The sequence below is a fragment of the Candidatus Thiodiazotropha endoloripes genome, from assembly GCF_001708965.1.
Taxonomy (GTDB): Bacteria; Pseudomonadota; Gammaproteobacteria; order Chromatiales; family Chromatiaceae; genus Thiodiazotropha; species Thiodiazotropha endoloripes.
The window spans coordinates 863,932-1,094,617 of record NZ_LVJW01000003.1 but is presented as its reverse complement, the minus strand read 5'-3'; the positions used below and the strand labels follow the sequence as shown (position 1 = coordinate 1,094,617).

Below are 230,686 nucleotides of genomic sequence, written 5' to 3'. Positions count from 1 at the left end.
CAGGCCGATCTCACCGGTATAGTGGAGAATGTTCAGTGCACGCCGGTTATACAAAAGGATCTTGTGCTTCATATTGCAGACCAGTACCCCTTCATTAAGATCCCGCAGTGTGGTTTCCAGGCGTGTTCGCTGCAGCTCAACCTTGCGAGTGGCCTCTTCGATCTCGTGATTGACTTTTTTTCGCGCTGACTCCAAGGCTGCCGCCATCTCTCTTGCGGCCGGGGCCAGCAATCCAAGATACCTGCCCGGTTCGGTCTCAACACCATGCTCGGTATTGGTATGCGTGAGTGTCTGCAGGTCGTTTGAAAGGGTGTTGATGGGGCCGACCACATTATCGTCGAACTTCAACCACACCCAGAGCACCAGGCCGATCAGGGCGAACCCGGCAGTACCGCCCCACAACACCAGATGCGGCACCGATTCCGGCCCGATCCTGCCGGCCGCAATCCAGAGCGCTGAGCCCAACAGTGCCGGCACCATCAGTGCAATCAGGGCAAAGAAGAGAAACACCCTAAAACGCAGACTCCACTTCTCTATCATGACTCAACCACCTCATCCGGCGTCATTGCAACGACGTCCTTTTCTCAGCAAATTGGTCTACACTCCAGCGTCAACAAGCGCCTCCAGCTCTCAAGCATTTGCCTCCATGGGCAGCACAAACTTGAATACCGAACCCTTGTCCAGTTCGCTCTCAACCCAGATCCGGCCACCATGATGCTCGACGATTTTTCGACAAATCGGCAACCCAAGCCCCGACCCTCTGGGCTTCCCCTCCTGAACATCACTGACCTGATGAAACTTCTCAAAGATCCTCTCCTGTTCAGCGGGAGCGATACCACAACCGTTATCGGAAACTTCCACATTGGCCATGCCATTTCGCGCATAGACTCTGACCCAGATCCGCCCACGATTACCATCGCAAAACTTGACTGCATTGGAGATCAGATTGATCACCACCTGGATCAACCGGTCCTTATCCACGGTGACCTGCACTGCCTGATTTGTCATATCCTTGTATAAAACCGTGCCGCTCTCAGCCACCAGCTGCTGGGTGGCAACGAGCGCCTCCTCGATCGCTTCACGCAGATCCGTGGATTGCATTTCCCATTCAACACTTTCGGATTCTATTTTCGCCAGATCCAAAACTTCGTTGATCAGACGTGTCAGGCGCTCATTCTCCTTGACGATTATGTCCAGAAACTCTTGGCGTTGCGTGGCCGGCATCTCAGGACTGTCCCGCAGGATTTCTGAAAACGCCCGTATCGATGTGAGCGGTGTACGTAATTCGTGGCTGACCGTCGAGACGAAATCATCCTTTAACCGATCCAGCTCCTTGAGACGCTCGTTGGCTGCTTTGAGTTTGCCCGTTGCGGCTTCCAGCTCCTGGGACTTCTGTTCGAGTTGACGGCTGTACTCCAGCACCTGGGAAGTCTCATCGAGTATTTTCATCACCCCTTCGATACTCAGCTCCTCCCCCTTCACCACCGTACCCATCATCACTCGGGCCGATGCGGCGCCAATCGCACCGGCTAACTGGCGCTCGGCATACTCAACCAAGCCGCTTTCGGCAGGCGCTTCATCTTTCAGTGACTGACCCTCTACCAGCGCGAACTCTTGAAACGCCTTGGCCGCTTGTTCCACGCCGATGAACCGAGCGAGAATTTCACGTATTTCAGACACCGATGATGTGCTCTCCCAGATACGCGAATCCCGGGTTTGCGATCCCTGCCTGAACACATCAACAAACAGGGTCGCCTGGATACGCTCAATTGCACTTTGGTTGGCAAACAGGGAGACCCCCACCAACAGTCCCACATTCACCAACATACTCCAGAACACAGCATGGGTAATCGGATCAAACAGATCGAGACCCAGCAACTGATAAGGTCGCAACCAGGACCAACCGAACAGTCCCTCTTCGAGAAACGTCTGAGGGAGCCAACCCGAAAGGGCGAAACCGGGTATCACCAACGTGTAGGCCCATACCAGAAACCCCCCGAGCAGACCGGCCACTGCACCCACACGGCTGGCGCCCTTCCAATAGATACCAATCAATATCGGCGGAGCGAACTGGGCGGCCGCAGCAAAAGAGACCAGACCGATGGTAACCAGTGCATAGGACTCTCCGATAAGTTGGAAATAGAGATATCCCAGCAACAGGATGGCGATGATGGCGCCGCGTCGAATTGCCAACAACAGACCACTCATATCCTCACGATGCAGCAGACGCATACGCAGCAAAAACGGAATCACCAAGTCGTTGCATACCATGGTGGATATCGCGATGGTCGCCACAATCACCATACCGGTTGCGGCCGAGAGGCCGCCGATAAAGGCGAACAGCGCGAGAAATTCCGCACTCTCCGTCATCGGCAACGTCAGTACGAAAGTGTCCGGATCGATGCTGCCTTGAGGAAACAGAATCAATCCGGCGATAGCAATCGGCAGTACGAAAAGATTGATCAACAAAAGGTAGAGTGGAAACAGCCAACTTGCTTTACGAATATGCGTTTCATTGACATTTTCAACCACCAGAACCTGAAACTGGCGGGGTAGAAACATAATCGCCATCATGGCAAGAAAGGTCAGCGATAACCAACTCGCATAGCTGCCGGGCATGGCATCGAAGCTGAACAGGCGGGCCACCTCCGGCACAGCGGCGGCTTTGGCAAACAGATCCCCCGGCCCGGAAAAAAGTACGAACACCACAAACAGTCCGACGGCAAGAAATGCGATCAACTTGATCAGGGATTCAAAGGCGATCGCTGCAACCATTCCCTCATGACGTTCAGTGGTATCGATATGCCGGGTGCCAAAGAGGATGGTGAATGCCGCCAGAGCGAGTGCGACATAGAGTGCGGTATCGGCATAGAACGCCCGGGTTGCTGCATTGTCGGCAATCTGCGGATAGGTAAGCAACACATTGGAACTGACGGCGATGGCCTTCAATTGCAGGGAGATGTAGGGCATGATGCCTACCACCGCAATCACGGTCACCACTCCACCCACCAGAGCGCTCTTTCCATAACGTGATCCGATAAAGTCGGCAATCGAGGTAATTCGGTGCACCTTGCTGATACGAACGATCTTGCGTAACACGAACCACCAGAGGCAGGCCATCAGGGTAGGCCCAAGATAGATGGGTAAAAATCCGACACCGGATCCGGCGGCTCGGCCAACACTGCCGTAGAATGTCCAGGCGGTACAGTAGACGGCAATCGATAGGGTATAGATATAGGGATTACTGATGATCGAGCGACCCGCATCCGAGCGCATGTCCGCATAAAAGGCAATCGCGAACAACAGCCCCAGATAGGCAAAGGCAATGAGTAGCATCAACCAGCCGGAGAGCATCGGTTCACCCGCCTCTGCGTTCGCGACGCAGGCTCTCTCTTTCACCGCTCCGGCGTGTCTCCATCAGCAGCGCCAGGAATACGATAACCAGTAGCCAGCCGATAAACAGATAGAGATAGAGTACAGGAATACCCAACCATACGGATCCCGCGCCGAACAGATGCAACAACGGATAGTTGAGCAGGATCAATCCCAACAGAAAAAGTACGATGAGACGCTCTTGATTTCGCCCATTTGTCATGGTCTTTATCCAACTCACTGATGATCAATCAATTGTCGAGATACAGACACCAATCCCGCTGCCCCCATCCACACCAAGGTGAACAATGAGGGCTTATTCTTTGAAGTTTAATAAACTTTGGTTCAATTGCACGATTTATGAATTGATTGAACCTAAATCTGGTCGAATCAAAGTGTCGACAACTCCGAACAACCGGGATAACAGGAATCCGCAATAAACCGTTTGAATTGTGTAAAGATAGCCTGAACAACCAGTCAATAAGGAGCGTGTCGGACAGAAGCGAAAAATCGCACTTTGAATATAAACTGACTAAGGCCTGTTAACACTAATCCAATAGGCCCTAGATAGTTGCTGAATGTTAACTTGAAGAACGATCCAACAGGGATTTCACCTTTTCTACCAACTCTTGGGTAGCAAAGGGTTTTGTGACATAGTCATCCGCCCCGAGTGCCATGCCCTTATCACGCTCCACATCCCGCCCCCTAGCCGTCAACATAATAATGCGTACTGAACTCAACTCAGGATCGCCCCGTACCGCCTGGCAAACCTCATAACCATCCATTCGCGGCATCATCACATCGAGCAGCACAAGATCCGGCCGCTGCTGTTTAATGGAGTTCAGGGCATCCACACCATTATTGGCAGTAGTTACGTTATAACCCGCCTTCTTCATTAGAAACTCCAATGAAAGAACGATGTTGGGTTCGTCGTCAACCACAAGAATCTCTCCACCCATAAGCCTCTCTCCTGCATCGGATGCCAATATCGTTGTTAGCAGTGGTTATCATTGGATTCAGTCAATAGTATAGTTTTAATATTCAACCGTATTCATGAAATCAGGCTCTCCTGGTCCAACTGATACCTCTGGATCCGGATAGCTTCTTAGATCCTCTATTACAGTCAGCAGTCCCGGAGTTGGCGGCATTGTGTAGAGATATCTGTTGGTTACAACGCCATAACATTTGCTCCGGATTCTTGTCTAACAAGCTAGTATCTGAAGGCTGATCAGCAACTTCATCGCATTGAGAAACATGATCTCAAGGTTCATGCTTAGCCTGTTGGAAAAGTGCACTTGAGTCATCAAAATTGCTAACTTTAATTGGTTCTCGGTATGGCAGGAGAATTCAAAAGAGGGATTGTGGGCCTCAGTACAGCGTCTTCGCATGGGAGTCGACCCTGTGCATATAACTTGGGCCCCTCGGTTTTACGCAAACACAACAGAACAGCCCAGGTAAACTGGATACGGCCGATTACCACCTCAAATCGTGAGCGAATAGACTCCCTGGTTGCACTCAACCGGGATGTACGCCTCTGCACCGAATCTCTGCTACTGCAGGGACGGCGTTTCATATTTCTAAGCGGGGACCACAGCACAGCGATCGGCATATGGGGTGGCGTCATGCATGCGCTGGCAAAAACCGACCGACAACTTGGTCTGATTTGGATCGATGCTCACATGGATGCTCATACCACAAGATCAAGCCCATCAGGCAATCCTCACGGTATGCCGGTTGCCGGCTTGCTGGGTATGCATGATCCGATATTGAAGCGGATCGGAGATGGTCAGCCAACCATCAAACCAGAACAGATCGTGCTTGTTGGCGTCCACAGTTATGAATCGATCGAGAAAAGACACCTGGACAGTTTGGGTGTCGAATACTACATGATGAGCAGGGTTCGTCAGCTGGGGCTGCGAACGATACTCCATCGCTGTTGGCAAAAGCTGTTACTGCATTGCGATCTAGTCGGCATCAGTATCGATCTGGACGCAATCGATCCCAGAGACGCACCTGGGGTCACAGTGCCTGTGGCACACGGAATACGCTTACAGGAGTTGCTGCAAGCACTCGCCTTGATGCCCGTCCCCGCAGCCATCGAGCTATCGGAGTACAATCCGTGTGCTGATCGAAACCTAAAGACAATGCATTCGATTTCAGCGATTACCCAGGCAGTCTTCAATCGATCAGATAGCCGTAGAGGTTTTTCGGCTCGGGTGGGATTGCAAGCAGCTGGATCGACTCACCGATATCATGAGCCACCGCCAATTCCTCTAGCAGCATCAGGGCACTGAAATCCTCGACTGCAAAACCGACCGCATCAAACAGTGTGATCTCACTGTCATGTTGGCGGCCAGGATGATTCTGTCGAACCAGAGATTGTAGCTCCACAGGCGCTGTAGCACCTTGCCGATTCTGAATCTCGCCCTCAACCCGGGTCTGGGGCAGATACTCCACGACAACGGTTGCTCTGTCGATCAGTTGCGGTGGCAACTCCGTTTTACCAGGGCAATCCCCGCCAAGGGCATGAATATGCATACCAGGAATGATCTGATCGGCACGGAATAAAACCACTTTCTTGCGTGAGGCTGTCGCGGTCACAAGGATATCGATCCCTTCCAGCAAGCTCTCTGGGTTTTGCTTCTGTTGCATCCGCCATACCTGAGTAGAGAGATTTCGTGCAAACTTCTCCGCTGCATGGGGGTCGATGTCCAGATAGTTTACCTGCTCGATGGGGAACTCATTGGCCAGCGCAAGCAGTTGAAACTCCGCTTGTGCACCACAACCAATGATACCAACCCGTCGGCTGTCACGACGTGCCAGATAGCGTGCACTCAACGCGGTGACAGCTGCGGTTCTGAGGGCGGTCATGATTCCCGTTTCCGCAACCAGTATCGGCATGCCGGTCTCCACCTCGGCAAGCACGCCAAGTGAAAGAATACTCGGTAGCCCTTTTTGTACATTTCCCGGGTGACCGTTGACAAACTTGAAGCTGTAGTGTGCTTGATCGGAACAGGGCATCAACTCAATTACGCCATGCTCAAAGTGAGTCGCATGACGTTCCGATTTTGCAAACTCATCCCAGCGGGAAAAATCACTTTTGACACGAGTAGTCAGATCCCGGAGAAAGGCCTGCAGGCCATATTGCCGCATGAGGTCACGAATATGATTTATCGTTAGTAGACGCATATCGATGCACCGTAAGGCTTTTACTCTTTGACACTGAGAACCTGTGGTTATCTCCCGGAAAAGGTCTTTCTGTCTGTTTTTTATCATTAAGAAACAAACCGGATAGAAAGGACCAGCAGTCAAGATAGTGAATCTCAACAAATGAAGTATCGATAACAGGAAGTCAATGTGTGATTGTCTTGGTTTAACGATGAAAGTTACCAAGACTTAGAAAGCGATATGCAAGCCCTGTTTATGACTCAATAGGCTTTACAGAGTCACTACGATCAATCTCTGGATCTAAGGCGTCAGACAAAACAGCCAGCCGGGTTGTAGTTGATCGCAGTGAATCTCTTTCTGTCAGGCAACCATCAGGTCCATATTTCACATCAATGAATAGGACAACAATCAAAAGTGGGTCTATGCTTCCCTTATTGTTTAGGGATCTGCCGGAAATAGAATAAGCCGCTTTGTTGGAATAAAAAATACAAAGAGGATCAACAGCTTATGAATTCCAAGCATGATGAGCGCCGTAGCGTCACTCTGCGTCCGCTGTATGGAAATGAAGTCATTCTGACCTGCGATTGGTCCAAATTTCAGGCCGCAGCCATTCGCTGGAGCCGCTCCTTGCGCAATCGCCGCCGCTGGCTGACCAGTGATGCCATCATTGAACGTCGACGCCAGGCTGTCGAACAAGCGGCTGAAATCTTTATCGAGCTGAAGAGTCCGAAAAAACATCAGGAGATCATTACCCGCCTGGCGAAGGGCGGCATCGTCGAAGTGACCCTGCCGCCATTTGAAAGTGAGAGTAAGGATTGGGCACTGAGAATTTTTCCCTGGGAGTACTTTCTATCCACCCTGACCCGAGAAACCCGTAAGGCACAGCAGCCGGCACTACCTTTTCTGATCACCAGGGTCTTACCGCTGGAACACTCCAGCAGTGATTACGCAACCATCGCTGACGACAACATACTGATGGCGCAATGCGCCCCAAAGCCTTTGGAGGCACTCTACAGCTTCCGCTCTGAAGTGGAACTGATGCGCATCAACCTGGACCTGAAAGACTGGGACTTTGTGCTTCCCAATCCCAACAGTGCAGCGTTGAAAGACCGCATCGCTGACCAGTCCCCCGGGCTGGTGCATCTGGCCGGATTCGATCTGCACCAGGCGCTGCACTATCTACCACCACAAATCAGTGAAGGTGTGGGCCGGCACGAGGATGGTTTTATCATCTCCGATCCGCAAGGCGTGGCGGTAGCCCTGAAACCAGAAGAACTGGCTAAAATCGTTAATGCAGGCGCACTCAAACCGGCCCTCGTATCGGTCAATGTCTACAACTCCGCCGCCCGGCTTTGTGCCTTGGCTGTCGCCCATGGCGCCCAGGTTGCGGTGGGATTTCAAGATGAGATCGATGACCATCTGGCCGAGATATTTTTCGCCAGTCTCTATCGAGCCTGGCACAACGATCGTGATACTTACATATTGCCCGCCTTTCAGCAGGCCTTCGAGGAGACCCGCAAACTGCCCGATGAGTACCGTATGCAGGGCAGTGGCATCGTACTCTGGTCCAACACCTCCCTGTTGTATCAAATCAGCGGGCGCGGGCAGACATTACCGCTGACTGAGCAGCCATCCACCGGTAGCGGGGATGGTGTTGGTGAACTGTTGCTTGATATCGTACCTTATCAACGTCTCAACTACGCGATTCTGCACAATCGCGGCCACCTGTTCACACAGTTCAATGTAACACGTACTTCACTGAATTCTCCGGACAAAGTGCATGTGGAAGTCGTCGCACGTGTAGGTGCGGAGGAGTACCCCTACCGGGGATCCCACAGTACCGGCGAGGTGGGTAAGCCTGAAGATATCGGCAAATACATTCGTATTCCGCTCTCCTGGGATTACCTGCGTACCCTCTCGGAAACACTGCGAACCACAGTTTATGTACGTATTACCGCTCATGACAATGTCATCGAGGAGAAGACTCATCAGGTGGATGTTGCGCCACTTGAGGAGTGGAGTGACACGGACGAAGACCGTATCTGGTTGCCATCCTTTGTACTGCCCAGGGATGTTGCAGTTATCGACGCGGTGGCTGATGCACGACGCTATTTGAGTGCATTAAGCGACGATCCAAACGCCGGTTTTGATGGCTACCAGAGCTACGGCCTCTATGCGGATGATCCCTACGGTCCGGTGGATATCCAGGTCAGAACAATCTGGTCAGCACTCATCCTCGACCACCGCCTGCAATACATCAACCCACCGCCATCCTACTATGCCAAGGCGCAAAGGGTGCGCAGTCCGTCAGAGGTGTTGCGACGCTCTCACGGCACCTGCATTGACCTGACATTGTTGTTGGCAGCCTGCCTGGAGTACATTGAGATCCACCCGGTACTGTTCCTGATCGAAGGACACGCTTTTCCAGGCTATTGGCGCAGTCCACAGCAGGCGGATTACTTCGTTCAAGGTGACTACCCGGACGGTGAGTCGGATGCAGAAGAACTGACTGAGGACATGGGTACGCCGTCCTGGATCTATTCCAAAGCCCATCTTGAGCGTATTTACGCCTTTGTATCCGCCGGGCATCTGGTACCTGTTGAAAGTACCCTGTTGACCTCCAACAGCGGTTTTTTCGCTGCATGCGATGCAGGCATCGAATCACTCAGCGATCCCGACCGGTTTCAATTTCTGATCGACATACGCCGGGCCAGAAGTGACCCACAAGGCGCCACCCCACTACCCATCAATAATCAAGTGTCATGACAGACGATATACGTGTAAACAGCAAGCATCTGGACCGAGCGCTTGAGGAACTCAATCTCACGCCGGATCCCGACACTCTGAAAGCAGCCGATTCACTGGGGCGGCCAGGCCCTCGCCGTGCCGGTGCGAAAAAGGCTGCCGTACAAATGACCAAAATGCGGGTAGTGGATATCGGTGGCGAAGCCCTGAGCCTTGAAGAGCGTCCACTGACCCCGGTTTCTCCCAAGCGACGGGGACGCCCACGTAAAGTAACGGGCCAGGAGCAGGTCAAACTGGAGCGACCGATGTCACTCTTGCCCTATAACCAGGTCACCCAGGCAGTTGCCCTGCTCGACAATAAATTGACCCCCGATCGCGGTTTGCGTGAATGGCGGAACGGCAAGATCGTCGGTGACGGAACAGATATCAAACCCTTGGGCAAAGGAAAAAAAATATTGCTGTTCGTACACGGCACCTTCAGCAAGTCGGATGCCTACTTTGACCAGATCGACAGAAGAGGCTTCAAGGCCGGTGATGAATTCCTGCGATGGGCAAGCCGGCAATATGACCAGATACTCACTTTCGACCATGCCACCTTATCGAAGAGTCCGTTTGTGAATGCCCACAGTCTCGCACTCGCCATGGGCAATACAAGTGCCGATGTGGATGTCATCAGCCACAGCCGGGGCGGTGTGGTAACGCGCTGGTGGGTCGAAGCCCTGGACCGGGGGCGTGGCAAAAGGCGCGTGGTATTCGCCGGGTCGCCGTTGGCAGGCACCGGGCTGGCCTCCCCGGCAAACATCCGGGGTGCTTTGGACATGGCCTACAACATCGGTAATGTTCTCACCAAAGTCAGCGCTGCGGTACCGCTGATGATGTTTGCCACCGGTATGTTTCAGATCATCACCTCGGTATTGCGTGTCGCCGGCAAAACGCCCTTGGCCGATGCGGTTGTGGCGATCATTCCCGGACTCGCCGGTCAATCCCGGGTCGGCAACAACTACGAACTACTGAGTTTACGAAGTTACGCCAATCCACATGCCGATCGAGACTATTTTTTTATTGTGTCCGATTTTGAGAGTGAGAAAGTCGGTTGGAAATTCTGGAAAGTGTTTCGTAAGGGAAAGCTGAAGATGAAGCTTGCCGATATCGGTACGGACATCCTGTTCGATGGCAAAAACGATCTGGTTGTCGACACCCTTTCCATGACCGACTTGACGGACCAACTGATCATCCCGGGCTCACAAATCCTCGACTATGGTACGCAGAGTAAAGTGATCCACACAAACTATTTTGAACAGGCCAAGACCTTGGCCTTTATTCGTCAATCATTTGAGAGGTCGAATGGATAGCATTGGTGCTAGCTGGTGCTGAAGTGATCGAACCCGAGTTGCGGTGGATGCCATGGTTCACCTTGTTGATCGAAACAACGCAAGCCCGGATCCGCTTCGATGCACCCTACGCGGCTTATCGGCAGTGACAGCTGTCGGGCCACTCCCGCCACTGCCTCACGACAAGCCACAGGCAGGGTCAGGCAGAGTTCGTAGTCATCACCTGCTGAAACAATCCGGGACCAATCCTTGTCATCTCCCATGACGGCACGCAGTTCGGCTGAGAGAGGCAACTGATCAAGCTGCAGAGTGGCCCCGACACCACTCTGTGTCAGGATATGTCCCAGATCGGCGAGCAGACCGTCGGAGAGGTCGATGGCGCTATGGGCCAGGTGGCGCAGTGCAAGGCCCGCCTCCACTCTCGGTTGCGGCCGCTCCAACCGGTCGATCATGGTCTGTTGGCCAGCGGTCAAAGCTTGTGCGGATTGGAGTAGTTTCAGCCCCTGTGCCGCATCACCCAGGGTTCCGGTGACATAGATATCGTCCCCAACCTGGGCCCCGTCCCGACGCATAACCTGGTGTTGTGCAACCACACCATGGATCTGCACGGTGATGCTGAGTGGTCCTCTGGTGGTATCGCCTCCCACCAGGGAGACGTTGAAACGATTCGCCAACCCGGCAAACCCACGACAAAACCCGGCGATCCACTTTTCATCCACCTCTGGCAGGGTCAATGCCAGGGTTGCCCAGCTGGGTTCGGCGCCCATTGCGGCCATATCACTCAGATTGACGGCCAGCGCCTTGTGTCCCAGGGCATCGGCAGCCACATCTTCGAAAAAGTGCACACCGGAGACCAGCGTATCGACACTGACAACCAATAAGTTATCTTCCGCCACCTGCAGTAAGGCAGCATCATCACCAACACCCAGAACCACATCCTGCCGAGGGGTGGTGAGCTGTTTGAAATATTGGTTAATCAGGGCGAACTCTGGGGTCTCTTTCTCAATCTTCATCTAATATTCAGCAGTTGTCTCCTATAATTGGCAGTGTAACTTTCCACTAAAAGAAGAACAAAGCGAGTTTCCCTCAGGGGATGCATTAAAAAAAGAATAAAGGGGCCGTAGTGATGAGTGAACCGAAGAGCATCCAGATCATCGAGAAACTGGGGGATATCCTGGTAGAGACCTTTCATATCATCGGCCTGTTCGTGATCGGTGCCACGGTGGTCTGGTCCGGCGCGGTGGCCTACATGGAGATGATCAGCCACGGCCATGCAACCCTCAAAGATATCCTGCTGCTTTTCATCTACCTGGAACTGGGCGCCATGGTCGGGATCTATTTCAAGACCCGCAGACTGCCGGTGCAGTTTCTGATCTATATCGCGATCACCGCGCTGACACGCCTGCTGACCATCGATATCAAACAGATGCCCAATGAGACCATTCTCACCGTCACAGGCGCGATTCTGATGTTGACCTTCGCAATTCTGGTGCTTCGCTACCGGCACAGTCAGGCCAAAGGAGAGCATGAAGACCTCTAAGGCCACCGCTATCGGTTGAGATCTGTTCAGACCAGTTCTACAGCTGGGGCAAAACTGACAATTGTCGTAACAGTGACAGGCACCTGCCAATTTCACCAACCTATCCCATTGTAATTAATATAAAAAAATATTGGCACCTGGATTGCAAAATGAGATAGGGTTGGATTGAACCACCAATCGAATCATCCCGGCCGATCGCTCACAACGGCTGAATGGCAGATTCGAATCGTGGTCCCAATGTAGTATCGAATCATGACCTGGAAGATCTGTGAAACCGCTAATCATCATTCTGCTGAGTCTCATTCTCTCTGTCACCAAAGCAGCAGCTGAAGAAGTCAAAGTCGCGATCGCCGCCAATTTCACCGATGTGGCCCGCATCCTGGCCGAGCGTTTCGAACAGCAGACGGGCCATACCACCAGAATCAGTTACGGATCCACCGGCAAACTCTATTCCCAGATTGAGCATGGCGCACCGTTTGAGCTCTTTCTTGCCGCCGATCGGGCAAGGCCTCAAAAGGCAGAAAACGAGGGTCTTGCAGTCAATGGCAGCGGCTTTGTCTACGCCCGGGGAAAACTGGTTCTCTGGAGCCTGAAAGAGTCCCTGTTTGAACGGGGAGAGCGCTATCTCAATGCGGGTGAATTCCGCCATCTGGCACTCGCCAATCCGAAAACCGCTCCCTACGGCCTGGCAGCACAACAGGTGATGCAGCATCTCGGTATACTGGAGCAGACCCGACCCAGACTGGTGAGGGGCGATTCGATCGCTCAAACCTTTCAGTTCGTGGCAACCGGCAATGCGGATGCCGGTTTTGTCGCTTTGGCCCAGATCAAGGCATGGCCGGGGAAAAACGGTAGCTTATGGGAGATCCCGGAGAGCTACTACGCACCGATCGATCAGGCAGCGGTAGTGCTGAACAAGGGTCGGGACAACCCAGCTGCCCAGGCCTTTATCGAATTTCTCAAGAGCGATGAGGCAAAACAGGTGATCCAGAGCTATGGCTATGGGGTGGAGTAAACAGTACGAGTCGGGGTATGGTGATCCACCATAACCCTCAATGAGCGTCTGTTGGAGCGGACTATGGACTTTGACTGGCAGCCTGTCTGGCTGACCCTGAAACTGGCGGGCACCACCACCGTGCTGCTGCTGATCATCGGCACACCGATCGCCTGGTGGCTGGCCAGAACCCAGGCCTGGTACAAGCAGGCCCTGGCGGCTGTGGTGGCCCTGCCCCTGGTGCTGCCACCCACGGTGCTCGGCTTCTATCTGCTGATCATGCTTGCCCCGGACGGCCCGGTGGGACAGCTCACCCAGGCAATGGGTATCGGTACTCTGCCCTTTACCTTTGAAGGTCTGGTGTTTGCCTCGGTCCTCTACTCCCTGCCGTTTGTGGTTCAACCACTGCAGAATGCCTTTGAAGCCCTGGGGCCCCGGCCGATGGAAGTTGCCTCAACCCTGCGCGCCTCCCCCTGGGACCGTTTTCTCACCGTCGTGATTCCCCTCGCCCGCCCCGGATTCCTTACCGCTGCGGTACTCTGCTTCGCCCACACCATCGGCGAGTTCGGTGTGGTTCTGATGATCGGCGGCAACATCCCCGGTGAGACCAAGGTGCTCTCGGTGGCGATCTACGACCATGTGGAGTCCCTCGAATATGACCAGGCACACCTGCTCGCCGCCGGTATGCTGGCCTTCTCATTCCTGGTGCTGATGACCCTCTACCTGGTCAATGGCCGTTACACCAGGAGCCATCGTCCATGAGCGAAATTGAGGTCCGGATATCCAACCAGCTGGGTGAATTCGATCTGGATGTGGCCTTCTCCGTACCGGCCCAGGGAGTCACCGCCCTGTTCGGCTCCTCCGGTTCCGGTAAGACCAGTGTACTGCGGGCGATAGCGGGGCTGGAGCGCCCTTCCCAGGGGCTGGTTCGTGTCAATCAGGAGGTGTGGCAGGATCAGCGCAGATTTCTGCCCCCTCATCGCCGCTCGCTGGGGTATGTGTTTCAGGAGGCGAGCCTGTTTCCCCATCTCTCGGTTCGACGTAATCTGGAGTACGGCATGCGCCGGGTGGCGGAGAAGGCGCGCTTGATCGCATTTCACGATGTGGTGGAACTGCTCGGTATTGCCGGCTTGCTCAAACGGGAGACCCACAAGCTCTCCGGCGGGGAGCGTCAACGGGTGGCGATTGCCCGTGCTCTGCTGACCAGTCCAAGACTGCTACTGATGGATGAGCCCCTGTCAGCCCTGGACCATGGCGCCAAACAGCTCATCCTGCCCTACCTGGAGAGCCTGCACGACGAGTTCGGCATACCCTCGATCTATGTCTCCCACGATCCCAACGAGGTCGCCAGACTGGCTGACAGAATGGTACTGCTCGATCAGGGCAAGGTGGTTGCCTCGGGTGAGGCCGCCAATCTGCTGACCCGGCTCGACCTGCCACTCTCAGAATACGGTGACGCCTCGGCGCTATTGGAGGGCACGGTAAGCTCCCATGACAACAGCTATCACCTCACCTGGATCTCCCTGCAGGGCAACCGGGTAGCGGTACCCAGGGAGGATCTACCCGTCGGACGTCACGCCCGGGTGCAGATCCAGGCCAGGGATGTGAGTCTGGCGATACACGCCCATTCGGATACCAGTATTTTAAACATACTCCCTGCACGGGTGATCGATACCCACGATATCAACCAGACCCAGATGCTGGTGCGCCTGGAACTGGAGGATGGTCAGACCCTGTTGTCACGTATTACCCGTCGCTCAGCCATGGGCATGGGGATCCATGAAGGGATGATGCTCTATGCTCAGGTGAAGAGTGTTGCCCTACTCGCATAAAATGATCATGGTCTGAGGCTGTTTATACGATCAGCGGTAACGGATCAGATAGGCAAATGCTGCCGGAGGAATGATCAGAAGCAATACAACCCATCTCATCTGATGCATGGAAAGTGCCTTAAGAATAGAGATAAACCATGCAGTGAGTTGCAAAGCGAGGAGAGTGAAAAGAAGTGCTAGCTTTAGCCTAAGCCAATGATCCGCTATGGCAGGCAGATCGATTTCCTGGTTACTTATCGGAATCGTATAGACAGTGATGATCGCCAATAGACAGGCTACCAATAACAACCACCAACGCGCATGCCACAGACCGTCTATGACCTTCCTATGAACTCTGAACAAATCAGTCTGGCTGTTATCTGATGTGGTCAAGGAGAGAATATCTTAAAGTTGACGTTCTGATTAATTGCACATGCGGGAACTGCATCCAGTCTATTTCGCACCGAATGTAACACCTGCACCGACCACCGGCCCAAGACCTGCTTTAAAGCTGCCACTGACTTTGACACCTTTGCCATCACCAATTTCAATACCCGCACTCCCTTTGAGTGAGGCGCCGTAGCCCCCATCAATATGCCCACCGATCACGATACCGTGATCAAAATTGTCTGGCACTTCCGGAATCTCTGGAACATCCCGACCTGCAACAGAATCGACAACCGGGTCAACATAACTGTTATAGAGCCCACCCAGGGTATCCCCGACTGTTTTCGGCGTAATACTCACCTCAAATCCCGCATGACCGTCAATCGCCATCGCTTCAGCTCCGGCACTGGCTTTTAAGCTGGCACTTGTATCGGTAAGCCCCTTTATCTCTGCTTTTGCTTCCATCTTTCCATGCGCATTGATGGTTCCTGCCGTTACTTTACCATCGATCTGCCCCACACGGCCTAAACCGATCTCAGTTTTAGCATCAGCAATATTGATTGCTCCGGATATACCAACCGATGCATGGGCTTTGGTTTTTTCGGTATTGAGACCAGCATCCGGCGCTGAATACTCTGCTTCCACATGACCGATATTGACGCTCTTGTCTTGAGTTGAACAGATACTGACATCCAGACTGGCATCCTTGGACAGATCCAATGCCTGACCCAAAGTGCCTGCTGAAGCTGTGAGTTGTTCAGCCATCGTGAGTGAACAGCTCAGTTGATCTGCCGTTGTGGGAGAGCGGCTCAATGCCTCAGCTGTAGTTGGCGAATCGGCTAATCCAGCCCCGTTTGTTGGCGAGCCGAGACTATTTTCACTTCCTGGGGAACCACCTCCAATTGAAGAATCACCATCTGCTGATCCTCCACCCATTCCACCATTTGAAGATCCCCCGACCCGACCCGCCGAATCAGTCATTGCAAACCATCCTTTATTTGTCGAATGAAATCTGTTACCTCGAATGGTACATCCAGTCACGACCATGCGTGTATAAGAGATAACCCTAGTCAGTGGATCTCCCAGCAGGGTAACCGGGAGGAGATTCCAAGGGAGAATCTGCCAGTAGGATGTCATGCACCGTGTTTTGATCGAGCCCAGGAATGTGGGTCTGGCCATACACGCCCATTCGGATACCAACATATTAAACATATGGGCTGGATTGATGATCTGATTCAGTCCACGAACAAACGCAAATGGTTTACGCTGAATAATGCTGAGTCAGACAAAGATTCAGATATAACAGGTGGATGGGTTCAGGCCTTTGCCGGAATGACTACAATAGGTAAATCCAGTATTTGCGGGATCTTTGCGGTGATTGGCGTCCATTTGCGGTTGCCATCAGCCTGACCAACCGCAGATGCCAGAGACAAATCCGGCGCTCAGATATCAGCCTTTCGATTTGGCACCCATCTCAACCGCGCGGACCTTTCTGGCCACCTGATCGAGCACACCGTTGACGAATTTGTGCCCCTGCTCGGCGCCGAACACCTTGGCCATCTCAACCGCTTCGTTGATTACCACCCGATAGGGCACTTCAATTTTGTGCTGCAGTTCGTAGGCACCGATTCTCAATATCGCCCGCTCCACCGGATCGACACTATCGATGGCCCGGTCGAGGGAGGGTTTGAGCAGCTCATCCAGCTGACCCAGGTTGCACGGGACTCCCTGCAACAGATCCTGGAAATAGGGGACCTCAAAGCTGGAGAGTTCCTGCTCTTCGAGAAACTGATTGGCGATATCGGAGACATCCTGGCCGGCCATCTGCCACTGGTAGATGGCCTGGACCGCATGTCGTCTTGCCTGACTGCGTTTTTCGCTCATTAATCGATCTGACGTAGAAGATTGACCATTTCGATGGCGGAGAGGGTGGCTTCAGCACCCTTGTTGCCTGCCTTTGTACCAGCCCGCTCGATGGCCTGCTCGATGGTGTCCACCGTCAGCACGCCAAAAGCGATCGGTACACCGTGCTTTAGGCTGACCTGAGCCATGCCTTTGACACACTCGCCGGCCACATAATCGAAATGGGGGGTACCGCCACGAATCACCGCACCGAGGGCGATGATGGCATCGTATTTACCGCTGGCGGCAAGCTTCTCCAGCGCCACTGGCATCTCGAAAGCACCGGGCAGGCGGACCAGGGTCAGGTCCTCCTCTTTGGCCCCATGTCGCTTCAGGGTATCGACTGCTCCATCCAGCAGACTCTCCACAATAAAACTGTTGAAGCGCGCCACCACCAGGCAAAAGCGTGCATTGTCAACTGTCATTGCCCCTTCGATTGTCTTGATCGTCATTCTGTTATTCCTGATAAATCAACAATTGAACTCAATATTACCTGAATCAGCGGGTTCAGATAGTGCTTAGAGCAAAGCCCTACTCCGCTTCCACATATTCGGTGACTTCCATATCGAATCCGGACAGTGCGTGGATACTCTTCGGCGCACTCAATACACGCATTTTCCTGACCCCCAGATCGGAGAGGATCTGCGCCCCCACACCATAGGTACGCAGCTCTTTGCTGTTGTCCTTTTTGTGGTACTTCTGATGACCGCTGCTCTGGGTCTGGAACTCCATCATCCGCTGTACGATCTCCCGGGCGGTATCGTGATTTCGCAGCACCACGATCACCCCTTCATCCTGCTTGCTGATGTAACTCATGGCATGGCGCAGAGGCCATCCACACTCGCTGACCTTGGCCTCGAACAGATCACACAGACTGTTCTGCATGTGCACCCGCACCAGGGTTGGTCGGTCTGCACTGGGGTGTCCTTTGACCAGAGCCAGATGGAGATCGTTGTCTACCATATCCTGATAGGCAACCAGACGAAAATCGCCGAATTCGGTGGGGAAATGGCACTCACTCACCCGCTCGATGGTGGTCTCATTCTGCACCCGGTACTGGATCAGATCGGCGATGGTGCCCATCTTCAAATCGTGGTCGGCCGCGAACTTTTCCAGATCGGAGCGGCGGGCCATGGTGCCATCCTCATTGAGGATCTCCACGATCACCGAGGCTGGAGAGAGACCGGCCAGTCTGGCCAGGTCGCAACCCGCCTCGGTATGGCCGGCGCGCACCAGAACACCGCCGGGCTGTGCCATCAGGGGGAAGATATGTCCGGGTTGAACCAGATCCTGGGGCTTGGCATCCGGTGCCACAGCGGCCAGCACGGTGGTGGAGCGGTCTGCTGCGGAGATCCCGGTGGTGACCCCCTCGGCAGCCTCGATTGAGACCGTGAAATTGGTCGCCGCCAGCTCATCGTCGGTGGTGACCATCAACGGCAGGCGCAGCTGACTGCAGTGCTCTTTGGTCAGGGTCAGGCAGATCAATCCGCGACCATAGCGGGCCATGAAATTGATCGCATCCGGGGTCACCGCCTCGGCCGCCATCACGAGGTCACCCTCGTTTTCCCGATCCTCATCATCCATGATAACGACCATTTTGCCCTGCTTCAGGTCTTCAATGATTTCTTCTGTGGTGTTCAACGACATGGAAACTTCTATGGGTTTTGTCCAAAGTGAACCGCTTATTGTATCAGAGGCCGCCCCTCAGAGCATCAAGCAATCCTACCCGATGGTTTGTGATCTAATCGTGATGTTTTCGTGATCCTGCCGGGAGACTCAAAGCCCAGACTCCTCATTACAGTGCAGGCCCAACCAACCTGCTTCAGCTTTCACTCGACCCTTTGGGGCTGCGCTGTCTTATACCTAAAGGAGAATTAACCATGAAAAAGACCTTAACCAGCCTGCTGGTATCAGCGAGCATGCTGTATGGAACCACAACCCTGGCAGATGACCGCACCCTCAGTGTAGAGATCACCAACCTGACCAACGCCATCTATTTCACCCCCCTGCTGGTCGCCAAGCACGACCGTCATGCCGACCTGTTTGAGCTCAGCGAAGCGGCTTCAGCCAATCTGCAGGCAATGGCGGAAGGTGGTGATACTAGCGGCCTGATCGCGGACCTGGAAGCCAGTGGTAACGACTACGTGGACAACCCGGCCGGCGGTCTGCTGGCGCCAGGCGCCTCTGCTAGTGCTGATTTCTACGAATTCGGTAAGAAAAAGCGCTTTCTCTCCATCGTTGCCATGCTGCTGCCGACCAATGACGGATTTGTCGGTCTGGACAGCATGAGAATCCCCAAACGAAAGGGTACCTACACCTACTATCTGCATGCCTATGACGCCGGCACCGAGGCCAATGATGAGATCATCAACGGCGGCGGCGCGCCCAACACCCCCGGTATTCCAGCGGATCCGGGTGGTAATGCAGGCAGCGGGGCAGTTGCGACAGCTGGACCTGACCACAATCCGACTGTCCATATCCATCGTGGCAATATTGGCGATAACGACCCCTTCGGCGGCCACAGCGACCTGGATGCACGGGTTCACAGCTGGGATGGTCCGGTAGCCAAAGTGGTAGTTCGGGTTCGGGATGATGATTAGACCTGAATGCTGATATCGAGCCGATCGATATCGTCTCCAAACCCGCCACCGGAGAGTTCTGTCCGGTGGTGGGGTTGAAAATCGACTCTCAACACCATCCACTAAAGACGCCTGTGGTAGAGTTCCCTGAAACGGGATAATTGCAGGACGAACAGATGAGTCAGACACCACCAAGCCGGGATGAATTCAACACTCAGGCGACCGATCTGATCAACGAGTTGGGAACAACAGCCTTTTGTGCCCCACCCGGCAAAATGCCTGACTACACACTGTTCGTTGATAACAACAGAGTGATTGCTGAGCCAAGGGGCGAACCGCGTCACCCTTATGGAATTCATTGCGAAGTGCCTGAAGGCATGACTCAACCCCAAATGGATGAAGCACTGCAGAAATGGCTGGAGTCCGGGGAAGCCTACGAGGCGTTCATTTCAACCAACGTCTGCAGGTTCAACTGTTGATATAAAGATCTGTCAGGATCTACCCATCACCTGAACCGCACACTTCCGCTGTCGCGGCCCATCCATCTCAAGCATCAATACAGACTGGTATCTTCCCAATACCAGACTGCCGTTGTGCACCATGAGAGTTTCACTGTTACCAAGCATCATGGCGATCAGATGGGCATGGGCATTCTCCGGCTCGTCCGGCGGGATATTGACCCGCAGATGCAGATCATTGTGTTTGTAGGGTTGATCTTCCGGCGCAATGGTTAAAAAGTAGTTACGAATATCATCGAACAGCCGCTCCTCATTCTCGTTGACCGCCAAGGCACAGGTGGTATGCAGAGAAGTGATTGTGACCAATCCCTCTTTTAGCGCCGACCGCTCAACGATGCGGTTGATTTGATCGGTGATATCGATCACTTCAAACGATTTCCCGGTGGGCAGCTCGATTTCGTCGTAAAAACTCAACATGCAGAACTCTCAAAGGGGTAAGGACTTGCACCGGTTTATAGCACAATCCCCTGTGAGCTGCGATTTTCGACTGAGTTGGATGGGGTGTGGTTTATTCGCTTCAAATGGACGCGAATCACCGCTAAAAAATCGTTAATCAGATTAGCTGATCAACTCACTAGACATTCCCGGACCGAGCAGACACCCGTTTGGCTATCCAGCAAAACCCTTCGTGACTATTTGCAGTGCTTAGCATCCATGATCGGCCAATTTAATTCCCTGACAAGGAACAGATCGCCTGAGCCTCCTGCTCAACCACCCCGAATTCTAGCAGTCGCCGAAAAAACTCATCATGTTCGATGTAGTGACTTCCATCACAGGAGAAGTTCATACCGATCAAGCCGTTGAGTCGATTGACCGAGGCACTGCGCAGATAGATTTGCTCATCGGTGAAGCGCAACCGCTTGAACTCATCGAGTATCAGCAGCATCTGCTGAGGGCTCACACAGGGCTTTCTCCCCTCGTAACTCAGATCGGGAAAACTATCGAGAAATCCAGGCTCAAGGACCTCTTCCTTGACATAAACCTTGTAGTTATAGGGATCGTCATAAAACCAGCAGGTCAACTGGGATGATGAGTAGTGCGCTTTGACATGAAATGCGCCCTTCTTGGTGCACATGGTGTGAATGATGTAGTGAATGCGCACAAGATGTTCATCAAACAAACTTGTTTTTCTTGTCTGATGAAACAGAAACTCTCTTACCGAGGGGTCACCTTTGATCTGTAACCAACGCTGGGGCATCTCAGTTCTCCTGTGAATATGGGTTTCATTGAATAACCGACAATTCATTCAGTCACTTAAAACACCGGTCAGGCAGACAGGTAACTGAGATAGCCTTGTGTATCAAAGGCCAGAGTATCCCCCCTTAAACAACCCAGGGATGACCGATAGAAAATATCCTAGTGTAATACTGTGTTTTAGTATACCTGAAGATCCAGCGGTATTTGTTTGACTAAGACCAGAGAGAGAGTGGAAAAATAATAGGGTTATTTCCTGCCAGGCTGCGACAATTCATCAGACTCACGCCCCAACCGCTTGAGTCGCTGGTATTCCGAGAAAACAAAACGCGGTAACAGCAGCAGAGGCCACTATACCCAATCCCACATGTCTAGTGACATCACATGATCAACATAAATAAAGATGATAAAAAGGAGAAGAACTGACCATATGATAAGTAGCTTTATTTGAGACTTATTCATACTTCCCTGACTGAAATCCTTTACTACAGACAATGGTACGAGTCAGATGCGCATCGCTTATCGAGCACATCCAGATCAATGATACTGCATCCTTGATGATGCTTATATTCCTGAAAGTACATAAACCCTAATCAGTTGCAAGCTCAATGTTGAACTTAGGATCTCACCGTTCATGATGAAACCCGAATTTATGAAACCTGCGCTCATACTAACCAGTTAACTGTTGCACCCTTTGATCAAGGCGAATACCGGTATCCGGAACATCCTAGTGATACAATTTCTAACATGTCTGACTACTGACGTAATCTGAGCAACCTCAAATATCCTATTTTATTTCCTGTTGCGATATAATCGAACCCTCAACAAAGCGTGAGGATAGAATGAAATCACCAGTCGATGATCTATTGAAAACCCACCGGGACCTGACCCACTCTGATATGAAGAAAGTGACGTCACATGTTCAGAGAGAGAGCGGTGACTGGATTATCAATACCCTGTTGATCGAAGGCACGGACGTACCATTCAAATACAAAAGAAAAAAGCGCTACAAAAGCCTCGTAGGAAAACGGGTCAACCTCACCTACTATTCAGACACGGAAAGTGTGGCCGGAATCGATATGGATGTGATGAGAGTTGTACGAATCAAGGTTTCATGAGAATTGAAAATAATCCTATTCACTCGCCTACAGGTAATTTATACATTTCAATTCTTCATTGATGCTTGCGCACAAACAGTTTTATGTTACTGAGTGCCTAGCATGGGGATTACGCGCTGAACCATTTGTCCGAAAATAGGCACCTGAAGTGTATACCTAGGGGATAAAATATTAGAGATTATATGCAGGTAAAGCTATTCGAAAGCGTCATCAATTTTCTTTCTCTGCTTATTTAACAGGCTTTCATATTTCAATACCATATTACGAATCATTTCAAGTTCAAATGCAGATATTTTTATCACTCGCTTGGATTTGAACATAGACAAAAGGTGTAGCGTTCTTGGGTATTGATCCAAATTACTTGCCATCTGATCCACACGTTGTTTGAAACTTGACGGCACACGCTTATTAATACCTATTACAATTTGAATCATGGGTTCGGATGTGATCAAGGGTATGACAGCATGGCGAATCTGCGGATTGAGCTCCTGTGCAAGCTCAAAAGCCACATCTGTAACCAGTGCCGAGTCCACTTTATTGAAAAATAGATTAATGATAGCGTCATTGAGACTTTCAATATTTTGAATTTCCGAAAAATGATCTGTGGTTTGCGGCAGATTTTTCTCCAGCAGACTCATATCAAGAAACATTTTTCCAAGGTGATGGCCATAGGGAAAGGCTAATGTTTTATTTGCCAGTTGTGAAAGGGAGTTGATATTATCAGATTTTCTGACTAATAGGATTACTCTTTGCTTCAACCGATCACCAAACAGCAGGGAGTAGTGATAATCTTCATCAATCTGGTGCTCTATTTTCAGATAATCCACAGGATTAGCCAGTATTGCATCGAGATTATCTTTGCGCATTTGAGTAACCACATTTATTGGATCATCAAAATTTGTGAATTCACACGCTTTATCGATATTCTTCATGAACTCAATAAATGTCATCTCAGTGGCAATTCGTGTATCCGTGCTGTGTGTCGCATAAAACAGGCGGGACATGATACCGATAAATGCTGTATCTCTATCATAGGGATCACTTTGAGCCTGGGCTGTATGAATAGCCATGATGCCACTTAAAAGCAGTAATAACAGAATGACGCTATGAGATTTTATTTTCATGAATCACATGTATTCAAGATAGAGTGTTATGGCTATCTGGATTGAGTTAAATAGTTATATCGATCGATTAGCTGTTTTGTTGAACTGATATCAGATTGTTTTAGCTTAATGAATTTATTAGCCCGAAATAGTGATAGCAGATGTTGTATTCTTCTGTTTTCATGAGATTTACCCATGATTTCATCGATTCTTGCCCTATTTTGCTCCGAGATATTTTTATTCAGACCGATGATCTGAGGTATCATATCCTGCGATACCGCCAGGGGTTTCAGACTGGTTTTTATACGGGGATTCAGCTCCGCGGCAAGTTCGAATGCTATGTCTGAAACAAGAGCAGCATCTGTCTTATTAAAGAAAAGATCCACAATAGCGCTATTGGTATCGATCGTCTCTTGAACATTGGCGAAATATTTTTCTATTGGCGGGAAGCCATTTTCCATTAGCAGCACCTCAAGATAGGTTCTTCCCAGGAAATGTCCTGCTGGTATCGATACGGTTTTCCCACGTAGATCAGATATCATATCGAGTTTGTCAGATTTTCTAACAAGAAGTAACACTGCCTGTTCAACACGATCCCCGTAGATCAAGGTATAAAGCCTTTCCATATCAATCAAATGCTGCATATCAAGAAAGTCTATCGTATTGATAAATATCGCATCGATTCTATTATTAGCCAGATCATTTGTCAGCTTATCCTTATCCTCATAAACGACTATTTCTGATCTCATACCCATCGTGCCGAAAACTTCCCGGATGATCATATCCGTCGCAATTGTGGTGTCCGTAACATTGGCATCGAATAGGACTTTTGACATTCTGCCGAAGTATCCATTCTCTGGCATCTGAGTATACCGGTCAGGTAACTTTTCCGCTTGTACAACAAAGAACGGGCATAAAGCCAGCAACAGGACTATCACGATAAAAGGAGCAACAAACCAATGACCTTTACAAGGCCAACCAGTAGTGATTTTTCTAGCAACCATCATGCGTCATATGTTGAACTATACAATCAACATCCCTTCATTGTAGATTTGAATTTGAATAATACTTAAAACAGCCTCTTTCAGTTTTTGGTGTTGTCTGTAAATTCCTTAAAATCCTTCTTCAGATATATTAGTGAGTAGCGGAACTGATTGTTCTGCGATTTAAATCATTAAATTCTTGAAGTAATTTTCGAACCTCAGTCAGGTAATTTCCGTTTAATTTCTTGATTGCTGATATACGAAACAAGCTCATTGATTGAGCCAAGTTAGGTGAACGTTGAGTATTTAGAAAATAGGGTTCAATTTTATCGAGTTTAGACTGAGAAAAATCATCTCTTACAGCAACAACCTGATGTATCAGAGGCTCAGATACTTGAATAATACTCAATTGCTTCCGCATCTGAGGATTGAGTTCACAGGCCACTTCGTATGAAAAGTCGGTTACAAGAGCGGCATCGACTTTACCAAAAAAAAGATTGACCAATGAGGAATTGGAGTCGTTGGCTTCACGAATTTCAGAAAAAAAACGTTGCGAGACAGGATGGTTTTGGCGCATCAGTAGTACATCCAAGAACATGTTCCCAACGGCATACCCATTTGGAATACTGATTTTTTTACCTCTCAGTTCAGCCAGGCTGTCTCTTCCTGCATTACGTCTTGTAATCAGATAAAATTTTGGTTTTATATTGGGGCCATGCTGAATGATATAAGCGCCGTTCGAGTTCAGGTGCTCTTCCAACTCCAGATATTGGAGTGTATTGGTAAATACAGCATCGAGATCACCTTTCAGTAGTTTCTTCTCAACCTCCAGTTTATTTTGAAAGACATCAAGCGCAACAAATTCACCAGACTCTTTCAAGATATCATTAAGTACCAAGCTGAATGCTATTTTCGCATCGGCCACACTAATATCATAAAGTGTATCTTTACTGATACCTGCCAGGATAGTCGCATTCCGCTCACTGCCATTGACCAGAGATAATCCCTGTATCAGTATGAATGTTACGCATACAATGCTTTTTAATACACTTTTCAGTTGCATATTTATTCAGCAAACCTGTTATCTTTATCAGCCCTATGTCTTAAGTCAGCTATAGCAAGTTAATAAAAGTCAGAGCCGCATACTCCTCAAATCACTTTTTCGTGTTGATATCAGTCACAACGGCATGAGTCACACCTCGGCTGACTAAATTATAAAGCGCATTAGCACTCATCGGCTTATGGTAGTAAAAACCTTGAATGAGATGACAACCCTTCGACCTCAACCACTCCATCTGTTTTTTTTGCTCTACGCCTTCACCCACAGTGGTTATATCCAGACTGTGGGCTAACGATATGATCGATTTCACCACGGCAACAGTTCGTTTGTCATCCGGCAAACGATTGATGAAAGACTTATCAAGCTTGATCACATCAATCGGCAGTTCTGAGATATAACTCAATGAAGAAAAACCGGTTCCGAAATCATCCAAGGCCAGCTGAAAACCCATGCGTTTGAGTTGATTCAACATCGGCAGATTTTTTCCTTCCTCACTTACCAGTACATGCTCGGTAAATTCCAACTGTATTTGATGTGCTTCTATATCATATTCAACCAATCTCTCTCGCAGTCTCTCTGCATAGTTGGAATTAACCAACTCCGCGCCCGAAACATTGACGGAGACAGTGATACTCGAGTGCCATTCCTGAATCTGTCTACAGACTTGATCAAATACCCAATCACCGATAGAACGTATCAGGCCAGATTGTTCGGCTATTGGAATAAACCTCCCTGGCGGTATCATCCCCCGCTCAGGATGCTTCCATCTAAGTAAGGCTTCACAATGCTTAATGTCATTCGTTCTTTCATCAACAAATGGCTGGTAGACAAGATAGAGACCCATATCGCTAATCGATTTTCTGAGCGCACTCTCTATATCAAGATAATCACGCATGTTTTCATGCATTTCCTCAGAGAAGAAACGATAGCAGTTTTTACCGCTCTTTTTCGCAGCATACATGGCCATATCGGCATTTTTGATCAACTCTTTGGTGGTCATACCGTCATTCGGAAAGGTCACAATGCCTATGCTGGCGCTGGTCCTCAGCTCATGATCATGGATATAGACTGGCATACTGAACTTGGTCAGTATGGTGTCACACAAGCGACTGATCGCGTCATAATCGTTGGCACCGCGAATAATGGCAGTAAACTCATCGCCACCGAGACGACATATGGTATCGTCGGTTCTCAAGGAATCCTGCATTCTCCAGCCCACATCCGCCAGCACCTGGTCGCCCACTTCATGGCCCAGTGAATCATTGATAATCTTGAAATTGTCCACATCCAGAAATATCAGTGTAAAAGCGGTATTGAACATTTCCGCTTCTTCGACCGCCTCATTCATACGATCCATAAAATAACGACGATTTGGAAGCTGAGTCAGTTTATCGATATACGCCAGGGTCTCCAACTCCTGCTCAAGCTGCTTTCTTCTTGTAATATCCGAGAGGATAATGAAGAAGCCACCGGATTCCACTTCATGCAGATCAAACTTCTCGATCCGCATGGTCAGATGGTAGTTTTTTTCACTTGATTTTTTGAATGTCAAATCGGTTGTACAGTCATGAAAATCACTGCCTGAGAGTTCATTCTGCAGCTCTTTTTGTTTGCTTCGACCGATCTTTAGGTGTATGAAAAATTTCGAGAGATTCATTCCTTTGAAATCATTGGTATCTTCCCCAAAAAAATTGGTCAGCGCAGAATTTACATAGATGACTTTGCTGGTGTCATCGAATATTGCAATCGCATCATTGGTATCCTGGACAAGTCGTGCAAGCCGCCTCAGATGCCGGGTATTCTCATCCAGGCTGATTGCCATGCCGTTCAATGTATTGGCCAATAGACTGATTTCACCGATGGCATCTGTTGGCGCACGGGCTAACAGATTACCTTTTGCCAGTTGCGATGCAGTTTCCCTGAGCTTTGTTAACTGCTGAGACAGGCTCAATGAACTGCCATGCAGCAGCAGCAGGGTGATAGCAACCAACATCAGACTGAATAACAGGACATTCCTGAAATAGCTGGAAAGCAGCGATTGATACTCTGAATCAGATAAACCAATTGTAAAGTCGCCCCAGTCATAGCCGCTGATTATAATTGGTTTGGAAAACACAAATCCGCTCTTTATAACCCCTTTATCAATATTCTCTACATGATCGATCAAGTGTGAGTCTTGAGTACGTTGCAACTTCAATACGTCACGATTTGTAGCTTGTTTCAGTGACCAACCTTCCGACGTCAACTCAATGATCTCACCTTGGTGAGATGAGAAATTAATGAACAGCACTTCAGGCGTATTGTTGAGGACTTTGTTGATGTATGAAATGATAAAACTGTAATCCTCCGTATACAGCGCCTCCCCACAGGCGGCAATTGTAGAGTTGGCAAATGTATCGCCCTGACTGGCGATCATTTTGATCAGTTTATCTTGATAGATTGGCAGTAAAACCAGGGAAAACAATACATTGATTACTAGCAGGATCAGTGCAATTCGTTTAAACAGGTGTTTGAATATGGTTGATTTATTCATAGCACTGGTCATTTGACTAACAAGCTCCGATGTTCATCACTCAACTCACGAACTTCTGCCAAGGTATTGCTTTTAATCTTTCTTACTGCAGTCAGCCGAAAGGTCTTCAAGACTTGGCTCATCTTGGGGGATTCATGAACATTGAGAATATAGGGCTCTATATTCTTGATACGCTCAGGTGGAAAATCGTGGCGTACCGATACGACCTGATGAGCAAGGGGTTCTGATACATCGATCACGATCAACTGTTTCGTAAGTTGCGGATTGAGCTCACTGGCCACGTTGAAGGCATAGTCTGTGATCAAGGCAGCATCCACTTTACCAAAAAACAGATTGACCACCGCGGAGTTGGATTCCCTGGTCTCGCGTATTTCAGAAAAAAACTGATCAGTTACCGGTAGGTTCTGTCGTAACAACATCACGTCGAGGAACAACTCCCCTACCGCATGTCCTCTGGGAATACTGAGTTTCATCCCTTGCAACTGACTAAGACGGTCAATACCACTTTTACGCGTGGTTAAAAGATAGTATTGAGGTTTTATCTTCGGACCATGCTGGATAATATAGCTGCCTTTGGGATTCAAATATTCTTCGATTTCCAGGTAGTGGATCGTATTGATAAATACAGCATCGAGTTCACCGGCAATCAGCTTCCTTTCCACTTCCAGATCAGTTTTGTATATCTCAAGAACAAACTGCTCCTCAGACTCCTTGATCGCTTGATTGAATATTAGGGAGAATACGATCTTCGCATCGGTAATACTCGTATCATAGAGGGATTCCTCACTCAATCCTGCAACAATGGTAACCTTGTCATCATTGGCGATGCCCAGAGGTATCCCAAGACTCCATAGAAGAGCCCAAAGGACTATGCCACAGGCAGGTTTTCTCAATCCCATTTTCAATCCGCAAAGGTCACATTTACTCAGTGGCCTCCCTGCCCAGCAGGTAGGTGATTTCAGCCAGATGCAAGGCCTGGTCGTGTTTGGCACGATAGTGGTTGGCCCGTACCAGCGCATCCATCAGATTGGCCTCGATCACTTTTTCGGTTTTTACGGCTCCGGTTTGATAGGCCCGGCTGCTTAAATCGCGATTCTCCCGGGCAGTCTCGACTGCGGTCTGGGTGATCTCAATCTGCTGTTTTGCCGCATGTGTCTGTAGGAACAGATGTTTGATCTGTGTAGCCAGACTCTCATTCAGCAAGAGTCGCTGTTGCTCCTTCTGGTCACGCCCCACCCGGGCTGCAGAGACCCGGTGTTGGGTTCGGCCGCCTTCAAACAGTTTCATTGTGACACCGATACCCAGGGTCCAGGAGTTGCGGTTGGCATCCGTATCGAGACCACCATCCAGATCGTTGTCAAATCCACCTACCGAGGCCATCAGACCGACCATGGGGTAGTGATCGCTGGCTGCCTCCTCGATCTTCGCCTCATAGACATCGACAGCCAACTTCAACTGTTGCGCCTGGGGATTGAAATCCAGCGCCTGCTCAACCAGGTTTTCCAGGGCATCCTGCGGAATGGTCACGGCATAATCCGGATTATTGAGACGAATCTCTGCACGCCAATCCAGGCCCATGGCAAACGCCAGAGCTGCCAGGGCCGAGGCATGTTTGGAGGCAAGTTCAGCATGGGTCGCTGAAGCGAGGGTGTAGGCCAGCTTGCTTTGCAGTAGATCCAGCTTGTTGACCGAATTCGAGCCGCCCTCGTAAAACGCCTGGGTGATATCCCGTAAGGCCTCAAAGGCGATGGAAATCTCCTCGGCGAGATCCTCCAACTGCTGGGTGTAGTGGGCCGCATAAAAGTAGCGTTTCACATCCTGTACCACTTGCAGATCGGTACGGCGCACCTCTTGAGCCGCGATGTCCACTCCAAGTCTGGCCTGTTCGATCAGACTGGAGCGCTTGCCCCCGGTATAGAGGGGGTAGTTCATATCCAGTGAATAGAGGGTGGTATCCCGTCCAAGGATGTCGATCTCCTGAGCTGGCACATCCACCGGCGGCAGCATACCCGGCATCAGATCGAAACGCTGTGCGGGGTACTCAAAATTGGCTTTTTCGTCCCGCCTTTGAAAACTGGCGTTCAGACTGAGGCTCGGCCAGTAGGTGGATTTGGCCTGTTGGTACTGCTCCTCGGCGATCTGCATGGATTGCTGGGATATGGTCCTCAGGCGATTGTTTTCCAAGGCCACGGCGATTGCCTGATCGAGATCATAGGCTTTGGCGGAAGAATCCGCTGCCGATAGAGTGGGGAAAACGACCAGAAAAACAGCTGTGAACAGGCTGATTACACTTGACGTGAGCCCTTTTTTTAGCAGTTCACAGGGACCAAGCGAATGCTCCGGTAACGGCTTGATAGTCATGTTGGCCTCTGCTTTGCGTCAGGCTCCACCATGAACTCAGAACGCAGGTAGCAACTATAGGTTAACAATATTGCAACACCTTGATTTCCTTAGGCTCCCTTGCATCTAGCAGTATAATATAACCTCGTTTAATTGCATCAACAAATCGTAGAATTCTTATACGGGATGCAGGGAGATTTAAAGGCACTTCAGTAGTTATCTGTAACGATTCTCATTTTCCGATGGTCAGATCTTGTTCTGATTGTTTAGAAATTAAAAAAACGGGCTGCGCTTCGAAACAGGATCGCCAACATTGCGCCATACAAAGCCGGCTTTAAAATGATTAAAGGGCTCTGACCCCTTTAACTAGTTTTTCAATAGCTCCAACAACGTATCCAGTGCAGATTGACCCTCTGGGATTTTTGCGGGATCGACCCAGGCATGAGGTGGGCCGTCGATGACATCCAGCCAGTCAAATTCAGTTTTTTTCTCTTTAACTAAGGCGATCAGTTTCTCAGCACTCTCTCTATCAGGCAGGGCAATGGACTCTCTTCCCACGCGCTTCAGCCAGCGGTCGATCTCCGCATTGCTCAGGCAATCCCTGGCGACAGGATTGTTCTTGCAGCTGTTCTTCACCGGCTCGCGAATATAGTAATCCACCAGAGCGGCGATATTCTTGTCGCTATCCTTTTCCGGGGAGACGATGGAACAGGGGCAGCTTTCATTATCTGAATTGCTGTCTATTGGAATCGGCAACTCGATACGATAGGCGTAGGGAGAGAGGTAGTCTGCCAATGAGAAGCCACAGGGAGCTTCCGGCACGCTGCACTGGACGGCCTCGTCCCGCAGTAGTAGCAGAGTCTTGTGTACCTGATCCTGCACCACTTTCAACGCCTCAATACGCGAGTAGTCTACTGCTGCGTAAGTACCCTCCTTACTTAAGGCCTGAAACTTCTGCGTGTTCTGCAAGATATACTCGATGTCTTCATACAGGGTGGCGTACTTGGCCCAGAGATCCGCCAACAGATCCTGTTCCGAGAGATCGAGCTCGATCACCCGGTCGGGCCAGTTGGAGAGAGCGGTGTAGGGCATCAGGGTAAGGCGGTAGTAGGCGGGGAAGTCACTCGCCTCTGTGGTGATGGTCTTCAATTTACCAACCAGATCCTCCTTGCTGATCGGGATCTCATCTTTCCTGCCGCCCGATTGATAGAAACGCATGCTGACCCGGCTGCTGGCGACCTTGGCCGTACTGGCCCCACTGGCGCTGGCCTTTACGTTTGCGCCCCAGCCTGAGCCGGAAAAGCTTGTTGAAGCCGTCTTCTTTTCCTCTTTGGAACTGTTACTGACCGTGATCAACGCAGTCAATCTTGCGCCACCATAGAGGGCCGCGACATAGGCATCGCCGCAGTGGTTGAGGAACTTTGTCAGATCCCGTTGTTTGGCCAGGCGCAGGGCTTCGGAAGTCAGTCGGATGGCACCGGCGTCAGGCAGCTGCTTCTTCGTCTCAGGATCAATAATCTCTCCCCGGCTGCCGGGAATAAGCGGGGTGGCATAGCGTACGCCATTATCAACAGATACATTCAACACGAAGTTGGAGTTGAAGCTGTTGATCTTACTGCTCTTGGCGAACTTGGCGCTGCCACTGGCCTTGTAGGCGACTGTCTTGACCGATGCGGCGGCGGAGATGTTCATGCTCGACATCAGTTCACTGCTGTCGGTGATTTCCTGCATGGTCATATATTTGGTCTGGCCCTTGTCCTCTTCGATGGAGTACTCGATACAGACATTGGCTTGAGGGATGCCCTCTTCAGAGTCCCAGCCCCAGCCCACATCGACCCCGGTCTCCGGATAGTTGACGCTGACGGGTTGGGCGTGTCGGCGTTCGACCATCTCGACCGAGGTGGCTTGCGAACCTTTGCTATTCCCAGGGCCGGATGTTTGGTTATCTTCTTGCGGAGCCTCTTTGCAGGCGGTGATAAGTGTGGTGATAAACAGGAGAGGTAACAGGCCGTTGATCGATCTCATCCATTGTCCCCAATGATTGTTGTTCTATCCTGACGGTTCAAGCAAAGTCAATATGGGTCGAGTATAGTTGAGTTAGCCACTTATCTGTTTCAGATAAAGACTTATAACGAATGTGTTTATCGGTCCTAAGCAATTATCAGCAGGGCCAAAAAGGAAGGGAAGTGAGGACAGTCATCATTTGAGGTAAGGACATTTGAGGTAAGGACAGTCATCATTAGTTGGAAGCGAGTGGAGAGGGGAAGGAGTGAGGTAAGGACAGTCATCATTAGTTGGAAGCGAGTGGAGAGGGGAAGTGAGTGAGGGGAAGTGAGGACAGGCATCAGTTTAGTGAAGTGAGGACAGACATCATTTGGGAGGAAAAAGCCAACTCTCCATTTCCATTTATTTCTGTTGGAAAAACAATGGTCCCAATCGACAAATTCAGGAGGTTTTGTCGGTGATCGCCATCTAGTTGAGTGATATAGGTATGGATTTCCCGAATGAGGTAAGGACAGTCATCATTTGAGGTGTTCCAGCGGCAATATAATTGGTACTAGAGTGGCTGTCTCTTACTTTGTCTTAGATTTTTATTATGGAAATATATGAAATCCATGCACACTCACCTGCATACGACCTTGATGCTTCGTTTCATTAATGAGCCGGTAAGCAGTCTACTGATATCGGCGAGGTAGTATCGATATCAGGTAAGTCTTCAACATCAGAGCGGCAACCAGTCCTTGCCCTGGGCAAATGTCTGATCCAGAAACGCCCCTTGTATCCTGATCTTTTCAATATCCTGGTTCAGCGCGTCGTGTAGGGTTTGATTCAAGGTTGATTCAAGCTTATTCAATTGCTCAATCAGCAGCTCCCTGGCTGTTTTATTATCCTTAAGGGGATGGAATCGGGCGAAGGCCGGTGGTAGTTCAAGATAAGGAATGAGCAAATCCGGCAGATGGTGGGTTGCAGTCTGGTGAATATCGTGCACCACTTTGTCATGAGGATCGAAGCGATCCAGTCGTTTCAACAGATCACTCAGCACCAACCATACCCGGCTCAATGCATCAGCCGCCGGTGCTGATAGATGCATTATGGCATGATCGATAAACTGCTCTGCCGCCTTCATCTCATCCTCCTTGAGAAGTTGGCTATCGAGATGCATGTCAACCTGCTTGGGTGCCAATCGGTAACCTACCGCATACAGGCCCAATACGATCAAATACCAGTAGTCATCAATGAGGCCCAGAAAGAAGAGCCCGACACCCGCAAGCGCCAGGGTTGAACCCAGAATATTTGCCGTACTATAGAGATAGAACAGCCAGGATCGAGTACGTCGCTTCATTGCTGATACTACTGATAACCGCGAATTTTCTTGAAGACCTGGGAGAGACTGTGCTTGGTCGAATCGAAGGCCCTGCCGCCGGTCAGATGCGCGAGTTTCTCCATCTCCTGTTTATCGGCACCGCCAAAGATTATGGGAAAGGTAGGTATCCCAGCATAATCGTCATGGTTCTGTCGATAGAGATCACGGAAACCCCCGTAGCTGAGACCCTGGGTGTTCGCCCCGTCGGACAATAGTGCGATGGAGTAGAAACGGTCGCTATCCTGTGCCCTCGCCACTTTGGCCAGTCCATAGGCGGAGTCCAGTGCTGAGTAGATAGCCGTGCCCCCATTGGCTACCAGCTGATTGATCTCATTTCGCAACTGTTGCAGCACCGGATCGTTGCCGACCCCTGACTCGATATCAAAGGTCTGGCTCGCCATCGGTTGACTGCTGAAGGGCAGAATAATCACCTGCTCCCTGGCCCGAAAACGGGCAAACTTCCCGGTGATCGACTGATCGCCACCCGCCAGGTTGTGCATCGCCTGTTTCAACTGTTGAAGATTATCACCCCGCATGGAACCGGAAAGGTCGAGCACGAAGATTGAGGTGGAGGGCGCCCGTTGTTTATCCAGATAGGTCATCAAAATCTGGTCCACGGTCTCGACCTTGCCGGGAAAGGGGAGCTCAAGTACCACCGCGTCGGGAAAACGTTTGTCGAGAGCCACGCCGGGTATCACCGGTCGCCGGGCGGTCTCTGACATCAGCCGCTGCTGCACTGGCTGCTCTTTGAAGTAGTCGATCAGCTTGGTGAATGCCTGCTGCTTCGCTTTGTTCAATAACAATAACGGATAGTCGGCGGTAATCACACCCTCTGGCGGATAGATCAGACAGAGCGGCTCACGCAGTTGACCCGATTCATTTAAGCCAATCAACACACTCTCATAGTTGAAGATGGCATCCACCTGGTGCTGTTCGGCGACAAACTTATCCGCCAGCCAACCGGAAGAGCCGGCAGTCAGTTTATGGCCACGGGCAAAACCACTCATGGCTTCATTATCGATCATATCCGGCTGCAGGGTCTCACCGCCCGCCAGAGCACTCTGCACGCCGACCGTGGAGGAGAAGCCGCTGTTGGAGGAGGCTGGATTGGTCATTGCGTAGGTCAATTCACCCTGCGCCGCCTTGTCGGAGAACTCCTTCCAGGAGACCTGGGCGTTGTCGCACCAGCCCCAGCGGTCAGCAACACTCTTCTTCACCCCCGCCACCACAGGCGACAACATGATCTTCTCGGAACCGTGGATGAACTTCTGATTGGCCCGCCCCTCCAGCAGGGAGAGATACTTGGCATGGCTGAACCAGCCCATGTCGTAGTGAGCGCCCGACGCCAGAGTCTCCGCACCGTCCAGCGTGCCGGTGAAATGAAACTCGATCTCCACACCGGTTTCCCGTTTGATCTCATCCAGCATCGGCTTGATGTCTTTGAGTTCCGATCCGGCCAGAATGGAAACCTGCTCCACCGGACCTGAACAGCCGTTTAGCAGCAGAGTGAAAACAACAGATAGCAGCGCGAGATAGGCTTTCATCAGTTCTCTCCGATCGACAGCAGATCTTGCGATCTTTCACCGATGCTTTTTGTCTCTTCAGCCCGCACCTTGTCCACATAGGTCTTGGCCTTGTCCACGGCTGTGGTGAGGGTATCCACCGACTGCTTCATGTTATCCAGGGCCTTGATCTTATAGTTGGCCATCTCATCCATGCTCACATAGATATCCTCAAAGGCCCGCTCCAGGGCGCCGATATCCACCATCGCCGAGGAGGCCTGGGCATGGATATCACTCGACTGCTGGCGAAGCTGCCTGGCCGTTCCCTCGATCAGATCGCTGGTGGTCTTGTTCATGGCGGTAACCTGGTCGAGCACCAGCTTCTGATTGTTCAACGCCTGAGCGACCATCACAGCGGTACGCAGGGCACTCACGGTGGTGGTGGTGGCCCGGTCCACACCCTTGATCAGTTCCAGGTTGTTCTTTCTCACCATATCCAGTGCCAGATAGCCCTGGATAGCCACCGCCAACTGGGTGAGGATGTCCTGATTCTTCTGCCTTACATAGAAGAGCATCTCCTCGCGCACCACCCTGGCCTTCTCCGGATGCTGACCCTCGATCTCCGCCAGCCGGGCTTCCAGTTCGCTATCGATCTGTTTGCCCAGATAGACATACTGTTCCATGCGACCCATGGTCTCCCAAAGCTTGGTCTTTTCGATTTCCACCGCTGCATTGTCCTTGCGCAGCTCATCCTGGCCGTTATAGAGGGACTGCAGGATCTGTTGAATATGGGTTTGAGCACTTTGATACTGACGGAAGTAACCGGTCAGCTTGTTGCCCAGGGGAATGAAACCTAATAGCTTACGCGGACTCAGCAGATCACCCTTTTTCGACGGATCCAGCCCCTCAACCGTCTCCCGCAGATTGATCAGGGAGGCGGCCACCGGAGAGCGGTCACCGAAGATGCCGTTCTCACCCATGCTGTTCACTGGACGCTCAAGAAACCGGTTCGACATACTGGCGGCCTGCTTGATCTCTGCATTGCCCATGGTGTGAATCGATTCGACCTGCGCCTTGAATTCATCGCTCTGCACATCGCTGTTGAGGACCAGGTTGATGAACTCCTCAACCCGTTTGTTCAAAGCCAGCTTCTCTTCATCTGTAACCGGTACCATGGCGATCGCCTGCTCATGGGTCACTTCCCTGACCGGCTCGGGAGGTGTCAATGTCTGTGGTGGCTCCAGGGTTTCTACTTCACTCATCGATACTCTCCAAGTTTGATTGATTAGTGTGCGCCGCCATAGTGATCCCGTTCGATGGTCTGTATCATCGACTCGATCACTTCATAACTGGGTGGTTCAATCACGTTTACCAGGCTGGCTGGAACCTGCAGTTTGCGGGATTGGATGAAGCTGTCGAACCCCGCCCTGTCGCTGTTACGCCAGCCATGTTCGATCATCAAACCTTGCAGGGTCGGATCCGTGGTCAGTACCTGACCGAACTGCTCTCCTGGCTCGCTGAGCGCCACCAGCACATGCTTGGTGTAGAGAGTCGGTTCTGGATAGAGCAGCCGCATATCCCCTCTCAGCTGACTCTGACTGGCCGCATAGAGATACTGGGCCTCATAGGCCATAACCATCGGCGCCTTACCGATCCCCATGATCAGATAGTCGTTGAAGGGAACGGCGGAGCTGTGCTCCGTATAGCCCTGGCGGATGAACAGATTGGCCAACCGATCCACCAGTGCATCAGCCTGCGTAGTGTTCTCCACAACCGCTTCATCGTTGAATAGATAGGAGGCCAGAGCGAGATACATGGCCGCAGAGTTGGAGCGGCGGATATCGGTAGAGTTGATCAGAATCGATTTTCTGGCCTGGTAACTCTCATTCTGTGGCAGATCGGTCCAGCGTTTACCCTGCTCGATGATTTCGAGCAGTTTCTTCATGTCGATCAGGTAGTAGATATTGTCCCGCAACCTGGCGATGCCGTTGGCTTCGAGGATTTTGGCGATCGACTCCCAGGAGGCAACCACCATTGGCGTAAAGGCCACCTGGTAACTTTTGCGGGCCTGGTTCTCCCTGGAGATCTTCTCTGCGGCCGGCACACCGGCGGGAAAGGCAAAATCCCAGTTATTGAGATCGTGCCGGGTGGCGATTTCCCGCGATCCGGACTTCTTCACCTCAACCTCGAGACCCTTGTTTGCAAAGGCTTCGATCACCCGTGGATCCTGAAAAAAGGCCAGCTTTTCCGAGCCGATCAAGCCGCGCACTGTGACCTTGTTGAGCTGGCTCAACTGTTTATCGGCAGAAACATAGATAGCGGCAGCGACACCCACCACCAACAACCCTGTTAAAAGGGGACCGACAATCTTTCTCATCTCTACTCCAAAACCAACCGCTGAAGGCCAAACATCCTGCATACGGGCTGGCGATCCGGCCACAAGAGAGGCCAAACCTCGCCAGCAAAGGTGACTCCATATTACTGAGTTGAGTAGGTTACTCGAATATTGTTAAAGAGACGACGACCTGAGGGAACTGTCATCAAATGGTAATTTTTCTGCAATATGCTGTTCATATATGTCGTCAGCGGAAACTTATCGAGAAGAGGAAGTGAGCAGGGAAGTGAGGACAGGCATCATTGAGAGGAAGTGAGGACAGGCATCATTTGGGAGGAAAAAGCCAACTCCCCATTTCCATTTATTTCTGTTGGAAAACAATGGTCCCAATCGACAAATTCAGGAGGTTTTGTCGGTGATCGCCATCTAGTTGAGTGATATAGGTATGGATTTCCCGAACAAGGAGCTAGAAACTTCCTGCCAAAACTATTTTATTGGCATGTATGACCCAGGCTGGGTTTGAAGGATATCAGGCAGGTGATGTCTGATAGATCTGCAACGAATACCCACTCGTGCAGAACCACTTTCTGCCTCTGCCTATGGCTTGAGTAAACTGCTTAATACCTTCCCGTGTTCCTATGACCGTGGTGTAGTTTTTGCCATAGTTTTTTACGCTATCAAGCCAGGCTCTCGAGTCGATATTCAACCGCTCCAGGATTGGTGCCAGTTCTGAGGGAATAGCACCGGATTTCTCCTCTCTGATGGCTCTTCCTGCCCAATCGGTTAGCTCAAGGTAGTCTGACAGGCTAAAGTTTAAGCCTGACATTTTGTTTTGATGCTCGCCACCAACTAACGGTTCTAAGTGCTTTGGCGCTAAAATAGCTGCTTCAATACGATTCCCTGTTTGCTCAAGTGCTTTTTGATAATGTCTGATGCGATCTTGTATGGATGTAAAATCTGATTCTTCGGGTTTATCGGCTATGTTTGCCCGTATCGGGTTAAGATCAACATAACTCATACAGGTTAATAGCGCCGCATCGTCGAGAAGAGCCTGGCTTTTGAACCTACCCTCCCAGAACTTCCCAGTACAACCATCCTCTTCATTGGCTTTCCTTGCGATACCTTCATTGAGATTGCGCATGAACCAGCTGATATCGTAGAGTCTGTGCCGCCACTTCTCAATATCTTTGGCAATCACATCCAATTCGGCCTTTGTTAGCTTTACGCCATTCAGGTATCGATCAACGATAGGGCTTGGTTTGTAGAGCTTGGTCCATCGGTATATCACTTCATCATCACACCAATTTAAAGCAGACTCTCGATCGACTTTCAAAACAGTATGGGTGTGGTTGTGCATCACGGCATAGGCGCAGATAGAGATAGAGAATACCCCGTCAAGTTGCTTGAGCTTCTCCACTATCCAATCTCTACGGTGTTCAAAGCTACGGCCGGTTAACTCATCCTCTCCACAAAGAAAGGCACGTCGAACACAGCGGGATATACAATGATAATAGGGGGTTTCTTCGAGACAGATCTGTTGCTTGCGCGATATCGTCATTGCCGGCTCCTTGGCTTTTATACATTCCGTGTATGTTTTTTAACTCTATCTCACATGAATAATCTTTTCAAATGGTGAGTGTCCTTGTATTTGTTTATGAAGTCAACTGTGACCACTCTTTCATCTTCAAGTTTAAAGTGAATTGAGTCGTTTGGCACGATCTTGGTAAATACGCCTTCAAAATCGAAACCCATTGAGCCATCTTTTGCTTCCATTCGATAATTAAAGGTTCCACCAATTTCTAGATTTATTGCTGCCCTTGGGCAGCACCATTCGTCGATAGCGAAATTCCATTTCACAATGTCTTCGGGAGTAACCCACGCTTCCCATACGGAGGAAGGTGATGCTTTTACTTCAGTTTCGATAGTGATCTCCATGTGCTCTCCGATTCTTGTATAAGTGTGGCAACTAACGTTATAGCTGTGGGGCGCTTGCGAAGCAAGCGTCCAACACGAGCGCCTGGTTATGTGTGACTATCAGTTTCATTATGAGATTTAGTTTCAGTTACCATCCTGATTGATTTATATACAAGACTAACTACGCAAGCTACAAGATATGAGTGAGCTAAAGCAAAAGCACTGCTTGATTTTGATGGGGTTACCATTTTTGCGGCTTCTGTACTATTCCCAGCAAAGATTTCAATTAATACAAATAAACCAATTAACAAGATTACGGCTAGAAATAAATTGTTAAGCAATTTCTTAAATGGAAGCCTTATTAGTACTAAAGCAAGTACCACTGATAAGAGTCCCACGCCTACGTAGTGAATATCCATTTTCTCTTACACATAACGCTAACATAACCGGTGCGACGAAGGAGCATCCGGCGCCACAGGCGCGAAGTTGATGTTTTTGTTAGACACTTTGACGAACCAACTCACCAAATTCCTCATTACCTTCGGTAAGTGCAAGCTTTAACGATGATGTTCCAAATTCATTCGTATCATTCACGTCGGCTCCAGCCTCCAACAACAATTTAAAGCTTCTAAGATGACCTGAGTTGATTGCTACATAGAGTGGTGTATAATCCATATCTCCTCTTGTATTTACTTCTGCTCCATTCTCCAACAATAAACGTATGGCTCCGATATCACCCCAATATGCTGCTAAATGAAGTAGTGAATCACCATCTGCTGCCTGGTTATTAACATTTGTAATATTTTCTATACCTATATGTTCTTCGCAGTACCTAAATAAATCCTCCAGGCTTTTCCAATGTACTCGTTTTTCATAGTGGTTTCCCCAAATATTAGCATTAAAGAACCCTAATGGATCAGATGCCTGTATTAAGGATTGATATATGTGTTCAGGTATATCGAAAAATTCATGTGTCCGGTCATTCGCAATATCACCAGGAAACCCTACGGTCAATGTCCCAGTTTCTTCATTGTAAGAACACACTTTAATTTTCATGTCTAACGCTGCCTTCAGCGGAGCGGGAGCGTCAGCGACTGCGTCCGTTGTAAGGCCTGGTTAGATTTAATGCAACGATTCATATTTAGAAGGTTCGTTATTTGATTCATACCATTCCTTATATTTCAATGCCCAATCAATCCATTTATTCCTAGATTGATCCATATCTTTTGCCTCTTTTAGTACCTTTGAAAATGGTCTAGAAGGACGAAAAAGCTTAATGATTATTGCCAATATATATTTAACTACTTTAGATACTCGATAATCATCGTCTCTTGAGAGGTGAAGCCCTTTTAGAACATATTGATATGCAAGGTCATGGTTGTTTTCTTTAACATAAACTCTCGCTAGCCCCTCTAGAGCTTGAATGCATCTTTCATCGTGTGAAATAGCTAGCCCGTAGTTCTTCTTCGCATTTTTTATATCTTCTAGGTTCTCATATGCCATTCCGATCTTTGCATATCTGAACTGCTTGTGCGTTTCCTTAGAAAGTGCAACAGTTTCAATTTCAATAACTTTCTTCCATTCACCTTTACCAAACGCTCGGGCGCTTTGTAGATCTGATTTGAATGAGGCGCTCATTTCTCTTTCTGATAATCTAACAGTGGATTATGTGGACGGCTCATAAAATGTATTATGTGGACGGCACATATAACGTATTATGACGCCTTTAGTACAACTAACGATTATCCCAAGGTATCTTGCCATTTAATCCGCCTAAACACACAATTATGCGGGCAACCTGCCTTATTTCCTGCCACATTCGTGGAATAACAGGACACATGCAACACAACGTCCGGGCTGGTTGGCCTTATATCTATTTTTGGGAAGTTGAGGTTTCTTAAGAACAACCTCCCTGTCTATTGGATTATTTCCCTTTTCACTCAATCAGTTGAGAATTTTCTTGAGTATATGTCCAAATGTAATACTAAACACTGATTGAGACAAATCGCGTAATTCTTCTGTTTATTGGCTCTTATCCCGTATCGTTCTTTTCATGTGTAGAGTTAATATGTTCACCTGTTAATCAGGAGATGATGGGGGGAGATTTTTGTTTCTGTGTAGTTTGGGAGATGGCTGCGGGTAACTCCCGAAGCCTGTATCCGCCTGGAGGAAGGGTGTGGATTGTTGAGTTGGAATAACAGATGGTGAAAATTAGTAAGCCGGCTTTACTAACGACCTTTAATAAACCCTCGCTCCATCAACAGCGCTTCGGTCACACCAGCAGTATTCATCTCAGCCGCCGCCTCCCCCATCATCAACCTCTCCAGATAACGGGCAATCAGATCCACCTCAAGGTTCACCTGAGTCCCTGCCTGGTAACCATCCATAATGGTCTCCTGCAGAGTATGGGGCACCAGATTGAGCTCAAACTGGGCTCCATTAACGCCATTGACGGTAAGACTCACCCCATCAACACAGATCGATCCCTTATGGGCGATATACTTCGCCAGTTCCTTGGGTGCGGCAACGCTGAAGCGAATGGAACGAGCATCATCACTACGCGACACAATCTCCCCTACCCCATCCACATGACCACTCACCAGATGCCCACCAAGCCGGGTATTGAGGGTCAGCGCCTTCTCCAGATTGACCGGGCTTCCCGCTTTGAGTTTGTGCAGGGTGGTCAGATTGATCGTCTCCCGCGAGACATCGGCTTTGAATCCCTGCCCAGTGAGATCAATGACGGTCAGGCAGATGCCATTGGTGGCAATACTGTCACCCAGCGCCACATCATCCAGTTCAAGATTGCCGCTGTCGATTGTCAGGCGCAAATCCCCTCCCCGGCTCTCCAGTGACTGCACATGGCCAATGGCCTGGATGATTCCGGTAAACATCTTAAATCCTAGAATCCGTAGTTGAACGTGGATTTGTGTGGAATCTCAGCGTACCCGGCAAGGCGTCGTTCGCCGTTAATGGCGATTCCCTTAACAAGAACGACAACGCAGCAGGGTGCGCTGAGATTTTTCACAAATCCATGTAGCGTGAGTGGCTTCACCTGATGGGTGATGATGAAATTCATAAATAAATATAGCAAATCATTACCTTACGTCAGATTTTAGCGGTCAACTGCGGAATCTAGGTTTATCCTCGTTGATCCGGGGGGTGGCGGTGATGCGGATATCTGGGCCGATCTGTCGCACATCAGTGATGTTGAGCGACAGCCGCTGTGACATCTGCTGAATCCCGGGCAACCTGAACAGTCCCCGGGCCGAGTCGCCCATCAGGTGCGGTGCCTGGTAGATGATCAGTTCGTCGACCAGTCCCTGTTCGAGCATGGCGCCAGCCAGGGTCGCTCCCGACTCCAGCAGGATTTCGTTGATCTCCTGGTCGGCCAGAAATTGGAGCACTTCGTGCAGATCCAGACCCTGCTCCACCGCCGGTACGGTAACCACCTGAGCCCCGGCCGCCTCCAGAGCGATGCCATGGGTCGGATTGTCATCGCTGCAGACCACCAGAGTTTGTCCAGGCAGGTTCAGCATCCTGGCGCTGGCCGGGGTTTGCAGCTGCGGATCGAGTACCACCCGCACCGGGCCGGGGATCTGCAGATCCTCATCGATGCCCAGTTCACTGTGGCTGATGCGCACATTCATTGAGGGATCATCCGCGAGCAGGGTACCGACGCCGGTAAGGATGGCGTTGCTGGCGGCACGCAGTTTGTGTACATCGACCCGCGACTCGGCGGAGGTGATCCACTGGCTCTCACCATTGGCCATGGCGGTTCGGCCATCCAGGCTCATGCCCATCTTACAACGCACATAGGGCAGCCCCTGTCGCATGCGTTTGATGAAACCGGGATTGAGGGCGGCAGCCTGGGTTTCGAGTACGCCGCTGACGACCTCGATACCGGCCTGTTTCAACTGTTCGAATCCTTTGCCGGCCACCTTGGGGTTGGGATCGGTCATGGCGGCCACCACCCGTTTGACCCCCGCCTCGATCAAACCTTCGGTACAGGGTGGAGTCCGACCCTGATGACAACAGGGTTCCAGGGTGACATAGGCGGTGGCGCCCCGGGCCGCCTCTCCCGCATCAGCCAGAGCGTTGCGCTCCGCATGGAGTTCTCCGGCCCGGCGATGGTAGCCCTCACCGACGATCTCCCCATCCTTGACCAGCACACAACCCACTCTGGGATTGGGCTGGGTGGTGTACCAGCCCCGCTTCGCCAGTTGGATGGCGCGCCCCATATAGCGATGGTCGAGATCACTGCTCAAGACTTTTTTTCCTCATCAGGCAACAGATCCATCTGGCGACGCCGGGTCTCCGGGCTGGGTTGCTGTTCGAGGCGCTCGATCTCTTCGCGGAAGGCGTTGACATCCTCGAACTTGCGGTAGACCGAGGCGAAGCGCACATAGGCCACCTGGTCGAGCTGCTTCAGCTCCTCCATCACCAGTTCACCGATCGCCAGGGAGTTGATCTCCCGCTCCCCGCCCGCCATCAGCTTGCGGGTGATGTGGTTGATCGCCGCATCGACCTGATCGGCACTGACGGCCCGCTTCTCCAGAGCCCGATCCATACCGGCGCGGAGTTTGCGGCCATCGAAATGGACCCGGCTGCCATCCTGCTTGACGACCCAGGGGAGATTGAGTTCAGCGGTTTCGTAGGTGGTGAAGCGCTCTTTGCAGACCGTGCACTCCCGGCGCCGGCGGATCTGGTCACCCTCTCCCGCCAGGCGGGAGTCGATCACCTTGGTATCCTGGGCACCACAGAATGGACAGCGCATCGCTCTTTATCGGTTGCGGCAGTCCGGGCGCCTGTTAAGCACCCGGTTGCGTTTGGATTGATGGTCAGTCGGCATAGACCGGATGCTTGGCGCAGATGTCCAGCACTTTGGCCTTGACCGCTTCGATCACCGCTTCGTCGCCCCGGCCATCGATCACATCGCACATCCAGCCGGCCAGCTCCACACACTCGGACTTGTTGAAGCCGCGGGTGGTCACCGCCGGTGTGCCGACCCGAATGCCGGAGGTGACAAAGGGTGACTGGGGATCGTTGGGCACCGCATTTTTATTCACGGTGATGTTGGACGCGCCAAGCCAGGCATCCACATCCTTACCGGTCAGGCCCGCTTCGATGAAGCTGACCAGGAACAGATGGTCGTCGGTGCCCTTGGAAACCACATCGTAACCCCGATCCATGAAGACCTGGGCCATGGCGCGGGCATTGTCGATCACCTGACGCTGATAGGTTTTGTACTCCGGCTCCATCGCCTCTTTGAAGGCCACCGCCTTGGCAGCGATCACATGCATCAGCGGACCACCCTGAATGCCGGGGAAGACCAGCGAGTTGAGCTTCTTCTCAATCTCTGGATTGGACTTGGCCAGGATCAGACCGCCGCGGGGACCGCGCAGGGTTTTATGTGTGGTGGTGGTAGTGACATCGGCGATCTGCACCGGGCTGGGGTAGTGCCCTGCCGCGATCAGACCGGCCACATGGGCCATGTCGACAAACAGATAGGCACCGATTTCATCGGCAATATCGCGGAATCGTTTCCAGTCGACGACCCGTGAGTAGGCGGAGAAACCGGCCACGATCATCTTCGGCTTGTGCTCTCTGGCGAGACGATCAACTTCATCGTAATCGATCTCGCCGGTCTCCGGATTCAGGCCGTACTGCACCGCGTTGTAGATCTTGCCGGAGAAGTTGGGCTTGGCGCCGTGGGTCAGATGGCCACCGTGGGCCAGACTCATACCGAGGATGGTATCCCCCGGCTGACAAAGCGCCATATAGACCGCCGCATTGGCCTGGGAGCCGGAGTGGGGTTGCACATTGGCATAGTCGGCATCGAACAGGGCTTTGGCCCGGTCGATCGCCAGCTGCTCGGCAACATCCACATTTTCACAGCCACCGTAGTAACGTTTGGCGGGATAACCTTCGGCGTATTTGTTGGTCATCACCCCGCCTTGTGCCTGCATCACCCGAGGGCTGGTGTAGTTTTCAGACGCTATCAGCTCGATGTGCTCTTCCTGACGACGCTCTTCGGCCTCAATGGCTGCCCAAAGTTCATCATCGTAACCTTGAATCTGCATACTCTTATTGAACATATCGCCCTCTTCTACTGCGCTCTGGATTGCCCCAGGCGGAAAACCTTCTGTTAATGGTGTTATCTTTATTTGTGCATCCTACCAACGGGATTCCGTAATCGTGGCACCATCGGTTGCTGCAACAGACATTGACAGCGCTTCGATCACAAAGCTCCGGATCGATCCTGCTGACCCGTGGAGCAAAGGCGGAATATATCAAAGTTCGGGTTCTGAGTCCTGCCTGGGAGTACTCCTGAAATCCCCGTTTTAATCAAGGAATGGTGGGACGATCCTTTTGCAGCTCGCTCGCTGCAAACCGGCGCTCAATCCACTGCCCGCTATGGCTCTGAATTGAACGCCTGAGGACCTCGACTAATTGCCAAACAGTCCACTCTGCTGGAGGATCAGCAGGATATCGTCCCGCAAGCCGAACATATAGACGGCAACAATGCCGATGAACAGCAGGATCAACAGGACGAACATGGTTATGAAGCCACTGATCGCCACCCGCCGTCTGGTCTTCACTTTATCGGTCATAACTCTTGAGACCTGACCCACTACCGGAAACTCGAGCTCGGTGCCGAGGGTCCGCATGTCGAAATAGACCGGTTTCAACTGAGACAGCAGGAAGGCCAGGGCGCCACCGATACCGAGTGCGGCGATCAGCACGCCAATGGTCAACAGCAGCCGTTTGGGTCCTACCGGCAGCAAGGGGACTTTCGGCGGCTCGACCACGCGGAACTTCAGATTGTCGCCCGCCTCGTCGGCCCGCTCGGACATCTTCGCCGATTCGAGTCGCTGGACCAGCTCCTGATAGTTCGTCTTGTTGATGTTGTAGTCGCGGTTGAGACGGGTCAGCTCCGCTTCCACCTTGGGCAGGGTATCGAGTTTCTTTCTGATCTCGTCGACCCGATCCTGATACTCATCGTTGCGCAGGCGTATCGCCCTTAAGTCGACTTCAGACTGACGATAGGCAAGCTTCAGCTCTTCCAGTGCGGAAGAGACGCCAGGTGTGGTGTTGGAAATCGGAGCCACCGTGGTCACCGGTTGACTGGCGGCCTGCTTTCTCAGTTCTTCGATCTTCGATTTCAGCTCCTGTACATTCGGATGCTGATCCGTATAGCGCAGCAGCAGTTCATCCAGGCGGGTCTGCATCGCCAGCAGGCGCTGCCCCATTGGTGATGAGGATGCCGCCGAAAGCCCCAGACTCTCCTGGCGACGCTGCTCCTCAGCCAGGGTTGTGTTGTATTGATTCTTCAGCTCATCCCGTCGGATTCTCGCCTCTTTGTACTCCAGCTGAACCGTCTCCAGATCCGCCCGGGCGGACTCCAGACGGGCGAAGATGCCGCCACTCTCCCTGGGCAGGGTATCGACGTTTTTGCGTTTGAATTCGGTCAGTTTGTTTTCCGCTTCGACCAGACGGGACTCATACTCGACGATCTGTTTCTGCAAAAAATCCTGGGCCGCATCCGATTCGATGCGGGTGTCGCCCAGGGCGCTTTCAACGAAGATATCCAGCAGCACCTTCACCACCCGCTGTGCCATGAAGCGGTCGTCGTATTCGAAGGCAATGGTGTAGAAGTTCTCTGTCTCCCGGGTGCCGGGAATGGTGCGGCGATTGACATCGACCACGATGGTTTGTCTCAACCAGTCGATCAGCTTCTCTTCCTCCTCACGGGAAGAGGCCTTGTGATCCATGTCGGTCAGCATCAGCAGCTTTTTCAGATTCTCATGACTCAGCAGAGTGCGGGTCATCAGATGCAGACGCTGGTTCATGTCGTTCTGTACAGCCAATCCCTGCAGCAGCGGACGCAGCACGCTCTCCGTATCCACATAGACCTTGGCTTCCGACTCATATTTCGAGGGCATCGAAAAGACCACGGCCCAGCCGATCAGCGCCACAATCCAGGAAACGGCAATCGCCTGCCAGCGGAAACGCCAGGCTGAGCGGATATAGTTCTTTATCTTGTAAATAATTTCGTTCATCTAACCCTGCTACTACAGTTTGTCCTGATCATGTGACTGCAGAAAATGAGCGATCCTTTTCATAATGATTTCGGATCCGATATGACTGTCTGACTGAAGCTGGCATTCTAAAGGAGATCCATTCAGTAAAGTAGCCTAATATTCACTTGGCAGACAATTTGCGATGAGTTTTTTGACCTCGGGCATAGCGGGAAGTGCTGCCAACCGCACCCTGTGCATGCCACCCGCCGCAAAGCCGACCATGAAAAATAAAAACTTAACTATAAATCATATAGTTATCAAATTCACCTGAAGCGCTGCCGAAACTTTGCACCGCGCCTGGCGCCTGCCAGGGATTTCACAGCCTGCGGTTTGCCCTGATCTGGCCAGGATCTTGCGTACAAGAGCGACTCTAACTCTCTCTCCATACTGGAGTTTTTCACTCTTCCTTAACTAACCTGTTTTTCCTTCTATCCTTGCATTAGAAGTGATTGCAATTGCCACAGTCTTAACTTCAATCGAGGTCTTATACGTATGACCATGATTAGTCAGGCAAAATATGTCGATGGGCTGTTCTATCCCGAGTGTCATCCCGGCTGGGGTGGCTGCGCGGAAGAGCTGTTTCACTATACATCCCGCTATAGCGCCTATACGGAAGCCCTGTTGCGTAACCTCTCCGACCAGCGTCAGTTCAATATGTCAGGCTATCAGGCAGCGAATCTGAGCAATGAACAGCGGCGGTTGATGGCGGCAATCCTGGCCCACAAACCCTGCTGTCGCACTGCCCGGGATATCACCCAGATCATCCGCGGTGTGATCAACGGCGAGTCCCATGTCAGTGAAGAGCTGACATCCCACTACGAGGATCAGTTGAAGGTCATTCCCAAGGATGTGGAACTGGTCTACAGCGGCAAAGCTCACCACCATGAGATGGCGGATGTGGCGCCTCTGGATCCCTTGCTGAACCTGGCTTCAAGGCTGCAACTGCCTGTGGCCGTACGCGGCAGCCATGTGGAGATCCCGTTGAAAGAGCTGGCGCAACACATGGACTCGAGCAACTCCTCACTGCGCAACAGCCTTCAGGAAGCAATTCTGCAACTCCATTTTGCAGGCTATCAGCTTAAAAACCACCCGGGCCTGACCCACAGAGAGGTTCGGGAACTGAGCAGGAAACGCCCCTGCGAACTGCGGTCATACCATTCACCCGCCACCCACCAGCGGCGTCACCATTAACCTGGCGACCCAATAGTTCACTTTCCGCCGCCTTGAGCCTGCCTGCAGCGAGGGTTCAAACCGCCCCGGGGGACTCATCCTCCAGGTAGGTATAGCCCTGCAATCCCTCCTGATAGCAGCGTAGAAAACGGTTCGCCTCACGGGCCGAGATGCGCCCCTGCAGGCGGGCCTCCTGGAGTTGACGACGCATTCGGTCGAGCAGCACTTTTTCATGGAACTGGACATAGTCGAGCACTTCCGCCACCGACTCCCCCGTCACCACCTGCTCAAGCTCATAGTGATCACCGTCCATGCGGATATGCACCGCATGGGTATCGCCAAACAGGTTGTGCAGATCACCCAGGATCTCCTGGTAGGCACCGGTGAGGAAGATCCCAAGCAGATAGGACTCCCCGGGCCGCTCGGTGTGTAGCGGCAGAGTCGGGGAGATGCCGTTTTGCAATGGAAAATCCTCGATCTTGCCATCGGAATCGCAGGTGATGTCCACCAGTATCGCCTGGCGGTCCGGCTCTTCGTCGAGCCGGTGGATCGGCATCACCGGAAACACCTGATTGATCGCCCAGCTGTCCGGCAGGGATTGAAACACGGAGAAATTGCAGAAGTAGCGATCGGCCATCTTCGAGTTCAACCCGGGTTCCAGTTGAATCAGCTCCGACTCATCCAACGCTGTCATGATTTTGCTGATGATCCGCCAATAGAGATCGTCCGCATGGGCACGATCCGAGAGTGTGGCATGTCCCAGGGCAAACAACTTGTTGATATCCTCCCGATAGGCGGTCACATCGTGCAGCGCCTCCCGCGCCAGAAGCTCATCAAATCCGGCCAGGGTATCCCACAGCTGGCGGAGCTGAACCGGGCTGCCCTCATCAGGCTCTCTCGGCGCGGTGTCGTTTATGCGCCGGGTGATGCCGATCACGTCGACGATCATTACCGCATGATGGGCCACCAGGGCGCGACCCGATTCCGAGATGATATGGGGATAGGGCAGGTCCGACTCATCGCAGACGTTTTTCAACGCCATCACCACATCGTTGGCGTACTCCTGCAGGCTGTAGTCAACCGAGGAGTTACTGCCGGAGATGTTGCCGTCATAGTTGACGCCCAATCCACCCCCCACGTCCATGAACTCGATGGGCGCGCCCAACTGGCGCACTTCGACAAAGTAACGGGCTGCCTCCTGCATCGCCTCCTTGATATAGCGGATCTGCGGCACCTGGCTGCCGATGTGGAAGTGCAGCAGCCGCAGGGAATCGAGTTTATCGAGCTGTTTGAGTCGGCTGACCGCCTCCAGCAGTTCCCGGGGTGAGAGGCCGAACTTTGAGTGATCACCACCGGAGTCGTGCCACAAGCCATTACTGGTGGTCGCCATCCGACAGCGCAGTCCGATCAGCGGCTTCACCTCGAATCGGGCTGCCGCATCGAGAATCAGTTCGAGCTCATTGGGCTTTTCCACCACCACAAAGACCCGCTTGCCCATCTTCAGACCGATCATCGCCAGATCGACAAACTCCTGGTCCTTGTAGCCGTTGCAGATGATCAGCCCCTCCACATCCTCGAGCATTGCCAGGGTGGCGTGCAGCTCGGGTTTGGAGCCGGCTTCCAGGCCCCAATGGTAGTCCGCACCGAACTCGACAATCTCCTCCACGACCTGTCGCTGCTGATTCACCTTAATCGGATAGACCCCATAGTATCGCCCGCTGTATTCCGCCTGGTTGATGGCGATATCGAAACGTTTACTGATCTGATCCATACGCCGTTTCAACATATCCGAAAAGCGTAACAGCAACGGTGGCTTGAGCTGCTGTTCCGCCAGCTCTTCACAGAGTTTTTTCAGATCGATCCGGTGAACACCGTCGGTGATCGCCTCCGCGTGGCCCTGATCGTTAATAGTGAAAAAGCCACTCCCCCACTGGTTGAGCTGGTAGAGCGCTTCCGCCTGTTGCTGATGCCAATGGTTACTACTCATCGACCACTCCGATCTGAGAACCCGTTTCAGGGTGTTGATTGAATCCTCGGCTGATACCCCAGAAGGAGATACCTTTCTGCAGCAGCTTGGCGGCCAGCATATCCGAGACTCTGTTCGCTTCCGGCACCAGCTCGACGATATCCATACCGGCCAGCTCAACTGACGGGTTGCTCAACAGGGTTTGCAGAATGGTCACACCCTGGTGCCAGCCCAGCCCCCCTGGTTGTGGTGTGCCGACTCCGGATATCAGCCCCGGATCGAATCCATCCAGATCGATGGTCAGCCAGACCAGACCTTGCAGCGATGCCAGTCGCTCAAGCAGCTCCTGCCAGACCTCCGACTGCAACAGCTGTCGGTCGAAATAGCTGGTGATCCGGCTCTGTTTGTCGATCAGCTCCGCTTCACTCTCATGCAGCGAACGGATACCGATCTGCAACAGTGAGTAACCCTTCTGCCAGAGCCGGTACATGGGACAGGCGTGGTTATAGACCGAGCCATGGTAACTCGGCCTCAGGTCCGCATGGGCGTCAATCTGTACGATGGTGCCCCCCTCAGGCATCCGGGCATAGACCAACTCCGGGGTGATCGAGTGCTCCCCGCCAAGCGCAATCAAAAGATTCTCCCGTGGCAACTCCTGCACCGTTTGGAACAGCTGTTGATGGAACTCTGATTCCGTTGCTGCATCCAAGCATACCGATGGCAGCACCGTGGACTTGAGATGGCGGCTTGGACACCAGCCCGCATCCTCTTCATAAAACTCCAGTTGGCTGCTGGCATCGAGAATCGCTGCGGGTCCCTGGCCTGTACCTCCCTGGTAGGTGACAGTCCGCTCATAGGGAACCGGCAGAATAAGGATATCGGCTGATTCAACAGGTGCGTTTGGCAGATCAAGATATTTCATCGCACAGAGTGTGCCAGAAAAAAGCGTTCAGTAAAGCGGATCAACCCGACAAGGGAGGATGGCCTGATCCAGATGCCGTGCAGACGAACCGATTGAAAGTGTATCCATCCGGCAGAAACGAAAAACCCAGATTAAAGAAATTCCATTGCCACATTCCAATCGACTGACTGTTTGGTTCGCAATGATTGAGAGATTCCATAAAGAATAGTGGTTGTATCCTGGGTTTTTTCGGTAATATATAGGAATTCAAGGGGCTGCTGCCGCAGACACTGCTCCGCCAACAACTTTTTTAGCTAATTTCACCGGATAGACAGATAGATGGAAAGTGCATCACCAACCGAACTCGAAGTTGCTCAGCTGATCGTTGAGACCCTCAACCTGGAAGACGTAACTGCTGAGGAGATTGAATCAGAAGCGCCCCTGTTCAGAGACGGCCTCGGACTCGACTCGATTGACGCACTGGAACTTTCACTGGGTATCAAACAGAAATACGGCATTCAATTAAAAGCAGACGATGAGAATCTGACCGAAATCTTCTCTTCCCTATCCAAATTGACCCAGTACATCGTGGATAATCGCTGACTGTGTGGTGCAAAACAGCAGAACCCTTTGCCAATGATCACCCCTGTCTGGCCGGCCATTTTCCAGGCAATCCCATCGTTCCGGGAACCTTGATCCTGGACCGGGTCATCGAGCTGCTTGAACACCATCTACCCGAGTTCAGCATCAATGAAATCATCACGGCCAAATTCATGCAGCCGTTGCTGCCTGAACAGGGCTTTGAGCTACGCGCTGGAGTGAAACCCGGCCAGATCAGCTTTGAGTGTGTGGTCGATGATCAAACAATAACAGCCGGCAAGCTGGCCTATATTGAGAGTGGATCAAATCTTTGAGCAGACGATGGCAGGGACAGGTTGAACGGGGCACCACAGGTGCGCTCCATCTGATTCTCTGGATTGCCTTGAATCTGGGGAGATTCACCGCTCGCCTGATTCTCTACCCGATCACCCTCTACTTCCTGATCACCGGATCCACCCAGCGGCGTGCCTCGACCGATTACCTCAATCTTACCCTGGACCGCCCTGCCAACCTGCTCGATAACGCCAAACACATACACACCTTCTCAGCCACCATCCTGGACCGGGTATTCCTGATGGCGGATCGCTATGACTACTTCGATCTGGAGATCCACAACCACAAGCTGATCGCCCAACATCTGGACGCCAATCAGGGCTGTATTCTGCTCGGCTCCCATCTTGGCAGTTTTGAGATTCTTCGCGCCACGGCCATCACAAAACGGGAACTGCCGCTGAAGATCCTCATGTATCCTCAACACAACGAGATGATGATGCAGGTCTTCTCCGAGCTGAACCCATCGCTCGTCGACAGCATCATCGAGCTGGGCCGACCGGATACCCTGATCAAAGCCCAGGAGGTGGTCGATCAGGGCGGCATCCTCGGTCTGCTGGGTGACCGGGTCACCGATCCCAACAAAACCGTGCAGTGCCAGTTTCTCGGCCGGGAGACCACCTTTCCCCAGGGCCCGATGCTGCTTGCCTCGATCATGAAGTGTCCGGTATTTCTCTTCTTCGGACTCTACCTAGGGGGAAACCGCTATCAGATCCGTATGGAGCATTTTACCGATCGGGTGGAACTTGAACGGGGACGTCGGGAGGAGATGTTGCAATCCTGGACCCAGCGCTATGCGGACAGATTGGAGCACTATGCCCGTCACGCACCCTACAACTGGTTTAATTTCTACGACTTCTGGGGGCGTGACGATGCCTCTGAATAGGTCTGGGATCACCTCTCTGCCACTCGTTCTGCTGCTGTTCAGTCTGAGCTTACCGGCAGCGGCCGAAGAACCGCTCTGGTCCTTGGACTATCTGATGCAACAGTGGCAGTCGTCTGGCGAACGGCAGGCCCGTTTCACCGAAACACGCCAACTCACCCTGCTCGATCAACCGATCGAACAACAGGGCACCCTGCTGTTTCAGCCACCCGACCGATTGGTCAGAACCCTTGCACCACCGAGCAGCACCAAATATGAGATCGAGGGAAATCGGCTGACCCTGTGGCGGAACCAGCAGCAGCAGGTTCTACTGCTGGACAACATCCCGGAACTGCTGGCTTTCAGCGCCTCCTTCCGCTCGGTATTGGGTGGCGACCGGGAGACACTCGAACGCTACTTCAAGCCCGAACTGACCGGTAGCCGGGATGCCTGGAGCCTGAATCTGACGCCCAAAGAGGGGGCACTGGACAACAAGATCACCCGCATAGAGATCTCAGGAACAGCGCTGCAGATCGAACGCTATCTGGTGGTCGAGAGCAACGGTGATCAGATCATCACCCAACTGATGCCCATCGGGGAATGAGTGTCGACTGGTCCTCTGCAAGCCCTAACGATAGCATGAGCCAATAATGACCATCCGAATAGACACCCTGCTGGCCTGGCTTGCTGCACTGGCACTCTGCAGTTGGTGGGTGTTCAGTCAGGTCTCCTTGCGTACCGACATGAGCCTGTTTCTGCCGGAGGGCACAGCCGCAGACCAGCGGATACTGCTGAATGAGATCAATCAGGGTCCGGCCAACCGGCTGCTATTGCTGGCGATCACGCAAGGCGATGCGGCATCCCGCGCCAGTCTCAGTCAACAACTGACAGCCCGTTTACGCAACAGCCCCCTGCTCAGCCGGGTTGAAAACGGTGCGCCAGGGGCATTGCAGATCGATCCGCTGCTTTTCAAATACCGTTACCTGATCTCACCCGGGATCGAGGCTTCGGCATTCAGCGTGGAAAGCCTCAATAGAGCGCTGATGCAGCGTCTGGAGGAGCTGAAAGCCCCCTTCCCCTCCCCATTCAAGGGTCTTCTGGCAGCCGATCCGATGGGCAGTTACCAGACCATGCTGCGCAGTTGGTTGGCCGAACAGAGCATCCACCGGGAACAGGGTGTCTGGCAGTCGAAGCAGGGGGAGATGGCCCTGCTGCTGGTACAGACCCGGGCCGGGGGACTCGAACTCGATGAGCAGCAGGCGGTTCTCGCCTATCTGCAGGATGAGTTTGCCCGTCTCGATAACGATGCCGGACATCAATTGATCATCAGCGGCCCTGGCGTTTTCGGCGTGCAATCCAGGGCTGTCATCCACTATGAGACCCAGACGCTCAGCATGGTCGCCTCGGCACTGATCGCCCTGCTGTTGTTCAGTGCCTACCGGTTTCTCCCCTATCTGCTGTTTGCCGCCCTGCCGCTGCTGAGTGCCCTGTTGGTCGGAGCCATCGTCTGTCAGCTTGTGTTTGGTGAGTTGCACGGCATCACCCTGGCATTCGGCATCACTCTGCTTGGAGTGACACTGGACTACCCGATCCATCTGTTCAGTCATCTTCGTCACTCCGAGCCGGTAAACAGCACCATGCTGTCGATCTGGCGAACCCTGCGCCTGGGGGTCATCACCACCTGCATCGCCTATCTGGTGCTGTTGACCACCGATTTCATTGGGCTGCGTCAACTGGGCCTGTTCACCCTGACCGGTCTGCTGACTGCCGCATTGACCAGCCGCCTACTGCTGCCGAGAGTCTTTCCCCAGCCCTTCTCACCGCCTCAGCCAAGAGGCATGACGCTGCTCAGTGTGATGCTCAAAAGGAAGATCTGGCCCTCACTGGTGATGCTTGCATTAGCGGTGATCAGCCTGACCACTCTGCTGCTCTCCTCGAAGCCGCTCTGGCAGGATGATATTGCCACCTTCTCCCCACTGCCCAAGGCATTGCTGGAGCAGGATCGGCAACTTCGCCAACATTTCAGCACCAGCGATCCCAGCCACCTGTTGCTGATCCAAGGGGAGGATCCACAACAGCTGCTGCAGCGCAGTGAAGCGCTACGCCAGCATCTGCAGCAGGATCCGGCAGGCGCTTCGTTGATCGACATCTCACTCCCCAGTGATTATCTCCCCAGTGTGCAGCAACAGAGAGTCAGGCAACAATCACTGCCCGATCGGCACGGGCTCTCGGACAATCTGCAGCAGGCCATGCAGGGACTGCCGTTTCGCAAGGCCGCCTTCGATCCGTTTATCACAGAGATCGAACAGAGCCGCAACCTGCCTCCCCTCAGCTATGCGGAGGCCATGTCGAGCGAGTTGAAAACCCGTCTGGAGAGCATGATCCGCGAGGGTCAATCGGCCTGGTTCGCTCTGATCCCCCTGCAAACTGTTGCCGATCCCGAGCAGATTAAGACCTATGTTGAGGCAAACCTTCCTGAGGTGAGTTATCTGAACCTGAAGCAGGAGGTGAGTGGCCTGGTGGGGGATTTCAGACAACAGACCCTGCAGCGGGTGGCCCTCGGCTGTGGTCTGATGTTGATCCTGTTGTGGATTGGCCTGGGCTCGTTGAAACGGGCGCTGACCACCCTGATACCCATCGCCCTGGCTATTCTGGCCAGTGTGGGTGTGTTACATTTGTTGGGTGAAGCCCTGAACCTGTTTCATCTGATCTCACTGATGCTGGTGTTGGGCATTGGTCTGGATTACAGCCTGTTTTTTGGCCGTCGTGAACAGCAGCAGGGCGATGCACTTTTGACCCTGCATGCCTTGAGTGTTTGTGCCCTGAGCACAGCCGGCGTGTTTGCGATCCTTGCCAGTTCTTCGATTCCCGTGTTGCACGCGATCGGCCTGACAGTCGCGATCGGCGTTGTAATGAGCTATCTTGCCACTTACGCCTTGTCCCGAATAAATTCATAGAGTTAAAGGACCAAGCTCAGGTTTTGACTAAATAGTGTCATAAGCCTGCGGCTGAGCTACGAAAAATAATGAACGGAGTCCAGTCCACATCGAACGATCCGTTGCGCAGACTTGCCCATATCGGCTTGTTGCTGCTGGCGATCGCCTATCCCCTGGTGCTCCATTTCGGTGTCGTCAGTGACAGCCTGATCGCCCCCAGCCTGATCCTGCTGCTGCTGTTGGCAAACTGGGGTGGACTCGAACTGATCAAGGGCCGGCTTATTGGCTGGGTGATCATCGCCATCGCTCTGCTCGGTATCGCCTGGTTACTGTTGATACAGCCTGACACGATTCAACTTTTGAAATTGCCGCCGATAGCTATCAACGGTAGCCTGTTTACACTGTTTACCATGACCCTGCTGCCTGGACAGACGCCATTGATCACCCGCTTTGCGGAGTTGCTGCACAAAGATGAGCGGGAGTTGAACGACTATGAGCGTTTATACACCCGGCGTGTCACCCTGTTCTGGTCCGGCATGTTTGCGTTTTTGACGGTTGAGAGTGCCCTTCTGGCGCTTTTTGCTGATTCAGAAACCTGGTCACTTTTCACCAACTTTGTAAACTATCTACTTGTTATTGCGGGATTACTCATCGAATATCGTATTAGGGAGCGAAAACTGCCCCACCTTGAGCATCCCGGTTTTTTGAATTTTGTTCGACTGGTCCGGAGAATTGAATGGCGCAGCCTGCTTTAAACAGCCCAATTCATTGCAGCATGCTGGCACACCATCCTCAGCAGCTCGCCGCCTGGCACCGCGGTGCCGGCATCTCGGCGGCCCAGTTTTATCAGGATGTGGCCAAGCTGGCAGCCCAGCTGCCTGAGGCCGGAGAGGTGGTGAATCTGTGTGAAGACCGCTATCACTTTGCGGTCAGCTTTGCCGCCGCGATTGTGCGTCAGCAGGTTACCCTGATGCCATCCAACAACACCCCGGGGGCAGTGAACAGTCTGTTGATCAAGAGCCGTGACGGCTACTGCCTGACCGATCAATTGCAGCAGGGTATACAAGCCAGACAACTGCTCTACACAGAACTGCTGAACGCCCGGAACAGTGACTCGATTGCCCTGCCGGAACAGATTGAAGCGGAACGTCAGGTTGCCATTCTCTATACTTCAGGTTCTACCGGTACACCTAAACCCAATCCCAAGAGCTGGGGAGAACTGAAGGCGGAAGCCGACAGTGCATTGCAGCGCTTTCCCTTCCTCTCCCGTTCTGTCTCATCACTGGTGGCGACAGTACCTGCCCAACACATGTATGGACTGGCCACATCGATCTTTTTCCCCTGGCAAGGGGGTATCGCGGTACATACCGGACGACCGCTGTTTCCAGCGGACATCGCGGCTGATCTGGCACTCACTTCAGCGCCGAGGGTTCTGATCACCACGCCACTCCACCTGCGGGCCTGCCTGGACGCCGGTATCAGCTGGCCGGAGATCTCCTTCATCATCTCAGCCACGGCGCCGCTCAGCAGAGAGCTCGCCGCCGAGGCGGAGCAGCAACTGCAAACCGAGATCTATGAGATCTACGGTTCCACCGAAACCGGCTCGATCGCCAGCCGGCACACCCTCAAGGATGAGTGCTGGATCCTCTATGATGGCATCGAAATGGAACAGCAGGGCAACCAGACCTATGCCAGTGGGGGACATCTCCCGCACCCGGTAGTGCTCAACGACAATATCGAGATCCTCACCAGTGGTCGTTTCAGACTGCTGGGGCGCAATAACGATATGCTGAAGATCGCCGGCAAACGGGCCTCGCTCGGCGACCTGAACCAGAAGCTGCTGGCCATACCCGGAGTGATCGATGGGGTCTTCGTCCCTCCTGAGAATCCAAACAATGAGAAACAGCGGCTGAGCGCGCTGGTGGTGGCCCCATCACTCAGCAAGCAGGAGGTGCTCCATCAGCTTGCTCAATCGATCGATGCGGCATTTCTACCCAGACCACTCCATTTCGTGGAGTCACTGCCGAGAAACTCCACCGGAAAATTGCCACGAGAACAGTTGATCAATTTCCTGAAAGCGATCAAATGAACCAGTAAACTGGATAGCTGCTTCGATAACTTCTTTACACAACTGCCTCTAAGGCAACGGATTACAAGGCTATATTTGTTAATTACAGGATGTATATAACATTGTCATATTTTGCCACGGCTCGCATAATAGCTAGCTTCGACTTAAGGCATCAGAACAAAGTACCATTAGAAAGGGCCGATTCAGCCTATTTCTGTGGCTCCTGGTGCGTCTGAGTATGGGCCATTGGCGGCGCGAGAAGAACAGCCTGGTCGATGCAGAAAAACCACAACAGACAATTGCTCTGCATCTGCTTTGATTTCAGGATTGGATAGTTGCTGAAAGATTCGACGACTGCGATTCACTGCCGAACAGACGACTGAATTAAATGAACAAAATAGATTACAGGCTCTAAAATGACCCCCTTATCGATATCCCATTTTACCCTGACCAATGCGCTGGGGTGTGGCAAAACAGCATCCCTGGAGGCACTGCGCACTGGTAGAAGCGGTCTGCAGCCCTGTGACCTGGAGAATGTGGATCTCGCCACCTGGATCGGACGGGTTTCCGGACTGGAGGATATGCCACTGGAGGAGCGCGTGTCGGACTACGATTGCCGCAACAATCGTCTGGCACAGCTGGCCCTGCAGCAGGACGACTTCCTGCCGGCGGTCAAACAGGCAGTGGAGCGATATGGCGCGGATCGTATCGGCGTTTTCATGGGCACCAGCACCTCCGGTATTGCCACCACAGAAGCGGCCTACCGGACACGTATCAATGACGCTTTACCAGCCGAGTTCACACCTCAATATACCCATAATATTGCTTCATCGAGCCACTTTATACGTGACTACCTGGGCCTGAATGGCACGGCGATCGCCATCTCCACAGCCTGCTCTTCCAGCGCCAAGGTATTTGCCGCTGCTTACCGCTATATGACTGCCGGAGTCTGTGATGCAGCGATTGTCGGCGGTGTCGATTCCCTCTGCCTGACAACCCTCTACGGGTTCAATGCGCTTGATCTGGTCTCGGCCGAGCCTTGCCGTCCCTGGGATGGGCAGCGCAATGGCATCAACATCGGTGAGGGTGCGGGTTTCGCCCTGCTTGAAAAACCACAGGATGGCGATTCATCTCCGTCCCTGATCGGCTATGGTGAAAGCTCGGACGCTCACCATATGTCGACTCCCCACCCAGAGGGCGCTGGGGCGCGCCATGCCATGCAACAGGCTCTCCAGCGGGCTGGCCTCGAGATCGGCGACATCGACTACATCAATCTGCACGGCACCGCCACCCGGAGTAACGATGCTTCGGAGGATAACGCTGTCTGCGGACTGTTCGGTAATCTGACCCCCTGCAGCTCCACCAAGGGATTCACCGGCCATACCCTGGGAGCGGCGGGAATCACCGAGTCTATCTTCGCCCTGCTCTGTCTGCAGGATGGTCTGTTGCCACAGAGTCTGCAAACCAGACAACAGGATGATTCCCTGGGGGCGAATATTCTGCTCAATCCGGAGCAGCGTGAGTTACGCCATGTTCTGAGCAATTCGTTTGGCTTCGGTGGCAATAACTGCAGCCTGATTTTCGGAGCGGCGTCATGATTTCCGTAACCATAAAGAAGATCGGCGTCGTGGCCCAGGGGATCGGCAACTGGCAGGAGGCAACTGCGCTGCTGCAGAGTGAGGCAGACTATCAGGGTGGCGAACTGCCCCCACTCAAACCCTCGATGCTGAAACCCAACGAGCGCCGCCGTACCACGCGAACGATCAAGATCGCCCTGCAGGCGGCTGAAGAGGCGCTGCAGGATCTCACCGGCACGGAGACGCTGGCATCGGTATTCAGCTCTTCAGAAGGTGACCTGGACATCATCGATCAGATCTGTCTTGCTCTGACTGAGGAGGGACGACCGGTGTCTCCGACCCAGTTCCACAACTCAGTGCATAATGCACCGGCAGGTTACTGGTCGATCGGCGCAGGCTCCCGGCAGGGGTCGTCGAGTCTGGGCGGTTTGAACGGCAGCTTTGCGGCCGGTCTGATGGAAGCCGCTGTACAAGCCGTGGTAGAGCGGGTGCCGGTGTTGCTGGTCTGTTACGACCAACCACCACCGGAACTGCTGCAACCGTTCATGCCCATTGGCGAACCCTTTTCCATCGCCATGCTGCTGACGGCAGAGAGCGAAAGAGGAATTGCCAGACTCAACCTGAGCACTGTGCCGGATGGGGAAGAGAGCAGGATGTCGAAACCAGCGCTGGAAACACTCCGACTTTCAGCTCCATCTGCCCGCAGTCTGCCGATTCTGCAAGCCATTGCGCAGAGTCACGCTGCGAACATCACCCTAACCTACCTGCCAGGCTTGAACCTGCAGTCGGAACTGCTTCCATGCTAGCGCGCTCACTTGAGGGTGACGAACTCTACACCCTGCTTCCCCATGGGGGGGATATGCGGCTGATTGAGAAGGTGGTCGATTGGGACGAAACCAAGATCCAATGCCAAACATCAAGCCATCGCAACAGTGACAATCCCTTGCGCAGCAACGGCCGACTGTCAGCGGTGCATGCGGCCGAGTATGGTGCTCAAACGATGGCCCTGCATGGCGGACTGCTGGCCAGACAATCGGGACAACAGCAACCCGGTGGCTATCTGGTCAGTTTGCGTGGCGTAAAACTGCATATCCGCTATCTGGATGAGCTCGATGCCCCACTCCAGATCCAGGCAACACAGTTGCTGGCCGACAGCGGCAACATGCTCTATGATTTCGTCCTCAAAACTGAATCCGTCCTGGTAGCAGAGGGAAGAGCAGCGGTGATCGTACATTCGGAGCAAAATCAGTGAAGCGAGCCTTGGTCACAGGGGGCAGCGGGGATATCGGTTCGGCAATCTGTCGACAGCTGAGTTCGCCTGAAACCCATGTCATCGTGCATGCCAACAGCAATCCCGACCGAGCCGAGGCGGTGGTTGAATCGATTCGTCAATCCGGCGGCAGTGCGGAGACCTGCGTGTTCGACATCCGGGACGGCGAGGCGGCTCGCCAAACCCTGGAGAAGCTGCTCGAATCCGGCCCCATACAGACACTCATTCACAATGCGGGGATACATGACGACGCCCCCCTGGCAGGCATGCAGCCGGACCAGTGGCAACGGGTGATCGATGTCTCCCTCAGCGGCTTCTACAATGTTGCCCAACCCCTGTTATTACCGATGCTGGCAACCCGCTGGGGAAGAGTGATTGCACTCTCCTCGATTGCCGGTGTGATGGGCAACCGGGGACAGGCTAACTACGCAGCCGCCAAGGCCGGGCTGCATGGCGCAATCAAATCCCTGTCATTGGAGTTGGCCTCTCGCGGGGTTACAGCCAATGCGGTTGCCCCAGGCATTATTGAAGGCAGCATGACATCATCCGCTTTCAATGTTGACACCATCAAACAGATCGTACCGATGAAACGGGCCGGTACCCCCGATGAGGTTGCCGCTCTGGTAGGCTTTCTGGCCTCTGATGAGGCAGCCTATATTTCAGGCCAGGTGATCTCAATCAACGGGGCAATGGCCTGATCAGGGCCTATCAAGATGCAAACCGCAGTCGTTATTCCAGTCTACAATGAATCCGCAACCATCCGGGATGTGGCCATGGCGGCCCTGCAGCAGACGGAAAATGTGATCATTGTCGATGACGGCTCTTCAGATGACAGCCAGAGTCAGCTCGAAGGCCTCAATGTCCATCTGCTGAGGCATGAACAGAATCAGGGCAAAGCGACAGCTCTGCAGAGCGGCTTCGACCATGCCATCAAGCTCAATGCGGAGATGATCATCACCCTGGATGGAGATGGTCAACACAATCCGGCCGAGATTCCCCAACTGATCGGTGCGGCCCACGCCAATCCAAACAGCATCATCATTGCCGCCCGCTTGAAACAGCGCCACAACGCGCCAAAACTGCGTCTGTTCGCCAACCGCTTTGCCGATTTCTGGGTCTCCTGGGCAGCCGGTTACCCGGTGACCGATTCCCAGTCAGGATTTCGTCTCTACCCCTTTGACTTACTTAGGGATGTACGCCTAAACACCTCAAAAGAAAAAGGTTTTGTTTTTGAAAGTGAAATTGTCATTGAAGCGGCAAGCCACAGCTTTTATAGTGTATCGGTACCTGTCGAGTCGATCTATCATGTAGGTAGACGCCAAAGCCACTACAAACCCTGGACAGACACCTGGCGTATAGTGCGAATGATTGCCTGGCGGTTGATAAAAAGAGGGTTATACCTCCAGGGACTATTCCGCAGTCTCGGCATACTGGCTGATCCACGCAAACATGCCGCTCAATAGAGCACATGGATTACAGCCCTGAAAACAACCTGAAACCATGAATTCAGGTAGAGAACAGATACAAAGATTTTCTATATACTATTGCAATAAACCACTGTCGTAAGGGAGTCCCGATATGAAAAAAGTCTCTATAAAAAACCTGTTGTTCATTTCGCTGCTGGTATTCACCCTCGGATTGATGGGCTGTCGTACCGAGCCGATCTACAATGTGCAGGATTCTCCGGTTAACACCATAGGCAAAACCACTTCCACCAACATCAAAAAAGCCATTATGTCTGCCGGTGCTGGTCTTGGTTGGCGCATGAAAGAGGTGAAACCAGGCCATATCGTTGCATCCATCATGCTGCGCGGCACCACCGCTTCTGTGGATATTCCCTTCAACAAGAAGACCTACAGCATTGTTTACAAAAGCAGTAATGGTCTGAAATATGACGGTTCCAAGATCAACAAGCAGTACAACAAGTGGATCGTTAATCTGGATAACGCCATTCAACAACGCTTGATCGCGATGTAAGTTGTCCCCTGTCCCCGTGCATGCCAATGCACGGGGATGGATTCAATAGCACACAGCTCTCAGCCTAAGCCATGCAATTCGACCCTGAACGGGGCGCAATCGATTGGGATGGACTCTGGACCTTCGGCCTCTCCCTGATACTACTGATCGTCGGTATCGGTATCCCGCTGCTGATCAGCCTGATCTATGTCTACCGCACCGCAAAGTCTGCACCCAATGAGTGCGATTGTGACAGTCTCCTGGTCTTCGGTAAGCGACTGACCAAACAGGGCATAGACCAGGATTACCACCTGCGACTGGAAAAAACCCTCGAGCTGATGCGGAACAATCCGCAATCGACCCTGCTGCTGGTGGGAGGCGCCGCGCCGGGAGAGAATCTCACTGAAGCACAGGCCGGCCGGGATTATCTGATCGGCAAAGGCATCGGGGAGTCACGCCTGCGCTTGGAGCAACAGTCCCAGAACACCCTGGAAAATCTGCAGCATGCCAGAACCATGCTGTCGCAGCAGGATGCCTATCCGGTGGCGTTGATCAGCAATCGCTATCATCTGGCACGTATCAGTACCATCGCCACCAGCCTCAGCCTGAATCATCAACTCTGTGCCAGCGAAGCAGCACTCAGGTTCAGTCCGCTGCTACTGCCCCGTATGATCATCGAAGCTTGGTATATCCTCTGGTTCAATACCGGTAAGAGCTGGTCCAGACTGATTCGCAGCCAGCGCATGCTCAATCGCGTCACATAAAACCAGGAAGCTATTTCAGAAGACGTGGCAGAGAGTGCCATAGCACGGTTCGACCCGGGTAGAAATCCGTGTCGGTATGTATCGTGTTTGTTGGATTCTACCCGGTATGCCGAACGGCATACCGGGTGGCTTAGCTCAGCCGTACTGGGCGCAGGCCTTGGCAATCACCGTGACGGTCCGCTGATGGTCCCGCACACAGGGATTGTCGTGATCCCAGACATATCCGGCGAGTACTGAACAGATCTGATCCTGCAACTCATCCGGTTTGACGGCACTGTAGAAGATGGTCGGCAGGCGATTGTCGTACCAGGCGGTGACAAAGGTCCTGAAGGTATCCACACCCATCATCAGGTGATCCGCATAGTCTGTCTGCCAATCCACACTTTCGCCCTGGAGTTGACGGATCAGGGTCTTTGCTGCCCGATTGGATGACTCCAGCGCCAGAGTGACGCCGGATGAAAAGACCGGATCGAGGAATTCGGTGGCATTACCCATCAACGCAAAACCTTTGCCATGCAGCTTTTTGGCGGATATGGAATAGCCATTGATTCGCCTTACCGGAAAGGTGAACTCGGCGTCTTTCAGACGCCCTCTGGTATTCTTGTTATCGTCGATGATCGCCCGCAGCTTCTCATCCGGATCCTCTGGATAGCGGGCCAGAAAGTCTGGCTTGGCGACCACGCCAACCGAGGTTTTACCATTTGAAAACGGGATGATCCACATCCAGGCGTTATCCGGATCGTCCAGGGAACAGATCCAGATCCGGCCCTCCCCGTCCCCTTCCGGGCGAATGTCACCGGTGACATGGGTAAAGTAGGACTCACGCAGCGGTAGCATGGAGTTCTCATCGAGATCCAGCAGACGGGGCAGTACCCGGCCATAGCCGCTGCCATCCAGAATAAACCGGGCCGTTATACTGGCCTGTTCACCCTGCTCATCCTCCAGCATCGTGGTGGAGCTGCCATCATCAGCGAAGTTCACGTCGGTGACACCGTGGCCCCAGAGCACAGGAACACCACGGGCTTCGACACTTTCGGCCAACACCTTATCAAAATCCTCACGAGGTACCTGATAGGTATACTTCCAGCCTTGGGTGAACTGTTGTGAGAACTGGAAGGTACAGGTCTCATCACCGCGTTTGAAAACCGCGCCATCCTTAACCATGAATTTCTGATCCTGAACAACTCCAAGCAGGTCAGCCTCTTCGAGCAGATCCATGCAGTGAGGCAAAAGGCTCTCACCGATCACAAACCGTGGAAACCGCTGCTTCTCAACCATCATGCAGTTGAATCCAGCTTTGTGAATCAGCGCGGCAGCCGTGGCACCGGCCGGCCCGGCGCCAATAATCAGTACATCTGTATCGTATGTCTTCATGATGTTCCTTCAGAGTGTTGACTCGATAAGTTTAGATAAGGTCGATGACGTCGATCAAATCAGCGCTTATCTCAAGCTGTAACGACCACATCCCAATGATCCTGCGATGTCATCCTTGATGGCTTGTTTTTAAATTCTTCGGGCTCAATGCAGTGGCATCGAGCGATGTTACTTTACTTTGTTTATGAACAGCTTACCAGCATCTCGGGAGAGCATTACTAACTCTATTGATTTAGCTCATTTTGAACAAAGAGCTGGTTACTGAACAGCTTCAAAATATAGGACTGCTTTGCCGGCCAGAGCACAATCAACAAGCAGATTTTTGCTGGTATTTCAGCAACCTGCTGAGTTGAAATGACAAAGACTTGGTGATTGTCAGTGGCTCAAGCCGCCCAACCGCTGATCACTCCACCCAGCGGCGGGCGTTTCGGAACAGGCGCAGCCAGGGGGCATCCTCTCCCCACCCATCCGGATGCCAGGAGTGCTGAACCGTTCGGGTTACCCGCTCCGGATGGGGCATCATGATGGTGACCCGACCATCCCGGCTGCAAAAACCGGTCATGCCTTCAGGGGATCCATTCGGATTGGCCGGATATCGGCTCGCCACATCACCACTGTTCTCCAGATAGCGCAGGGCCATCAGCTCACGGGCCTGTGACAACTGTTCCTGACTGCGGAACTCGGCCCGCCCCTCACCATGTGCCACCGCGATCGGCAGACGGGAGCCCTGCATGCCGGCCAACAGGATAGAGGGTGATTCAGTCACTTCAACGGTGACAAATCTGGCTTCAAACTGTTCGGATCGATTTCGCACGAAGTGGGGCCAATGCTCGGTACCCGGAATCAGCTCATGCAGATTGGATAGCATCTGGCAGCCGTTACAGACCCCCAGTGCAAAGCTGTCGGAACGGTTGAAGAAATCCGCAAAGGTCTCCCTCGCCCGCTCGTTGAACAGTACCGATTTGGCCCAACCCTCACCGGCGCCGAGCACATCACCGTAGGAGAATCCACCACAGGCCACCAGACCTTTGAACTGATCGAGTCGACTTCGGCCTTCGATGATATCGGACATATGCACATCCACACATTCGAAGCCTGCGCGGTAAAAGGCGGCCGCCATCTCCAGCTGACCATTGACCCCCTGCTCCCGCAGGATGGCCATCGCCGGTCTGACTCCACTGGCGATCATCGGTGCGGCCACATCCTCTTCCGGATCAAAGCTGAGGCTGACCTGAATACCTGGATCCGCCTCCTCAAGTCGTTGATACTCCTCATCCGCACACTCGGGGTTGTCCCGCAAGGCCTGCATCCGGCGGCTGGTTTCCGACCAGGCCTGTTGAAAGACCTTGCGCTGATCCGCCACGACCGGACTGCCCGATCGATTGAATTCAATCCGATCATCGCTGTTGAGGGTGCCGATCACATGGCTGCAGCGCCCCAGTCCCGCATCGCTGAGCATTTTCAGGACATCATCGGTATCGTTGTGGCGTACCTGGATAACTGCGCCAAGTTCCTCGTTGAACAGAACCGCGCAATCCTCCTCTCCCAGATCATCGATATCGATGCTCACCCCGCAATGGCCGGCAAACGCCATTTCACAAACCAGAGCAAACAGACCGCCATCGGAGCGATCATGGTAGGCCAGTAGCAGGTTGCTCTGGTTCAGCTCCTGAATCAGATTGAAAAATCGCTGCATGGCGGCAGGATCATCCAGGTCCGCACCATGGTGACCAATCTGTTGATAGACCTGTGCCAGCGCCGAGGCACCCAACCGATTCATCCCCTTACCCAGATCGATCAGAATCAGATCGGTATCACCGAGGTCGCTGCGTAACTGGGGTGTAAGAGTGCGACGCACATCGGTAACCGGTGCAAAGGCAGAAATGATCAACGAGATCGGTGCGGTTACGGCCCGCTCCTCACCCTGCTCCTGCCAGACGGTTTTCATCGACATGGAGTCCTTACCGACCGGTATGGCAATGCCCAGTGCGGGACAGAGTTCCATGCCGACAGCCTTGACCGTGTCATACAGCTTCGCATCCTCACCGGGATGGCCGGCGGGCGCCATCCAGTTGGCTGAGAGTTTGATGTCGGACAGCTGGGCGATGGCCGATGCGGCGATATTGGTAATCGCCTCGCCGATGGCCATGCGTCCGGAGGCCGGTGCATCCAGCAGCGCCAGTGGCGTTCGCTCGCCCATCGCCATCGCCTCACCGGTGTAACCCATCAGACCGGAGGTGGTGACCGCCACATCCGCTACCGGCACCTGCCAGGGTCCAACCATCTGATCACGGGTCACCATGCCGGTGATCGAACGATCACCGATAGTGATCAGAAAGGTCTTGTTGGCCACGGTCGGTAGTTGCAACACCCGCAGAGCCGCCTCGTTCAGATCGATATCGGTAAAATCGAGTTCGGGTTTTTGAAACGTCTTGCGACGAACATCCTTAAGCATACGCGGCGGTTTGCCAAACAGCAGATTCATCGGGATATCGATGGGATTGTTGTCGAAATGGGCATCGCCGAGGATCAGCTGCTGTTCATCAACGGCCTCTCCCACCACGGCATAGGGGCATCGCTCCCGCTCACAGATCGCCTTGAACGCTTCCAGCTTGTTCACATCGACCGCCATCACATAGCGTTCCTGGGATTCGTTACACCAGATCTCCATCGGTGACATGCCCAGGTCGTCATTGGGTACGGCCCGCAGCTCAAACTGCCCACCCAGCCCGGCATCATGGACCAGCTCAGGCAAGGCGTTGGAGAGCCCCCCGGCACCCACATCGTGAATAAACAGGATGGGATTCTCCTCACCCCGGGCCCAACAGGCATCGATCACTTCCTGACAACGACGCTCCATCTCCGGATTCGAACGCTGTACCGAAGCAAAATCGAGATCCTCAGCCGAGGTACCGCTGGCCATACTGGAAGCGGCGCCACCACCCAGCCCGATCAGCATCGCCGGTCCACCCAGCACAATCAGCGGAGAGCCGCTGGGGAATGAGTGTTTTTCAATATGCTCCTTTCGGATGTTGCCCACCCCGCCTGCCAGCATGATCGGTTTGTGGTAACCGCGAACTTCTGCCCCATCAGGACCAGGCACTTCAGCCTCGTAAGTTCGAAAATAGCCGCACAGATTGGGGCGTCCGAATTCATTATTGAATGACGCAGCGCCGATCGGTCCCTCCAGCATGATATCCAGCGCCGAAACGATGCGTCCCGGTTTGCCGTATTCCACCTCCCAGGGCATCTCGGCATCGGGAAGTTTCAGATTGGAGACGGAGAACCCACACAGACCGGCTTTGGGTTTGGAGCCCTTACCCGTTGCACCTTCATCACGGATCTCACCGCCGGAACCGGTTGCCGCACCTGGATCCGGCGAGATAGCAGTCGGGTGATTATGGGTCTCAACTTTCATCAGAATGTTGATCTCCTCCTGCCCATAACCGTAGTTGAGGCTTTCCGGGTCGAGCACAAAGCGTTCCGCATCCGGCCCCTGTATTACCGCCGCATTGTCTTTATAGGCCGAAAGCACACCCGTGGGGGAGACCTGAGTGGTATTGCGAATCATCTTGAACAGAGAGTGGGGCTGGGACTCGCCGTCGATCACCCAGTCAGCATTGAAGATCTTATGTCGACAGTGCTCTGAATTCGCCTGGGCAAACATCATCAGCTCGACATCCGTTGGATTGCGCTGCAGCGACTGAAAACTCTCAACCAGGTACTCAATCTCATCCTCTGACAGGGCCAGCCCCAGACTCTGATTGGCACGCTTCAGGGCATCCAGTCCGCCTTTGATGACATCCACCTGTTTGTACTCAGCTGGTTCTGCCTGCTGGAACAGGCAGGTGGCATCCTCCGCATCCGACAGCACACTCTCTGTCATACGGTCATGCAGCAGTGCAGCGGCCTGCATAAACTGCTCACTGTTGAGCGGCTCTCCTTCGATACTCAGATAGTGGCCAATACCGCGTTCGATCCTTTGCACCTTCTCCAGGCCACAATGGTGAGCGATATCGGTCGCCTTGGATGACCAGGGAGAGAGGGTACCCGGCCGGGGTACGACCAGTAACAGGGTGCCACTCGGTGTTCTGGCAGGCAGTGACGGACCATAGCGCAGAATTGTCTCCAAAACCGCCTTCTCTTCAGTCTCCAGGGACTGCTCCACATTGGCAAAATGGAGATATTCAGATACCAGATCCACCGCAACACCAAGTTGCTCCGAAAGCCGTTTGGTCAGTTTTTGCAGGCGAAAATCGGAAAGTGCTGGGGCGCCACGGAGAATCAACATCGTCAAGCCTATGTCTTAGATTTGGAAAGGGGTAATGATACTCGAAAAAGCCCCTCACCCACAGACTTCATAGCTGGATTGGTTGTGGTGATGCCAGCGGCTGGGATCAAGCGGATTTCTGAAAATCATTGGTAAGGCCATCCGCAGCAAACAGACCCAATCTGTTCGAGTGGCCGGGCCGGTAGGAAAATTCCAGGCAAAAAAAAGGTAGTCCATCACTTCTCAAGCGAAACAATGGACTACCATGATTCGGCAACTGCCGAAAGTTCTCCTCCATAGAGATTCGTAAACAGGGGCTATATCAACCTTTTTAATTGCCTAAGACACTATCGATTAACCCATTGAGAATACCGCTGCGCTCGTCCTTTAAACAGCACCACGCTTCGAAAGGCTTGAACAGGTGGATGCCAAACGATTCGTCTCGCGAATCTGTCGTATCAATCAGGCCGAAGCGTTGAACGACAATCTCTTCAGTGCACTAAGGCGCTTTTTGAAATGGTATGAAAGGGAGTGCGAAGGAGCGCCATGGAGAGCGGCCCAATAGTGATCGCAGATCGAATTCCCTCTCTGACAAAATCCGTTTTATCCATGTCATCATCAGTGTGACTGCCGATAGGCTACCCCAGATTCACTGAGGATCAAAGCTGCCAACTGACTCATCAAAAGGGAAAATGCAGGCCCAGCCAATTAATGAGAACTGGATCACGCTGAAGGCGAATTTTCACCTATATTGATTTTTCTCAATGAAAGCCAGCTGTAGCAATGTTGAAATATGATCAAGTCAGCCAGAACACGTTTTCTGGTGGCTTATCTCCTCCATCCTCCTTTGGTATAGCCGCTTCGACGAAATGACGAAGCGGTTTTTTTTTGCCCGTACTGAACAGCCTGAGGTCTGAAGCCTAAGTGCTGCATAGGTTATAGCAATTAGCGGCCGTACATCTTTACCCGATGCATTAAACGGGATTCCGTTTCCGGCTTGACCATATCCCAATCGAATCGCCAATCCCAGTTGCCTTCGGTTGTACCCGGAGTATTCATACGATGGCTGCCGTCGAGACCCAGTATATCCTGCAACGGGATGATCGCCAGATTTGCCCGGGACGCCAGAGCTGAACGGATCATCGGCCAGGGCATGATCTCCCTTGGTTTACCCAGATAGTCGTCGACAAATTCCCGGGATTGATCATCCAGGCCGGTATACCAGCCCAAGGTGGTATCGTTATCGTGGGTTCCGGTATAGACCACCGCATCCTTGGTATGGTGGAAAGGCAGATAGGGATTGTCCGCGCCACCGGAGAAGGCGAACTGCAGAATCTTCATGCCGGGTAGATCACAGGCCTTGCGTAAGGCTTCAACCTCAGGGGTGATGACACCCAGGTCTTCTGCAACCAGCTCCAGCTCAGGCAATTCCCGGTAGAGTACCCCGAACAGCTCCTCTCCCGGCGCCTCCACCCAATGGCCGTTCACCGCGGTCTCTTCCTCGGCGGGTATTTCCCAATAGGCTTCAAATCCCCGGAAATGGTCAATCCGCAGCAGATCAAACAGGGTGGATTGGGCTTTGAGTCGATTCACCCAGAAACTGAAATTGTCTTCAGAAAGCTTATCCCAGCAATAGAGGGGATTACCCCAGCGCTGTCCAGTCTCAGAGAAATAGTCCGGAGGTACACCGGCAACAACCCGCGGATGTCCATCCTCCAACAGATCAAAAATCTCCCGATGGGCCCACACCTCGGCGCTGTCGTGCGCAACGAAGATCGGCACATCACCAAACAGCAGAATCCCCCGCTCGTTGGCATACTGTTTGAGACACATCCACTGGGTGTAGAACAGATACTGTTCGAAACAAACCGTCTGGATTACCGACTTGAGTCTGGCTCTGGCCATAGCCAGTGCCTGTGGTTTCCGATCCCGTAGGGTGACATGCCAATCCCACCAGCAGGCACTCTCTTCCTGTTTCAAAGCCTGGAACAGTGCGTAATCTTCAAGCCAGTGTTTCTGTTCGGCGATAAAGCGCTGATAATCATGGCGCTCCTCATCACTGGCGGACTCATGAAATCGTTTGCCGGCGTTATGTATCGCGTTGGTCTTTTCCTCGTCAGAGATCGGCGCTTCCGGCATCTCATCCAGCCAGCCCCGCTCAAGCAGCATCTCCAGGCTGATCAATCGGGGGTTCCCCGCATAGACTGAACTGCTCTGATAGGGCGAGTTATCATGCATGGTTGGGCCAATTGGCAATATCTGCCAAACGGTCATCCCGGAGGCCACCAGAAAATCGACAAAGCGATAGGCATTGCTGCCCAGATCCCCTACAGTCGCAGGCCCTGGCAGTGAGGTGACATGGAGCAGTACACCGGCCCGGCGACGTTTCAACAGGCTGTGAACAGGTTGAAGCTGCGGGTCGGCCGCCTCATTCATAGGTCATTCCCGGCAATGGACGGCGAACTGTTGCGCAAGTTCGTATTGGTGTTAATCATTCTTTTTCATCACTCCGCCCTGCACCGGCGCTCCGCTGCCTACGGCAAAAACTTCGGAAAGATAGTCCGGTACTGCCTCACCCAGCAGCTCGAACAGATGAGAGAGCTGGCTGCGGAACAGTTGTTCAAAATCGCTTACGGTGGACTCGGGATTGTAGTCACCGAACCACCAAAACCAATCGGAACCTTCACAGATTGCCAACTGCTTTTCAATTTCCCTCAGCTGGTCATCGGAAAAATTCTTGGTGTCCAGGACCTGGTCATAAACCTTTTTAGCCTCACCCAACATATCCCAGGCGCGATTCTTATCGCGATCACCGATCCAGGTGGTAAAGGTGCCATAAACCCAGCTACCGGCCACCAGCTTGGAGAGTCTTGGCGAGAGTTTCTTCTGTCGATCCAACACTTCGGAAAAGGTGGTCAGTCTCAAGCGGGGATGCTGCGACAACCTTTCATACATGGCATTGAGAAAGTAGCTGCCGTTGTAAGGGTAGTATTCCCAGGCATTTTCTCCATCCATGATGATTGATACCACCGCATCCGGATCCCCTTTACAGGAGTCGGCGATATTGACCAGGTGATTGATCAGATCCCCGACCGCATCATCGGCATGCCACTCACCATAGGTGAATCCAATCAGATCCGACAGGCCGTCATCGCGAAAGAACATGTTGAGGTGCCCCTCCTGGACGTGGTATGCGGAGTGCACCCAGTTATCGGGCAGCTGGGAATCCCCGCCTCCAGCCATCAGGCTGTTACTCAACACCTGTTGTCCGGTGGCCGCCCAGTTGAATCCCTCCTCTTCCAACATTTTCAGGGTGGCTTCACTGACACCACCTTCTGATGGCCAGCACCCTTTGGGTCGAAAGCCGAAATGTTTTTCAAATACCTCCAATCCCTTGCGCATATGCCATCTCGCACGGGACTCGCCGCCCGGGTACTGCTCCAGATCGGGCATATGAATCGAAGGCAAGGCGTCCTTGGCTGAATCCATATCGATCATCAACGGCACGATGGGATGGGCATAGGGGGTGACCGAGAGTTCCACCTGGCCCGATTTTGCCAAATCGGTATAGCGGCCGGGTAAACCCTGCAGCACTTCCCCGATCAACTCCATCAAGCGCCGGCGATCATCGGAATTGAATCCCCGACCCTTGGCCTGCAGCGATCTGACACGCAGGTCGTTGACCCGCTGACACTCACCCACCCAGGCCAGGTGGTACCAGACCAGCAGGTCGACCAGACACTGATCGTTGAGATAGCCGACCATGCGGTCGTTTTCCAGTGTGTGCTTGACCAGGTCGGCCAGCTCATTGAAGTGTTTGAAGCGGCTGATCAGACGATGTTCATTGGCCCGCATACAGGCACTGATCAATTCTTTGCGGTAGGCCTCATCCACCGGCAGTCCAGGACCGGCCAGGGCGGCCAGCAGAGGATCCTTGATCAACTGCCCCGTTTTCAGCCAGGCTGCAATCTGCTCACTGTAGTCATCGATCTGTTCAAGCAGTACGGGGGCGAAATTCACCACCGCCTTGGCATCCGGCACATGTTCAAGATGGGCCGCCATATCAGAGTAGTCCTTCAGCCCATGCAGATAGACCCAGGGCAGCAGATAATCACTGCCCTCCGGCCCTTTGTAGTAGGGCTGATGCATATGCCAGCAGAAAACCACCTGCAGGCGGTTATCTTGATGTTCGCTATCTGACATGGTGTAGAACCTGACCCAACATTTCCGGCGTCACCAGGACAACGCCCTTTTCACTGACATAGAATCGCTCCGCATCCGCAGCGGGGTCTTCGCCGATAATCGTACCTTCCGGGATATCACAACCCCGATCGATCACCGCTTTGTTGATTCTGCAGTTACGCCCGATATTGACATCAGGCAGCACCACGGTCTGATTCACACTACTGTAAGAGTTGACCCGCACATTGGAAAACAGCAGAGAATTGGTCACCTTGGCGCCGGAGATCACACACCCCCCCGAGACCATGGAGTCCACCGCCATGCCGCGCCGCTCTTCATCATCAAACACGAACTTGGCGGGGGGCAGTTGCTCCTGATAGGTCCAGATGGGCCAGCTGCGATCGTAGAGATTGAGTGGCGGTGTGACACCGATCAGCTCCAGATTGGCGGTCCAGAATGCATCGATGGTACCCACATCACGCCAATAGGCCTGTTTGCCACTGGTAGAGTCGGTGAACGGATAGGCCAGCACCCGGTATTTTTCGATCACCTGGGGAATGATGTCCTTACCGAAATCGTGAGAGGATTGCGGCATATCCGCATCCCGGATCAGTTGTTCAAACAGAAACTTGCGGTTGAATACGTAGATCCCCATAGAGGCCAGAGCCAGATTATCATGTCCCGGAATCGGTTTGGGGTCGGCCGGTTTTTCACTGAATTCACTGACCCAGTTATCAGAGTCCACGGTCATCACGCCAAACTCCTTGGCACTTTCCAAATCCACCGTCAGGCAACCTACGGTCATGTCGGCACCGGATTCAACATGCTCGGCGATCATGGTGCCATAGTCCATTTTATAGATATGGTCGCCCGCCAGAATCAGCACATAGTCCGGATTGTGGCTGCGCAGGATATCCAGATTCTGGTAGACCGCATCTGCCGTACCCTCATACCAACTGCTCTCAATCCGCTGTTGCGCCGGCAATAACTCGACAAATTCTCCGAACTCCCCACGCAGGAAGTTCCAACCACGCTGGATATGCAGCAGCAGGGAGTGGGCTTTGTATTGGGTAAGTACACCAACTCGGCGTATCCCTGAGTTGATGCAGTTGGATAGGGGAAAATCGACAATTCGAAACTTCCCACCGAAGGGAACCGCCGGCTTGGAGCGCCACTTGGTCAGATGCTTGAGTCTGGAACCACGTCCACCTGCTAGGATCAGCGCAAGGGTATTTCTTGTCAACAGACTGACAAAGCGCTGGCTCTGGTCTATCATCGAGAGTTCCTCCATAGCCGTTAGGCCAACAATAACTGCCGTTTTTAAGTCTTTCCCTGGTTCACTCATTTACGAGCCAGGATCTTGTGTAGTGTCTCATACTAATGCACGCTTAATTATGATGCAGCGCAGAGTTGGAGCCGCTGCGAAGCTGCATCCGGGCGGGATAACAACTCATCGTACGCACCATTGCCTGACATGAAGGGGGGTGCCACTCCCTGCGTCACCTGCCTGGCGGCCAATGTCTTGGCGTTACACTACAAAAGCGCATTAGTATGAGACACTACACCAGACTATGGTAACATCATGTTCCCTTCAAGGCGTACTCCAAGAAGCAGGTTTTCTTAACTATGAAAAGCCAAAAGACAAACACAATCAGCGAAGCCATGCAACGCATTATCGATGCATGCCACCATGACCCGTTTGAGGTTTTAGGGTGTCATGTCAATGCAGGTGTTTGTCAGATCAACCTGTTTTTACCCCATGCGGAAAAGGTCAGCCTGGCTGAGTCGGGGCAGCAGATTCCTCGGGTCAGCGGTACTGATTTTTTCTCCCTGTCATTGCCGGCTGATCAGGTCGGTGATCACTATCTGCTGAATTGGCAGGATAAATTCGGCCAGAGCCACAGTAATCACGACCCCTACAGCTTTTCCGCCCAGTTGCCGGAATTCGACATGCATCTGTTCAATGAGGGCAAACATCGCCATGTCTACCGCTTTTTCGGTTCCCATAGCCATCAGGCAGAGGGTATCGATGGGGTGCTGTTCGCGGTATGGGCACCGAATGCCACCCGTGTTTCGGTGGTCGGGAATTTCAATCAATGGGATGGCCGTATTCATCCGATGCGTTCCCGGGGCGGTTCCGGGGTATGGGAGCTGTTCATACCTGAACTCAAACCCGGCTCTCTCTACAAGTTCGAAATCCGCACCCAGGAGGGTCATGTCTCTTTGAGGACCGACCCCTATGGCAACTATTTTCAGCGCCGACCGGAAACGGCCGCCGTGGTGATCGCCGATGATCACTACAGCTGGCAGGATGAAGAGTGGATCAACACCCGGGCCACCACGAATTGGCAGCAACAGCCCATGTCGGTCTATGAAGTCCATCTCGGCTCATGGCGCCGGGATGAACAGGGTGATTTTCTCAACTACCGGGATCTTGCCCATCAGCTCTGTGATCATGTCAAGGCCGTCGGTTTTACCCATATCGAGCTGTTACCCATCACCGAACACCCCTTTGACGGCTCCTGGGGGTATCAGACAACCGGCTATTTCGCTCCGACCAGTCGCTTCGGTACGCCGGACGATTTTCGCTATTTCATCGATCATCTGCATCAGAACGGGATAGGCGTTCTACTCGACTGGGTGCCGGCCCACTTCCCCAAAGATCGCCATGCACTGGCGGAGTTTGACGGCACCGCGCTCTACGAACATGAAGATCCCCGCAAGGGTGAACACCGGGACTGGGGCACCCTGATCTTCAATTTCGGACGCAACGAAGTCAGAAATTTTCTCATCTCCAGCGCCATCTACTGGCTTGAAGAGTTTCATCTCGACGGTCTGCGGGTCGATGCGGTTGCCTCCATGCTCTATCTGGACTACTCCAGGGAGCCGGGGGACTGGGTGCCCAATCAATATGGCGGCCGGGAGAACCTGGAAGCCGTCGATTTCCTGCGTGAGCTGAACAGTGTTACACACGATCTTCACCCGGGCACCATGATGATCGCTGAAGAGTCCACCGCCTGGCCTCAGGTCTCACGACCCACTTGGCTGGGTGGATTGGGATTCAGCATGAAATGGAACATGGGCTGGATGCATGACAGCCTCTCCTACATGTCACAGGATCCGATCTATCGCCACTATCACCACGACCTGCTGACCTTCGGCCTGCTCTATGCCTTCACTGAGAATTTTGTCTTGCCTTTCTCCCATGATGAGGTGGTTCACGGCAAGGGCTCGATGATCGACAAAATGCCTGGGGATGACTGGCAAAGATTTGCCAATCTACGGCTGCTCTATACCTACATGTTTACCTATCCCGGTAAAAAGCTGCTCTTCATGGGCAGTGAATTTGCCCAGGGGCGGGAGTGGAATGATGATGACGCCCTGGATTGGTATCTTCAGGATTATCCTCACCACCGGGGAATCACAACCCTGCTGACCGATCTGAACAGATTATACCGGGAGTCCCCCAGCCTGCATCAGAATGAGTTCGAATTCTCCGGTTTTGAGTGGATCGACTGTCACGACAGTTCCCAGTCGATTCTCAGTTACGCACGCAAGGACCGGGACGGCAATGAGTTACTGATCGTACTCAACTTCACACCGGTGCCCAGGGACAACTATCGGATCGGTGTCAATCGGCCTGGACAGTACCAGGAGATCATGAACTCCGATTCCGAGTTTTACGGCGGTTCCAACATGGGCAATGGCAAACCGCTGGATACTGAGAAAGTCTCCTGGATGGGTAGGGATCATTCAATCATCCTCACCCTGCCCCCATTGGGCGCAATCATCCTCAAAGGAAGTCACTAGGGCCTGTTAACACCAATCCAACAGCCCCTGAAATTGACCTGTTTGGTCACCGGGTCGGCAACCGATGCCGGTGGAAATAGTTGATCAATCCATTGGTTGAGCTGTCATGTTTCAGCTCGGCCTGCTCTTGCAGCAGTTCCGGCTGGATGACACCCGCCAGCTGTTTACCCAGCTCGACCCCCCATTGATCGAATGAGTTGACCTGCCAGATCATGCCCTGCACAAAAATCTTGTGCTCATACAGGGCGATCAACGAACCCAAACGAGATGGGGTGATCTTGTCGATCAGCAGGGTGTTGCTGGGGCGATTGCCTGGGAAAATCTTGTGCGGCAGCAGATCGACAATCTGCTCCGGCGACATACCCGCCTGCTCCATCTCCTCACGTGCCTCGGTACGGTTCTTACCTCTCATCAGGGCCTCTGTTTGAGCCAGGCAGTTGGCAAACAGTTTCTGATGATGGTCGGTGGATTCATTCTGACTGTTCACCGGAATGATAAAATCGCAAGGGATGATCTGGGTGCCCTGATGAATCAGCTGATAGAAGGCATGCTGACCATCGGTGCCGGCAGCCCCCCAGATAACCGGCCCGGTTGCGTACTCCACCGGTCTGCCAAAACGGGTCACCCGTTTACCATTGCTCTCCATGTCCGCCTGCTGGAGATAGTCCGGCAGATACCTCATGAACTGATCGTAGGGGAGTATGGCATGACTGTGAAAGCCGGCAAAGTTGACATACCAGATACCCAGCAGGGCCATGATGACCGGCATGTTCTGAGACAGATCCGCATGCAGAAAGTGCTGGTCCATCTCATGGGCACCCTCCAACAGCTCATAGAAGCGTGGCATACCAATGGCGATGGCGATCGGCAGTCCAATCGCAGACCAAAGGGAGTAGCGTCCACCCACCCAATCCCAGAATTCGAACATGTTCTGAGTATCGATACCGAACTCAGCGACCTTTTCGGCGTTGGTGGAGACCGCAACGAAGTGGCGGGCTACAGCCGCCTGATCCTTGAGACTATCCAATAGCCATGCTCTGGCCGTGGCCGCATTGGTCAGGGTCTCTTGAGTGGTGAAGGTCTTGGATGCCACCACGAACAGGGTGGTCTCCGGATTCAGCCCACTGAGGGTATCGTGAATATGGCTGGCATCCACATTGGATACGAAATGGAGACGCAGATCATCCCGCTGATAGGGCTTCAACGCCTCACAGACCATCAATGGCCCGAGATTGGAGCCGCCAATACCGATATTGACCACATCGGTAATGGACTTGCCGCTGTAGCCTTTCCAATCTCCGGAGCGTACCTGCTCAGTGAATGAAGCCATCTTCTCCAGGATGGCGTTGACGCCGGGCATTACATCCTCGGCATCGAACCAGATCGGTTGATTACTGCGATTCCTCAGTGCGACATGCAGTACCGCCCTGTCTTCCGTGATATTGATGCGCTCTCCAGAAAACATCCGGCGACGCCAGCCGTCCAGGTCGATACTGTTGGCCAACGCCAGTAACAGCTTCATGGTCTGGCTGGTGATGCGATTCTTCGAATAGTCGAGCAGTATGCCGCACTGCCTGATCGACAGCTGCTCGGAGCGTTCAGGCCCCTGTTGAAACAGTTCGCGCATCTGGACCGATTCCATATCCTGCCAATGCGACTCTAGTGCGCGCCACTCATCCGTCTGATGTATCTCTGTCATGATCGCTCTTTTCTTATATTATGTTTGGCCTTCAGATTTGAGGACCGGATTGTGCGAGATAGTATGAAGATACCCGCATCAGTGCAAGGAGGGCAAAACGATTGCACCATACTCCATCGACACACTGACTATTCTATCCGAGGTCACTGCACTAGCCCATACACCCCAATCCGGAGGCACAGAATCAATCTGCAACAGAATAATGGTTGCGTTGAGAATTGAAATAATGCTTACATTGGTTCTTTTAATCGAAAACAGTGTGGAATAGCAACTAACGATGAAGATCCTCTATGCCAGCAGCGAAGTGGCACCTCTCATCAAGACTGGCGGCTTGGCTGACGTAGCCGGCAGTCTGCCCGCTGCGCTGAACCATATTGGCATGGACTGCCGCCTGATCGTTCCAGGCTATCCCCAGGTACTCGCCAAAGCGGATAATCTGCAAAAGGTGTCTGAGCTGCAAGTCGATGGCAGTACGGTCACGCTGCTCCAGGGGGAGTGTGGCCCCCATCAGGTACCGATGTATGTAGTCGATGCACCCAGATGGTTCGATCGCCCAGGCAATCCCTATCTCACGCCGGAGGGCTATAACTGGCCCGACAATGCTGACCGGTTCATGCTCTTTTGTCAGGTGGCCGTCTTGGTTGCTCTGGACAGGGCCGGCCTCGACTGGCAGCCGGAAGTTGTTCATGCCAACGATTGGCAGACCGGCTTGATCGCCCCCCTGCTGCAGCCTGAGGAGCAGCGTCCAGCCACCCTGTTCACCATACACAACCTGGCCTATCAGGGCCTGTTTGACTGGGCGACCTTTCTTCGACTCGGTCTCGATAAATCGCTCTGGACCCATCACGCCCTGGAGTTCCATGACCAACTCTCATTCATCAAAGGGGGGATTGCTCTGTCCGACCGGGTCAATACGGTCAGTCCCACCTATGCGGAAGAGATCAAAACCGCTGAGTTCGGCTATGGCCTGGAGGGCTTGCTGCAATACCGCGCCAGCCATTTCAGCGGCGTCCTCAACGGCATCGACTACCATCAGTGGGATCCACTCAACGATCCCCACATCGACACCCCCTACTCCATCGACAGCTTCCCGGCCAAACGCAATAACAAACTGGCGCTGCAACGGGAGTTCGGACTGCCTGAGGATGAGTATATTCCCTTGTTCGGATATGTCGGTCGGCTGGTGGATCAGAAGGGTGTCGACCTGATCCTGCAGGTTCTGCCGGGGCTCATGGACTCAGGAGCTCAGCTGGTACTGCTGGGATCCGGGGACCATAGCCTGCAAAGCGCACTGGAAAAGATCAGTAACCGATACCATAGCCGGGTGGGTATCACCATCGGTTACGATGAGGGACTCTCCCATCGTATCGAGGCCGGCAGCGACTGTTTTCTGATGCCTTCCCGATTCGAACCTTGCGGCTTGAACCAGATGTACAGCCTGAGATATGGCACTGTGCCGATTGTCCGGCGTACCGGCGGATTGGCGGATAGTGTCGTCGATGTCACACCGCACACACTGGCGAATGGCACTGCCACGGGTTTTGTCTTTGATAACGCCGACGGCAGCAGCCTATGGGGCGCGATTGAACACGCCATCAATTTCTACCGACGCTCAGGCAGTGACTGGGATATACTTGCCATGACCGGCATGCAGCAGGATCTGAGTTGGGAGGCCAGTGCGCAGCACTACCTTGAACTTTACCAGACATCGATCGACGATCCTGGTCTCTGATTAGCCACAGCTTGACCAAGAGCAGGATTGAAGCCCTGAAAGTGAACTATTTCGTCACTCGCTAAAGAGGTGGTGGTTGGGCTGAGTGATATCCCGCTCAGGCTGCCTGAATCGGAATGGCGTCACCGGTACGAAGCACCTGATTCTCTTCGTTCAGATAGACCAGGCTTGGTTTGAATCCTTTCATCTCATCCGCATCCAGACCGGCATAGGCACAAATAATCACGCGATCGCCCGGATTGGCTTTGTGCGCCGCAGCGCCATTGACGGAAATTACCCGAGAACCCGCCTCGGCCAGAATGGCGTAGGTTGTGAACCTTTCACCGTTGGTCACGTTATAGATTTGGATCTGTTCGTACTCATGGATGCCTGCCAGCTGCATCAGCTCGGCATCAATGGCACATGAGCCTTCGTAGTCCAATTCTGAGTGGGTGACACATGCCCTGTGTAGCTTGCACTTGAGTAATGTCAGCTGCATGGATTCATGACCTTTATGGTGAAAATTTTAAATCTAGCCAACCCAAACCGGGCATAGATCCCAAGTTTAGACTGTAACTGGCCGGTAATTATCCGCGATTATGACTCAGCTATCAATAACAAATGCTGCTATGCAGCATTTTATTCTTTTATGGGTGATTCCAGCTCTGAAAAACCCTTCTCTCACAGGCTATTAAGTCTAATTTCTTTGTTTTATCTGATACTTACCATGAGTCAATTAAGTATTAACTAAAGCTATTATGATTTCCAATTCTATTATAATTTACAGAAAGATTAAACAATCTGTAACAATTTGAGCCAAATTGGTGCTATTCGACCAGCAGATTGTCGATCAGTCGGGTCGTCCCCAGGTGGGCGGCGGCGAGAATCACCAGCCGAGGATCAGCTTCAGCGGGCAGAGCCAGGTCATCCGCATTACGAATCACATAGTAATCAGGCTGGAACCCGGCAGCGAGGAGTTTCTCCCGGGCCTCGGACTCGACACGGGTAAAATCCCGCTGCCCCCCGGCCAGGGCCTGGGCTGTCTGTTGCATTATCCGGAAAAGCTGAGGTGCTATCTGCCGCTGTTCCTCGTTGAGATAGCCATTGCGGGAACTCTTTGCCAGACCATCCTCCTCACGTACCGTTTTCAGACCGAGGATATCAACCGGAAGGCAGAGATCTTCCACCATCCGGCGAATCACCATCAACTGCTGGAAATCCTTCTCACCGAACACGGCAAGATCCGGCTGCACCATATTGAAGAGTTTGCATACCACGGTAGCGACACCCACAAAATGGCCGGGGCGACTGGCGCCACACAGCACATCGGAGATTTCCGGTACTTCCACACGGGTCTGTTGTGCCTGGCCTGCGGGGTAGACGACCTCCGGTGTCGGTGCAAACAGCAGATCGACGCCCGCCTCGAGCAGTTGCTGCTTGTCGGCATCCAGGGTGCGGGGATAATCCTCGAAATCCTCTCCGGCGCCAAACTGCAAAGGATTGACGAAAATACTGACCACCACTCTCTGGGCACGCCTTTTGGCTTCAGTCACCAGGGCCAGATGACCCGAGTGAAGATTGCCCATGGTGGGTACAAAACCGATCTTCTCGCCATGTGATCGCCAGCTGTGAACCATCTGGCGCAAGGGGGCTATCTGGTCGTAGGTCAGCAGTGAACCACTCATGAAAAACTGTGCTCCTTGGTGGGGAAATCAGCTTGCTTGACGGCTGTGGAATAGGCCTTGATCGCCTCTTCTATGGTTCGGCCGGAGTGGAGAAAATTCTCCACGAAACTGGGTGGATGTGGATTGATTCCCAGCATGTCGTAGAGCACCAACACCTGTCCGTCACAATCCACTCCTGCACCAATACCAATCACCGGAATGGTTAATTTCCGACTGATCCTGGCCGCCAGTTGATCCGGAACACACTCCAGAACCAGCAGATCGATTCCCGCCTCTTCGAGGGCAACCGCATCATCCAGGATCTGCTCAGCATCCCGCTCACCTCGGCCCTGTACCCGGTAGCCACCCAGCTTATGTACCGACTGGGGCAGCAGACCCAGATGACCGCAAACCGGGATGCCCTGGCCAGACAGTTGACGAATGGTCTGCAAATGAATCGCACCACCCTCCAGTTTCACCATCTGAGCGCCCCCCTCTTTCATCAACCGTCCGGCCGATTCCAGTGCCAGTTCAGGGGAGCGATAACTCATGAAAGGCATATCGGAGACCAACAGGGCATGGTTTCTGGCACGGGCTACATTGCGAGTGTGGTAGATCATCTCATCGAGGGTTACCGGCAGTGTGCTCTCCTGTCCCTGGATCACCATCCCCAGGGAATCTCCCACCAGGATTACATCGACACCTGCCGACTCGATCAGCTGGGTGAAACTGGCATCATAGCTGGTCAATACGGAGATTTTTTCACCCGCCGATTTCATTTCCACCAGGCTTCTGATTGTAATGTTCTTTCTGCTCATATGACTCCACTCATTCAGAGTGACATGGTTGGATTGAGATACCGCCGGTCAGGACCTTCGCTGCTGATATGCTCAATCAACAGATCAAAATCCCGTTGCCGTTCCAACGGATTGATCTCTGCCGCATTGATGATCAGTAGAGGCGATCGATCATAATAGTAAAAAAAGTCTGTATAGGCATCACAGAGTTTTTTCAGATAGTCCGCCTCGATGGTCTTCTCCTGTGGACGGGCACGCTTTTTTATCCGTTTCATAAGCGTGTCCACCGGCGCTTGTAGATAGACCACTAAATCGGGTGGAGGTGCCTGCAAGGTCAACTGTTGATAGACCTGTTCATAGAGCGCCAGCTCATCCTTATCGAGATTGATCTGGGCAAACAGACGATCCTTCTCAAGCATAAAATCGGCAATCAATTGCTGACGAAACAGATCATCCTGGACAAGCCCGTTCCACTGTCTGCTGCGCTGAAACAGAAAAAACAGCTGAGCCGGTAGTGCCGCCTCTCTGGGGTTCTCATAGAAGCGCTGTAGAAACGGATTCTCCTCCGCACCTTCCAGTAACATCTCACTCTGGAAGTGGTTGGCCAGACGCCGCACCAGGCTGGTCTTACCCACGCCGATCGGCCCCTCCACAACTAAAAACCGGGGCATCTCAGGCAAGTCGTTCAATATCACGCCTCTCTATGCCAGTGGACAACGTCTGCAGTGAGCCCAGACCGGGAATCCTCAGATCAGCGGGAGCAATTTCAAGCAGCGGCAGCACGACAAAACTCCGTTTGGCGATCTCTGGATGAGGGACAATCAAGCGTGGCGTATCGATTGTCTGATCACCATACAGCAGCAGATCCAGATCGAGGCTACGAGGTCCCCAGCGACGCTCCCGCACCCGGTGGTGTTGCTGCTCAAGCAGCTGTAAGGCGTCGAGCAGAGAGTCGGCTGCCAATGTGGTGGTGAGGTGGGCAGCAGCATTGATGAAATCGTCTTGATCCTGAGGCCCGAGCGGACGACTCCGATAGAGGGATGAGTGGCTCACCATCATGCTGTCCGGTAACTGCGCAAGCTCTGCCAGTGCGCTCTCCACTTGCCATTTCGGGTTTTGAAGATTACTGCCCAGACCGATATAGACAGCGACCGACGCTGGATCATTCATCAACGGTTTGAGTCTTTTTCCGGCGCTTTCTGCGACGTCTGCCCCGACCGCGCCTTCCCTGCTCGGTCATCGACACCTTCTCCTCTCCATTGGCGTGTTGATAGAGAGTCCACCAATCGGCCAACTCCTGATCGACCTCACCCGACTCAGCGCGTAATAACAGAAAATCGTAGGCGGCGCGGAATTTGGGATGGCTGGCCAGCCGTTGTGGACGTTTGCCCTGCCGCTGGGTGAAACGCGCCTGCAGTTGCCAGATGTCACGCATCGGGTAGCTGAAGCGTTTCGGTATCGAAACATGCTTGGCCTGCTCACTTAATACTTCAGCCGCCGCATTCTGCAGTGCCTCAAGAGGATGTGCACCCTCCGCTTCAAACCTCTCAGCTCGCAACCTGACCGGTTCCCACAACAGAACCGCAAACAGGAAGGCCGGAGTCACTGATTTACCCTGGCTCAGACGGTCATCGGTATTCGCCATGCCCCGATTGACAAAGGTGATGGGGAATTCATGATCCTCATGGGAGAGCGCTTCTTCGGTGGCGGGAAAGAGCTGTCCGAACAGCTCATAATGGCGCAGCTTTTCAAAGCTCTCCAGCGCCGCCCCACCAAGAAACAGCTTCAACACCTCTTCATAGAGCCGTGCTGAAGGAACTTCACCCAACAGCGGAGCAAACCTGGCGATCGGCGCTTCAGTGGCAGGCTCAATCACAAAACCAAGTTTTGCGGCGAAGCGGATCGCCCTCAGCAGGCGTACCGGATCCTCCCGGTAGCGACTCTCCACATCTCCCAACAACCGGATGACGCCCTGCTGAAGGTCGACCATGCCGTTGGCGAAATCGACCACCGAAAAATCATCGATATTGTAGTAGAGGGCATTGATGGTGAAATCCCGTCGCTGAGCATCCTCTTCCAGGGTGCCGTAGACGTTATCCCTGAGTATCATGCCGTTTTCCACCTGGCGATCCCCCGCCTCAGTGGTCTTTTGATTACTTCGAAAGGTGGCTACCTCTATAATTTCACGGCCAAAATGGACATGGGCCAGGCGGAAACGCCGGCCGATCAGGCGACAGTTGTTGAAGACTTGCTTGACCTCTTCCGGCCGGGCATTGGTAGCCACATCAAAATCTTTTGGCTCACGACCAAGCAGCAGATCACGCACACCACCACCCACCAGGTAGGCCTCATATCCGGACTTACTCAGCCGGGTGAGCACCTTGATGGCGTTGTTACTGATGTTGGCGCGGGAAATATTGTGTTCGTTTCTCGGTATCTGTATGGCGGACACAGAATCTCCGCTGTTCAGTCCAGTTGCCTGGATCTGACCATTAACCAATCCGGAAAACTTCTTTTTGAGCCATTTGGCAGCTTGTTTCAAGAGTTAAATCACCAAAGAATTTTCGCCAGGTCATTGAGCCTGGCAACCAAGTCAGTATAATACCGGCTTTCGCAAGATGCTGCTCCCTTCGTCTAGTGGTTAGGACGCTGGCCTCTCACGCCGGTAACAGGGGTTCGAGTCCCCTAGGGAGTACCAATCCAATACGGCCGCATAAATGCGGCCGTATTTCGTTTGGCTATCCCATTTTCTCTAGAGCTTTTCAGCCATTTCCTTGAGATAGTTTTTAAAGCTGTCCCCCAGCTCCTCATGGGCCAGGCCTAACTCGACGGTGGCTTCCAGATAACCGAGCTTACTACCACAGTCGTAACGTTTACCCTTGACACGATAGGCCCTGACTTTTTCATATTTGAGCAGTTCGGCAATCGCATCGGTCAGCTGAATCTCACCACCGGCGCCACGGCCGGTCTCCTTGATCAGGGAGAAGATTCTGGGAGTCAGAATATAGCGGCCCACCACACCCAGATTGGAAGGGGCATCTTCAGGTTTGGGTTTTTCCACAATTGAGGTAATGGTGGCTGTCTCCCCATCATCGTCCTCAACCTCAACGATACCGTATTTGCTGGTCTCTTCCTGGGGCACCTCTTCAACCAGTATCACGCTGCACTGATAACGCTCATAGATCTGCGCCATCTGTTCCAGTGCACCGACTCCCCCATCACCACGAATCAGATCATCTGCCAGGATTACCGCAAAAGGCTCATCGGCAACCACCGGTTCGGCACAGAGCACGGCATGACCCAGCCCCAAAGCTTCAGACTGACGCAGATAGATGCAGCTGACATCTTCAGGCAGGACATTCTGTACCTTTTCAAGCAACGCTGTTTTACCAGCCTCTTTCAGCTCACTCTCCAATTCATAGGCCTTATCGAAATGATCCGGAATTGAGCGTTTGTTTCGACCGGTTACAAACACCAGGGAGCTGACTCCGGCTTCCTCTGCCTCCTCTGCAGCGTATTGAATCAACGGTTTGTCCACAACAGGCAGCATCTCCTTGGGATTAGCTTTCGTTGCCGGAAGAAAGCGTGTTCCCATACCGGCAACCGGGAATACCGCCTTGCGAATCTTCTTCACCATCATATCTCCTTAGAAACAACCTATATCGCAGTAACTTGACCTGTTAGGGCCTGTTCACACATATTTAAGCCACAAGCCTATGGGGAGAGGTTTGGACTGTCAATGAACTATTTGGGTACAGACCTAAAATACAAACGGCTGCTCAAGCCAGAGACTCCGACACCTCAGCATTGATCGCCTGCAATGCCTTAATCGGATCATCAGCGGCCGTGATCGGCCTGCCTACCACCAGATAACTCGACCCGGCAACCATTGCGTCAGCTGGCGTCATCACTCTGCGCTGATCGTCCTTGGCAGCGCTACTGGGCCTGACCCCTGGAGTCACAAGCAGAAAATCCTGACCCAGTTGCCGGCGTATCTCACTCGCCTCTCTTGGTGAGCAGACCACCCCGTCCAGTCCCGACTCATCGGTCAGTTTTGCCAGCCTCAAGACATTCTCCGCCGGTTCACCTTGATAACCGACCTCGGCAATATCCTCGACACCCAGGCTGGTAAGAATGGTTACTGCGACCAGCAATGGGCGTTCACTGCGTTGCTCCAGGCGCTCTCTTGCCGCCATCATCATTCTCCGTCCACCGGAGGCGTGCAGATTTATCATCCATACCCCCAGATCAGCGGCCGCATCACAGGCCGCCGCGACGGTGTTGGGAATGTCATGAAATTTCAGATCCAGAAATATGTCATATCCCCGATTGCTCAGCTGCTCGACAAACTGCGGACCCAGTCGGGTGAACATCTCTTTACCCACCTTCAGTCGACAGAGTGACGGATCGAGGCGTTCAACCAGATCCAAGGCCTGTTGCTGTTGCGGAAAATCTAAAGCGACAATGACCTTAGAGTCTGTCCCATTCATATTGCATGCTCCTTATCAGGATTGGTGTTGATGGTAAGGAATTTTTAGGGCCTGTTATTAACCCTTGATGTTTCTGCCAAGACCCTGGATCGGCTTGATCGCCCCCCAGGTTTTACAACTCGGGCAGTGCCAATGGATTTTCTTGGCCGTGAATCCACAATGCTCGCACTGATAGGCCGGTTCCTTATCGAGTAATTTTGAAACGGAACTCAAGAGTACTTCCAGGGTCTCCCTGGGACTCTCTTCACTACGTTGCAGATTCAATCTGACCAGACGTTCCAGACCTTTCAGATCCGGTTTGTCGGAGAGGTGTTTGAGTATCGCCTCCACAGCAGCCCCTTCACCCTGGCTTTCGGCAATCATATCCGCCAGGATCAACATGGCTTCGGTACAGTGGTGACGCTGATAGAGTTGCTCCAGGTAGTCATAGAGCTCCTGATGCTGTCCGAGCTTGCGATAACACTCGATGGTACGTGGCAGGGTCTCTGACAGATAGGCCGGATCACTCCCTTCTACCTGTCGTAACAGTCGTATCACTGAACGGCAATCACCCCGGGTATATTCGATTTCAGCCTGCAGGATCAATACCCGGACATTACTGCGCTTCATATGCTGGGCACGCTTCAGAAAACTCTCTGCGGCCGCCATGTTCTGCTGACGCAACTGCTGTTCCGCCAATTCACAATAGAAGTGGGCAATGGCGTTGTGCAGCGCTGGATAGTGGGAGACCGTAATTCTGTCCGCCACCTCCAGACAGCGCTTCCAATCCTTCTCCTGCTGGTAGATTTCCAGCAGATAGATATTGGCCTGTTCGTTATGCAGCTTCAGCTCTGTCAATTCGATAAACAGATTTTCCGCCCGATCGAACAGCCCGGCCCGCATATAGTCCTGCCCCAGTTCGAGCAGTGCCTGAGCCCGCTGCTCCCGACTCAGACTTGGTCGGGCAATCAGATTCTGGTGAATGCGAATCGCCCGCTCCACCTCGCCACGCCGCCGGAACAGATTGCCCAGAGCCAAATGGGTCTCCACCGTATCGCTGTCCACATCCAACAGCTTGATGAACAGATCGATCGCCTTATCCGGCTGTTCATTCAACAGGTAGTTGAGACCTTTGAAGTAGACCGGAGAGATCTCTTGCGGCTGTTTCTGGCTCTTTACCGCCACACCCCGCCTTGCCGCGAACCACCCGGAGGCCGCCGCGACAGGAAGCAACAACAGCAGTGCCTCATACATCGGCACGATCCTCGCTGCAGGGTGACACAAGACCCGCCGTCAGCAACAGCTGGCGTTTCGGCTTGTCTGTGGTTGAACAGATCTTCATAACGTTGAACACAAGTTACTCTTTCAATGGCAGTGCACGGAGATTATTCACCTCTTTGCTAACCATTTCGCTACGTCTTTTCAGCGTTTGAATCTCTCTTTTCAGTCCGACGATACGTCCCATGCCGGAAAAAAGACCCAACAGAACACCGACTCCAAGTACCAGAGTCAATACCAGGGAGAGCGGTAGATCACGGCTGCCGAAGTAGTAGTTTACGGGTACCGAGTCAGAGTTGAGTACCGCAAATACAGCACCGAACATCATCACCAAGATCAAAAAAAGGAGTTTTATGAATCGCATCAGCCATTCCAAATGTCTATCGCACTATGCATTTTCGCTTACTGGGCAGGATATTTCATCCAAATGGATTAAATTTCTGACAACAGTTTATATGTTTACTGCCTGGATAGGGACTCAAAAAATAATCCCATTCCCAATGACAAAGATAAAATCGCTATTTGAGGGAAAGAATCTGTTGCTTGCCAGTGAGTTAGAGCCTGAAAACAGCCAAGATGACAATTCCACCACATTTGCTCAGTTCAATAAGTACAACAGATCATGCAATGGACAGGGGCACGCTGAAAACCGCTTCGCAGAAGCGTGCATGGGCCTTTGGCTGAGACCCATGTCGAGTTGGAGTCGATCGAATGGTAATCCCGGCCCTGCAACAGGGCCGATTGGATGAGTGTTTACAAGCCCAAGCAGGTGTCAGGCATAGGTATCCAACAATCCGTCTCCGCTACGGATCTGAACGCCTCCAGCGTCTGCCGACCAGCCTTGTGATGAATCAGGATCGGATGATCCTCCTTTACCTCGACTTTCTGCAGCGCCCTCACGACCAGGCTCACCAGCCTGTTGATGTCCCACATCCACATTCGCCAGATTCAAATTGATTTCACCAAACATCTCCCGCAGGCGGGGAATGGATGATTCCAGTGCTTCTCGGGTTGGCGCCTGAGCCGCAATGAAAGTGACATTGGTTTGATCGTTCTGCACCGATATCTTGATCTCCAAAGGCCCCAGATTGGGCGGCGTCAATTTGATCTCTGCCTGTTGGATATTCTGATTCACCATCCACTGGATCCGCTCGCCTACCGCCTGATCCCACCCGGGTTGTCCAACCGGGGTATTCAGAGGCAATACGATAGAGGCGCGACTACCGACCGGCGAAGTGGCTGACTGGCTGAGCGCGTTGAGTGAGAACTGGCTGCTGGTATCCGCGGTACGGGAGACCTCAGCCTGGGGTCTGTCCCCCGCCATATCCGCACTGATCAGAGACATCATCTCAACCGGCCGGTCGGTGGTCACCAGACTGGTCAGTTTAGGCATGACGGCGTCCGTCTGAACCTTCTGCGGCAGTGTCAGGGTGAGTGCCGGCATCAGCTCCGCACGCTTCGCGGCCATTGGTAGCTGCGACGGCTCACTGAGCTGCGGCAAAGCCTGGCCGTTCAGCTGGGGGGTGAGCGGCAACAGCTTGCCGTCCTGTGTCAGCATTGGATTGGTCATTGGCCGAGTTTCAGTATCAATCGGCATCTGCAAACTGAACAGTTGTAGAGCCTCTTCACTGTGCTCTGAGGCGAGCAGCTCTTGCAGTGCCAGATCAAACGGAACACCGGTAGACAAGCTCTCTGCAGAGAGACTGAACAGCCCTAAGTCAGCTTCACCGGTTGTTGTTGAAGTTGTGTTGCCCCCAGTAATTTGGGACATAAAGGGTATCTGAGCCATGGCATTACCTGTCAGTGTGGTCTCCTGTCGACAGATAACAAGCAGGTTCCGGGCCAAACTCAGTGCATAAAGTCCTGGGGCGTAGCCCGACGCCAATCCGCTTCGGACACGAGCCAATCGTCATCCTGTTGCAGAAAGGTCAATTCAAGACGCAGCAGGTCTCCCCGCCACTGGCTTAGTGATCTCTCCCGGTCCTGAGGCGATCCGGCCAAACCGGCATAGATCAATACCTGGGCTTGACCGTTCTCCTGCACCTCGATGTTGTCTATGGTGGTGAGAATATGGATCGACTTGTGGCGTAAAAAATAGCCGGCCAGCATGGCTCTCAACTGGCGCAGGTCGAAGCCGTTATTGTCCCGGTAATCCGCATGCACAAACTCCAGGGTTGCCGACAGATCACGGGCCTGAATGTAGGTTTCAGCTTCACGGATGGTGCTGCGCAGTTGCTCATCGGCAGATAGTGGATCATCGCTGCAGCCCCAGATTCCTTGGGCCAGCAGCAGGATGAAAAAGAGTGAGAAGAGTCTCTGCATTTCAATCACCCCAGCTAGAGAGGGTACGGACTCACCGCACCGGAGCACCAACATGTATCAGATACCAACCAGACCAATCCTATTAACAGTGATGGTCTGGTTGGTAATCATGCAAATAGAATGCACAAAATCCTTGCTATAAATCGGTTACGACATTCAACGGCTGCAGCCGGTAACTAACGCAGACTCAGTACATCCTGCATATCGAACAAACCATTCGATTTACTGCCGATCCATTTTGAGGCCCGTACAGCACCTCGGGCGAAATTCATCCGGCTTGAAGCTTTGTGGGCGATCTCAACCCGCTCTCCCTCCATGGCAAACCAGACACTGTGCTCACCCACCACATCCCCAGCACGAATGGTCTCGAAACCGATGGTTTTGCTATCCCTTGCCCCGGTATTGCCTTCACGGCCATAGACCGCGCAGCTCTTCAGGTCCCGACCCAGGGTGTCTGCAATCACTTCACCCATGCGCAGTGCCGTACCGGATGGTGCATCGACTTTATGCCGGTGGTGAGCTTCGATGATCTCGATGTCAGCCTCATCTCCCATCACTTTGGCTGCCACTTCCAGCAGTTTGAAACAGAGGTTGACCCCAACACTCATATTCGGTGCGAAGACGATGCCAATCTTTTCACCGGCCTTGGCCAAAGCGGCTTTGTCACTATCCGAAAGACCGGTTGTACCGATTACCATCTGTTTACCGGCCTCAGTACAGATCTGCAGATGTTTCAGGGTGGCGGCCGGTGTGGTGAAATCGATCACCACGTCGAAGTCATCCACCACTTCGGCAAGATCATCCACCAGGGCCAGATCGAAGCTGCCGAGTCCGGACAGCTCACCGGCATCCCGGCCAACCAGTCCCGACTCAGCCCTTTCGGTAGCCGCTCCCAGGGTCAGACCATCCGTTTCATGCACTGCCTGGACCAGTGATTTTCCCATCCGGCCGGCGGCGCCAACCACTGCAATTCTTGTCATCTGTTTCCCCTAGGATCTATTCACACGAAATCAATCGGCCTGCTGTTTATGCACCCGGCTAACAGAGTGAGCGAATATTAAATCGCAACAGCACTTCGGTTTGTCGCCGTATTGAGCGCAGCTCGGTTCATTGTGATTGAGCGTAAAACTTCAGAAACCCATATTCTCAAAGAACTTCTTCACCCCATCCACCCAGCTGGTGGAGTGTGGGCTGTGTTTTGCCCCGCCACGCTTCATGGTTTCATCAAAGCGCTGTAGCAGCTCTTCCTGCTCATTGGTCAGTTTCACCGGTGTTTCAACCAGAACCCGACACATCAGGTCACCAACCGGTCCACCACGCACTGGCTTGACGCCTTTACCACGCATCCGGAACAGACGTCCGGTCTGGGTACCGGCAGGAATTTTCAGCATCACTTTGCCGTCCAGTGTCGGCACTTCCAACTCGCCACCCAGGGCGGCAATCACAAAACTGATCGGCACCTCGCAGAACAGATGGTTGTCTTCCCGACTGAATATGGAGTGGGGTTTGACGGCGACCTGAACATAGAGATCCCCGGGAGGTCCACCGCTCTCGCCCGCTTCGCCTTCTCCGGCCAGGCGAATCCGATCCCCGGAATCGACACCCGGCGGCACCTTCACAGAGAGGGTTTTATGCTCTTGAATCCGACCTTGCCCCTGACACTTGGGACAGGGATTGTCGATTACGGTGCCTTTGCCGTGACAACGCGGACAGGTCTGCTGAACCGAGAAGAATCCCTGCTGCATTCTGACCTGGCCATGACCGGCGCAAGTATCACAGGTCTTGGGAGTGGAACCTTTCTTGGCACCACTGCCGCCACAGGTTTCGCACTTCACCAGGGTAGGCACGCGAATCTTGACGGTGGTTCCCGCAACCGCATCTTCCAGGGAGAGTTGCAGGTTGTAGCGCAGATCGGCGCCCCGATGCACACGGGAACCGCCACCACCACGCGCACCACCGAAGATATCGCCAAACACATCTCCAAAGATGTCGGAAAAGCTGGCATCACCACCACCGAATCCACCACCCATGGTCTGATCGACACCCGCATGACCAAACTGGTCATAGGCGGCACGTTTCTGTGCATCCGAGAGGATCTCATAGGCCTCTTTGGCCTCTTTGAAACTCTTCTCGGCAGAGGCAGCCGCATCACCGGTATTGCGATCCGGATGATGTTTCATGGCCAACCGGCGATAGGCCTTTTTGATTTCGGCCTCACTGGCGTTCTTGTTAACGCCCAATACTTCGTAATAATCTCTTTTCGCCATGGTTGCTTCTGTCTGCAAACTATCTGTGTTCTGTTAATTAGAGATCACTTCAAACAGCTGTTTTACCGCAATCCCACCCTGTTTTTCAGGCTTCGGTATAACGCCAAAAACCGTACACCGGGCGAGCCGATGTACGGTTCAATGGCGACAAAGACAGACTAATTCTTGTTGTCTTTGACCTCTTCGAACTCGGCATCGACCACATCGTCATCCGCCGCACCAGCAGTGCCTTCCGGCTCCGCTTCCGCACCAGGCGCTGTGCCTTCTCCGGCGTCAGCTCCCTTCTGAGCGTAGAGGCGTTCAGCCATTTTACCTGAGGCCTCGGCCAAAGCCTTGGTTTTCTCTTCGATAACCTCTTTGTCATCGCCACTCATCACCGCCTCAAGATCCTTGATGGCACCTTCGATGGCCTCTTTTTCACCCGCTTCCAGCTTATCCTCACCCAGCTCTTCCATCGACTTCTTGGTGGCGTGGATCATGGAATCGGCTTGATTGCGTGCTGCGACCAATTCATGGAACTTGCGATCCTCATCGGCATGGGCTTCCGCATCGTTGACCATACGGTCGATCTCATCGTCACTCAGACCGGAAGAGGCCTTGATCACGATCGACTGCTCCTTGCCGGTTGCCTTGTCTTTGGCTGAGACATTCAGGATACCGTTGGCATCGATGTCGAAGCTGACCTCGATCTGAGGTACGCCGCGAGGTGCCGGCGGGATGTCGCTGAGGTCGAAACGACCCAGGGATTTGTTGGCCCCGGCCTGTTCACGCTCACCCTGCAGTACATGCACGGTCACCGCCGTCTGGTTGTCATCCGCCGTGGAAAAGACCTGCGAAGCCGTAGTCGGGATCGTGGTGTTCTTCTCGATCAGCTTGGTCATCACCCCACCGAGGGTTTCGATACCCAGGGAGAGTGGTGTGACATCCAGCAACAGAACATCTTTAACCTCACCACCCAGGACACCGCCCTGGATCGCGGCACCGATCGCCACGGCCTCATCGGGATTGACATCCTTACGCGGGTCCTTACCGAAGAACGCTTTAACCGCTTCCTGTACTTTGGGCATACGGCTCTGACCACCCACCAGGATGATCTCATCGATCTTGGAGGCATCAACACCGGCATCCTTCAGCGCCACTTTACAGGGCTCGATGGTTCGACTGACCAGGTCGTCGACCAGGGATTCCAGTTTGGAGCGGGTCAGTTTCAGGTTCAGATGTTTCGGACCACTGGCATCTGCGGTGATATAGGGCAGATTGATGTCGGTCTGCTGACTCGATGAGAGCTCGATTTTCGCCTTCTCGGCCCCCTCTTTCAGACGTTGCAGCGCCAACGGATCGTTGCGCAGGTCGAAACCCTGATCCTTTTTGAACTCATCCACCAGGTGGTCGATGATGCGCAAATCAAAGTCTTCACCACCGAGGAAGGTGTCGCCGTTGGTTGAGAGCACTTCAAACTGGTGCTCGCCATCAATCTCGGCGATTTCGATGATCGAGATATCGAAGGTACCACCACCCAGGTCGTATACCGCCAGAGTCTGGTCACCGCGCTTTTTGTCCATACCGTAGGCCAAAGCGGCTGCGGTCGGCTCATTGATGATCCGCTTCACATCGAGACCGGCGATGCGCCCGGCATCCTTGGTGGCCTGACGCTGGGAGTCGTTGAAGTAAGCCGGAACCGTGATCACAGCCTCGCTGACCGTCTCACCCAGATAGTCTTCTGCAGTCTTTTTCATCTTCTGCAGGATCTTCGCTGAGATCTCCGGCGGCGCCATCTTTTTGCCATTCACTTCTACCCAGGCATCACCATTGTCCGCCTGGACGATTTTATATGGCACCATGTCGGCATCCCGCTGAACCACTTTGTCTTTGAACATGCGGCCAATCAGGCGTTTGATGGCGAACAGGGTGTTCTGAGGATTGGTAACGGCCTGGCGTTTGGCGGACTGGCCAACCAGAATCTCACCGTCGTTGCTATAGGCGATAATCGATGGGGTCGTACGATCGCCCTCACTGTTTTCAATGACCTTGGTAGCACTCCCTTCCATGACAGCAACACAGGAATTGGTGGTTCCCAGGTCGATACCGATGATCTTGCCCATGATGTTTAACTCTCCGAAATCTTTATAAATAAGTAATATTTCTTGATGACTGTCCCTAATGTGGGGTCATCTGTGCGGGTTTCAAGCCTGCTCATCGATCGATGCGCCTGATGAGGCCTTGGAGACCATCACCATCGCCGGTCTCAGCAGCCGTCCATTGAGCAGATAGCCCTTCTGTACAACCGCCACGACGGTGTTGGGCTCCACATCATCACGCTCCTGCATCGACATCGCCTGATGGAACTCAGGATTGAAGGCCTCACCCTCAGGGTCCACCTGCTCGATCCCGTGGCGATTCATCACATCCACCAGCAGTTTCAGGGTCAGCTCGGTTCCTTCACGGATCTTGTCGATATCCGCGCTATCGTCCAGGGAGGCCTGATAGCCAAGCTCCAGACTGTCCCACACCTGCAGCATATCTTGTGAGATCTTATCCAAGGCGAATTTATGGGCATTTTCCAGGTCCCGCTGGCTGCGTTTGCGCAGATTGTCCATTTCAGCCCGCATCCGCATCACCTGATCCCAGTGCTCATCCGCCTTTGAGCGGGCATCTTCGAGCAACTTGGTCAGCTCCTGATGGTCCTGATCAGAAGCAGCCGCCTCCTCAATCACCTCATTCTCGGCAACAGGCTCTTCCACCTGGGCCTGTGGTTCTTCCACATTCTCTGCCGAATCTTGTGGTTGATCCTTATCTATCACTTGGTTTGACCTCAACTAAATTAGAACGACATATAGAGCCCCGATTTTCGGGGCAATCTTTTGTCAGATTGGGATGATTAATTTTTTTTCAAGGCTGCACTGAGAATTTTTGCGGTGATATCGACCACCGGTATGACCCGCTCGTAGTTCATACGGGTTGGTCCGATCACACCCAGCATACCGACCATCTCTTCATTAACCTGGTAGGGAGCGGTGACGATAGAGCAGCCGTTGAGCAGTTGATATCCAGACTCCTCACCGATGAAGATCTGTACCCCGTCGGCGTTCTGAAACTGATCCAGCAGATGCAGAATCTCGCGTTTCTCAGTAAAGGCATCGAACAGCTTGCGCAGCTGATCCAGCCCGGAAAGTTCAGCAAATTCCATTAAATTGGTCTGTCCTGCAATCATGCAGTCCTCTTCCGACTCACTGGCATTGACCACCTCGCCGGCCATGCTGAGGGCCTGGGTCATCATCTGATCGAAGTGATCCCGGGCATCATTCAGCTCCTGCAGCAGACGCTGGCGCACCAGATCCATATCGCGCCCGGCAAAGGAGTTGGTGAGGAAATTGGCCGCCTGCTCCAGCTCAATCCGCTCGAAATCCCTGTGGGTGTGCAGAATCCGGTTGTGGACCTCGCCCGCATCGGTCACCAGAATACCCAGAACCCGATGTTCAGAGAGAGGCAGAAACTCGATTTGACGGAAGGTGGTCTTCTCACGCCTTGGCAGGGTCACCACACCCGCCATGTGGGTCACACCGGAGAGCAGACGGGAGGCCGATGCGAGCAGTGCTTTGCTCTCCTCGCCCCCCATGATCAATTCAGAACGGATCTTCTCCACTTCCGCCTTTTTCAGATCCTGCACGGTCAGCAGGGAATCGATGAACATCCGGTAACCGGTGATGGTGGGTACCCGGCCGGCCGAGGTATGGGGTGAAGAGACCAGTCCCAGGTCCTCCAGGTCGGCCAGGACATTCCGTACCGTGGCAGGACTGAGATCCAGACCGGTGTCTTTTGCCAGGGTACGCGAACCCACAGGCTGTCCTTCTTTGATATAGCGTTCAATCAGCGCTTTCAGGAAATGCTGCGCGCGCTCACTGACCACGGTTTCATTGACCGATTTGTTCTCTGACAAGGGAGTCTCCGGGATGATGATTAGCACTCATTCCTAACGAGTGCCAATGTATGGAAAGCTAGCAATTCAAATTCACCTAGTCAAGCATTCCGCTTCCCGGGCACTCCCCTCTTGGATTGCCCATGGCACCATGCTAACGTTGAGGAATGGCGCTTTTTCAAGCATTTAATCTTAGACCCCAGCCACGAGCCTAGCACCAGGTATGCACAAGCGGTTTCAGCAAATCGGACTGATTGGAAAACATGGTGACCCGATAGTCAAACAGACTCTCCTGCGACTCTACGACTACCTGATTGAACATCAGCACGAGGTGGTCATTGAGGAGGAGACCTGCCGGATGCTCAACAACAATCCGGTCTCCAGCGTCCCTGAGATCGACCTGCCCAAACACAGTGACCTGGTGATTGTGGTTGGCGGCGACGGCACCCTGCTGCATGCGGCGCGGGTACTCTCCCAGCAGAATATTCCCTTATTGGGCATAAACCTCGGTCGATTGGGTTTTCTGGTGGATATCTCACCAGAAGAGATGACCCAGCAGCTGACAGCGATCCTCAACGGAAAATATGAACAGGAGGTCCGCTTTCTGCTCGAGGTCAGTATGGGTGATGAATCTTCGGAAAATCAGAATATCCTGGCCTTCAATGATGTGGTGCTGCACAAATGGAATATCGCCCGGATGATTGAGTTCGAAACCTATGTGGATGATCAGCTGGTCAACGACCAACGCTCCGACGGATTGATCGTCTCCACGCCCACCGGCTCGACCGCCTACGCACTCTCCGGCGGTGGCCCCCTGCTGCACCCATCATTGAATGCGATCGCGTTGGTTCCGATCTGCCCCCACACTCTGAGTAATCGCCCGATTGTTGTGGATGGTGACAGTTTGATCGAGATCCGACTTCACCCCGATCATACAGAGGATGTTCAGATCACCTGTGATGGACAGGCCACCATTCCCGCCATGCCGGGAGAGGTGATCCGCATTCGCAAGGCAGAACATCAGGTCCGGCTGATCCACCCCACCGGATACGACTACTACAGCATACTCAGGGCCAAGCTCGGGTGGGCGGAAAACCCAAAAAAGAACCGATGCTAGTTCAGCTGCAGATCCATAATCTTGCCGTAGTCTCCGGTATGGCGCTGGAACTGCTCGGGGGTTTGACGGCTTTGACCGGTGAAACCGGCGCAGGTAAATCGATCCTCATCGACGCACTTGGGCTGGCACTGGGTGAAAAAGCGGACAACAGTCTGATTCGCTCAGGTGCCGATCGGGCAGAAGTTACAGCACAGTTCGATATCAATACTACTCCCGAAGCGGGCCACTGGTTACGCCAAAACGATCTGGATGAGGGGGATGAGTGCATTCTGCGGCGCAGTCTCAACCGAGAGGGTCGCTCCCGCTGCTATATCAATGGTCGCAGTGTTCCCATGCAACAACTCCAGGAGCTGGGGGATCTGCTGGTTGAAATTCACGGACAACACGCACACCAGTCCCTGCTCAAGGCCAATCACCAAAGGCGACTGCTGGACGCCTATGCCGGCCATACAGAACTCAGCCATCAGCTTGCCCTGCAGTATAAAAGCTACCAGAAGGATCTGAAGCGCCTGCAACTCCTCACCGCCGAAACAGAAGAGCGGGCATCACGGTTGGACCTGCTCCGTTATCAGGCCGAGGAGCTTGCCGCACTCGATGTTTCAGCGGATGAGCTCGCCACAATCGAAAAAGAACACACCCGACTCAGCCACCTGGAGCAGATCAGAACCAGCTGCAACGAGATTCTCACAGGATTGGATGGGGAGCAGCACTCCCTGCGCAGCCAGCTCTCCCGTTCACTTGAGTTGGTCAGAGAGATGGAACAACTGGATGGCAGCCTGAAAGACCCCAGAGAGATGATCGACAGCGCGCTGATCCAAGTCGATGAAGCACTGGCCTTTCTGCGCAACTATCTGAACGACATTGCGCTGGATCCGAGTGGCCTGCAGCAACTGGAAGAACGACTCGGCCTGCTGCATGACGCCTCAAGAAAATACCGGGTGAAACCCCTGCAGTTACCTGAAAAGCTGCAACAGATCCAATCCGAAATCAGCACCCTTGAAGGGGCGGATGAAACCCTCTCGGAACTCACCAACCAGGTTGAGGCCGGACATGCCGCCTATCTGAAGCTGGGCGAGCAACTCTCCAAGAAGCGCCGTACCTCGGCGAAACGGTTGAGCCGGGTGATTAGCGAAGCGATGCAGACACTGGGTATGCCCGGTGGCAAGTTCAATGTACTGCTGACCCCACTGGAAGCGTTAGAGGCCGGGGCAAACGGTCTGGAGCAGGTGGATTTCCAGGTCTCAGCCAATCCCGGGCTGCCTCTGGACCTGCTCAGCAAGGTGGCTTCAGGCGGTGAACTCTCCCGTATCAGTCTCGCCATCCAGGTGGCAACCATCGAGTGCGGCACCACACCGACGCTGATTTTCGATGAGGTTGATGTGGGTATTGGTGGTGGTGTTGCGGAGATTGTCGGTCAGATGCTGCGTAAGCTCTCCTCAAACCGACAGATTTTGTGCGTGACCCACCTGCCCCAGGTTGCGGCCCAGGCAATGCACCATTTCCAAGTGCAGAAGACTACCCAACAGAAGAGCACCAGCACCGATATCGCCAGGTTGGATGAAGATCAGCGGATTCAGGAGATTGCCCGTATGCTGGGCGGCATAACAATTACTGAACAGACGCTCGCCCATGCACAGGAGATGGTGACATTGGCCGCTGATGCGTAGGGCTGTTTGTGCGGGTTGGGGGTACTACAGCGTCAGTTTACATTGCACTTGGGATTGCCACAGTGACCATAGATGATCAGTGAGTGATCCACAATTTCAAAACCATGATCTTTGGCAATCTCCTTTTGCCGGTTTTCGATCGTGCTGTCGACAAACTCCTCCACCTTGCCACAAACCACGCAGACAAGATGGTCATGATGGTTGCCACGTTCAAGCTCGAATACCGCATGCCCACCCTCGAAATTGTGCCGTGTCACCAGGCCTGCAGACTCAAACTGGGTTAGCACACGATAGACGGTTGCCAGGCCAATCTCTTCGCCCTTTTCCAGCAACATCTTGTAGACATCTTCAGCACTCACATGACGCTGGGCACTACTCTCCAGTAACTCGAGTATTTTCACCCTGGGCAGGGTAACTTTGAGCCCGGCTTTTCGAATATCCTGGTTGTCCATCCAGACATATCTCCAACGAGTGTTTCTTGGATTTGGAATGCGCTATTATGATGGCAGTCAATAGATTGTACTTGTAATGAAAAAGAAACTCATCCTCATTTTGTTAATCATTCCCCTGTTGAATGCCTGCTCCTCATGGGAGGAGCTCTCATTGGTCCATTCACCTGACATTGAGCAGGGTAATATCATCACACCGGAAATGGTTGCTCTGCTGCAACCCGGCATGACCCAGAGACAGGTCCGTTTTGCCTTGGGCTCCCCGATGCTGATCGATGTCTTTCACGGCACCCGCTGGGACTATCTGCTATCGATCAAACGCCGAAACCAAGCCGTTGAAATTAAAAGATTTAGTGTCTTTTTTGATCATGATCTGCTGAGTCACTATCAGGGAGATATCAAAGCGGCAGAGAACGTGGAAACCAAACAGGAGAAGCGTGAGCTGGTAGCCAGCGTACCCGATTACGATGGGGATTTCGGGATTCTGGAGAGACTTTGGTACTCACTGGGCCTGGGTGAGCCGGAATAGATCCGGACGCTCAACCGCCCTTTTTCATCGGCTTGCCCTCTGCAGCACGCTTTTTTCTGGCCTCTTTGGGATCGGCAATCAGCGGCCGGTAGATCTCCACCCGGTCACCCTCATTGAGTATCGCATCCAATTTGGCCGCTTTGCCAAAAATGCCGGTTTTATTGACTTTCAGGTCGATCTCAGGAAAAAGCTGCAGAATGCCAGACTGCTCGATTGCCTGCTCTACCGTGAGGGGTTCACTGGACTCCACAACCAACAGTACCTGCTCATCCAACTTCCCATAAGCGACTTCAAATTTCATCCACTGACCTACCTGTATACTTCATCCGCACGTTTACAAAATGCATCGACCAGGGTATTCGCGATCTGACTGAACACCCGCCCGAACGCCGCATCGATCAATCGACCGGCAAACTCAAACTCAAGCACCAGCTCAACTTTACAGGCATCCTCCTTCAAAGGGATGAAATGCCAGCTGCCGTGTAACTTCTGAAATGGCCCATCCCGCAGCTGAATATCCATTCTCTCGTCTTTGACCAGCTTGTTGCAGGTGGAAAACCGCTGCCTGATCCCAACCCGTGACACCTCCAGTTCACCGCAGATCTCCTCAGGCGTACGGGAGATCAGGCGACTGTCGCTGCACCAGGGTAGAAACTCAGGGTAGGCTTCAAATGCACATACCAATTGAAACATCTCATGCGCTGAATGGGCTACCAGCGCGCTCTTTCTGACGACCGGCACTGTTAAAACAATCCAATTGCGTGTAAGAAAACCACCACGACAGCAAACGGTGAAACATAGCGGATCAGTGTCCACCAAAGGCTGTATGCGGACCCGGCCATGGCGAACTCCTCCTGACTCGAGGCTTTTTTCATCAGCCAACCACTGAAGATTGCAATCAGCAATCCACCAAGCGGTAGCATGATATTCGCCGTCAGGTAGTCAAGCAGATCGAAAAAGGTCATATCAAACAGTTTGACATCGGACCAGATATTGAATGAAAAGACCGTACCCAGACCAATCACCCAGGTTGTCAGACCGATCCAGATTGATGCCCGCACCCGGGTCATTTCCCGGTTTTCAACCAACCAGGCCACCGCCGGTTCAATCAGTGATATCGAGGAGCTCCAGGCCGCAAACACCAGCAACACAAAGAACAAGGTACCGAACAGATGTCCTCCTGGCATGCCCCCAAAGGCAATTGGCAGGGTCTGGAAAATCAATCCGGGACCGGCGCCAGGCTCAAGGCCGTTGGCAAAAACAATCGGGAATATGGCCATACCCGCCAACAGAGCAACCAATGTATCGAGTAGCGCAATCAGCACCGCAGATCCGGCTATCGAAGACTTTTTCGGCATATAGGAGCCATAGACCATGATCGCCCCCATCCCCAGACTCAGGGTGAAGAAAGCATGCCCCATCGCAACCAGCAGTGGCCCACCACTGATATCACACTGCTCGACCCCGTCGACCACCTGACAGGTGTAGATCAACTTACTGAAATCCGGTGAAAAGAGAAACTCAAGCCCCTCTACGAAAAAGCCTGTGTTCATGGCGTAGCCGACCAGCAGCAGAAGCAGCAGGAACAGGGCCGGCATCAGATAGGTCACCGCCTTTTCGAGGCCTGATTTCACCCCTTTGGCAACCACAAACATACTCATCAGCATGAACAGGGTGTGCCAGGCCAGCAGGCGCTCAGGACTGCCGACCAGACTATTGAACATGCTTTCCACCCCAGCCGCATCGAGCCCACTGAACAACCCGGCGCCGGCACGGGCCACGTAGGCCAGGGCCCAACCGGCGATCACACTGTAATAGGAGAGTATGAAAAAGCCGGCCAACACACCGCTCCAGCCAATCAGTGACCAGGCTTTATTGGCCCCCTCCTCACGACTCAGTGCTGCCATGGTGTTGATCGGGCTCTGTCTGCCCCTGCGGCCAAGCATGATCTCAGCCATCATGATCGGCACACCGACCAGGGCGATACAGACGAGGTAGACGATTACAAAAGCGCCACCACCGTTCTCACCGGTGATATAGGGGAACTTCCAGACGTTACCCAAACCGACTGCAGACCCGGTAGCTGCCAGGATGAACACCAGCCGTGACGACCACTGGCCATGAATGGATTGTCTTTCAGCCATCTATTTTTATCCTTAGTCAGCTCTCAAACTCGATTCGAATCAGCTTACTGCGTAGACAGTTTGGCAATGATTGCACCGGTGGCAGAGCCTTAACAATCTGAACACCGGGTCAATAATCATCTAAAGGTTAGTGATTCTCCTGAAAATGGGACCATTTCTCAAGCCGCCTCTGGTGAGTTGCCTTTTCCGGCATTAGAATAGGCCGATGGCAAGCAAAGCAAAGAAAAAAGCCCAGGGGCGCCCGACCATTGCGCTGAATAAAAAGGCAAGTCACGACTATTTCATCGAAGATCGATACGAAGCCGGCATCTCCCTGCAGGGTTGGGAAGTGAAGAGCCTGCGTGAAGGAAAGGTTCAGATCAAAGAGAGCTACGTCACCATCAAGGAGGGCGAGGCGTTCCTGTTCGGCGCCCATATCGTGCCTCTGAGCACCGCCTCCACCCATATCCACACGGATCCCATACGTACCCGCAGGCTGCTGCTGCATCGCAGTGAGCTGAATAAACTGATCGGCCTGGTCGAGCGCAAGGGCTATACCCTGGTACCCACGGCGCTGTATTGGAAGAAAGGCATGGCCAAACTGGAGATCGGCGTCGCCAAAGGCAAGAAACTCCACGACAAGCGGGCAAGTGACAAGGATCGGGACTGGAAAAGGGAAAAAGAGCGCTTGTTCAAGCATGGTTAGACGCCTGTAGACCGACAGATAACAGCCACCCGCCACAGAACAGGTTTTCCGTGACCTGGAACCAAACCCTGGCGTATAATGTCTGACTCACTACCGTATGGGGGCGACGTAGGCTTCGACGGGGGTTGCAAAACCTGAAGTGCATGCCGAGGTGCAGAGTACCTCGCTAAACCATCTGCAAACTTATAGTTGCCAACGACGACAACTACGCACTCGCTGCTTAATACCCAGTAGGGTGCCGTCTGACTGGAGCCGTGCTTGTGCGTCCAGCTTTTCAGGCGTCATATCTCACAAGATCGCGTTGAAGCTCGTCCGGGGTGGAAACGTTAAAACCTATCCGGAATCGCCTATTACACGCCCTGTCCGTCGGGTGGTAATCGGTTAAATATAATAGGCAGGACTAAGCATGTAGAACTTTTGGCAGAGGACTCGCGGACGGCGGTTCGAATCCGCCCGCCTCCACCAAATCACTAACTGACACGCTACACTACTCCAAATTCCTCGTAGCGTAGCGTGTTTTAATAATCCTCAATCGCGCGAACAAAAGCCTTTACTAGGTTCTGTTTCTATTCCGGCGTGAGACCCCAATAAATCCGAGCAGTCCTGAACCGAACAACCAGGCGGCTGCAGGAATGGGTACCGGATTCACTGAGAGGAACACCCCTGAATCTGATGTATAACCTAAACCATCCGGTAGAGAAATTGAGAGATTCGCAGTATTACCAAAGTTTGCAACCATCCAGCCATCTAATCCACTTGGGCTCGACCATGTTGACAACTGTGCAAGAATAGAAAATGTAGGATCAGTTGATGACACTAACAGATCGGCAGACAAAATAGCACTGAAATTGGTAGCAGAGGAATTAATTATATTTTCTGTGTGTGAACCAGTAACGAAATTTGTTGTTACTGTTGGTATATCACTAGAATAAACAACATCAATTCGCGATGTACTGATTTGTGCCGGAGATCCAGATGACAAAGTTAACATGCCGAGCATAGATTGACTTGGTGTATATTGTCCACTGAATGAACCATCAATTACCATACTCACTGAAACTGGTAAATCCCCAGATAGAGGGCCAGTCAAAGTAATGGTATCAGTTAGTAATGCAGCACCATAACCACCGACACCAATCCCAGAATTATTTCCAAACGCTGCTGAATTCGATCTTAATTGGCCTGTAGCTAGGTTTGCTGATGCAGACGAGTTGGAAACACCTCCACCAGAATAAATGGATGAATAGCTGCATGAAGTGGCAGTGATAGTATTTTGATGAACCTGCAAATCTTGAGGGCAATCAGCCCTTACAGAATATCCGAGAACGATGTTAGCTTGACAAAGCAATAGTATAAAAAACAATCCTAGTAAGTTCTTCATGAAATCTCTCTCCCACCCTTTATATTTACCGTTGCGGTAAGTCCATAACTCCCTTCTTGAGCTATAAATATAATTTTAAAGATCATGCTAGCAATGGGTAATACTACCCATATTTAAAACTGAAAATTTAAGCAGCTTCAAATGATTTCTTTTTCATCATCCCGGCGCATGCCTGGTTCCAGAAATCTCAAACAGATGGATTACCCGAAGGTTCACTGAAAAGACAAAACAATGTATTAACAAAAGGGACAAGTTAAGGAATCGCAATCCACTTAAACAGTCACGATTCTCATGAACTAGACATTGGTATCACTCAACAAGATTTTGATTTTAAAGTGTTGGTTCAATGTTTCCAGAAAGAGACCATTGTCCACCCTAGTCAGACAGTCTTACGAAACGATTTAGGTTCAGTGTCAGGTACATGACGACCATAGTCGTCAGAAAACCGCTCGATATCATCCTCACCCTCAGCACAAAGTAACTACAACTACACGATTACTTTGTATCCATTAGAGATGCTCAATCATTTTTAAGTCTCTTGCTAAAAAATGAAGGTGTTTTGCGATATGGTAAGTATGAAGTTTTGATCTTAGTGAACAGAAGAGAACAGACTCTGAGTCAGAATAGACTTTGCACAGACATTCCACTCAAATTAAACACCAATCAAGAGTCATGATAATATTTTTTAAACAATAACTTTGCTGAATCCCGATTAAAATCGGTCAGTTTTTTGTTTGACTCATTAGGATCATTACGCTGACCATCGGACTGGAATTTTTCGATGTTGTTCTGAAGATCTCCCAAAACCACTGGTTTAATATGACCACCAGGATTTTGAGCGCTGTTCACGTGCGCTCTTCGCGCGTTCGCCTTATCCCTTAACACACTGCCAATTACTCGACTGTCGAGTATGGTCTTCTGATCCGCAAAGCCATAAACCAAGGCTGCATCACAGATGGTATTGATCACCCTTGGGATACCCTGACTGGCCCGATAGATGAGTTGTGAGGCACCCTTTGTAAACAGGGGCTTACTACGACCGGCAGTGCGAGTTCTGTGGAAAATATAGGCTCTTGTTTCCAACTCATTGAGCGCCGACAGATGATAATCGATCGAAACCCGCTGTTGGAACTGGATGAAATCCTCATGGGCCAACATGCTGCGCAGTTGGGGTTGTCCCACCAGGATGATCTGTAAAACCTGATGTTTGTCGGCATTGATATTGGAGAGCAATCTCAACTCTTCCAGAACCTGTGCATCCAGGTTCTGCGCCTCATCCACAATCAATACGGTACGTTTATTCTGGGCATATTGATCAATCAGAAACTGGGTAAAGAGGTCATGAAGAACCACCCGTTCCTTCTCCCGATACTCCAATCCGAAAGAGAGCAACACCCACTGGAGTAATTCACCCATGTCACGGTGGCTGGTGTTTACCAATCCAACAGTGACATCATCCTCCATCTGGTCGAGCAGGTGGCGCACCAGGGTGGTTTTACCGCTGCCCACTTCTCCGGTTATCACTGTGAACCCGGCCTGGCTGAGCATCCCGTATTCCAGCATGGAATAGGCAGTACTGTGCTTTTTCCCGAGAAACAGGAAAGAGGGGTCAGGTAGCAAGGTGAATGGTTTTTCAGTAAAACCGTAGAATGTTTCGTACATCCGCTGTATTGCCCCGTAAGAGGTAGCTTCCTCAAATGCTGTAGGTCAGTAAATCCATTATCTCACGCTCTATCGCTGAACAGCAATATGCCAGTCGACATTTTCAATCTGGATCAATCGATTTTAGACTTTTTAACGGTTTATCAGATTGAGATTGTGTCAGCTAAGCATGGCGAATTTGATCTGAAATCTCTTGCCGGCCGGTTCTATACTCATGAAGTGGATTTTTCATCTTCCATGCAACGCTTAAGCGTGCTGGACCAATCCGGCATAGTTAGGCTAAATACCTGATTTAATTTACTATTATCCAGAACCGAGTATGCTGGCCGACGGGCGGGCGTTGGATATTCGTGGGTGGCAATCGGCAAAAGGGAGCAAGATTCCCCGGACAGTTCGAGAATCTCTCTGGCGAAACCATACCAGCTGGTCTCTCCGCTGTTTGTCAGATGATAGACACCCTTGAGCTCTTCAGCATGCTTTGCGCCAGATTGCAGTTGACCGATAACCTGAGCTGTCGCTTCTGCAATCATCCGACTCCAGGTGGGCGCCCCAATCTGGTCATCCACTACCTTCAACTCATCCCTTTCACGAAACAGCCTGAGCATGGTTTTCATGAAATTGTGGCCATGATTGCCATATACCCAACTGGTGCGAAACACCATCGCAGCGGCCTCGGTTTCCAGAACCCGCAGCTCACCTTCCAGCTTGGTCGCTCCATAGACACCCAGAGGGGCTGTTGGATCCTCTTCCCGATAGGGTCTTTCACTCTCACCGTCAAAAACAAAATCTGTCGAATAGTGGATGAATACGGCATTGTGCTCGGCTGCCAGTCTTGCCAGTTGCGCCGGCGCCTCAGTATTCAGCTTTTCTGAAAGCTCAATTTCCGACTCAGCCTTGTCTACGGCCGTATGGGCAGCGGCATTGACAATATAGTCAGGCCCAACCTCTGCTACTGCTTTGTCTACCGCATCAGGGTTCAACAAATCCAATGCATAGCCGTAACTTCCACAAAGCGAGGTTGCTGTCACATCAGCCAGCACGGCCAGGCTTCGTTGCAGCTCCCATCCAACCTGGCCATCACAACCAATCAATAGAATCTTCGGGTGGCTTGTCGACATACTAGACCCCTTTCTCACCCATATAGAGAGGTAGTGTCTCTTCAGGAATTTCACTCAGAAGGGGTGCGTCCCGATCCTTCTCTGCAAGCAGCGGATTCAGCCCGCCCGGCCATTCAATGCCGATTTCAGGATCATCCCAACGGACAGAAAACTGGGTTTCAGGATGGTAATGGTCGGTACATTTGTAGGCAAAGATCGCCTCTTCACTCAATACCAGATAGCCATGGGCAAAACCTACAGGCACATAAAACTGATGGTGGTTTGATTCAGAGAGATGCACACCCACCCATTGACCAAACCAGGGTGATCCTTTGCGTACATCGACGGCCACATCGAAGACTTCACCTTTGATCGCCTGTACCAGTTTTCCCTGACCGTAGGGATTCTGAATATGCAGCCCCCGCAACACGCCCTGTTCGGAATAGGCCATGTTGTCCTGGACAAACTGCTCAGGAATACCCAGTGAGGCATAACGTTCGTTCTGCCAACTCTCCATAAACCAACCGCGTTGGTCACCAAACACTTTGGGCTTGAGCAGCAGAACTCCTGGAATTTTCGTCTCCACCACTTCCATCACTACATTCTCCGCTCACAGAGTCCCAGCAGATACTGACCATAGCCATTCTTACTCAGTGCTTCTGCCATCGATTTCAGATCTTCCAGGCTGATCCAGTTCTGAGAGAAGGCAATCTCTTCCGGGCAGGCTATTTTCAACCCCTGACGGAGCTCGATGGTTTCAATGAAGTTACTCGCCTGAATCAGACTCTCATGGGTGCCGGTATCCAGCCAGGCAATGCCTCGCCCCATCTTCTCCAGGCTCAGTTTGCCCATCTCAAGATAGCGTTTGTTCAGATCGGTGATCTCCAGCTCTCCCCTCACCGAAGGTTTCAGTGAGAGTGCCAGTTCGGTGACCTGTTCATCATAGAAATAGAGACCGGTAACCGCATAGTTGGATTTTGGTTTGGCAGGTTTCTCTTCAATATCATTCACCTGCCCCTGATCATCGAAATCCACCACGCCGTAGCGTTCCGGATCTTTTACCCAGTAGCCGAATACCGTAGCGCCACCGGATGTTTGAGTCGCCCGCTTGAGTGAGTCAACGAGCCCATGCCCATAGTAGATATTGTCACCCAGAATCAGGCAGCAGGGATCACCATCGATAAACTCCTGACCAATGATAAAGGCCTGGGCCAGGCCACCCGGTTCTGGCTGAACAGCATAGGTGATCTCGATTCCCCATTGATGGCCATCACCCAGCAGCCCTTTGAACAACTGGGCATCCTGGGGTGTGGTGATAATCAGAATATCCCGGATCCCAGCCAGCATCAGGGTGGAGAGTGGGTAGTAGATCATCGGTTTGTCGTAGACAGGCAGCAGCTGCTTGGAGATCGTGAGGGTCAGCGGATGCAGACGGGTTCCCGAGCCACCAGCCAGAATAATACCTTTTTTCACTGTCTTAGCCATGATCAGCCCTGCCCCAGTCTTTCGCCACGATAACTCCCATCCAGTACCCGCTGGCACCAGAGATTGTTCTCCAGATACCACTGGACCGTTTTCCTTAATCCGGTCTCAAAGGTCTCCAAGGGAGTCCAGTCCAGCTCACGCTCCAGTTTACTTGCATCGATGGCGTAGCGCTGGTCATGGCCAGGTCGGTCATTCACAAATATTTTTAACTGATTGTGCGGTTTGAACTCTGAATCCGGTGCGAGCTCATCCAACAGGGCGCAGAGTGTCTCCACCACCTCCAGGTTGGACATCTCATTATTACCGCCCACATTGTAGACCTCACCCGGCTTACCTGCCTCGAGCACTCGCCAGATCGCCCGGCAATGGTCCTCAACATAGAGCCAGTCCCGTACATTACTGCCATCGCCATAGATCGGCAGCGATTCGCCAGCCAAAGCTTTTTGAATGAAAAGCGGGATAAGCTTTTCCGGAAACTGGTAGGGACCGTAGTTGTTTGAACAGTTAGTGGTTAACACCGGCAGACCGTAGGTGTGATGCCAGGCACGCACCAGGTGATCCGAGGCCGCTTTTGAGGCCGAATAGGGAGAGTTCGGAGCATAGGCTGTGGTCTCGGTAAACAGCCCTTCCGCCCCTAATGAGCCATACACCTCATCGGTGGAGACGTGCAGAAAACGGAATGTGTCGCGCACTTCTTCAGGCAGTGACTGCCAGTGTACCCTGGCGCATTCCAGCAGGTTGAAGGTGCCGCCGATGTTGGTGTCGATGAACTCGGCCGGACCGTCAATGGAGCGGTCAACATGGCTCTCAGCAGCAAAGTTGACCACCGCATCCGGCTTGAAGCGTTCGAACAGACCGGATACCAATTCCTGGTCCTGAATCTTCCCTTGAACGAAGTGGTGATTCGGGTGATCCTCCAGCGATTTCAAGGTATCCAGATTGCCCGCGTAGGTGAGAGCATCCAGGTTAATTACCTTGAGAGAATCCTGCTGTGAATGTAGAAAGTGGACAAAATTTCCACCGATAAACCCGGCACCACCGGTCACGAGAATCGTCTTCATTATCTATAATGCCATTTATTTCAATGTGTTACGGCATCACCACTTGGTAATGCAATGCAGCATTATACAGAGTTGAGACCCTATCAACTACGTGGTGATTGAATTTGTAACTTTCGGGGCTGAGATTGTGAGTTCATAGCTTAAGAACCGTACGTTTCAACAACGAATCAAAGGCAGGCCAAATCGCAACAAATGAACTGATACAGGAGTGAGTATCTGGCCGCAAGACCTGAGAATATCGTGACAGGTTGATCCAGGTAACCCTCAACTCTGAGTATTGAAACTATCCCAGAAACAGACCTAGCCTACTGCTACAACGTGCACTCATACTGCACCCTACACATGTTGCGTACAGAAAGAGGCGCCAGGGTTTCAAGTTCACTATTGAAGCCGAGCCTGAAGAGATTTTGCCTCGGTGATACCCTCAAACGGCTTACCCGATGCCAATGCCGCATCCAGATGGGTCTTTGCCGCATCCATGTCACCAATCTGTTCGTAGGCCAGAGCGAGATGATAGTCAATTTCCGGGATCTTTGAATTTTTCCTGAGTGCCCGCCTGAGTACCGAGATCGCTTTATCCATCTCTCCCCGTTTGTAATGGGTCCAGCCTAGCGTATCAAGCACAATGGGATTTTCAGAGGTTGAAAAACCTTCCACCAGCTTCAGTGCCTGATCCTGTTTAGCCTGATTCGGTTCCCCTCTGAGCAGAATCATAGCCAGGTTATTGGCTGCCAGCATATTTTCCGGATGTTTATCGAGAATCTGCTGATAGATCTTTTTCGATTCATCTACCCGTCCCAGTTTGTCTTGGGCATTAGCCAATTCGATGCCCAACGCAGGATCCAGGGAATTCTGAAAGCCTCGGCGCAGCATAGCGACCGCATCCGCCTGTTTACCTTCCATCAGCCTGACCTTGACCAGATTGCGATAGGGAACCGGCCACTTCTCATTGATGCTCAGGCTGTGCTCAAACGCTTCATCTGCCTCTACCAAGCGGTTTTGGGAGAGATGGATTTCACCGAGCAGATTGTAAGCGAGGTAGTGTTTAGGATCTGCAGTTACCGCCTGGTTGACCTGATTCAGGGCTTCATCTACCTGTTTCAATCCAAAGTAGCTTTTTGCCAGTGCTACCAGCACATCAATCGCCCCTGGTTTAAGTTCCAACGAGCGAGTCAGAGACTCCACACTCTGTTCCAATCGACCATTACTTTGCTCGACCAAGCCCTGATAGTAATAACCCAATGGCTCAGCTTCATATTCAGACTGGAGGGTATTTGCAATTTTCAGTAACTCGCTCCAATTCTTCTGTTTGAGATAGACAATCCCAAGTCCTCGAAGTACTGAGATCTCTTTCGGTGCGAACCTCCGCATTTTTTGCAGAACAACTTCTGCATCATCGAACTCACCGGTTTGAATCAAAAGCTGGACCAACTCAAAATTGGTTGCAGTTTCCTGAGGTTGGGCTTTAACAGCATCCTCTAGACTTTGACGGGCTAGTTCAACTTCACCCTTTTTTAAATGAGACCTTGCTTTTAAGCGATGAGCTTTAACATGACCAGGATCCTCCCTCAGTAAGGTTCTAAGGTCTGCAATACCCCGATCAGGATCGTCACTGACCAGCGCTATACCGGCCCGGACCAAAAGCGCATCTTTGTACTTGGGATCTGCTTCCAATACCTCTTCTATTAATTGACTGGCTTCTTGGGTTGAGCCTTCCTTAACCAGAAGACTGGCTTTGAGCGTTCGAGCCATCAGGCCATCCGTTGAGAGATCTGCTTGATTGATTACATCTGAAAGTACTTGTAATGCTTCAACTTGACGGTTAAGGCTGATATGGTGTTTTGCCAACTCGATCTTAAAGGTTTGATTGTCTTGATTCTGTGCAACATACTCGCTCAAAAGAGACTCAGCACCAACAACATCCTTGTTGCTCTTCAAATAACTTACTAATGCGAGTTTAGCCTCTTCACTATCAGACAGATCTTTAACCGCTTGTTTTAACACAGTTTTAGCTAGTTTCGCGTTACCTTTTTCTTTGTAATAGCTGACAAGATGAAGCCGATGTTGCAGTTCATTCGGGTTAGATTGTATTAAGTCTGTGAGCACCTGAACAACGGCCTTGTCATCATTTGCTTTGGCATGGAGCCTGGCTAGAAGGAGGTAGGAAGCCACTCTATCCCTATGCTGCTGTAAGGAATCACTAGCGATTCTTATAGCCCTATCTAACTCTCCCCTATCTGCATAGAGAGCTGAAAGTAATGAAGCCGCTTCCACATTACTAGGATCAATTGAAAAAGCACTTAACACGTCCTCGATTGCGGCATTACTCTCTCCTGACTTTGCCAGTGCAAAACCTCTAAGCACAAGAGCCTCAGAGTGATCTGGAGTTATCTTGAGAACTGCTTCAGCAGCTTCTAATGCTTTCTCAGTTTCCCCTGCTAATACATAAATTGTACCAAGATGTACCTGTGCATCTTGATGTTCAGGTTTAAGTTCTACTGCCCGAAAAAACAGAGAGAAAGCTTTTCGCCAGTTTTCTTCTTTTTCTTCCAGTAAACCGAACATGTAATATGCGTCGGCGTCCTTTGGATCAATCTGCAGTACGTTTTTAAATTCGAGACGTGCTTTTGTGTAATTACCCTGACTATAAAGTTCCATTCCCCGATCAAAGTATGACTGTTTTCTATCTTCCTTACTGGAACAGGCTCCACTTAGTAAGAGTACTGCACAGAGGAATGAACCGAGCAGTAATTTGAACAATTTTAATGCAAATTCCATGGTCGTCTTCATTGACTATACCTACCAATCCTAATGACGAACTTCCCTAATTATTCACTAGGTGACTCGTCCAATTTTGAAAACATCTCAAATTATTGAAATAGCTCACTATAGTTTAAGATGATATTTAACAACTCTAATGTTAAGAGAATCGAAACCTAATATTGTGAATCAGATTGAAATTTCACAATTGAAATAACCGTAATTCAGTTTGGAATATAATTATCCAATACAGGCACAACCTGCCCTGCAAATTCAGTCAAGCGAATGTCACCATCAGCCCACTCTTCTCCGTCACTAATCGTCGTTGTCAACCTGATAAGTGCACCATCAGTACGATGCCTGGTGAGACTATCCAGAAAAAGATACCATTTTACCAGCCATTCATTAGTAATCACACGTCCACGTTGCTGAAACCAGTAGTAGACCAACTTCTTTGATTCGCCGCGCATAATGACAAGGCGATTGACTTTGAGGGATACTCCATTTACCTGTAACTCTGGCAATTTAACTTCTGTAACACTATCGATCTCCCACCCTCCACCAGGTATACAGGAACGGGGACTATGCGCTGCTGAACCAGCCTGCTGTGACGCATAGTATGCCACATACAAATTAATAGGGCCGTATGACGAGTTTGTATAGTCACCAATTATATAATCGTCTAATCTCAAAGACTTAAGATATCTCTCTTCCAGTATATCCTCATCCCCAAGCCAGCTTCCGATCCTAGCGGGAAAACTACTAAAGTCCTGCCGATCTGGCAGAATTTGCTGCTGGCTCTTAACGTAGAGTGATCCGACTGCGATTAAGGATATGGAGAAAAGAGTGGCGTAGTGCACAGAATTGACAGTTCTCACCCGGTAGTTCAGCCCCTCCGGTATCGGTTTGGGAATTTCCAAGCCGAAAACATCTCTTAGTCTGCGCTCAGGTGACCCAATTTTTGCTAGCAGTACCATTTCGATCAACAGAATGCCTAGGCAGGACATAAACACTATCCATCCCTCGAAGTAGTGCAAAAAGCCATCTGCCTGCTCCTGCCCCCAATTATCAACCAGAACACCGATGACCCCGATACGAAAACTGTTCATCAAAACAGTTATCGGAATACTTGATAAGAAAACGACTACACGCTTCCAGTACTCAACACGATAGAGATAAGCGGCGAGAAACGCTAAACTGACTAGCGGAAAAAGGTAACGTAATCCGTTACAAGCTTCGACAACCTGAAGTTTGTAATCGCCTAAATCTATTACATTACCTTCAAGGAATACACTGATACCAAACCAGCGTATAACTTCAACACCCAACTGTGAAGATATGAGCTGTAGTTTTCCCGACAGACTATTGTAAATAAATGGTGGTAGTGGAACGATAAAAAAAAGCAAAAACAGAGGACCGGCGACTATCTTAAATGCATGCCATCCCAGAACTGCGTAAGCCATACCGATGACAATCATAACCAAGGCATACTGTACCAAAGTAAAAGTGGTAGCAATTTCACCGATAAAATAGAGAGAAGCGGCAAATATAATGCCTGCCACGCCAAGCCATGAAGGTCTGAATTTTGCTTCTACTAAGAGATAACGTCTCTGCCAAATCAAATACGCAGTAATAAATGGCAGAAAATAGGCGTAGCCATACTCTTCTTTGCTAGCCCATCTTCCAAGCATGTCAATAATGCCATTCCAAAAACCATAGACCAGCAAAATAGATGAAAGACCTAGCAATCCCCATAGCTGAGGGGAATTTCGCCATCCTACAAGATTACTTGTTGTTGCCATTGTCCTTAATGAATGATTTTCATATTGAAGTTATCAATATCACCAGTTCAGAAGTTATTTAAAAACTGGTCCCTATCGTACGCCCTGTCTCCGTGAATTATAAAAGTGGCTCCATTTAAATACCAAATACTTTACAAACAATTCAACCCAATGCTACTTAGTCGGCCATCAATTTGGCTGTTAGGACTATATCTTCTTGGTCTAAATGTAAATATTTAGCGCAATAACGTGAACCGGCTATTTGATACTAAATCGAATTACTGGGTATTTCCAATTAATCGTTTTAGGTTAGCAATAAATTCAGTAGGGGCAGTATTGGATATTTCGTCCACATTATCAAACCTTTCTATACTCCACCGATTCAAAAGCACAACGAGCTGTTGTTCATCCCATGCTACATATACACCAGGCCGATTTTGGAAACGCTTAGCAGTTGCCATCTGATGTTCGTTTCGGTGCTCACCTAAGCTAGCTTTACGGGGCATGATGATAATAGGCTTTCCTAGAGATAACGAGCTGAGTATTGATCCCATCCCTGCATGTGCGACAACCAGTTCAGTATTTTTTAAAATATAATCTAATTGTTCCTGCTCCAGAAATGACTTGTACTTGATGTTAGAGAAACGAACCTCTGTTGGCCCGACTTGTGCGACAATCTGAGTATCTTTTGCATTCACCCAACGATCTACAGCGCAAACCATACGATCAAAAGCAAGCTGTGTTCCTACAGTAACAAAAATCACAGCACCGAACCTATATAGGTCGGCCCATCATCTCCTGAAAGCTCCGGCCATTGTGTTATCCAGTGAGTTGCCCACCTTCTTGCCTTCTTACCTGCCAATGACATCTCTTCTGCATTCGCTATACTATCAATCCAAATTGTTTTTGCACCCAATAGCCTTGCAAATACAATAGCAAAATACCCCGGTGCTGCCCCAGTCGTCACCACAATATCTGGTCGGTACAAAAGTACCCGCCATGCAATTTGAATAGCCATTAATACTAACCCAGGCTTATCCCACATATTTGCATCACGCACTGAAGTAAACTCTTCATGGTCAACCTGAGAAGCAACTCCTGGTGAAGTACTTATCCAGTGCAAACTTAGAAACTCGAAAGCCGGGCGCATACGAAGCAGTTGTACCCAATGGCCACCCGCCGACGCTACAGCTAGTAACTTTTTTTGTTTCATGGGGCTACTCCAAGAGAAAGATAAAGGGAACGCATCTCTGATAAACATGACTCAGGAGTAAAACTTCTTAGATATTTTCCACGCGAGGCCTCACCCATACTCTCAACAGCCTGGCTATCCATTTCAAACACCTCAATAAGCTTGTCTCGCAATTCTTCATGGCTACCAGGATCTATTAGAAAACCATTAGTTTCATCTATCAATTCAGGAATCCCTCCTACTCGAGTAGAGATTACTGCCATAGAAAATGACATTGCCTCAATGATAGACATAGGAAGCGCTTCGTTATAAGAAGGTAAAACAAATACACTACAGCGATGCATAATCTCTATTTTATCAACACCGCCAATCCAACCCGGTACATCTATAGAATCTGATACATCTAGCTCATTCACTATTGATCGCACTTTATCAATTTCTCCATTTCCACAGCATATAAGCTTTGTTTCTGGATATTTTGGAGCTATATCTGAGAACACAGACAGTAGATCGTATATACCTTTGTTAGCACCAAACTGGCCTAAAAAAAGAATATATCTTGGACGCCGTTTAGTTTTGATAATATCGTCATCGAAATTGTCATGAACAAAGTTATTGATAACTGATACAGGAGTATTCGTTAACGGTGTAACAAAATTATACCAATAATGTGACAAGACAATTATTGAACTAGCTTGATCAAAAACATACCTGATTAAATTTCTAACCCACTTTGCAGAGCCATTGTAAAACACTGCAAATCGTCCTCCGTGAAGGTGAATGACTGTAGGTATATTATATAATTTACAAATAAGAACAAATATGCCTTTCCGCCAAAAACTACCTTTGGTGGCCATATGCATGTGAGCGAGCTCAACTCTGTTCAGCGATAGCATCCATATCAACTGAATTAAAGCTCGTAATGCTATCCATGACCGAATAAACACTCCCCCTTCTGTATGAGCAGGGATAAAGACAGTGTGATCTGGAGAATAAAAATCAGATGAATTATAGGCATCAGTAACTGCTTTCATACCTCCACGAGCTGAGGTGCTGATAATAACTATTTTTTTTTGGCGATTAGAATCACCTGCATTACCAATATTTTTACTCATAACATCTAACTATATCTTTACAACATAAGTTTTAATTAAATTTACCATTAACGTTACACATACAACGAGAAATTTAAATACTAGTCTAAGCTCATCTTCGTACGAGTATGGCACCGTCTTTGGCAGGTAATACTATGGATTCAATTTGCATTCCATTATTCCAGTTAGGCGCTTGTTTACCTAAGAACCGCGATAAACCTTGACCTAAAGCAACTTTGGCTTTTTTATTGTTAGGGTTAACTAAAACCACACCATTTTCGAAATCTCGACGCCACACTCCATTTTGCCAAGGCTTATCTGGAGGAGGAGAATAAGCACCTCCAAGATTAACATCATACTCATCAAACCACGGAACACTGCTGTATCCACTTTTTTCATCTGTAAACGAGAAATAGGCGTTGCCTAATAGGCAGGATGTCAATGCATATCTCATAAAACGATAGTCTTTAGGATCACCCCAGACATTAAATCCAATAATGCGAGGTTCCCTAAGGTTAGTATTAACCGTGCGATACCTCTCCATCATAAAGTCCCATCCTTTGTAAGTTTCGAGAGACCATCTCTTTCCCATCAATGCTTCCAGAAAGGCGCCTTCTAGCTGCCCAGTAAACTCAGATTGTGATAGATCGCTGTCCGCATTACCCATGATCATCATGTCTGGTGTTAAATCACGAATATGACTCCACCAAGCTACATATCCACTCCTCCATGAATCAAGAATATATGATGAATCCGGGGCATCATCGATACCGTCACCATCCCAATCCGCTTCCACACGGGGACGTTGCATAACGTTATCTGTGTACCAAAAATCAAATTCAGGTACTGACTGGTGATAGATTCGATAATCTCTCTCCGCCAACCATTGTGGATAGTACTTCCCCTCCGAATCCGACTTGGCAAGTTGCAAGAAATTCACTTCCCAAGCATTATGCTTTGTCGTCCACTGAACACGCTGTCCAGCTTTATTTTTTAGCCACCAGCCTGACTCTTTTACTTTTCTTCGTATATCATCCTTCGCTAGATCCCCTGGAACATCTCGCAGTTCATTCATCACCCCATATTGACCGACCAATATGTCAGGATTCAGCTCTTTAAGTCGCTGTACCACGTCCCGCATCGTTTTTGGTTGACCACTCCAGTTTCTATAGAAACCTAGAACAACAATGTCGTATTTCGCAAGCTCTTTCTGGTAGGAAGAATTTTGGTATTGCTTATTTCCAATACTCATACTCATCAGACGGGGAAAAGTGTCATTCGCTAGAGTTGAGTGAGTATATATTATTAATTTTACTAGCAAAATTAATAGTATAAGAAACCTATTCATGTTAGTGCCTAAGACGCACATATAATTGGCGTATTGAGCGCGTTTGAAGTACGGCAACAGCATACACTACACATAAAACCATACCGCTTATGATCAGTTCCGAGAACGGATTACCAAAATCAAGTACCGAAGATGATGCATAGGCCAGAAACCCGGCTACGATAGCTGCTAAAGCAAACTGTGACAATGCAAGCCAATTAAGCAAATGCGACATACCTATATTACTTATATGACTTACATGCTGAATATTTATCAGATGACTAGCCCATTGAGTGACTGCGCTGCCTAGCGCCGCACCCATCAAGCCAAATGTATGTGCACCCCAAAAACTGAGCAATATTGCAATAGGTAGAATAAAACCGTTAAGGCGCATCTGAAATCCACCTTGAGCAAGAGTAATCAATACATTATTGACCACCAATGCTTGCCCTGCCAATCCCAGTAAATATACACGCATTGGAGATACACCGGCTACATATTGGTCGGTATAAATCAGGCTGATAACATCTTCTGCGAATACAAACAAAAAGGCTAGTATCGGAAACAACAAAACTGCTGTCAGAGTGTTTGCATCCCGGTTGATTTTAATAGCACCGTGGATATCGCCGGCATGATGACATGTATTCATAGCCGGCAAAATAGCATTTGAAACGGCTTGGCGAATGAGATTAGCTAGAGGCAAAACAACCAGAGAGATTGAAAAAGATGCAAACTGCTGCAAGCTGAATATGCTTGCTGCAATCCATTGATCTGACTGCATGCGAAGTGCATAGAACATGCCGGCAATCCCAAATGGTCCAGCATATGTAAGTTGTTCACGCATTAGCTGTTTCTTTGGTTTTAAAACATCTATACCATATCTTCTCACTGTATCCAGCAGAATATAAAGACAACGCAACATAGCGAGCACAGTCATCGATATAAACACAGCAAGGAGGTCATTTGTCATCCAGGCAGTCAAACCCACTATTACGACTCGCAATAGAGAGAATATGACCACAATTCGAGCTTGAGCATCTATGCGTCCTTCAGTATTTGCCAACCACTCAATTAGCATACTACCCACCCAAAGAGAGACGAACGCAGGTACAAGAGAATCTTCTCCTGGAATATTATGCATTATGTCGGGCCTAATAGGATTCCAAGGACTAATGACTAGTGCTGCTAGAAAAGCCATTAGCACTAAAAACCAAATCACATTCGCAATATAAAATGCCCGCTGTGTTCCTGCTCTCGGCAGAAAATAGAAGAGGCTTTGAGGCATATATAATGGCGCAATTGCCATTACTGTATTCGTAATTAACCAGAGAACACGGTATTGACCAAACTCAACTGACTCTAGACTCCTGACCAATATAATCGGTAAGATGAATTGCAATACATAGTCAATTGCGCTTGCCATACCAAGCGTTATTGCCCCGCGTAAGCTTGGGTTGGCTTTATTCATGTCCCTGTTCTGCCAAGACTAAACAATTTGGCGTACTTTTCAAGCATACCATTCAGCCCGAAGTCTCGCTCTACAATCACCCGTGCCATTTTACCAAGTTTATCTCTATGCTCAGAATCAGACAGTCTGCTTATTGCTTCAGCTAGTGCACCGGTATCTGCTGCCGGAAAAAGATATCCGTTTACCCCCGCACTCACCTGCTCTGCTGAACCTCCAATATCACTCATAACCATAGGTTTACCTATCGCCATCGCCTCCAGCGCAGCTATAGAAAAAGTTTCCTGGTGTGACACGATTGCAATACAGTCACAAGCATCGACAAAATCGCGAACATCTGTTTGGAAACCTGTAATGGAAACATCATTCTCTAAACCAAGGCTTGAGATCTTCTGCTGGATAGCAGTTCGGCGAGGCCCGTCCCCAATGATCAGACACTTTACATCCAAGCCATCTGATTTCAATTTTTCGATAGCCTCCAGTAGATCTTCATGCTGCTTTTCAGGACGCAGAGCTGCACATATACCCACAATGAAGTCATTAAAGCTAAAGCCATAACGTTGACGAATGGTTATTCTTTCTTCGCTTGAATATTTTGAGAAAAAGTATTCGGTATTGACCCCATTATGAATAACAATCCCTTTATCACTATCTATTCCACGGGCTTCCCAATATTCACGTTGATTCTGGCTAACATATACGATACCGTCGCATCGATTAAAAAAATGCCGGTATACAAAGCGCATTTTAGAGTCTTCTTTTTTAGGTAACCCTGTACTATGGAAGACCTCGATAATTCGACAATGGGTTCCAGCTATCCAACGTGCTAGATATCCATAGAATAAGGGATAGTTGTTAACACAGACCAGTACATCTGGTTTACTTTTTTTGATTCTGTTCGCTAATCGTAACAAACCACTTATATCCCACCCCTTATCAAAATCTCCACAGTAAGTCTTACCTTGATCAAAATCCACTTGATCCAACAGGTGCTCTTCTCTTTTTAGATATATCAAGTCTTTTTGAAACTCAGAAGGATCAAGACCATTGAAAAGCTCTAGAGTATGTTTTTCTGCACCTCCGAAGCGTAGAGAATTGACGATAAAAGCTACGCGCGTAGTTTCACTCATTCGTACTTCCAATATTCTCGACTTGTTGCAGCACATTGAGAAAAGGCTTGATTACAACATCATCACCATGATGAAGTTCTACATAGGCACGGCACCGGTTTGAAATAAGAAGCCATTCGTCATCATTATTAATTAGTTTCTCTACTACTTTCTCCATTTCATCCATACTGTTAACTGCATAACCCAATCCTTCTCGTGTTATTAATCCATCCGGATCAAAAAACGTTACAACCGGAACGCCACGCCGCCAGGATTGCAGAAATGTGTTCGGAAAACCCTCCTTGTCTGATGTATTAACAAATACACGAGCCTTATCGTAGAGGTCTCCCACATCATGATACGGTATTCTGCCATGAAATTTGATGTTTTCTATTGAACCAGCTTCTTTTTCAATATTTAAATACAATTCTTGACACCCTGATAGTGGGCCGCCTACCATATTAAAGTGTCTGTGCGGAAGTCGTCGAGCAAGCTCTATAGCAAGATCTGGACGTTTGATGTTGCGTATATTTGCTACCCAGAGTATCTCTATGTCACGTTCACTTTGTGCATAATCCTTAAGTGGCTTTTCCACCAGAGATTTTATCAGCGTCGCATTACGATCGTAATTTAACTTTAATAATTCACGCTGTTTTTTATTTTGACATACGATATGTGCTGCTTTATTGAGGCCATATTCGTAAAGCTTTTTGTCGCGCCAATGTTTAATAATGACCTCAGTTGGTTCAGCGTCGGTATCACTCGCCATTCGGTAAACAAATTTTTTACTGTGCTTATTACAAAATAAAGCAAGTAAACCTACTTGCATACCAGCGCAAGATGTGAAGTATACATCTGCGTTCGCCCTAGACAACGCTGCCCAGGTACTAGTCCATCTTGGATATACGAAACGAAACAAAGGTAGACCTTCATTAACTTTATATGTCCTATAGGTCTTTATACCTTGCCATACAACTCCATCCTCCTGACCGTAATCTCCGACCACCATACTAACTCTATGTCCCCGTTTAACCAGAGCTTTAGCTAGCAGTGTCATCTGAACCTGTGCGCCGCCAATTTCAAACTGATTATATTCACGGGCTAGCACAGGCAGATTGTCATACCCTAATAAGCAGATTTCCATACTTTATTTCACTCTAGCTGCATTTTGATCTATAGCTATAGAACGATCACGTTGCTTTTGTATTCTCATTATTATTGGATACATTCCTAGCGCTACACCAAATGCCAGCCATACAAAAGTATGCGGAAACCAGGGAACAAATCGCTGCCCTGATAACCCCTGCACTAGCACCACTACTACTGCTAGCATCGCGCCTTCAAAGAACGCACGCCAAAATGGATCATAATGATATCGGTGAAGAGTTCTGAATATACTCCACATCTTAAACCAAAAGGCAGCAACCAAAAACGCGCCCAGAACACCAAAGTCAAGTAATATCTGCAAGTAAGCACTATGGGGATGCCCTACCACAAAATAAGGCCTATTCAGATCAGACCATAGCGTTGATGACAAGCCATGGCCCCACAAAGGACTATCAAGAAATTCTGGAAACAAAGGAATCCAAATACCATCCAGGCGCCCAGCTGTTATAGCATAGGTATCTTTGCTTTCTATGCCTGTAGTTGCACGTTCTACAAAGGCATCTGGTAATAATAGAATGATGATAGCGACCGCTATTAACGCTAGGACGAAGTCCATAATACGCCGTCTTGAGATTAGCAAATACGAACCTACGACAATAAGACCTAAAAAAGCACTTCGCGAAAAACTAAGTGCGGCTGCTGTTCCACCCAAAACTGCTGATAATGCGAAAAGCCCACGAGTTAACCTAGATTTAGATCCTAAAAAGGAAAATAGCATCAGTACAAATCCCAGATTGCAAAGGTGTCCTAAGTCATTTGCATGCATCCCAATCCAGGACAACATCTTCCTCGATTTTGAACTTGCCATCTCACTCAAATTAATACCAGATGTAAGCTGGTAGCCAATTATTACAGCACCTAACAAGCCAAGTGCGATAGCAATTGCTATAACCAGTTTTCGGGCTGACTTGTCATCACGCACTATCACAGCACTTAGTGTTGCTACAACAACAATGATCAACGGCTTGAATAACTCTTCAATAAGATATTTTTTGGGTGTTAACTCCAGCATGGCACCATTACCGACAGGCATTGAAGGAGCCATACCGATATAGAACAAACCTGCAGCAGCACCAGTAAACAGCAATCCAATGTATACTATAAATATCACTGGGACACGGGGTAGCCGAACAGATGCCGGCCGAATGGCCATTGACAGGATTAATGATCCAATAGTTGCCGCCAGAATGACATTAAGTGGATTTAAACCGGTAATTCCCAGCATTTGTCTTGGCATAAGCTCTGTCGCCGAGAAAGGGAGCAAGACGACTGAAAGCCAGATACCAACCCGTAAGTTGAAAACAGCCAGCGCACTCCCCAGGAATGCGAGTAGAAGCGGGAATAATGTACCGATCATTTTTTTACCGCGTTGACCGCTATGTGAATAAATGCCTCTAATATAGAATCACTTTCAACGGAAGACCTGCCATTTACGATGTGCATTCTTGTAATATATGCGAACAAATCAAAGGTTTTCATTTCTCTATTTCATGTATTATGATCAGTAATTGACATGCATAAGAGTCTTGTTAAACTATCATTAACATCTTTTAACCTACACTATTAATTCATATCTACTGCAATAAGCCTTATATAACCTAGATACAAATTCATTTGCGTGCTTTCCAGTATTTATAATTGCAACTTTGGGCTCGCTGTTATATTCCATTAATACAATAGATCAGACCTGCATAGACAGAATAATGTAGAAGTAATCAACCTACATTGATATTTAAAATCCATTTCTACACAATACACCCTACAGAATTCCGATATTTATGATAGAGATAATGCGGATCACTCTTCACATTTGGGCGATGGCTATTAGTTTACACAAAGAATTCTTTTAATAGCTTCCATAACTTAATCCACTAGCTTTTGATTTGTTAAGCACAGTCCCAAGTATGTTAGTATCCCCTAACAAATCCATTGCTCTTTTTACTTCATCTTTGCGTGTTACACCTTCTTCAAGAACCAACATTACACTATCAATGTATGGCGAAAAAGCAATCACATCATCACAAGATAGTAAAGGTGGCATATCAAATATAACCATCCTGTTTGGATATCGACTTTTTAAATCTTCTACTAATTGCACCATTTTTGGAGATGACAACATCTCCGAGGAGTTTGAAAAAGGCTTATTACCAGGCAGGATAACCAATCTATCCAAACCAGGATTAAAAAGAACCTCGCTTAGCTCCATATTTCCATTCAGATATTCACTAATTCCTGGTTGTTCATCATTAAAAAAGTAATTTTGAATACTAGGCCTACGAAGATCTAAATCAACAAGCAATACCGAATGGTTGACTTCTCTAGCAAGACTGATGGCGAGATTTATTGATGTAAGCGTTTTACCACACCCCTCAGTTGGGCTAGTGATAGCGAGCGAATTCCATTGATTAGCCTTAAGCTTCTGAAGAACATGAGTCCGTAGGACTTTGTATTGATCTGATACAGAGTCGTTTATATCTCCAATAATAACTCGCTTTTCTCTTAAGTTATGCTTAGATAACTTAACAGATTTTGTTTTGGTATAGGTAATGTTGGATGTAAAATCTGATTCTGGATCTTTACTCATTACAGCACGATCTTTATCAAGGCTCGTCTTTGATATCCTGCTGTCACGCGCACGATCAAGTGCTTGCTTTATCTTTTCCATCTTCGTCTCACTACTAGTTCTACTCCAATTTCCTATTCCCTATAACTCATGGATCCATGGGCACGGTTTTAAGGGAGTACTCAAAAATTTTGCTAAACTCCAAGCTCTATGCCAAATTTTCGCAAAACGATATAGAAGATCACATCCAAAGGTTTGTATAACACATGAACAGATACCAGTAATAAACCTATTCCAGCGAGTACGCCGGAGACTGCCATTACACCGCTGGTACCTCTTTGCCGTTGATCATTATTACTTTCAATATAGGGAATGACAGTTAATGGAGGCACCTTAGTGATTGCCATTACGCCATTGCTACCATACACAGCTTGATCCATACTTTCTCTTACAAAAACATTTCCAAAACCACCAGCCAAACTAAATACAATACCCAAGAATACAATCGCCAATCGGTTTGGTTTATCCGGTTTTTCAGGTAATTGAGGGGGCTCTATAAGTGAAAAGCGCTCACCTTTACGCTCTCTCTCCAGTGATTCAGCCAGTTTGGCCTCAAGTTGTTTGGATTTTACTTCTTTATATTTTACTAACGCATTTTCATAATCACGGGTTAAGTTACGATATTCACGCTCAACTTGCGGGCTTTGAATCAAACGCTCTTCAAAATCCTTGAGCTTAACTTCAAGTTCGCCCTTCATTATATAAAGAGAAGCTAGTTCACTATTCGCTGCTTGAAGCTGTGTTTCTAATTGAAGGTAAGCGGGATTATCTGATTGAGCTTTCTTTTTCTTCTGTTCCGGCATAGCATTAAGTTCCCGCTCTAGCGTCTCAATTTCATCCTTCATGCTGATCAAGGTTGGGTGATCATTTGTATAGCGGGTGGCGAGCGCCAGGTATTCCGTCTGCAATGCTCGAAGGCGATCTTCAGTACCCATAATTCTGTTACCACTAGAATTATAGATATCAGTCGTTGGACTCATTTGCGACAGTTCTGACTGAAGGTATATTTTCCGCTCTTCCAGGCTCCGTATTCGCTGTATTGTCTCTGACAATTCCAACTCATTTCGCTCCATGAGTTGGATATTGAGTGACTGAAGCTCAGGAAGATTATCGACATGTTTCTTCTTGAAGTCTGCCAATGATACCTCTAATTCTGTAATCTCCTGGTTGAGTCTATCTGCTTCTGTACTCAAAAAGGTTGATGTTTCTAAAGCTGACTGTGTCCGCTGTCTGAGATTTTCATCTAGATAGAGCGATACGAGTTCATTGGTAACCTTTTGTGCAATTCGTGGATTCTTATTACTGAATGAGAGCTTAAATGCAATCGTCGCGATTGTGGGTCGGCCACTACGGGGGTCAATCACATCAGCACTGATCATTTCCAGTTCAATATCTTCACGCAACTCTTCAGATAGCAAAGTTAAACTCGTATCACCACGCTGATCCTTGTAGAGACCATAACTATCGATAATCTTTCCCAGATTTTCGGTAGTCATTACTCTCTGACTGATGACATGTATGCGCTCACCTGCGTATGAGGTGACGGTTGAGCGAACGAGCTCACTGGGAATTTCTTGCTGTTCAATTAAAATGGTAGCTTCAGCGCGATAGATTGATGGTAGGCCGACAGCTAGTCCTAAGCTCAAAAGCAGGATGAGTGTTGCCGGAATAATTAGCTGCTTTTTCCTTCGCTTGAGAATGGCCAGGTAATCAGCAAATCCGAGTAGCTCTTCTTCTTCCATTGTCCCTGTCATATCCTATTACCAAGCCGCACATTGTAGCATACAACTGCTGCTTTAAAAGCAATACATAAACCCTTATCAAGGGTGAGCTGGTATAGCTACATTTGAAAATGTGAAATGCGTGTTAAATATCTTACTAGATGTATCCGGGTTTCAAATTCACATAGCATTTTACAGTTAAATGACAGTTCATGTGATTGCATTCTACTAACATCAAAATAGACCTCATCTGTCTGTTAGCTGAATAGCTCCTAATGAAGTTAGCAAAAACTCCATCCATGGAGTAACTTTCATTTAGATTTAGCTTAAACCGTCCGTCTAGCACTAAAAGCCACAAATCCTAATAATGCTGTCCCAAACAGCCAAGCTGCTGCAGGAAGGGGAACAGCGCTGACAGTTACGTCATATGCAGCGCCAAAAATCCCGTCAGCACTACCAACAAACTGTAATGTGTAAACACCTACAGCCAGATCACTTAGTGGTATCACAGTATTGACAAGATCACTGGTAGAGAAAAGTACGTTCGAATTACTGTCATAAACTGCGAACGCCGAAACACTTAACAGATCTACTACAGACGTTAACTCATTATCAGCAATCGAAACATTGACAGAACCCGCATTTGTCAGCTCGAAGGTTCCAGTATCGGTGAAAGTACCAGAGTAATCGTACGTATCAGTATGTAAGTGGTTGAAAGTATGAGTCTGGCCGAGGGTTAGGTCTACATTATAATTGACAGCTGTTGCACTGCCCAAGCCAAATAGACTCACCAAGCCAAGAATTGCACTTGATATCCTTTTTAACAACTTCATGTCACTGCCTCTCAATAAAAAACGTCCTATTTACTGAGGCCATCCAGTTAACTCTTCCCTTAGGGGTTGAACACTGACTGATCCTCAGAGAGTGTTGTGATCACTGTTTTCCAAATACTTAAAAAGATAGTGATCGGCATTCCTATAGGCAAATTTTATGCCTTTAAATGGGCTGTGAGCATATCTTATTGTTTTAATTTGAATTATAGTTTTTTTAACCCTGACATCCGCTTTGATGTCTATAAATTTAATTTGTAAGTGTCAAATATTTCGACAGCGTTTAGTACTCTAACTCCTAATATGACGATCTAGAGTTATGTAAGTAATCTACTTTAGTTTAGAAATAGTTTGGTACGGCACGCTAAATTAAACGACGATTGAATATTGATAATTAGCAAAATATCAATATTTTAACTATCTATTTAAAAATGATGTTCGTACTACAAATAGCATGACGTACTAATTTGAGTACTTATCCCAATCAACTGAGTAACAGCTTGTTAACTCGTGGTGCGCGAAGCCCTCATTTGAACCAATTACGTACAATATTCAAATTTATCGTTGAATTCTCTGAGTAATGCAGTATGGATTATTTTCCGAGGGAGAAGAATCTGGTTTCAACACATCACTGCACTCATAATATAATCTGAGAGCAGCAAATACTCTGGATGCCAGATGTTTGGAATTACTGGTTTCCGGCATCTGTCGGGGTGACGGTCGGTATAGCTAGCTATAAACTCCATGGAACAAGATAGTTGCTTAATTTTCTGCCGCTATAGTGGCAGATGAGAGTTTCAACTACATAACCCACTCTTTAGTCCAAACTTGGTAGTTCTTAAATCAATCAGTATCGCTATAGAGAAATTTTATAACAAGTTTGTAAAATATTTGTAATAAGAGATGACCCTACCGCTTTAGTTCTCCAGATAAAAATTCTCTCTTGTAATTTTGATTCAATCTAGATCATAATTTCAGGCTGGAAACTCTACATGGACTCAGGAGGAAAGGGACTTGCTCGATGTCAAGCAAACAGAACGGTCTCTGTTACAACGCCGCAACACTCTGACGACATCACTTCAGGCCCTTTTCGATGGCCTCGCTGTTATAATCCTATTGCTCGCCCTGCTCTTCTTCTTCAATGGCGAACTGACCAACCACTACATCATCATGGCCCTGGCGCTGCTCGGTAGCATGTCGGTCATCTATGACCGGATGAATATCTATCGTCATCACGGCACCATGACCAAGAAAGCATTCAAACTGCTAAAGGCCTGGAGCAGTGCCTTTGCCTTTCTACTTCTGCTTGCCTTTGCCACCAAACATTCTGATACCTACTCCCGGACTGTCATCGGTCTACTATTTGTATTTGGCTACTTCACCCAGGTGTTTCTCCATTTTGGGTTTCGTCTGCTGCAACGCCACATGGTTTCACAGGAGGCCAACACCAAGGCACTGATTATCGGCAATGGTGCATTGGCGAGACACCTGCACCACAGGATTAACCACAATCCCTGGATGCCGGAGGAGATCATAGGCGCGGTACTGACCTCGGAATGCCGGGAAAACCAGAATGAATCAAACGGTGTTGAACTACCTGTTCTGGGTAAACTGGAAGATATCAAGACATTAATTAAACACCATGAGATTCATACCATCTACATAGCGGTCTCCCTGGACAGTTCCCCGATGATTCAGCAGATCTACTTTGATCTGCTGAATGAAAATGTGGATATCCACTGGGCACCCAATATATTTGCACTGAATCTGATCAATCATAGTGTGAAGGAGTTGGCAGGGATCCCCATCCTGACCCTCTCTGAAACTCCCTTGATTGGTACTCACCTGTTACTGAAAACCATCGAGGACCGGGTGTTGTCACTGCTCATGCTGATCCTGGTCAGCCCGATCATGCTGGTCACAGCATTGCTGATTAAACTGGAGTCACCTGGCCCGGTCTTTTTCCGGCAGGAGCGTACCGGCTGGGATGGCAAGAACTTCAGAATATGGAAATTCCGCAGTATGAAACTGCATACTGAAGAGAATGGAGTGGTAAAGCAGGCCACCCGGGAAGACCCGCGTATTACAAAGATCGGCAGCTTTATTCGCCGTACCAGTATCGATGAGTTACCACAACTGTTCAATGTGCTGGCGGGCCAGATGTCTCTTGTGGGCCCACGGCCACATGCGTTACAGCACAATATCGAATACTCAAAACAGATCGAAGCCTATCTTGCCCGCCACCGGATTAAGCCTGGTATTACTGGACTTGCCCAGATACGAGGATTTCGCGGAGAAACCAGAGAACTTGAGCAGATGGAAAAACGGGTCAAGTACGATTTGGAGTACATTAACAATTGGTCTTTATGGCTGGATCTTTCGATCTTGGCGAGAACCCCGTTCTCGCTAAGAAGTGGCAATGTCTACTAAGCATTCTGCTAATTGCATAGAAAACTAGCAGGTATACATACATGGACGATAACATTGTTTGGCACCAAGCCACTGTGACCCGTGATCGACGGGAGAAGATGAACTTACACCGAGCAAAACTACTCTGGTTTACTGGTCTCTCCGGCTCCGGTAAATCCACACTTGCCCATGCACTCGAAGAACGCCTGCACCAGAGAGGATGCAGAACTTATGTCTTTGATGGAGACAATGTCAGGCATGGCCTTTGCAATGATCTTGGTTTCAGCATTGAAGACCGAACTGAAAATATTAGACGTATTGGTGAAATGTCCAAACTGTTCGTGGATGCGGGCGTGATCGCATTGACTGCCTTCATTTCACCAATACGTGAAGACAGGAACAAGGCCCGCGAACTTTTCGCCGAGGGTGATTTCATCGAAGTCTATATTAGGGCCTCAATTGAAACCTGCGAATCCAGAGATGTAAAAGGGCTCTACAAAAAGGCTCGCGAAGGAGTAATAAAGAACTTTACCGGGATCAGTTCTCCTTACGAAGAGCCTGAGAATCCTGAAATTGTTGTGGATACGGAAAACCGGGAGGTTGATGAGTGTGTCGACTCATTGCTGGCCGCACTGGAGCAGCAAGGGGTAATTCCCAATGTTGTGGTTTGAGACATAGTTCTCTAAATATATTTGGGGTGTGATGAGTACTTCCCTTCTCCCCCTCTCCCCCGGCCCCTCTCCCGCCAAGGGGAGAGGGGAGCTATTCTCTTTGTCTGTTTTGCACACTGACGGTTAGTGCTTTTTTTCTGACCTTCATCTACCGGTTGGTTATCTCTATTTATGTCACCGATTCCGATAGGTTGGAGAGACCAATTGTAGTTGATCCGTTAGGATCATTACGGTCAAAGTTAGTGGGACAGCAGTGTTCAAGGATGGAATGTAACAAACAGATTGGATGATCTACCTGAGTAGTGTGGATAAACTGATCAGCTAGGCCATCACTCTCATGTGTGGCTGAAGCTTCCAGTGTAACAATCTGATGGATTACGGCTTTCGCCGGAATGATGAAGTGAGTAAGGGATATTTAGTACAACCCTTCCTGCAGAAGCAACTCCACCCGCCGGCTGCTCAGGTGTTTCTCCAGGAGATCCTTATCCCGATTTGCCTGCTGCAGGGTTGGACTGTGGCCCTCGATTTTGATTCTCGCCTGATCTATGCCCCGATCGATGAAATAGAGGGATACTTTCTGTGCCCTCTCCAGTGAGAGCCGCATATTTTGCAATGGATCATCGCTGGGGTACGTATACCCACGAATTTTCAGATTCGCCTGGCTATTGAGTGAGAGAACGATATAGAGATCATTCAGCATCTCTTCAAATTCAGTTGGTATCTCCGCATTGTTGTCTTCGAAGAAAATTTGAAATTTTCTTTCCGATGCACTGCTTGGGATCGGAGGTGGTTGTTTATCCGGGACCTCAATCTGCTGATACCTGGTCTGGGTGGCGATATAGTCCTCACCGGCCTCTTTGGTTTCAGAGGCCGCGATACCATCACTTGTCTCTGTCACAGGCTCCACATTAACAGACGAAGTTTCCGGAGTATCTGATGCCGCGCTCGGTGTTTGATCTGCTTGTGTCTGCTCTACTGAGTCAGGGCGATTACCCACAGCTGTGGCGATGCTCTCGTTGGACTTGGGTTCAGTTCTGTTTTTATAGGGTTGAGACTTGGGTGTCAGAAAAGATTGAATTGTGTGGTTTGCTTCGCTCAAAAATCCATTGATCTGTTCCGGTGTCCATACGATGTAGGCAATCAACGGAAATCCAACCAATACGATCAATGCAACATGGCGAATCGACTTTTGTAACCCACCGGAGACCAGCTCTTCTTTATCCGTATTATCATCTGTAACGATAAAACCACCGGATGCTTCGATTTCATGCCGATACCTCTCGGCCTTCATCGTCGGCGTATTGAGGATCTCTTCCGGATTCAGAGCAACGGCCTCAGTACTCTCATCATCTGTTTTCGCGCGTCTGACGGTATCGTCCAAGTCACTTTCCGCTAGAGTACCGTCAGACTGCGCTTCGATTGCAAGATCATCCGCAACCGAGCGGTTCTCATCGACAATCTTCTCGGTTAATGTCCTGACCTCATCTGAATCAATAAATAATTCAGACTGGGGGGGCAGCTGATCCGTATCTTGCTCTTGATAGCCAGTTGGCTCAGCCGTTTCACCTTGCTGTTCGGCAGATAGATCGGCATCCTCTTCCACTAACATCGGCTGATCAAGGTCGGGCTCAAAGGTGTCATTCTCAATACTTAACGAAATCCCTTCGTTGCTTTCAGCATGAATGCTCTCCTCTTCGGAGGATTGATCCAGGGTTTGTTCGGAATCACGACCATCCAGATCAGATATATGCTCTTCATACTCAACCGAATAGGCGGTCTTGAACTCTTCGAAGGTCTCACCTGACTTGAGTGCCAACCGTTCTTCACCAAACAGCTCTTCGGCTACGATCCAGATATCCTCATCGGTGAACTTATGCTTCTCTTCCAGCGCACCATAGAGTAGTAACCGACTGGCGACATGATTGACCTTTCTGGGGATGCCTTTGGTTATATAGTGGATCAGTGGAAAGATCGTACTTTCGAGTTCCGGGTCTCCGTGCCAGCCCACGATGCCCAGTCGATGCTCGATATACCCCTCTGTTTGAGAGACAGACATGGGCTCGATCTGGCAGGTGGCGATCAATCGTTGCCTGACATGCTCCATCTGCGGGCTTAGTACGACCCCTCTCAGTTCATCCTGTCCAACCAGAAAAATCTGAAACAGAGGGTGACTGCCTGACTGCAGATTGGATAGGAGCCGAAGCTCCTCAAGACCATTCAAGGTGAGATTCTGAGCTTCATCGATGACGATGATTGCACGCCGGCCTTTCTGGTACTCCTGTTCCACAAAATCCTGAATGTGGGTGAGCAACGTGGCCTTATTGTAACTTTCGGCGGGCAATCCGTATTCCAAGGCAACCTTGCGTAACAGCTCTTCCGCCTGCAGCTGATTGGTTACCAGATTGATAGCCAGGGTCTTCTCTTTATCGAGTTGAGCCAGGATATCCCGAATCAGCGTGGTCTTCCCGCATCCGGGTTGCCCCGTAATCATCACAAAGCCTTCCCCCTGCTCCAAGGCATAGCTCAGATAGGACCAGGCTTTAAGGTAGTTCTTGTGAGCAAAACGAAAGCTTTCGTCTGCACTCAGACGAAAAGGGTTGTCGTTCAGCTCGTAGTAGGATTCAAACATGACCTATATTAGTGATTTGCGGGTTCTATTGAAGATCGTATATTAGACAGTCACAGATATACAGTCACTTTGAATATTCACTCGTCTCTGATACCAGTCAGACATCTCCCCGCCTTAGTAAAGGTGGCCAATGGCGAATAACCGAGATATTTTCTTGGTTAAAAAGCTCTCACCGGCCCTCAGGCCAGCAGACTGACTCGACAGGTGAATAGAGAGTGAAGCAAGCACGACCGATCAATACCCCTGACCCATAATCAAATTATATTCTTCCATAAATAAAAATTATCTTCTGGGGTGCTACTAAGTGGCCTGCTAGAGTGATTTCAGTTCAACAGCTGAGGTTTGTATTCCCGGTTTGCGGCAGGCCAGGTAGGCCTTGCAACGTTCCAGATAGGCGGTAGTACTTTTTGGCATCGAGACTCTTGCCCGTGCCATATGGGTAATCAGATCAGTACCATCCTTGATCAGACGCTGCCCTTCATCCACCTCCCAACAGGCCAGACAGGAGTTGTTGGTCTTTTCACTGGGGGCCAGGGCAAGCAGTTTCTCACCAGCGACGGCAAATTTCGGCCAAACGTCAAATATGACCGGGTCGGTACGCAGGGTCTCACATTTGAGCTTGGCGGTGACAGCAAGCTGCTTGATGAGCTGTTCTGTGTTTCTGAAAAATGTGCTACCGCTGAAAGCCTCGGCCATTGATGTGGAGATACGATCGATGTCATACATCGTCTGCGCGATTTTTATATATCGACTTTCGTAAAACGACTCAATTGGAACAGTGAATGCCCGGAAAGGCTCACCCCAAAGCTCATCGATACCTTCATCACCGCTGCGATGTTTTACCAGTTTGCCGAGCTCCAGGGCCTCCAGCAGATACTGCCCGCACTCATGAAGCATCTCTCTTCCCTTACCGCTTTTGATGCTTTCATCCTCCTGCTTCACCAGTTCACGGAAGATTTGAGTCCCGCGGTTGAAGAGAGCGCCGGCCAACATGGCGCCCTTCACCCGTTTCAGGTCATCATCCTGTTCTTCATTATAGGCCTTGCGGGCCTCGTCCAGGCGGTCGCCGGGAATATTGATGCCATGCTCCACATGGTTGAACAGACGCCGGGTTAAAGCATCTATCAGATATTTCTTGGTTTCCAAGCTATCTTCCATGGGCTTGTAGTACTTAATCCAATAACCATCGTAATAAATAGAGGCTTTTCCATCTATTTCGCGGATGGTTCCATCGGCTATCATTTGTGAGCTCTGCATATTAACAACCCGACATCGGCTATACGCGAGATTTGACCTTATCTGCTTCGATTTGTCACATAGATTATGACTTTCGGGCGATAAAAAATGCTTCGCCACAAACTCATAATCTGCCAGCTGGCTTATTCCTCATCCCTGAGACCAATGTATGAAGAATAGGCTATTTCTTGTCCTATTTCCTTCATAAAAAATTAATATTAGCAATCATCTCGCCGATGAATCCTAGAAGCAAATCTTACCTTTTATTTATCAACAGCAGGAACGGGCACGAGCATCGGCTTTCGTGGTGATGAAGCTGGCGTGTTTGTCATGGAGGTAGATCGAACTGTTACTATCTATTGAGTTGACAATATAATTTACGGGTGTGTTCCCGATACGGTACAAATCCGGGTCTGATGGAGATTCATCCACTAGCCTGTTGCCCAAAACCGATCCAGATAGAGTAGAAACATCAGAGGATAATCCATGCAAAATCAATCAGTTGCCGTCGTTACAGGGGCAAATCGCGGATTAGGTTTTGAAACCAGCCGACAACTGGCTCAACTGGGTCGGCAAGTGATACTCACTGCCAGAGACGAGGCAGAAGGTTTGGCTGCCGCTGAACAGCTGCGTCAGGAAGGGCTGAATGTGGAGTTTTTCCCACTTGATGTGAGCAACAGTGGCTCGATAGCAGCATTAGCATCTTATCTGTCTGAAAAATTTAAAGATATCGATGTACTGGTCAACAATGCCGGAATCTTTCCTGATCCACCACCGTCTGATGACCGAAGCAGCATACTCAATGCGGATCCGGATTCGGTACGACAGGGATTCATGATCAACACCCTTGCTCCCCTTCAGCTCTGCCAGGCCCTGGTCCCGCTCATGCACGGTGAAGGCAGAATCGTCAATGTCTCATCGGGGATGGGCCAATTAAGTGATATGAATGGTTGTTGCCCGGCCTACCGACTCTCCAAGACCGCACTCAATGCGGTCACCCGCATTCTTGCCGATGAACTCAAGCCAACCCGGATCAAGATCAACTCGGTCTGTCCCGGCTGGGTAAGGACCCGAATGGGGGGGGATGAGGCCACTCTATCCGTGGAAGACGGGGTCAAGGGTATCGTATGGGCTGCCACACTCTCGGATGATGGCCCCAGCGGTGGTTTTTTCCGTCATGGTGAGGAGATTCCCTGGTAGCTCGATGCTTGCCCATCCAAGGGCTTGCGGAACAGGCCAACATCACCGCTTTTCCGGCTAAAACAGGATTCACTCGTTTTCAGTAAGCAGATCAAGTCGCGCCTTGATACCATCCAGTTCATGCCTTAAAGACTCGACCTCTTCTTCAAGTTGAGCCAAACGGCCCTCATCAGATCTCTGTGTGGACTCACCTGTCTCCTCATGCTCCTGACTCTCCATGCTGCTCACTTCTCCACAGAAGAGATGGGCATATCTTGACTCCCTTTTACCGGGTTCACGTCCCAGTCGTTTGACAAACGGTCCCTCCTCTCTTTGCATCAGCTGTTCGAGAACCGATTCTGTTTCGTGAACATCCTCAAACTCACACAACCGGTTTGTGCGGCTACGCAATTCGCCCGGTGTTTGAGCCCCCCTGAGAAGCAATACACAGACAACGGCCAGTTCCTGACTGGTCAGTTCCAATGATCCAAAACCCACATTGCAAAACCGATGCTGGTATTTGGCTACCCTGCTGCCAAACCCGGTGCGGTCGCTGATCAGATGTTTCTTCTTCAACTCATCAAGACCGTTCTGAACCTCAGTCTCACTGAGATTGAGTACAGGCTCCCGGCTGCTTTTCTGATTGCAGGCATTGGTCAATGAACTCAGTGACAAGGGGTATTGATCCGGAGTGATAATCTCTTTTTCCAGCAGACAACCAATGATTCTCGCCTGCAGAGGTGTCAATTCAATAAGCATCTACTCTTTTTAGCTCCTACTGATCGGGGGGATAGTGCCGGAATCCACAACCGGATACTGCCTGGCCATCCAAGCATTCATGATGACTAGTATAGCTTGCCATAAAATCCGTCAGCGCTTCCTGACGCCATATCTGATGCTTCCCCTGAACCCGGTCAAACACCGGGTTTATCCGTTGGTCCAGTGCAAGTTTCATCTCAATTGGCGCCTCACCCCACCCCGACGCCTTCATAGCATCGATCCATCCTGATTTTTAGATTCGTGACTACATGCCCCGGTTTAAAAATCCCACTGAGGCCTACTGGAATCAGCTGAATTTCTGTAAACTTTTTCATATCCCGTAATCACAGGCCAATCCGGATGGAATCCATAATCGCCCGGCTCAAACCTTTGCTTGACTATGATGACCGGTACCAGATCATCAGTTGGCTGTTCCTGCGATTGCTTGCATTGATCTACCTGAGCGCTTTCGCCTCACTGGCTTCTCAGATTACCGGTCTGGTGGGGAGTCAAGGCATCCTGCCACTGGATAACCATTTCGCACTGGCGCAGCAACACCTTGGTGATCAGGCCTGGCTGCGCTTTCCTTCAATCTTCTGGTTGACCGGTACAGATGACGGACTGCTTCAGAGTGCGGCTCTGCTGGGGATCCTGCTCTCTTTGATGCTGCTGATCGGGCGTTGGCAGCGATCCGTTCTGATCCTGTTATTCCTGCTCTATCTGTCGCTCTATCATGCAGGACAGGTATTCATGAATTTTCAATGGGATACGCTGCTACTCGAAGCCGGATTTCTCTCCATATTCCTGGTTGGCGGCGCTAACCCGCTGCTGATATTTTTGTTCGATTGGCTGCTGTTTCGTCTGCGATTCATGTCAGGGCTGTTCAAACTGTTCAGCAATGATCCCTCCTGGTCTGGTTTCACCGCCCTCAACTACTATTTTGAGACCCAACCACTACCCCATATCGGCGCCTGGTATGCCCATCAGTTGCCCGATCTGTTGCTGAAGGCCGGGGTGGGACTGACCCTGTTCAGTGAACTGATTGTGCCATTCTTCATTTTCCTGCCGAGGAAATTCCGCTTGGCCGCCGCAGGGATCACCATCCTGATGCAGTTGCTGATCATCGCCACCAGCAACCATAACTTCATCAACTTTCTTACCATCGCACTCTGCCTGTTTCTCTTGGATGACAAACTGATCAAGTCAATCGTGCCAGCCAGACTGGTTACCAATATCAAAAGCACCCACAACTCTGTAGGCTCAATTCGTAGCTTTATGATTATCTTATGTTTTATTGCAATACCCACATCCAGCCTGATCAGCTTCTCCGCGAAACTCTGGGATCATTCTGTGATAAAACAATCACTACCCTTAGCTGAAACCGTGCAGCATTTCGGGATTGGTCACCTGTATCATATTTTCCCAACCATGCAGACCGAGCGACATGAACTGATCATTCAGGGTTCAAACGATGGCCGGGCATGGCGCAGCTACCAATTCAACTACAAGCCGGATGACGCAATGGATCGACTCCGATTCAACCTGCCCCATCAACCCAGACTCGACTGGATGCTCTGGTTCGTACCAACCCAGCATCCGGTGCAGATCTATTGGTTTAATCAGTTCATGAGACAGGTCAAGGCAGGGTCGCCCAGTGTGACGAGCTTACTGGCACACAATCCCTATCCGGATACCCCACCAAAATACCTTCGGGTATTGGTATACCGTTACTCATTCACCAACAGTGAAGAGAAGGCTGACACAGGCCACTGGTGGAAGACAGAATTTCTTGGGGAGTTTCCCCATCTATCGCCAAGAAGCCCTTGAGCCACAGCTCTCCGGGATTGATACACAAGGTGTGAATGGGAGAAATCTCTGCGTCTCGAGTGATGCTTTCCATAGCAATCGCTTACCTGGAGTCAGGTGGTGCTAGAAAACCCTAACTAATTGATATTAAAGAGACCGTTCATAGCATCTCACACCACTGGATGGGTGATTGGCGATTTTGGGAACTGTCCCGCCGACGGTGGAGATATGACGGCCAGGCTAGAGATCTTCAGTTCAAATCCAGACAACACCGATCAGAGGCGGGATAGAAACTCTTCAGCCTTACTGACCATATTTCGTATGTCGTGGATGGTTGCCTCTATCGGGAAATGCTTGATTCCGTAAATGCAGTTACCCTTGTATTCAGCCTTGAAACCGTTCTGGTGAGTAATCAACTGCTGGTCGGCATTCACTTGCCAACCTTCGTCTTCATTAAACTTAAACATCGAAAATCCTTTTTGGTAACCCTTGCAACTTTAGGTGGCGGGAATTGTATCACCAGTCGCAACGAGATTTACCCTGAAAAGGGCACAAAAGGAACAGACGGTAGCAAATCCGGGATAAACAATTTCAAATAGGAATCTGATTCGAGACCTTTCCGCTGAGACGTCGCTTACTGGTGGACTGAACAACCGATTATTGGCTGACTATAGAATGGGCTACCATGAATGCAACTAGCTGACTCGAGAACAATTTACGTCTAACGCATTGAATTAATTAATAATTTATTCGTTACCTCATCACATACATCCATACTGCAAAAAAGTGACGGTTGCTTAGAACTTGCCTGCACCAGACTAAGCATGTGGTTGATAAGATAACCATTGATAAACTTGCCGACGGTTTTCTTAACAGTCACTATAGAGGCAACTAGATCCTCAAGTGGTATAAAAATGGTCAAAATGTACGGCATCCCCAATTGCGACACGATAAAGAAAGCCCGTCGGTGGCTTGACGACCACGGTGTTGCATATGAGTTTCACGACTATAAAAAAGCGGGGGTTGATGAAGCCATGCTCACTGCATGGACCGGTCAATTGGGCTGGGAGAGTTTACTCAACAAGCGCAGTACCACCTGGCGCCAGCTTGACGAAGCTGCAAAGGCCGATCTGGACGAGAGACAAGCGATTCAAATCATGCTGGCTCACCCATCGATCATCAAGCGTCCATTGCTGGATGATGGCAAACAGCTCCACCTTGGTTTCAAAGCGGATCAATATGCACAGCTCTTCTGATCTGATCAGTGGCTGTTCGATCTGAACAGACCTGGGGATTGGCCGATTGAGCTTGATGCCGGTGCGATAAAACACCTCGATTATTGACCTTTTGAATCGACATAGAGTCGAGAATAGTGCTTTATACTCTATGTAATTCAATACCTTATATAAAATCCACTGGACTCGCTCTGATCATATCCCGGTTGGCTTTGATTGGCTTGAAACTCTCCTACTCAGCCTCAATCCCTGTATAATGGCCCGTTTTTCGGTTTCCTGAGGTGCAGCATGATCAAAATCAATGAGAACTATAAGAAACTCCAGGCTTCCTACCTGTTCTCAGACATCGCAAAACGGGTCTCGTCTTTTCAGGAGGCTAACCCGGATAAAGATATCATTCGTTTGGGTATAGGTGACGTAACCCGTGCACTGCCGGAAGCTTGCGTCAAGGCATTTCATGCTGCCGTGGACGAAATGGCCGCAGACGCCACATTTCACGGTTATGGCCCTGAGCAGGGCTACGATTTTCTGCGCCAGGCGATTGCTGAGGGCGATTATCAGAGCCGTGGCTGCAATATCGCAACTGATGAAGTCTTTGTCAGTGACGGGGCAAAATGTGATTCAGGCAATTTCCAGGAGATCTTTGCCGATGATGTGAGGGTTGCCATTCCCGACCCGGTCTACCCGGTCTATGTGGACACCAATGTCATGGCTGGTCGTACAGGTGCGGCTGAAAACGGTCGATACACCGGGCTGACCTATCTGGATGGCACCAAAGCCAACGGCTTCATCCCAGCGCTTCCCACAGAGCCAGTGGACCTGATCTACCTCTGCTTTCCCAACAATCCCACCGGAGCGACCGCAACCAAGGCGCAGCTCAAACAGTGGGTCGACTATGCGAAACAGAACAAAGCATTGATTCTCTTCGATGCAGCCTATGAAGCCTTTGTACAGGACCCGGATCTGCCCCGCTCCATCTTTGAAATCGAGGGTGCACGGGAAGTCGCTGTCGAGTTCCGCAGTTTTTCAAAGAATGCCGGTTTCACCGGTACCCGTTGTGCCTACACGGTGGTGCCTAAAGACTGCACGGCCTACACTGAAGCCGGTGAGCCTGTCTCCATCCATGAACTGTGGAATCGCAGACATACCACCAAGTTCAACAGTGTCTCCTACCCAGTGCAGAAAGCCGCCGCCGCTGTCTATACAGCTGAAGGCCAGGCACAGGTTGCCGAACTGGTCGCCTACTACATGAAAAATGCCAAGTATATCCGTGAACAGATTGAGAACCTGGGTTATGACTGCATTGGTGGTGAAAACTCCCCCTATATATGGATTGATGCCAAAGGGGACTCCTGGGACTTCTTTGACACCCTGCTGAATAATGCGGGTGTGGTATGCACACCTGGCGCCGGTTTCGGTAAATGCGGTGAAGGCTATATCAGAATCAGCGCCTTCAACAGCTTTGAAAACGTGCAGCAGGCCATGGAAAGGGTCAAAGCGTCACTTTGAACTTGAATCCGGCCTGGCCACTGATGGCGGTTAGCTCACCATCATCAGTGGCCAGCTCATCGAACATAAGCTCTACGAAGTATTAAGAGGTACACAAGTGCCAGTATCAAAAGATTACTCTGAACGTCTTGCTCAGAACCTTGAAAAAATTGTCGAACACTACGGCACCCCATTTCATCTGTATGACGAAAAAGGGATCCGTGAAACCGGACAACAATTGATCAAGGCATTCAGTGGCGTCGATTTCTTTCGTGAATACTTCGCAGTAAAAGCCCTGCCGAACCCAACCATTCTGAAACTGATGCAGGATATCGGTTTTGGTTTCGATTGCAGTTCCATTGCTGAACTGGTCATGAGCCGACAGATCGGTGCCCGGGGTGAAGAGATCATGTTCACCTCCAATAACACCAGTGGTAACGAGTTCAATGTCGCCGAAGCGGATGGCGGTTGCATACTCAACCTTGATGACATCTCCCTGCTCGACAAGGTGCCCGAGGTTCCCGAGTTGATCTGTTTTCGTTACAACCCGGGTGAACGCAGAACCGGTAACAGCATCATTGGCAACCCTTTGGAGGCCAAATACGGTGTTGCCCATGATCAGTTGATCGATGCCTATCGCAAGGCAAAATCACTCGGTGTGAAACGATTTGGATTGCACACCATGCTGGCTTCGAATGAGTTGAATCACGCCTACATGGTGGAGACAGCGCGCATGCTTCTCGACCGGGTTGACTGGATTTCCAATGAACTCGACATCAAGTTCGATTTCATCAATATCGGCGGTGGTCTGGGCATACCCTACCGCCCCGAAGAGAAACCGCTGGATATCGTCAGCATGGGCAAAGAGATTTCAGAGCTGTTCAAGGTCTTTAAAAACAGCCATGGCTATACCCCCAAGCTCTACCTGGAAAGTGGTCGTTACATTACCGGTCCTCATGGTGTACTGGTAACCACAGCGATCAACCGTAAAGAGATCTACAGAACCTATGTCGGTGTCGATTCATGCATGTCCGCCCTGATGCGTCCTGGTATGTATGGCGCCTACCATCATGTCTCAGTACTCAACAAGGATGGTGAGGATGAGGTCGTGGACGTGGTCGGTTCGCTGTGTGAAAACAATGATAAGTTTGCAATTCAGCGTCCTCTGCCGAAGATTGAAGACGGCGACATCATCTGCATACATGACACCGGCGCACATGGGCAGGCAATGGGTTTCAACTACAACGGCAAAGTCAGACCGAAAGAGCTACTGCTCCGCGAAGATGGTACGGTTCAGCTGATACGTCGTGAAGAGACCCTGGATGATCTGTTTGCAACCCTGGATTTCGATGCAGACAACCTGAGCTTGTAATCTTGCTAAGGCCTGTTAACACTGGCAATGAAAACCTTTAAAGATCCAAAGCGGCGCTACTGCCATCATCGGCAAGTTGCGGCCGCTGGTAATTTTCATCGCTATAGATCTCCCTGAGAGATGCAAACTCTTCAATATTTTCCAGCAGCAGATCGGTGAGTTCAGGATCGAACTGCTTACCACGCTGTTGCTTGAAATAGTCAACGATCCGTTCCAAAGACCAGGCCTCTTTGTAGACACGAGCATTACCCAGCGCATCAAATACATCGGTAATGGCGACAATACGACCATACAGATGTATCTCATCACCCTTCAAGCCTTGAGGGTAACCTGTACCATCCCACCGTTCATGGTGCTGCTGAGCAATGATTGCTGCCAGCTTGAGTAATGGGCGTTTTGCTCTGCTGAGTAACGAGTGTCCATATCGGCAATGATCCTGCATGATTTGCCACTCTTCATCGGAAAGCGGACCGGGTTTTTCAAGTAACTCTGATGGGATGGCTATTTTTCCAATATCATGCATCGCTGCGGCAAGTTGCAATAATTCGCAGTCGTCACTGTCAAAGCCCAGTTTTCGTCCCATCAGACCTGTCAGTTTACTCACTCTGGCTACATGCTGGCTGACCTCCTGAGAGCGGCATTCCGCGAACTCCCCCAGTGTATAAAGCACTTCCTTCTGGGTAAACTCAATCTCTTGAGTTAAAAACAGATTACCCATTGCAATTGCTGCATTACTGATAAAAACCTCAACCAGATTATGATCGATATCATCGAGCTGTGGCAGTTTTCCTTCAATATAGAGCAGACCGTCACGCCCTTCCGCATTACTCAACTCAATCAGGCAGGCATCGGAATAGAAAATACTCCCACTGTCGGATCGGGCCTTCTTGATCCGCGCCATAACCTGATCATCAACAACGTCTTTGAGACTCTGATTGGTGGACGAAGCGTAGTTCCCCGTACCGGCGATGATGCGTTGTTGTTCAATGCTCGTGTCACTGTCATCTTTCAAAACCCCGAATGCATGACTGTAAAAAGTATGACCACCCAGATTCAACAGGGCTTCCAACTGCGTCAACACACCGCTGATGAAGGTTTCAAGAGAGCCAATGTTATATAAAGACCCTGAAGAGCGTATGATCTTCTCCAGGCCGATTCTGTTTTTCTCGATAACCATCAGGTCTCGATAGTTACGCAAAGCCGATACAACCGATGAGAAGAGCTTCAGTGAGGTAAGATCAGTCTTTTCCCGATAGTCATTGATGTCATAGCGAAGAATCACTTCTCTTTCCGGTGCCTGACCTGGCTGCCCGGTACGTAAGATGATTCTCACCAGGTCATTGCGAAATTCATTGCGTATGATTTCGACCAACTCCAATCCAGCCTGGTCACTTTCCATAACCACATCAAGCAGGATCAAAGCCGTATCCGGATATTGTTCCAGATATTCCCTTGCCTCACGTGCTGTATAGGCATGCCCGAACTCGATACCCCGACCGGCAAAAACCAGATCCTCCAAAGCCAACTCGGTTACAGCATGCACATCTGGTTCATCATCAACGATGAGAATCCGCCAGGCTGAACTGGACGGCTTTGACTTCTCTCGCTCCTGGGCATAGAGAATATGTTGAGACTTACTGATCATCCTTGTCCTCATGGTGACTGAAAACTCTGGGAAACTCGATTATGAATCGCACCCCGGCATGAGGCTTTGATTCAACCTGTATGACGCCACCCAAATGAGTTGTTACTGAATTATACACCAAATGTAAACCCAATCCCGAGCCCCCGGCTTCCCTGTTGGTGGTATAAAACGGCTCGAATATCTTATCAATATGGCGTTCCGCGATTCCCGCTCCATCATCCGTGTAGAGAAGCCTCAGATGGGAATCGCCGACAGATGTTACCTCAATGCGCATCAATCCCGATTGATCCGGATCATCTCCAAAGCCATGGATCAAGGAATTAAAAACCAGATTTGTGATGACCTGGGACAACACCCCTGGACAGGTATTGAGCTCTATTGGTGACTGACATTCAATCTCAAGCCGATGTCGTGAATACTTGAGTCTGGGCTGCAGGCTCTGCTTGATCTCTTGAAGGTAATCACACATATCGAAGAGCCGCCGCTTCAAACTACTCTGATCGACCGCAACCTGCTTGAAACTCTTTACCAGGTCAGCGGATCTTTGTAAATTTGACAGCAGAATATCGCAGGCTTTCTCCGAACTGTCGAAGAAACCATCAAGATCGGTTCGCGTCATCTCATTACGCTCAAAGTGTTGTCGGATTTTCACAACTCTGTCTTTAAGATGGGAAGCCGCCGTTACACTGGTGCCGACGGGGGTGTTGATCTCATGAGCCACACCGGCAACCAATCCTGCCAGCGAAGCCATCTTTTCTGACTCGATCAGCTGTTTCTGAGTCGCTTTCAAATCATGCAGCGAATGGATCAGAGCAGTATTTCGTTGCGCCAGTTTGGAATTGCTTTCAGACAGCTGACCTGTTTGAAATTTGACCTCACTCTCAAGCTGTTGAGTGACCCTGCGCATTCCCAGATAGAGAATCAGCTCAAGTAACACAAAAACAGCCACCGCAAACAGTATGTTGTTATTAAAACTTTTATTGAAATTCGCGATGACAGCGGATGCGTCACGCCACATCAGGATATGCCCGATATGGTCTCTCTCCGGATCCTGCCTTCCCTGATAGTCATAAAAAGGCAATGCAACCATTGCCAACGGCTCAGCTCCATCCTGAATATAGATTTTTCCTTCATCGAACAGGGTTTGGTGCAACTCCTGATCAGACAGCAATTGAGCTGACATCTCATCATCACTACTGGCTTCGATATAGTAACCGGATACCGGAGGACGTCCTGCATAGAGCTGCTTCAGGGATTCAGACCAGACACGATGCTGTAGCTCCTGCTGTTTGATTAACACCGCGTAGTTGACATGCGTATGACGTATCAGCAGATCGAGTATTTGGCTAAACGACATACCGGCTTCAACCACACCGATATGAATTCGCACACCCTCGTCCTTGGCATAGACAGGACTTACTCCACGTATACCGGCATAGGGTCGGCCGATTTCAAAGCCTCTTGTCGTACGTTGTAATTGATTGGCGTCCACCACCGTATGACGAATCTCATCCAAACGATCACCATACTTTTCCCGCTGATGCACTCTTAAAAAAGAGAGCGCACCAGGGGGCAGATGAAAATGCAACTGCCGCACTTTGAACTGCTTTCTCATCTCGCTCCAACCAGGCTCAAGCAGTTCGTACAGCTGTTGTCGAATCCGATCCGACTCCATGCCACCTGCGCCACCACCTTCTGATTCAACGGCCAACTTACCGGCGAGAAACAACTCCTGCACCCGTTTATCACTGGCTACGAACAGGGCAGTCTGCTCCAGCATATCCATGTTGCTATCCAATGAAATATTAAACGCACTGCCTGCTTCGGACAGCTCATCCTGCAGGCTTTCGTACATGGCATCCCGAGATGAGATGTAGTTCAACCAGACAAAGAAACTGTCAGAGACCAATATAAAAAGGGAGATCAGGAGAAACAGACGACTCGACCTTGTTACCATCACTTAAACATCCAATGCCAAATTCATAAATCAATCCTTCATCAACTCCACCTGACCGTTTCAATACTCTAGTCTGACTGTTCCCGGATCAGGTAGTGTTATCAGCGATCCGTTTGATGCGCAAAAACCAGTAGCAAATGTAGCGAGTGACTTATCCTTACACAATCCATCGCACAACGTTGAGAAACCAAGCGAGGTTAATCAACCAAATAATTAAACTTGAAGCAGCCCACACTTCCAAGATCAATTTCCTAAATAAAGCTCAAGAATCTGAATAATCATTTTGTTCACCTATTGACAAACACTATACATTGTGTGTGTCAGTTCTCACAATAGCGCCAATCAATCTGCTTATACTCAACTTTCAATAATCAATAACGTCGGGAGTCAACCCATGGAGATAGCTAGCTTTCTTGCAGTAATGATGATTGGTGCTCTGCTGTTGCTGTTTAAAAAGAGCCAATCCAAAGCTAATGCCAAACAGATCAACGTTGATGAACTTCAAGAACAGATTGAAACCGCTTTAAGCCTGCCGGGTGAGTCTGATGAAGCCTGGCAGAATGAGCCGGCAACTGAAGTCATGCTCAACGAATTGGCAGAAAAGGATATCCGTTTGAACCGGGAACTCAGCAAAGGCCAGGCTATGAATATTCTTGGTCTGTTCTCCCCTCCCGATGGGCGACAGGTCGACATTCTTAAACACTTCAACATTCCCTACTCGTTCAAAATGAACCAGACCATGGCTCACTATGTGATACGTGAAATCTTCAGTGATCCAGCAAAAGTAGAGGAGTGGAACAACCGCCCACCCACCACAACGGTGCGACAGGGACTGCTGTTCATGGAAGGTAAACTGGTCTCCGGACTGACCCATGAGGAGTGCCAGTCACGGCTCAATAAGTTGGGTATGGATCACCCGGATCGTTACCAGGAATGGAAACAGATTGACCGCCTTTTTCTGGAAACCAACAACCCGGAAGTTCGCGCAAAACTTCAGGTAAGAAAGATAACCTGGAAGCGTTTTTTCGAGAGTTACGAAGTTATGAAGGATACCGGTATCAATCCTCGTGCGATGCGGGGTGAACACATCATCGAGTACTTGATCCGCAATGATGACAAGATACTGGCCAACGATAAGATTCGTGAGGCCATTCAACCGGCGACGACTTGAACTCTGATGGGGCTTAACCAGGTGACAGGGAAGTCCCGGTTAGGTCTGTGTTGACGGACTCATGGGACATTAGGCATAGACATCGATGCCAAGCACTTCACTCACATAATCCCGTTCCTGACCCGACTGTACTGACTGATAGCTCGATACCGCCTTCTGACTGTGCGGGTCATCTCTCAACTGGGTAATTTGCCGCTCTGACTGACGGCGTTGCAGTAACTGTTCTGCCTGCTTGATACTCTCCACACTGCGCAGGGTAGCGTCACTGCGACCAACCTGTGATGCCAGTGGCAAGGCTTGAACCAGCTGGGTAGCGGCGTTTCTCTGCTGTTCCAGTGAGACCGTAAGGTTAGGCAGGGCAAGTGGTGAGTTGGAGACTTGCATCAGAGCATCCCAAAGACCTTAAGATTCGCTCTCTGCAGCATACCCGGCATCAACTACAGCCTGGACCAGGGATGCCGCCTGTGCGGAGCCACTCACAACCGCAGTACCCTCTTCCAAGGCAACTTCAGCACGATCCACACCGGGTACGTCCAATAACGCTTTCTGCACATTGTTGACACAGTGGGGACAGGTCATACCGGTAACTTTGAGGGTTGTTGTCATAGGACCATAAAATCTCAATCGATTGGCATTGACCACCACGGTAACTGACGACATTGCCATTGCCACACTGGCAAACATGGGTGGTAGCAGCCAGCCCGTTACAGGGTAAAGCAACCCGGCTGCCATAGGTATACCTATCATATTATAGACAAAAGCACCGAAAAGATTCTGCTTGATATTCCTGATGGTTGCTCTGGAAATACCGATTGCGGTACTGACATTCAGCAGCGAGTCCCCAACCAGGGTGATATCCGCATGCTCGATCGCCACGTCGGTGCCACTACCGATGGCAAATCCGGTATCGGCCTGCGCCAGGGCCGGTGCGTCATTCACCCCATCCCCAACCATGCCAACACGATTTCCCTGCTGCTGCAGAGACCGTACAACTTCCAGTTTCTGTTCGGGCAGCAGTTCACTGTGAGCCTGCTTTATGCCAAGACTCGCAGCAACCGCTTCCACGGCACGGTGGTTGTCGCCGCTACAGACGATTACCTCAACACCTTGATTCTGTAGTGATTTTACTGCCGCAGCCGAATCACTTCGCAAAGGATCCCTGAGTACCAGCAAGCCACTCAGCTGCCCCTCCACAACCACCCAGACCAGACTTCCCGCCTCGGCAGACTGTTGATTCGCCGCATTGAGAAATGGCTCTGAAGGGGTAATCTTCAACTGTTTCAGATACTGACTACCCCCCAATTGAACCAGCTTCCCAGCAACCCGCCCCTCTACACCCAGACCCTCATGGTTGTGGAAATCGGTTACCGCCGCGATCTCGATACCCTGCCGCTTGAGGTGATCAAGAATCGCTTCCGCCAGTGGATGGGATGAGACCGCCTCAACAGCGCCTGCCAGGGCCAGCATCTCCGCTTCCGGCAAATTTTCTGCGTAGACATCGGTGACCTTCGGGGCACCCTGAGTAAGAGTACCGGTTTTATCCACCACCAGATGGGTCAGCCTGCTTGCGGATTGCAGACCGTCACTGTTGCGAATCAGTACATTCATCTGGGCGGCCCGACTGGTCCCCACCATAATGGCAATGGGGGTAGCCAGACCCAATGCACAGGGACAGGCGATCACCAGTACAGCAATGCCGGCGGTCAGTGCATAGGAGAGTGGCGGCGTTGGGCCCACCAACAGCCAGACAAGAAAAGCCGCAAAGGCGATCAGAACCACCACCGGCACAAAAATCGCTGAGACTCTGTCCACCAGGCGACCGATCTCAGGTTTGCTCATCTGTGCCTGGCGAACCATGGTGATGATATGGGCCAGGGTGGTCTCCTCTCCCAACCGGGTGACCTTGAAACGCAGCTGTCCGGAACGGTTGACACTGCCACCGATCAGCGGATCCCCCGGTTGTTTCTTCTGCGGCAGGGACTCACCGGTCAGCATCGCTTCATCGACGCTTGAAACCCCCTCGACCACCTCACCGTCAATCGGAATCTTGTCACCCGGGCGAACCTGAATCAGGTCGCCTATAGCCAACAGGGATACCGGGATGGCGACCGAACCCTGATCACGCACTACTTCGGCCTGCTTCGGCGCCAATCCAACCAGACTGCCTACCGCTTCACTGGTCGTGCGTTTGGCCCGGGTCTCCAAACCATGTCCCAGTTGCAGAAAAGCCAGTATCAGCACCGAGGCATCGAAGTAGAGTTTCTCCCCTTGCAGGATCATACCTTCAGGCTGCAATACGATAATCAGCGAAGAGAGCCAGGCACTGCCTGTTCCCAATGCAATCAGGGTGTCCATGTTGGCGCTACGGTGTTTCAGCTGTTTCAGCGCACCGAGATAGTAGTGCCCACCACTAAAACGCATTACCAGGAAACAGATGATGGCAACCGCCAGCCAGTAGCTCTGCCCACCAGGCGCCGTCACCTGGGGTGTATTGCCTGTCATTTCGGCCACCATCAGGCCGATACCGACAACCCCGGCCAGGGCGGCTCTCTGCCAGGAACGTCTGATCTCTTTGGCAGCAGCCGATGCCTCCTCGGCATAGGGATCGTTATAGCTCTCTATAAAGCTGGCCTGGTATCCCTGTTGCTCCAGCTCGAGCAGCAGATCAGCGGGGTGCAGTGAGGTTTGCAGATGCCACAGAGCATCTCTGAATTCAAAGCCAGCCTGAGGATCAAGCCTGCTGAACAGTCGCTCAAGTGCCACTTGTTGAGTGGCCTGGTCCAGCGCCTGGAAGCCAAGCTGCAGTTGATTGCTGTCAGCCTGAGACTCGAGCAGATAAGCGCCATAGCCCTGATCGATCACCGCCTGAGCTACCGCCTGGGGTGAGCCGCCAACAACCTGCGCCCTTTTCTCCACCAGATTGACCGCAGCCTGGGTAACACCGGGCACGGCGTTGATCGCCCGCTCAACCGCCGCAACGCAGCTGGCGCAGGTCATATCCTGCACAGCCAGTTGATAACCACCCTCGATTTTCTTCACAGGGCGTTGGTCGGCTGGAACGGGTTGCAGCACTGGCAGGGAGACCGGGATCGAAGGAACATCTTCAGTGATCAGTTCAGCTTCATAACCCGCCTGTTTGATTGCCGATACCGCTTCATCGACATCCCCGCCGGTGACCTCAGCCGTGGCCGCCTCAAGATCGACCGCCACCCGGGTAACCCCGGGCAGAGCGGCGACCGACTTCTCAACCGCCGCCACACAGTGCTGACATGACATACCGTCAATCGACAGCCGATAACTCGATTCAAGTTTGGTGTTCACTGGATTTGTAACAGGCTCAGGTCAGGTTGATCAACCCGGTGGCCAGTTCATGCGCCGCCCGCCCAGCAGGTGCAGGTGGATATGAAAAACGGTCTGACCGGCCTGTTCGTTGCAGTTCATCACGGTGCGATATCCCGCTTCATCGATACCCTCCTGTTTGGCTACTTTAGCCGCCGCCAGATAGAGCTTTCCCACCAATTCGGCATCTTGCTCTGTCAGGTCATTCAGCGTGGAGATATGCTTTTTCGGTATGATCAGCACATGACAGGGAGCCTGTGGATTGATATCCCTGAAGGCCAGTACATCATCGTCCTCATAGACGGTCTGGGGGGAAATCTCACCGCTGACAAATTTGCAGAATAAGCAGTCACTCATGGTATCTCCTCAAAATTCCGATCGACCTCGAATCGCGTGTGCCAGGGTTGCGCCATCCACATATTCCAGCTCGCCTCCCATGGGTACTCCCTGAGCAATACGGGTTGTGCGAATGCCAAACTGTTGGGCCATGTCATGGATGTATTGTGCCGTTGCCTCACCCTCGACCGTGGGATTGGTTGCCAGAATAACCTCTTTGACACCGCCACTGGCAAATCGCTCTTGCAACTGATCCAGACCGATCTCTTTCGGGCCGATCCCATCCAGTGGCGAGAGGTGACCACCGAGGACAAAATAACCACCTTGATAGTCTGCCGCCTGTTCGATGATCGCCTGGTCGGCGGGATTCTCAACGATGCAGAGCAGACTCTGATCCCGCCTCGGATTGGCGCAGAGCTGACAAAGCTCCTGCTCGCTCAGGGTTCTGCATTGGCTGCAGTGACCGATCCTCTCCATCGCCTCGGCCAGCAACCGGGAGAGTACTCTGCCCCCTTCCCTGTCCCGCTCCAGCAGATGATAGGCCATGCGCTGGGCACTTTTAGCCCCAACACCCGGCAGACAGCGTAGTGCGGTCATCAGTTGGTCGAGCAGCGCGGTATTAGCCATCGGCCGGCCTGTACCAGAGCGTTGAGTCCGCTAGAGAGACCCGGCAGCTGTTGATCAGCATGGATGATTGAATCAGAACGGCAGCTTCATACCAGGAGGCAGACCCAACCCGGCAGTCAGACCGGACATACTCTCCTGCATCTTGTGGCTGACCCGCTGGGCTGCATCATTCACTGCCGCTGCCACCAGATCCTCAAGCATCTCTTTATCATCACCCATCAGGCTCTCATCGATTTCGACGCGGCGCACCTCATGTTTTCCATTCATGGTCACTTTGACCATCCCACCGCCAGACTCGCCTGTCACCTCTTCCTGCGCCAGCTTCTCTTGTGCCTGCTGCATTTCAGCCTGCATCTTTTGCGCCTGCTTCATTAAATTACCAATACCGCCTTTCATGTCGAACACCTCATATTCATGGCCAAACCCAGACGCCTGAGCCTCTGATGGTACCTGAAATCAATTTAACAAATTACTTTAAAACACCATTAATATAACTATAAAACAGATAGTTATATAGCATAACTCTCACAGAGCATAGGCCACATCAAGCAGAAGAATCATCCACAGGACGAATCGACTCCGGCATCAGTTTTGCGCCAAACCGCTCCTCCATCTCTTTGACCATCGGGTCCACCGCCATACTCGTTTCCGCCTCAGCCTGCCGCTGATCGAGCTCACGTTTTTCACGCATTGCCGGTGTCTCTTGCTGCGGCACCGCTTCGGTAATCGACAGCTGCACCGACTCGCCGAGCTGTTTCCTTATCCCTTCCAGCAGGCGCATTTCAGACTGCCCAACCCGGAGCTGGCGCCTCGACGTATCCAGGGTCAGATTCAGTGTCTTACCGTCCCAACTGCCAAATGCACAGTTCTGTGCCAACTGGCGCGTGATCCCTCCCAGTTGCAGAGCAGTACAAAAGGACTCCCAATCGGATGGATCGTTCGCATTGGCTACCGGCTTGGCCGGCTCTGCTGGAGCAGCAGGCTGTGCCGGTTTTGCTACGGCTGCCGGTGCGCTCTTGTTTGAGACTTGCGGATTCGTTCTTGGCGCAGACTGACGTGAGACCCGATTGCCACTACCGCTTGGTTGGGTGACACCGCTGCTACCCTCCTCCGGACGAAAGGCGAGCATTCTCAATAATACCATCTCGAAACCACTGCGAGGGTCGGGGGCAAGATTCAACTCCTGCTGCCCCATCAAGCCAACCTGATAGTAGAGCTGCACATCTTCTGCCGCCAGGGCTTCGGAAAAACCTTTCAGTCGCTCTATGTCATAACCATCGTCGGGTTGATAACCCGAGACCAATTGCAGCAACGCGATCTGATGCAGCATGACCAGCAACTCCTGCAGGGCCTGGCTGAAATCAACCGCCATCTCGGCCATCTCCGACACCCGATCGAGCAGACTGGCACCTTCACCAGCCGTCAAAGCCTCGACCAATCCGTAGATACGATCGGATCCGATCACGCCGATCATCGATTTGACCGCTTCACCCCGGACTTCACCACCACCAAAGGCGATGGCCTGGTCCAGCAGACTGAGGCCGTCACGCATACTGCCGTCCGCCCCTCTGGCCAACAGACTGAGTGACTCCTCGTCAAACGGAATCTTCTCTTCCCCGAGGATGTGCCGCAGTTGACCTTCAATCTGTTCCCGACTGAGGCGTTTCAAATTGAACTGCAGGCAACGGGAGAGCACGGTAACTGGGACCTTCTGTGGGTCAGTGGTTGCCAGTATGAATTTTACATGCGGAGGCGGCTCTTCAAGAGTTTTCAATAAGGCATTGAAACTACTGGCCGAAAACATATGAACTTCATCTATCAGGTAAACTTTGTAGCGTCCCCTTACCGGGGCATAAGGTACATTTTCCAGCAGCTCTCTGGTCTGATCCACCTTGGTCCGGGAGGCCGCATCCACCTCCAGCAGGTCTACAAACCGCCCCTCATCGATCTCCCGACAGGCATCGCAGACACCGCAGGGCACTGCACTGATCCCTTTTTCACAATTCAGCGACTTGGCAAAAATTCTGGCCAGGGTCGTCTTACCCACTCCCCGGGTACCGGTAAACAGATAAGCATGATGCAAACGCTCGCGCTCCAGGGCGTTGTTCAACGCAGTCACCACATGCTGCTGGCCGACCAGCTGGCCGAACAACTGCGGTCTCCATTTGCGGGCGAGTACCTGATATGACATAACCTATCGCTCTGTAACCTACCGATTAAAGAGGGGAGTTTAACCCGAATCCGGGGTGGATTCACGGTCCGTCACGATCAACTGCCAGAGAGGCACTGATTCACCATGGAGGCAAAATCCGACTGCCCCTAAGATTGGGTCATGAATCGGGATTGGCACACCGAAGTCTCTTGACGTCATGGCCGAATTATTAACACAGTCCAGTAGGATCTGGCTCCAATTATCGATTTCCCGGAGATTTTTTGTTGTTTTCAAAAAGTGAGTTTTGCTGCCATGTAAAATCCACACACAGCTTTTGCATGCTGGTTGCTCTCGTTATTGCCCTGTTGTTCACCCTGCTGTTGTTACCACTGTTTATGGAAGCTGTTGCCGCTCCAGAGGCTGATATGGCAATACGCTCCTGCCGTTTTATCACCCTTTTTGCTGTGACCTATCTGCTCATGTACCTGGGGTATGGCTACTGGATCTGCATCGAATCCGATCTCCAACAGCCGCAAAACCGAACACTCATGGTGCAGAGCTTTGGCCATTCCGTGGCCACTTCGATCCCCATGGAGAGCATCGTAAAAGTAACCTCGATCATATATCGGGACCTGCCTGATGACCTATATGCCATCCGACAGAACGGCTATCAGGGTGAAGGTGTGTTGCTCCACTACAGGCTCTCAGCAAGGCACGGAGATGGCAGCGGTAAACAGCATCGCATCTGGTTTCCACTCTGCAATGATCAACAGCTGCGGCACTGGCTCAAGCTGCCGGATTCATTCCTCTAGTCCACCATTCAGGTACGTAAAGACTCATAAGATTGCCCCTTTGATCGATCGTTTACAAAACAGGGGAAGGGAGAACTGAAGCCAAACACCTTTGGTGCCGGGTATGTTGTCGATGTCAGGATTGGATCGGAAAATCAGGCGACGGATGTGGCCCGGATTGAGGCAACCAATTCAGCGAACTCCTCATCGTCAGGTTTCTCACCACCGACACACCAGGCATGAATGATCGGATCGGGAAACTCCAGCAGTTGAATGAAATGCCGCTGCATACGCGGCGGCATATCCGAATAGTGCTGATCAAGAAAGGCCTCCAGCAGCACATCCAACTCCAACATGCCACGCCGACACTGCCAGCGTAAGCGATCCAGATTATTCAATTCACCATTATCAATCACATTGCACCATTGAAACTCAAATCGCGTCTTTCAACATGATCGCTTTGATGTGGCCGATCGCTTTGGTGGGATTGAGATTTTTAGGGCAGGCCTCGACACAGTTCATGATGGTGTGACAGCGGAACAGTTTGTATGGCCCTTCGAGATTATCCAAGCGCTCCTCACTGGCCTGATCCCGACTGTCTGCCAGAAAACGGCAGGCGCTCAAAAGTGCCTGAGGTCCAAGGAATTTGTCCGGGTTCCACCAGAACGAGGGGCAGGAGGTGGAGCAGCAGCCACACATGATACATTCGTAGAGCCCATCCAGTTTGTCACGGTCTTCCGGAGATTGCAGAATCTCCTGTTCCGGCATCGGTTCCTTTCGGATCAACCAAGGATCGACCTGTTTGTATTGAGCATAGAACTGACTCATATCCACAACCAGATCGCGGATCACCGGACGACCTGGGAATGGCCTGACCTCAACCGGCTCCTTCAATTCACTCAAGGGGGTGATACAGGCCAGCTTATTGCTGCCGTTGACGTTCACCCCATCAGAGCCACACACACCCTCACCGCAGGAGTGTCTGAAGGTAAAGGACTCATCCTGATCCTGCACCGCCAACAGGGCATCTCGCAACATCATGCCTTGACGGGTTTCAATCTCGAACTCCTGCATGTAGGGTTCGTTATCAGTTTCAGGATTGTAGCGATATACGCTGACTTTCATATTCAAACCTCATCTCTTGTTTGCGTTTTGAATTGGCTGTTACGGAACCAACCGCAGACAGCACGGTTGTCAAAACGAACTCAATCAGTAGACACGCTCTTTCGGTGGAAAACTCTCCACTGTCAGCGGTTGAGAGCGTACACCCTTGTATTCCAGCTTATCGCTCTCTTTCCAGTACAAGGTGTGCTTCATCCATTCACCATCCTCCCGTTTCGGAAAATCGGGCCTGGAGTGGGCACCCCGACTCTCTTTGCGGTGCAGGGCTGAGACTGCAATCGACAGACCCACATCGATCAGGTTCTCCAGCTCAAGCGCCTCGGTTCGATTGGTATTGAAGGTCGCGGAGTGATCGGTCAGGCGCACATCCTTCAGCTTGTCCCGGATCGCTTTCACCTTCTCGACACCATCAGCCATCATATCCTCTACCCTGAATACACCGGCATGATCCTCCATGGTCTTACGGAACTCCTTACGCAGTTCACTGACGGTGATACCCTCGCCTTTGACATTCCATCTTTCGAGTCTGTCCACGGCTTGAGCAACACTCTCATCAGGCAATGGCCGATGTGCACTGTTCTGCTTTACATAGTCAATGATGTTGTGCCCCGCCAGACGACCGAACACCAGGATATCGAGCAGTGAGTTACCACCCAGGCGGTTGGCGCCATGCACGGAAGCACAGGCACATTCGCCGGCAGCGTATAAACCGGGCAGCGGATCACCATCATCACTGGCCTCTGGCATCACCCGACCAAAACGGTCCGTGGGTATGCCGCCCATCACATAGTGCGCGGTTGGAAAGACCGGAATCGGATCCTGTACAGGATCGACACCGGCAAAGATCTTGGAGCTTTCGCGGATACCGGGCAGACGCTTGGCAATGACATCTTCGCCAAGGTGATCCACCTTCAGCATGACATGATCAGCGTCCGGGCCACAGCCACGTCCTTCTCTCACTTCGGTGACGATGGAACGTGCTACCACGTCCCGACTCGCCAGATCTTTTGCATTGGGAGCGTATTTCTCCATGAAGCGCTCCCCGTCCTTGTTGATCAGATAGCCACCCTCGCCGCGAACACCTTCCGTGATCAGCATCCCCTTACCGGCAATACCGGTTGGGTGGAACTGGAAGAACTCCATATCCATCAGCGGCAATCCGGCGCGCAGTGCCATCGCCATGCCATCACCCGTGTTGATGTGGGCGTTACTGGTGGTACGAAATACCTGTCCGCAACCACCGGTTGCAAGCAAGGTTGTCTTTGACTCGATCAGCAGTGGTTCACCAGTGGCAATATTCAGTACCAGTGCACCCACTACGATCCCCTCTTCATCCTTGATCAGATCGGCCGCGAAGTACTCATCATAAAAATGGGTTTTGGCGCGAATGTTCTGTTGGTAGAGGGTATGCAGTATGGCATGACCGGTACGGTCGGCCGCAGCACAGGTTCGTGCCGCCTGATCGCCACCGAAGTTCTGACTCTGACCACCAAACGCCCGCTGATAGATCTTGCCATTGGGCAGCCTGGAGAAAGGCACCCCGTTGTGCTCGAGCTCATAGACCGTGGGTATCGCTTCACGGCACATGTACTCAATGGCATCCTGGTCGCCCAGGTAGTCAGATCCCTTCACGGTATCGAACATATGCCAGTGCCAGTTGTCAGGCAACACATTGGCCAAAGCCGCATTTACACCACCCTGGGCTGCCACTGTATGGGAACGGGTAGGAAAGACCTTGGATACAACGGCCACCTTCAGATTTGCGTTGGCCAATTGAAGCGCTGCATTCAAACCAGCGCCACCGGCGCCCAGAATGAGTGTATCGAATCGTTGTTTTTCAAGTGCCATGTATGAGTAACCCTTTCTGTTCAGGCGACGTGCGCGAGAATGATGACCTGCAGCACCCAAAGTGCGCAGCCGATAAGTACAAAGCCGATCACGGACAGTACTGAGACACGAATCGCTGTAGGATGAACGTAGTCGATCACCACATCACGTATCCCGACCCAGGCATGAAGCAATAGTGAGGCAAAGAACAGCAGCAGACCGAAGCCAACCAGCGGTTGCGCCACCCAGCTCTGCCAGGCCGCATGATCTGCCGGTGCATCGACAATGAAATGCAGCAGTATGTAGAGAAAAAACAGTAACAGATAGATGGCACTGGCACGCTGCAGAAACCAGGCTCTCAAACCGCTTGCACGACGACTCATAGCAGACCTCCCAGCAGAATCAGAGCCACTACCGGGGCAGCCACAGTGACGGCCAGGGCCGTCTGACGAAACAGTGGCTTTTCAACACCGATATCGATGTCGATCAAAAGGTATCGGATACCTGCCAACAGATGGTGCATCAATGCCCACAGCATCAGAAACAGAATCAGTTTGACCAATCCCATGCCGAGTATGGCTTTTGCCGCTGCAAACCCATCCACCCCCGAAAGGGAGAGATCAAACAGATAGATCAACAAGGGAATGGAGAGCACCATGACCACACCGGTTGCCCGATGAATGATTGACATGATGCCCGCCATAGGCAGACGTATTTTAAAAAGATTAAGAAACACAGGTCTTGGTTTCGTGTCTAGCATAGTGTCGTATTCCAAATAAAATTCAAAATAAACGATGGAGGACTAGGTTCTGTTAACAATTAAATGAAACCCGATTTACCAACCAGCAAACCTGCAACTGGTTTTGATCAACATCCATAGTCAATCACGCTTCATCATGCAACTGGCACGCACAGTGGCCAGTGCAGTCATATTCAGAAGTCCGCGTACGCTGATGCTCGGCGTCACAATGTGAGCTGACTTGGCCGTGCCGATCAGGATCGGGCCGATGGCGATTCCTTCGCCTAAAACCTTCAACATATTGAAGGCGATATTAGCCGCATCCTGATTCGGCATCACCAACAGATTTGCGCTGTCTTTCAAACGCGAATTGGGAAAGCGGCTGCTGCGCAACTCTTCCGAGAGTGCCAGATCAGCATGCATCTCACCTTCGATCTCAAGATCGGGCATACGCTGTCGGACCAGTTCAAGCACACGTTGCATTTTTCCGGCAGAAGGTGAGTCGTGACTGCCGAAATTCGAATGCGAGACCAGTGCCACCTTGGGCTGCACACCGAACCACAGCACCTCTTCTGCACACAGAGATACAATCTCAGCCAGATCCTCCGCAGAGGGGTCTTCCTGCACATAGGTGTCCGCCATGAACAGAGTGCCTGAATGCAACACCAGGGCATTCATGGAAGATAGCTTATTTATACCACTTTCGGTACCAATGATTTCTGTGACATTTTTAAGATGCTTGCGGTAACGGCCAACGGTACCACAAATCATTGCGTCAACTTCACCTATAGAAAGCATTATCGCAGCCAATACAGTCGGATTGCGATTCAGATATTTCCTTGCTTCTTTTGGTGAAAATCCTCGCCTTTGAACCATTTCGAAGAAGGTTTTGGCATGCAGCTCAAAGTTTGGATTATCGAGTTGATCGACTACTTCGAAATCACTGTTCTCAGTCAGACGCAGGCCCAGTTTCTTAATCCGTTGCACGATCACCTCGCGGCGTCCGATCAGTACCGGCCTGGCGATGCCCTGATCGACCGCCTGCTGCGCAACCTCCAGCACCCGCTCTTCTTCACCCTCCGCGTAGACAATACGCCGGATGTCCGCACGGGCACGCTCAAACAGAGGACGCATGGTCAGACTGGTACGGAACACCCGGTGTTGTAAACGGGCACGATAACTCTCCAGGTCTTCGATCGGCCTTAGCGCCACACCGGACTCCATAGCCGCCTTGGCAACGGCACATGGGACAGAGACCATCAGCCGCTGATCAAAGGGTTTGGGAATCAGATACTCCGGACCGAACTGCAGGGATTGTCCGCCATAGGCCGATCGAACCACATCCGAGGATTCGGCTTGGGCAATCTCGGCAATTGCCTTTACACAAGCCATCTTCATGGCGCTGTTGATCTCTGTCGCCCCCACGTCCAGCGCCCCTCTGAAGAGAAAGGGAAAACAGAGTACATTGTTCACCTGGTTCGGGTAGTCGGTCCGCCCAGTCGCCAGTATCGCATCGGGCCGAACCCGTTTCGCCTCCTCAGGCAATATTTCAGGGGTGGGATTGGCAAGCGCCATGATCAAAGGATTGGCTGCCATCTTCGGCAACCAGTCGGCTTTCAAGACACCTGCCGCAGAGAGACCAAGAAACAGGTCGGCACCATCCAGTGCCTGTTCGAGGGTGCGCAGCTCGGTGTCGACGGCATACTCCGACTTGTAGGGATCCATCTCCTCACTGCGGCCCTTGTAGACGACACCGGCAATATCGGTAACGATGATATTTTCTTTTTTCAGACCCAGGTCCACCAACAGTCCCAGGCAGGCCAAAGCGGCCGCGCCGGCACCGGCGCTGACCAATCTGATTTCACCGATATCCTTACCGACCACCTTCAGACCATTCAGAATCGCGGCACAGACAACAATGGCAGTGCCGTGTTGATCATCATGAAAGACAGGAATATTCATCCGCTCCTTGAGTGCCTTTTCAATGATGAAACACTCCGGCGCTTTGATATCTTCCAGATTGATGCCGCCGAAGCTGGGTTCAAGGCGGGCAACAGTCTCGATAAACTGATGGGGATCCAGCTCATCGATCTCAATGTCGAATACGTCAATATCGGCAAACTGCTTGAACAGTACCGCCTTACCCTCCATCACCGGCTTTGAGGCCAGACTGCCGATTGCCCCCAGGCCCAATACAGCCGTGCCATTGGAAATTACCGCAACCAGATTGCCTCTGGCAGTATAGTCAGCGGCACGATTGGGATCTTGAGCAATCTCTTCACAGGCGGCGGCTACACCGGGTGAATAGGCCAACGCCAGATCATGCTGATTGGCCATCGGCTTGGTCGATTTGATTTCAAGCTTGCCGGGTTTGGGGGATCGATGATAATCGAGTGCCGCCTTTCTCAACTCTTCAGACATACTAAAAACGATTCCAGGTTTATCGGTTACAGTTTGGCACCTTCATTATCGGGAGGCGACTCACTTGGGTGAAATGACGAACTGTGGATCCTAACAAACCACTTCGAATAAATCCTTCACTGCAGTTTCTAATCACAATGATCTCCGCATCATATCTTTCAGCCTCCTGAGGAATGCGATCGGCTGGATGGCAGTGATGACCAAGATATGTTTAACCAAGGAACTCTTCTCTTCGCATAGCCGCATCTAAAGCATGACCGAAAGCCTGCAGACGCTCCTTCATCTTCTTAAGGACTTTTTTATTCCTGCGTTTTCAGGTTTTTCGATCTTTTCCCGGCCAATAGGTTGAGAGCACCGCTTCACTGGTGCCACCCAATGGCTCCAGGGCATGCAACATTCAGAGATTCCTTTGGAGAATCCGAACAATACGGATTGGATCTCATTGAGCAAAAAAGGGGCCAAAACCGGCCATATGCCTGAAAAACAGAGTACCCGTAGGGATGAGTCAGTTTGAGATGATGTCAGAAATGGAAAAATCGGCGGATTTCCGCCGATTTCAAGAGATGGAACAGGGGATATCCACCCATCCAAAGACCTTAAACCAGTCGCGGTTAATAATCTGTCATCTGCCGTCTTGGGACGGTGCTGCTCAGCTAACGATCAGGATATCAACCAATATGTTTAACTCTCTCAAACCACAGCTACTGATCTGCCGTATCTTTCCAAGAGACATCCCAGGGACTGTTAAGCCAGCGACTGGCCCGTTCTGAAAATCCGGACTCTTCAGCCGGCTCCGCTACCGCGGTTATCTCGATGGTTTCTTCAACCTCGACATCCTGTACATCCACAATCTCTTCAGCCTCTGCGACAAAACTGAGCTTACAGAGGGAGGCACCGGCCAACAGTAGCTTTTTATCCTGCTCCAGGTTCGACACGACCCCTTTCAGGATCTCTTTCATGCCATCCGGGTAGTCGGGATTGTTCAGCATTCCCTGGACATCCTCTTTCATATCTTCGATTTTCTCTTCAGCCTGTTTCCTCTGCTGTTTCTCCTGGTTATCCAGATCGACCAGCTGACTCTTAATCACCTGGGGAGAGACTGGAATGGTCGCGCCTGGGGTGGGTACGCCCCGTTTGCGTAGAAGTACCCGCATCGATACGGCTGTCTGAGCCGTGCGCTTAAACTCATCCAGCATATCGAGTGGGCTCGCAGTGGCCTCCTCATCGTCACTGGAGAGGGAGATGAATTCGATGTTCTCATCCTTGGAGTAGTCCAGCCCGGAATATTGTAATATTTTTTCCAGCTGGCTCTTGATGAGGGTCTCCAGGTTGCTGTAATAGAGCTGGACCTGTTTGATCGGCAGATTGCGCAGACTGTCACTCAGGGAACTGTAGAGATTCAGGGCATCTTCGGGCAGATCCTTTGAAGCAACACCCAATACCAATACAGCATTCAGACTCTCCTGCATACTCTCTAAAGCATTAGTGATTTCAACAATCTGCTGAAGGATTTTGCGTTTGCCCTCTAACTTGGCAATATCATTCTGCATGGTTTGGTTGAGTGGATCGTTTGAAGACATCTCGGCTCCTTTCCCATTGCGATGTTGAACTGCAAAACCCCTTAACCGAACAAGGCTTTATGTGCTTTACCAGCACATCAAAAGGCTTAATCCGGATACACTCTGTTGGTTCTGCAAGCTGCCTCTCTCTACTTGGGCCTGTTAGTACCACTCCCATTGGCCCTGATGCCTCTTATTCGTGCTACATGGGCAGCAGGTACTGATGGATTGTTTTTTAACTGGTCCATAAATTGTAGCGGCAAAACAACCGGCCGCTTAAATGAAATAGGTTCCCAAACGACCTTTCGAAAAGTATTGAAAATTCATTGGTTGAGGCGGCCTGCTCAATGCGATCAGTTGAGCAGACGGAGTGATCATCACGATCCGGAGATCGGTGCGGGCATGCCGTTATCCAGCAGACGGTTCAGTGGTTGAAGTGCGTATTATATCGGCCAGTTGATGTATGAAAGACTGGGCTACACGACGTTGCCCCAACGCATTCAGATGTCCACCGTCGGAGCTGTACTCTTCCAGCAGAGCAGAATTGGCCACTCCATGCATTTTGAAGGACTCCCGACGGCCATTGCTGCCCGTGGCTTCCGCAGCGGCGATGTCGACCACCTGACTCTGCCCATAGGTTTCGACCAGTAACCGGTTGTACTGATTGCGCTGAAAGTTATCCAGTTTGCTGTTGTTCTTCTTACCCAACAGTTTACCGACGAGCTCTTTCAATCGGACACCCGGAGTGCTCGGACTGCATCTGAGAGGTATGGTGCTGTGGATGAAGCGAATTTGCGGATGATCATCCATCAACTGGTCCATGGTAAAACGATAGACGCGGAACAGATTATCAATGTCTGTATTTCGGTTGACATCGATATAGCAGAATTTAAACAGGGCAAAATCGACTTTATCCGACAGCTGCTGATCGATGACCCGCTCGAAGTCCCGGCACTTGCTGACCGGCTTGCGATTTTCACCAATGGGCCCATGCACCAGTCCGCTCGGCTGACTCTCCGACTCAATGGAACCAAGATCCACAATGTTCAGATCAAACCCCGTTTTTTGTGCAAGCTGCTGCAATCCACTGATGATGTTGTTGCCCACGGATTGGTGACCAAAAAACACCCGTGCCGCTTGCACTGTTTGCAGATCGGTTTTCAATTGCTCGGACATATCAGCTTTCCCTGGATAATAGTCGATCATTCCGCTGAAACGCGGAATCTTCTACTTGGTTTGTCTGGGCCCCCGCATAGGACGGGATGATTAAAGCGCTCTCTCAATGGTGGAGATGCTGACTGCCATCAGCCCCTAAAGCTGTTCATAAGCTTCCCGCAGCAACTGTTCGGTCGTCTGCCAGTCGATACAAGCATCTGTCACCGATACCCCGTACTGCAAGTCAGAAAGATCCTCAGGAATATCCTGACGACCGGCATTCAGGTGGCTCTCAAGCATCGCACCCAGAATCATCGACTGCCCGGCCCCCTTCTCTCTGGCCTGAACAATCTGTTTGATCAGATCACTCCAGACCACCACCTGACGCATATGGTTTTTTCGGCTGTTGGCATGCGAACAGTCCACCATCAATCTGGGAGTCAACCCAGCCTCCTGCAAGGCTGAAGCGACACTCACCACCTCGGACTCATCGTAGTTCTCTCCCTGGCTGCCGCCACGCAGTATCAGGTGGGTATCCCGATTGCCGGTGGTGGCGACAATGGAGGTCTCTCCCGACTCATTGATACCGAGGAAGGTATGTGGATTTGCTGCCGATAACATGGCATCGATCGCCACCCGTGTATTGCCGTCGGTGGAGTTCTTGAATCCAACCGGCGTGGAGAGTCCGGAGGCCATTTGCCGATGAGTCTGACTCTCGGTTGTACGGGCACCGATTGCCACCCAGGCCAGAAGATCACCGATATACTGGGGTGTAAAGGGCTCCAGAATTTCACTCGCCGTGGCCAACCCCAGCTGATTGATATCCAGCAGCAGCTGTCTGGCCAGTCGTAATCCTCTTGCCATATCGAATGATCCATTCATCTCCGGATCATTGATCAGCCCTTTCCAGCCGATGGTGGTGCGGGGTTTCTCGAAATAGACCCGCATCACGATCATCATCCGGTCACTGAGACTCTCAGCAACCGGTTTCAATCGTTGCGCATAAGCCATGGCCGCATCGGGATCATGGATCGAACAGGGACCGACGATCACCAAAGGCCGTTGATCCACCCCGGTCAGAATCTGATGTATCGCCTGCCTCACCCTGATCACATGCTCATAGACCTGGGCATTGACAGGCATCGCTTCGAGTAACTCCGAGGGTCGTATCAGTGGCTGAACACTGGAGACTCTCAGATCCGATACCCGTTGTAATTCATCCATTTGTTGTTCGCTCATATCGATCTGCCCACGCTTGTTATCTCATCAGATCAACGATATCGAGTAGCTAAGCCGGTGACTCGGAATGTCGTCTTCATCACGCCCCATCAGTCGATGGCCAACTCGATCGTCCCCCTCTCCCGTGGCCCCTTGATCAGCAACTCTGCCCTTTCATGAAGATAGACCTCAATCGCTGTGTAGCCGTTGGCCATCAGCTGATTGGCTGAATCACGATCTGGATCCAATCCCTTCTGCTGTTCCCATTGATCCGGCATACCGTCCCCATCCCGGTCCTCGCGCTTGCTCTGTCGCTGCATACCCGAGAGGAACCAATCATCATCCGGTTCGGCCGGTCCGCCTCTGCGCCAACTGCCGGTGCCGGTGATCACTTCACGAACGGTGCGTCGGGTGACTCTGTCCCTGGGAAATGATCCGGCCAGGGAAAGCACCTTCAGATAGGCCGTGACCGCATCATCAGTTTGGACAGTCGCGACTGGAAATTCGTTCTCCTGCAACTCACCCTGACGACTGACGCCAATACGAAACGAGGAGAAAAAACCCACATCACCGGGCCGATTGACCGGTCCAAAATCCGCCAGATGATTCCCCTTCAGGAAATATTTACCCTGATCACTGAACTCAAACAGTTCAATACTTTCACTGTTGGGTCCCCGCTTGTAATAGTTTTCAATCAGGTTGATACCGGCAGCCGGCTTATGTCCATCGTGACCCAATCCCTGCTTGAAGTTGTAGATCACATTGTTTCTGAAATCCGCCGGTTTGTTTTCCACATAGGGTGAAAGGGATGGATTTCTTCGTGAATTGTGGGCGAACAGATTGTGGTGGATTGAAATATTGCCACTCAGCGGATAGGCGCTGAGCAAGGCAAAGTTATGAGCTTCACCTTTGCTGTGGCCGCTCGGGTCGGACTCTTCCAGAGTAGACCACTGTACAGTTACTTCAGATGAGTGAATGATATCGATCAGTTCATCATTTCCCCAGGCCAGGGAGAGATGGTCCAGTATGATCCGTTCCGACTTCGGCAGTTGAATCACATCACCGGTATGACCGCGGACCGGTTTCTGGCGGATGCGTAGAAACCGAATCACGATATCGTGCAGCCGCTGCCCGTTTTGGGGCCGGGCAACGATCCGTCCGACCAGGGTAATGCCAGGACTCGGCGCACTCTCACCGGCAATGGTGATATTCGGATGTTTGATCTGCAGATCCCCCCGGATCACACCGGCCACATCGAAGACCACAATTCTTGGACCGGATACCGACGCTGCCGCCTGCAGGCTGCCTGGTCCGTCGGCATTCAGATTGGTTACCCGGATCACTTTTCCACCCCGCCCACCGACCGACACGGCACCGAAACCTTCAGCTCCGGGAAAAGCGGGCAGCGACTCGGAAGCCTCACCAAGCCATGGCAGCAACAACAGCAGAACAAACAGAGGCAGAAAAAACCTGCTACTGAAAAGTTTATCGTGGGGCGTTCGGTAAGCTGGATTCATTTTGTGATCGCTGCCATGGTTGCATCCAACAGGTTCGCCAGATCGTCAGGGCTCAACTCGATCTCAAGCCCACGCTTGCCTGCACTGACATAGATGGTGGCTGATTGTTCCGCTGAACGATCGATGACTGTCGGCAGCTTTCGCTTCTGACCGAGGGGACTGACACCACCCAGGACATAACCACTGCTGCGCTCCACCGCACGTGGTTCGGCCATGGCCAGCTTCTTGACCTTCAGGACTTTGGCCAGGGCCTTCAGATCAAGTTTTGCTGAAACCGGCAACACACCAACCGCAAGCCCACCACCATCGATTGAGACCACCAGGGTTTTGAAGACCCGCTCCGCTGGCAGTCCAAGTCTCTCCACCGCTTCCATTCCATAGGAGTCGTGTTGAGGATCATGCTGATAGCTGTGGGTCTGGAAGGCAATGCCGGCATGTTTGACCATTTTCACAGCGGGTGTCATTGCTGGCCCCTCTCGAAATAGACAACCACCTGATGGGTGATATACATAATCAATAGCACAGCGCCGCCAAACAGATAGAGCCCGTTATGTATCTCAACCTCAGCCACCACACCCAGCTTGACAGTGACAATCATCACCGCAACCACCATCACATCGAGCATCGCCCAGCGGCCAAAATCGTGCATCCATTTCAGCCAGCGCTGAAAATGGGCTGAACCAATCTGTCGACTGCGTAACAGTAGAAACAGAAACATCAGTTTGAACAGCGGTAGTAAAACACTGAACAGGCCCACCGCAACGAACAGAAACCACTGATCCCGCTTGTATAGCTCCACCACACCGGAGATCACCGAGAAGGAGTTGGCGATAAACAGAAACTTGGTCAGCGTCAGCATCGGCAGCCATAGACCGGCGATCAGCAAACCGCTGCTCACCAGCAACAGCAGCATCAACCGACGGGCTGCCGCCAAAGGAATTTCCATTGCTTGTGGTTCTGTTCCAACCTGCATTGCTATTAATCCGGGCCTGTTATCGCCCCTTCGATGGCACCATGCCGGGATTGACTCAGGCTCAAGATCGATCCATCAACCGATCGCTGATGCGTTATTGATAGGTTCGACCCTGATGTTTTATCCAGCCTCCTTGATGTCGCCCTTGAGGATCGTGATGGGTCCAGTGCACCACACCCCCCTTCTCGTTCCATTCATACACCCCATGAATCTGCACACGATCTCCCGGCTTGAGGTTCTTCACCCGTGGCGCCAGATCGATGTTGTGAGCTACCAATAGAGTACGTCCGGACTCGACGTTGATGATAAAACGCTGATGTCGGCTACCCTCCCGGTCGTCGGACAACACCCGCTTCACCCGACCCTCAAGGGTCAGCTGCAGATCTGTGGCACGATTGCGAAAAGCCTGCTCAATCTGATCCTGAGAGAGATCCTGCTTCGACTCGACGGAGGCCGTGGTGTCATGCTCATTGGGTGTCCACAAACCAAAATAGGCGGCAGCCAGCAGCAGTACCAGTAGAGCAATATTTTTCAGTTGAGACACAACGGATATCCGGTTTCGAGTGGATTTGATCGGGATTGAAAGGGAGTTGCCAGAAAGCTTCAGTTCATGGGTTCGCCGCTGACATAGCGACCGCCTTCAAAGGCGGTAAAAAAGGTGTTCAGCTGAGGATGCTCAATCGGCTCCATTTCCAGATCATGGGTCAGGTTGCGCTCCGCCACGTAGGTCTCATCACTGGAGTTGTGCACCAGCACCCGATACCAGGGCTGATCCTTTGGTGGTCTCGATTTGGCCACCTGTTCATACCATTCGTCAGAGAGCATGAAGACGGGATCGATATCCACCACCACGCCCCGGTAGCTGAAGAGACGGTGATGCACCAGATTCCCCACACCGAATTTTGCCTGACCGGTCTGAATTTCAGAGTTTGACAAGAGTGGCTCCCATGATTGTTCGTGTGCATCCGTATCGATGCAGTTGCATTTCATATTACCTAGAAATCCAACCCCGGGCCATCACTGGCCTGCCGGTGGATTGTTACAATTGTGTTATGATCGCCCACAATTTTGTTTTAAGGCATTGTTAGACCATGATTTTGGCCGAATATTTTACAACCGAAGGCGACAAAGTTGCTTTTTCCCGTCAACAGGCAAGTCGATTCGCTAAAGAAATAGCCAATGATTTCAATCCCTTGCACGACATTGACGCAAAAATATTCTGTGTGCCCGGGGATCTGTTGTTTGCGGTGGCTCTGGATCGTTTCGGCCTGAGCCAGAAGATGTGTTTCCATTTTGCCGGCATGGTTACTGACAGCCAGCTGATCTTTTCCGATTCAGCCGGTGAGAAGATCGATATCAGCGACGATGAGGGTAAAAAATATCTCTCAATCCAACGTCAGGGACCGCTCAGCCAGGATCATCAGCTGATCAGTAATCTGACTCAGAGCTACGTCTCCTTCTCCGGCAGGACATTTCCCCATCTGCTGGTTCCGCTGATGGCTGAGCAGAACGTGATGATCAATCCAGGTCGCCCGCTGGTGATGTATGAGAGCATGGAGATCAGCCTCAATACACTCCACATCCAACAGCCTTTGCTGGAATCAACCGGCTCCACTCTTGAGGTTCAGGGTAAAAAGGCGATGGCGGAGCTTAAATTCCACATCATGGAGAACGGCCGCGAAGTGGGACACGGGGCCAAGCACATGGCCTTACGCGGTTTGCGTGCCTATCAGGAAGAGGATATGCAGAAAGTGGTCGATCAGTACAACAGTTATAAACAGGCATACGGCTCATAACCAATCCCGGTGTCACTATTTGTAGTGACTCTTATCCAGACCATATTTGCGCATCTTGTCATACAGTGTTTTACGTGGGATCCCCAGCGCTTCCATGGTGTTTTTCAAATTACCCTTCTGGATTTCAAGCTGCTGCTTGATCAGACTCTTCTCGAAACAGTCAACCTGCTGCGGCAGGGTGATCGCCGTTTCGTTGTCCACCTCCTGCATCAGGGTATTCAGGTCATACCCCACATTCTCACCAAGCAGCACATAGCGATCTGCAATGTTGCAGAGTTCACGCACGTTACCCGGCCAGGGGTGGGTCAGCAATAACCGGATCTGCTCACTGTTGGGTTGAGGCACCTCACGTCGATAGCGAGCACCGGCCATCAGCAGAAAATGGTGGAACAGCAGCGGTATGTCTTCCCGCCGGTCACGCAGCGGCGGTATCTCCAAGGTCACCACGTTCAATCGATAGTAGAGATCCTCACGGAATTCCGCCCTTTCACTGGCCGCCTTGAGATCGACCTTGGTTGCCGCCACCACCCGCAGATCGAGGGGTATCAGGGCATTGGAGCCAAGACGCTCGATCGCACGCTCCTGCAATACCCGCAGCAGATGAACCTGAACTGGTGTCGGCATGCTTTCGATCTCATCAAGAAAAAGGGTGCCGTGATTGGCGTGTTCAAAACGCCCGACGCGCCGCCCCTTGGCCCCGGTGAACGCGCCGGGTTCATGTCCGAACAGCTCACTCTCGATCAGGTTATCCGGTACCGCACCACAGTTCACCGCAACAAAGTTGTACTCCCGTCGGCGGCTGTGCTCGTGCAGCGAACGGGTCACCAGCTCTTTACCGGTTCCGGTCTCACCCAGTAGCAGCACATCCGCATCGGTGTCGGCGATCTGAGCAATGGTTGAACGCAGGCGCTGCATCGCCGGTGAACGCCCGATGATACGTGGTCCCGGGGTATTGTTCTGGGCGTCCAGCTCCTGGCGCAGGGATCGGTTCTCCAGTGTCAGGGCGCGCTTATCCAGAGCCCGTTTCACTGTCTCCACAAGCTGATCCGCAGCAAACGGTTTTTCAATGAAATCGTAGGCGCCGTCACGAATCGCCTGTACCGCCATGGCGATATCCCCATGCCCGGAGATCAGGATCACCGGTAGATCCCGGTCGATCTCCTGGGCCTTGAGCAGAAACTCGATGCCATCCATGCCGGGGATCTTGATGTCACAGATCACAACCCCGGGCCAGTCGTAGGAGAGCATCGGCAGCGCTTTGTCGGCACGCTCCATGGCGTTGACCTCAAAGCCTGCCAATTGCATGGTCTGGGTATTGGCGATGCGGATATGTTTCTCATCATCAATAAACAGAACAGGCGGTTTACTCGACATGGTCACCCCCTGTTATCGCCACGCCGTTGAATTCTGCCGGGAGTGATTTCCCGCTCCTAAAACAGGATAAGCGAATCAGAACGCCACAGGAGGTAGAGACTGCATCAGCCTTTTGGTTCTCACCTGAAGTTGCATGCTGCGTGCGTTGTCGCCTATCTGAAATTACCAATCTTCTCTCCCCCGCACCTTGATTGACGCTTTTTTACACAGAACCTATCCCGTTTATGTGCCGTCGCTGTCGACCACATGCTCCGCCAACGGCAAACGGAGGGTAAACATAGCTCCGGCCTTTTGACTGTTCTGAGCTGAGAGTGTACCACCCATGCTTTCTATGATGTGATGGGAGATGGAGAGGCCCAGACCCAAGCCACTCTCCTTGGTGGTGAAGAATGGATCGAAAATCCGCTCCAGGTGGTCTGCGGGAATACCCGGCCCATTGTCCAGAATGTCGATCTTCAGATCCTCACCCTGCCTCGCCATCTCGATCGAAACCCAACGGTTCTGCTGATCTTCCATGGCGTTCATCGCATTGGCGATGAGATTCACCAATACCTGTTCCAAACGTACCGGATCGGCCATCACCAAAGGATCCACTTTGGCCAGCTTGAACTCTATTTCGGTACTGCTCTTGCGCAGTTGTGGATGAAGGATGCGTTTACTCGACTCAATCACGTTATGCATGGAAACCGGCCGTCTCGATCCGTCGGTTTTGCGTGCAAACAGCTTCAGTTGAGAGCTGATCTGGGTCATCGTCTCGATCAGCTCGGAGATCTGCTCCAGGTTCCAGCTGACATCGGCACAACGCTCCTGTTCAAGCAGCAGACGGGCATTGTCGGTATAAGTACGGATCGCCGCCAAGGGCTGATTCACCTCATGGCTGATACTGGCTGACATCTGCCCCAGCATTGCCAGCTTGGCCGCCTGGATCAACTCATCCCGGGTCTCCTGCAGAGCTTCCTGGGTACGCCTTCGCTCCTCGATCTCCTGATGCAGGTCCACGGTCCGCTCCTGAACCCGCTGCTCCAACCGGTCCCTGGCCTCCCGCAGAGACTGGTTGACTTCCGCTTCATAGTGGGCCCTCTCCCGGTTTCTCCGGTATCGCTGCGACATCACCAGGCCGATCAACAGTAATACGGTAAAGGCAAAACTGCTGGCACCGATGGCATGCAGCACCTCCTGTTTAATCTCTTTCATTGGTTTCAACAGATGTACCAGCCAACCGGCTTCCGGCATCGACTGGGCAAGTATCATATAGGACTCGCTCGAACGCCGCTTCTGCCCACTGATGTCGATCCGCTGAGCCGACTCGGAGAACTGCTCCCGATAGGTCACATCCAGCGGTTCAACCGATGCGCCCGAGTAGCGCCGACTCTCCCGGATACGTTGCCGCTCTTCGAGGGATAATGGAGAGAGACTGCGATACCGCCAACCGGGCCGTGTGGTGATGAAGATAACCCCTTCCGGATCGGTAACGATCACTTCAGTGTCACGTCCCTGCCACTGCTGCTCCAGGATGGTCAGATCGATTTTGATCACTACCGTACCCAGGATACCCCCCTCATGGCGTACCGGGTAGGCAAAATAGTATCCCCGTCTGCCTGAAGTGCTACCCAGAGCGTAGTAGCGTCCAAGCTGCCCTTGCATCGCTTGCTTGAAATAGGGCCGATAACTGAAATTACGTCCCACGAATGGCTTTTCCGACTGCCAGTTACTGGCGGCGATGGTCAAACCTTCATTGTCCATCAGATAGGTGTCTGAGGCATTGGTGATGGTATTGATGGTCTCCAGATAGCGATTCAGTGTTTCGATGCGCTGCTTGTCACCGGGACGTTTCAGCAGCTCAACCAGGGGCGCATTGGTGGAGAGCAACTCAGGCAGGAACTCATACTTCTCCAGTTGAGCCTGCAGATTGTTGACATAGATATTGAGCTGGCGCTCACCGGAAGCCAACATCTCCTGTTGGACACGATGACGTACTAAATCAGTGACCTGCCACAGCAGCAGTGCATAGGCGAACACTACCAAGAGTACGATGAGCCATTTCCTGCGCGGTAGATAGTGCCAAATTGTGAAGGGTTTATATGAGACTTCCACAACAGTTAACCATAGCCTATTCACTCTTAAGATGCCGGGTTAATAACCAATGCCAGATGCTTCACCGGAGTGATGGCCGGTCATCAGATAGATTATGGAATTGGGTGGCAGTGGGTACCAGCCACACCCCGGCACACGATGCCACTGCTGCCGCTGCTCCCTTCCGGGCCTGACGGGGTTCACAGCTTCTCGTTGCGGGGGGACCGATACCAACCGCCATAAAAGGTGAGACGGGGGATTATACCGATAATTGCCATGGAAAAAAGTCTAAAGCCGATTCATTCCGGTCAACTATGGCTGCAGGCAGGTATCCTTGACGTAACCAACCGCCTTCAACAACGGCCTGAGCCCGGCCCAAACATTATCCTTGAGGATCGGTTGTGCTTTGTCGTTGGGATGTATGCCATCGTTCTGCATCAGTGACATATCCAGCGCCACCCCCTGCAGAAAAAAGGGAACCAGGGGAACCGATTCCGCCTCCGAGACATCATAATAGACTTGATGGAAGGCATTGGTGAACTCCGGTCCATAGTTGGCAGGCAAGCGAACCCCCAACAACAGCACCGCCGCACCGGCCTGCTTGGAGAGCTTGACCATGTCCAACAGATTGTCATGCATCGCCCGGCTGTTGATGCCCCGCAGGCCATCGTTACCACCCAGCTCGATGATCACCAGGGTCGGTTGATGCTTCGACAGCAGTGCAGGCAGACGACTCAGGCCGCCCTGGCTGGTATCGCCGGAGACACTGGCATTGATCACCTGGAACGGGCCACAATGGGAGTTCAATCGCTGCGACAGCAGATTGACCCAGCGAACCTCGGTGGTGACACCGTAACCGGCGCTGAGACTATCGCCAACCACCAACAGTGTGGTCTGTGCCAGAGTGACAACCGGCAGAGACAGAAACAAAAAGAGTAACAATTTCCGTAGGAATCTTTTCATGTTGCAGACATCTCCCAACTCTCATCCTGTGACCGCCAAAGGGCTGATGAAGTTCGTTGAAACCTCCCAAGGCAGACTCGACATTCTGCAACAGATCGACCTGGAAGTCGCTGCCGGAGAAGCGGTGGCGATCCTAGGTGCTTCCGGCTCCGGCAAATCGACTCTGCTGGGCCTGCTGGCGGGTCTGGATGAGGCTTCCGCGGGTGATGTCACCCTGTTCGGCACCACCCTGGGCGGATTGGATGAGGATGGACGCGCCGCATTACGGGCCGGTCAGGTGGGTTTTGTGTTCCAATCCTTTCAGCTGCTCAGCGGCATGACCGCGCTGGAGAATGTGATGCTGCCCCTGGAGCTGGCCGGCCATGCCAATGCCGAACAGGCAGCCAGGAATGCCCTCTCCAAAGCCGGTCTGGCAGAGCGCTTGACCCACTACCCTTCACAGCTCTCCGGCGGCGAACAGCAACGGGTGGCACTGGCCCGGGCCTTTGCCCCCAGTCCGAAAGTGCTGTTTGCCGATGAGCCGACCGCCAACCTGGATGCCCACACCGGTGAGAAGGTGGCGGAACTGCTGTTCGAACTGCAGGAGCAGAGCGGTACGGTACTGATCCTGGTCACCCATGATGAGATGCTGGCTCAACGCTGTGACCGCCGGCTCTATCTGCGTGAGGGCTGCCTGGAGATTGATCGATGAACCCTTTCATGCTGGCGTTGAAACTGTTGCGCCGGGATTGGCGTGCCGGTGAACTGCGTCTTCTGGCCACCGCTCTGGTGATCGCGGTCGCCTCGGTTACCGCCGTAGGCTTCTTCACGGATCGCATCGAACGGGCGATGGCCCGCCAGGCAACGGAGGTGCTGGCCGCCGACTTGAGAATCGAGAGCAATCGCCCTCTGGATGATCTACTCAGCACCGAGGCAGAACGTCGTCAGATGCGGCAGGCCAGGACCCTGAGCTTTCCCAGCGTGATACTGAACAACGGCAACAGCCAGCTGGTTCAGGTTAAATCGGTCTCGGCGAACTACCCGCTGCGAGGCAAACTGCAGGTCAGGGATCAGGTCAACGGCACAACCCGCTATGCGCAGGATCTGCCTGCTTCCCGTGAGGCCTGGCTCGAAGAGCGGCTGCTGCCACTGCTGGGACTGCAGATCGGCGACCGCTTCAAACTGGGCCAGCTTGAGTTCACCCTGAGCCGCATCATCACCTATGAACCGGACCGATCGGCCAACCTGTTTCAGCTCGCACCCAGAGTCATGATCAATCAACAGGATGTGCAACAAACCGGCCTGCTGGGACCGGCCAGCCGGGTAAGACACAATCTACTCATTGCCGGCACCCCAGCTCAGATCAGTGACTACCGAACCTGGCTGGATGCACAACAGATCAGTGGTATTCAGGTACAGGACATCCGCGCCGCCCGTCCCGAGCTGCGTGCGGCACTGGACCAGGGTGGCAGATTCCTGCGTCTGGCCGCAGCCACCGCCATCCTGCTCTGTGTGGTTGCAGTGGCCCTCTCCAGCCGGCGCTTCGTTGAGCGACAAGCGGACACCAGCGCCCTGCTGCGCTGCCTGGGAGCCAAACGTAACCAGGTACTGCAGATTTTTATCATTCGTCTGCTCGGCCTGGGAGTGATCGCCAGCCTGTTCGGCAGTCTCTTGGGGCTGGCGGCTCAGACCCTGCTGGTGGAACTGGTGGGTCACTGGTTTACCCAGCAGATCCCCGCCCCCTCACCCTGGCCGCTGCTCTCGGGTGTGGCCACCGGCATCCTGGTGCTGCTCGGTTTCTCACTGCCGATGGTGACCCGGCTCGCCGAGGTTCCCCCGTTAAGGGTCTTCCGGCGCCATCTGGGCGCACCGCCGATCGGTTATCTGCTGTTCATCTCCGCCGGGGTTGCCGCCCTGGCCACCCTGCTGATCTGGCAGATCGGCGATGACCAAATGGCATTCAAACTGATCGGCGGCCTGCTGGCCGGGCTGCTGTTGTTGATGCTGATCGCCCGTTTGCTGGTCACCCTGCTGACGCCACTGCGAACCCGTACGGCGGGATCCTGGCGTTACGGCCTGGCCAGTCTTTCACGCAATCCGATTACCACCAGCGTCCAGCTGAGCGGCTTCGGTCTGGGTATGACCGTGCTGCTGGTACTGGCCCTGGTACGAGTCGATCTGTTGAGCAACTGGCGGGAGGCCCTGCCGGCGGACAGCCCCAATCAGTTTCTGATCAACATTCAGCCGGATCAGGTGGATGGGGTCAGGAACCATCTACAACAGAACGGCATCCCATCGGTCGGGCTCTATCCGATGATGCGGGGACGTCTGATCAGCATCGATGGCAAAGCGGTCTCCGCTGACGACTACCCTAACCCCAGAGCGCAACGACTGGCGACCCGGGATTTCAATCTCAGCCAGGCCACCAACATGCAGACCGACAACAAGATCGTTGCAGGTCGCTGGTGGTCGCAGGCTGACTGGGGGGAGCCCTGGTTCTCGGTGGAGGAAGGGATTGCCGAAACCCTCGGCATCCCCATCGGAGCCCAACTGACCTTTGAGGTGGCAGGGCAGCAGGTCAGCGGCAAGGTGACCAATCTCAGGTCGGTCAAGTGGGACTCCTTCAACGTCAACTTTTTTGTGGTCGGCACACCAGGGCTGATGCGGGACCTGCCTGCCACCTACATCACCAGCTTCTACCTGCCGGATGAGCAGCGTACGGTGCTACACAATCTGATTCACAACTACCCGAGTATCACCGCCTTGGATGTCACCGCCCTGATGAAACAGGTCCGGGGGATTATGGATCGGGGCGCGATGGCGGTGGAGTCGGTATTCCTGTTTACCCTGGCTGCCGGATTGATCGTACTCTATGCCGGCATCCAGGCGAGTCATGAACAGCGGGTTCAGGAGACCGCCATTCTACGTACCCTGGGGCTCAGCCGGCAGCAGCTGATCCTCTCGATCACCCTGGAGTTTGCCCTGCTGGGTGGACTGGCGGGATTGATCTCCGCCGGACTTGCCAGTGGTATTGGCTACAGCCTCTCAACCGGCGTCTTCAATCTGCCCTGGCAGTTCAATCCCCAGCTCTGGCTGGTCGCGATCTTCGGTGGAGCGATCGGAATCGGAGCCGCCGGCACGCTGGCCAGCTGGTCGCTTTTCAACACCCCACCGATTCTGGTTTTACGGCGGGCTTGATCGGCAAACCCACTACTTCGAGCTTCAGCAGAATGATTGCAAATCTATGACATTTCTGTGAATTTTCAGGGCCAACCAGGTCTATGTCGTGAATTGCCACCAATCCGCGTAGGAATCTACACCCTATAACCCATATGGGTAGGGATCCACCCACATGAAAATGGGCCGAATTTCCCATTTATGTGCGATATCACACACTTTTACAATTGAAATCAGTTTGGAAGTTTGGGTCATACACAGGGCTTGTTAGCGGATCAAACTGTTTCACATCCATGGAAATGGGTAGTGGAGCAGAAAAAAAAGGGAGTATTGATCAGGTGTTCTACTTCAATACCCTCACTTTCAACCTAGGGGGAGTCTCTCGGATATTCACTGTGGCTTGCTTCAGCAAAAGCGAGCTGGGCCATACGCGCCTAATAATCAGTGTTTAGACGAAGCCAGGATGAGACTTGCAAAATGAAATGAATTCATAGTTTGGAGACAGAGTTTCCGTCTAAGGGATGCGGCAAATTATGGGTGATTTCATTAATCCGTTTACTTAATTAAAGCGCTTTAAAGAAATCAGTTACGGGGAAACCAATGAATAAGTACAAACTCTCGCGATTATCCTTTGCGATAATCATGGGTGCCTTTACCGCGTCCGGGGCACAAGCCTACGTACCGGGAGGTACACTTAATCCGAATGACATACCCAAATATGTCACTCCACTGATCATACCGCCGGTGATGAATGACACCGGTATCGGTGACGACTACGATATCGGCATGCGCCAGTTCCAACAGCAGATTCTGCCTGGTGGCATCTGGAACACTCTGAATGGCCGTAACGACGCCTTTCCTCCAACCACAGTTTGGAGTTACGGACCTGCAACCGACCCACGCCCCGACTCCCGATCCCTGGGTGGCGGCCGTAATGTGGCCCCTGCTCCCAACTCCCAGTTCAACTATCCCGCCTACACCATCGAGGCGGTGAAGGACACCAACACCTCGGTCGACTGGATCAACCAGTTGGTGCGCCGTGCCGACCGCTGTCGCGCTGTGGGCGGCAATATCGGTACCGAGCGAGCCAATGACTGTAAGTTCATCAAGCATATCCTCCCTGTTGATCAGACACTGCACTGGGCCAACCCCAAAGCACGTTGTGACAAGGGTGAACTGCGTACAGACTGTCATGGCCAGACACAAAGCAAAAAATATAATGGTCCAGTGCCGATCGTCACCCATGTGCATGGTGCCCACACCGGTGCCAGCAGCGACGGCTACACGGAAGGATGGTGGCTGCCGAATGCCTCCAACATCAACTGTGTACCCCGTGATGTCAATGGTGATCCCAGTTGGCGGCCCGCTAGTGGCGAGTATGTCTGTGAAGGCACTATTGCCAACCTGTTGACCGATCGTGACGGCTTCAATGACCAGAATATCGCTAACGGCGTTGGCCATTTCGAGTACCTCAATGACCAGCCTTCAGCAACACTCTGGTACCACGATCACGCCCTGGGCATGACCCGGCTCAATGTCTATGCCGGTCCTGCCGGTTTCTGGCTGATTCGTGATCCCTCAGCGGTCAGTGGTGAAACCGGTCTGCAGGGCGGTATCCTGCCTGGACCTGCACCAATTGCCGGCGAAGACCTGGTCACCACCAACTTCCCAGCGGATATGGGCGGCTCCCGTGAAAAGTATCGTGAGATCCCGGTCGTTATCCAGGATCGTTCATTCAACACGGACGGTTCACTCTGGTATCCGGATAACCGTGCATTCTTTGATGAGTTGAATGTTGAAGGCACAGCAGGTACCGGTAATGAGCAGTATCCGGGTGCAGCTGAATTGCAAATCAAATTCTCCGGCAACAACGCACAGGATAAAGTTTCCGACATTGCACCGATCTGGAATCCTGAGGCCTTCTTCAACACCATGGTGGTCAACGGTACTACCTGGCCCGAGCTGGAAGTGGCGCCGTCACTCTATCGCTTCCGCTTGCTGAACGGCACCAACGCACGTTGGCTCAGTCTCTCACTGCCGATCATCGATCCGGTCACGGAACAGACAACGTCGGTCATCAAGGATCACTGGTACCGTGAGATCAACACCCGACGCGGTGGTTATAAAGGTCCATGGATGTCCTATCAGGTTCCGGTTGAAGAGCTCTACATGTATCAGATTGGTACTGAACAGGCTCTGTTGCCCAAAGTCGTGGCGGTTAAGGAAGGCAAGGCGACGCAGCTGAACTATAACCCGGAAGCCTGGGCATTCGAGCAGATGCCCTACATGGAGATCAATAATCAGCTGATCATCGGCGAAACCGACCAGGGTTTTGATGGTCAGGGTCTGTTGATCGGCCCTGCTGAGCGCGCCGACGTGATTGTCGACTTCCGTGGTCTGCCGAACGGTACTGTGATCCGCATGCTCAACAATGCACCGGATTCACCATTCGGTGGATTCCCGGCAGACGAGCTGCCCGATGCCGCCACAACCGGCCAGGTTATGCAGTTTGTGGTCAATCATGCACTGCTGGGCACCAGCCCAACAGACGAGGATCGTAGCCGCAGTGGTCGTTTGAGGAATCCGGACACAGCAGCCACTTCCCCCTGGGATCTGATGCTGACCGGTGTTGAAAGCTCACTGCCCACACCCTCGATCACCCGCGAAATGGTGCTGCTTGAGGAAGAGTCCAAGCTGGTCTGTGTCAGCGAGGATGGTGCCGGAAACCTGGTCCAGGAAATGGGCATGCTACCACCTTGCGACTTTGGCGCGGTCCCACATGGGCCACAATCCGCAATACTCGGCACGATTGACGCGGCGGGCACCTCCCAGGGTCAGCTTTGGTCAGATCCCATCTCGACCAATCCCGCTGTCGGTGCTGTGGAGGATTGGAAACTCTACAACTTCTCAGCCGATGCCCACCCGATCCACGTGCACCTTGTGAAGCACAAGGTCATGGGCCGTGAAGCGATTGGCGGTGGACCTAGCGTGGCGGTTGGAACACCCAACGGTCTGGAAGCCTGGGAGTATGGCTGGAAGGATACTGTCAATGCCTATCCGGGTGATATCACCACCATCCGGGCTGAATTTGATCTGCCGGGTCTCTATGTCTGGCACTGTCACATCGTTGAACACGAAGACAATGAGATGATGGTTCCATTCTGTGTCGGCGATGTCTGCCCTGACAAACTGTTCTAACAATAACCAATAGACTAGAATCTTGGGGCCGCCTCGTGCGGCCCTTTTTTCTTATCTCCAGTATGATGCATTGTTACCCATCGGCTTTATCTGATCCGCAACAACAGAGGCTATGAATTCCATGCAATACCGCACGATGCAACTCATCGCAATAGTTCTCATCAGCAATAGTCTGTTTGCAGATGAAGCCATATCACTATCAGACAAAGTTGACCGCACAAACTATGCGATTGGTCAACAGATCGGCCAGGATTTCAGGAAACAGAATATGGACCTGGATCCTGAAGCATTATCCCGTGGCATGAATGATGGTCATGCCGGTAAGCAACCTGAGTTGAAACCCGCTGAAATGAGAGAGCTGCTGGTCAATCTCAAGCGTCAGATCACCAAGGATATGAAAGCTGACGCCATGGCAAAGATGAAACACAGACAGACCGAGAAACAGCGCAGATTGAAGGCTGGCAGTGAGTTTTTGGAAAAAAACAGAGCTTTGCCCGATGTTGTCACCACCGGCAGTGGCTTACAGTACAAAATCATCAAGCCTGGCAGTGGCACCCAACCGACAAAAGACGATCAGGTCAAGCTGCACTATGTCTCTCGCCGCCTCGATAGCCAGGTGTTTTACAGTACCTACCTTAAGGGTGGCCCGAAAACTCATCGCGTCGGTGAATTGATTCCAGGTATGTCTGAAGCCCTGCAACTGATGCAACCCGGCGCCAAATGGGAGTTGTATATCCCCCATCAATTGGCCTATGGTCGCAATGGACCGGTTGCCCATGAGACGGTAATCATCGAAGTCGAATTGCTTGAAACAGCCGTGCCACCTTCACAGGCATCGAAGTAGCAATCAACAACAGATATTGAAGATCTCCTGACAAAGATACTTTACGTCATCCGAGTGACTGCGGCGATCCAAGCCGATCAGTCCTATGGGTTGTTCGCATCGCTCACCTTTCAGGCTGACTTTCGGTCGTTCAACGCGCTTGCACTTTTGCCCGACATCCAGCGGAATGGCGATACGATAAGAGTTTCCTTACTCTTCAGTGTTTGTATTTCTTCTGTTCGACCTTGATGCGTTGGTAACTATCCGGGATCTTGAATTTGTTATCAGGGATTCCCTTATGCAAAATGGAGGTGAATTTCAGAGTGGCACCGCTCTTCAGATCCTGACTGCTGATTGAAATCTGCCGCTCGTCAGGTGTCATGGCTCCGATCCAGTCGAGCTTCATACGTCTGGAGAGCTGATAAAGACGGGACAGGGTTTTTGTCGAACGCTCGTCCAGACCCAACTCAGTACCGGGCAGCATACAGTGGTTCAATGCATGTTTAGAACCGACCACTTCATGTATTTTTCTGCAACGCTTACCGGCAACCACACCCTTTTCCCTCATAGGCTTCAATCTGGGTTTTACATCCTTGGGCCAATAATATTTTCCCATATGAGTTGTTTTGTAGCTTTTTTCCTTGTCATCGACCTCAAACATAAGCATACGGCCGGTATCCATCAGTGTGTAGTCGGGACTACCCTGCTGATCAGTGTCGATTCTCAGCCAACGGCCAGTTATCGATACTGTTCTTGTCTCTTTTGCCGCATTCGGGCCACTCATTTCAAAAGTGAGTATTGAATCCCCGTGAACAGTGCCGATCAGGCCCAGACCTAAGACTACGGCAGTTAAATATCTCGATTTCAACATCATCATCTCCCTTACCCAGTCCCCGCATGGACAGAAAAAAGCATCACAGGCAATACAACATGGATTACTCTTTTAATCAACATCGGGAACTCTATTAAAAGGCCGGAAGAATCAAATATACCCAGATTTCAAATCCAATATACATAGAACTACCCATACTCATTCATTTGCCGGATTAAGTTCATCTTCGAATACTGTCTGAGCGTCGCTGATTTGGGCAAAATAGCTTTAAAACACTTTTTCTACACAGTTAAAACCTTGATACAATTGAAGATCGGAACCAAGTAAATATCTATATTTTTTTATTGCTGGCGACACCCCATGCAACCGCTGATCGCAAGCTTACTAATTGGGAATTTCAGGCTCATGCTCAGAACCACCACATCTTTGTTTATCGCATGTCTCATGGCATTGCCTGCAATTGCAGACCAGCAAGCTCCACTGTCGGATGAGGCTTCCAAGATCAACTATAGCGTTGGTTATCAGATCGGCAGTGACTTCAGGTTTCAAGATATTGAAATCCGCCCGGAAGCGGTCATACAGGGCATCCGTGACGCACTGCATGAGAATCAGAGTCAAATGTCTGCAGCAGAGATGAAACAGGTCATGGCGGAACTGGGAAGAAGCCTTGCAGAGAGAAAGAAGCAGCTGAGAGCCAGTCAATTTCAACTGCTGCTTGAAAAGAGCAACAGGTTTCATGCCGAAAACAGAGAAAAACCGGGCGTCATCACCACAGACAGTGGTTTACAGTACAGGATTGTAGAGAAGGGATACGGAACGAATCATCCGGGTAACAACGATAAAGTGCTTGTGCACTACACCGGCAAGCTGCTGAACGGACAAGTTTTTGACAGTTCCTTTGATCGAGGAAAACCGGCAAGCTTTAATGTCAATGGTGTGATCAAGGGCTGGACGGAAGCTCTGCAACTGATGAAGAAAGGCGACCATTGGCAACTGTTCATCCCACCCGCGCTTGCTTATGGTGAAAAGGGAGCACCACCAAGAATCCCTCCCAACAGTACATTGGTTTTCGATCTTCAGTTAATCGCCATTCAGACAGAGTAAAAGAACAACAAGTCTACGCTATGAGAATGAGATTTAAGTTGTAATGTAGATGGCATACACCACCCCAATTAGGACCTGTAGATGATTGCCAAAAGATTTCTCAATGCCATATTCAGAATCCTGATGCTGCTGACAGCAACTCTGTCTCTGGTAACCGGCTCAATTGCTTTTGGCGAAACTCACCATAGCGACAACATGTCACTAGATGCATCAGTTGATGGTCTGACTGACTTGGAGAGTGCAGCCAAGCTACAGACAATCCTTTACAGTTGCCCCATGCATCCTAATGAGACGAGCGATATACCGGGCAGCTGCAGCATTTGTGGGATGCACCTGGTGGCTCAAACCCACACCGATCATTCAGTACATGATCATCATCAAACGATGCCCCAATCTGACACCGAACAGTCAGGGCATGATCATCATCAAACGATGGCCCACTCGGACCATGCGTCTGAAGATCATCAGACGATCTACGCCTGTCCCATGCACCCCAACGAGACCAGTGACAAACCGGGCAAATGCAGCATCTGCGGAATGCATCTGGTGGCACAAACCGAAACCGATCATTCAGGGCATGACCATCATCAACCGATGGCCCACTCGGACCATGCATCTGAAGATCATCAGACGATCTACGCCTGTCCCATGCACCCCAACGAGACCAGTGACAAACCGGGGAAATGCAGTGTCTGCGGCATGTTTCTGGTTGCACAGACCGCTTCACCTATGGCACTTGAGACTGATCACCAAACCTCGGAGCACTCCCATAACCATGACATGAAGACTATGCAGCACGGATCTGAGATGCCAAAGGGAATGACCGAATCCCATCGCTACTGGGACAGCGACCGGCTGCCATCAATCTCCTCCCGATCCAAGGCCAACAGGAATGACAACGAAGAGACACTGCTGACAAAAGCCAAAAGAGTCTCAGTCAGTGATACCCCAGAACCGGATCCGGTGACATCCGATGACACGCATGCAGATCATGATCACCAACACTCAGGCTCTACCTATATCTGCCCGATGCATCCGCAAATCATCTCCCATGATGCAGACTCATCCTGCCCCATCTGTGGCATGGATCTGGTACCAGTGGCCGCCGCCAAGGAGTCCATGGAGAGCGAACATCCCCAGGTTTTTCTCGAAAGCGCCGTCATCCAGAATATGGGAATCCGCACCATCACGGCCGCCCGGGGCAACTTGGGCAAAACGATAAAAACCCAGGGCAGAGTCACTGCCGATGATGAGCGGATCTACAACATACACTCGAGAACCGGTGGCTGGATTGAAAATCTCTATCTGATAACCGAAGGGGATCATATTGAGCGGAAGGATGAGTTGGTCGACTTCTACTCGCCCTGGATCAACCGGGCTCAACTCGACCTCATCAATGCACTTGAGGAGCACGATCTGGTTGCCTTTGAACCCGAACGTAAAGCGGAACTCGATGCAAAAATAGACTCCTATCGAAACACCTTAAGGTCACTGAAAGTACCTCCGATGGATCTGATGAGGATTGAGCAATACCGCAAGGTTCTGAATACAGTACAGATCACATCACCCGCCAGTGGATGGGTTACCGAGCTGAATGTCAGTGAAGGCAGTTACGTCGAACCCTATCAAACCATGTTCACCATAGTCGATCTGAGCGAAGTCTGGATTATGGTGGATATCTTTGAACACCATGCACCCTGGGTAAAGAAGGGCAACAAGGTAGCGGTCACCTCGCCAGCGATTCCCGCTAGAGAGTGGACGGGTAAAATCGATTTCATCTACCCGGAGATCAATCCGGTCACTCGCACCCTGCGCGCCAGAATTGAAGTGACCAATCCGGATGAAGCTCTGTTACTGAATATGTTCGTACAGGTGGAGATCAATGACGGCGCAAAGAAGAAGGATACTGTCACCGTTCCACGAGAAGCGATCATACTCACCGGGGAGCGTGAGATCATCATCAAGTATCAGGGTAAGGGCCACTTCCAGCCAGTGGATGTGAAGACCGGATTGTGGGGCGACAACCAGGTGGAGATTATTGATGGATTGAATGCGGGTGCTGAGGTGGTGGTCTCCGGCCAATTCCTCATCGATTCAGAATCAAACATCCAAAGCAGCCTGTTGCGCATGTCGGAGTAGTTCAAATGCCTGGGCAGTTAATACGTTGGTCGATAGAGAACCGCGTACTGGTGTTACTCGCCAGTCTGATCATTGCCATTTGGGGCTGGAACTCACTGCGTGAGACACCCCTCGATGCCCTTCCCGATCTGTCGGATGTGCAGGTCATCATTCAGACCAACTACCCGGGGCAGGCACCACAGGTGGTTGAAGACCAGGTCACCTACCCGATTACCACCACCATGCTGTCGGTACCTGGCGCCAAGGCGGTTCGGGGTTACTCGTTCTTTGGCGATTCCTATGTCTACGTGGTGTTTGAAGATGGCACCGACATCTATTGGGCGCGCAGCAGAGTCCTCGAATATCTCAACCAGGCCAGTTCGGATCTGCCCAGCGATGTGCAACCCAAACTGGGACCGGACGCCTCGGGTGTGGGCTGGATCTACAGCTATGCCCTGGTCGACCGGCATAACAGGCACGATCTTTCCCAGTTACGGTCCCTGCAGGACTGGTTCCTCAAATATGAGTTGCAGAGTGTTTCCGGAGTGGCCGAGGTAGCCAGCGTTGGCGGTATGGTTCGCCAGTATCAGATCGTACTCAGTCCGGAGAAGCTACGCGCACTGGGCATTCCCATTTCACAAGCCATCGAGGCGGTAAAGCAGGCCAACTACGAGGTGGGCGGTTCGGTCATCGAGCAGGGTGAAGCGGAGTTGATGGTGCGTACCCGCGGTTACCTTAAATCGGAACAGGATATCCGCCATATTCCCATCGATATTACCGAAGAGAGTATTCCGATCCTGCTGCAGGATATCGCCAACATTCAGATCGGCCCGGAGATGCGGCGGGTGGTCGCCGACCTGGACGGATTGGGGGAAGTCACCGGCGGGATTGTCGTCATGCGACATGGTGAGAACGCCCTGGCGACGATAAAAAATGTGAAACGGAAATTACAGCAACTCAAGAGCGGCTTGCCGGAAGGTGTCGAGATCATCGAGACCTACGACCGCTCAACTCTGATCGAGGAGAGCGTCGACAATCTGAGCAACAAACTGCTTGAGGAGTTCATCGTTGTCGCCCTGATCTGCCTGCTGTTCCTGTTTCACTTTCGCTCTGCCGTGGTTGCGGTGATCACCCTGCCGATGGGGATTCTGATCGCCTTCATCATCATGCGGCAGCAGGGTATCAACGCGAACATCATGTCACTTGGTGGTATTGCTATCGCCATCGGCACCATGGTCGATGCCGCCATCGTGATGATTGAAAATGCCCACCGCCGTCTGCAGGAGCGTGGCGGTGGACTCCCAAGAGAGGAGCACTGGAAAGTGATCCTTGAGGCATCGCTGCAGGTCGGACCGGCACTCTTCTACTCGCTGCTGATCATCACCCTGAGCTTTCTCCCTGTGCTGGCCCTGGAGGGACAGGAGGGACGCCTGTTCGGCCCGCTGGTCTATACCAAAACCTATGCCATGGCTGCTGCGGCCGGGCTGGCAGTCACCCTGGTACCGGTATTGATGGGTTATCTGTTAAAGGGATGGATTCCTGCTGAGAGCAGCAATCCACTGAGCTGGGTGCTCATCACACTCTACCGGCCTCTGCTGAGAATCGTCTTGTGGTTACCCAGACCATCCCTGCTGCTGGCGCTGTTGCTGGTAGTGACCCTGGTGATTCCGATCTACGGTATCGGCGGTCTGCTGGAACCCCTGAAGTGGCCTCTTAAACTGAGCAGGGCTGCCGGCCTGGAGTACAGCAGCACCCTGATCGAGCAGATCGACAACACCCAGCTGGGCATGCAGAAAGCCTGGCGCAAAGGCTTTTCTGAATCCCCCATGATGCAACGACTGGGGCAAGGTCTGGGATCTGAGTTCATGCCCGATCTGTTCGAAGGCGATTTGATGTATATGCCCACCACCCTGCCGGGACTATCCATTGGCAAGGCCCAGGAGCTGCTGCAACAGACCGACCGCCTGATCATGCAGGTAGCTGAGGTGGAGCGGGTATTCGGCAAGATCGGCCGGGCGGACAGCGCCACGGACCCTGCCCCCCTGACCATGATCGAGACCATCATCCGACTCAAACCCAGAGAGGAGTGGCGGGAAGGGGTGACGCTCGACGACATCATCGCCGAGCTGGACCGAACAGTACGTTTCCCGGGACTTACCAACGCCTGGCTGATGCCGATCAAAACCAGAATCGATATGCTCTCGACAGGCATCAAGACTCCCATCGGCATCAAGGTCTCCGGTCCCGATCTGAAGACCATTGAGCAGATCGGCCGCGATATCGAGAAACAACTCTCCACCCTGCCGGAGACCCGTTCCGCATTCTCCGACCGGGTTGTGGCTGGCCGCTATATTGAGATCGTGCCGGATCGCCTCGAGGCGGCCCGCCTGGGCATCAATATCGATGATATCAACCTGATGGTCAGTGCTGCCGTCGGCGGTATCAATATCAGTGAAACCGTGGAGGGTCTTGAGCGCTATCCGATCAACATCCGCTTCCCACGTGAACTGCGCGATGACATCAAGAAACTGAGTGAACTTCCCATCATCACACCTTCTGGAGCACAGGTGCCCCTCACACAGGTCGCCAGAGTGGATGTGGTTGATGGACCGCCACTGATCAAAACAGAAAACGCCCGTCTCAACGGCTGGACATTCATCGATATCAAGGATGGGGATCTTGGTGGCTATATCAGCAAAGGTCAGCAGTTGCTTGAACAGAACATCAAGTTGCCTGCAGGATACGCCATCACCTGGACAGGTCAGTATGAGTATATGCTGCGGGCCGAAGCCAAGTTGAAGCAGTTGGTGCCGATGTTGCTGATTATCATTTTCGCCCTGCTCTATCTTATTTTCCGACGCTATTCCGATGTGTTGGTGGTGATGTTGAGCATCCCCTTTGCCCTGGTGGGGGGATTCTGGTTCGTACTGATGATGGGTTATAACCTCTCTGTCGCGGTGGCTGTTGGCTTCATTGCCCTGGCAGGCATTGCCACAGAGTTCGGAGTCGTCATGCTGATCTATATCAACAGCGCCATCAAAAGCTACCAGGATAGCGGTCGCTTGACTGATCGGCAGAGTCTCAAGCTGGCCATCATCGAGGGTGCGGCCCTCAGGGTACGCCCCAAGGCAATGACGGTGCTGGTGGTTGTGATCGGTTTGATGCCGATCATGCTCAGCGATGGTGCCGGTTCGGAAGTGATGCAGCGTATCGCCGCACCAGTCATCGGCGGTATGTTGACAGCCCCGCTGCTGTCACTGTTTGTGATCCCGGCACTGGTGCTGCTGATCAAGAGGAGATCCCTGCCTGGCAAACACTGAGTGATTTCCCAAGCGACAGTAATCAGCCACTTACAGACAGCCCGATGGAGACTGTGAATTGCTACAGCCGGCTATCTCTGGAGAACTTGATCGCAGCGCTTGACCCTGACGCAGAGTCAGCGGATCAACCCGCCAGCGATCTCTGCTGATTCACCGTATGGCTGATATAGCCCAGATTGCGTACGAACGCCAATACCTCAGGATGGCAGGCATCGGATGCCAGCAAGGTTGAGAAGATCTCCGGATAGATGCTTTGGTTGTCACTACTCTCTCCAGACAGATGAAGCACCAGCTCAGTCTCAACTTCATCGATGATATCTCGAAAACCGGGTTCGATCTGTACGATTCTGCTACCACCCAGCAGACAGTAAGCTGTCGCCCATACCACCGGTGTGATGACCTGATGTTGGACACCGGACGACGGCTGGCCATACTTTTTCGAGACCAGGGTGATATGCCGATGGATAGAGCAGAGAAGTTTTTTCAAATCTATGGGATCCAGATCTGACAGACCCAGACCATACGGGGCAAGCGCGCCCTTTAACTGCTTCCTTTCCTGGCTTTTCTCGAAGAGATAATTCAACATATTACGATACCTGTCCTTAAGCTTATTATTCGGGGTTCAGGTAAAAAACGGTTATCGCATAATCACTCATGACGCAGCGATCGGGCCGCCATCACCAACCGGTGCCTCCACACTCCAAAAATAAAAAAATGCACTGTAAACAGCTGAAGCAGAGTCCATTTCTACAAAATCATTTAAATCCTAGCGGCAAATCCTTAAATCAACATTAAAATTGTGTAAACAAATCACAGATTTATACTACACACGGCGTATCAATCGGTATTGCAGCAGTTTAATTCATGAGTAAACAGCAATTTAACTGATATCAATGGTACTGATGACCATATAGTTTTTCTGCTTCCAAGAGAGTTCTCTCCTCTGCTCGCCGGAGAATGGTTCATATCGCATTGAATCACTGTTACAGTCCAAAGGACTCCACCGATAACTCACACCATTTGCCAATCCCTGATTATAATTATGGTTTATACGCCCGGAGGAGTTGCTAATCTTGTACTGGCGTAAATATGAAGATAACGATAAGGAACCCTGTCATGGTCAGATCCTGCCAATTCGCTGCACGCTCAGTGATTGAGCATCATCTGAAAGAACAATCGCCAGCAAGATAAGAGCGTTGAGATTCCAAACCGGATCATCAATCCGGTGACACCTAAAAAATCTGGAGGAAATCCGTGCTTAACCTATTGAAGTGCAAATGCCTGTTCGGCTTTTTATGGACCAGTGCGATCGCAGCGGGTCTGCTGACATTCATCTTTTTCTCATTCATCGATCCGGCAGCCATTGCCGCCGTCATGAACCTGGCGGGAGAAGTCCAAACCAGTAACATCAAGATCTATCTCGGCGTTTTTGTCTTTTTCTGGTTTACTCTCAACACCTCAACCTATCTGGCATTCTATTTCGGGCAACTGCTGAGGAAGATGGAGAAGGAAGCGGCAGAGATGGATCAACGTAACCAATCCCACGATGGTGAGACCGGTATACACACAAGCTGATCGTTATTAATTCGGCACTCCGTTAACCAGCGACATAAGCGTTGATTTCCATGGCAGGCCCAGATGGTCTGTCAGGAAACGCTTTGCTCGCGGATTAAGCAGAACAGTCGAATCCCCCGATCGACCTACTCGGGAATATTGGGCGGATCCAGATCCTCCACCGGCAGCTCATCCTGAAGATTGTTCTGCCACTCCTTCAGCATCGCCACATGCCAACCCTCCTCCTCCGCCATCTCGGCAGCCAGTTTACGCACATCCTCAGTGGGTGAGTGCTCGGATATCTGCAGATAAAACTCCCGTCCCCGAATCTCGTTATAGAGGGCAATCTCCATGGCCTGGGCAACCGTCATCATATAGTTCGCCTCTTCCATGCAGAAGGCTTCCGGCGAAGAGGGACAGCGCCATTTGAAATCCCAGGGAGTCAATTGGGGCAGCTCCAGACCGTGGGTGCGATCCATCACCTCCTTGGCATGTTGACGGCTGTAGCCCGCAAGTTTGCGAAACAGCTCCGCCACCTGCAGATTGTTGTGGATCTCCATGCTGTCCGCCAGTTCGTCATAATGGTCACTGGAAGCCTCTTCCAGTTCCAGCGCATGCACCAGGAACTCTTCGATGCTGATTATCGGTTCGACGAGATCATCACTCATAGACAAAACTCCTCCTCCAACTCTGCCACTTCACGACTTTTTATATTTTCGGGCTGCCATACCGGTATCGGCGTGGCGTAGATAACCCCGGTAGCGAGTCCATCATCCGCCTGGATGATCTGTGCAGCCTTGATCCGGTCCTCGGTCGGCACGTCGTTGATGAACGGATGGACCTGCTCCTTCCATGCCTTCTGGTCCGGACGAAAGGTGACACAACCACTCAGTACCTGGATAAAGGCAAATCCCGGATACTCGATCGCCTCCACCAGAACCTTGGTCAGATCCGATGGATTGCCAGCAAAAGCCCTGGCGATAAATCCGGCGCCCGCGGCCAGAGCGATGGCGGCAGGATTGAAACAGGGTATGCCGGTGCCATGGGGCGTCAACTTGCTTTTATCCCAGTTTGGTTTGGTGGTGGGTGAGGCCTGCCCCTTGGTCATACCATAGACCTCATTGTCCATCACGATATAGGTCATATCCATATTGCGTCGGCAGGCGTGCAGAAAATGGTTGCCGCCTATCGAGAATCCATCCCCGTCACCACCGGCCACCACCACCGTCAGGTCCGGCCGCGCCGCCTTCAGTCCGGAGGCCGCCGCCAGCGCACGACCATGGATCCCATGGAATCCGTAGCTGTCGATATAGGCAGGCAAGCGGGATGAACAACCGATCCCTGAGACCACCGCCACATTCTCTTTGATCAGTCCGAGATGGGCCATCGCCTTGGTCAATGCAGCCAGCACGGCGAAGTGACCGCAGCCCGGGCACCATACCGGCTTGATATCCGATTTATAGTCTTTTGCCTTCAGCGAAGGTACCGGCATGTTCCCCTCCAGCGATTCAATCCCAGGAAAATAAACACCTTAACGATTAAAAGCATATACCAATATCGTTACGTTCCACATGTCGAATATCAACCGCCATCGACAATCTTAGCAGGCATCAGCTTGGCATATAGGGGTTATCCCTGATATTCATCAAGTTGGCGCATGGCATAATTTTGTCAGGAGCGCCTCAGATGACCCTCATGTCATCTACAGATTTTGATATGGAAATTCAGCATACTGTATTTATCAGGGATGGATGGCATACATGGAGTGTAGATTGAATCCCGTTCACCATACCTCCTCTCAGCAGAGAACCGGGTATCGCCTTCGAGTTTCGGCAAACCCATCGGCCCGGCCCGCCCTGCATGCAGGGCCAGCTCTATTCCCACGACCGGGTCACACAACTGCTGACAGACATGAGTATCTGTCTGCTCTGCCTCCCATTTCCGCCGGCTTTCGCCCATGGAAGTTTCCCTGTCGAAGCCAGAACAGCGCACCCGAAACAGAGTAGTCCGTTTAAACACTATCCATACCACTCAGTGAGGTAACCCTTGAACACACTCAACACATCCGAGAGCAATCACAGCGAAGCCAATGGCAACTACTCCCAGGCCGTCTATCGGGATCATGAAAGCCTGTTCAACGAACTGACCGAGCAGGAGATCAAGAGCGCTGTACGCAAGAAGTCTTCCACCGCATCCAAACTCTCGAGAAACGCACCGCAACAGCATCGTGGGGAGATGGAAAAACTGTTCAATATCTCCCTCTTCATTCATCAACGTTTTGAAGAGATCCACAAGCTGCCCAAACAGGATATCCATGGAGCGATCACCCTATTTCTCTATGGTATCTGGTCGATCTACAACCGGGGCGCAACCATCCCCGGCAAGCAGTTCGATAAGCTGGTCACTCAGACCAGGGATACCATGCGCGAAAGAACCGAGTTTCTCAAAGAGTATGAGAAATCAACCAGCGACAACCGATCGGCACTTTATGAGACCTTCGCGATGGTTGGAAACTGGCTGCTGATGATCCAGCACCACCTGACATCACAACCGGATGAGATGGCATTGAACAATGTCAAAATCATGGTCCGAGAGATCATCACCCGTAGCCTGAAGATTGAGCCCGAGTCGATCTCCATCAGTCAGGAAGGCGATCTGACCATCACCGCTCAAAACTGCACCACCCAGTAAAGGATGACAAGATGAACATCAGGCTACTGCTATCCCGTCTGTTACTGGCGGGATTTCTCTCCACCTGTTCAACCATGATCAACAGTGCTCCGGTTAACCGCACAGCGGCGACTCCAGGCTTCCTGGTGGATGGATTCGATCAGTTGTTTGAACAGCCCGTAATGGCTCCAACCATCAGACCCCTTGAGAGCAGTGGTGAGGCGGGTAAGCGTTTCGTTGAGCAGCTGAGTACCATCACACCTCAGGATATCCAGGCGGCAGCCAACAACAAATCACTGTCCGCCGTCCAGTTAGCCGGAAATTTTCCCGAGGCCAACCGGGCCAATATGGAAAAGCTGTTCAACATCGCTCTGTTCGTACAGAAAAGGATAGAGCAGGCAGCCAGGGCACCTGAAGGGGACATTCCGACAGCCACAGCCTCATTCCTCTATGGCATCTGGTCAGCCTATAACGAAGGGGCGGAGATACCGGAGCAGAATCTGCTTCATCTGCACAAACAGGTGGAGCAAATGATCGCAAGCAACCAAGCCCTGAGCCAGGGGCTGGAGAATGCTTCCCCGGCCGATCGTCAGAAGCTCTACGAATACCTTGCCATGACCGGAAACTGGATGGTGATGTTCCAGGACACCTTCAAGAAAGGCCCAGATCAGAAAGTGGTGACAAACATCAAAAACATCGCCAGGGAACTGTTACAGGCCAGCTTCAAGATCGATGTAGAGAAGTTGCGCATCAGTCAGGATGGCCAGTTATCAATGTTATAAAGGAACCCCTTTGATAGGTGGGGCACTGTCTCACCTCCTCTTAAACAGATTCATAATTGAAAATCTGGTAAAGCTCCTCAAAAGGGGTCAGTACCCTTAAACCGTGTCGAAAAGGGGTCTAAACGGTCTCTAAAGGGGTAAGTACCCTTAAACCGAAATATTAAATACATTCATATTCCACTAACTATCTGAACAAGGATGTTCAAATGCCAAGAAAACCCCGTTTTTATTTACCGGGCATCCCGGCTCATGTGATCCAACGTGGAAATAGCCGCCAACCAGTCTTCTTTGAAACCAATGATTATCTGGCCTATTTAGCTTGGTTAAAAGAAGGCGCGGACAAACATGGTTGCGCCATCCACGCCTATTGCTTAATGACCAACCATGTCCATTTACTTCTAACACCGGAATCTCAGGAGGCAATCAGCAAAACCATACAGTTCGTAGGTCGGCATTACGTTCCCTATATCAATAAGTCTTATGGTAAATCAGGTACTTTATGGGAAGGACGTCACAAAGGCTGCGTGATCGATAGTAATGCCTATCTGTTTACCTGCATGCGATACATTGAACTCAATCCGGTTAGAGCGGGCATGGTCCAAAGACCCAATGATTATCGTTGGTCCAGTTATCGAGGTAATGCAACCCAATACACTGATAAATTGATTGCTCCTCATGCCTTTTATCAACAACTAGCCCAGGATATTCATAACAGGCAGTTTGCCTATCGTGAATTGTTCCGTATTGCACTTAAAGCGGATCAGGTTCACGATATCCGAACAACTGTTCATACTGGAACCCCCCTGGGTAATACTCGCTTTTGTGTGCAGATTGAAAAGAAGCTAAAGTGCAGAGTTGGCCAGGCTAGAAGAGGACGCCCAAAAGGAAAAGGGAATTAGTAAAAAAGGGTACTGACCCCCTCCAAACCTCAAGAAACAGGAGCATAAACCGCATGACTAAAAGGAAAGGTGTACTTCAGAAGATCTCGCTCATTTCTGCGGGAGTAAGCTTTCTGCTGGCTATTGCTTCCAGTGTAATGCTCTATTTTCAAATTGAGAGCGTGGGTAAGGATGACCCCATATCCGCCAGTTTCATGGCATCGACATTTTTCTTCGTTTGTGTTGGCGTTGTTCTTGCTGTGATTGGCAAAGCCGATTTACCCAGTTTTAAATCTGACAACTCTGAAACAGAACGTAACTAATCCTACCTAAATCGGAAAGGTGGTCATTTTTATCGAATTGTTTTTGTGAACCTTAGGCATCATTTTAATCATTGTATCAAATGTACAAATTCATTTGAGAATTGACCAGTTTCTGCTTTTCGAGCATCAACAGCTTTAAGAATGGAGTTTCAACTGCTTTTCCTCTTTCCTCTAACTTTGGATTGTATTTGGTTGGGAGATATCTGTGAAAATCTGCCTACCTGTAGAGACTGTCAGCGAAAACACCCAACCGCTCGGTGACCTCGATATCAGTGCAACTACGACTCACCATCTGTTGTATCCGCTTACACTTTGAATTCCAGGCTAAATCGTTGACTACTCATATGCTTCCTCCTATGCTCAGATCATAACCCGGAAGAGTCTGCCTTACCGTGGAAATGCCATTACTTCTTTGACTTGGCCGTACAACAAAAGACCACATACTTAATTATTCATATATGGTATTTATCTTTAAACGGAGCACACAATGACCAAAATTTTTGGTTTTATGTTTTGCCTTGTAGCATCTGCTGCTATAGCTGATCCACCTGATGATTACTCTTTTCTACCATTTGACAAAGCAATGGCACAAGCAAATGCTGAAACCAAAATCATGTTTGTCTATTTTGGCCGTTATGGTTGTGGCTATTGCGATAAGACTAATAAGGAAGCGTTTTCCGATCCCGGTGTTAAGGAACAGTACTCAAAACACTATGTACTGGCCTACGTAGATGCAGAGAGTGGAAATAGACTGCGTTTGCCATCTGGAGAACGTATTACGGAACGTGAGTTGGGCACCCGTTACAATGCATTTGTTACACCGATATTTACCTTCATGTCACCAGGTGGCAAGGTCATTACCCGAATGGTTGGCGTTCAAAGAATCGAAGACCTGGTGGATGCTCACAATAAAGTCCAACAGGCAATAAAAAAGGTAGATTCATCTTGAAGAGACTATATCAGCTGCTTCTTACGGCCATATTGATTTTCGCTACCTACCACTTATCTGCACAAACAGAGGTAATTATTACACCTATTAACGTAAGTGAACCTGCAAAACAAGGGATCTTTCACCATTTGGAATCATCGGGACGTCAGAATATTGCGGTATCGGGTAGCGTTGTGAGTGTTGTCTGGGAAGATGATAGTGATGGAACACCTCGCATCTATTTGTCTAGAAAGTCGCTGGATTCAAATACCTTCTCACCCAAGCTCAGGATCAGTGGTAATGGTGAAGCCTTTGAGCCATCGATACGTGCCCTGGGTGATGGTCGGTTTGCCATTGCGTGGGAAGAGGATGAGCAGGTTTCAGCACGTATAGTCAAAGCGAAAAAGATGGGGCCGATCGTTCAACTTGGAGAGAAAACCTCCGGCCATGCCAATTTATCCAGTTTGGATAACCAGATCTTGATTGTGTATAGGGAGCAGGCACAACGGTTTGGTCGTATCATTCTGCAAAAGCTAACAGTAGACAAACAGTTACATCTATCACCCGCACAACGTTGCCCAGTTGAACCGGGCCCATTGCAAAATGATCAGTTGTATCCAGTCATTTCTGTGCAGGGTGAACGTGTCAACATCGCCTGGGAAGACCGCCGGCTTGGACATACCGTAATCATGCATAGCCAAAGTGAAGTTGGTGATTCATGCAGGTTTTCCTCACCAACCCGTATCAGCGAACAACCACCAGGACCCAGGGCCGGGTATGGTTCCGGGCATGGTGTTGCGAGAGTTGCGTTAGCAAAATACGGCAATTCAGGTGTGTATGCTGTATGGGCTGATAAGCGAGATTTTCGAGAAGGCTACGATATCTATGGAGCCAATAAGCCTAATGATCAAGCATTTGAAGGAAATGTGCGAATTCAGGATGACTTTGGCACAAATTACCGCCAATGGCATGCCACGATCTCCGGTCATCAGAACGGACAATTGATAGTTGCTTGGACGGATGAGAGAGAGGGTTCCAAGGATGTTTGGTACAGCTGGCTGGAGGATGGAGAATGGAGTGATGATGTGCTACTCAGTGGCGCTTCCGGAAAGGGGGTTCAGGATCACCCTAGCATCACATTGGATAGCTCTGGAGACCTGCATGTTGCATGGGTGCATAGAGAAACTGAGGGGGGGCCAACTCAGATACGCTATTTATATGCACCACTTTAAGCGGGTAATAGTTAAGTAGTTTGCAAGCCTTAACCTCTTGGCTCGCTACAATACGTCGCTCCCTAAATGCTAACAAGACCATCAGCTCAGAGTCACTACTCGCTTACAATGCTCATAAGAAACTCCTCACCATGAATAATTCTTTGATAATAAAAAACCACAGAGAAAATGTATATTCCACTCATAACAGCAAAAGATAATTAACAAGATCTATAATTGGACATAAGAATTAGTCAGACGATACTCTATTTGGAGTAGTTATCATGAAGGCAGTTTGGAATGGTCAAATCATCGCAGAAAGTAACGAGACTGTAGTGGTAGAGTTCAACCACTATTTCCCTGTCAGATCCGTAAAACAGGAATATCTCAATCCAAGTGATACGACTTCAGTATGCCCATGGAAAGGTGTAGCACACTACTATTCACTTTCTGTAAATGGTGATGAGAACCTTGATGCAGCCTGGTACTACCCCACAACTTCGGAAGAGGCTAAAAATATAGAGGGTATGGTAGCTTTCTGGAAAGGCGTTGAGATCATCGATTGATCTTAACTAATTAAATAATCATATATTTATACCATTTTCACTGTCATAACACTCTATAAAAGGCTGAATATTGAAACTGTTGATCCTTTTCCATGGCAATCCAGATTTAGCAGCAGTTCAGGACTAGTCGATCTTCTCCTACACCTGTTAGAGTTGCTTCACCAAACCTCACTCAGGCCGGCTTGTTGTTCGCTCTCGATTGCCAGGAGAATTAGTTTGAAAAAAGTCTGTATCATCGGTGCTTCCGGTAAACTTGGTCGATACATGGTTCAGCATGCCTTGGACAGAGGATATCAGGTAGTCGCTGTCTGTAGACAACAGAGTGTCAGCAAACTATCTGATTTTAATAAAAAAATTACCATCTTTCCTGGCGCTACAAATGATCGGGAAGTGATCAAGCAGGCAGTTTCCGGTTGTGGTGGTGTCTTGACCGTACTTGTACCCTGGGGTATTCAGCAGTACTCATCCGGTACAGCACAGGCTGTTTTGGATTTTGCTGAGCCTGGGGCCCGGCTTATCTTTTCATGTGGTTGGCACATAAGTCGTGATGGGAAAGATGTCTACTCCTGGACTTTCAAGGCCATGGTCAATCTGATGGGTAAACTCGCCAGACTGATTCGGGTCGTTGAATTGGACGATCAGGTTGAAGCCTGCAGAAGAGTTTTTGAGAGCGAAACCCGGTGGACAGTGGTTCGCGGCAGCGACCTTGAGGAAGGTGAAAGCCAGGGACTACCGGTTTGGAGTCGGCATGTAGGCGATCCCATACTGAAGAGTAATCTCACACGTCGTATCGATTTTGCACTTTTCATGGTTGATGCCATGGAGAGAGACGAACTGATACACGAAGCGCCGGCGATCGTCGGGTGCAAATCGCCATCAGCACTTGAGAATAATTAGTCAATCTAGAGAGTTAAAAACCGTGGCATTTTCCTACTACAAATATCCCACCACTCATTATATTCATATGCAGCACCATGCTTAAAAATTAAATTATAAAATTACTACTCCTTGATAAACCTTATCGTGTTATATAAATCAGCCTGAACGTACCGATATAACTTAAGCCTGATAACTATCTTTTTTTGTTTGACAAAAAACCAAACACTTCAAATGCGATAATCCGTGGATGTAACTCACCCACAAAGGCAAGTATTTTGTTGAAGACTCCAGGGACTACCGATTTTTTTCCCGTCTGACATGCATGATAAGCAAGCTTGGCGATCTGTTTAGGTAATGGCCCAATGGGTAGTTGATAGGCCAACATATCCTTTGTTTCGGCGGTCTTTACAAAATCGGTGGCTGTTGCACCAGGTGAGAGCAAAGTCACGGCCACTCCTGAGCCTTTCAACTCCTTCGACAAGCCTGTACTCAAGGCACGCACATAGTGCTTACTTGCCACATAGGCCGCCCAGTTTGGTCCTCCAGTAAAATAGGAGACCAGTGACCCCAGGTTGAGTATCCGGCCACGCTTGCGAATCAGCATCTGCGGGAGAAACAGATGGGTCAGCTGAGTCAGTACCAGCATATTAAGTTGTAACATGCTGCTCAGTTTTGAGTAATCCCCCTCACGAAACAGACCACTCATCCCTACTCCGGCATTGTTGACCAGAATATCTACGCTCTTACCTGACTGTTCCATCTGTTCATAGAGCTTCTGGGGTGCCCCCGCTTCGGTCAAATCACGACTGATTACTGTAACCTCTACTCCGGTCTCCGTCTTGAGTCTCTCCGCCACACGCTGTAACGCTTCTTCTCCTCGGGCAACCAGTACCAGATTATGTCCATGTTCAGCGAACTCCTCAGCGATCGAAAGACCGATTCCCTTTGAAGCCCCAGTCACCAAAACAGTCGCCTTTTCAATTGGTTCCATGCCATGCTCCTGACGGGAATAGTACCTGCTGAGGATTTACACAATCACATAATCAAAAATGGTCACGCAGATCCGATAAGGATCGAAATACTCACTTGCAATATGCAAGTAAGTTAATCCTAGTGCACTTACTTGTCAATTGCAAGTTAGTTGATCCCATGCTAGGGCCTGTTAACACTAATCCAACAGTCTCTAGGTTTAAACCAGGGTCAAAGCCGATAACAACCGTAACACCACAAAGCGAACAGTCTGCCCTATTTCCTCAGCACTGGGTATCCTGAGTGATAAATGGAGCCTTCTGGTCGTCAGGGATCTGTTTACCGGTATAACAACCTACAATGATCTCCAATGCTCACCTGAAAAGAGACCGACGAACATCCTCGCCAATAGGTTAACGCGTCTGACTGGGCATCAAATCGTTGAGAAAAAACCTTACCAGCAACACCCTGTTCGCTATGAGGAGATCCTCACACCATAAGGTCAGGAATTGGGTCCAATATCAAAAATCCATGGTTGACTGGGGTGAAAAACATACCCCCGGCACCAAGGCAAAGACCAAAATGAAACGATGAAGATCAAACCGAGGATCTGGAAAGCTCTCACACTCTTTGTGATTGTGGTACTCATACTCAACCCAGACGTATGGGCTGGCTGTTTTTATCGACGCCGTCGGCCTGGAGATTTTCATGTTGATGGTTGAGCTGCAGATCGTGGCTCTATTTGGTGTTTTCTTTCACACCAGTATCAAACCCGCACTCACGTATATTCGCCGATTCAGGCTAAGTTACGAAGTTTTTCACTCTTCCTCAATTGCACCTGCAGCTATGATGCACTTGTTGGTATTCTCATCAGCACTGCCTTTTGTAATCTCCTGCGTTTAATCGCTGACGTCATAAGACGTGAACCTTACATTCGTCTTGTCGCTCAGAATCAGCCAATAGATCCTAAAAAGGTTGAAAGCCATTAAGCTGTCGTATAACAGGCCCGATGTGGGTTATTGATGGCTAGGGGAGTGGATCCTGGTCTTTGCCGGAATAACGGTATTCGATTAACTGGTGCTAAATGCTTTATAGCTCATTTACATTACACCTACGCCGCCCCATTCATAGATTCCCCATACAGCCAGGCTTTATGGGGTTATTGATTTCACAAGTATCAATATCATCTATAGTTATTAAGCTGATGGAGTAAACCATTCACCTATTGAAGCAAGGAACTCTTCATGTTGATCGAGTCCACTCAATCCACTCAGAGCAGCGAGCCGCCTCCATCTCCAAAACTCGCGCTACTTAACAGCGGCGGCATCACACCTGTCCCTCCCTCTCTCGACACCCGGGGAGATCGTAGCCAGGTAATGAGAGAACTCCAATGTTATTGTGCTGGCCTCTCTGCTCTGATCTATCGCTATAATCTGCAAGGCCTAAGGCGACTACTCAAACTTGAAGGCGCTGACACTTTTCAAGGTTTTACCACTGAGTTTGGCAAAGGTCTCCCTTCCGCCACGGCACTTTTCTCAAAAGTCGGCATGGGATTTGTTTATCAACAACGGGCCTGGCTGGTATTCCGGGGGTCTGATGATGCTTATGACTGGGATACCAATTTTCGATTTTTCAAGACCGATGAACAGCTCCATTCCGGTTTTCATGACGCCTGGTCGGGTATGCAAAACAGGGTTATCGAATGGTACAGGGAGGTCTCTGCAACCACCTCTTCCATTGTTATCACCGGCCACTCACTGGGTGGCGCTATGGGTGTGATAGCTGCAAAGACATTGGCCGAACAGCAACTCAACAACGTTGAAGCGGTACTCACATTCGGTGCCCCACGGGTCGGCTCGTCTGGCTTTGTTAAGCAATACAATCAGACACCGGCAGGCATTCAGCAACAGGATCACGTCAGACTCACGCTCGGAGAGGTCACCTATCAGAGCCGAATCGCTGATGACATCGTACCCAAGGTGCCACCCCGGTTTCTTAATTTCGAGCACTGTGGAAAACCAGGTGATGTTCTGTGGAACAATCCATACGATGCTACCAGCCACTTTGAGTCTGTCGCGGAAGAACCAACAACCGATACCACCATTGAATACAACTTCTTTCATAAATCTACTGATAGCGGCATACTCGAAACACTCAGTGGCGTAACAAAGTTGTTCTCCTCACTATTTCCGCTTCATCAGATGTTTTTCAGTACAGCCGACAGGTTGAAACAGGGTGGCATGAGTCATCGTATGGTTGGTTATCAGAATCGATTCGGCCCCTACCTCTCCTTCCGTTCCGCCATTGGACGGGATCAGAGCATCATTGAACAGATACAGGATGAAACAGAAAAAAACCAAACTGCAACATCGAAACCTGTACCGCTCAGTATTCATAGTCCGAGCGCATCCCACCCTTCTCTTGCGACAAACCAGTTTCATGTTGAAAAGGTCACTGGCTGGACGCCGGTACTTACCGGCGTCAGCTTGTTGGTGATTGTAGTGCTGGCCGCATCTGTCTTCGCAATGATTCGCTTTGTTAACCCTGAGTATCAGCTGATGGCAATTCTGTTACTTCTCGCCGGTACTCTCTCGCTGGGTTTAAACGCAATCAAAGAGATCAAAGGCGGATGAGCTGGTTCAGCTCGATGAACGTTCACTGTATGACGGCTTAAGGACATAGCAGATGGAAAAAGTTACAGGCATTGGCGGACTTTTTTTTCGTGCCGAGGATCCTGCAAAACTCTCATCCTGGTATGAGCAACATCTGGGGGTTACTCAACTTCCGACCGACTATGATCAATCCCCCTGGATACAGCAGTCAGGCCCGACCGTGTTTGCCCCGTTTGAAAATGAGACCGACTATTTTGGTGACCGGTCACAACAGTGGATGATCAACTTCAGAGTGGATGATCTGGAGCGCATGGTAGCTCAACTGCGCAGCCATGGCATTGAGGTCAGCGTGGACGAAACCCACTACCCGAACGGTCGATTTGCCAGATTCCGGGATCCTGAGGGTAATCCAATCGAGTTGTGGGAAGCGGCGAAATAGTCAATTCAGGGCCTGGTAGGCACGGATGATTCTTCCAGGCCGTAACGGTAACGGACCTGGCTGAGCCAGTGATTCGGCTGTTCCCGGCAGCACCGACTCCGACTGAAGATAGTGAAACAGTTGACCACCGTGGTTCTGTTCCACCACCAGGACCTTGGCGGTACCGTCGATCAGTTGAAGGATCTTATCCCGCTGCAGTGGCGCCAGCATTCGCAGTGCGATCACTCTGACCTTGCTACCAGAATGGTTCAGCTGATCCGCTGCCTCTTTGACTGCACCGGTACTGGAACCCCAGGTAATCAGACAGGTATCACCATCACCGAATACCTCAGCCCAGTAGTCACCGTAATCAAACTGCTTCAGTTTCTGTTGCCGTTTGTTGAGTTGTTCACGATGATCGCTGGCCATGCTGGAGGGGGTTCCCCGGTCATTATGCTCCAGTCCGTCAGCGGTATACATGCCGTCGGGTGTTCCCGGCAGGCTCATCGGTGAGATGTTTTCAGCCACAGTCTGGTAGCGTCGATAGTCTTCCCCCGGGTTATCCGTCACCGATCTTTTCAGTGGCAGATCGACCTCCTCTGAGGCTTCTATGATGGCCTGGGACTGACCGAGCGATTGATCGGAGAGCACCAGCGAAACCGTCTGCAGATGCTCAGCCAGTTGTACTGCCCATTGGGTGGTGAAGATAGCATCACGGATGGAGAGCGGTGCGAATACCAGATGCGGCGCATCACCATGCAGACCGTAGACAGCGATATTCAGATCAGACTGTTCGGACTTGGTGGGAATACCGGTGGAGGGTCCACCGCGCATTACATTGACCACGGTCACCGGGGTTTCACTGACCAGCGCCAAACCCAATCCCTCTACCATCAGGCTGAGTCCCGGCCCTGAGGTGGCCGTCAGGGAGGGCACTCCGCCAAAGGAGGAGCCGATGATCATGTTGATCGAGGCAAGCTCATCCTCGGCCTGCAGTAGTGCTCCCCCGACCTGCTCCAGTCTTGGCGCCAGCCATTCAAGGATTTCGCTGGCCGGGGTTATCGGATACGCGGCAACAAATTTGATACCGCCACGCAGAGCGCCGAGGCCACAAGCCTGGTTCCCGGTGATGCTCCAACGGTTGTCCTGCTTACCCGGAGGCGGTTGTTTGATCTGTGGACGACGATCGTGGTTGTAACCCAGCTCAAGCGCCCGCAGAGCACTTTCGACCACCTCAGGGGACTTGCTCTGCAATACCTCGCGGACACTGTTTTCCATGGCATCGAGGGGCAGACCACAAACCACCGCCGCCGCGCCCAACGCCACCATATTGATACGTCCATCCGGCAGACCGGAGGCGAAGGTCTTAAAGGGTATTTCACGGATTTCGGCGCCATTGCTGCGCAGCAGGGCCGGAACCTCGCCCGCCTTGGGGTCACAAAGTATCAGGCTTCTGTTTGACAGCGGGATCTCATCGGCGAAGCGTTCGATATTCAGCCAGTCAAGCGCCACCAGAAGATCGTATTCATCCCCCATGCACTCCACCGGTGAGGTACTGAACCTGACCATCGCCGCCGATTCACCACCACGGATCTGAGGACCTGCGGAGCGGGTCATCAAGCCCTGATAACCGCAATGTGCCGCCGCCTCGAGCAGAATACGGCCAGCGGTTACTGCGCCGCTGCCACCTGAACCGGTTATCGCTACCGAGTAGGGTTTGTTCAGGGCAGAGGGTTGTTGATCATTCATTAATGATGAGCACCTCGATTCTGCGATTGCTCTTCCTTCCAATCTCAGTCTCGTTGTTGGCCACCGGGCGTGCCTCCCCATAGCCGATTGCCGTTAATCGGGTTCTCTCCACACCACCGACCTTCTCAAGAAATGAGGCCACCGTCTCGGCCCGCTGTTGCGAGAGTTTGCGGTTAGTCTCATCCCCCCCAACCGAATCGGTATGCCCTGAGACCACCACATCGGGACTGGGAAAGGATTTGATTGCGGTAACGATCTTGTCCAGCAATTCGAAGTTCTCAGCCTGGATATCGGTACCGCCACTGGGGAAGTTGAAGGCTCTCATCTCCAACAGGATGTTGTGACCCTGCCGATAGACATTCGCCTCTTCGGCACTGAACAGATCCTGAATCTTATCGAAGCGGGCCTGAGCTTCCTGGTTCTGGCGCTCCACGGCGGCCAACCGGCTCTGCAGATCAATGCGCGTTGCCAGTTCGGTTTTACGTAACTCCGCATAGTTGGCCAGTTTGTCCTGCAGTACTTTCACCACTTCGTGATTGGGCTGATCAAATGGCAGTGGTTCATCCGTGGATTCGTTGATCTGTGCCAACTGCTTCTGATACCAAAGCAGAACATCCTCCGCAGAGTACTCTCTGTTGTCGAACTCTTTGATCAGTTCGGTAAGCTCGATACTTCTCCGCGCCTGCTTACTCGCTTCCAATGCATGGTTCTTTGCCTTGGTTCGCTGGGTTCTGTTGGTCTCAAGTACCGCGATGGCCAGCGCCAGCTCCTCTCGGGCCAGCTTCAGGGTCTTCGGTGCATACTCATCCGCTTCACGATTGATTGCCTGGGAGATGTCATAGCGGGCATTCTCGGTGGCATCCTGCTTCAGCGCCTCCAGTTCAATCTCCGAATAGCCTTCCAACATCTCGGGACGCCACTTCTTCGCCGCTTCAAGATCACCCTGCTCCACCTGCTCAGCCGCCAGACGCAACTTGTTGTCCAGAGCTTTGAATTGATCCGCCATCATGCTGTCGGCTTCTGCGGCAATCGCCAGCCGGCGGGCTTCCAGCACCTCACGCATCAATGATTTGGTAGTGATCGCATCGGTTTCCGCCTTGTCGAGAATCTCCCGCCCTTCACGGATCTTCTCAGCGACCGCTTCGTCTTTTTTGGATCGTCCCAGGGAGATGGCCTGGTTCAGTTTATTCTCTGCCTTGCGAAACCCTTCGGGTGCCAGATTGAAGAGACCGTTCGACTCATCCTCGGCCAGGCGTTTCCTAAAGCTCGCAATCTCGCCATAGGTTTCAAACACATCGGTCTGGGAGAGGGTTGGGGCCGTGGTACAACCGACAAACAACACTCCCAAAACAATGAGATAAGCAGATCTTTTTAGAAGCGTCATAGCTTACATCTCCGGGGCGTTCCAAGCATCAGCGGGACATTAAAATCGAGTCTCTGCCCACTCATCAACACGGCGACAGAAAGCGATAAACTGAGTCACCGGGCCAATGTACTGTTATCCACTCATCATATCATTGCCTTTGACCGGCTGCGACGACGGGGCTGGCAAAATCGATCGATGTCGACCTTACAGAATGTTATCCAGCAGCCAGAGGCGCAGCCGCAGAGTCAACTCCGGTGTATAGCCTACCGATACGAAGCGCACTTGACGGTTTTCATCGATGATATAGCTGGTGGGCAGCCCCCGGACACGCCAGGTGGATGAGAGTTTTCCCTGAGGATCATTGATGGTGGTAAAGCCAAGCTCATTGGCTTCAAGATAGTCGCTGACTTCTGCGGCCTGTCCCGACTGCATGGCCACTGTGACCACCTTATGATCTTCAGCCAGATCGTCGATTGCCGGCGCCTCAAGCTTGCATACCGGACACCAGGTTGCCCAGAAATGGACCACTACCGGTTCACTGCCGAGCGTTTCCAGATCGACGGGAAGCCCTTCCAGGCTGTTTGCCGACAGGGGTGGTGCCACACCTGCCACAAGATCACGGGTCTGCCAAAGATGGATCAGAAACAGCACCAGCAAGAGGCCAGCCAACTGGAACCCCCAGCTGAGCAGACGACGGGTCAGAGGCGGTTTTGCAGAGCTCTCCTGGTTCATTGGAATATTCCTGTGGTTGCCTTTCCCTGCGCTTCAGGTTTGGGGAATTACTCCCGCTCCTCTATCCAGGCAGCCTGGATCGCCTCGAGTATTTTCTCACCGGAGTGGTGTGGATCATCATCGAATTCATCCAGTTTGATCACCCAATCCCGCAGATCGACAAAGTTGAGCGTACGTGGATCCACGTCGGGATAGGTTTCGTCGAGTTCAATCGCTATGTTGAGACTATCCACCCATTTCAAACCCATGACAATCTCCCAATCAGTGATGTTCTGAAACCATATTGATGGTGTATTTCGGTATCTCGATCACCAGGTTTTCATCGCCAACCGTTGCCTGGCAGCTGAGTCTCGATTCAGGTTCGAGCCCCCAGGCCTTATCCAGCATATCCTCTTCCACCTCTTCCGCCTCCTGCAAAGAGTCGAAACCTTCGCGCACGATCACATGGCAGGTGGTACAGGCACAGGACTTCTCACAGGCATGCTCGATCTCGATACCGTGCTTCAATGCGGCATCGCAGATGGTCGTTCCCGGTTCCACATCGATCGCCGCCCCTTCGGGACAGATCTCTTCGTGAGGTAGAAAGATGACTTGAGGCATACGACTTCCTTTAAGCTGCGGAAACTAGGTTTAACTATTGTTCGAACTCATCGACACTGTGTCCCGACATGGCCTGCTGAATGCTCTGATTCATGCGTCTCTCCACGTAGAAGCCACAGCTTTTTTCGAGTTCGGCTATCTGATTCTTGATCTGCTCCTGATCGCCATCCTTACTCACATTACGCAGGGTTTCGAGGGCAGCATCCACCTGCTGACGTTCTGTCGCGTCCAACAACCTTTCCCCATCCTCGGCCAGTGCGGCCTGCAGCGCTTCGATCACCCGTTCCGCTTCGACCTGCTGCTCTCTCAGGCTTCGAGCCTGTTTATCTTCATCCGCGTGAGCAATGGAGTCACGCAGCATGGTTTCGATCTCCTGATCGGTCAGACCGTAGGAGGGCTTGACCTCGATATTGGCCTGTACACCACTGCTCTGCTCAATCGCACTGACACTCAACAAGCCATCGGCGTCGACGGCAAAGGTCACTCGGATCCGTGCCGCGCCGGCGACCATGGGAGGAATGCCGCGCAGTTCAAATCGGGCCAGCGAGCGGCAGTCCGAAACCAGTTCCCGCTCACCCTGCACCACATGAATCGCAATCGCTGACTGTCCATCCTTGAAGGTGGTGAATTCCTGTGCCCGGGCTACCGGTATTGTAGTATTTCGGCTGATCAGTTTCTCACTCAGACCACCCATGGTTTCTATACCGAGCGAGAGTGGAATAACATCCAGCAGCAGCATCTCATCACCGGGCTTGTTACCCACCAGGATGTCAGCCTGGATTGCGGCGCCTACAGCCACCACCCGATCCGGATCGATGTCCACCAGGGGTTGGGTATTGAACAGCTCACCGACTTTTTCCCTAACCCGGGGTACCCGGGTGGAGCCACCCACCATCACCACTTCCTGAACCTCGTCGACACTCACCCCCGCATCTCGCAAGGTGCGGCGGCAGGCCATCAGGCTCTTTGTCACCAGCGGGTCGACCAGGGTGTTGAACTGTTCACGGCTCAAACTACCCTGCCAACGCTCATCTGTTCCGATGGCGACTTCGATTTCTGTCTGTTGCGTCTGGGTAAGGGCCTCTTTGGCCGTGCAGGCGGCACGCATCAGACGCTTGACCATCCCATGGCTGACATTCTCATCGAGACCGGCCTGCTGCATGATCCATTCAGCCACACAGCGATCGAAATCATCGCCACCCAGTGCCGAATCACCACCGGTGGCCAAAACCTCGAAGACACCTTTGTTGAGTCTGAGTATGGAGATATCGAAGGTACCACCACCCAGGTCAAAGATGGCGTGCACCCCTTCAGCCCCTTCATCGAGACCATAGGCGACTGCCGCGGCAGTAGGTTCATTAAGCAGTCTCAAGACATGCAGACCCGCCAGCTTTGCCGCATCCTTGGTTGCCTGTCGCTGCGCTTCATCGAAATAGGCGGGTACGGTGATCACCACCCCTTCCAGGGGACCGCCCAGCGTCCCCTCGGCCCGTTCGGAGAGCTGTCTGAGCACTTCGGCTGAGACCTCCACCGGTGAGATATCCCCGGCTTCTGTTTTGATTCTGGGAACACTGCTCTGTTGGTCGACAAAATGGTATGGCAGTTGGCTGCCCAGGGTTTTGATATCGTCAACACCACGACCGATCAGCCGTTTTGCCGAGGAGATGGTGTTGAGCGGATCGTCCACTTCCGACTGTTTGGCTTCATAGCCGACTTCTATCCCGGATTGCAAATAGCGCACCACGGAAGGTAACAGATGACGCCCCTGCTGATCCGGCAGAGTCTCGGCCTGACCGCTGCGAACTGTGGCAACCAGTGAGTTGGTGGTGCCGAGATCGATCCCGGCGGAGAGTCGGTGCTGATGAGGGGCCTGGGCCTGACCGGGTTCAGCAATCTGAAGAAGTGCCATCTATCTCATTCCACTCAATTCAAACTATCTTCAAGTTCCGCCTCCACACGCTCCGTTTCCGCACGGAGCTTCTGTAGAAAGCGCATTTTCCGCAATATCTCTCGAGCCTCTTGCAGCTGCTCATCATTCGGGGTTTCAAACTGCATCGCTATCTGTGCCACCAGATCGGTGATCTGTTTGTTGATTCTGCCACTCAGGTCGAGCAGAGCCTCATAAGGCCCGGCCTGTTCCCGCAGGCTCTCCAGCTCTTCCCTCAACTCCATCTGCTGCATCAGAAAGGCCATGTCCTGGGTCGACTCGTTTTGCGCATCCATCTCCACCCCATGCAAGGAGAGCAGATAGGCGGCCCGGGCCACCGGATCCTTGAGGGTTTCAAACGCCTCGTTGATCAATGAAGCTCCCTGAACGGAGAGACGACGCTCCTGTTCAGTGCCGTTTGCATATCGGTCCGGATGCACCACCCGTTGCAGATCACGATAGCGATCCGCCAGGGAGGAGGCATCCACAATATAGCCCACAGGCAATCCAAAAAGATCAAAGTAATTTTTCGAAAAATCCAGCATATCGAAAAAAACGGCTGCCCTAAGGCAGCCGTCCCTTATCCTTTGTTAATGATGTTCTAAACCGTGAAACTTTCACCGCAACCACATTCGCCACTGGCGTTGGGATTGTTGAACTTGAAGCCTTCGTTCAACCCCTCCCGGGCATAATCCACCTCGGTGCCATCCAGATAGACCAGGCTTTTCTCATCGATGATGACCTTCACTCCCCGGTCTTCAAACACCTGGTCATCATCGTGTATTTCATCGACGAACTCCATTTCGTAAGCCATGCCGGAGCAACCTGAGGTGCGGACACCCAGACGAATGCCGATTCCCTTCCCCCGATTGGTGAGGAAGTTCTGTACACGCTGTGCGGCGGCTTCTGTGATCGTGATACCCATGTCTCTACTCTATCAGATCGGCAGGGAACAGTGCCGAAATTATTTCTCGTTTTTGTCCGAATAGTCCTTGATCGCGGCCTTGATGGCGTCTTCCGCCAAAACCGAGCAGTGAACCTTGACCGGCGGCAGAGCCAGCTCTTCGGCGATTTCTGAATTCTTGATCTCCTGCGCCTGCTCCAGGGTTTTACCCTTGACCCATTCGGTCAGCAGACTGCTGGATGCGATCGCAGAGCCACAACCATAGGTTTTGAACCGGGCATCTTCGATCACACCATCGTCATTGACCTTGATCTGCAGACGCATCACATCGCCACAGGCCGGCGCTCCGACCATACCGGTACCGATTTGAGTGTCATCTTTATCGAAGGCACCCACGTTACGTGGATTTTCATAATGATCCAGGACCTTGTCACTGTAAGCCATAATCTAACCTCGTAATGACGCGCCTAGTGCGCAGCCCATTGAATTGATTTCAGGTCGATGCCGTCCTTGAACATCTCCCATAACGGCGACAGCTCCCGCAGTCGCTCCACTTCGCTACGGATCTTGTTGATCGCGTAATCCACCTCTTCCACCGTGGAAAAGCGTCCCAGGGTAAAGCGGATCGAGCTGTGCGCCAGCTCATCCTCACGCCCCAGTGCGCGCAGTACATAACTCGGTTCGAGACTGGCTGAGGTGCAGGCGGATCCTGAAGAAACCGCCAGATCCTTAAGCGCCATGATCAGGGATTCCCCCTCGACAAACGCAAAACTGACGTTCAGGTTACCGGCCACACGATGGCTCTCGTCACCATTCAGGTAGACCTCTTCCATATCCTTGATACCGTCCCAGAGTCGTTGCCGGAGGCCGAGAATTCGTTCGTTCTCAGCGGCCATCTCCTGCTGGGCCAGGCGGAATGCCTCACCCATGCCGACGATCTGATGGGTTGCCAACGTACCGGAACGCATCCCCCGCTCATGGCCACCGCCATGGGTCTGGGCCTCCAGACGGACTCTCGGCTTGCGCCTCACGTAGAGGGCACCGATGCCTTTGGGTCCATAGATTTTATGTGCGGAGAAGGACATCAGATCGACCTTCAGGTTCTGCAGATCGATCGGCACCTTACCGGCACTCTGCGCGGCATCCACATGCAGCAGTATCTTGCGTTCACGGGTCAGCTCGCCGATCGCTTCGATGTTCTGGATCACACCGATCTCATTGTTGACGTGCATGATGGAGACCAGAATGGTCTCTTCCCGCAGGGACGATTCAAGCTTCTGCAGATCGATCAGGCCGTTCGGCTCAGGATCGAGATAGGTGATTTCATAACCCTGACGCTCAAGCTGTCGGCAGGTATCGAGTACCGCTTTATGTTCGGTCTTGCAGGTAATGATGTGGCGGCCCTTCTTGACGTAGAACTCAGCAACACCTTTGATCGCCAGGTTGTTGGACTCGGTCGCGCCGGAGGTCCAGACGATCTCTTTCGGATCGGCATTGACCAGATCCGCCACCTGTTGCCGGGCCTTGCCAACCGCCTCGTCGGCAGCCCAGCCAAAGGCGTGGGAGCGAGAGGCAGGATTGCCGAAATCACCATCCGGTGTCAGATAGCTGCACATCAATTCCGCAACACGGGGATCAACCGGCGTGGTTGCCGAATAATCCATGTATATGGGTAACTTCATCTCAAACTCCGACTCTAGAACTGATCAGGCCCCGGCAGGACCGCTGGACATATCTGTCATTGAAACATCCATGCCCGGATTCGCTTCCTGCTCCGGTTGTCCCTGTCGCTCTGCTACTTCACGAACCGCCTGACGGTCCATTAAATCCTGAAGGCTTATTTTGTTGAGATAGCCGTATATCTGATTACTCAAATCTGACCACAGATCGTGGGTCAGACAACGTTCATTGTTCTGGCAGTTGTGGGCGCCGTTACAGCGAGTGGTGTCGATATTCTCATCAACCGCAGAGATGACTTCGCCAACGAAGATCTCATTTGCATTGCGTCCCAGGCTGTATCCGCCACCGGGTCCGCGAACACTGGCAACCAGGGATTTTTTGCGTAAGCGTGAAAACAGCTGCTCCAGATATGAGAGCGAGATACCCTGCCGTTGAGCAATATCCGCCAAGGTGATCGGACCCTCTCCATAATGGAGTGAAAGATCCAACATTGCAGTCACCGCATAACGGCCTTTTGTGGTCAGCTTCACTTCGTCAGCTCCATGAATATTTCCAAACGCTAATATACATTCCCAACCAAATTAGTCAAGATTATCCCACCCTGATCATTCGGTGGTTTTCTCAGCTTCGGTGGATACCTCATCCAACTTTTTCAGCTCATCTGCTGTGGAGATGATCTCGCAGGAATCCAGATCCGGCAGCCGGGTGCCATCCTCATCGATACCGAGCTTCTTCATCGCCTCGCACATCGACTGCATCTTATTGTCCATGACGTGGATATGATCCAGCATGCAATTGATGGCATGGGCCACTGGATCGGTGGCATCCTTGGTTGCGCCATAGGCGTCGAAACCAATCTTTTTGGCGATCTCTTCCCGGTGGCCATTGGTCTCAGGCTTACTCGGTGTAATCAACTTGCCGGGGACACCCACAACCGTGGCCCCTTCAGGAACATCTTTCACCACCACCGCGTTGGAACCGATCCTGGCCCCTTCACCGACCTCGATCGGGCCGAGCACCTTGGCACCGGCACCAACCACCACATCGTTGTGCAGGGTCGGGTGTCGTTTACCCTTCTCCCAACTGGTGCCACCGAGGGTCACGCCATGATAGAGGGTGCAATCGTCACCGATCACCGCTGTCTCACCAATCACCACACCCATGCCGTGATCGATAAAAAACCGTCTTCCGATCACCGCTCCCGGATGGATCTCAATCCCGGTCAGCAATCTGGCGAGATTGGAGATGATCCGCGCCAGCCACTTCAGCCCCAGATTCCATAATCCGTGTGAGAGACGATGAAAGATCACCGCATGCACACCCGGGTAGGTGGTGATCACCTCAAAGGCATTGCGGGCGGCAGGATCACGCTCGAAAACACTCTGGATATCCTCTTTCCAGCGTGAAACTTTACGTTCTCCTGATTCTTGCAACTGCTTACCTACGACTGGTTGTGTTAACGGTGAGGTCACTCTATGCGTCCAGAAAGTGCAATCGGGCTGTCTTTAACTACAGGCCGGATCCGGTATGAAACAGAGGTTCCATAAGCATAATGGTGGCATGAGGGGAGCAGATTATCCACAATCCCGCACAAAATACTAGGGTATTGATCAATCGAGTTCCATACCAGCCATGAGACAACAAGCTAACTATTTGTTTTTATAAGATATATTAACTTGATCCCAAAGAGCGAAAAGGTATGATTTCCGATCCGCCTAACGGCGCATCGATTTACGCCCCTGCATCGCACTGAAAATACCCCGCAGGATGTTGACCTCGTCTTTGTCGAGCCGCGCCCGTTGAAACAGACTGCGCAGTCGTCTGAGCAGTTTTTCCGACTGCCGTGTATCGGTAAAACCGATATCATCAAGCGCCTGTTCCAGGTGACTGTGGAAGCTCTGCAGCATATCCGCGGTGGCCAGATCCCTGGCTGGTTCTGCCTCGGCTGGGGTCTTCTGCAAGTTCGCCAGATAGACCTCGTAGCTCAACACCTGAACTGCCATGCCGAGGTTGAGAGAGCTGTACTCCTGATTGGTGGGGATGTGTACCAGAAAAGTGCAACGATCCAGTTCGCTGTTGGTGAGACCGGAGCGCTCCCGACCGAAAACCAATGACACATCCCCCAGTTCCGCCTCGGCCACCAGCTTTTGCGCCGACTCTCTGGGGGATGTGACGGGCCAGTTGACGGTTCGGGCCCGGGCACTGGTGCCGACCACCAGACGGCAGCCATCGAGTGCCTGATCCAGCGTCTCCACAACCTTGGCCCGATCAAGCAGGTCATCGGCTCCGGAAGCACGGGAGGTGGCTTCCGCATCAGGAAACTGCAGCGGATTGACCAGATAGAGTTGGGAGAGGCACATGTTTTTCATCGCCCTGGCAACAGCACCGATATTGCCCGGGTGGCTGGTATCGACCAGCACGATTCGGATATTGTTCAGCATAACCGGGTAAGATTACCTGAATCGATGATTCGATTGTAGCCGCTCTAGGCCCTCATCGAGTCTCTGCCCTACAGCAGGCATTTTTATGGCACTGACCGCAAGGTGTGCCCGCCGAGATCGGATTTCGACTGGTCAGGGCAGACTTGAAGTCCTGAAAAGGAGAGATTTCATCGCCGGGGGATTGGGATCCGGAAGAAAGTGTTTATCCCGCCAGCCACATGCTGTATCCTCGCCGCCCATGAATCCCATGGTAAATATAGCTGTACGTGCTGCCCGCGAGGCCAGTAAGGTGATCACCCGCAACTTCAATCGGGTCGACCGACTGACCATCGCCGACAAAGGCAGTAACGACTTCGTCACCGAAGTGGACCGCAATGCGGAAGCCGCCATCATCAATGTGTTGCGGGAGAAGTTTCCCAGCCATGGCATTCTCGCTGAAGAGAGTGGCCATCAGGCCGGTGACGACTATCAGTGGGTCATCGATCCCCTCGACGGCACCACCAATTTTCTGCACGGCTTCCCCCAGTTTGCCATCTCCATTGCGCTGAAGGTCAAAGGCCGCCTGGAGCTCGGCGTGGTCTATGATCCGATCAATGAAGAGATGTTCACCGCCAGCCGTGGTCAAGGGGCTCTACTGAACGATCATAAAATCAGGGTCTCCCAACGCAAGAGTCTGGATGGCGCCCTGCTGGGCACCGGACTCCCCTACCGGGACTTCCGGTTCGAAGAGAACTACATGGGTATGCTGCGTGATCTGATCAAAGAGAGCGCCGGTATCCGTCGCCCAGGCTCAGCCGCCCTCGATTTCGCCTACCTGGCCGCAGGCCGGACGGACGGTTTCTGGGAACTGGGTCTCAGTGAATGGGACTTTGCCGCCGGCGCCGTACTGGTCCGGGAAGCCGGTGGCCTGGTCACCGATATTGGTGGTGGAGAACGCTTCCTGGAAACCGGTAATGTGATAGCCGGCAATGTGAAGGTCCATAACGCCATGCTGAGACGCATCCGCCCCCACCTGGACGACAAACTCACCGCTTAATTCCCAGGCGTAAGAACCAGGTTCACAGATTGCAGATAGTCGCCGATCTGCTGCTCAAGAATTGCCCCAAATAACCGTTAGTTGGAGTGTAGACAACCTCTCACCCGGATGGGCAATCGCAGATGCTAGAAGACCTTAAAAAAAAGAAAACTCTGAGTGACCGAGCGCTTGAGCTGGTCATGCGTGATGTGATGAGTGGACTGATGGATGTCTCAATGCAGTTAGGGAAAGAGTGCCTGGAAACATCATCGGCCGAGATCTTAATGACCTCACATGACGAGAAGACGGAGGCGATACGAAGCGGTAAAAAATTGCAGCAGAAGTAACAGCGAATCACATCGCTTACTGGTGATTGCAGGCCCGTCATATATGGACCTGCAATCAACTTCAACCAGTAATCAAGAACCGATCTGTTCTGCATCGGCTTGTGGAATACTCTCCCTCTTACGCCCCCTCAGGGCGTTTCATCCACCACCTCATCATCCTTCTTCACCGGCATCAGATCGGCCCGGCTGACGCCCATGGATATCACTGAACTACTGGCGACATAGATGGATGAGTAGGTACCGATCACCACACCCACGATCAAGGCCAGGGCGAAACCGTGAATGATCTCACCACCGAACAGGAACAGAGCGATCAACACCAGCAAGGTGGTACCGGAAGTGATCAATGTTCTGGAGAGGGTCTGATTGACCGAGGTGTTGATGATCTCGACCGTCTCCCCTTTGCGCATCTTGCGAAAATTCTCACGGATGCGATCAAACACCACGATGGTATCGTTGAGGGAGTAACCGATCACCGCCAGTACCGCAGCCAGGACCGGCAGATCGAACTCCACGTGAAACAGGGCAAAGAAGCCGACCGTGATCAATACGTCATGTACCAGGGCGATCACCGAACCGACCGCAAAACGGTACTCAAACCGCAAACCGACGTAGATCAGAATGCCAATCAAAGCGTAGAGCATGGCCAGGCCACCCTTCTCGGTAAGCTCTTCACCCACCTGGGGACCGACAAACTCCACCCGTCGCAGTTCAGCCTCTGAAGTAATGCCCTGCATGGCGCGGAAGGCGCGATCACTCAGCTCGGCACTCTCCATCCCATCCTGGGGAGCCAGTCTGACCAACACCTCCTGAGGGGTGCCGAAGTGCTGTACCACCGCTTCCGAGAAACCATCCTTATCCAGCGCCTCGCGAACGACCGCAAGCTCAATCGCCTCGGGGTATTTCACCTCGACCAGGGTACCACCGGTGAAGTCGATGCCCAGGTTGAGCCCCCGCGCGATGATCGCACCCAGTGCGATCAGCAGCAGCACAGAGGAGAAATAGATCGCCAGCTTGCGTTTCCCCATCAAATCGAGATAAGTGCCTTTTTTCAATATCTGCATCTGTTTAGCCTCTTCAAATCGCCAGGGATTGCACGCGCTTACGGCCGTAGATCCAATTGATCACGGCACGCGTGCCGATAATGGCGGTAAACATGGAGGTTAAAATACCGATCGCCAGGGTTACGGCGAAACCTTTGATCGGACCGGTACCGAAACTGAATAGCACCACCGCCGCGATCAGGGTGGTGATGTTGGCATCGATGATGGTTGAAAAAGCCTTCTCATAACCGGCCTGAATACTCGCCTGGGGTGAATTGCCGTTGGCGATCTCCTCACGGATACGCTGGAAGATCAACACGTTGGCATCCACCGCCATACCGACGGTGAGCACGATACCGGCAATACCCGGCAGTGTCAGTGTGGCCTGCAGCATCGACAGAATGGCAACGATCAACACCAGATTCATCACCAGGGCCATATCCGCCACCAGTCCGAATACCCGGTAATAGATCGCCATGAAGACCATCACCAGCGCCAGACCGATCATCACAGAGGCAAAGCCCTGGTCGATACTGTCCTGTCCCAGGCTGGGTCCGATGGTCCGCTCCTCGACGATTTCGATCGGTGCGGCCAAGGCACCGGCGCGCAGTAACAGGGCCAGATCCCGAGCCTCTTCCGTGGTGTCGAGTCCGGTGGTCTGGAAGCGACGGCCAAAGGGTTCGCGAATGGTGGCGATGGAGATGACCTCCTCCACCTTGCGTTTCACTTTCACCGCCTTGCCGTCGACCATACGGGTGGTGGTGCGGTTCTCGATGAACACCACCGCCATCGGCCGGCCGACATTTTCGTTGGTCATGCGCCGCATACGCTTGGCGCCAACCCCGTCCAGACTGACAAACACAGCGGGTGAGCCGGTCTGCTGATCCAGGCCTGAGGAGGCGTCAACAATCTGATTACCGGTAACGATCACCCGTTTTTTCAGCAATACCGGTCGACCATCACGCTCGTAGTAGAGGCTGGCGCCTGGTGGCACACGCCCGTTGACCGCATCCTCGACACTGTGTTCGGTATCCGCCAGACGATACTCCAGGGTGGCAGTGGCACCGAGAATCTCCTTCACCTTGCCGGGATCCTGGGCACCGGGGAGCTGGACCACGATACGTCGTACCCCCTGCTGCTGGATGGAAGGCTCTGAGATACCCAGGGCGTTGACACGATTACGCAGGGTGGTGATGTTCTGCTGCAGGGCAAATCGTTGAACTTCCTGCTTCTCAGCCGGGGAGAGGCTGACCTCCACCAGGAAGGCCTCCTCCTGGTCGATATCCTTGACATTCAGGTTGCGAAATTCGTTGCCGATCAGTTCGATCGCCTGATCCCGCTTTTCAGCGGTATTGAATTTCACCACAACCCGTTCATCTTCACGGCTGATGCGGACATAGCGCAGCTTCTCTTCCCTCAGCAGGGTCCGGATATCGCTGCTGTAACGCTCGGCCGCCTGGGTGATGGCGGACTCCATGTCCACATCGATCAGCACGTGGATACCACCTCGCAGATCGAGACCCAGATACATGGGTTCCGCACCCACACCGATCAGCCAGTCGGGCAGATCGGGGGCCAGAGTCAGCGCCGGAGTATAGTCTTCTCCCAGGGCTGCGGCGATGTGATCCATCGCTTTCAGCTGATCTTCCGAGGAGTTGAAACGTACCAGCAGTTTCTGCTGCTGCATCTCCATCCGTTTGACACTGATGCCCAACTGCTGCAGTGCCTGTTCGACCCGACTCTGGGTGGTTTGGTCCACCACCGCATCACGGGTTGCCGAGATCTCCATGGAGGGATCCTGACCGAACAGGTTGGGCAGCGCGTACAACGCACCCAGCAGGACCACCACCAGAACCATCAGATTCTTCCAAATTGGATATTGGTTCATTGTGTTTTTCTAATTCAGTTTTGCCATCGATAAATGGGCAACCCACAGAGGCTGCCCCTGCTTGCCTGAGGAGGACTAGAGCTCTTTCAGTGACCCCTTGGGCATTACGGTCTCCACAGCCGAGCGGCGGACCTTGACTTCAGTGCCTTCAGAGATTTCGACCAGGATAAAGTTCTCACCCAGATCGGAAATCTTTCCGGCTACGCCACCGGCGGTGACCACTTCATCCCCTTTCGACAGACTCTCAACCAGCTTTTTATGCTCTTTCTGACGTTTGATCTGGGGACGGATCATCAGGAAATAGAGAACTGCGCCAAAGATCACCAATGGCAGTAAACCGGTAATCGCATCAGCCTGACCGGTGGCGGGTGCCGCTTCCGCCATGGCATCGGAAATAAAGAAACTCATCGCTATCAACCTCTCAATAGGGGTATTAAAAAGTCAGCCCAGCTCAGTTGTGGCTGCACCAGGTAAAAAAATCAGCCGCCGATTATGACACAGAAGTGTGCAAGAATCAGGAATTGCGGGGTTTGGATTACAGATTTCAGACCCCACTCTCATCTGCCGGGGAAAGTTAATCCACCAGATGAGGTATTTACACGGATCCATCACGAGCCGGTAATCTGAATGTAACAAGCTTGGATCAGTATTAAAGCGGGCCCGACTGAAGCCGACCCAGAGGTGCGGCAGAGCCGCACCTGATGGAATCCGGTCATCAGTACCAGATCGAGACGTAGGCCTTGATCACATTGGCGGAGAATGAGTAGAAGGGCTCTTCGCCGACCACCCCACCCCGGGTCAGATCCCGGAAATCGTCGTAGTCGAAGTAGATGTAGTCATAGGCCAGATTGAGCGTACCGCGATCGACGAACTGCAAGAAGCCCGGTTTGATCTCATAGCTCATCGCCAACCCCAGGGTATGGCTCTGAAAACTGCTCAACTCCTTATCCCGCGCCAGGTAGGTCTGGGGAGCACGCCGGGAGAAGAGATCACTGTAGAAATCGGCCCCCTCCTGAGTGTAGTAGCGGTAACGAATATCGAAGATCCACTTCTCCCTGAAGGGGTGGGTGTAGGCCAGCTCGAAATTGTTGGCGTCGATACCCCAGGTATCGTTGAAGTAGCGATACTCACTGCTCAGGGCCGCCCGGTACGGCAGGTAGTATTTCAGCCGCAGCGCCAGCGCGTTGCTGGTTCTGGTGCGCGGATAGACCTCCGGCAGATAGCTGTAGCCATCACCGGCCAGGGGATCCAGATAACGATAGGAGCGATATGGATTGTTGAGAAAACCCTCGTCGGTGATGGTCTCCCAGCCAACACCCAGGATCGTATTCTTGGTCAAGATCTGACTCAGGCTTAACCGGTAGTTCTGGCGTTTGATCTGATCACCGAAATCCGCATCCCCATTGCGACTGATATCGTCATTGCCAACCGAGTAACCCAGGGAGACGGTGGTCAGATCACCGAACATGTCATGGCTGATGCTGAAGCTGCCGGTCTCGGAGAGATAGTCACTTTCGTCACTTTTGGTCAGCGCCAGACTCATCAGGGTCTTGTTGTGCAGATAGTCCATCGAGAGGCTGCTCTCGGTACGCTCTTCGGTGTAAGGCGAAGCGGTGGAGACCACATCGACAGAGGCACTGGAGATCGAGTCCACATAGTAGTTGGCACTCAATGAAACCGTATCCATCACCGATTTACGCACCAGGATCGAGGGACCGTCCACCTCGACACCGCCACCATCGTATCGGTGGTACATGATGTCGGCCCGATCCTCCGGCAGGACCGTGGCAAACAGACTGAATCCAGGCAGCAACGCCAGCATCAGCAGCAGCCAGTGACGAGCTGGAGAGAACAGCAAAGCGATTCTGTGAGTCAGCGCACGAGGCTCAGTTACAGCCACAACCACCTCCTCCACCACCTTCGGCGCCACGGGCCGCCTCTCTGGTCTGATAGACATGGTGACGGTATCCGTTGGCTACCGGATCCCGCTCGAAGCTCATGATCGGATCGGCCAGGCGCGCCCGTTCATAGGGTTGCACCCAGGGCTCGATACTGCATCCGCTGAGCGCCAGCAGAAGCAAAACCGGCAGCAGACGATGTTTGGTTAACATGACAACTGGCCTCACTCTTTCAGCAATGCCCGGATCTGCTGCTGATAGTCATCTTCATATCCAGGTTTGTAACCTTGATGCAGATGCCGGATGTTGCCATCCCGGTCCACCATGAAGGTGCTGGGCATCGCTTTAACCTGATACTGTTTACTCACTTTGTTACTGCTGTCGTAGAGAATCGGGAAGTCGACCGGAATCTCTTTCAACATCTTCTGTGCGGCGGCAGGCTGTTCATCCACATTGACCCCAAGCAGGGTGAATCCCATCCCCTGGTAACGATCATAGAGCTGTTGCAACAGGGGCATCTCCTGACGACATGGACCACACCAGGAGGCCCAGAAATTGACCATCACCACATTGCCCCGCAGTTCACTCAATTTGATGTTCTCCCCGCTGCGGCTCTTCAGGGTGAAGTCCGGTGCCGGGGTGGCGTCGCCAGTGGCGGCGAGTGAAACAGTGAAGCCGGTCAGCAGACCAAGCAGCAGGGTGGATTTCAAGATTCGCTTCAACAACAAGGAGTTCATCTTCACGTTATCTATACCTCAAAAGAAAAAGCTCAGGCTACCGGTGAGTTCGAAATTATGGGTGGTTTTGCTCTCGCCGAGCAGATCCGATTCGAACATGTGGTCCCTGGCATCGAGATGGATGGTCAGCCAATCATTGATCAGCAAGCGATAGCCTGCACCCACATTCACCGTAAATTCATCATCCCCGGCAAAACGCGTCGTACCGATCCCGCCAATCAGATAGAACTGACTGTTATAGGCATATTTGCCACCGAGAAATACCTCACCGGGTAGAATATTGTAACCGGCGGAGAGATTGTAATAGGTAAAGCGGCGCTCACTGTCGGTGAGCAGTTGCACATCACCACTCAATTGCTCATAACTGGTTTCGTTGGCTTCGGAAGTGCCAATGGCCGCCTCAAGAAAGATCGACTCCGTACCGTGATAGGCGAGCCGCAGACCGTAGGTGGCACTGGTACCGAAATCCTCGATGTTCATCAGCCCGGCATAGAGACCGATCTCAAAATCCTCTTCATCGAAATCGGGCTCGGTGATCTCCCGCCGGGCGATCTCCGGTTCCACCAGCAGCTCTTCACGCAGGTTGTCGCCAAGCAACTGCTCCTCCGCCTGGCCGGTAGAGAGGTTCAACAGACCCAGCAGGGCCGTTGTACTCAGAAAAAGAAACCGAGTCCGATTTTCCACTGGTCAAAATCCTCATTCTCATCACGACTGGTAAACACGGCATAGTGACGAAACTCCCCGCGAAGGAAGAAGCGTCTGGTCAGATAGACCTTCAATCCGGCACCCACATGGGCGGTAGTGTCTGTACGGTCTTCTGTCTCCACCAGGGTGGCGTTTGGGTTGGTGCGGATCACACCACCGCCTAGGGTGAAGAAGGGGCTGAATGTCCACTCCGGAAAGGGTTGGGACACCAGGTTGACATCAAACAGATATTCACTGGAGAAGTCCCCGAGCGCCTGGGAGAAGCTGACCTCGGTGGAAAGATTCTCGTTAAAGGCGTAGCCCGCATAGAGTCCCAACAGCGCCGCACCCTCCATGTCACCGCCATAGAAACTGAACTCCCAGGTACGATCCCGGAAATCTCTCTCCGAGTAGGCCTTCAATGGCAACGGGGTACCATCCTCCAGACGGGTCCGGCGCATCTCATCGATCGCCACCCAACCCTGCTTGCCACGGCGGGTCTCCACCAGGAACCAGTCGGTGCGACGCTTGTGAATCACCACCCACTCATCCCGTTCGGCCACATGGTGAACCGGATAGACCGCTCCGGGACCGGTATGCATCTCGATGTAGGGGGCAAACACCTGCACCCGTAACGGACTCTCTTCCGCCTGCAGTGACCACGGCAGCAGTAGCCCCAGCAGCAGCCCGCCGATGCGCAGCGAAATTTTACTAATCAGTCTCAAGCGTCAGTCATCCGCAGGTGCAAGAAATGGATCATTGAAGTACTGCGCACCGATATCCAGCCACTCATAGATCAGTTTCAGTTCAGCTTCCGTGAGGTAGCCGGCATGGGCACCCCCAGCTTCAAAAACCTCGGTGAAACGGCTGTCGTTGGCTGAACCTGCCACCATCGAGGCTCCACCAGGTACCGGTACCGGGACATCGGGTAGAGGAATCGGATTGCCGTCACCATCCAGAATCAACTCCCCGTTCTCATCCGTTTCATAAAGCTGGTTGCCATTCTCATCCACCGCCGGCACCAGCACATCCACCAGCAGGCCATCCACAACCTCCTGCATGTTATCGGCAAACAGCAGTTCACGGTAGGCGCTGAAGTGTTCCGGTTCATCCTCGGATGGTCCGCCACTGAGATCGAGCTGGGCATCGGGGACTACGGTTTCACCGGCATCGTCCGTATCGTGACAGACATTACAAGTGCGGTCTTCAAGCGTATTGCCATCATTGTCCAAAACCAGTCGGGGAAGGGACCAGAGTGGATGGATGTGCAGCTCATAATGGATCATTGCACGGCATAGCTCATTCCAACTGGAGGTGCAGAGCGCATCATTGAGTGGATTCGGACTGTCCAGATCGGCATACCGATAGGCAAATGGGGAATCAGGCTGACGCATCGCAGGATCGCTCCAGACATCCTCAAACAGCAGATCCATATCCGGATCACAGGAGCCGGCTCTACACTGCAGACGGTTGCGGGTCTGAGCCATGGTCTCTCCCACATCGGTCCAGAGTTCCGGATTGGTATTGGGGAAGGGCTGGCCGGTCTCCAGGCTACCGCTGTTAACACTGGGGGGTGCAGCGGTCAGACGACCATGAGCCAGCGGACTGTCGCCGGCATGACAACCGCCACACTCGATCACCTCCCCCGGTCTGAACTGCAACCAGAAACTGTGCACCTCGCCGCTACGCCGACCGTCAGCATCGAGTACGCTGAAGCTGACCGGTACATTGGCCGGTACTTTGACCTGTACCGACCCATCGGGATCGATCGGTGCATAACCCAGCACTTCACGCATACCGAACTGAGCGGTGGCGCCGAAGGCGGAGTTGGAGAACTCAAGCACATCATCATCCGGCAGGGTAACCTGCTTGATCAGCCGCAGAAAGCGGGCCGGTCGATTGTCGGCACTGGTGAGCGTGGGGTCGGACAGGGTCGCGATATCCGGCTCCGCACTATCCACACCATCCAGGTCGTAGACACTGCGGATACGCAGCAGACCCGCCTTCTCTGAAACCAGGGTCGGATCCAGATCGATGCCGGCTGTCTTGTCATGGATGATCAGCGGCTCGGGGCGCTCAACCGCCACGACCACATCACTGTAGATAACCCCCTCCTGGGGTTTCACGATCGGTAGCTGGGTCTGTTTTGAGGGATCGTAGATGAACAGGCTGTAGAGGGGAGGTGCCTGCTCAGCCGCCGGATCGGACAGCCACTCATCGTTACAGGGAACGATCCGCTCATCCTCCATCAGCCGGCAGGGGCTCCAGCTGATCAACAGCCGGTCGGTGTTGTCGAACAACGGATGTGCACTGCGCAGCTGTCCACCCATGGTGATCGTGCCATCAGTGGGGATTTCGTGGTTTGTGGCATTGCTCTGGGCAGGCCCGGTCATCCCCTCGTTGTCCCAGGTGGGCTGCTCATTATCGATATAGGTCTCGGTGTCGATGAAGATCAGCGCCCCACCCTCCTGAGTACCGTCGAAAGGTTGGATCAGCGTGAGGATCCTGCCATCCGGCATCTCCTGGGGACGCATGAACTGAATGGTGCTGCCGTCGGTACCGGTGTCGTGACTGTTCAGACCATACAGCAGTTCCAGCTCTGTACCATCCGGGTTGATGCGATAGAGGTGAATCGCATTGTTGCCGTCTGCATTGTCCCAACGACTGAATACAATCTTGCCACTGGAGATCACCGTGGGTGAGAAGTCGTGACTGCGGTTGAATGAGATCTGGTTGATGTCGGTACCGTCAGCGTTCATCACATGCAGCACCATCGCCGGCTCATTCACCGCCCGCTCCATCGCCAGATATTGTGGCTTGCCCTCATCCAGCAGACGCGCCTTGGCCTGCCGCTGACGGGTCGAGGAGAAGACGATACGTCCATCGGGCAGGTAGTGGGGAAAACGGTCGTGCCCATCCTCCGCTGTGATATCGGAGACAATCACCCGTTTCAGTTGTGCCGTCGGGATATCGTATTCCCAGACATTCCAGGTGGGCTGATCCTCAGGCTCTGCATCCTCGATCAGCGGCAGTCTCAGGGAGAACAGCAGTTTCGTGCCGTCGAATGAGACCGAGACATCCCGTACATCCCCTTCACCGCCGGTCACGTTGCCGGTCAGATTGATCTCATCCGCCCCGGCGGAAGCATTGTCTTTCAGATAGAGATCGCCACCCGCCTCGGTGGCCTGACTGAGCCGGATATCGGTGGTACTCTGCTCCGTGATTGGCCGTTTCACATAGGCGACCGGATAGTCGACCACCACCGGGTCTGGATCCTGACTGTCACCGCCACCGCAACCGAACAGCAAAAAGGCCATTGAGAGCGCTGACAGAGGACTCAATAGCCACTTGGATTTCACTGGTCTCATTAAACAGTCCGTTCCCTTAAATATGATTGTCGCAGCTCGGACAGAGGTCTCTTTTGGATAGAGTTAAATTCTGCTATCGACTAATAAAATCATGGACTTGAGAGTCTACCTGATCGAAAACCCCAATCAGTGCTCAAGTTCACAACCTGGAGAAACAGTGTTCACGAATCCGTGACTTCGGATTGACAAAAATAACCGCTGATATAGAAGGAAGGGAAAGCGTTGCATTCAGCCGGCCGAGCTTTCAGCCGTCGGTGTAGAGAATAGGGATTCAGGGGCAAGTCAATATGTCGGAAACACACCCATCTGCGGCTCGAAACAGCTATAACACAACCATCAGGGTGATTGCGCTGGTCCTGGCGCTTGGCACCATGATGCCGGCGGTCTCAGGCCCCCGGGAACAGGCAAAGCGGATACACGATCGTATCGCCGGGGTCCCCCCAAGTGCGGATACCCTGGCACAGATGGTCGACGAGATCGAAAACAACAACGATCCCCTTGCCGCCGCCATGCTGGCGATTGAACACCCGGGTTTCTATAATGTGACCCTGAAAAACTGGGCAACCCCCTGGACCAATGAGGACCAGACCCCTTTTGCTCCCCTGAATGACTACACGGCGACCGTGATCGGCATGGTACGCGATGAGGTACCATTCAATCAGTTGCTCTCTGCGGACATCATCTACACAGGCAGTAACTCACCGGCCTACTCCAACAGTAACAACGATCACTATGAGACGATGGAGAATCAGGGCCTCGACCTGAAACAGGTGTTACAGCAAAACACCCAGTCGAGTGTCACTGGCCTACCGCCTGAAGGTACCGCCGGAGTGATCACCACCCGTGCCTCGGCGCGGGCCTTCTTCATCGATGGCACCAACCGGAGCATGTTCCGCTTCACCATGCTCAACCATCTCTGCAAGGACCTGGAACTGATCAAGGATCCGACCCGCCCCAGCGATCGGGTACGCCAGGATGCCTCCCGCAGTCCGGGCGGTGACAGCCGCGTCTATTTCAACAACTGCGTGGGTTGCCACGCCGGTATGGAACCCCTCGGACAGGCCTACGCCTACTACAACTTTGAATATACCGATGATCCGGAAATCGGCACTCTGGCCTACACCCCGGGCAGCGTCCAGCCCAAGTATCTGATCAACAGCTCAGTGTTCAAGGATGGCTATACCACACCGGACGACCGCTGGGACAACTACTGGCGGGAGGGACCGAATGCCAGCCTGGGCTGGGACAGCAACCTGCCGGGTACAGGTTACGGCGCCAAGTCGATGGGCGAGGAGCTGGCCAACAGCCACGCCTTTGCCGAATGCCAGGTCACCAAGGCATTTCAGGCGGTCTGTCTGCGAGCACCGGTGGATCGTGCGGATCGCAACAAGATCGCCGAAATCACCAGCAGTTTCAAATCCGGTTACAACATGAAGCACGTGTTCGCACATGCGGCCGTCCATTGTGCGGGAGAGTGATCAGTGAACATGTTAAACGGATATAAAAACTGTCGGGGATTCAACGGATCTGCCTGGCTGCTGATGGCGATTCTCTCACTGTTCGGCCTGCAGGCGTGCCAGGATGGGGTCTCCAACGATCCGCAGCAGGAGACCACGGTCACCTCCAGCACCTACAGCGGCCCGGCCGCCCGCACCAGTGACATACAGGGGTTCAGGGTGAGTGTATGGGAGCCTCTGCGGGCACAGAACCGATGCGGCGCCTGCCACAACGCCGGCGGTCAGGCACCGTTGTTCGTCCGCGAGGATGACGTCAATCAGGCCTATGAAGCGGTCAATCCTTTCATCAATCGCAGTGAGCCGGATGAGTCTTCCCTGGTCACCAAGGTCGCCAATGGTCACAACTGCTGGGAAGCCAGCGACAGTGCCTGTGCCACCATCATCGCCAACTACATCGAATCATGGGTTGGCGGTGGCGCCAATGCGGGCCGTCAGATCGAACTGGAGGCACCGCCTGAAAACGTGGTTGGTGAGAGCAAGGTCTTCCCGGACGATTCAAGCCTGTTCGCCAGCCACGTCCATCCGCTGCTGACCGACTACTGCACCGAGTGTCACGTCGAGGATGCGGCCGCACCTCAATCCCCCTATTTCGCCGCAGCGGATGTGGAGACCGCCTATGCGGCGGTGAAGACTTCGATCGATCTCGATACCCCATCCAACTCCCGTCTGGTACAGCGTCTGATCGAGCTGCACAACTGCTGGGATGACTGCCCGAGTAATGCGCAGGAGATGGAGACCGCCATCAACGACATGGCCAGCGGCATTTCGCCGACACCGGTCGATCCGGATCTGGTGGTCAGCCGCGCACTGACCCTGCCGGAAGGTACGGTAGCCAGTGGCGGCAGTCGCCAGGAGAGTGATGTCATCGCCCTGTATGAATTCAAGACCGGCAGTGGCAATACCGCCTACGACACCAGCGGTGTGGATCCTTCAATCAATCTGACCCTGAGTGGGGATACTACCTGGGTGGAAGGCTGGGGGCTGGAGTTCAGAACCGGCAAGGCCCAGGGCAGTACCAGCGACAGCCGCAAGCTGAGCCAGCTGATCCAGGCAACCGGCGAGTACACGGTGGAAGCCTGGGTGGTGCCAAGCAATGTCACCCAGGAGGGACCGGCCAGAATCATCAGTTACTCTGCGGGTACGGATGATCGTAACTTCACACTGGGGCAAACGCTCTACAACTACGACTTCCTGCACCGTTCCAGCACCACGGACGGCAACGGGGAGCCAGCCCACTCCACCTCGGATGATGACGAGGACCTTCAGGCCACCGAGCAACATGTGGTGGTCACTTTCGACCCGGAGAATGGACGCCAGGTCTATGTCAATGGTCTCCACACCGATGATCTGGATGAGACCGCAGCGGGCAATCTCAACGACTGGGACGACACCTACGCCCTGGTACTGGGAAATGAAGCCTCAGGCGATCGCCCCTGGGCGGGCAAGGTGCGACTGCTGGCAATCCATAACCGGGCATTGAATGCGGCACAGATCCAACAGAATTTCGAAGCGGGTGTCGGTGAAAAGTATTTCCTGCTGTTCAATGTCAGCAGCCTGCTCAACCTGCCTCAAAGCTATGTGATGATCGAAGTCAGCCAGTTCGACAACTACAGCTACCTGTTCCGTCAGCCAAAGTTCATCAGCCTGGATGAGAGCGTGTTGCCGGGTTCGATTCCGATTCAGGGCATGCGTATCGGCATCAATGGTAAAGAGGCGGCCATCGGTCAGGCCTATGCCACCCTCGATACCACCATCAACGACTCCGAATACACACTCAACGGTCAGGTGCTGTCGAACATCGGCACCACCATCGCCACTGAAAAGGGTTCGGAAAACGATCAGTTCTTCCTCACCTTCGAGCGACTGGGCGAACACACCAACGTCTTCATAGAGCCTGAAGCACTGCCCCCGGCAGAACCGGCTGATGGTGAACCGGTTTCCACAGTCGGCTTGCGTACATTCGATGAGATCAACGTCACCATGGCATCCCTCACCGGTGTCAGTCAGACCCTTGAAGCGGTACAGACCACCTATACCACCATCAAGCAGCAACTGCCCTCGGCGGAAGCGATCAACGGCTTTCTCTCATCTCATCAGGTGGCTGTTTCGCAACTGGCGATCGAATACTGCAGCGCGATGGTTGACGACACCACATTGAGAGCGGGCTTCTTCCCCGGTTTCGATTTCAATGTCAACGCCAACGACATCGCCACAGCGACCTGGCAGAGTCAGGTGGTATCCCCACTGATCGTCAATTTCATGGGTGAAAACCTCACCACCCAACCCGATCCTGCGATGGTCGAGAGCGAATTGATGAGCTTGCTAACCGGCAGCGTCGGACTGGCCCGCTGCAGCGGTCAATGTGCCGCAGACCGAACCGAAAAGGCAACCAAGGCAGCCTGTGCCTCACTGCTGGGCAGTGCCATAGTGCTACTGCAATAGAAACCCAGACGGAAAGACTAAGATGCGTAGAAAAGTGAAAAACCTATCGCCGGACGCCCCACTGCTCCACCCGGACCACCCTCGTCCGGTCAGCCGCAGGGACTTTATCCGTCAGGGCATGATGGCCGGCCTCGGTGCTGTCACCACCCCCTCCCTGTTCGGGCTGTTTGCCAATCCCGGAGAAGCCCGGGCGGCACTCTCGCCGGACCTTGAGACGCTGAAGAACAGTTGCGGCATCGATACCCTGGGTGGCGGCAAGATACCATTCATCTGTTTCGACCTGGCAGGCGGCGCGAATATCGCCGGATCAAATGTTCTGGCCGGAAGACAGGGAGGTCAGCTCGACTTCCTCACCACCGCGGGTTACAACCGGCTCGGTCTGCCGGGTGACATGGTGCCCTCGATCGTCAACCCCGACACCAACCTGAATGACTTCATCAATAGCGAACTGGGCCTTGCCTTCCACTCCGACAGTGCATTTCTGCGGGGCATTCTGGAAAAGGTCTCGGTGGGGAATCGGGCCAACATCAATGGCGCTATCATTCCGGCCCGCTCTGAAAACGATACCGGCAACAATCCCCACAATCCGATGTATGCGATCAACCGTTGCGGCGCCGATGGGGAACTGCTGACTCTGATCGGTTCCCGCAGCTCGGACTCGGGCGGCAACTCCCTGGCACCGGCGGACCAGGTCGATCCTGCCGTGCGACCCACCAAAGTCGACCGTCCCAGTGACACCACCGGCCTGGTGGATACCGGCAAGCTGGTCGGCATGCTCGACCAGTCCGATGCGGTTGCGGTGATGGAGGCGATCCAGCGGATCTCCGATATGAAGCTGGACAGTGTCAACACCGGCATCTCCACCGACCAGATCGTCAAAGAGCTGGTCCGCTGCGGTTATGTGAAGAGTGCCGACCTGGTGGATCGTTATGGCGATCCGGCGGCGTTGGATGTCACCGCTGACCCGGACATCATCGGCCCGATCTTCACTCAGGAGGAGTTCGACGGTGATGGTGAATTCCGTAAAACCGCCTCAGTGATGAAGCTGGTCATTAACGGCTATGCCGGCGCCGGCACCATCACCATGGGTGGCTACGACTACCATACCGGTGACCGTGCGGTTGGAGAGATTCGGGATCTGCGCGCCGGTCGCTGCATGGGGGCCTGTATCGAGTATGCCGCCCGTATCGGCACCCCGTTGATGCTGTATGTCTTTAGTGACGGCTCGGTCTCCAGTAACGGCACCTTGGATAACTCGGCCGACGGTCGCGGCAAGGGTGTCTGGACCGGCGACAACCAATCCACTGCCGCCTCCTTCTTCCTGGTATTCAACCCGGCCGGCCAACCCACCCTGGCAGGCGCCAGCGCCGATGAGCAGTTACGTCATCAGCAGATTGGTTACTTCACCGCCGATGGTGCAGTGGACAACGGCTCAAGCCCGGCGGCCAACAACGTCAATCAGCTGGTATTGACCGTTGCGCTCAACTACCTTGCGCTGCATGGCGAACAGGGTCAGTTCAGCTCCCTGTTCGGCACCAGTCTGGGGAATGCAACCATGCTCGACAGTCTGACCGCTTTCAATCCGATCATGTAGCTGTGGCGCAGCAAACCTCTGTAAAGATAATCACCGCAAATCAATGCAAAAATAAGAGTTAACACTTTATTATTGCGTTTTGCGGAGATTGACGTTCATTTGCGGTTTTATTCTATTAAAACGGTATGATGAATGCTGGAGAGTTGATTTCAGAGATCTGCCAGTGGACAAGGCGAAGCATTCTACCTCGGACAAGAGACAACGATTACTCTACCCTGCAACCGTCACTCTCGTATTTTGGCTATCCGCCTGTGGTGGCGGAGATGGCTCGGGGAACAGCGCCACACCACCGGCAACAGAGGATTGGCAGCGGGACATCCTGCTCACCAGTCTGAGCATCGACTTGGAAACAATGCAGGGCAGTGCGGACATCCTGCTGTCAGGCTCAACCACCACCAGCGGCGCCTCCTTTGAGACGGGTGATCTAATCATCGCACAGGTCACAGCGAACGGCCGTCAGCTCAACTACCAAAACGAAAACGGCACTCTGCA

General features: G+C 51.8%; 204 protein-coding genes, 1 tRNA gene and 2 other RNA genes (2 of these 207 running past the window's edge). 68 read left to right on the top strand and 139 right to left on the bottom strand.

Features of this window, described 5'->3' with window-relative positions; genetic code table 11:
• From A3193_RS04970 to A3193_RS04955, 4 genes are all read right to left on the bottom strand, one after another.
• A protein-coding gene (locus A3193_RS04970) for a 3'-5' exonuclease (protein WP_069014236.1) crosses the window boundary here: on the bottom strand, positions 1 to 540 show its start. It extends 1,584 nt beyond the left edge of the window; only the first 540 of its 2,124 coding nucleotides appear in the window; it begins with the start codon at positions 538 to 540; the stop codon falls past the left edge of the window.
• Between the two features lie 90 nt (positions 541 to 630).
• Positions 631 to 3,399: a sensor histidine kinase gene (locus A3193_RS04965; protein WP_305782002.1), complete on the bottom strand. Its 2,769-nt coding sequence runs from the start codon at positions 3,397 to 3,399 to the stop codon at positions 631 to 633.
• The gene (locus A3193_RS04960; RefSeq protein WP_069005083.1) at positions 3,359 to 3,595 is read right to left on the bottom strand and encodes a hypothetical protein; all 237 of its coding nucleotides are present in this window, start codon (positions 3,593 to 3,595) and stop codon (positions 3,359 to 3,361) included. Before A3193_RS04960 ends, A3193_RS04965 begins: the two co-directional genes overlap by 41 nt.
• A gap of 358 nt (positions 3,596 to 3,953) precedes the next feature.
• A complete protein-coding gene (locus A3193_RS04955; protein ID WP_069005082.1) occupies positions 3,954 to 4,331 on the bottom strand; it encodes a response regulator transcription factor in 378 nt (125 codons plus the stop codon).
• Between the two features lie 453 nt (positions 4,332 to 4,784).
• Between A3193_RS04955 and A3193_RS19995 the strand changes: the two genes are divergently transcribed.
• Positions 4,785 to 5,666, top strand: coding sequence for an arginase family protein (locus A3193_RS19995; RefSeq protein WP_071932398.1), 882 nt, complete (start codon positions 4,785 to 4,787; stop codon positions 5,664 to 5,666).
• Here the strand turns inward: A3193_RS19995 and A3193_RS04940 are convergent.
• Complete coding sequence (locus tag A3193_RS04940) at positions 5,551 to 6,561, bottom strand: ornithine cyclodeaminase (RefSeq protein WP_069014234.1); 1,011 nt, start codon at positions 6,559 to 6,561, stop codon at positions 5,551 to 5,553. The genes A3193_RS19995 and A3193_RS04940 overlap by 116 nt on opposite strands.
• 486 nt (positions 6,562 to 7,047) lie before the next feature.
• On the opposite strand from A3193_RS04940, the gene A3193_RS20250 reads away from it, so the two are divergent.
• Entirely contained in the window at positions 7,048 to 9,306 is a 2,259-nt protein-coding gene (locus A3193_RS20250) for a hypothetical protein (protein ID WP_083218565.1), read from the top strand.
• Positions 9,303 to 10,637: an esterase/lipase family protein gene (locus tag A3193_RS04930; RefSeq protein ID WP_069005078.1), complete on the top strand. Its 1,335-nt coding sequence runs from the start codon at positions 9,303 to 9,305 to the stop codon at positions 10,635 to 10,637. The genes A3193_RS20250 and A3193_RS04930 overlap by 4 nt, the downstream gene beginning before the upstream one ends.
• Positions 10,638 to 10,645: 8 nt before the next feature.
• Here the strand turns inward: A3193_RS04930 and thiL are convergent, their stop codons facing one another.
• Positions 10,646 to 11,629, bottom strand: a complete 984-nt coding sequence (gene thiL / locus A3193_RS04925) for a thiamine-phosphate kinase (RefSeq protein ID WP_069014233.1) — start codon at positions 11,627 to 11,629, stop codon at positions 10,646 to 10,648.
• A gap of 113 nt (positions 11,630 to 11,742) precedes the next feature.
• On the opposite strand from thiL, the gene A3193_RS04920 reads away from it, so the two are divergent.
• The 4 genes from A3193_RS04920 to modC all read left to right on the top strand — a co-directional run bounded on the left by A3193_RS04920 (position 11,743) and on the right by modC (position 14,982).
• Positions 11,743 to 12,156 (top strand): phosphate-starvation-inducible protein PsiE, encoded by a 414-nt coding sequence (locus A3193_RS04920; RefSeq protein ID WP_069014232.1) that lies wholly within the window; start codon positions 11,743 to 11,745, stop codon positions 12,154 to 12,156.
• Positions 12,157 to 12,424: 268 nt separating this feature from the next.
• On the top strand, positions 12,425 to 13,171 hold the full coding sequence (gene modA / locus A3193_RS04915) for a molybdate ABC transporter substrate-binding protein (protein ID WP_069014231.1): 747 nt from the start codon (positions 12,425 to 12,427) through the stop codon (positions 13,169 to 13,171).
• 63 nt (positions 13,172 to 13,234) lie between these two features.
• Positions 13,235 to 13,912, top strand: a complete 678-nt coding sequence (modB, locus tag A3193_RS04910) for a molybdate ABC transporter permease subunit (protein WP_069005074.1) — start codon at positions 13,235 to 13,237, stop codon at positions 13,910 to 13,912.
• Positions 13,909 to 14,982, top strand: a complete 1,074-nt coding sequence (gene modC, locus A3193_RS04905; RefSeq protein WP_069005073.1) for a molybdenum ABC transporter ATP-binding protein — start codon at positions 13,909 to 13,911, stop codon at positions 14,980 to 14,982. The genes modB and modC overlap by 4 nt, the downstream gene beginning before the upstream one ends.
• 30 nt (positions 14,983 to 15,012) lie before the next feature.
• On the opposite strand, the gene A3193_RS04900 is transcribed toward modC, so the two are convergent.
• The 5 genes from A3193_RS04900 to ribBA form a co-directional block, all read right to left on the bottom strand.
• Positions 15,013 to 15,354: a hypothetical protein gene (locus tag A3193_RS04900; protein ID WP_069024486.1), complete on the bottom strand. Its 342-nt coding sequence runs from the start codon at positions 15,352 to 15,354 to the stop codon at positions 15,013 to 15,015.
• 60 nt (positions 15,355 to 15,414) lie between these two features.
• Positions 15,415 to 16,113: a hypothetical protein gene (locus A3193_RS04895; protein ID WP_069014229.1), complete on the bottom strand. Its 699-nt coding sequence runs from the start codon at positions 16,111 to 16,113 to the stop codon at positions 15,415 to 15,417.
• A 684-nt stretch (positions 16,114 to 16,797) separates the two neighbouring features.
• On the bottom strand, positions 16,798 to 17,232 hold the full coding sequence (gene nusB / locus A3193_RS04890; RefSeq protein ID WP_069005070.1) for a transcription antitermination factor NusB: 435 nt from the start codon (positions 17,230 to 17,232) through the stop codon (positions 16,798 to 16,800).
• Positions 17,232 to 17,702: a 6,7-dimethyl-8-ribityllumazine synthase gene (gene ribH / locus A3193_RS04885; RefSeq protein WP_069014228.1), complete on the bottom strand. Its 471-nt coding sequence runs from the start codon at positions 17,700 to 17,702 to the stop codon at positions 17,232 to 17,234. Before ribH ends, nusB begins: the two co-directional genes overlap by 1 nt.
• Before the next feature lie 79 nt (positions 17,703 to 17,781).
• Positions 17,782 to 18,897 (bottom strand): bifunctional 3,4-dihydroxy-2-butanone-4-phosphate synthase/GTP cyclohydrolase II, encoded by a 1,116-nt coding sequence (ribBA, locus tag A3193_RS04880; protein ID WP_069005068.1) that lies wholly within the window; start codon positions 18,895 to 18,897, stop codon positions 17,782 to 17,784.
• A 233-nt stretch (positions 18,898 to 19,130) separates the two neighbouring features.
• Between ribBA and A3193_RS04875 the strand changes: the two genes are divergently transcribed.
• Positions 19,131 to 19,850: a spondin domain-containing protein gene (locus A3193_RS04875; RefSeq protein ID WP_069005067.1), complete on the top strand. Its 720-nt coding sequence runs from the start codon at positions 19,131 to 19,133 to the stop codon at positions 19,848 to 19,850.
• A 155-nt stretch (positions 19,851 to 20,005) separates the two neighbouring features.
• Positions 20,006 to 20,308: a hypothetical protein gene (locus tag A3193_RS04870; RefSeq protein WP_069014227.1), complete on the top strand. Its 303-nt coding sequence runs from the start codon at positions 20,006 to 20,008 to the stop codon at positions 20,306 to 20,308.
• Between the two features lie 12 nt (positions 20,309 to 20,320).
• Here A3193_RS04870 and A3193_RS04865 read toward each other — a convergent pair whose 3' ends face one another.
• Together A3193_RS04865 and A3193_RS04860 are read right to left on the bottom strand one after the other, a co-directional pair.
• Positions 20,321 to 20,764, bottom strand: coding sequence for a secondary thiamine-phosphate synthase enzyme YjbQ (locus A3193_RS04865; protein ID WP_069014226.1), 444 nt, complete (start codon positions 20,762 to 20,764; stop codon positions 20,321 to 20,323).
• Positions 20,765 to 21,014: 250 nt separating this feature from the next.
• The gene (locus tag A3193_RS04860) at positions 21,015 to 21,545 is read right to left on the bottom strand and encodes a hypothetical protein (RefSeq protein WP_068991839.1); all 531 of its coding nucleotides are present in this window, start codon (positions 21,543 to 21,545) and stop codon (positions 21,015 to 21,017) included.
• An 838-nt stretch (positions 21,546 to 22,383) separates the two neighbouring features.
• Between A3193_RS04860 and A3193_RS04855 the strand changes: the two genes are divergently transcribed.
• Positions 22,384 to 22,659, top strand: coding sequence for a hypothetical protein (locus A3193_RS04855; protein WP_069014225.1), 276 nt, complete (start codon positions 22,384 to 22,386; stop codon positions 22,657 to 22,659).
• 194 nt (positions 22,660 to 22,853) lie between these two features.
• Here the strand turns inward: A3193_RS04855 and A3193_RS04850 are convergent, their stop codons facing one another.
• The 20 genes from A3193_RS04850 to A3193_RS04755 all read right to left on the bottom strand — a co-directional run bounded on the left by A3193_RS04850 (position 22,854) and on the right by A3193_RS04755 (position 47,856).
• The gene (locus A3193_RS04850; RefSeq protein WP_069014224.1) at positions 22,854 to 23,783 is read right to left on the bottom strand and encodes a phosphate/phosphite/phosphonate ABC transporter substrate-binding protein; all 930 of its coding nucleotides are present in this window, start codon (positions 23,781 to 23,783) and stop codon (positions 22,854 to 22,856) included.
• 32 nt (positions 23,784 to 23,815) lie between these two features.
• Complete coding sequence (locus tag A3193_RS04845; RefSeq protein WP_069014223.1) at positions 23,816 to 24,769, bottom strand: phosphate/phosphite/phosphonate ABC transporter substrate-binding protein; 954 nt, start codon at positions 24,767 to 24,769, stop codon at positions 23,816 to 23,818.
• Positions 24,770 to 24,896: 127 nt separating this feature from the next.
• Positions 24,897 to 25,808, bottom strand: a complete 912-nt coding sequence (locus A3193_RS04840; RefSeq protein WP_069014222.1) for a phosphate/phosphite/phosphonate ABC transporter substrate-binding protein — start codon at positions 25,806 to 25,808, stop codon at positions 24,897 to 24,899.
• A gap of 91 nt (positions 25,809 to 25,899) precedes the next feature.
• Entirely contained in the window at positions 25,900 to 28,221 is a 2,322-nt protein-coding gene (locus A3193_RS04835) for a putative bifunctional diguanylate cyclase/phosphodiesterase (RefSeq protein ID WP_162272463.1), read from the bottom strand.
• Between the two features lie 125 nt (positions 28,222 to 28,346).
• Positions 28,347 to 29,237 carry a phosphate/phosphite/phosphonate ABC transporter substrate-binding protein gene (locus tag A3193_RS04830; RefSeq protein WP_069014220.1) on the bottom strand — a complete coding sequence of 297 codons (891 nt, stop codon included), beginning with the start codon at positions 29,235 to 29,237 and terminating at the stop codon, positions 28,347 to 28,349.
• 22 nt (positions 29,238 to 29,259) lie between these two features.
• Positions 29,260 to 30,699 (bottom strand): TolC family protein, encoded by a 1,440-nt coding sequence (locus A3193_RS04825; RefSeq protein WP_069005058.1) that lies wholly within the window; start codon positions 30,697 to 30,699, stop codon positions 29,260 to 29,262.
• 345 nt (positions 30,700 to 31,044) lie between these two features.
• Complete coding sequence (locus A3193_RS04820; protein WP_069014219.1) at positions 31,045 to 32,703, bottom strand: hypothetical protein; 1,659 nt, start codon at positions 32,701 to 32,703, stop codon at positions 31,045 to 31,047.
• A gap of 697 nt (positions 32,704 to 33,400) precedes the next feature.
• Complete coding sequence (locus A3193_RS04815; RefSeq protein WP_069014218.1) at positions 33,401 to 34,021, bottom strand: hypothetical protein; 621 nt, start codon at positions 34,019 to 34,021, stop codon at positions 33,401 to 33,403.
• A gap of 8 nt (positions 34,022 to 34,029) precedes the next feature.
• Positions 34,030 to 35,586, bottom strand: coding sequence for a vWA domain-containing protein (locus tag A3193_RS04810; RefSeq protein WP_069014217.1), 1,557 nt, complete (start codon positions 35,584 to 35,586; stop codon positions 34,030 to 34,032).
• Entirely contained in the window at positions 35,586 to 36,806 is a 1,221-nt protein-coding gene (locus A3193_RS04805) for a toxic anion resistance protein (RefSeq protein ID WP_069005054.1), read from the bottom strand. Before A3193_RS04805 ends, A3193_RS04810 begins: the two co-directional genes overlap by 1 nt.
• Before the next feature lie 23 nt (positions 36,807 to 36,829).
• A complete protein-coding gene (locus A3193_RS04800) occupies positions 36,830 to 37,921 on the bottom strand; it encodes a hypothetical protein (protein WP_069005053.1) in 1,092 nt (363 codons plus the stop codon).
• Between the two features lie 487 nt (positions 37,922 to 38,408).
• Positions 38,409 to 39,437: a transposase gene (locus tag A3193_RS04795; RefSeq protein ID WP_069014216.1), complete on the bottom strand. Its 1,029-nt coding sequence runs from the start codon at positions 39,435 to 39,437 to the stop codon at positions 38,409 to 38,411.
• A 50-nt stretch (positions 39,438 to 39,487) separates the two neighbouring features.
• Positions 39,488 to 39,814, bottom strand: a complete 327-nt coding sequence (locus A3193_RS04790) for an SRPBCC domain-containing protein (protein WP_083218563.1) — start codon at positions 39,812 to 39,814, stop codon at positions 39,488 to 39,490.
• Between the two features lie 477 nt (positions 39,815 to 40,291).
• Positions 40,292 to 40,849, bottom strand: a complete 558-nt coding sequence (locus A3193_RS04785) for an ankyrin repeat domain-containing protein (RefSeq protein ID WP_069014215.1) — start codon at positions 40,847 to 40,849, stop codon at positions 40,292 to 40,294.
• A gap of 66 nt (positions 40,850 to 40,915) precedes the next feature.
• Positions 40,916 to 41,431: a tetratricopeptide repeat protein gene (locus A3193_RS04780; protein ID WP_069014214.1), complete on the bottom strand. Its 516-nt coding sequence runs from the start codon at positions 41,429 to 41,431 to the stop codon at positions 40,916 to 40,918.
• 590 nt (positions 41,432 to 42,021) lie between these two features.
• Entirely contained in the window at positions 42,022 to 42,687 is a 666-nt protein-coding gene (locus tag A3193_RS04775) for a riboflavin synthase (RefSeq protein WP_069014213.1), read from the bottom strand.
• Between the two features lie 228 nt (positions 42,688 to 42,915).
• The gene (gene ribD / locus A3193_RS04770; protein ID WP_320408975.1) at positions 42,916 to 44,061 is read right to left on the bottom strand and encodes a bifunctional diaminohydroxyphosphoribosylaminopyrimidine deaminase/5-amino-6-(5-phosphoribosylamino)uracil reductase RibD; all 1,146 of its coding nucleotides are present in this window, start codon (positions 44,059 to 44,061) and stop codon (positions 42,916 to 42,918) included.
• Positions 44,058 to 44,570: a transcriptional regulator NrdR gene (gene nrdR / locus A3193_RS04765; RefSeq protein WP_068995753.1), complete on the bottom strand. Its 513-nt coding sequence runs from the start codon at positions 44,568 to 44,570 to the stop codon at positions 44,058 to 44,060. Before nrdR ends, ribD begins: the two co-directional genes overlap by 4 nt.
• A 64-nt stretch (positions 44,571 to 44,634) precedes the next feature.
• Positions 44,635 to 45,891 (bottom strand): serine hydroxymethyltransferase, encoded by a 1,257-nt coding sequence (gene glyA / locus A3193_RS04760; RefSeq protein ID WP_069005046.1) that lies wholly within the window; start codon positions 45,889 to 45,891, stop codon positions 44,635 to 44,637.
• A gap of 351 nt (positions 45,892 to 46,242) precedes the next feature.
• On the bottom strand, positions 46,243 to 47,856 hold the full coding sequence (locus A3193_RS04755; RefSeq protein ID WP_069005045.1) for an XrtA system polysaccharide chain length determinant: 1,614 nt from the start codon (positions 47,854 to 47,856) through the stop codon (positions 46,243 to 46,245).
• Between the two features lie 513 nt (positions 47,857 to 48,369).
• Between A3193_RS04755 and A3193_RS04750 the strand changes: the two genes are divergently transcribed.
• The gene (locus tag A3193_RS04750) at positions 48,370 to 49,068 is read left to right on the top strand and encodes a hypothetical protein (protein ID WP_069014212.1); all 699 of its coding nucleotides are present in this window, start codon (positions 48,370 to 48,372) and stop codon (positions 49,066 to 49,068) included.
• Positions 49,069 to 49,123: 55 nt separating this feature from the next.
• Here the strand turns inward: A3193_RS04750 and speA are convergent, their stop codons facing one another.
• Together speA and speB are read right to left on the bottom strand one after the other, a co-directional pair.
• Entirely contained in the window at positions 49,124 to 51,034 is a 1,911-nt protein-coding gene (gene speA / locus A3193_RS04745; RefSeq protein ID WP_069014211.1) for a biosynthetic arginine decarboxylase, read from the bottom strand.
• Entirely contained in the window at positions 51,027 to 51,935 is a 909-nt protein-coding gene (gene speB, locus A3193_RS04740) for an agmatinase (protein ID WP_069014210.1), read from the bottom strand. The genes speA and speB overlap by 8 nt, the downstream gene beginning before the upstream one ends.
• 318 nt (positions 51,936 to 52,253) lie before the next feature.
• Here speB and A3193_RS04735 point away from each other — a divergent pair, with 318 nt between their 5' ends.
• The 14 genes from A3193_RS04735 to A3193_RS04670 all read left to right on the top strand — a co-directional run bounded on the left by A3193_RS04735 (position 52,254) and on the right by A3193_RS04670 (position 64,277).
• A complete protein-coding gene (locus A3193_RS04735) occupies positions 52,254 to 52,517 on the top strand; it encodes a phosphopantetheine-binding protein (RefSeq protein ID WP_069005041.1) in 264 nt (87 codons plus the stop codon).
• Between the two features lie 2 nt (positions 52,518 to 52,519).
• On the top strand, positions 52,520 to 52,828 hold the full coding sequence (locus tag A3193_RS04730; protein WP_069014209.1) for an ApeI family dehydratase: 309 nt from the start codon (positions 52,520 to 52,522) through the stop codon (positions 52,826 to 52,828).
• Entirely contained in the window at positions 52,825 to 53,730 is a 906-nt protein-coding gene (locus A3193_RS04725; protein WP_069005039.1) for an LpxL/LpxP family acyltransferase, read from the top strand. Before A3193_RS04730 ends, A3193_RS04725 begins: the two co-directional genes overlap by 4 nt.
• A complete protein-coding gene (locus A3193_RS04720; protein ID WP_069014208.1) occupies positions 53,717 to 54,310 on the top strand; it encodes a LolA-related protein in 594 nt (197 codons plus the stop codon). Before A3193_RS04725 ends, A3193_RS04720 begins: the two co-directional genes overlap by 14 nt.
• 46 nt (positions 54,311 to 54,356) lie before the next feature.
• The gene (locus A3193_RS04715; RefSeq protein WP_069014207.1) at positions 54,357 to 56,663 is read left to right on the top strand and encodes an MMPL family transporter; all 2,307 of its coding nucleotides are present in this window, start codon (positions 54,357 to 54,359) and stop codon (positions 56,661 to 56,663) included.
• Between the two features lie 68 nt (positions 56,664 to 56,731).
• Positions 56,732 to 57,397 (top strand): COG4648 family protein, encoded by a 666-nt coding sequence (locus A3193_RS04710; protein WP_069005036.1) that lies wholly within the window; start codon positions 56,732 to 56,734, stop codon positions 57,395 to 57,397.
• A complete protein-coding gene (locus tag A3193_RS04705) occupies positions 57,379 to 58,731 on the top strand; it encodes an AMP-binding protein (protein ID WP_083218561.1) in 1,353 nt (450 codons plus the stop codon). Before A3193_RS04710 ends, A3193_RS04705 begins: the two co-directional genes overlap by 19 nt.
• Before the next feature lie 395 nt (positions 58,732 to 59,126).
• Positions 59,127 to 60,308, top strand: coding sequence for a beta-ketoacyl-[acyl-carrier-protein] synthase family protein (locus A3193_RS04700; RefSeq protein ID WP_069014205.1), 1,182 nt, complete (start codon positions 59,127 to 59,129; stop codon positions 60,306 to 60,308).
• Entirely contained in the window at positions 60,305 to 61,093 is a 789-nt protein-coding gene (locus A3193_RS04695; RefSeq protein WP_069014204.1) for a beta-ketoacyl synthase chain length factor, read from the top strand. The genes A3193_RS04700 and A3193_RS04695 overlap by 4 nt, the downstream gene beginning before the upstream one ends.
• Complete coding sequence (locus A3193_RS04690) at positions 61,087 to 61,539, top strand: hotdog family protein (protein ID WP_069014203.1); 453 nt, start codon at positions 61,087 to 61,089, stop codon at positions 61,537 to 61,539. Before A3193_RS04695 ends, A3193_RS04690 begins: the two co-directional genes overlap by 7 nt.
• A complete protein-coding gene (gene fabG, locus A3193_RS04685) occupies positions 61,536 to 62,255 on the top strand; it encodes a 3-oxoacyl-ACP reductase FabG (protein ID WP_069014202.1) in 720 nt (239 codons plus the stop codon). Before A3193_RS04690 ends, fabG begins: the two co-directional genes overlap by 4 nt.
• 15 nt (positions 62,256 to 62,270) lie before the next feature.
• The gene (locus A3193_RS04680) at positions 62,271 to 63,020 is read left to right on the top strand and encodes a glycosyltransferase family 2 protein (RefSeq protein ID WP_069005030.1); all 750 of its coding nucleotides are present in this window, start codon (positions 62,271 to 62,273) and stop codon (positions 63,018 to 63,020) included.
• 115 nt (positions 63,021 to 63,135) lie between these two features.
• Entirely contained in the window at positions 63,136 to 63,534 is a 399-nt protein-coding gene (locus A3193_RS04675; protein ID WP_069005029.1) for a hypothetical protein, read from the top strand.
• 71 nt (positions 63,535 to 63,605) lie between these two features.
• Positions 63,606 to 64,277 (top strand): YdcF family protein, encoded by a 672-nt coding sequence (locus A3193_RS04670; RefSeq protein ID WP_069005028.1) that lies wholly within the window; start codon positions 63,606 to 63,608, stop codon positions 64,275 to 64,277.
• Between the two features lie 135 nt (positions 64,278 to 64,412).
• On the opposite strand, the gene A3193_RS04665 is transcribed toward A3193_RS04670, so the two are convergent.
• From A3193_RS04665 to glgC, 5 genes are all read right to left on the bottom strand, one after another.
• Positions 64,413 to 65,651, bottom strand: a complete 1,239-nt coding sequence (locus A3193_RS04665; protein WP_069005027.1) for an NAD(P)/FAD-dependent oxidoreductase — start codon at positions 65,649 to 65,651, stop codon at positions 64,413 to 64,415.
• A 403-nt stretch (positions 65,652 to 66,054) separates the two neighbouring features.
• Complete coding sequence (gene purL, locus A3193_RS04660) at positions 66,055 to 69,942, bottom strand: phosphoribosylformylglycinamidine synthase (protein WP_069005026.1); 3,888 nt, start codon at positions 69,940 to 69,942, stop codon at positions 66,055 to 66,057.
• A gap of 924 nt (positions 69,943 to 70,866) precedes the next feature.
• Complete coding sequence (gene malQ / locus A3193_RS04655) at positions 70,867 to 72,357, bottom strand: 4-alpha-glucanotransferase (protein ID WP_069005025.1); 1,491 nt, start codon at positions 72,355 to 72,357, stop codon at positions 70,867 to 70,869.
• Positions 72,358 to 72,408: 51 nt separating this feature from the next.
• On the bottom strand, positions 72,409 to 74,124 hold the full coding sequence (locus tag A3193_RS04650; protein ID WP_069014201.1) for a glycoside hydrolase family 57 protein: 1,716 nt from the start codon (positions 74,122 to 74,124) through the stop codon (positions 72,409 to 72,411).
• The gene (gene glgC, locus A3193_RS04645; protein WP_069005023.1) at positions 74,114 to 75,379 is read right to left on the bottom strand and encodes a glucose-1-phosphate adenylyltransferase; all 1,266 of its coding nucleotides are present in this window, start codon (positions 75,377 to 75,379) and stop codon (positions 74,114 to 74,116) included. Before glgC ends, A3193_RS04650 begins: the two co-directional genes overlap by 11 nt.
• Positions 75,380 to 75,729: 350 nt before the next feature.
• Between glgC and glgB the strand changes: the two genes are divergently transcribed.
• On the top strand, positions 75,730 to 77,913 hold the full coding sequence (gene glgB / locus A3193_RS04640; RefSeq protein WP_069014200.1) for a 1,4-alpha-glucan branching protein GlgB: 2,184 nt from the start codon (positions 75,730 to 75,732) through the stop codon (positions 77,911 to 77,913).
• A gap of 46 nt (positions 77,914 to 77,959) precedes the next feature.
• Here the strand turns inward: glgB and pgi are convergent, their stop codons facing one another.
• The gene (pgi, locus tag A3193_RS04635; protein WP_069014199.1) at positions 77,960 to 79,612 is read right to left on the bottom strand and encodes a glucose-6-phosphate isomerase; all 1,653 of its coding nucleotides are present in this window, start codon (positions 79,610 to 79,612) and stop codon (positions 77,960 to 77,962) included.
• Between the two features lie 277 nt (positions 79,613 to 79,889).
• Between pgi and glgA the strand changes: the two genes are divergently transcribed.
• Entirely contained in the window at positions 79,890 to 81,344 is a 1,455-nt protein-coding gene (gene glgA, locus A3193_RS04630; RefSeq protein ID WP_069014198.1) for a glycogen synthase GlgA, read from the top strand.
• A 97-nt stretch (positions 81,345 to 81,441) separates the two neighbouring features.
• Here the strand turns inward: glgA and panD are convergent, their stop codons facing one another.
• The 6 genes from panD to pcnB form a co-directional block, all read right to left on the bottom strand.
• Entirely contained in the window at positions 81,442 to 81,822 is a 381-nt protein-coding gene (panD, locus tag A3193_RS04625) for an aspartate 1-decarboxylase (RefSeq protein WP_069005019.1), read from the bottom strand.
• A gap of 328 nt (positions 81,823 to 82,150) precedes the next feature.
• Positions 82,151 to 83,008 carry a pantoate--beta-alanine ligase gene (gene panC / locus A3193_RS04620; protein WP_071933778.1) on the bottom strand — a complete coding sequence of 286 codons (858 nt, stop codon included), beginning with the start codon at positions 83,006 to 83,008 and terminating at the stop codon, positions 82,151 to 82,153.
• The gene (gene panB / locus A3193_RS04615; RefSeq protein WP_069005018.1) at positions 83,005 to 83,805 is read right to left on the bottom strand and encodes a 3-methyl-2-oxobutanoate hydroxymethyltransferase; all 801 of its coding nucleotides are present in this window, start codon (positions 83,803 to 83,805) and stop codon (positions 83,005 to 83,007) included. Before panB ends, panC begins: the two co-directional genes overlap by 4 nt.
• A 14-nt stretch (positions 83,806 to 83,819) precedes the next feature.
• Entirely contained in the window at positions 83,820 to 84,473 is a 654-nt protein-coding gene (locus A3193_RS04610) for a deoxynucleoside kinase (protein WP_305782001.1), read from the bottom strand.
• Positions 84,457 to 84,954, bottom strand: coding sequence for a 2-amino-4-hydroxy-6-hydroxymethyldihydropteridine diphosphokinase (folK, locus tag A3193_RS04605; RefSeq protein WP_069014197.1), 498 nt, complete (start codon positions 84,952 to 84,954; stop codon positions 84,457 to 84,459). The genes A3193_RS04610 and folK overlap by 17 nt, the downstream gene beginning before the upstream one ends.
• Positions 84,947 to 86,269: a polynucleotide adenylyltransferase PcnB gene (pcnB, locus tag A3193_RS04600; protein WP_083218336.1), complete on the bottom strand. Its 1,323-nt coding sequence runs from the start codon at positions 86,267 to 86,269 to the stop codon at positions 84,947 to 84,949. Before pcnB ends, folK begins: the two co-directional genes overlap by 8 nt.
• A gap of 138 nt (positions 86,270 to 86,407) precedes the next feature.
• Between pcnB and A3193_RS04595 the strand changes: the two genes are divergently transcribed.
• A tRNA-Glu gene (locus tag A3193_RS04595) sits at positions 86,408 to 86,482 on the top strand.
• Between the two features lie 54 nt (positions 86,483 to 86,536).
• On the opposite strand, the gene galU is transcribed toward A3193_RS04595, so the two are convergent.
• From galU to hrcA, 11 genes are all read right to left on the bottom strand, one after another.
• Positions 86,537 to 87,421 carry a UTP--glucose-1-phosphate uridylyltransferase GalU gene (gene galU, locus A3193_RS04590; RefSeq protein WP_069005015.1) on the bottom strand — a complete coding sequence of 295 codons (885 nt, stop codon included), beginning with the start codon at positions 87,419 to 87,421 and terminating at the stop codon, positions 86,537 to 86,539.
• Between the two features lie 142 nt (positions 87,422 to 87,563).
• Positions 87,564 to 88,274 carry an orotidine-5'-phosphate decarboxylase gene (pyrF, locus tag A3193_RS04585; RefSeq protein ID WP_069014196.1) on the bottom strand — a complete coding sequence of 237 codons (711 nt, stop codon included), beginning with the start codon at positions 88,272 to 88,274 and terminating at the stop codon, positions 87,564 to 87,566.
• Positions 88,275 to 88,331: 57 nt separating this feature from the next.
• On the bottom strand, positions 88,332 to 89,507 hold the full coding sequence (gene lapB / locus A3193_RS04580) for a lipopolysaccharide assembly protein LapB (protein WP_069005013.1): 1,176 nt from the start codon (positions 89,505 to 89,507) through the stop codon (positions 88,332 to 88,334).
• Positions 89,508 to 89,610: 103 nt separating this feature from the next.
• Entirely contained in the window at positions 89,611 to 89,895 is a 285-nt protein-coding gene (locus A3193_RS04575; RefSeq protein ID WP_069005012.1) for a LapA family protein, read from the bottom strand.
• 408 nt (positions 89,896 to 90,303) lie between these two features.
• Positions 90,304 to 91,302, bottom strand: a complete 999-nt coding sequence (locus A3193_RS04565; protein ID WP_162272461.1) for a flagellar hook-length control protein FliK — start codon at positions 91,300 to 91,302, stop codon at positions 90,304 to 90,306.
• 77 nt (positions 91,303 to 91,379) lie between these two features.
• Positions 91,380 to 91,853 carry a hypothetical protein gene (locus A3193_RS04560; protein ID WP_069014193.1) on the bottom strand — a complete coding sequence of 158 codons (474 nt, stop codon included), beginning with the start codon at positions 91,851 to 91,853 and terminating at the stop codon, positions 91,380 to 91,382.
• A gap of 176 nt (positions 91,854 to 92,029) precedes the next feature.
• The gene (gene dapB / locus A3193_RS04555) at positions 92,030 to 92,833 is read right to left on the bottom strand and encodes a 4-hydroxy-tetrahydrodipicolinate reductase (RefSeq protein WP_069014192.1); all 804 of its coding nucleotides are present in this window, start codon (positions 92,831 to 92,833) and stop codon (positions 92,030 to 92,032) included.
• Between the two features lie 150 nt (positions 92,834 to 92,983).
• Positions 92,984 to 94,120: a molecular chaperone DnaJ gene (gene dnaJ / locus A3193_RS04550; protein ID WP_069005007.1), complete on the bottom strand. Its 1,137-nt coding sequence runs from the start codon at positions 94,118 to 94,120 to the stop codon at positions 92,984 to 92,986.
• A 158-nt stretch (positions 94,121 to 94,278) separates the two neighbouring features.
• On the bottom strand, positions 94,279 to 96,222 hold the full coding sequence (gene dnaK / locus A3193_RS04545; RefSeq protein WP_069005006.1) for a molecular chaperone DnaK: 1,944 nt from the start codon (positions 96,220 to 96,222) through the stop codon (positions 94,279 to 94,281).
• An 81-nt stretch (positions 96,223 to 96,303) separates the two neighbouring features.
• Positions 96,304 to 96,921 carry a nucleotide exchange factor GrpE gene (gene grpE, locus A3193_RS04540; protein WP_069014191.1) on the bottom strand — a complete coding sequence of 206 codons (618 nt, stop codon included), beginning with the start codon at positions 96,919 to 96,921 and terminating at the stop codon, positions 96,304 to 96,306.
• Between the two features lie 77 nt (positions 96,922 to 96,998).
• Positions 96,999 to 98,057 carry a heat-inducible transcriptional repressor HrcA gene (gene hrcA / locus A3193_RS04535; protein ID WP_069005004.1) on the bottom strand — a complete coding sequence of 353 codons (1,059 nt, stop codon included), beginning with the start codon at positions 98,055 to 98,057 and terminating at the stop codon, positions 96,999 to 97,001.
• Positions 98,058 to 98,259: 202 nt separating this feature from the next.
• On the opposite strand from hrcA, the gene A3193_RS04530 reads away from it, so the two are divergent.
• Together A3193_RS04530 and recN are read left to right on the top strand one after the other, a co-directional pair.
• Positions 98,260 to 99,153 (top strand): NAD(+) kinase, encoded by an 894-nt coding sequence (locus A3193_RS04530; RefSeq protein ID WP_069005003.1) that lies wholly within the window; start codon positions 98,260 to 98,262, stop codon positions 99,151 to 99,153.
• Complete coding sequence (gene recN, locus A3193_RS04525; protein ID WP_069014710.1) at positions 99,147 to 100,820, top strand: DNA repair protein RecN; 1,674 nt, start codon at positions 99,147 to 99,149, stop codon at positions 100,818 to 100,820. Before A3193_RS04530 ends, recN begins: the two co-directional genes overlap by 7 nt.
• 32 nt (positions 100,821 to 100,852) lie before the next feature.
• On the opposite strand, the gene fur is transcribed toward recN, so the two are convergent.
• A complete protein-coding gene (gene fur / locus A3193_RS04520) occupies positions 100,853 to 101,272 on the bottom strand; it encodes a ferric iron uptake transcriptional regulator (RefSeq protein ID WP_069005002.1) in 420 nt (139 codons plus the stop codon).
• A gap of 76 nt (positions 101,273 to 101,348) precedes the next feature.
• Here fur and A3193_RS04515 point away from each other — a divergent pair, with 76 nt between their 5' ends.
• On the top strand, positions 101,349 to 101,798 hold the full coding sequence (locus A3193_RS04515) for an outer membrane protein assembly factor BamE (protein WP_141694757.1): 450 nt from the start codon (positions 101,349 to 101,351) through the stop codon (positions 101,796 to 101,798).
• A gap of 10 nt (positions 101,799 to 101,808) precedes the next feature.
• Here the strand turns inward: A3193_RS04515 and A3193_RS04510 are convergent, their stop codons facing one another.
• From A3193_RS04510 to A3193_RS04500, 3 genes are read right to left on the bottom strand one after another with little or no spacing between them, the layout of a single operon-like run.
• Positions 101,809 to 102,099 carry an RnfH family protein gene (locus A3193_RS04510; RefSeq protein ID WP_069005001.1) on the bottom strand — a complete coding sequence of 97 codons (291 nt, stop codon included), beginning with the start codon at positions 102,097 to 102,099 and terminating at the stop codon, positions 101,809 to 101,811.
• 8 nt (positions 102,100 to 102,107) lie between these two features.
• Positions 102,108 to 102,539 carry a type II toxin-antitoxin system RatA family toxin gene (locus A3193_RS04505; RefSeq protein WP_069005000.1) on the bottom strand — a complete coding sequence of 144 codons (432 nt, stop codon included), beginning with the start codon at positions 102,537 to 102,539 and terminating at the stop codon, positions 102,108 to 102,110.
• Between the two features lie 2 nt (positions 102,540 to 102,541).
• Positions 102,542 to 103,942, bottom strand: a complete 1,401-nt coding sequence (locus tag A3193_RS04500; protein ID WP_069004999.1) for a sodium-dependent transporter — start codon at positions 103,940 to 103,942, stop codon at positions 102,542 to 102,544.
• Between the two features lie 205 nt (positions 103,943 to 104,147).
• Between A3193_RS04500 and smpB the strand changes: the two genes are divergently transcribed.
• Both smpB and ssrA read left to right on the top strand, forming a co-directional pair.
• Positions 104,148 to 104,627 (top strand): SsrA-binding protein SmpB, encoded by a 480-nt coding sequence (gene smpB / locus A3193_RS04495; RefSeq protein ID WP_069014190.1) that lies wholly within the window; start codon positions 104,148 to 104,150, stop codon positions 104,625 to 104,627.
• Positions 104,628 to 104,726: 99 nt separating this feature from the next.
• Positions 104,727 to 105,092: a transfer-messenger RNA gene (ssrA, locus tag A3193_RS04490) on the top strand.
• An 88-nt stretch (positions 105,093 to 105,180) separates the two neighbouring features.
• On the opposite strand, the gene A3193_RS20350 is transcribed toward ssrA, so the two are convergent.
• The 19 genes from A3193_RS20350 to A3193_RS04400 form a co-directional block, all read right to left on the bottom strand.
• On the bottom strand, positions 105,181 to 106,008 hold the full coding sequence (locus A3193_RS20350; protein ID WP_141694756.1) for a VPLPA-CTERM sorting domain-containing protein: 828 nt from the start codon (positions 106,006 to 106,008) through the stop codon (positions 105,181 to 105,183).
• Positions 106,009 to 106,671: 663 nt separating this feature from the next.
• A complete protein-coding gene (locus tag A3193_RS04485; RefSeq protein WP_069014189.1) occupies positions 106,672 to 107,670 on the bottom strand; it encodes an ExeA family protein in 999 nt (332 codons plus the stop codon).
• Between the two features lie 212 nt (positions 107,671 to 107,882).
• Positions 107,883 to 108,788, bottom strand: coding sequence for a dTDP-4-dehydrorhamnose reductase (gene rfbD / locus A3193_RS04480; RefSeq protein ID WP_069014188.1), 906 nt, complete (start codon positions 108,786 to 108,788; stop codon positions 107,883 to 107,885).
• A gap of 1 nt (position 108,789) precedes the next feature.
• Entirely contained in the window at positions 108,790 to 109,362 is a 573-nt protein-coding gene (gene rfbC, locus A3193_RS04475) for a dTDP-4-dehydrorhamnose 3,5-epimerase (protein WP_069014187.1), read from the bottom strand.
• A gap of 2 nt (positions 109,363 to 109,364) precedes the next feature.
• Positions 109,365 to 110,252: a glucose-1-phosphate thymidylyltransferase RfbA gene (rfbA, locus tag A3193_RS04470; protein ID WP_069004993.1), complete on the bottom strand. Its 888-nt coding sequence runs from the start codon at positions 110,250 to 110,252 to the stop codon at positions 109,365 to 109,367.
• 2 nt (positions 110,253 to 110,254) lie between these two features.
• Positions 110,255 to 111,313, bottom strand: coding sequence for a dTDP-glucose 4,6-dehydratase (gene rfbB / locus A3193_RS04465; protein WP_069014186.1), 1,059 nt, complete (start codon positions 111,311 to 111,313; stop codon positions 110,255 to 110,257).
• Between the two features lie 381 nt (positions 111,314 to 111,694).
• Positions 111,695 to 114,103, bottom strand: coding sequence for a tetratricopeptide repeat protein (locus tag A3193_RS04460; protein ID WP_069014185.1), 2,409 nt, complete (start codon positions 114,101 to 114,103; stop codon positions 111,695 to 111,697).
• A 194-nt stretch (positions 114,104 to 114,297) separates the two neighbouring features.
• Complete coding sequence (gene xrtD / locus A3193_RS04455; RefSeq protein ID WP_069014184.1) at positions 114,298 to 115,875, bottom strand: VPLPA-CTERM-specific exosortase XrtD; 1,578 nt, start codon at positions 115,873 to 115,875, stop codon at positions 114,298 to 114,300.
• A gap of 257 nt (positions 115,876 to 116,132) precedes the next feature.
• Complete coding sequence (locus A3193_RS04450) at positions 116,133 to 116,618, bottom strand: glycosyltransferase (protein WP_069014183.1); 486 nt, start codon at positions 116,616 to 116,618, stop codon at positions 116,133 to 116,135.
• Positions 116,615 to 117,067, bottom strand: a complete 453-nt coding sequence (locus A3193_RS04445; RefSeq protein WP_069014182.1) for a glycosyltransferase family protein — start codon at positions 117,065 to 117,067, stop codon at positions 116,615 to 116,617. Before A3193_RS04445 ends, A3193_RS04450 begins: the two co-directional genes overlap by 4 nt.
• The gene (locus A3193_RS04440) at positions 117,064 to 118,161 is read right to left on the bottom strand and encodes a glycosyltransferase family 4 protein (RefSeq protein WP_071938086.1); all 1,098 of its coding nucleotides are present in this window, start codon (positions 118,159 to 118,161) and stop codon (positions 117,064 to 117,066) included. Before A3193_RS04440 ends, A3193_RS04445 begins: the two co-directional genes overlap by 4 nt.
• A gap of 91 nt (positions 118,162 to 118,252) precedes the next feature.
• Positions 118,253 to 119,392, bottom strand: coding sequence for a putative glycoside hydrolase (locus A3193_RS04435; RefSeq protein WP_162273729.1), 1,140 nt, complete (start codon positions 119,390 to 119,392; stop codon positions 118,253 to 118,255).
• Between the two features lie 97 nt (positions 119,393 to 119,489).
• Entirely contained in the window at positions 119,490 to 120,935 is a 1,446-nt protein-coding gene (locus A3193_RS04430; RefSeq protein WP_069014179.1) for a lipopolysaccharide biosynthesis protein, read from the bottom strand.
• A complete protein-coding gene (locus A3193_RS04425) occupies positions 120,932 to 122,062 on the bottom strand; it encodes a glycosyltransferase (RefSeq protein WP_069014178.1) in 1,131 nt (376 codons plus the stop codon). Before A3193_RS04425 ends, A3193_RS04430 begins: the two co-directional genes overlap by 4 nt.
• Entirely contained in the window at positions 122,055 to 123,185 is a 1,131-nt protein-coding gene (locus A3193_RS04420; protein WP_069014177.1) for a glycosyltransferase family 4 protein, read from the bottom strand. The genes A3193_RS04425 and A3193_RS04420 overlap by 8 nt, the downstream gene beginning before the upstream one ends.
• Positions 123,186 to 123,188: 3 nt before the next feature.
• The gene (locus A3193_RS04415; protein WP_069014176.1) at positions 123,189 to 124,565 is read right to left on the bottom strand and encodes an O-antigen ligase family protein; all 1,377 of its coding nucleotides are present in this window, start codon (positions 124,563 to 124,565) and stop codon (positions 123,189 to 123,191) included.
• 489 nt (positions 124,566 to 125,054) lie between these two features.
• Entirely contained in the window at positions 125,055 to 125,873 is an 819-nt protein-coding gene (locus A3193_RS04410) for a CpsD/CapB family tyrosine-protein kinase (protein ID WP_069014175.1), read from the bottom strand.
• A 92-nt stretch (positions 125,874 to 125,965) separates the two neighbouring features.
• On the bottom strand, positions 125,966 to 127,573 hold the full coding sequence (locus A3193_RS04405; protein WP_069014174.1) for a GumC family protein: 1,608 nt from the start codon (positions 127,571 to 127,573) through the stop codon (positions 125,966 to 125,968).
• A gap of 305 nt (positions 127,574 to 127,878) precedes the next feature.
• Entirely contained in the window at positions 127,879 to 128,385 is a 507-nt protein-coding gene (locus A3193_RS04400; protein ID WP_069014173.1) for a VPLPA-CTERM sorting domain-containing protein, read from the bottom strand.
• Between the two features lie 1,011 nt (positions 128,386 to 129,396).
• Between A3193_RS04400 and A3193_RS04395 the strand changes: the two genes are divergently transcribed.
• Together A3193_RS04395 and cysC are read left to right on the top strand one after the other, a co-directional pair.
• Positions 129,397 to 130,812 (top strand): undecaprenyl-phosphate glucose phosphotransferase, encoded by a 1,416-nt coding sequence (locus A3193_RS04395; RefSeq protein WP_069014172.1) that lies wholly within the window; start codon positions 129,397 to 129,399, stop codon positions 130,810 to 130,812.
• A 41-nt stretch (positions 130,813 to 130,853) separates the two neighbouring features.
• Positions 130,854 to 131,462, top strand: coding sequence for an adenylyl-sulfate kinase (gene cysC, locus A3193_RS04390; RefSeq protein ID WP_069004976.1), 609 nt, complete (start codon positions 130,854 to 130,856; stop codon positions 131,460 to 131,462).
• 415 nt (positions 131,463 to 131,877) lie between these two features.
• Here cysC and A3193_RS04385 read toward each other — a convergent pair whose 3' ends face one another.
• Together A3193_RS04385 and A3193_RS04380 are read right to left on the bottom strand one after the other, a co-directional pair.
• Positions 131,878 to 134,091 carry an AAA family ATPase gene (locus tag A3193_RS04385; protein ID WP_069014171.1) on the bottom strand — a complete coding sequence of 738 codons (2,214 nt, stop codon included), beginning with the start codon at positions 134,089 to 134,091 and terminating at the stop codon, positions 131,878 to 131,880.
• Between the two features lie 312 nt (positions 134,092 to 134,403).
• Positions 134,404 to 135,237, bottom strand: coding sequence for a hypothetical protein (locus tag A3193_RS04380; RefSeq protein ID WP_235614898.1), 834 nt, complete (start codon positions 135,235 to 135,237; stop codon positions 134,404 to 134,406).
• Positions 135,238 to 135,813: 576 nt separating this feature from the next.
• Here A3193_RS04380 and A3193_RS04375 point away from each other — a divergent pair.
• Positions 135,814 to 136,527, top strand: a complete 714-nt coding sequence (locus A3193_RS04375) for an SDR family oxidoreductase (protein WP_069004973.1) — start codon at positions 135,814 to 135,816, stop codon at positions 136,525 to 136,527.
• Between the two features lie 69 nt (positions 136,528 to 136,596).
• Here A3193_RS04375 and A3193_RS04370 read toward each other — a convergent pair whose 3' ends face one another.
• A complete protein-coding gene (locus tag A3193_RS04370; RefSeq protein ID WP_069014170.1) occupies positions 136,597 to 137,265 on the bottom strand; it encodes a YceH family protein in 669 nt (222 codons plus the stop codon).
• A gap of 360 nt (positions 137,266 to 137,625) precedes the next feature.
• Here A3193_RS04370 and A3193_RS04360 point away from each other — a divergent pair, with 360 nt between their 5' ends.
• Positions 137,626 to 139,092 (top strand): lipase maturation factor family protein, encoded by a 1,467-nt coding sequence (locus A3193_RS04360; protein ID WP_069014169.1) that lies wholly within the window; start codon positions 137,626 to 137,628, stop codon positions 139,090 to 139,092.
• A 254-nt stretch (positions 139,093 to 139,346) separates the two neighbouring features.
• On the opposite strand, the gene A3193_RS04355 is transcribed toward A3193_RS04360, so the two are convergent.
• Positions 139,347 to 139,538, bottom strand: a complete 192-nt coding sequence (locus A3193_RS04355) for a hypothetical protein (RefSeq protein ID WP_069004969.1) — start codon at positions 139,536 to 139,538, stop codon at positions 139,347 to 139,349.
• A 447-nt stretch (positions 139,539 to 139,985) separates the two neighbouring features.
• Here A3193_RS04355 and A3193_RS04350 point away from each other — a divergent pair, with 447 nt between their 5' ends.
• The 3 genes from A3193_RS04350 (at position 139,986) to A3193_RS04340 (ending at position 143,166) form a co-directional block, all read left to right on the top strand.
• The gene (locus tag A3193_RS04350) at positions 139,986 to 140,327 is read left to right on the top strand and encodes an ArsC family reductase (protein ID WP_069014168.1); all 342 of its coding nucleotides are present in this window, start codon (positions 139,986 to 139,988) and stop codon (positions 140,325 to 140,327) included.
• A gap of 267 nt (positions 140,328 to 140,594) precedes the next feature.
• Positions 140,595 to 141,815 (top strand): LL-diaminopimelate aminotransferase, encoded by a 1,221-nt coding sequence (locus tag A3193_RS04345; protein ID WP_069004967.1) that lies wholly within the window; start codon positions 140,595 to 140,597, stop codon positions 141,813 to 141,815.
• Between the two features lie 97 nt (positions 141,816 to 141,912).
• A complete protein-coding gene (locus A3193_RS04340) occupies positions 141,913 to 143,166 on the top strand; it encodes a diaminopimelate decarboxylase (protein ID WP_069014167.1) in 1,254 nt (417 codons plus the stop codon).
• Positions 143,167 to 143,203: 37 nt separating this feature from the next.
• On the opposite strand, the gene A3193_RS04335 is transcribed toward A3193_RS04340, so the two are convergent.
• Together A3193_RS04335 and A3193_RS04330 are read right to left on the bottom strand one after the other, a co-directional pair.
• A complete protein-coding gene (locus tag A3193_RS04335) occupies positions 143,204 to 144,811 on the bottom strand; it encodes a DUF3369 domain-containing protein (protein WP_069014166.1) in 1,608 nt (535 codons plus the stop codon).
• Complete coding sequence (locus tag A3193_RS04330) at positions 144,801 to 146,768, bottom strand: ATP-binding protein (RefSeq protein ID WP_069014165.1); 1,968 nt, start codon at positions 146,766 to 146,768, stop codon at positions 144,801 to 144,803. Before A3193_RS04330 ends, A3193_RS04335 begins: the two co-directional genes overlap by 11 nt.
• Positions 146,769 to 147,162: 394 nt before the next feature.
• Between A3193_RS04330 and A3193_RS04325 the strand changes: the two genes are divergently transcribed.
• The gene (locus A3193_RS04325; RefSeq protein ID WP_141694580.1) at positions 147,163 to 147,939 is read left to right on the top strand and encodes a hypothetical protein; all 777 of its coding nucleotides are present in this window, start codon (positions 147,163 to 147,165) and stop codon (positions 147,937 to 147,939) included.
• Positions 147,940 to 148,008: 69 nt separating this feature from the next.
• On the opposite strand, the gene A3193_RS04320 is transcribed toward A3193_RS04325, so the two are convergent.
• The 6 genes from A3193_RS04320 to dnaX form a co-directional block, all read right to left on the bottom strand.
• Positions 148,009 to 148,323, bottom strand: a complete 315-nt coding sequence (locus A3193_RS04320; RefSeq protein ID WP_069014163.1) for a hypothetical protein — start codon at positions 148,321 to 148,323, stop codon at positions 148,009 to 148,011.
• Between the two features lie 18 nt (positions 148,324 to 148,341).
• Complete coding sequence (locus tag A3193_RS04315; protein WP_071938085.1) at positions 148,342 to 151,260, bottom strand: CopZ family metallochaperone; 2,919 nt, start codon at positions 151,258 to 151,260, stop codon at positions 148,342 to 148,344.
• 30 nt (positions 151,261 to 151,290) lie between these two features.
• Positions 151,291 to 151,635: a histidine triad nucleotide-binding protein gene (locus tag A3193_RS04310; RefSeq protein ID WP_068995670.1), complete on the bottom strand. Its 345-nt coding sequence runs from the start codon at positions 151,633 to 151,635 to the stop codon at positions 151,291 to 151,293.
• Between the two features lie 9 nt (positions 151,636 to 151,644).
• Entirely contained in the window at positions 151,645 to 152,241 is a 597-nt protein-coding gene (gene recR, locus A3193_RS04305) for a recombination mediator RecR (protein WP_069004960.1), read from the bottom strand.
• Positions 152,242 to 152,313: 72 nt separating this feature from the next.
• Entirely contained in the window at positions 152,314 to 152,637 is a 324-nt protein-coding gene (locus A3193_RS04300; RefSeq protein WP_069004959.1) for a YbaB/EbfC family nucleoid-associated protein, read from the bottom strand.
• A 148-nt stretch (positions 152,638 to 152,785) separates the two neighbouring features.
• On the bottom strand, positions 152,786 to 154,432 hold the full coding sequence (dnaX, locus tag A3193_RS04295) for a DNA polymerase III subunit gamma/tau (RefSeq protein WP_069004958.1): 1,647 nt from the start codon (positions 154,430 to 154,432) through the stop codon (positions 152,786 to 152,788).
• A gap of 299 nt (positions 154,433 to 154,731) precedes the next feature.
• Here dnaX and A3193_RS04290 point away from each other — a divergent pair, with 299 nt between their 5' ends.
• On the top strand, positions 154,732 to 155,205 hold the full coding sequence (locus tag A3193_RS04290; protein ID WP_069014162.1) for a hypothetical protein: 474 nt from the start codon (positions 154,732 to 154,734) through the stop codon (positions 155,203 to 155,205).
• Between the two features lie 134 nt (positions 155,206 to 155,339).
• Here A3193_RS04290 and A3193_RS04285 read toward each other — a convergent pair whose 3' ends face one another.
• The 14 genes from A3193_RS04285 to hspQ form a co-directional block, all read right to left on the bottom strand.
• Positions 155,340 to 155,600 (bottom strand): FAD assembly factor SdhE, encoded by a 261-nt coding sequence (locus tag A3193_RS04285; protein ID WP_235614897.1) that lies wholly within the window; start codon positions 155,598 to 155,600, stop codon positions 155,340 to 155,342.
• A gap of 16 nt (positions 155,601 to 155,616) precedes the next feature.
• The gene (locus tag A3193_RS04280) at positions 155,617 to 156,309 is read right to left on the bottom strand and encodes a succinate dehydrogenase iron-sulfur subunit (protein ID WP_069004956.1); all 693 of its coding nucleotides are present in this window, start codon (positions 156,307 to 156,309) and stop codon (positions 155,617 to 155,619) included.
• Positions 156,310 to 156,393: 84 nt separating this feature from the next.
• The gene (sdhA, locus tag A3193_RS04275; RefSeq protein WP_069004955.1) at positions 156,394 to 158,154 is read right to left on the bottom strand and encodes a succinate dehydrogenase flavoprotein subunit; all 1,761 of its coding nucleotides are present in this window, start codon (positions 158,152 to 158,154) and stop codon (positions 156,394 to 156,396) included.
• A gap of 20 nt (positions 158,155 to 158,174) precedes the next feature.
• Positions 158,175 to 158,516, bottom strand: coding sequence for a succinate dehydrogenase, hydrophobic membrane anchor protein (sdhD, locus tag A3193_RS04270; RefSeq protein WP_069004954.1), 342 nt, complete (start codon positions 158,514 to 158,516; stop codon positions 158,175 to 158,177).
• Positions 158,513 to 158,893, bottom strand: a complete 381-nt coding sequence (gene sdhC, locus A3193_RS04265; protein WP_069004953.1) for a succinate dehydrogenase, cytochrome b556 subunit — start codon at positions 158,891 to 158,893, stop codon at positions 158,513 to 158,515. Before sdhC ends, sdhD begins: the two co-directional genes overlap by 4 nt.
• A gap of 120 nt (positions 158,894 to 159,013) precedes the next feature.
• A complete protein-coding gene (locus A3193_RS04260) occupies positions 159,014 to 161,293 on the bottom strand; it encodes an NADP-dependent malic enzyme (RefSeq protein ID WP_069014161.1) in 2,280 nt (759 codons plus the stop codon).
• Between the two features lie 701 nt (positions 161,294 to 161,994).
• Positions 161,995 to 162,873, bottom strand: a complete 879-nt coding sequence (locus A3193_RS04255) for a hypothetical protein (protein ID WP_069004950.1) — start codon at positions 162,871 to 162,873, stop codon at positions 161,995 to 161,997.
• Between the two features lie 387 nt (positions 162,874 to 163,260).
• Positions 163,261 to 164,028 (bottom strand): hypothetical protein, encoded by a 768-nt coding sequence (locus A3193_RS04250; protein WP_069014160.1) that lies wholly within the window; start codon positions 164,026 to 164,028, stop codon positions 163,261 to 163,263.
• Positions 164,029 to 164,163: 135 nt separating this feature from the next.
• On the bottom strand, positions 164,164 to 165,246 hold the full coding sequence (locus tag A3193_RS04245; protein WP_275937314.1) for a 3-deoxy-7-phosphoheptulonate synthase: 1,083 nt from the start codon (positions 165,244 to 165,246) through the stop codon (positions 164,164 to 164,166).
• Between the two features lie 89 nt (positions 165,247 to 165,335).
• Entirely contained in the window at positions 165,336 to 166,742 is a 1,407-nt protein-coding gene (locus tag A3193_RS04240; protein ID WP_083218297.1) for a pectate lyase family protein, read from the bottom strand.
• Positions 166,739 to 167,206 (bottom strand): Cys-tRNA(Pro) deacylase, encoded by a 468-nt coding sequence (gene ybaK / locus A3193_RS04235; protein ID WP_069014159.1) that lies wholly within the window; start codon positions 167,204 to 167,206, stop codon positions 166,739 to 166,741. Before ybaK ends, A3193_RS04240 begins: the two co-directional genes overlap by 4 nt.
• A complete protein-coding gene (locus A3193_RS04230; protein ID WP_235614895.1) occupies positions 167,203 to 167,715 on the bottom strand; it encodes a paraquat-inducible protein A in 513 nt (170 codons plus the stop codon). The genes ybaK and A3193_RS04230 overlap by 4 nt, the downstream gene beginning before the upstream one ends.
• Before the next feature lie 94 nt (positions 167,716 to 167,809).
• On the bottom strand, positions 167,810 to 168,259 hold the full coding sequence (locus A3193_RS04225) for a DUF3465 domain-containing protein (protein ID WP_069014158.1): 450 nt from the start codon (positions 168,257 to 168,259) through the stop codon (positions 167,810 to 167,812).
• A 59-nt stretch (positions 168,260 to 168,318) separates the two neighbouring features.
• Positions 168,319 to 168,651: a heat shock protein HspQ gene (gene hspQ, locus A3193_RS04220; RefSeq protein ID WP_235614894.1), complete on the bottom strand. Its 333-nt coding sequence runs from the start codon at positions 168,649 to 168,651 to the stop codon at positions 168,319 to 168,321.
• Positions 168,652 to 168,806: 155 nt separating this feature from the next.
• Between hspQ and A3193_RS04215 the strand changes: the two genes are divergently transcribed.
• Positions 168,807 to 169,511, top strand: coding sequence for a DUF3581 family protein (locus A3193_RS04215; protein WP_069014157.1), 705 nt, complete (start codon positions 168,807 to 168,809; stop codon positions 169,509 to 169,511).
• 15 nt (positions 169,512 to 169,526) lie between these two features.
• On the opposite strand, the gene A3193_RS04210 is transcribed toward A3193_RS04215, so the two are convergent.
• The 4 genes from A3193_RS04210 to A3193_RS04195 all read right to left on the bottom strand — a co-directional run bounded on the left by A3193_RS04210 (position 169,527) and on the right by A3193_RS04195 (position 173,921).
• A complete protein-coding gene (locus A3193_RS04210; protein ID WP_069004945.1) occupies positions 169,527 to 170,885 on the bottom strand; it encodes a sigma-54-dependent transcriptional regulator in 1,359 nt (452 codons plus the stop codon).
• A gap of 222 nt (positions 170,886 to 171,107) precedes the next feature.
• Positions 171,108 to 172,979, bottom strand: coding sequence for an ATP-binding protein (locus A3193_RS04205; RefSeq protein WP_141694579.1), 1,872 nt, complete (start codon positions 172,977 to 172,979; stop codon positions 171,108 to 171,110).
• Between the two features lie 112 nt (positions 172,980 to 173,091).
• Positions 173,092 to 173,188, bottom strand: an RNA gene (ffs, locus tag A3193_RS04200) — signal recognition particle sRNA small type.
• A gap of 82 nt (positions 173,189 to 173,270) precedes the next feature.
• Positions 173,271 to 173,921 (bottom strand): arylesterase, encoded by a 651-nt coding sequence (locus A3193_RS04195; RefSeq protein WP_069004943.1) that lies wholly within the window; start codon positions 173,919 to 173,921, stop codon positions 173,271 to 173,273.
• Between A3193_RS04195 and A3193_RS04190 the strand changes: the two genes are divergently transcribed.
• The 4 genes from A3193_RS04190 to A3193_RS04175 all read left to right on the top strand — a co-directional run bounded on the left by A3193_RS04190 (position 173,920) and on the right by A3193_RS04175 (position 181,119).
• Positions 173,920 to 174,612, top strand: coding sequence for an ABC transporter ATP-binding protein (locus tag A3193_RS04190; RefSeq protein WP_069004942.1), 693 nt, complete (start codon positions 173,920 to 173,922; stop codon positions 174,610 to 174,612). The genes A3193_RS04195 and A3193_RS04190 overlap by 2 nt on opposite strands.
• On the top strand, positions 174,609 to 177,098 hold the full coding sequence (locus tag A3193_RS04185) for an ABC transporter permease (RefSeq protein ID WP_069014156.1): 2,490 nt from the start codon (positions 174,609 to 174,611) through the stop codon (positions 177,096 to 177,098). Before A3193_RS04190 ends, A3193_RS04185 begins: the two co-directional genes overlap by 4 nt.
• A gap of 579 nt (positions 177,099 to 177,677) precedes the next feature.
• Positions 177,678 to 180,275 (top strand): multicopper oxidase family protein, encoded by a 2,598-nt coding sequence (locus A3193_RS20945; RefSeq protein WP_069014155.1) that lies wholly within the window; start codon positions 177,678 to 177,680, stop codon positions 180,273 to 180,275.
• A gap of 121 nt (positions 180,276 to 180,396) precedes the next feature.
• Positions 180,397 to 181,119, top strand: a complete 723-nt coding sequence (locus tag A3193_RS04175) for an FKBP-type peptidyl-prolyl cis-trans isomerase N-terminal domain-containing protein (protein WP_162272459.1) — start codon at positions 180,397 to 180,399, stop codon at positions 181,117 to 181,119.
• A gap of 196 nt (positions 181,120 to 181,315) precedes the next feature.
• Here the strand turns inward: A3193_RS04175 and A3193_RS04170 are convergent, their stop codons facing one another.
• Positions 181,316 to 181,969: a hypothetical protein gene (locus tag A3193_RS04170; RefSeq protein ID WP_141694754.1), complete on the bottom strand. Its 654-nt coding sequence runs from the start codon at positions 181,967 to 181,969 to the stop codon at positions 181,316 to 181,318.
• A 321-nt stretch (positions 181,970 to 182,290) separates the two neighbouring features.
• Here A3193_RS04170 and A3193_RS04165 point away from each other — a divergent pair, with 321 nt between their 5' ends.
• The 3 genes from A3193_RS04165 to A3193_RS04155 all read left to right on the top strand — a co-directional run bounded on the left by A3193_RS04165 (position 182,291) and on the right by A3193_RS04155 (position 188,472).
• Complete coding sequence (locus tag A3193_RS04165; RefSeq protein ID WP_083218556.1) at positions 182,291 to 183,034, top strand: BamJ family beta-barrel-assembly machinery protein; 744 nt, start codon at positions 182,291 to 182,293, stop codon at positions 183,032 to 183,034.
• 81 nt (positions 183,035 to 183,115) lie between these two features.
• On the top strand, positions 183,116 to 185,173 hold the full coding sequence (locus A3193_RS04160) for an efflux RND transporter periplasmic adaptor subunit (protein WP_069014152.1): 2,058 nt from the start codon (positions 183,116 to 183,118) through the stop codon (positions 185,171 to 185,173).
• Positions 185,174 to 185,178: 5 nt separating this feature from the next.
• Entirely contained in the window at positions 185,179 to 188,472 is a 3,294-nt protein-coding gene (locus A3193_RS04155) for an efflux RND transporter permease subunit (protein WP_069014151.1), read from the top strand.
• 124 nt (positions 188,473 to 188,596) lie between these two features.
• Here A3193_RS04155 and A3193_RS04150 read toward each other — a convergent pair whose 3' ends face one another.
• Positions 188,597 to 189,058, bottom strand: coding sequence for a hypothetical protein (locus tag A3193_RS04150; protein WP_069014150.1), 462 nt, complete (start codon positions 189,056 to 189,058; stop codon positions 188,597 to 188,599).
• A gap of 668 nt (positions 189,059 to 189,726) precedes the next feature.
• Here A3193_RS04150 and A3193_RS04145 point away from each other — a divergent pair.
• The gene (locus A3193_RS04145; RefSeq protein WP_141694578.1) at positions 189,727 to 190,047 is read left to right on the top strand and encodes a hypothetical protein; all 321 of its coding nucleotides are present in this window, start codon (positions 189,727 to 189,729) and stop codon (positions 190,045 to 190,047) included.
• A gap of 125 nt (positions 190,048 to 190,172) precedes the next feature.
• Here the strand turns inward: A3193_RS04145 and A3193_RS04140 are convergent, their stop codons facing one another.
• The 3 genes from A3193_RS04140 to A3193_RS04130 all read right to left on the bottom strand — a co-directional run bounded on the left by A3193_RS04140 (position 190,173) and on the right by A3193_RS04130 (position 191,985).
• Positions 190,173 to 190,694: a ferritin-like domain-containing protein gene (locus A3193_RS04140; protein ID WP_083218293.1), complete on the bottom strand. Its 522-nt coding sequence runs from the start codon at positions 190,692 to 190,694 to the stop codon at positions 190,173 to 190,175.
• A complete protein-coding gene (locus A3193_RS04135; RefSeq protein ID WP_069004932.1) occupies positions 190,691 to 191,518 on the bottom strand; it encodes a 2-oxoacid:ferredoxin oxidoreductase subunit beta in 828 nt (275 codons plus the stop codon). Before A3193_RS04135 ends, A3193_RS04140 begins: the two co-directional genes overlap by 4 nt.
• A 206-nt stretch (positions 191,519 to 191,724) precedes the next feature.
• Positions 191,725 to 191,985, bottom strand: coding sequence for a hypothetical protein (locus A3193_RS04130; RefSeq protein ID WP_069004931.1), 261 nt, complete (start codon positions 191,983 to 191,985; stop codon positions 191,725 to 191,727).
• 87 nt (positions 191,986 to 192,072) lie between these two features.
• On the opposite strand from A3193_RS04130, the gene A3193_RS04125 reads away from it, so the two are divergent.
• The 8 genes from A3193_RS04125 (at position 192,073) to A3193_RS04090 (ending at position 198,281) form a co-directional block, all read left to right on the top strand.
• Positions 192,073 to 192,717: a DUF6683 family protein gene (locus tag A3193_RS04125; protein ID WP_069004930.1), complete on the top strand. Its 645-nt coding sequence runs from the start codon at positions 192,073 to 192,075 to the stop codon at positions 192,715 to 192,717.
• 11 nt (positions 192,718 to 192,728) lie between these two features.
• Complete coding sequence (locus A3193_RS04120; RefSeq protein ID WP_069014148.1) at positions 192,729 to 193,478, top strand: DUF6683 family protein; 750 nt, start codon at positions 192,729 to 192,731, stop codon at positions 193,476 to 193,478.
• A 206-nt stretch (positions 193,479 to 193,684) separates the two neighbouring features.
• Positions 193,685 to 194,377 (top strand): transposase, encoded by a 693-nt coding sequence (locus A3193_RS04115; RefSeq protein ID WP_069014147.1) that lies wholly within the window; start codon positions 193,685 to 193,687, stop codon positions 194,375 to 194,377.
• Between the two features lie 53 nt (positions 194,378 to 194,430).
• Positions 194,431 to 194,679, top strand: coding sequence for a hypothetical protein (locus A3193_RS04110; RefSeq protein ID WP_069004927.1), 249 nt, complete (start codon positions 194,431 to 194,433; stop codon positions 194,677 to 194,679).
• Positions 194,680 to 195,166: 487 nt separating this feature from the next.
• A complete protein-coding gene (locus tag A3193_RS04105) occupies positions 195,167 to 195,628 on the top strand; it encodes a thioredoxin family protein (protein ID WP_069014146.1) in 462 nt (153 codons plus the stop codon).
• On the top strand, positions 195,625 to 196,839 hold the full coding sequence (locus tag A3193_RS04100; RefSeq protein WP_069014145.1) for a hypothetical protein: 1,215 nt from the start codon (positions 195,625 to 195,627) through the stop codon (positions 196,837 to 196,839). Before A3193_RS04105 ends, A3193_RS04100 begins: the two co-directional genes overlap by 4 nt.
• Before the next feature lie 263 nt (positions 196,840 to 197,102).
• Positions 197,103 to 197,384 carry a DUF427 domain-containing protein gene (locus tag A3193_RS04095; protein WP_069005299.1) on the top strand — a complete coding sequence of 94 codons (282 nt, stop codon included), beginning with the start codon at positions 197,103 to 197,105 and terminating at the stop codon, positions 197,382 to 197,384.
• Between the two features lie 216 nt (positions 197,385 to 197,600).
• The gene (locus A3193_RS04090) at positions 197,601 to 198,281 is read left to right on the top strand and encodes an NAD(P)-dependent oxidoreductase (protein ID WP_069014144.1); all 681 of its coding nucleotides are present in this window, start codon (positions 197,601 to 197,603) and stop codon (positions 198,279 to 198,281) included.
• Between the two features lie 175 nt (positions 198,282 to 198,456).
• On the opposite strand, the gene A3193_RS04085 is transcribed toward A3193_RS04090, so the two are convergent.
• The gene (locus A3193_RS04085) at positions 198,457 to 199,254 is read right to left on the bottom strand and encodes an SDR family NAD(P)-dependent oxidoreductase (RefSeq protein WP_069014143.1); all 798 of its coding nucleotides are present in this window, start codon (positions 199,252 to 199,254) and stop codon (positions 198,457 to 198,459) included.
• Positions 199,255 to 199,510: 256 nt separating this feature from the next.
• Between A3193_RS04085 and A3193_RS21060 the strand changes: the two genes are divergently transcribed.
• The 3 genes from A3193_RS21060 (at position 199,511) to A3193_RS04075 (ending at position 202,283) form a co-directional block, all read left to right on the top strand.
• A complete protein-coding gene (locus tag A3193_RS21060; RefSeq protein WP_083218700.1) occupies positions 199,511 to 199,732 on the top strand; it encodes a winged helix-turn-helix transcriptional regulator in 222 nt (73 codons plus the stop codon).
• 744 nt (positions 199,733 to 200,476) lie between these two features.
• Complete coding sequence (locus A3193_RS04080; RefSeq protein WP_083218555.1) at positions 200,477 to 201,865, top strand: lipase family protein; 1,389 nt, start codon at positions 200,477 to 200,479, stop codon at positions 201,863 to 201,865.
• A gap of 52 nt (positions 201,866 to 201,917) precedes the next feature.
• Positions 201,918 to 202,283 carry a VOC family protein gene (locus tag A3193_RS04075; protein WP_069014141.1) on the top strand — a complete coding sequence of 122 codons (366 nt, stop codon included), beginning with the start codon at positions 201,918 to 201,920 and terminating at the stop codon, positions 202,281 to 202,283.
• Here the strand turns inward: A3193_RS04075 and A3193_RS04070 are convergent, their stop codons facing one another.
• From A3193_RS04070 to trmJ, 13 genes are all read right to left on the bottom strand, one after another.
• Positions 202,284 to 204,011 (bottom strand): 2-oxoacid:acceptor oxidoreductase subunit alpha, encoded by a 1,728-nt coding sequence (locus tag A3193_RS04070; protein WP_069004919.1) that lies wholly within the window; start codon positions 204,009 to 204,011, stop codon positions 202,284 to 202,286.
• Entirely contained in the window at positions 204,004 to 205,395 is a 1,392-nt protein-coding gene (locus tag A3193_RS04065) for an OmpA family protein (RefSeq protein ID WP_069004918.1), read from the bottom strand. The genes A3193_RS04070 and A3193_RS04065 overlap by 8 nt, the downstream gene beginning before the upstream one ends.
• 186 nt (positions 205,396 to 205,581) lie before the next feature.
• Positions 205,582 to 206,109, bottom strand: a complete 528-nt coding sequence (locus tag A3193_RS04060; RefSeq protein WP_069014140.1) for a protein disulfide oxidoreductase — start codon at positions 206,107 to 206,109, stop codon at positions 205,582 to 205,584.
• Positions 206,110 to 206,156: 47 nt separating this feature from the next.
• The gene (iscX, locus tag A3193_RS04055) at positions 206,157 to 206,351 is read right to left on the bottom strand and encodes a Fe-S cluster assembly protein IscX (RefSeq protein WP_349675608.1); all 195 of its coding nucleotides are present in this window, start codon (positions 206,349 to 206,351) and stop codon (positions 206,157 to 206,159) included.
• 19 nt (positions 206,352 to 206,370) lie between these two features.
• Entirely contained in the window at positions 206,371 to 206,709 is a 339-nt protein-coding gene (fdx, locus tag A3193_RS04050) for an ISC system 2Fe-2S type ferredoxin (protein WP_069014139.1), read from the bottom strand.
• A 34-nt stretch (positions 206,710 to 206,743) separates the two neighbouring features.
• Positions 206,744 to 208,618, bottom strand: coding sequence for a Fe-S protein assembly chaperone HscA (gene hscA, locus A3193_RS04045; protein ID WP_069004915.1), 1,875 nt, complete (start codon positions 208,616 to 208,618; stop codon positions 206,744 to 206,746).
• Positions 208,619 to 208,632: 14 nt separating this feature from the next.
• On the bottom strand, positions 208,633 to 209,181 hold the full coding sequence (gene hscB, locus A3193_RS04040) for a co-chaperone HscB (protein ID WP_069004914.1): 549 nt from the start codon (positions 209,179 to 209,181) through the stop codon (positions 208,633 to 208,635).
• 56 nt (positions 209,182 to 209,237) lie between these two features.
• Entirely contained in the window at positions 209,238 to 209,561 is a 324-nt protein-coding gene (gene iscA, locus A3193_RS04035) for an iron-sulfur cluster assembly protein IscA (protein WP_069004913.1), read from the bottom strand.
• A 39-nt stretch (positions 209,562 to 209,600) separates the two neighbouring features.
• Positions 209,601 to 209,984, bottom strand: coding sequence for a Fe-S cluster assembly scaffold IscU (iscU, locus tag A3193_RS04030; RefSeq protein WP_069004912.1), 384 nt, complete (start codon positions 209,982 to 209,984; stop codon positions 209,601 to 209,603).
• 23 nt (positions 209,985 to 210,007) lie between these two features.
• Complete coding sequence (locus A3193_RS04025; protein ID WP_069004911.1) at positions 210,008 to 211,222, bottom strand: IscS subfamily cysteine desulfurase; 1,215 nt, start codon at positions 211,220 to 211,222, stop codon at positions 210,008 to 210,010.
• Positions 211,223 to 211,246: 24 nt separating this feature from the next.
• A complete protein-coding gene (gene iscR / locus A3193_RS04020; RefSeq protein ID WP_068988385.1) occupies positions 211,247 to 211,750 on the bottom strand; it encodes a Fe-S cluster assembly transcriptional regulator IscR in 504 nt (167 codons plus the stop codon).
• Between the two features lie 75 nt (positions 211,751 to 211,825).
• The gene (cysE, locus tag A3193_RS04015; protein ID WP_069004910.1) at positions 211,826 to 212,653 is read right to left on the bottom strand and encodes a serine O-acetyltransferase; all 828 of its coding nucleotides are present in this window, start codon (positions 212,651 to 212,653) and stop codon (positions 211,826 to 211,828) included.
• A gap of 282 nt (positions 212,654 to 212,935) precedes the next feature.
• Positions 212,936 to 213,661, bottom strand: coding sequence for a tRNA (cytosine(32)/uridine(32)-2'-O)-methyltransferase TrmJ (gene trmJ, locus A3193_RS04010; protein WP_069014138.1), 726 nt, complete (start codon positions 213,659 to 213,661; stop codon positions 212,936 to 212,938).
• A 238-nt stretch (positions 213,662 to 213,899) separates the two neighbouring features.
• On the opposite strand from trmJ, the gene suhB reads away from it, so the two are divergent.
• Positions 213,900 to 214,697, top strand: a complete 798-nt coding sequence (gene suhB, locus A3193_RS04005; RefSeq protein ID WP_069004908.1) for an inositol-1-monophosphatase — start codon at positions 213,900 to 213,902, stop codon at positions 214,695 to 214,697.
• 122 nt (positions 214,698 to 214,819) lie between these two features.
• Complete coding sequence (locus tag A3193_RS04000) at positions 214,820 to 215,023, top strand: hypothetical protein (protein ID WP_069014137.1); 204 nt, start codon at positions 214,820 to 214,822, stop codon at positions 215,021 to 215,023.
• Between the two features lie 128 nt (positions 215,024 to 215,151).
• Here A3193_RS04000 and secF read toward each other — a convergent pair whose 3' ends face one another.
• The 9 genes from secF to A3193_RS03955 form a co-directional block, all read right to left on the bottom strand.
• The gene (gene secF, locus A3193_RS03995; protein ID WP_069004906.1) at positions 215,152 to 216,087 is read right to left on the bottom strand and encodes a protein translocase subunit SecF; all 936 of its coding nucleotides are present in this window, start codon (positions 216,085 to 216,087) and stop codon (positions 215,152 to 215,154) included.
• 13 nt (positions 216,088 to 216,100) lie between these two features.
• Positions 216,101 to 217,954 (bottom strand): protein translocase subunit SecD, encoded by a 1,854-nt coding sequence (gene secD / locus A3193_RS03990; protein ID WP_069004905.1) that lies wholly within the window; start codon positions 217,952 to 217,954, stop codon positions 216,101 to 216,103.
• A 75-nt stretch (positions 217,955 to 218,029) separates the two neighbouring features.
• Positions 218,030 to 218,362 (bottom strand): preprotein translocase subunit YajC, encoded by a 333-nt coding sequence (gene yajC, locus A3193_RS03985; RefSeq protein WP_069004904.1) that lies wholly within the window; start codon positions 218,360 to 218,362, stop codon positions 218,030 to 218,032.
• Positions 218,363 to 218,669: 307 nt separating this feature from the next.
• Positions 218,670 to 219,911 carry a DUF3570 domain-containing protein gene (locus A3193_RS03980; protein ID WP_235614892.1) on the bottom strand — a complete coding sequence of 414 codons (1,242 nt, stop codon included), beginning with the start codon at positions 219,909 to 219,911 and terminating at the stop codon, positions 218,670 to 218,672.
• A complete protein-coding gene (locus tag A3193_RS03975; RefSeq protein WP_069004903.1) occupies positions 219,841 to 220,065 on the bottom strand; it encodes a DUF4266 domain-containing protein in 225 nt (74 codons plus the stop codon). Before A3193_RS03975 ends, A3193_RS03980 begins: the two co-directional genes overlap by 71 nt.
• Positions 220,066 to 220,076: 11 nt before the next feature.
• Complete coding sequence (locus A3193_RS03970) at positions 220,077 to 220,589, bottom strand: TlpA family protein disulfide reductase (RefSeq protein WP_069004902.1); 513 nt, start codon at positions 220,587 to 220,589, stop codon at positions 220,077 to 220,079.
• Positions 220,590 to 220,607: 18 nt separating this feature from the next.
• Positions 220,608 to 221,273 (bottom strand): outer membrane beta-barrel domain-containing protein, encoded by a 666-nt coding sequence (locus tag A3193_RS03965; RefSeq protein WP_069014136.1) that lies wholly within the window; start codon positions 221,271 to 221,273, stop codon positions 220,608 to 220,610.
• Positions 221,243 to 221,998, bottom strand: coding sequence for a porin family protein (locus A3193_RS03960; protein WP_139116958.1), 756 nt, complete (start codon positions 221,996 to 221,998; stop codon positions 221,243 to 221,245). Before A3193_RS03960 ends, A3193_RS03965 begins: the two co-directional genes overlap by 31 nt.
• 3 nt (positions 221,999 to 222,001) lie before the next feature.
• Positions 222,002 to 224,641, bottom strand: coding sequence for an HzsA-related protein (locus A3193_RS03955; RefSeq protein ID WP_069014135.1), 2,640 nt, complete (start codon positions 224,639 to 224,641; stop codon positions 222,002 to 222,004).
• Positions 224,642 to 224,928: 287 nt separating this feature from the next.
• Between A3193_RS03955 and A3193_RS03950 the strand changes: the two genes are divergently transcribed.
• The 4 genes from A3193_RS03950 to A3193_RS03935 form a co-directional block, all read left to right on the top strand.
• Complete coding sequence (locus A3193_RS03950; protein WP_305782000.1) at positions 224,929 to 226,119, top strand: hypothetical protein; 1,191 nt, start codon at positions 224,929 to 224,931, stop codon at positions 226,117 to 226,119.
• 9 nt (positions 226,120 to 226,128) lie between these two features.
• The gene (locus A3193_RS03945; RefSeq protein ID WP_069014134.1) at positions 226,129 to 228,600 is read left to right on the top strand and encodes a LamG domain-containing protein; all 2,472 of its coding nucleotides are present in this window, start codon (positions 226,129 to 226,131) and stop codon (positions 228,598 to 228,600) included.
• Between the two features lie 22 nt (positions 228,601 to 228,622).
• Positions 228,623 to 230,194 carry a general secretion pathway protein GspF gene (locus tag A3193_RS03940; protein ID WP_069014133.1) on the top strand — a complete coding sequence of 524 codons (1,572 nt, stop codon included), beginning with the start codon at positions 228,623 to 228,625 and terminating at the stop codon, positions 230,192 to 230,194.
• Positions 230,195 to 230,357: 163 nt separating this feature from the next.
• On the top strand, positions 230,358 to 230,686 hold the 5' end (the start) of the coding sequence (locus A3193_RS03935) for a M1 family metallopeptidase (protein ID WP_069014132.1). Its footprint extends 1,027 nt past the window's final position; only the first 329 of its 1,356 coding nucleotides appear in the window; the start codon lies at positions 230,358 to 230,360; its stop codon lies off the right edge, out of view.

Coding starts and splice junctions, on each gene's coding strand:
- A3193_RS20350 (WP_141694756.1), bottom strand. CDS start 106,008: ATGAAGAACTTACTAGGATTGTTTTTTATACTATTGCTTTGTCAAGCT.
- pyrF (WP_069014196.1), bottom strand. CDS start 88,274: ATGAATGGGACAGACTCTAAGGTCATTGTCGCTTTAGATTTTCCGCAA.
- A3193_RS04720 (WP_069014208.1), top strand. CDS start 53,717: ATGCCTCTGAATAGGTCTGGGATCACCTCTCTGCCACTCGTTCTGCTG.
- A3193_RS04440 (WP_071938086.1), bottom strand. CDS start 118,161: ATGAGTAAAAATATTGGTAATGCAGGTGATTCTAATCGCCAAAAAAAA.
- A3193_RS04700 (WP_069014205.1), top strand. CDS start 59,127: ATGACCCCCTTATCGATATCCCATTTTACCCTGACCAATGCGCTGGGG.
- A3193_RS04575 (WP_069005012.1), bottom strand. CDS start 89,895: ATGCGATTCATAAAACTCCTTTTTTTGATCTTGGTGATGATGTTCGGT.
- A3193_RS04255 (WP_069004950.1), bottom strand. CDS start 162,873: ATGTCTTCAAACGATCCACTCAACCAAACCATGCAGAATGATATTGCC.
- folK (WP_069014197.1), bottom strand. CDS start 84,954: ATGAATGATCCAGCGTCGGTCGCTGTCTATATCGGTCTGGGCAGTAAT.
- A3193_RS04815 (WP_069014218.1), bottom strand. CDS start 34,021: ATGAAGCGACGTACTCGATCCTGGCTGTTCTATCTCTATAGTACGGCA.
- A3193_RS04820 (WP_069014219.1), bottom strand. CDS start 32,703: ATGAGATCGATCAACGGCCTGTTACCTCTCCTGTTTATCACCACACTT.
- lapB (WP_069005013.1), bottom strand. CDS start 89,507: ATGTATGAGGCACTGCTGTTGTTGCTTCCTGTCGCGGCGGCCTCCGGG.
- A3193_RS04105 (WP_069014146.1), top strand. CDS start 195,167: ATGACCAAAATTTTTGGTTTTATGTTTTGCCTTGTAGCATCTGCTGCT.
- A3193_RS04460 (WP_069014185.1), bottom strand. CDS start 114,103: ATGAAGACGACCATGGAATTTGCATTAAAATTGTTCAAATTACTGCTC.
- A3193_RS04875 (WP_069005067.1), top strand. CDS start 19,131: ATGAAAAAGACCTTAACCAGCCTGCTGGTATCAGCGAGCATGCTGTAT.
- A3193_RS04665 (WP_069005027.1), bottom strand. CDS start 65,651: ATGAAGACATACGATACAGATGTACTGATTATTGGCGCCGGGCCGGCC.
- A3193_RS04350 (WP_069014168.1), top strand. CDS start 139,986: ATGGTCAAAATGTACGGCATCCCCAATTGCGACACGATAAAGAAAGCC.
- A3193_RS04085 (WP_069014143.1), bottom strand. CDS start 199,254: ATGGAACCAATTGAAAAGGCGACTGTTTTGGTGACTGGGGCTTCAAAG.
- secF (WP_069004906.1), bottom strand. CDS start 216,087: ATGCAGATATTGAAAAAAGGCACTTATCTCGATTTGATGGGGAAACGC.
- A3193_RS04155 (WP_069014151.1), top strand. CDS start 185,179: ATGCCTGGGCAGTTAATACGTTGGTCGATAGAGAACCGCGTACTGGTG.
- A3193_RS04025 (WP_069004911.1), bottom strand. CDS start 211,222: ATGAAGTTACCCATATACATGGATTATTCGGCAACCACGCCGGTTGAT.
- A3193_RS04400 (WP_069014173.1), bottom strand. CDS start 128,385: ATGAAGTTGTTAAAAAGGATATCAAGTGCAATTCTTGGCTTGGTGAGT.
- galU (WP_069005015.1), bottom strand. CDS start 87,421: ATGGTGAAGAAGATTCGCAAGGCGGTATTCCCGGTTGCCGGTATGGGA.
- nusB (WP_069005070.1), bottom strand. CDS start 17,232: ATGAGCGAAAAACGCAGTCAGGCAAGACGACATGCGGTCCAGGCCATC.
- A3193_RS04855 (WP_069014225.1), top strand. CDS start 22,384: ATGAAATCACCAGTCGATGATCTATTGAAAACCCACCGGGACCTGACC.
- A3193_RS04065 (WP_069004918.1), bottom strand. CDS start 205,395: ATGACGCTTCTAAAAAGATCTGCTTATCTCATTGTTTTGGGAGTGTTG.
- A3193_RS04260 (WP_069014161.1), bottom strand. CDS start 161,293: ATGTCTGAAGAGTTGAGAAAGGCGGCACTCGATTATCATCGATCCCCC.
- A3193_RS04075 (WP_069014141.1), top strand. CDS start 201,918: ATGGAAAAAGTTACAGGCATTGGCGGACTTTTTTTTCGTGCCGAGGAT.
- A3193_RS04415 (WP_069014176.1), bottom strand. CDS start 124,565: ATGATCGGTACATTATTCCCGCTTCTACTCGCATTCCTGGGGAGTGCG.
- A3193_RS04715 (WP_069014207.1), top strand. CDS start 54,357: ATGACCATCCGAATAGACACCCTGCTGGCCTGGCTTGCTGCACTGGCA.
- A3193_RS04705 (WP_083218561.1), top strand. CDS start 57,379: ATGGCGCAGCCTGCTTTAAACAGCCCAATTCATTGCAGCATGCTGGCA.
- A3193_RS04410 (WP_069014175.1), bottom strand. CDS start 125,873: ATGGAAAAGATAAAGCAAGCACTTGATCGTGCGCGTGACAGCAGGATA.
- xrtD (WP_069014184.1), bottom strand. CDS start 115,875: ATGGCAACAACAAGTAATCTTGTAGGATGGCGAAATTCCCCTCAGCTA.
- A3193_RS04810 (WP_069014217.1), bottom strand. CDS start 35,586: ATGAAAGCCTATCTCGCGCTGCTATCTGTTGTTTTCACTCTGCTGCTA.
- speB (WP_069014210.1), bottom strand. CDS start 51,935: ATGAAATATCTTGATCTGCCAAACGCACCTGTTGAATCAGCCGATATC.
- A3193_RS04330 (WP_069014165.1), bottom strand. CDS start 146,768: ATGGTAACAAGGTCGAGTCGTCTGTTTCTCCTGATCTCCCTTTTTATA.
- A3193_RS04795 (WP_069014216.1), bottom strand. CDS start 39,437: ATGACGATATCGCGCAAGCAACAGATCTGTCTCGAAGAAACCCCCTAT.
- A3193_RS04850 (WP_069014224.1), bottom strand. CDS start 23,783: ATGAAAATAAAATCTCATAGCGTCATTCTGTTATTACTGCTTTTAAGT.
- A3193_RS04335 (WP_069014166.1), bottom strand. CDS start 144,811: ATGATCAGTAAGTCTCAACATATTCTCTATGCCCAGGAGCGAGAGAAG.
- A3193_RS04940 (WP_069014234.1), bottom strand. CDS start 6,561: ATGCGTCTACTAACGATAAATCATATTCGTGACCTCATGCGGCAATAT.
- modB (WP_069005074.1), top strand. CDS start 13,235: ATGGACTTTGACTGGCAGCCTGTCTGGCTGACCCTGAAACTGGCGGGC.
- sdhD (WP_069004954.1), bottom strand. CDS start 158,516: ATGAGTCGTCGTGCAAGCGGTTTGAGAGCCTGGTTTCTGCAGCGTGCC.
- rfbD (WP_069014188.1), bottom strand. CDS start 108,788: ATGTCGACAAGCCACCCGAAGATTCTATTGATTGGTTGTGATGGCCAG.
- A3193_RS04860 (WP_068991839.1), bottom strand. CDS start 21,545: ATGCCCCAGCGTTGGTTACAGATCAAAGGTGACCCCTCGGTAAGAGAG.
- A3193_RS04245 (WP_275937314.1), bottom strand. CDS start 165,246: ATGAGCGAACAACAAATGGATGAATTACAACGGGTATCGGATCTGAGA.
- A3193_RS04080 (WP_083218555.1), top strand. CDS start 200,477: ATGTTGATCGAGTCCACTCAATCCACTCAGAGCAGCGAGCCGCCTCCA.
- A3193_RS04675 (WP_069005029.1), top strand. CDS start 63,136: ATGAAAAAAGTCTCTATAAAAAACCTGTTGTTCATTTCGCTGCTGGTA.
- A3193_RS04060 (WP_069014140.1), bottom strand. CDS start 206,109: ATGAACCAGGAGAGCTCTGCAAAACCGCCTCTGACCCGTCGTCTGCTC.
- A3193_RS04310 (WP_068995670.1), bottom strand. CDS start 151,635: ATGAGTGACTGCTTATTCTGCAAATTTGTCAGCGGTGAGATTTCCCCC.
- A3193_RS04300 (WP_069004959.1), bottom strand. CDS start 152,637: ATGAAAGGCGGTATTGGTAATTTAATGAAGCAGGCGCAAAAGATGCAG.
- A3193_RS04230 (WP_235614895.1), bottom strand. CDS start 167,715: ATGCAGGTTGGAACAGAACCACAAGCAATGGAAATTCCTTTGGCGGCA.
- A3193_RS04775 (WP_069014213.1), bottom strand. CDS start 42,687: ATGTTTACCGGAATCATCCAGGCCATTGGCCATGTGCAGTCACTGGAG.
- A3193_RS04960 (WP_069005083.1), bottom strand. CDS start 3,595: ATGACAAATGGGCGAAATCAAGAGCGTCTCATCGTACTTTTTCTGTTG.
- yajC (WP_069004904.1), bottom strand. CDS start 218,362: ATGAGTTTCTTTATTTCCGATGCCATGGCGGAAGCGGCACCCGCCACC.
- fur (WP_069005002.1), bottom strand. CDS start 101,272: ATGGACAACCAGGATATTCGAAAAGCCGGGCTCAAAGTTACCCTGCCC.
- A3193_RS04360 (WP_069014169.1), top strand. CDS start 137,626: ATGGAATCCATAATCGCCCGGCTCAAACCTTTGCTTGACTATGATGAC.
- glgA (WP_069014198.1), top strand. CDS start 79,890: ATGAAGATCCTCTATGCCAGCAGCGAAGTGGCACCTCTCATCAAGACT.
- A3193_RS04110 (WP_069004927.1), top strand. CDS start 194,431: ATGACTAAAAGGAAAGGTGTACTTCAGAAGATCTCGCTCATTTCTGCG.
- A3193_RS04800 (WP_069005053.1), bottom strand. CDS start 37,921: ATGAGAAAGATTGTCGGTCCCCTTTTAACAGGGTTGTTGGTGGTGGGT.
- A3193_RS03955 (WP_069014135.1), bottom strand. CDS start 224,641: ATGAGACCAGTGAAATCCAAGTGGCTATTGAGTCCTCTGTCAGCGCTC.
- A3193_RS04095 (WP_069005299.1), top strand. CDS start 197,103: ATGAAGGCAGTTTGGAATGGTCAAATCATCGCAGAAAGTAACGAGACT.
- A3193_RS04115 (WP_069014147.1), top strand. CDS start 193,685: ATGCCAAGAAAACCCCGTTTTTATTTACCGGGCATCCCGGCTCATGTG.
- A3193_RS03940 (WP_069014133.1), top strand. CDS start 228,623: ATGCGTAGAAAAGTGAAAAACCTATCGCCGGACGCCCCACTGCTCCAC.
- A3193_RS04150 (WP_069014150.1), bottom strand. CDS start 189,058: ATGTTGAATTATCTCTTCGAGAAAAGCCAGGAAAGGAAGCAGTTAAAG.
- A3193_RS04170 (WP_141694754.1), bottom strand. CDS start 181,969: ATGTTGAAATCGAGATATTTAACTGCCGTAGTCTTAGGTCTGGGCCTG.
- modC (WP_069005073.1), top strand. CDS start 13,909: ATGAGCGAAATTGAGGTCCGGATATCCAACCAGCTGGGTGAATTCGAT.
- A3193_RS03945 (WP_069014134.1), top strand. CDS start 226,129: ATGTTAAACGGATATAAAAACTGTCGGGGATTCAACGGATCTGCCTGG.
- A3193_RS04385 (WP_069014171.1), bottom strand. CDS start 134,091: ATGTTTGAATCCTACTACGAGCTGAACGACAACCCTTTTCGTCTGAGT.
- A3193_RS04805 (WP_069005054.1), bottom strand. CDS start 36,806: ATGAGTGAAGTAGAAACCCTGGAGCCACCACAGACATTGACACCTCCC.
- A3193_RS04135 (WP_069004932.1), bottom strand. CDS start 191,518: ATGCCGGTACCTTCGCTGAAGGCAAAAGACTATAAATCGGATATCAAG.
- A3193_RS04710 (WP_069005036.1), top strand. CDS start 56,732: ATGAACGGAGTCCAGTCCACATCGAACGATCCGTTGCGCAGACTTGCC.
- A3193_RS04500 (WP_069004999.1), bottom strand. CDS start 103,942: ATGGCTGAAAGACAATCCATTCATGGCCAGTGGTCGTCACGGCTGGTG.
- A3193_RS04445 (WP_069014182.1), bottom strand. CDS start 117,067: ATGAAACAAAAAAAGTTACTAGCTGTAGCGTCGGCGGGTGGCCATTGG.
- A3193_RS04565 (WP_162272461.1), bottom strand. CDS start 91,302: ATGTCCCAAATTACTGGGGGCAACACAACTTCAACAACAACCGGTGAA.
- nrdR (WP_068995753.1), bottom strand. CDS start 44,570: ATGCGCTGTCCATTCTGTGGTGCCCAGGATACCAAGGTGATCGACTCC.
- smpB (WP_069014190.1), top strand. CDS start 104,148: ATGGCAAGCAAAGCAAAGAAAAAAGCCCAGGGGCGCCCGACCATTGCG.
- A3193_RS04375 (WP_069004973.1), top strand. CDS start 135,814: ATGCAAAATCAATCAGTTGCCGTCGTTACAGGGGCAAATCGCGGATTA.
- cysC (WP_069004976.1), top strand. CDS start 130,854: ATGGACGATAACATTGTTTGGCACCAAGCCACTGTGACCCGTGATCGA.
- A3193_RS04195 (WP_069004943.1), bottom strand. CDS start 173,921: ATGAAAAGATTCCTACGGAAATTGTTACTCTTTTTGTTTCTGTCTCTG.
- A3193_RS03950 (WP_305782000.1), top strand. CDS start 224,929: ATGTCGGAAACACACCCATCTGCGGCTCGAAACAGCTATAACACAACC.
- A3193_RS04425 (WP_069014178.1), bottom strand. CDS start 122,062: ATGAGTGAAACTACGCGCGTAGCTTTTATCGTCAATTCTCTACGCTTC.
- A3193_RS04695 (WP_069014204.1), top strand. CDS start 60,305: ATGATTTCCGTAACCATAAAGAAGATCGGCGTCGTGGCCCAGGGGATC.
- A3193_RS04750 (WP_069014212.1), top strand. CDS start 48,370: ATGACCATGATTAGTCAGGCAAAATATGTCGATGGGCTGTTCTATCCC.
- A3193_RS04435 (WP_162273729.1), bottom strand. CDS start 119,392: ATGAGTATTGGAAATAAGCAATACCAAAATTCTTCCTACCAGAAAGAG.
- A3193_RS04185 (WP_069014156.1), top strand. CDS start 174,609: ATGAACCCTTTCATGCTGGCGTTGAAACTGTTGCGCCGGGATTGGCGT.
- dnaJ (WP_069005007.1), bottom strand. CDS start 94,120: ATGGCGAAAAGAGATTATTACGAAGTATTGGGCGTTAACAAGAACGCC.
- rfbA (WP_069004993.1), bottom strand. CDS start 110,252: ATGGCTAAGACAGTGAAAAAAGGTATTATTCTGGCTGGTGGCTCGGGA.
- secD (WP_069004905.1), bottom strand. CDS start 217,954: ATGAACCAATATCCAATTTGGAAGAATCTGATGGTTCTGGTGGTGGTC.
- rfbC (WP_069014187.1), bottom strand. CDS start 109,362: ATGGAAGTGGTGGAGACGAAAATTCCAGGAGTTCTGCTGCTCAAGCCC.
- A3193_RS20945 (WP_069014155.1), top strand. CDS start 177,678: ATGAATAAGTACAAACTCTCGCGATTATCCTTTGCGATAATCATGGGT.
- A3193_RS20250 (WP_083218565.1), top strand. CDS start 7,048: ATGAATTCCAAGCATGATGAGCGCCGTAGCGTCACTCTGCGTCCGCTG.
- A3193_RS04420 (WP_069014177.1), bottom strand. CDS start 123,185: ATGGAAATCTGCTTATTAGGGTATGACAATCTGCCTGTGCTAGCCCGT.
- A3193_RS03970 (WP_069004902.1), bottom strand. CDS start 220,589: ATGAACTCCTTGTTGTTGAAGCGAATCTTGAAATCCACCCTGCTGCTT.
- A3193_RS04895 (WP_069014229.1), bottom strand. CDS start 16,113: ATGGCTGAACAACTCACAGCTTCAGCAGGCACTTTGGGTCAGGCATTG.
- A3193_RS04825 (WP_069005058.1), bottom strand. CDS start 30,699: ATGACTATCAAGCCGTTACCGGAGCATTCGCTTGGTCCCTGTGAACTG.
- suhB (WP_069004908.1), top strand. CDS start 213,900: ATGAATCCCATGGTAAATATAGCTGTACGTGCTGCCCGCGAGGCCAGT.
- A3193_RS04325 (WP_141694580.1), top strand. CDS start 147,163: ATGGAGATAGCTAGCTTTCTTGCAGTAATGATGATTGGTGCTCTGCTG.
- pgi (WP_069014199.1), bottom strand. CDS start 79,612: ATGACAGAGATACATCAGACGGATGAGTGGCGCGCACTAGAGTCGCAT.
- A3193_RS04510 (WP_069005001.1), bottom strand. CDS start 102,099: ATGAAATTTGAAGTCGCTTATGGGAAGTTGGATGAGCAGGTACTGTTG.
- thiL (WP_069014233.1), bottom strand. CDS start 11,629: ATGAAGATTGAGAAAGAGACCCCAGAGTTCGCCCTGATTAACCAATAT.
- A3193_RS04785 (WP_069014215.1), bottom strand. CDS start 40,849: ATGAAAATTAAAGTGTGTTCTTACAATGAAGAAACTGGGACATTGACC.
- A3193_RS04320 (WP_069014163.1), bottom strand. CDS start 148,323: ATGCAAGTCTCCAACTCACCACTTGCCCTGCCTAACCTTACGGTCTCA.
- dnaK (WP_069005006.1), bottom strand. CDS start 96,222: ATGGGCAAGATCATCGGTATCGACCTGGGAACCACCAATTCCTGTGTT.
- A3193_RS04830 (WP_069014220.1), bottom strand. CDS start 29,237: ATGGGATTGAGAAAACCTGCCTGTGGCATAGTCCTTTGGGCTCTTCTA.
- A3193_RS04290 (WP_069014162.1), top strand. CDS start 154,732: ATGCTGGTTGCTCTCGTTATTGCCCTGTTGTTCACCCTGCTGTTGTTA.
- A3193_RS04845 (WP_069014223.1), bottom strand. CDS start 24,769: ATGATGGTTGCTAGAAAAATCACTACTGGTTGGCCTTGTAAAGGTCAT.
- A3193_RS04190 (WP_069004942.1), top strand. CDS start 173,920: ATGTTGCAGACATCTCCCAACTCTCATCCTGTGACCGCCAAAGGGCTG.
- A3193_RS04650 (WP_069014201.1), bottom strand. CDS start 74,124: ATGTCAGATAGCGAACATCAAGATAACCGCCTGCAGGTGGTTTTCTGC.
- purL (WP_069005026.1), bottom strand. CDS start 69,942: ATGTTGATTCTCCGTGGCGCCCCAGCACTTTCCGATTTTCGCCTGCAA.
- glgB (WP_069014200.1), top strand. CDS start 75,730: ATGAAAAGCCAAAAGACAAACACAATCAGCGAAGCCATGCAACGCATT.
- A3193_RS04210 (WP_069004945.1), bottom strand. CDS start 170,885: ATGTCGAGTAAACCGCCTGTTCTGTTTATTGATGATGAGAAACATATC.
- A3193_RS04000 (WP_069014137.1), top strand. CDS start 214,820: ATGCTAGAAGACCTTAAAAAAAAGAAAACTCTGAGTGACCGAGCGCTT.
- A3193_RS04140 (WP_083218293.1), bottom strand. CDS start 190,694: ATGAGTGATGATCTCGTCGAACCGATAATCAGCATCGAAGAGTTCCTG.
- A3193_RS04405 (WP_069014174.1), bottom strand. CDS start 127,573: ATGGAAGAAGAAGAGCTACTCGGATTTGCTGATTACCTGGCCATTCTC.
- A3193_RS04430 (WP_069014179.1), bottom strand. CDS start 120,935: ATGAATAAAGCCAACCCAAGCTTACGCGGGGCAATAACGCTTGGTATG.
- malQ (WP_069005025.1), bottom strand. CDS start 72,357: ATGAATGAGGCGGCCGACCCGCAGCTTCAACCTGTTCACAGCCTGTTG.
- A3193_RS04920 (WP_069014232.1), top strand. CDS start 11,743: ATGAGTGAACCGAAGAGCATCCAGATCATCGAGAAACTGGGGGATATC.
- A3193_RS04790 (WP_083218563.1), bottom strand. CDS start 39,814: ATGGAGATCACTATCGAAACTGAAGTAAAAGCATCACCTTCCTCCGTA.
- A3193_RS04355 (WP_069004969.1), bottom strand. CDS start 139,538: ATGTTTAAGTTTAATGAAGACGAAGGTTGGCAAGTGAATGCCGACCAG.
- ribBA (WP_069005068.1), bottom strand. CDS start 18,897: ATGTCGTTGAACACCACAGAAGAAATCATTGAAGACCTGAAGCAGGGC.
- A3193_RS03975 (WP_069004903.1), bottom strand. CDS start 220,065: ATGTTAACCAAACATCGTCTGCTGCCGGTTTTGCTTCTGCTGGCGCTC.
- A3193_RS04735 (WP_069005041.1), top strand. CDS start 52,254: ATGGAAAGTGCATCACCAACCGAACTCGAAGTTGCTCAGCTGATCGTT.
- sdhC (WP_069004953.1), bottom strand. CDS start 158,893: ATGCTAGACACGAAACCAAGACCTGTGTTTCTTAATCTTTTTAAAATA.
- recR (WP_069004960.1), bottom strand. CDS start 152,241: ATGGCTAATACCGCGCTGCTCGACCAACTGATGACCGCACTACGCTGT.
- A3193_RS04175 (WP_162272459.1), top strand. CDS start 180,397: ATGCAATACCGCACGATGCAACTCATCGCAATAGTTCTCATCAGCAAT.
- A3193_RS04280 (WP_069004956.1), bottom strand. CDS start 156,309: ATGAAAGTCAGCGTATATCGCTACAATCCTGAAACTGATAACGAACCC.
- iscU (WP_069004912.1), bottom strand. CDS start 209,984: ATGGCTTACAGTGACAAGGTCCTGGATCATTATGAAAATCCACGTAAC.
- panD (WP_069005019.1), bottom strand. CDS start 81,822: ATGCAGCTGACATTACTCAAGTGCAAGCTACACAGGGCATGTGTCACC.
- A3193_RS04560 (WP_069014193.1), bottom strand. CDS start 91,853: ATGCAGAGACTCTTCTCACTCTTTTTCATCCTGCTGCTGGCCCAAGGA.
- A3193_RS04485 (WP_069014189.1), bottom strand. CDS start 107,670: ATGTACGAAACATTCTACGGTTTTACTGAAAAACCATTCACCTTGCTA.
- sdhA (WP_069004955.1), bottom strand. CDS start 158,154: ATGGCACTTGAAAAACAACGATTCGATACACTCATTCTGGGCGCCGGT.
- trmJ (WP_069014138.1), bottom strand. CDS start 213,661: ATGCTGAACAATATCCGAATCGTGCTGGTCGATACCAGCCACCCGGGC.
- glyA (WP_069005046.1), bottom strand. CDS start 45,891: ATGTTCAATAAGAGTATGCAGATTCAAGGTTACGATGATGAACTTTGG.
- A3193_RS04930 (WP_069005078.1), top strand. CDS start 9,303: ATGACAGACGATATACGTGTAAACAGCAAGCATCTGGACCGAGCGCTT.
- rfbB (WP_069014186.1), bottom strand. CDS start 111,313: ATGAAGACGATTCTCGTGACCGGTGGTGCCGGGTTTATCGGTGGAAAT.
- A3193_RS04870 (WP_069014227.1), top strand. CDS start 20,006: ATGAGTCAGACACCACCAAGCCGGGATGAATTCAACACTCAGGCGACC.
- A3193_RS04240 (WP_083218297.1), bottom strand. CDS start 166,742: ATGAATCCAGCTTACCGAACGCCCCACGATAAACTTTTCAGTAGCAGG.
- A3193_RS04165 (WP_083218556.1), top strand. CDS start 182,291: ATGCAACCGCTGATCGCAAGCTTACTAATTGGGAATTTCAGGCTCATG.
- A3193_RS04840 (WP_069014222.1), bottom strand. CDS start 25,808: ATGCAACTGAAAAGTGTATTAAAAAGCATTGTATGCGTAACATTCATA.
- A3193_RS04780 (WP_069014214.1), bottom strand. CDS start 41,431: ATGAGCGCCTCATTCAAATCAGATCTACAAAGCGCCCGAGCGTTTGGT.
- ribH (WP_069014228.1), bottom strand. CDS start 17,702: ATGACGATCAAGACAATCGAAGGGGCAATGACAGTTGACAATGCACGC.
- A3193_RS04670 (WP_069005028.1), top strand. CDS start 63,606: ATGCAATTCGACCCTGAACGGGGCGCAATCGATTGGGATGGACTCTGG.
- A3193_RS04345 (WP_069004967.1), top strand. CDS start 140,595: ATGATCAAAATCAATGAGAACTATAAGAAACTCCAGGCTTCCTACCTG.
- A3193_RS04515 (WP_141694757.1), top strand. CDS start 101,349: ATGAAAAAGAAACTCATCCTCATTTTGTTAATCATTCCCCTGTTGAAT.
- A3193_RS04680 (WP_069005030.1), top strand. CDS start 62,271: ATGCAAACCGCAGTCGTTATTCCAGTCTACAATGAATCCGCAACCATC.
- fdx (WP_069014139.1), bottom strand. CDS start 206,709: ATGCCTCAAGTCATCTTTCTACCTCACGAAGAGATCTGTCCCGAAGGG.
- A3193_RS04160 (WP_069014152.1), top strand. CDS start 183,116: ATGATTGCCAAAAGATTTCTCAATGCCATATTCAGAATCCTGATGCTG.
- panB (WP_069005018.1), bottom strand. CDS start 83,805: ATGAGCAGAAAGAACATTACAATCAGAAGCCTGGTGGAAATGAAATCG.
- A3193_RS04530 (WP_069005003.1), top strand. CDS start 98,260: ATGCACAAGCGGTTTCAGCAAATCGGACTGATTGGAAAACATGGTGAC.
- dnaX (WP_069004958.1), bottom strand. CDS start 154,432: ATGTCATATCAGGTACTCGCCCGCAAATGGAGACCGCAGTTGTTCGGC.
- hscA (WP_069004915.1), bottom strand. CDS start 208,618: ATGGCACTTCTTCAGATTGCTGAACCCGGTCAGGCCCAGGCCCCTCAT.
- A3193_RS04955 (WP_069005082.1), bottom strand. CDS start 4,331: ATGGGTGGAGAGATTCTTGTGGTTGACGACGAACCCAACATCGTTCTT.
- A3193_RS04120 (WP_069014148.1), top strand. CDS start 192,729: ATGAACATCAGGCTACTGCTATCCCGTCTGTTACTGGCGGGATTTCTC.
- A3193_RS04690 (WP_069014203.1), top strand. CDS start 61,087: ATGCTAGCGCGCTCACTTGAGGGTGACGAACTCTACACCCTGCTTCCC.
- A3193_RS04755 (WP_069005045.1), bottom strand. CDS start 47,856: ATGAACGAAATTATTTACAAGATAAAGAACTATATCCGCTCAGCCTGG.
- A3193_RS04865 (WP_069014226.1), bottom strand. CDS start 20,764: ATGTTGAGTTTTTACGACGAAATCGAGCTGCCCACCGGGAAATCGTTT.
- recN (WP_069014710.1), top strand. CDS start 99,147: ATGCTAGTTCAGCTGCAGATCCATAATCTTGCCGTAGTCTCCGGTATG.
- A3193_RS04250 (WP_069014160.1), bottom strand. CDS start 164,028: ATGTCCGAGCAATTGAAAACCGATCTGCAAACAGTGCAAGCGGCACGG.
- A3193_RS04215 (WP_069014157.1), top strand. CDS start 168,807: ATGATTTTGGCCGAATATTTTACAACCGAAGGCGACAAAGTTGCTTTT.
- speA (WP_069014211.1), bottom strand. CDS start 51,034: ATGAGTAGTAACCATTGGCATCAGCAACAGGCGGAAGCGCTCTACCAG.
- panC (WP_071933778.1), bottom strand. CDS start 83,008: ATGAGTGGTTCACTGCTGACCTACGACCAGATAGCCCCCTTGCGCCAG.
- hscB (WP_069004914.1), bottom strand. CDS start 209,181: ATGCTGGATTTTTCGAAAAATTACTTTGATCTTTTTGGATTGCCTGTG.
- glgC (WP_069005023.1), bottom strand. CDS start 75,379: ATGATAGACCAGAGCCAGCGCTTTGTCAGTCTGTTGACAAGAAATACC.
- iscA (WP_069004913.1), bottom strand. CDS start 209,561: ATGGGTATCACGATCACAGAAGCCGCCGCACAGCGTGTACAGAACTTC.
- A3193_RS04070 (WP_069004919.1), bottom strand. CDS start 204,011: ATGAATGATCAACAACCCTCTGCCCTGAACAAACCCTACTCGGTAGCG.
- A3193_RS04370 (WP_069014170.1), bottom strand. CDS start 137,265: ATGCTTATTGAATTGACACCTCTGCAGGCGAGAATCATTGGTTGTCTG.
- dapB (WP_069014192.1), bottom strand. CDS start 92,833: ATGACAAGAATTGCAGTGGTTGGCGCCGCCGGCCGGATGGGAAAATCA.
- ybaK (WP_069014159.1), bottom strand. CDS start 167,206: ATGACACCCGCTGTGAAAATGGTCAAACATGCCGGCATTGCCTTCCAG.
- A3193_RS03980 (WP_235614892.1), bottom strand. CDS start 219,911: ATGTCTATCAGACCAGAGAGGCGGCCCGTGGCGCCGAAGGTGGTGGAG.
- A3193_RS04835 (WP_162272463.1), bottom strand. CDS start 28,221: ATGATCGCCAGTCAGGGCGATACATTTGCCAACTCTACAATTGCCGCC.
- A3193_RS04130 (WP_069004931.1), bottom strand. CDS start 191,985: ATGGGCGAAAGCCGGCGGAAATGGGAGGCAGAGCAGACAGATACTCAT.